The 225,360-nt window shown below is 71.6% G+C and carries 205 protein-coding genes, 1 tRNA gene, 8 pseudogenes and 2 riboswitches (1 of these 216 only partly in view); of the genes and pseudogenes, 117 read left to right on the top strand and 97 right to left on the bottom strand.

The genetic code is table 11. From position 1 onward, the window contains the following. Both ACIRC0_RS21545 and ACIRC0_RS21540 read left to right on the top strand, forming a co-directional pair. On the top strand, positions 1 to 653 hold the 3' portion of the coding sequence (locus ACIRC0_RS21545; protein WP_403617755.1) for an exonuclease SbcCD subunit D. Its footprint begins 511 nt before the window's first position; the window shows 653 of its 1,164 coding nt (coding positions 512–1,164); its start codon lies off the left edge, out of view; it ends in the stop codon at positions 651 to 653. Between the two features lie 31 nt (positions 654 to 684). Next, entirely contained in the window at positions 685 to 3,678 is a 2,994-nt protein-coding gene (locus ACIRC0_RS21540; RefSeq protein WP_403617753.1) for an AAA family ATPase, read from the top strand. Positions 3,679 to 3,685: 7 nt separating this feature from the next. On the opposite strand, the gene ACIRC0_RS21535 is transcribed toward ACIRC0_RS21540, so the two are convergent. Beyond that, positions 3,686 to 4,132: an Lrp/AsnC family transcriptional regulator gene (locus tag ACIRC0_RS21535; protein WP_403617751.1), complete on the bottom strand. Its 447-nt coding sequence runs from the start codon at positions 4,130 to 4,132 to the stop codon at positions 3,686 to 3,688. Between the two features lie 124 nt (positions 4,133 to 4,256). On the opposite strand from ACIRC0_RS21535, the gene ACIRC0_RS21530 reads away from it, so the two are divergent. Both ACIRC0_RS21530 and ACIRC0_RS21525 read left to right on the top strand, forming a co-directional pair. Continuing rightward, positions 4,257 to 4,739 carry a rhodanese-like domain-containing protein gene (locus tag ACIRC0_RS21530; RefSeq protein WP_403617750.1) on the top strand — a complete coding sequence of 161 codons (483 nt, stop codon included), beginning with the start codon at positions 4,257 to 4,259 and terminating at the stop codon, positions 4,737 to 4,739. 74 nt (positions 4,740 to 4,813) lie between these two features. Beyond that, the gene (locus ACIRC0_RS21525; protein WP_403617748.1) at positions 4,814 to 5,659 is read left to right on the top strand and encodes an SDR family oxidoreductase; all 846 of its coding nucleotides are present in this window, start codon (positions 4,814 to 4,816) and stop codon (positions 5,657 to 5,659) included. A gap of 38 nt (positions 5,660 to 5,697) precedes the next feature. Here ACIRC0_RS21525 and ACIRC0_RS21520 read toward each other — a convergent pair whose 3' ends face one another. Both ACIRC0_RS21520 and ACIRC0_RS21515 read right to left on the bottom strand, forming a co-directional pair. Next, positions 5,698 to 7,392: a DUF885 domain-containing protein gene (locus ACIRC0_RS21520; RefSeq protein ID WP_403617746.1), complete on the bottom strand. Its 1,695-nt coding sequence runs from the start codon at positions 7,390 to 7,392 to the stop codon at positions 5,698 to 5,700. 86 nt (positions 7,393 to 7,478) lie between these two features. Continuing rightward, on the bottom strand, positions 7,479 to 7,964 hold the full coding sequence (locus ACIRC0_RS21515) for an Lrp/AsnC family transcriptional regulator (RefSeq protein WP_403617744.1): 486 nt from the start codon (positions 7,962 to 7,964) through the stop codon (positions 7,479 to 7,481). A 60-nt stretch (positions 7,965 to 8,024) separates the two neighbouring features. Here ACIRC0_RS21515 and ACIRC0_RS21510 point away from each other — a divergent pair, with 60 nt between their 5' ends. After that, on the top strand, positions 8,025 to 9,242 hold the full coding sequence (locus ACIRC0_RS21510) for a trans-sulfuration enzyme family protein (protein ID WP_403617742.1): 1,218 nt from the start codon (positions 8,025 to 8,027) through the stop codon (positions 9,240 to 9,242). 78 nt (positions 9,243 to 9,320) lie between these two features. On the opposite strand, the gene ACIRC0_RS21505 is transcribed toward ACIRC0_RS21510, so the two are convergent. The 3 genes from ACIRC0_RS21505 to ACIRC0_RS21495 all read right to left on the bottom strand — a co-directional run bounded on the left by ACIRC0_RS21505 (position 9,321) and on the right by ACIRC0_RS21495 (position 13,654). Next, the gene (locus ACIRC0_RS21505; protein WP_403617740.1) at positions 9,321 to 10,742 is read right to left on the bottom strand and encodes a GNAT family N-acetyltransferase; all 1,422 of its coding nucleotides are present in this window, start codon (positions 10,740 to 10,742) and stop codon (positions 9,321 to 9,323) included. A 200-nt stretch (positions 10,743 to 10,942) separates the two neighbouring features. Further along, positions 10,943 to 12,529, bottom strand: a complete 1,587-nt coding sequence (locus ACIRC0_RS21500; RefSeq protein WP_403617738.1) for an alkaline phosphatase D family protein — start codon at positions 12,527 to 12,529, stop codon at positions 10,943 to 10,945. A 294-nt stretch (positions 12,530 to 12,823) separates the two neighbouring features. Next, positions 12,824 to 13,654: an alpha/beta fold hydrolase gene (locus tag ACIRC0_RS21495; protein ID WP_403617736.1), complete on the bottom strand. Its 831-nt coding sequence runs from the start codon at positions 13,652 to 13,654 to the stop codon at positions 12,824 to 12,826. A 177-nt stretch (positions 13,655 to 13,831) separates the two neighbouring features. On the opposite strand from ACIRC0_RS21495, the gene ACIRC0_RS21490 reads away from it, so the two are divergent. Continuing rightward, on the top strand, positions 13,832 to 14,728 hold the full coding sequence (locus ACIRC0_RS21490; protein ID WP_403617734.1) for an RNA polymerase sigma-70 factor: 897 nt from the start codon (positions 13,832 to 13,834) through the stop codon (positions 14,726 to 14,728). Positions 14,729 to 14,992: 264 nt separating this feature from the next. Continuing rightward, positions 14,993 to 15,748: a GntR family transcriptional regulator gene (locus ACIRC0_RS21485; protein WP_403617732.1), complete on the top strand. Its 756-nt coding sequence runs from the start codon at positions 14,993 to 14,995 to the stop codon at positions 15,746 to 15,748. Positions 15,749 to 15,887: 139 nt separating this feature from the next. Here the strand turns inward: ACIRC0_RS21485 and ACIRC0_RS21480 are convergent, their stop codons facing one another. Continuing rightward, on the bottom strand, positions 15,888 to 17,042 hold the full coding sequence (locus ACIRC0_RS21480; RefSeq protein ID WP_403617730.1) for an ROK family transcriptional regulator: 1,155 nt from the start codon (positions 17,040 to 17,042) through the stop codon (positions 15,888 to 15,890). Between the two features lie 296 nt (positions 17,043 to 17,338). On the opposite strand from ACIRC0_RS21480, the gene ACIRC0_RS21475 reads away from it, so the two are divergent. Further along, positions 17,339 to 17,782 carry a hypothetical protein gene (locus ACIRC0_RS21475; RefSeq protein WP_403617728.1) on the top strand — a complete coding sequence of 148 codons (444 nt, stop codon included), beginning with the start codon at positions 17,339 to 17,341 and terminating at the stop codon, positions 17,780 to 17,782. A 53-nt stretch (positions 17,783 to 17,835) separates the two neighbouring features. On the opposite strand, the gene mug is transcribed toward ACIRC0_RS21475, so the two are convergent. From mug to ACIRC0_RS21425, 10 genes are all read right to left on the bottom strand, one after another. Further along, positions 17,836 to 18,381, bottom strand: coding sequence for a G/U mismatch-specific DNA glycosylase (gene mug, locus ACIRC0_RS21470; RefSeq protein ID WP_403617943.1), 546 nt, complete (start codon positions 18,379 to 18,381; stop codon positions 17,836 to 17,838). After that, the gene (gene purB, locus ACIRC0_RS21465) at positions 18,378 to 19,820 is read right to left on the bottom strand and encodes an adenylosuccinate lyase (protein ID WP_403617726.1); all 1,443 of its coding nucleotides are present in this window, start codon (positions 19,818 to 19,820) and stop codon (positions 18,378 to 18,380) included. Before purB ends, mug begins: the two co-directional genes overlap by 4 nt. A gap of 84 nt (positions 19,821 to 19,904) precedes the next feature. Continuing rightward, on the bottom strand, positions 19,905 to 20,246 hold the full coding sequence (locus tag ACIRC0_RS21460) for a DUF4326 domain-containing protein (RefSeq protein WP_403617724.1): 342 nt from the start codon (positions 20,244 to 20,246) through the stop codon (positions 19,905 to 19,907). Between the two features lie 30 nt (positions 20,247 to 20,276). Beyond that, the gene (locus ACIRC0_RS21455) at positions 20,277 to 21,059 is read right to left on the bottom strand and encodes an SGNH/GDSL hydrolase family protein (RefSeq protein WP_403617722.1); all 783 of its coding nucleotides are present in this window, start codon (positions 21,057 to 21,059) and stop codon (positions 20,277 to 20,279) included. 194 nt (positions 21,060 to 21,253) lie between these two features. After that, positions 21,254 to 22,267: a hemolysin family protein gene (locus ACIRC0_RS21450; protein ID WP_403617720.1), complete on the bottom strand. Its 1,014-nt coding sequence runs from the start codon at positions 22,265 to 22,267 to the stop codon at positions 21,254 to 21,256. Then, on the bottom strand, positions 22,264 to 23,589 hold the full coding sequence (locus tag ACIRC0_RS21445; RefSeq protein WP_403617718.1) for a hemolysin family protein: 1,326 nt from the start codon (positions 23,587 to 23,589) through the stop codon (positions 22,264 to 22,266). Before ACIRC0_RS21445 ends, ACIRC0_RS21450 begins: the two co-directional genes overlap by 4 nt. Positions 23,590 to 23,763: 174 nt before the next feature. Further along, entirely contained in the window at positions 23,764 to 24,189 is a 426-nt protein-coding gene (locus ACIRC0_RS21440; protein ID WP_403617716.1) for a GNAT family N-acetyltransferase, read from the bottom strand. Positions 24,190 to 24,286: 97 nt separating this feature from the next. Then, positions 24,287 to 25,177 (bottom strand): LLM class F420-dependent oxidoreductase, encoded by an 891-nt coding sequence (locus tag ACIRC0_RS21435; RefSeq protein WP_403617714.1) that lies wholly within the window; start codon positions 25,175 to 25,177, stop codon positions 24,287 to 24,289. A gap of 46 nt (positions 25,178 to 25,223) precedes the next feature. After that, positions 25,224 to 27,797, bottom strand: a complete 2,574-nt coding sequence (locus tag ACIRC0_RS21430) for an ABC transporter permease (RefSeq protein WP_403617712.1) — start codon at positions 27,795 to 27,797, stop codon at positions 25,224 to 25,226. Positions 27,798 to 27,818: 21 nt separating this feature from the next. Then, entirely contained in the window at positions 27,819 to 28,628 is an 810-nt protein-coding gene (locus ACIRC0_RS21425; RefSeq protein WP_403617710.1) for an ABC transporter ATP-binding protein, read from the bottom strand. Positions 28,629 to 28,785: 157 nt separating this feature from the next. On the opposite strand from ACIRC0_RS21425, the gene ACIRC0_RS21420 reads away from it, so the two are divergent. Both ACIRC0_RS21420 and ACIRC0_RS21415 read left to right on the top strand, forming a co-directional pair. Then, on the top strand, positions 28,786 to 29,037 hold the full coding sequence (locus ACIRC0_RS21420) for a toxin-antitoxin system HicB family antitoxin (protein ID WP_366025925.1): 252 nt from the start codon (positions 28,786 to 28,788) through the stop codon (positions 29,035 to 29,037). Positions 29,038 to 29,040: 3 nt separating this feature from the next. Beyond that, positions 29,041 to 29,415: a fic family toxin-antitoxin system, toxin component gene (locus tag ACIRC0_RS21415; RefSeq protein ID WP_403617709.1), complete on the top strand. Its 375-nt coding sequence runs from the start codon at positions 29,041 to 29,043 to the stop codon at positions 29,413 to 29,415. Positions 29,416 to 29,418: 3 nt separating this feature from the next. Here ACIRC0_RS21415 and ACIRC0_RS21410 read toward each other — a convergent pair whose 3' ends face one another. The 4 genes from ACIRC0_RS21410 to bioB all read right to left on the bottom strand — a co-directional run bounded on the left by ACIRC0_RS21410 (position 29,419) and on the right by bioB (position 33,444). Continuing rightward, on the bottom strand, positions 29,419 to 30,105 hold the full coding sequence (locus tag ACIRC0_RS21410; protein ID WP_403617708.1) for a class I SAM-dependent methyltransferase: 687 nt from the start codon (positions 30,103 to 30,105) through the stop codon (positions 29,419 to 29,421). Positions 30,106 to 30,262: 157 nt separating this feature from the next. Further along, on the bottom strand, positions 30,263 to 30,979 hold the full coding sequence (gene bioD, locus ACIRC0_RS21405) for a dethiobiotin synthase (RefSeq protein ID WP_403617707.1): 717 nt from the start codon (positions 30,977 to 30,979) through the stop codon (positions 30,263 to 30,265). A 1-nt stretch (position 30,980) separates the two neighbouring features. Next, complete coding sequence (locus ACIRC0_RS21400; protein ID WP_403617706.1) at positions 30,981 to 32,261, bottom strand: adenosylmethionine--8-amino-7-oxononanoate transaminase; 1,281 nt, start codon at positions 32,259 to 32,261, stop codon at positions 30,981 to 30,983. Then, entirely contained in the window at positions 32,254 to 33,444 is a 1,191-nt protein-coding gene (gene bioB, locus ACIRC0_RS21395; RefSeq protein ID WP_403617705.1) for a biotin synthase BioB, read from the bottom strand. Before bioB ends, ACIRC0_RS21400 begins: the two co-directional genes overlap by 8 nt. Before the next feature lie 146 nt (positions 33,445 to 33,590). Between bioB and ACIRC0_RS21390 the strand changes: the two genes are divergently transcribed. After that, on the top strand, positions 33,591 to 34,718 hold the full coding sequence (locus ACIRC0_RS21390; RefSeq protein ID WP_403617704.1) for an 8-amino-7-oxononanoate synthase: 1,128 nt from the start codon (positions 33,591 to 33,593) through the stop codon (positions 34,716 to 34,718). 151 nt (positions 34,719 to 34,869) lie between these two features. Here ACIRC0_RS21390 and ACIRC0_RS21385 read toward each other — a convergent pair whose 3' ends face one another. Both ACIRC0_RS21385 and ACIRC0_RS21380 read right to left on the bottom strand, forming a co-directional pair. After that, the gene (locus ACIRC0_RS21385; RefSeq protein ID WP_200422102.1) at positions 34,870 to 35,088 is read right to left on the bottom strand and encodes a DUF397 domain-containing protein; all 219 of its coding nucleotides are present in this window, start codon (positions 35,086 to 35,088) and stop codon (positions 34,870 to 34,872) included. A 9-nt stretch (positions 35,089 to 35,097) separates the two neighbouring features. After that, on the bottom strand, positions 35,098 to 35,958 hold the full coding sequence (locus ACIRC0_RS21380) for a helix-turn-helix domain-containing protein (RefSeq protein ID WP_403617703.1): 861 nt from the start codon (positions 35,956 to 35,958) through the stop codon (positions 35,098 to 35,100). A 251-nt stretch (positions 35,959 to 36,209) separates the two neighbouring features. Here ACIRC0_RS21380 and ACIRC0_RS21375 point away from each other — a divergent pair, with 251 nt between their 5' ends. Next, positions 36,210 to 36,671, top strand: a complete 462-nt coding sequence (locus ACIRC0_RS21375) for an ATP-binding protein (RefSeq protein WP_403617702.1) — start codon at positions 36,210 to 36,212, stop codon at positions 36,669 to 36,671. Positions 36,672 to 36,724: 53 nt separating this feature from the next. Here ACIRC0_RS21375 and ACIRC0_RS21370 read toward each other — a convergent pair whose 3' ends face one another. From ACIRC0_RS21370 to ACIRC0_RS21355, 4 genes are all read right to left on the bottom strand, one after another. Then, positions 36,725 to 37,261 (bottom strand): DUF6328 family protein, encoded by a 537-nt coding sequence (locus ACIRC0_RS21370; RefSeq protein ID WP_403617701.1) that lies wholly within the window; start codon positions 37,259 to 37,261, stop codon positions 36,725 to 36,727. A gap of 277 nt (positions 37,262 to 37,538) precedes the next feature. Then, positions 37,539 to 38,012 carry a C40 family peptidase gene (locus tag ACIRC0_RS21365; RefSeq protein WP_403617700.1) on the bottom strand — a complete coding sequence of 158 codons (474 nt, stop codon included), beginning with the start codon at positions 38,010 to 38,012 and terminating at the stop codon, positions 37,539 to 37,541. A 3-nt stretch (positions 38,013 to 38,015) separates the two neighbouring features. Continuing rightward, positions 38,016 to 38,210: riboswitch (cyclic di-AMP (ydaO/yuaA leader) on the bottom strand. Positions 38,211 to 38,526: 316 nt separating this feature from the next. Further along, the gene (locus ACIRC0_RS21360; RefSeq protein WP_263228720.1) at positions 38,527 to 38,832 is read right to left on the bottom strand and encodes a hypothetical protein; all 306 of its coding nucleotides are present in this window, start codon (positions 38,830 to 38,832) and stop codon (positions 38,527 to 38,529) included. A 7-nt stretch (positions 38,833 to 38,839) separates the two neighbouring features. Next, positions 38,840 to 39,475, bottom strand: a complete 636-nt coding sequence (locus ACIRC0_RS21355; RefSeq protein WP_403617699.1) for an ATP-dependent Clp protease proteolytic subunit — start codon at positions 39,473 to 39,475, stop codon at positions 38,840 to 38,842. Between the two features lie 166 nt (positions 39,476 to 39,641). Between ACIRC0_RS21355 and ACIRC0_RS21350 the strand changes: the two genes are divergently transcribed. The 8 genes from ACIRC0_RS21350 (at position 39,642) to ACIRC0_RS21315 (ending at position 46,782) form a co-directional block, all read left to right on the top strand. Next, positions 39,642 to 39,917 (top strand): type II toxin-antitoxin system Phd/YefM family antitoxin, encoded by a 276-nt coding sequence (locus ACIRC0_RS21350; protein ID WP_403617698.1) that lies wholly within the window; start codon positions 39,642 to 39,644, stop codon positions 39,915 to 39,917. 369 nt (positions 39,918 to 40,286) lie between these two features. Then, complete coding sequence (locus tag ACIRC0_RS21345) at positions 40,287 to 40,589, top strand: urease subunit gamma (protein ID WP_103838990.1); 303 nt, start codon at positions 40,287 to 40,289, stop codon at positions 40,587 to 40,589. 14 nt (positions 40,590 to 40,603) lie between these two features. Then, a complete protein-coding gene (locus ACIRC0_RS21340; RefSeq protein ID WP_403617697.1) occupies positions 40,604 to 40,915 on the top strand; it encodes an urease subunit beta in 312 nt (103 codons plus the stop codon). Continuing rightward, positions 40,908 to 42,629, top strand: a complete 1,722-nt coding sequence (locus ACIRC0_RS21335) for an urease subunit alpha (RefSeq protein WP_403617696.1) — start codon at positions 40,908 to 40,910, stop codon at positions 42,627 to 42,629. The genes ACIRC0_RS21340 and ACIRC0_RS21335 overlap by 8 nt, the downstream gene beginning before the upstream one ends. Beyond that, positions 42,629 to 43,303 (top strand): urease accessory protein UreF, encoded by a 675-nt coding sequence (locus ACIRC0_RS21330; protein ID WP_403617695.1) that lies wholly within the window; start codon positions 42,629 to 42,631, stop codon positions 43,301 to 43,303. The genes ACIRC0_RS21335 and ACIRC0_RS21330 overlap by 1 nt, the downstream gene beginning before the upstream one ends. Positions 43,304 to 43,614: 311 nt before the next feature. Beyond that, positions 43,615 to 44,292 carry an urease accessory protein UreG gene (gene ureG, locus ACIRC0_RS21325; protein WP_403617694.1) on the top strand — a complete coding sequence of 226 codons (678 nt, stop codon included), beginning with the start codon at positions 43,615 to 43,617 and terminating at the stop codon, positions 44,290 to 44,292. Further along, positions 44,280 to 45,044, top strand: coding sequence for an urease accessory protein UreD (locus tag ACIRC0_RS21320; protein ID WP_403617693.1), 765 nt, complete (start codon positions 44,280 to 44,282; stop codon positions 45,042 to 45,044). Before ureG ends, ACIRC0_RS21320 begins: the two co-directional genes overlap by 13 nt. Positions 45,045 to 45,183: 139 nt before the next feature. Then, entirely contained in the window at positions 45,184 to 46,782 is a 1,599-nt protein-coding gene (locus ACIRC0_RS21315) for an alpha/beta hydrolase (protein ID WP_403617692.1), read from the top strand. A gap of 75 nt (positions 46,783 to 46,857) precedes the next feature. On the opposite strand, the gene ACIRC0_RS21310 is transcribed toward ACIRC0_RS21315, so the two are convergent. Next, positions 46,858 to 47,583, bottom strand: coding sequence for a lysophospholipid acyltransferase family protein (locus tag ACIRC0_RS21310; RefSeq protein WP_403617691.1), 726 nt, complete (start codon positions 47,581 to 47,583; stop codon positions 46,858 to 46,860). A 450-nt stretch (positions 47,584 to 48,033) separates the two neighbouring features. Here ACIRC0_RS21310 and ACIRC0_RS21305 point away from each other — a divergent pair, with 450 nt between their 5' ends. The 6 genes from ACIRC0_RS21305 (at position 48,034) to ACIRC0_RS21280 (ending at position 53,333) form a co-directional block, all read left to right on the top strand. Then, positions 48,034 to 48,375, top strand: coding sequence for a hypothetical protein (locus ACIRC0_RS21305; RefSeq protein WP_403617690.1), 342 nt, complete (start codon positions 48,034 to 48,036; stop codon positions 48,373 to 48,375). A 204-nt stretch (positions 48,376 to 48,579) separates the two neighbouring features. Next, on the top strand, positions 48,580 to 49,665 hold the full coding sequence (locus tag ACIRC0_RS21300) for an S-(hydroxymethyl)mycothiol dehydrogenase (RefSeq protein ID WP_403617689.1): 1,086 nt from the start codon (positions 48,580 to 48,582) through the stop codon (positions 49,663 to 49,665). Then, complete coding sequence (locus ACIRC0_RS21295; RefSeq protein ID WP_403617688.1) at positions 49,665 to 50,303, top strand: MBL fold metallo-hydrolase; 639 nt, start codon at positions 49,665 to 49,667, stop codon at positions 50,301 to 50,303. Before ACIRC0_RS21300 ends, ACIRC0_RS21295 begins: the two co-directional genes overlap by 1 nt. A 244-nt stretch (positions 50,304 to 50,547) precedes the next feature. After that, the gene (locus ACIRC0_RS21290; protein ID WP_263228711.1) at positions 50,548 to 50,910 is read left to right on the top strand and encodes a bifunctional 3-phenylpropionate/cinnamic acid dioxygenase ferredoxin subunit; all 363 of its coding nucleotides are present in this window, start codon (positions 50,548 to 50,550) and stop codon (positions 50,908 to 50,910) included. After that, positions 50,907 to 52,070, top strand: coding sequence for an NAD(P)/FAD-dependent oxidoreductase (locus ACIRC0_RS21285; RefSeq protein WP_403617687.1), 1,164 nt, complete (start codon positions 50,907 to 50,909; stop codon positions 52,068 to 52,070). The genes ACIRC0_RS21290 and ACIRC0_RS21285 overlap by 4 nt, the downstream gene beginning before the upstream one ends. Before the next feature lie 129 nt (positions 52,071 to 52,199). Further along, positions 52,200 to 53,333 carry an aromatic ring-hydroxylating dioxygenase subunit alpha gene (locus ACIRC0_RS21280; RefSeq protein ID WP_403617686.1) on the top strand — a complete coding sequence of 378 codons (1,134 nt, stop codon included), beginning with the start codon at positions 52,200 to 52,202 and terminating at the stop codon, positions 53,331 to 53,333. A gap of 49 nt (positions 53,334 to 53,382) precedes the next feature. On the opposite strand, the gene ACIRC0_RS21275 is transcribed toward ACIRC0_RS21280, so the two are convergent. Next, complete coding sequence (locus ACIRC0_RS21275; RefSeq protein ID WP_403617685.1) at positions 53,383 to 54,180, bottom strand: IclR family transcriptional regulator; 798 nt, start codon at positions 54,178 to 54,180, stop codon at positions 53,383 to 53,385. Between the two features lie 155 nt (positions 54,181 to 54,335). Between ACIRC0_RS21275 and betA the strand changes: the two genes are divergently transcribed. Both betA and ACIRC0_RS21265 read left to right on the top strand, forming a co-directional pair. Continuing rightward, positions 54,336 to 56,006, top strand: a complete 1,671-nt coding sequence (gene betA / locus ACIRC0_RS21270) for a choline dehydrogenase (RefSeq protein ID WP_403617684.1) — start codon at positions 54,336 to 54,338, stop codon at positions 56,004 to 56,006. Between the two features lie 3 nt (positions 56,007 to 56,009). Continuing rightward, positions 56,010 to 56,843, top strand: a complete 834-nt coding sequence (locus ACIRC0_RS21265) for a 5,10-methylenetetrahydrofolate reductase (protein WP_403617683.1) — start codon at positions 56,010 to 56,012, stop codon at positions 56,841 to 56,843. A gap of 114 nt (positions 56,844 to 56,957) precedes the next feature. Here the strand turns inward: ACIRC0_RS21265 and purU are convergent, their stop codons facing one another. Continuing rightward, positions 56,958 to 57,830, bottom strand: coding sequence for a formyltetrahydrofolate deformylase (gene purU / locus ACIRC0_RS21260; protein ID WP_403617682.1), 873 nt, complete (start codon positions 57,828 to 57,830; stop codon positions 56,958 to 56,960). A gap of 208 nt (positions 57,831 to 58,038) precedes the next feature. Between purU and ACIRC0_RS21255 the strand changes: the two genes are divergently transcribed. The 11 genes from ACIRC0_RS21255 to ACIRC0_RS21205 all read left to right on the top strand — a co-directional run bounded on the left by ACIRC0_RS21255 (position 58,039) and on the right by ACIRC0_RS21205 (position 75,112). After that, positions 58,039 to 59,508 carry an aldehyde dehydrogenase family protein gene (locus ACIRC0_RS21255; protein ID WP_403617681.1) on the top strand — a complete coding sequence of 490 codons (1,470 nt, stop codon included), beginning with the start codon at positions 58,039 to 58,041 and terminating at the stop codon, positions 59,506 to 59,508. 20 nt (positions 59,509 to 59,528) lie between these two features. Continuing rightward, the gene (locus ACIRC0_RS21250) at positions 59,529 to 60,620 is read left to right on the top strand and encodes a glycine betaine/L-proline ABC transporter ATP-binding protein (protein WP_403617680.1); all 1,092 of its coding nucleotides are present in this window, start codon (positions 59,529 to 59,531) and stop codon (positions 60,618 to 60,620) included. Further along, on the top strand, positions 60,620 to 62,596 hold the full coding sequence (locus ACIRC0_RS21245; RefSeq protein ID WP_403617679.1) for an ABC transporter permease: 1,977 nt from the start codon (positions 60,620 to 60,622) through the stop codon (positions 62,594 to 62,596). The genes ACIRC0_RS21250 and ACIRC0_RS21245 overlap by 1 nt, the downstream gene beginning before the upstream one ends. Before the next feature lie 13 nt (positions 62,597 to 62,609). Beyond that, a complete protein-coding gene (locus tag ACIRC0_RS21240; protein WP_403617678.1) occupies positions 62,610 to 63,575 on the top strand; it encodes an ABC transporter substrate-binding protein in 966 nt (321 codons plus the stop codon). A gap of 207 nt (positions 63,576 to 63,782) precedes the next feature. Beyond that, entirely contained in the window at positions 63,783 to 66,221 is a 2,439-nt protein-coding gene (locus tag ACIRC0_RS21235; RefSeq protein ID WP_403617677.1) for an FAD-dependent oxidoreductase, read from the top strand. 22 nt (positions 66,222 to 66,243) lie between these two features. Further along, complete coding sequence (locus tag ACIRC0_RS21230) at positions 66,244 to 67,104, top strand: bifunctional methylenetetrahydrofolate dehydrogenase/methenyltetrahydrofolate cyclohydrolase (RefSeq protein WP_403617676.1); 861 nt, start codon at positions 66,244 to 66,246, stop codon at positions 67,102 to 67,104. Further along, the gene (gene glyA, locus ACIRC0_RS21225; RefSeq protein WP_403617675.1) at positions 67,101 to 68,387 is read left to right on the top strand and encodes a serine hydroxymethyltransferase; all 1,287 of its coding nucleotides are present in this window, start codon (positions 67,101 to 67,103) and stop codon (positions 68,385 to 68,387) included. The genes ACIRC0_RS21230 and glyA overlap by 4 nt, the downstream gene beginning before the upstream one ends. Then, positions 68,384 to 69,616: a sarcosine oxidase subunit beta family protein gene (locus tag ACIRC0_RS21220; protein WP_403617674.1), complete on the top strand. Its 1,233-nt coding sequence runs from the start codon at positions 68,384 to 68,386 to the stop codon at positions 69,614 to 69,616. Before glyA ends, ACIRC0_RS21220 begins: the two co-directional genes overlap by 4 nt. An 11-nt stretch (positions 69,617 to 69,627) precedes the next feature. Beyond that, positions 69,628 to 72,885, top strand: a complete 3,258-nt coding sequence (locus ACIRC0_RS21215) for a sarcosine oxidase subunit alpha family protein (protein WP_403617673.1) — start codon at positions 69,628 to 69,630, stop codon at positions 72,883 to 72,885. After that, positions 72,878 to 73,480 carry a sarcosine oxidase subunit gamma gene (locus tag ACIRC0_RS21210; RefSeq protein ID WP_403617672.1) on the top strand — a complete coding sequence of 201 codons (603 nt, stop codon included), beginning with the start codon at positions 72,878 to 72,880 and terminating at the stop codon, positions 73,478 to 73,480. The genes ACIRC0_RS21215 and ACIRC0_RS21210 overlap by 8 nt, the downstream gene beginning before the upstream one ends. A 249-nt stretch (positions 73,481 to 73,729) precedes the next feature. Next, positions 73,730 to 75,112 (top strand): L-serine ammonia-lyase, encoded by a 1,383-nt coding sequence (locus tag ACIRC0_RS21205; protein ID WP_403617671.1) that lies wholly within the window; start codon positions 73,730 to 73,732, stop codon positions 75,110 to 75,112. 133 nt (positions 75,113 to 75,245) lie between these two features. On the opposite strand, the gene ACIRC0_RS21200 is transcribed toward ACIRC0_RS21205, so the two are convergent. The 3 genes from ACIRC0_RS21200 to ACIRC0_RS21190 all read right to left on the bottom strand — a co-directional run bounded on the left by ACIRC0_RS21200 (position 75,246) and on the right by ACIRC0_RS21190 (position 76,808). After that, positions 75,246 to 75,443 carry a hypothetical protein gene (locus ACIRC0_RS21200; protein WP_403617670.1) on the bottom strand — a complete coding sequence of 66 codons (198 nt, stop codon included), beginning with the start codon at positions 75,441 to 75,443 and terminating at the stop codon, positions 75,246 to 75,248. A 35-nt stretch (positions 75,444 to 75,478) separates the two neighbouring features. Then, on the bottom strand, positions 75,479 to 75,847 hold the full coding sequence (locus ACIRC0_RS21195; protein WP_403617669.1) for a hypothetical protein: 369 nt from the start codon (positions 75,845 to 75,847) through the stop codon (positions 75,479 to 75,481). A 127-nt stretch (positions 75,848 to 75,974) separates the two neighbouring features. Further along, positions 75,975 to 76,808, bottom strand: coding sequence for an anti-sigma factor antagonist (locus ACIRC0_RS21190; RefSeq protein WP_403617668.1), 834 nt, complete (start codon positions 76,806 to 76,808; stop codon positions 75,975 to 75,977). A gap of 301 nt (positions 76,809 to 77,109) precedes the next feature. On the opposite strand from ACIRC0_RS21190, the gene ACIRC0_RS21185 reads away from it, so the two are divergent. The 4 genes from ACIRC0_RS21185 (at position 77,110) to ACIRC0_RS21170 (ending at position 82,221) form a co-directional block, all read left to right on the top strand. Continuing rightward, positions 77,110 to 77,439: a helix-turn-helix transcriptional regulator gene (locus ACIRC0_RS21185; protein ID WP_403617667.1), complete on the top strand. Its 330-nt coding sequence runs from the start codon at positions 77,110 to 77,112 to the stop codon at positions 77,437 to 77,439. Between the two features lie 58 nt (positions 77,440 to 77,497). Next, a complete protein-coding gene (locus tag ACIRC0_RS21180) occupies positions 77,498 to 78,529 on the top strand; it encodes an SDR family oxidoreductase (protein ID WP_403617666.1) in 1,032 nt (343 codons plus the stop codon). A gap of 114 nt (positions 78,530 to 78,643) precedes the next feature. After that, positions 78,644 to 81,736: an FAD-binding and (Fe-S)-binding domain-containing protein gene (locus ACIRC0_RS21175; RefSeq protein ID WP_403617665.1), complete on the top strand. Its 3,093-nt coding sequence runs from the start codon at positions 78,644 to 78,646 to the stop codon at positions 81,734 to 81,736. Positions 81,737 to 81,744: 8 nt separating this feature from the next. Further along, the gene (locus tag ACIRC0_RS21170; RefSeq protein WP_403617664.1) at positions 81,745 to 82,221 is read left to right on the top strand and encodes a TIGR00725 family protein; all 477 of its coding nucleotides are present in this window, start codon (positions 81,745 to 81,747) and stop codon (positions 82,219 to 82,221) included. A gap of 486 nt (positions 82,222 to 82,707) precedes the next feature. On the opposite strand, the gene rocD is transcribed toward ACIRC0_RS21170, so the two are convergent. From rocD to ACIRC0_RS21155, 3 genes are all read right to left on the bottom strand, one after another. Further along, positions 82,708 to 83,928, bottom strand: a complete 1,221-nt coding sequence (gene rocD / locus ACIRC0_RS21165; protein WP_403617663.1) for an ornithine--oxo-acid transaminase — start codon at positions 83,926 to 83,928, stop codon at positions 82,708 to 82,710. Further along, positions 83,925 to 84,746 carry a dimethylargininase gene (ddaH, locus tag ACIRC0_RS21160; RefSeq protein ID WP_388996585.1) on the bottom strand — a complete coding sequence of 274 codons (822 nt, stop codon included), beginning with the start codon at positions 84,744 to 84,746 and terminating at the stop codon, positions 83,925 to 83,927. The genes rocD and ddaH overlap by 4 nt, the downstream gene beginning before the upstream one ends. A gap of 124 nt (positions 84,747 to 84,870) precedes the next feature. Next, entirely contained in the window at positions 84,871 to 85,386 is a 516-nt protein-coding gene (locus ACIRC0_RS21155) for an Lrp/AsnC family transcriptional regulator (protein ID WP_403617662.1), read from the bottom strand. Between the two features lie 123 nt (positions 85,387 to 85,509). Between ACIRC0_RS21155 and ACIRC0_RS21150 the strand changes: the two genes are divergently transcribed. The 4 genes from ACIRC0_RS21150 to ACIRC0_RS21135 are packed head-to-tail and all read left to right on the top strand — an operon-like array spanning position 85,510 to position 89,559. Continuing rightward, positions 85,510 to 86,265, top strand: coding sequence for a LytR/AlgR family response regulator transcription factor (locus tag ACIRC0_RS21150; RefSeq protein WP_403617661.1), 756 nt, complete (start codon positions 85,510 to 85,512; stop codon positions 86,263 to 86,265). 9 nt (positions 86,266 to 86,274) lie between these two features. Beyond that, positions 86,275 to 86,634 carry a hypothetical protein gene (locus ACIRC0_RS21145; RefSeq protein ID WP_403617660.1) on the top strand — a complete coding sequence of 120 codons (360 nt, stop codon included), beginning with the start codon at positions 86,275 to 86,277 and terminating at the stop codon, positions 86,632 to 86,634. 10 nt (positions 86,635 to 86,644) lie between these two features. Continuing rightward, positions 86,645 to 88,357 (top strand): cation acetate symporter, encoded by a 1,713-nt coding sequence (locus ACIRC0_RS21140; RefSeq protein WP_403617659.1) that lies wholly within the window; start codon positions 86,645 to 86,647, stop codon positions 88,355 to 88,357. Further along, entirely contained in the window at positions 88,354 to 89,559 is a 1,206-nt protein-coding gene (locus tag ACIRC0_RS21135; protein ID WP_403617658.1) for a sensor histidine kinase, read from the top strand. Before ACIRC0_RS21140 ends, ACIRC0_RS21135 begins: the two co-directional genes overlap by 4 nt. Before the next feature lie 3 nt (positions 89,560 to 89,562). Here the strand turns inward: ACIRC0_RS21135 and ACIRC0_RS21130 are convergent, their stop codons facing one another. The 7 genes from ACIRC0_RS21130 to ACIRC0_RS21100 form a co-directional block, all read right to left on the bottom strand. Then, positions 89,563 to 89,724, bottom strand: a complete 162-nt coding sequence (locus ACIRC0_RS21130; protein ID WP_200422051.1) for a hypothetical protein — start codon at positions 89,722 to 89,724, stop codon at positions 89,563 to 89,565. Positions 89,725 to 89,737: 13 nt separating this feature from the next. Beyond that, positions 89,738 to 91,558: a protein kinase gene (locus ACIRC0_RS21125; protein ID WP_403617657.1), complete on the bottom strand. Its 1,821-nt coding sequence runs from the start codon at positions 91,556 to 91,558 to the stop codon at positions 89,738 to 89,740. A 58-nt stretch (positions 91,559 to 91,616) separates the two neighbouring features. After that, positions 91,617 to 93,182 (bottom strand): DUF6777 domain-containing protein, encoded by a 1,566-nt coding sequence (locus ACIRC0_RS21120; RefSeq protein ID WP_403617656.1) that lies wholly within the window; start codon positions 93,180 to 93,182, stop codon positions 91,617 to 91,619. 128 nt (positions 93,183 to 93,310) lie between these two features. Then, the gene (locus ACIRC0_RS21115; RefSeq protein ID WP_403617655.1) at positions 93,311 to 94,261 is read right to left on the bottom strand and encodes a cytochrome c oxidase assembly protein; all 951 of its coding nucleotides are present in this window, start codon (positions 94,259 to 94,261) and stop codon (positions 93,311 to 93,313) included. A 120-nt stretch (positions 94,262 to 94,381) separates the two neighbouring features. Beyond that, complete coding sequence (locus ACIRC0_RS21110) at positions 94,382 to 95,407, bottom strand: 6-phosphofructokinase (RefSeq protein WP_403617654.1); 1,026 nt, start codon at positions 95,405 to 95,407, stop codon at positions 94,382 to 94,384. A 224-nt stretch (positions 95,408 to 95,631) separates the two neighbouring features. Then, positions 95,632 to 96,360 (bottom strand): type 1 glutamine amidotransferase, encoded by a 729-nt coding sequence (locus tag ACIRC0_RS21105; RefSeq protein WP_403617653.1) that lies wholly within the window; start codon positions 96,358 to 96,360, stop codon positions 95,632 to 95,634. Between the two features lie 19 nt (positions 96,361 to 96,379). Next, a complete protein-coding gene (locus ACIRC0_RS21100) occupies positions 96,380 to 97,618 on the bottom strand; it encodes a MurT ligase domain-containing protein (protein WP_263228677.1) in 1,239 nt (412 codons plus the stop codon). A 142-nt stretch (positions 97,619 to 97,760) separates the two neighbouring features. Between ACIRC0_RS21100 and def the strand changes: the two genes are divergently transcribed. After that, positions 97,761 to 98,300: a peptide deformylase gene (def, locus tag ACIRC0_RS21095; protein WP_403617652.1), complete on the top strand. Its 540-nt coding sequence runs from the start codon at positions 97,761 to 97,763 to the stop codon at positions 98,298 to 98,300. A 64-nt stretch (positions 98,301 to 98,364) separates the two neighbouring features. Here the strand turns inward: def and ACIRC0_RS21090 are convergent, their stop codons facing one another. Continuing rightward, a complete protein-coding gene (locus ACIRC0_RS21090; protein WP_403617941.1) occupies positions 98,365 to 99,009 on the bottom strand; it encodes a TetR family transcriptional regulator in 645 nt (214 codons plus the stop codon). A gap of 189 nt (positions 99,010 to 99,198) precedes the next feature. Here ACIRC0_RS21090 and ACIRC0_RS21085 point away from each other — a divergent pair, with 189 nt between their 5' ends. Next, positions 99,199 to 100,425: an acyl-CoA dehydrogenase family protein gene (locus ACIRC0_RS21085; protein WP_403617651.1), complete on the top strand. Its 1,227-nt coding sequence runs from the start codon at positions 99,199 to 99,201 to the stop codon at positions 100,423 to 100,425. Positions 100,426 to 100,443: 18 nt separating this feature from the next. Here ACIRC0_RS21085 and ACIRC0_RS21080 read toward each other — a convergent pair whose 3' ends face one another. From ACIRC0_RS21080 to ACIRC0_RS21070, 3 genes and pseudogenes are all read right to left on the bottom strand, one after another. Further along, positions 100,444 to 100,983, bottom strand: a complete 540-nt coding sequence (locus ACIRC0_RS21080; RefSeq protein ID WP_200422042.1) for a cupin domain-containing protein — start codon at positions 100,981 to 100,983, stop codon at positions 100,444 to 100,446. Positions 100,984 to 100,990: 7 nt separating this feature from the next. After that, positions 100,991 to 102,238 carry a cytochrome P450 gene (locus tag ACIRC0_RS21075; RefSeq protein WP_403617650.1) on the bottom strand — a complete coding sequence of 416 codons (1,248 nt, stop codon included), beginning with the start codon at positions 102,236 to 102,238 and terminating at the stop codon, positions 100,991 to 100,993. Between the two features lies 1 nt (position 102,239). After that, positions 102,240 to 103,313: pseudogene (locus ACIRC0_RS21070) on the bottom strand (type III polyketide synthase); the annotation flags it as partial. Between the two features lie 190 nt (positions 103,314 to 103,503). On the opposite strand from ACIRC0_RS21070, the gene ACIRC0_RS21065 reads away from it, so the two are divergent. Next, positions 103,504 to 104,169, top strand: coding sequence for a transcriptional regulator (locus ACIRC0_RS21065; RefSeq protein WP_403617649.1), 666 nt, complete (start codon positions 103,504 to 103,506; stop codon positions 104,167 to 104,169). Positions 104,170 to 104,184: 15 nt separating this feature from the next. Here ACIRC0_RS21065 and ACIRC0_RS21060 read toward each other — a convergent pair whose 3' ends face one another. The 4 genes from ACIRC0_RS21060 to ACIRC0_RS21045 form a co-directional block, all read right to left on the bottom strand. Beyond that, positions 104,185 to 104,415, bottom strand: a complete 231-nt coding sequence (locus ACIRC0_RS21060; protein WP_366025761.1) for a DUF6213 family protein — start codon at positions 104,413 to 104,415, stop codon at positions 104,185 to 104,187. Positions 104,416 to 104,440: 25 nt separating this feature from the next. Continuing rightward, a complete protein-coding gene (locus tag ACIRC0_RS21055; protein WP_403617648.1) occupies positions 104,441 to 105,826 on the bottom strand; it encodes an NADP-dependent succinic semialdehyde dehydrogenase in 1,386 nt (461 codons plus the stop codon). Positions 105,827 to 105,905: 79 nt separating this feature from the next. Beyond that, positions 105,906 to 106,391, bottom strand: coding sequence for an NUDIX domain-containing protein (locus ACIRC0_RS21050; RefSeq protein ID WP_403617647.1), 486 nt, complete (start codon positions 106,389 to 106,391; stop codon positions 105,906 to 105,908). Further along, positions 106,388 to 107,935: an ATP-dependent DNA ligase gene (locus ACIRC0_RS21045; protein ID WP_403617646.1), complete on the bottom strand. Its 1,548-nt coding sequence runs from the start codon at positions 107,933 to 107,935 to the stop codon at positions 106,388 to 106,390. Before ACIRC0_RS21045 ends, ACIRC0_RS21050 begins: the two co-directional genes overlap by 4 nt. Before the next feature lie 116 nt (positions 107,936 to 108,051). On the opposite strand from ACIRC0_RS21045, the gene ACIRC0_RS21040 reads away from it, so the two are divergent. From ACIRC0_RS21040 to ACIRC0_RS21015, 6 genes are all read left to right on the top strand, one after another. Then, positions 108,052 to 108,624, top strand: a complete 573-nt coding sequence (locus tag ACIRC0_RS21040; RefSeq protein ID WP_403617645.1) for a helix-turn-helix domain-containing protein — start codon at positions 108,052 to 108,054, stop codon at positions 108,622 to 108,624. Positions 108,625 to 108,708: 84 nt separating this feature from the next. Then, positions 108,709 to 109,680 carry an NADPH:quinone oxidoreductase family protein gene (locus tag ACIRC0_RS21035; RefSeq protein WP_403617644.1) on the top strand — a complete coding sequence of 324 codons (972 nt, stop codon included), beginning with the start codon at positions 108,709 to 108,711 and terminating at the stop codon, positions 109,678 to 109,680. After that, positions 109,677 to 110,858 (top strand): acyl-CoA dehydrogenase family protein, encoded by a 1,182-nt coding sequence (locus ACIRC0_RS21030; RefSeq protein ID WP_403617643.1) that lies wholly within the window; start codon positions 109,677 to 109,679, stop codon positions 110,856 to 110,858. The genes ACIRC0_RS21035 and ACIRC0_RS21030 overlap by 4 nt, the downstream gene beginning before the upstream one ends. Beyond that, entirely contained in the window at positions 110,855 to 111,961 is a 1,107-nt protein-coding gene (locus ACIRC0_RS21025) for an acyl-CoA dehydrogenase family protein (RefSeq protein WP_403617642.1), read from the top strand. Before ACIRC0_RS21030 ends, ACIRC0_RS21025 begins: the two co-directional genes overlap by 4 nt. Before the next feature lie 177 nt (positions 111,962 to 112,138). Further along, positions 112,139 to 113,002 carry a phosphatidylinositol-specific phospholipase C/glycerophosphodiester phosphodiesterase family protein gene (locus tag ACIRC0_RS21020; RefSeq protein WP_403617641.1) on the top strand — a complete coding sequence of 288 codons (864 nt, stop codon included), beginning with the start codon at positions 112,139 to 112,141 and terminating at the stop codon, positions 113,000 to 113,002. A gap of 102 nt (positions 113,003 to 113,104) precedes the next feature. Further along, a complete protein-coding gene (locus ACIRC0_RS21015; protein WP_388996507.1) occupies positions 113,105 to 113,299 on the top strand; it encodes a hypothetical protein in 195 nt (64 codons plus the stop codon). A gap of 3 nt (positions 113,300 to 113,302) precedes the next feature. Here ACIRC0_RS21015 and ACIRC0_RS21010 read toward each other — a convergent pair whose 3' ends face one another. The 3 genes from ACIRC0_RS21010 to ACIRC0_RS21000 all read right to left on the bottom strand — a co-directional run bounded on the left by ACIRC0_RS21010 (position 113,303) and on the right by ACIRC0_RS21000 (position 116,721). Next, complete coding sequence (locus ACIRC0_RS21010; protein ID WP_403617640.1) at positions 113,303 to 114,529, bottom strand: phosphodiester glycosidase family protein; 1,227 nt, start codon at positions 114,527 to 114,529, stop codon at positions 113,303 to 113,305. 75 nt (positions 114,530 to 114,604) lie between these two features. After that, a complete protein-coding gene (locus ACIRC0_RS21005; RefSeq protein ID WP_403617939.1) occupies positions 114,605 to 114,961 on the bottom strand; it encodes a DUF779 domain-containing protein in 357 nt (118 codons plus the stop codon). A gap of 47 nt (positions 114,962 to 115,008) precedes the next feature. Next, positions 115,009 to 116,721, bottom strand: coding sequence for a helix-turn-helix domain-containing protein (locus ACIRC0_RS21000; RefSeq protein WP_403617639.1), 1,713 nt, complete (start codon positions 116,719 to 116,721; stop codon positions 115,009 to 115,011). 157 nt (positions 116,722 to 116,878) lie between these two features. Between ACIRC0_RS21000 and ACIRC0_RS20995 the strand changes: the two genes are divergently transcribed. The 6 genes from ACIRC0_RS20995 to ACIRC0_RS20970 all read left to right on the top strand — a co-directional run bounded on the left by ACIRC0_RS20995 (position 116,879) and on the right by ACIRC0_RS20970 (position 122,893). Beyond that, positions 116,879 to 118,618, top strand: a complete 1,740-nt coding sequence (locus ACIRC0_RS20995; RefSeq protein WP_403617638.1) for an FAD-dependent oxidoreductase — start codon at positions 116,879 to 116,881, stop codon at positions 118,616 to 118,618. A gap of 54 nt (positions 118,619 to 118,672) precedes the next feature. After that, positions 118,673 to 119,548 carry an intradiol ring-cleavage dioxygenase gene (locus ACIRC0_RS20990; RefSeq protein ID WP_403617637.1) on the top strand — a complete coding sequence of 292 codons (876 nt, stop codon included), beginning with the start codon at positions 118,673 to 118,675 and terminating at the stop codon, positions 119,546 to 119,548. After that, positions 119,545 to 120,627, top strand: a complete 1,083-nt coding sequence (locus ACIRC0_RS20985) for a maleylacetate reductase (protein WP_403617636.1) — start codon at positions 119,545 to 119,547, stop codon at positions 120,625 to 120,627. Before ACIRC0_RS20990 ends, ACIRC0_RS20985 begins: the two co-directional genes overlap by 4 nt. 175 nt (positions 120,628 to 120,802) lie before the next feature. Next, entirely contained in the window at positions 120,803 to 121,717 is a 915-nt protein-coding gene (locus ACIRC0_RS20980) for a YceI family protein (protein WP_403617635.1), read from the top strand. Positions 121,718 to 121,825: 108 nt separating this feature from the next. After that, a tRNA-Pro gene (locus ACIRC0_RS20975) sits at positions 121,826 to 121,899 on the top strand. Positions 121,900 to 121,951: 52 nt separating this feature from the next. Further along, positions 121,952 to 122,893, top strand: a complete 942-nt coding sequence (locus tag ACIRC0_RS20970; protein WP_403617634.1) for a hypothetical protein — start codon at positions 121,952 to 121,954, stop codon at positions 122,891 to 122,893. 130 nt (positions 122,894 to 123,023) lie between these two features. Here the strand turns inward: ACIRC0_RS20970 and ACIRC0_RS20965 are convergent, their stop codons facing one another. Continuing rightward, on the bottom strand, positions 123,024 to 124,256 hold the full coding sequence (locus ACIRC0_RS20965) for an FAD-dependent oxidoreductase (protein ID WP_403617633.1): 1,233 nt from the start codon (positions 124,254 to 124,256) through the stop codon (positions 123,024 to 123,026). Between the two features lie 136 nt (positions 124,257 to 124,392). On the opposite strand from ACIRC0_RS20965, the gene ACIRC0_RS20960 reads away from it, so the two are divergent. Together ACIRC0_RS20960 and ACIRC0_RS20955 are read left to right on the top strand one after the other, a co-directional pair. After that, the gene (locus ACIRC0_RS20960) at positions 124,393 to 125,619 is read left to right on the top strand and encodes a cytochrome P450 (protein WP_403617632.1); all 1,227 of its coding nucleotides are present in this window, start codon (positions 124,393 to 124,395) and stop codon (positions 125,617 to 125,619) included. 51 nt (positions 125,620 to 125,670) lie between these two features. Next, positions 125,671 to 126,039: pseudogene (locus ACIRC0_RS20955) on the top strand (zinc ribbon domain-containing protein); the annotation flags it as partial. A 35-nt stretch (positions 126,040 to 126,074) separates the two neighbouring features. Here the strand turns inward: ACIRC0_RS20955 and ACIRC0_RS20950 are convergent. Further along, positions 126,075 to 127,436 (bottom strand): hypothetical protein, encoded by a 1,362-nt coding sequence (locus tag ACIRC0_RS20950; protein WP_403617631.1) that lies wholly within the window; start codon positions 127,434 to 127,436, stop codon positions 126,075 to 126,077. A gap of 404 nt (positions 127,437 to 127,840) precedes the next feature. Between ACIRC0_RS20950 and ACIRC0_RS20945 the strand changes: the two genes are divergently transcribed. Continuing rightward, positions 127,841 to 128,959 carry a PP2C family protein-serine/threonine phosphatase gene (locus tag ACIRC0_RS20945; RefSeq protein ID WP_403617630.1) on the top strand — a complete coding sequence of 373 codons (1,119 nt, stop codon included), beginning with the start codon at positions 127,841 to 127,843 and terminating at the stop codon, positions 128,957 to 128,959. A gap of 32 nt (positions 128,960 to 128,991) precedes the next feature. Here ACIRC0_RS20945 and ACIRC0_RS20940 read toward each other — a convergent pair whose 3' ends face one another. After that, positions 128,992 to 130,494: an FAD-dependent monooxygenase gene (locus ACIRC0_RS20940; RefSeq protein ID WP_403617629.1), complete on the bottom strand. Its 1,503-nt coding sequence runs from the start codon at positions 130,492 to 130,494 to the stop codon at positions 128,992 to 128,994. Positions 130,495 to 130,577: 83 nt separating this feature from the next. On the opposite strand from ACIRC0_RS20940, the gene ACIRC0_RS20935 reads away from it, so the two are divergent. After that, positions 130,578 to 131,219, top strand: coding sequence for a TetR/AcrR family transcriptional regulator (locus tag ACIRC0_RS20935; protein WP_403617628.1), 642 nt, complete (start codon positions 130,578 to 130,580; stop codon positions 131,217 to 131,219). A 3-nt stretch (positions 131,220 to 131,222) separates the two neighbouring features. Here ACIRC0_RS20935 and ACIRC0_RS20930 read toward each other — a convergent pair whose 3' ends face one another. Both ACIRC0_RS20930 and ACIRC0_RS20925 read right to left on the bottom strand, forming a co-directional pair. After that, a complete protein-coding gene (locus ACIRC0_RS20930) occupies positions 131,223 to 132,431 on the bottom strand; it encodes an amidohydrolase family protein (RefSeq protein WP_403617627.1) in 1,209 nt (402 codons plus the stop codon). Positions 132,432 to 132,539: 108 nt separating this feature from the next. Further along, the gene (locus ACIRC0_RS20925; RefSeq protein WP_403617626.1) at positions 132,540 to 133,943 is read right to left on the bottom strand and encodes a glutamine synthetase; all 1,404 of its coding nucleotides are present in this window, start codon (positions 133,941 to 133,943) and stop codon (positions 132,540 to 132,542) included. Positions 133,944 to 134,122: 179 nt separating this feature from the next. Here ACIRC0_RS20925 and ACIRC0_RS20920 point away from each other — a divergent pair. Next, a pseudogene (locus ACIRC0_RS20920) lies at positions 134,123 to 134,560 on the top strand (beta-galactosidase); the annotation flags it as partial. Between the two features lie 389 nt (positions 134,561 to 134,949). Here ACIRC0_RS20920 and ACIRC0_RS20915 read toward each other — a convergent pair. From ACIRC0_RS20915 to ACIRC0_RS20890, 6 genes are all read right to left on the bottom strand, one after another. Then, positions 134,950 to 135,666, bottom strand: coding sequence for a GntR family transcriptional regulator (locus ACIRC0_RS20915; protein WP_403617625.1), 717 nt, complete (start codon positions 135,664 to 135,666; stop codon positions 134,950 to 134,952). A gap of 91 nt (positions 135,667 to 135,757) precedes the next feature. Then, entirely contained in the window at positions 135,758 to 136,759 is a 1,002-nt protein-coding gene (locus ACIRC0_RS20910) for a proline racemase family protein (RefSeq protein ID WP_403617624.1), read from the bottom strand. Positions 136,760 to 136,773: 14 nt separating this feature from the next. After that, a complete protein-coding gene (locus ACIRC0_RS20905; protein WP_403617623.1) occupies positions 136,774 to 137,670 on the bottom strand; it encodes a dihydrodipicolinate synthase family protein in 897 nt (298 codons plus the stop codon). Positions 137,671 to 137,703: 33 nt separating this feature from the next. Then, entirely contained in the window at positions 137,704 to 139,110 is a 1,407-nt protein-coding gene (locus ACIRC0_RS20900) for an FAD-dependent oxidoreductase (protein WP_403617622.1), read from the bottom strand. Next, positions 139,100 to 139,399: a (2Fe-2S)-binding protein gene (locus ACIRC0_RS20895; RefSeq protein WP_403617621.1), complete on the bottom strand. Its 300-nt coding sequence runs from the start codon at positions 139,397 to 139,399 to the stop codon at positions 139,100 to 139,102. Before ACIRC0_RS20895 ends, ACIRC0_RS20900 begins: the two co-directional genes overlap by 11 nt. Then, positions 139,396 to 140,547: an NAD(P)/FAD-dependent oxidoreductase gene (locus ACIRC0_RS20890; RefSeq protein WP_403617620.1), complete on the bottom strand. Its 1,152-nt coding sequence runs from the start codon at positions 140,545 to 140,547 to the stop codon at positions 139,396 to 139,398. The genes ACIRC0_RS20895 and ACIRC0_RS20890 overlap by 4 nt, the downstream gene beginning before the upstream one ends. Positions 140,548 to 140,724: 177 nt before the next feature. On the opposite strand from ACIRC0_RS20890, the gene ACIRC0_RS20885 reads away from it, so the two are divergent. Beyond that, positions 140,725 to 141,711, top strand: a complete 987-nt coding sequence (locus tag ACIRC0_RS20885) for an aldo/keto reductase (RefSeq protein WP_403617619.1) — start codon at positions 140,725 to 140,727, stop codon at positions 141,709 to 141,711. Positions 141,712 to 141,822: 111 nt separating this feature from the next. On the opposite strand, the gene ACIRC0_RS20880 is transcribed toward ACIRC0_RS20885, so the two are convergent. From ACIRC0_RS20880 to ACIRC0_RS20870, 3 genes are all read right to left on the bottom strand, one after another. Then, positions 141,823 to 142,359, bottom strand: coding sequence for an NUDIX hydrolase family protein (locus ACIRC0_RS20880; RefSeq protein ID WP_200422004.1), 537 nt, complete (start codon positions 142,357 to 142,359; stop codon positions 141,823 to 141,825). 220 nt (positions 142,360 to 142,579) lie between these two features. Continuing rightward, positions 142,580 to 143,269, bottom strand: a complete 690-nt coding sequence (locus ACIRC0_RS20875; protein WP_403617618.1) for a response regulator — start codon at positions 143,267 to 143,269, stop codon at positions 142,580 to 142,582. Beyond that, a complete protein-coding gene (locus ACIRC0_RS20870) occupies positions 143,269 to 144,930 on the bottom strand; it encodes an ATP-binding protein (RefSeq protein ID WP_403617617.1) in 1,662 nt (553 codons plus the stop codon). Before ACIRC0_RS20870 ends, ACIRC0_RS20875 begins: the two co-directional genes overlap by 1 nt. 307 nt (positions 144,931 to 145,237) lie before the next feature. Here ACIRC0_RS20870 and ACIRC0_RS20865 point away from each other — a divergent pair, with 307 nt between their 5' ends. The 3 genes from ACIRC0_RS20865 to ACIRC0_RS20855 all read left to right on the top strand — a co-directional run bounded on the left by ACIRC0_RS20865 (position 145,238) and on the right by ACIRC0_RS20855 (position 148,139). Beyond that, a complete protein-coding gene (locus tag ACIRC0_RS20865; protein ID WP_403617616.1) occupies positions 145,238 to 146,098 on the top strand; it encodes an ABC transporter ATP-binding protein in 861 nt (286 codons plus the stop codon). Continuing rightward, positions 146,095 to 146,976 carry an ABC transporter permease gene (locus ACIRC0_RS20860; protein ID WP_403617615.1) on the top strand — a complete coding sequence of 294 codons (882 nt, stop codon included), beginning with the start codon at positions 146,095 to 146,097 and terminating at the stop codon, positions 146,974 to 146,976. The genes ACIRC0_RS20865 and ACIRC0_RS20860 overlap by 4 nt, the downstream gene beginning before the upstream one ends. 65 nt (positions 146,977 to 147,041) lie before the next feature. Then, positions 147,042 to 148,139, top strand: a complete 1,098-nt coding sequence (locus ACIRC0_RS20855; protein WP_403617614.1) for an ABC transporter substrate-binding protein — start codon at positions 147,042 to 147,044, stop codon at positions 148,137 to 148,139. 63 nt (positions 148,140 to 148,202) lie between these two features. Here ACIRC0_RS20855 and ACIRC0_RS20850 read toward each other — a convergent pair whose 3' ends face one another. Then, a complete protein-coding gene (locus ACIRC0_RS20850; protein WP_403617613.1) occupies positions 148,203 to 149,003 on the bottom strand; it encodes a hypothetical protein in 801 nt (266 codons plus the stop codon). 248 nt (positions 149,004 to 149,251) lie between these two features. After that, positions 149,252 to 149,902, bottom strand: coding sequence for a hypothetical protein (locus ACIRC0_RS20845; RefSeq protein WP_403617612.1), 651 nt, complete (start codon positions 149,900 to 149,902; stop codon positions 149,252 to 149,254). A 308-nt stretch (positions 149,903 to 150,210) separates the two neighbouring features. On the opposite strand from ACIRC0_RS20845, the gene ACIRC0_RS20840 reads away from it, so the two are divergent. The 9 genes from ACIRC0_RS20840 to ACIRC0_RS20800 all read left to right on the top strand — a co-directional run bounded on the left by ACIRC0_RS20840 (position 150,211) and on the right by ACIRC0_RS20800 (position 158,938). Further along, a complete protein-coding gene (locus tag ACIRC0_RS20840) occupies positions 150,211 to 151,380 on the top strand; it encodes a glycosyltransferase (protein ID WP_403617611.1) in 1,170 nt (389 codons plus the stop codon). Positions 151,381 to 151,495: 115 nt separating this feature from the next. Then, entirely contained in the window at positions 151,496 to 151,618 is a 123-nt protein-coding gene (locus tag ACIRC0_RS20835) for a hypothetical protein (protein ID WP_403617610.1), read from the top strand. Positions 151,619 to 151,730: 112 nt separating this feature from the next. Continuing rightward, positions 151,731 to 152,615 (top strand): glutathione S-transferase C-terminal domain-containing protein, encoded by an 885-nt coding sequence (locus ACIRC0_RS20830; RefSeq protein ID WP_403617609.1) that lies wholly within the window; start codon positions 151,731 to 151,733, stop codon positions 152,613 to 152,615. A gap of 89 nt (positions 152,616 to 152,704) precedes the next feature. After that, a riboswitch (SAM riboswitch) is annotated at positions 152,705 to 152,814 on the top strand. Between the two features lie 326 nt (positions 152,815 to 153,140). Further along, positions 153,141 to 154,124, top strand: coding sequence for an amino acid ABC transporter permease (locus ACIRC0_RS20825; protein WP_403617608.1), 984 nt, complete (start codon positions 153,141 to 153,143; stop codon positions 154,122 to 154,124). Further along, positions 154,121 to 154,906 carry an amino acid ABC transporter ATP-binding protein gene (locus tag ACIRC0_RS20820; protein WP_403617607.1) on the top strand — a complete coding sequence of 262 codons (786 nt, stop codon included), beginning with the start codon at positions 154,121 to 154,123 and terminating at the stop codon, positions 154,904 to 154,906. The genes ACIRC0_RS20825 and ACIRC0_RS20820 overlap by 4 nt, the downstream gene beginning before the upstream one ends. A 75-nt stretch (positions 154,907 to 154,981) precedes the next feature. Next, complete coding sequence (locus ACIRC0_RS20815; RefSeq protein ID WP_403617606.1) at positions 154,982 to 156,007, top strand: ABC transporter substrate-binding protein; 1,026 nt, start codon at positions 154,982 to 154,984, stop codon at positions 156,005 to 156,007. Positions 156,008 to 156,108: 101 nt separating this feature from the next. Next, entirely contained in the window at positions 156,109 to 156,219 is a 111-nt protein-coding gene (locus tag ACIRC0_RS20810; protein ID WP_403617605.1) for a putative leader peptide, read from the top strand. Positions 156,220 to 156,329: 110 nt separating this feature from the next. After that, positions 156,330 to 157,541, top strand: a complete 1,212-nt coding sequence (locus tag ACIRC0_RS20805; RefSeq protein WP_403617604.1) for an LLM class flavin-dependent oxidoreductase — start codon at positions 156,330 to 156,332, stop codon at positions 157,539 to 157,541. Between the two features lie 20 nt (positions 157,542 to 157,561). Continuing rightward, positions 157,562 to 158,938 (top strand): NtaA/DmoA family FMN-dependent monooxygenase, encoded by a 1,377-nt coding sequence (locus ACIRC0_RS20800; RefSeq protein ID WP_403617603.1) that lies wholly within the window; start codon positions 157,562 to 157,564, stop codon positions 158,936 to 158,938. Between the two features lie 16 nt (positions 158,939 to 158,954). On the opposite strand, the gene ACIRC0_RS20795 is transcribed toward ACIRC0_RS20800, so the two are convergent. The 6 genes from ACIRC0_RS20795 to ACIRC0_RS20770 all read right to left on the bottom strand — a co-directional run bounded on the left by ACIRC0_RS20795 (position 158,955) and on the right by ACIRC0_RS20770 (position 165,488). Then, positions 158,955 to 159,326 carry a hypothetical protein gene (locus ACIRC0_RS20795; RefSeq protein WP_403617602.1) on the bottom strand — a complete coding sequence of 124 codons (372 nt, stop codon included), beginning with the start codon at positions 159,324 to 159,326 and terminating at the stop codon, positions 158,955 to 158,957. 145 nt (positions 159,327 to 159,471) lie between these two features. Then, positions 159,472 to 161,691 carry an NADP-dependent isocitrate dehydrogenase gene (locus ACIRC0_RS20790; protein ID WP_403617601.1) on the bottom strand — a complete coding sequence of 740 codons (2,220 nt, stop codon included), beginning with the start codon at positions 161,689 to 161,691 and terminating at the stop codon, positions 159,472 to 159,474. A gap of 102 nt (positions 161,692 to 161,793) precedes the next feature. Next, positions 161,794 to 162,210: a DUF4186 domain-containing protein gene (locus ACIRC0_RS20785; protein WP_403617600.1), complete on the bottom strand. Its 417-nt coding sequence runs from the start codon at positions 162,208 to 162,210 to the stop codon at positions 161,794 to 161,796. A gap of 53 nt (positions 162,211 to 162,263) precedes the next feature. Further along, positions 162,264 to 163,346 (bottom strand): mechanosensitive ion channel family protein, encoded by a 1,083-nt coding sequence (locus tag ACIRC0_RS20780; RefSeq protein ID WP_403617599.1) that lies wholly within the window; start codon positions 163,344 to 163,346, stop codon positions 162,264 to 162,266. Positions 163,347 to 163,551: 205 nt separating this feature from the next. Further along, positions 163,552 to 164,316 carry a crotonase/enoyl-CoA hydratase family protein gene (locus ACIRC0_RS20775; protein WP_403617598.1) on the bottom strand — a complete coding sequence of 255 codons (765 nt, stop codon included), beginning with the start codon at positions 164,314 to 164,316 and terminating at the stop codon, positions 163,552 to 163,554. A gap of 209 nt (positions 164,317 to 164,525) precedes the next feature. Next, a complete protein-coding gene (locus tag ACIRC0_RS20770) occupies positions 164,526 to 165,488 on the bottom strand; it encodes a YbhN family protein (protein ID WP_403617597.1) in 963 nt (320 codons plus the stop codon). A 146-nt stretch (positions 165,489 to 165,634) separates the two neighbouring features. Here ACIRC0_RS20770 and ACIRC0_RS20765 point away from each other — a divergent pair, with 146 nt between their 5' ends. The 5 genes from ACIRC0_RS20765 (at position 165,635) to ACIRC0_RS20745 (ending at position 170,787) form a co-directional block, all read left to right on the top strand. Next, the gene (locus tag ACIRC0_RS20765) at positions 165,635 to 167,575 is read left to right on the top strand and encodes an ABC transporter ATP-binding protein (RefSeq protein ID WP_403617937.1); all 1,941 of its coding nucleotides are present in this window, start codon (positions 165,635 to 165,637) and stop codon (positions 167,573 to 167,575) included. Positions 167,576 to 167,689: 114 nt separating this feature from the next. Beyond that, on the top strand, positions 167,690 to 168,928 hold the full coding sequence (locus ACIRC0_RS20760; RefSeq protein ID WP_403617596.1) for a PP2C family protein-serine/threonine phosphatase: 1,239 nt from the start codon (positions 167,690 to 167,692) through the stop codon (positions 168,926 to 168,928). 139 nt (positions 168,929 to 169,067) lie between these two features. Then, on the top strand, positions 169,068 to 169,751 hold the full coding sequence (locus ACIRC0_RS20755; RefSeq protein ID WP_403617595.1) for a nucleotidyltransferase family protein: 684 nt from the start codon (positions 169,068 to 169,070) through the stop codon (positions 169,749 to 169,751). Then, positions 169,748 to 170,038, top strand: a complete 291-nt coding sequence (locus tag ACIRC0_RS20750) for a BON domain-containing protein (RefSeq protein ID WP_403617594.1) — start codon at positions 169,748 to 169,750, stop codon at positions 170,036 to 170,038. The genes ACIRC0_RS20755 and ACIRC0_RS20750 overlap by 4 nt, the downstream gene beginning before the upstream one ends. Beyond that, positions 170,035 to 170,787 carry a metallophosphoesterase gene (locus tag ACIRC0_RS20745; RefSeq protein ID WP_403617593.1) on the top strand — a complete coding sequence of 251 codons (753 nt, stop codon included), beginning with the start codon at positions 170,035 to 170,037 and terminating at the stop codon, positions 170,785 to 170,787. The genes ACIRC0_RS20750 and ACIRC0_RS20745 overlap by 4 nt, the downstream gene beginning before the upstream one ends. A gap of 127 nt (positions 170,788 to 170,914) precedes the next feature. On the opposite strand, the gene sbnA is transcribed toward ACIRC0_RS20745, so the two are convergent. The 5 genes from sbnA to ACIRC0_RS20720 form a co-directional block, all read right to left on the bottom strand. Further along, positions 170,915 to 171,943 carry a 2,3-diaminopropionate biosynthesis protein SbnA gene (gene sbnA, locus ACIRC0_RS20740; protein WP_403617592.1) on the bottom strand — a complete coding sequence of 343 codons (1,029 nt, stop codon included), beginning with the start codon at positions 171,941 to 171,943 and terminating at the stop codon, positions 170,915 to 170,917. Positions 171,944 to 171,977: 34 nt separating this feature from the next. Beyond that, the gene (gene sbnB, locus ACIRC0_RS20735) at positions 171,978 to 173,045 is read right to left on the bottom strand and encodes a 2,3-diaminopropionate biosynthesis protein SbnB (RefSeq protein ID WP_403617591.1); all 1,068 of its coding nucleotides are present in this window, start codon (positions 173,043 to 173,045) and stop codon (positions 171,978 to 171,980) included. Beyond that, positions 173,042 to 174,046 (bottom strand): TauD/TfdA family dioxygenase, encoded by a 1,005-nt coding sequence (locus tag ACIRC0_RS20730; RefSeq protein ID WP_403617590.1) that lies wholly within the window; start codon positions 174,044 to 174,046, stop codon positions 173,042 to 173,044. Before ACIRC0_RS20730 ends, sbnB begins: the two co-directional genes overlap by 4 nt. A gap of 114 nt (positions 174,047 to 174,160) precedes the next feature. Next, entirely contained in the window at positions 174,161 to 177,424 is a 3,264-nt protein-coding gene (locus tag ACIRC0_RS20725) for an amino acid adenylation domain-containing protein (protein WP_403617589.1), read from the bottom strand. Positions 177,425 to 177,446: 22 nt separating this feature from the next. Next, a complete protein-coding gene (locus tag ACIRC0_RS20720; RefSeq protein ID WP_403617588.1) occupies positions 177,447 to 180,032 on the bottom strand; it encodes a Pls/PosA family non-ribosomal peptide synthetase in 2,586 nt (861 codons plus the stop codon). Positions 180,033 to 180,436: 404 nt separating this feature from the next. On the opposite strand from ACIRC0_RS20720, the pseudogene ACIRC0_RS20715 reads away from it, so the two are divergent. Continuing rightward, positions 180,437 to 181,481 (top strand): annotated as a pseudogene (locus ACIRC0_RS20715) (substrate-binding domain-containing protein). A gap of 11 nt (positions 181,482 to 181,492) precedes the next feature. Here the strand turns inward: ACIRC0_RS20715 and ACIRC0_RS20710 are convergent. Then, on the bottom strand, positions 181,493 to 181,714 hold the full coding sequence (locus ACIRC0_RS20710; protein ID WP_403617587.1) for a hypothetical protein: 222 nt from the start codon (positions 181,712 to 181,714) through the stop codon (positions 181,493 to 181,495). A gap of 75 nt (positions 181,715 to 181,789) precedes the next feature. Here ACIRC0_RS20710 and ACIRC0_RS20705 point away from each other — a divergent pair. From ACIRC0_RS20705 to ACIRC0_RS20695, 3 genes and pseudogenes are all read left to right on the top strand, one after another. Next, positions 181,790 to 181,867: pseudogene (locus tag ACIRC0_RS20705) on the top strand (YceI family protein); the annotation flags it as partial. Positions 181,868 to 181,987: 120 nt separating this feature from the next. Then, a complete protein-coding gene (locus ACIRC0_RS20700) occupies positions 181,988 to 182,533 on the top strand; it encodes a transposase (RefSeq protein ID WP_403617586.1) in 546 nt (181 codons plus the stop codon). Continuing rightward, on the top strand, positions 182,494 to 183,078 hold the full coding sequence (locus tag ACIRC0_RS20695) for an IS630 family transposase (RefSeq protein ID WP_403617585.1): 585 nt from the start codon (positions 182,494 to 182,496) through the stop codon (positions 183,076 to 183,078). Before ACIRC0_RS20700 ends, ACIRC0_RS20695 begins: the two co-directional genes overlap by 40 nt. A 132-nt stretch (positions 183,079 to 183,210) precedes the next feature. Here ACIRC0_RS20695 and ACIRC0_RS20690 read toward each other — a convergent pair whose 3' ends face one another. Next, positions 183,211 to 183,615, bottom strand: coding sequence for a type II toxin-antitoxin system PemK/MazF family toxin (locus ACIRC0_RS20690; protein ID WP_403617584.1), 405 nt, complete (start codon positions 183,613 to 183,615; stop codon positions 183,211 to 183,213). 165 nt (positions 183,616 to 183,780) lie between these two features. On the opposite strand from ACIRC0_RS20690, the gene ACIRC0_RS20685 reads away from it, so the two are divergent. Continuing rightward, a complete protein-coding gene (locus tag ACIRC0_RS20685) occupies positions 183,781 to 185,016 on the top strand; it encodes an IS701 family transposase (RefSeq protein WP_403617935.1) in 1,236 nt (411 codons plus the stop codon). A 24-nt stretch (positions 185,017 to 185,040) separates the two neighbouring features. Here ACIRC0_RS20685 and ACIRC0_RS20680 read toward each other — a convergent pair whose 3' ends face one another. After that, a complete protein-coding gene (locus tag ACIRC0_RS20680) occupies positions 185,041 to 185,418 on the bottom strand; it encodes a winged helix-turn-helix transcriptional regulator (RefSeq protein WP_403617583.1) in 378 nt (125 codons plus the stop codon). A 101-nt stretch (positions 185,419 to 185,519) separates the two neighbouring features. Here ACIRC0_RS20680 and ACIRC0_RS20675 point away from each other — a divergent pair, with 101 nt between their 5' ends. Together ACIRC0_RS20675 and ACIRC0_RS20670 are read left to right on the top strand one after the other, a co-directional pair. Further along, positions 185,520 to 186,158 carry an NAD(P)-dependent oxidoreductase gene (locus tag ACIRC0_RS20675; protein ID WP_403617582.1) on the top strand — a complete coding sequence of 213 codons (639 nt, stop codon included), beginning with the start codon at positions 185,520 to 185,522 and terminating at the stop codon, positions 186,156 to 186,158. Then, the gene (locus ACIRC0_RS20670) at positions 186,158 to 186,586 is read left to right on the top strand and encodes a nitroreductase family deazaflavin-dependent oxidoreductase (protein WP_403617581.1); all 429 of its coding nucleotides are present in this window, start codon (positions 186,158 to 186,160) and stop codon (positions 186,584 to 186,586) included. The genes ACIRC0_RS20675 and ACIRC0_RS20670 overlap by 1 nt, the downstream gene beginning before the upstream one ends. Before the next feature lie 392 nt (positions 186,587 to 186,978). Here ACIRC0_RS20670 and ACIRC0_RS20665 read toward each other — a convergent pair whose 3' ends face one another. The 3 genes from ACIRC0_RS20665 to ACIRC0_RS20655 form a co-directional block, all read right to left on the bottom strand. Then, positions 186,979 to 187,422, bottom strand: a complete 444-nt coding sequence (locus ACIRC0_RS20665) for an SsgA family sporulation/cell division regulator (protein WP_403617580.1) — start codon at positions 187,420 to 187,422, stop codon at positions 186,979 to 186,981. 175 nt (positions 187,423 to 187,597) lie between these two features. After that, entirely contained in the window at positions 187,598 to 188,776 is a 1,179-nt protein-coding gene (locus tag ACIRC0_RS20660; RefSeq protein WP_403617933.1) for an MFS transporter, read from the bottom strand. A 259-nt stretch (positions 188,777 to 189,035) separates the two neighbouring features. Then, complete coding sequence (locus ACIRC0_RS20655; protein ID WP_403617579.1) at positions 189,036 to 189,515, bottom strand: carboxymuconolactone decarboxylase family protein; 480 nt, start codon at positions 189,513 to 189,515, stop codon at positions 189,036 to 189,038. A gap of 123 nt (positions 189,516 to 189,638) precedes the next feature. On the opposite strand from ACIRC0_RS20655, the gene ACIRC0_RS20650 reads away from it, so the two are divergent. The 3 genes and pseudogenes from ACIRC0_RS20650 to ACIRC0_RS20640 all read left to right on the top strand — a co-directional run bounded on the left by ACIRC0_RS20650 (position 189,639) and on the right by ACIRC0_RS20640 (position 192,357). After that, on the top strand, positions 189,639 to 190,628 hold the full coding sequence (locus ACIRC0_RS20650; RefSeq protein WP_403617578.1) for a pirin family protein: 990 nt from the start codon (positions 189,639 to 189,641) through the stop codon (positions 190,626 to 190,628). Positions 190,629 to 190,650: 22 nt separating this feature from the next. Further along, on the top strand, positions 190,651 to 190,989 hold the full coding sequence (locus ACIRC0_RS20645) for a GNAT family N-acetyltransferase (RefSeq protein WP_403617577.1): 339 nt from the start codon (positions 190,651 to 190,653) through the stop codon (positions 190,987 to 190,989). Positions 190,990 to 191,436: 447 nt separating this feature from the next. After that, positions 191,437 to 192,357, top strand: a pseudogene (locus tag ACIRC0_RS20640) (thiamine pyrophosphate-binding protein). A 103-nt stretch (positions 192,358 to 192,460) separates the two neighbouring features. Here the strand turns inward: ACIRC0_RS20640 and ACIRC0_RS20635 are convergent. After that, positions 192,461 to 192,838 (bottom strand): recombinase family protein, encoded by a 378-nt coding sequence (locus ACIRC0_RS20635; RefSeq protein ID WP_403617576.1) that lies wholly within the window; start codon positions 192,836 to 192,838, stop codon positions 192,461 to 192,463. 21 nt (positions 192,839 to 192,859) lie between these two features. Next, a complete protein-coding gene (locus ACIRC0_RS20630) occupies positions 192,860 to 193,336 on the bottom strand; it encodes a MarR family winged helix-turn-helix transcriptional regulator (RefSeq protein WP_403617575.1) in 477 nt (158 codons plus the stop codon). A 98-nt stretch (positions 193,337 to 193,434) separates the two neighbouring features. Here ACIRC0_RS20630 and ACIRC0_RS20625 point away from each other — a divergent pair, with 98 nt between their 5' ends. From ACIRC0_RS20625 to ACIRC0_RS20595, 7 genes are all read left to right on the top strand, one after another. Next, a complete protein-coding gene (locus ACIRC0_RS20625; RefSeq protein WP_403617574.1) occupies positions 193,435 to 194,523 on the top strand; it encodes an epoxide hydrolase family protein in 1,089 nt (362 codons plus the stop codon). A 101-nt stretch (positions 194,524 to 194,624) separates the two neighbouring features. Continuing rightward, a complete protein-coding gene (locus ACIRC0_RS20620) occupies positions 194,625 to 195,302 on the top strand; it encodes an alpha/beta hydrolase (protein ID WP_403617573.1) in 678 nt (225 codons plus the stop codon). 270 nt (positions 195,303 to 195,572) lie between these two features. Further along, positions 195,573 to 196,172, top strand: a complete 600-nt coding sequence (locus tag ACIRC0_RS20615) for a sulfite oxidase-like oxidoreductase (RefSeq protein ID WP_403617931.1) — start codon at positions 195,573 to 195,575, stop codon at positions 196,170 to 196,172. 2 nt (positions 196,173 to 196,174) lie between these two features. Further along, complete coding sequence (locus ACIRC0_RS20610) at positions 196,175 to 196,885, top strand: FAD-binding oxidoreductase (protein ID WP_403617572.1); 711 nt, start codon at positions 196,175 to 196,177, stop codon at positions 196,883 to 196,885. Between the two features lie 31 nt (positions 196,886 to 196,916). After that, positions 196,917 to 197,192, top strand: a complete 276-nt coding sequence (locus ACIRC0_RS20605; RefSeq protein ID WP_403617571.1) for a DUF6510 family protein — start codon at positions 196,917 to 196,919, stop codon at positions 197,190 to 197,192. A 177-nt stretch (positions 197,193 to 197,369) separates the two neighbouring features. After that, complete coding sequence (locus ACIRC0_RS20600; RefSeq protein WP_403617570.1) at positions 197,370 to 198,293, top strand: NADP-dependent oxidoreductase; 924 nt, start codon at positions 197,370 to 197,372, stop codon at positions 198,291 to 198,293. Between the two features lie 370 nt (positions 198,294 to 198,663). Then, entirely contained in the window at positions 198,664 to 200,004 is a 1,341-nt protein-coding gene (locus ACIRC0_RS20595; RefSeq protein ID WP_403617569.1) for a UDP-glucose dehydrogenase family protein, read from the top strand. A 152-nt stretch (positions 200,005 to 200,156) separates the two neighbouring features. Here ACIRC0_RS20595 and ACIRC0_RS20590 read toward each other — a convergent pair. Beyond that, positions 200,157 to 200,456: pseudogene (locus ACIRC0_RS20590) on the bottom strand (cupin domain-containing protein); the annotation flags it as partial. Between ACIRC0_RS20590 and ACIRC0_RS20585 the strand changes: the two are divergent. Next, positions 200,339 to 201,226 (top strand): polymorphic toxin-type HINT domain-containing protein, encoded by an 888-nt coding sequence (locus ACIRC0_RS20585; protein WP_403617929.1) that lies wholly within the window; start codon positions 200,339 to 200,341, stop codon positions 201,224 to 201,226. The pseudogene ACIRC0_RS20590 and the gene ACIRC0_RS20585 overlap by 118 nt on opposite strands. Then, complete coding sequence (locus ACIRC0_RS20580) at positions 201,223 to 201,633, top strand: DUF6896 domain-containing protein (RefSeq protein WP_403617568.1); 411 nt, start codon at positions 201,223 to 201,225, stop codon at positions 201,631 to 201,633. The genes ACIRC0_RS20585 and ACIRC0_RS20580 overlap by 4 nt, the downstream gene beginning before the upstream one ends. A 564-nt stretch (positions 201,634 to 202,197) precedes the next feature. Here the strand turns inward: ACIRC0_RS20580 and ACIRC0_RS20575 are convergent. Together ACIRC0_RS20575 and katG are read right to left on the bottom strand one after the other, a co-directional pair. Then, entirely contained in the window at positions 202,198 to 202,521 is a 324-nt protein-coding gene (locus ACIRC0_RS20575; RefSeq protein WP_403617927.1) for a hypothetical protein, read from the bottom strand. A gap of 171 nt (positions 202,522 to 202,692) precedes the next feature. After that, positions 202,693 to 204,885 (bottom strand): catalase/peroxidase HPI, encoded by a 2,193-nt coding sequence (gene katG, locus ACIRC0_RS20570; protein ID WP_403617567.1) that lies wholly within the window; start codon positions 204,883 to 204,885, stop codon positions 202,693 to 202,695. An 819-nt stretch (positions 204,886 to 205,704) separates the two neighbouring features. Between katG and ACIRC0_RS20565 the strand changes: the two are divergent. The 3 genes and pseudogenes from ACIRC0_RS20565 to ACIRC0_RS20555 form a co-directional block, all read left to right on the top strand. After that, positions 205,705 to 206,204, top strand: a pseudogene (locus ACIRC0_RS20565) (glutamate synthase-related protein); the annotation flags it as partial. A gap of 488 nt (positions 206,205 to 206,692) precedes the next feature. Further along, complete coding sequence (gene panD, locus ACIRC0_RS20560; RefSeq protein WP_403617566.1) at positions 206,693 to 207,115, top strand: aspartate 1-decarboxylase; 423 nt, start codon at positions 206,693 to 206,695, stop codon at positions 207,113 to 207,115. Beyond that, positions 207,112 to 207,801: an aspartate/glutamate racemase family protein gene (locus tag ACIRC0_RS20555; protein ID WP_403617565.1), complete on the top strand. Its 690-nt coding sequence runs from the start codon at positions 207,112 to 207,114 to the stop codon at positions 207,799 to 207,801. Before panD ends, ACIRC0_RS20555 begins: the two co-directional genes overlap by 4 nt. Here the strand turns inward: ACIRC0_RS20555 and ACIRC0_RS20550 are convergent. Then, entirely contained in the window at positions 207,790 to 207,960 is a 171-nt protein-coding gene (locus tag ACIRC0_RS20550; protein WP_403617564.1) for a hypothetical protein, read from the bottom strand. The two genes, ACIRC0_RS20555 and ACIRC0_RS20550, sit on opposite strands and share 12 nt — an antisense overlap. 569 nt (positions 207,961 to 208,529) lie before the next feature. Further along, positions 208,530 to 209,969, bottom strand: a complete 1,440-nt coding sequence (gndA, locus tag ACIRC0_RS20545; RefSeq protein ID WP_403617563.1) for an NADP-dependent phosphogluconate dehydrogenase — start codon at positions 209,967 to 209,969, stop codon at positions 208,530 to 208,532. 334 nt (positions 209,970 to 210,303) lie between these two features. Between gndA and ACIRC0_RS20540 the strand changes: the two genes are divergently transcribed. Then, positions 210,304 to 211,530 (top strand): transglycosylase family protein, encoded by a 1,227-nt coding sequence (locus ACIRC0_RS20540; protein WP_403617562.1) that lies wholly within the window; start codon positions 210,304 to 210,306, stop codon positions 211,528 to 211,530. Between the two features lie 39 nt (positions 211,531 to 211,569). On the opposite strand, the gene ACIRC0_RS20535 is transcribed toward ACIRC0_RS20540, so the two are convergent. Next, the gene (locus ACIRC0_RS20535) at positions 211,570 to 212,655 is read right to left on the bottom strand and encodes a DMT family transporter (protein WP_403617561.1); all 1,086 of its coding nucleotides are present in this window, start codon (positions 212,653 to 212,655) and stop codon (positions 211,570 to 211,572) included. 284 nt (positions 212,656 to 212,939) lie between these two features. Between ACIRC0_RS20535 and ACIRC0_RS20530 the strand changes: the two genes are divergently transcribed. From ACIRC0_RS20530 to glgC, 3 genes are all read left to right on the top strand, one after another. Next, complete coding sequence (locus tag ACIRC0_RS20530; protein WP_403617560.1) at positions 212,940 to 213,647, top strand: (2Fe-2S)-binding protein; 708 nt, start codon at positions 212,940 to 212,942, stop codon at positions 213,645 to 213,647. A gap of 74 nt (positions 213,648 to 213,721) precedes the next feature. Next, complete coding sequence (gene glgA, locus ACIRC0_RS20525) at positions 213,722 to 214,873, top strand: glycogen synthase (RefSeq protein WP_403617559.1); 1,152 nt, start codon at positions 213,722 to 213,724, stop codon at positions 214,871 to 214,873. 44 nt (positions 214,874 to 214,917) lie between these two features. Further along, positions 214,918 to 216,138, top strand: coding sequence for a glucose-1-phosphate adenylyltransferase (gene glgC / locus ACIRC0_RS20520; protein WP_403617558.1), 1,221 nt, complete (start codon positions 214,918 to 214,920; stop codon positions 216,136 to 216,138). Between the two features lie 35 nt (positions 216,139 to 216,173). Here the strand turns inward: glgC and ACIRC0_RS20515 are convergent, their stop codons facing one another. Then, positions 216,174 to 217,019 carry an NAD(P)H-binding protein gene (locus ACIRC0_RS20515; RefSeq protein ID WP_403617557.1) on the bottom strand — a complete coding sequence of 282 codons (846 nt, stop codon included), beginning with the start codon at positions 217,017 to 217,019 and terminating at the stop codon, positions 216,174 to 216,176. 104 nt (positions 217,020 to 217,123) lie between these two features. Here ACIRC0_RS20515 and ACIRC0_RS20510 point away from each other — a divergent pair, with 104 nt between their 5' ends. The 6 genes from ACIRC0_RS20510 (at position 217,124) to ACIRC0_RS20485 (ending at position 224,751) form a co-directional block, all read left to right on the top strand. After that, a complete protein-coding gene (locus ACIRC0_RS20510; RefSeq protein ID WP_403617556.1) occupies positions 217,124 to 217,516 on the top strand; it encodes a winged helix-turn-helix transcriptional regulator in 393 nt (130 codons plus the stop codon). A gap of 390 nt (positions 217,517 to 217,906) precedes the next feature. Then, positions 217,907 to 220,237 carry a GH92 family glycosyl hydrolase gene (locus ACIRC0_RS20505; RefSeq protein WP_403617555.1) on the top strand — a complete coding sequence of 777 codons (2,331 nt, stop codon included), beginning with the start codon at positions 217,907 to 217,909 and terminating at the stop codon, positions 220,235 to 220,237. Between the two features lie 144 nt (positions 220,238 to 220,381). Then, a complete protein-coding gene (locus ACIRC0_RS20500) occupies positions 220,382 to 221,743 on the top strand; it encodes a wax ester/triacylglycerol synthase family O-acyltransferase (RefSeq protein ID WP_366025672.1) in 1,362 nt (453 codons plus the stop codon). A 326-nt stretch (positions 221,744 to 222,069) separates the two neighbouring features. Beyond that, positions 222,070 to 223,545, top strand: coding sequence for an SDR family NAD(P)-dependent oxidoreductase (locus ACIRC0_RS20495; protein WP_403617554.1), 1,476 nt, complete (start codon positions 222,070 to 222,072; stop codon positions 223,543 to 223,545). Between the two features lie 99 nt (positions 223,546 to 223,644). After that, positions 223,645 to 223,878, top strand: a complete 234-nt coding sequence (locus ACIRC0_RS20490) for a hypothetical protein (RefSeq protein ID WP_403617553.1) — start codon at positions 223,645 to 223,647, stop codon at positions 223,876 to 223,878. 171 nt (positions 223,879 to 224,049) lie between these two features. Then, a complete protein-coding gene (locus tag ACIRC0_RS20485) occupies positions 224,050 to 224,751 on the top strand; it encodes a DNA polymerase beta superfamily protein (protein WP_403617552.1) in 702 nt (233 codons plus the stop codon). A gap of 125 nt (positions 224,752 to 224,876) precedes the next feature. On the opposite strand, the gene ACIRC0_RS20480 is transcribed toward ACIRC0_RS20485, so the two are convergent. Next, positions 224,877 to 225,359: a hypothetical protein gene (locus ACIRC0_RS20480; protein WP_403617551.1), complete on the bottom strand. Its 483-nt coding sequence runs from the start codon at positions 225,357 to 225,359 to the stop codon at positions 224,877 to 224,879. Position 225,360: the final 1 nt, after the last annotated feature.

Below are 225,360 nucleotides of genomic sequence, written 5' to 3'. Positions count from 1 at the left end.
GCTCCGTCGTCCTCGCCCACGCCTTCGTCACCGGGGGCGAACCCAGCGACAGCGAGCGGGACATCACGGTCGGCGGGGTCGCCGCGGTGCCGGCCGGCGTCTTCGACGGCGTGGACTACGTGGCGCTGGGCCATCTGCACGGCAGCCAGACCATCACCGAGCGCGTGCGCTACTCGGGCTCCCCGCTGCCGTACTCCTTCTCGGAGGCAGGCCACCGCAAGAGCATGTGGCTCGTCGACCTCGGCGCCGACGGCTCGGTCGTGGCGGAGCGCGTCGACTGCCCGGTGCCGCGGCCCCTCGCCCGGCTCCGCGGACATCTGGAGGACCTGCTCGCCGACCCGGAGCTGGCGCGGCACGAGGAGGCGTGGGTGGAGGCCACGCTCACCGACCCGGTGCGGCCAGCCGAGCCCATGGCCCGGCTGACCGAGCGCTTCCCGCACACCCTCAGCCTCGTCTTCGACCCCGAGCGCGCCCCCGAGGACGCCGGTGTGTCGTATGCGCGCAGGCTGGCCGGCCGCTCCGACCAGCAGATCGCGGAGGACTTCGTGGCCCATGTGCGCGGGGCGGGACCCGACGAGCGCGAACGGGCCGTGCTGCGGGAGGCCTTCGACGCGGTGCGCGCCGACCAGGCGGTCCGGGAGGGCGCCCGGTGACCTCGCACACGCGTGGAACGGAGGGGGACCAGTGAGGCTGCACCGACTCGACATCACCGCCTTCGGCCCGTTCGGCGGCACCCAGAAGGTCGACTTCGACGCCCTGTCGGCGGCCGGACTCTTCCTGCTGCACGGGCCGACCGGCGCCGGCAAGACATCCGTCCTGGACGCCGTGTGCTACGCGCTCTACGGAGCCGTGCCCGGCGCCCGGCAGAGCGGTCAGGGCCTGACCCTGCGCAGCGACCACGCCGCGCCGGGGACACGCACCGAGATCCGGCTCGAACTCACCGTCGCCGGACGGCGGCTGGAGATCACCCGGCAGCCGCCCTGGGAGCGCCCGAAGAAGCGCGGCAGCGGCACGACGACCGACAAGGCCCAGACCTGGCTGCGCGAGTACGACAGCGCCGCCCGCACCTGGAAGGACCTCAGCCGCTCCCACCAGGAGATCGGCGAGGAGATCACCCAGCTGCTCGGCATGAGCCGTGAGCAGTTCTGCCAGGTCGTGCTGCTGCCCCAGGGCGACTTCGCCCGCTTCCTGCGCGCCGACGCCGAGGCCCGCGGCAAGCTGCTCGGCCGCCTCTTCGACACCCACCGCTTCGCCGAGGCCGAAAAGCGCCTGGCCGAACGGCGCCGGACCACGGAGGCCGAAGTACGGGACGGTGACGCCGCGTTGCTCGCCGACGCCCACCGCATGCAGCAGGCGGCCGGTGACCCCGTGCCCCTGCCGGACCTCGCCCCCGGCGACCCGGGGCTCGCCGAAGCCGTCCTGAGCTGGGCCGCCGTCGCCCGCAGCACGGCCCGTGAGCGCCTGGCCATCGCCCAGTGCGCGCGCACGGCCGCCGAGTCGGCGCGGGCCGCCGCCGAGCGTGCCCTGGACGAGGTACGCGAACGGGCCCGGCTCCAGCGCAGGTTCGCCGAGGCCCGGGAGCGTGCGGCCCTCCTTGAGCAGCGGGCCGATGCCCACCGGGAGGCGCGGGAGCGCATGGAACGCGCCCGCAAGGCCGAGGCGGTGGCGCCCGCCCTGGACCTGCGCGACTCCGCGGAGGCCGAGCACCGGCGCGCCGCCGAAGCCGAGGCCCGCGCGCGCGCCCGGCTCCCGGAGACCGACGCGGACGCCGGGGCCGCAGGGCTCGCCGCCGCCGCGCGCCGGGCGACGGAGGAGCTGGGCGGCCTGGAGTCGGCCCGCCGCGCCGAGCGGCGACTGGGCGAACTCGCCGCCGAGCGGACGGAGATGGACCGCCAGGAGCGTGCCGACGAAGAGGTCCTGCAGGACGCCGAGGGCTGGCTCGCCGACTGGGAGCAGACCCGAGCCGCCCTGCAGGAACGGATCGACTCCGCCCAGGAGGCCGCCACCCGCGCCGAGCAACTCGCCGTGCGGCGCGAACCGGCCCGGAACCGGCTGAGGGCGGCCCGTGAGCGCGACCGGCTCGCCCAGGACACCGAGGCGGCCCAGGCCCGCGCCCTCGCCTCCCGGGAGCGCGCACTCGCGGCCCACGAACACTGGCTCGACCTCAAGGAACAGCGGCTGAAGGGCATCGCCGCGGAACTGGCCGCCGGGCTCCTCGACGGCGAACCCTGCGCCGTCTGCGGCGCCACCGACCACCCCGCGCCCGCCCGGAAGGTGGCCGGACACGTCGGCCGGGAAGCGGAGGAGCGGGCGCTCGCCGCCTACCGGCACGCCGAGGAGCAGCACGCCGAGGACGAGCGGCGACTCGCCGCCGTACGGGAGGCGCTGGCCGCCGCGACCGCCGAGGCGGGAGACACGCCGACCGGCGAACTCGCCGCGCAGGCGGACGAACTGGAGCGGCTCTACAGCGCCGCACGCGCGGGCGCCTCGCAGCTGCACCCGGCACAGGAGGAGCTGCGGCGGGCCGAGCAGGAACGCGAGCGGCGCACTGCGGCCCGGCAGGAGGCCGCCCTGCGCGTGGCGGCGCGCGTCTCCCGCCGGGACGCGCTGGAGCGTGAACGGAACGCGCTCATGGAGGAGTTGGGCCGGGCCCGGGGCGATGCGGTGAGCGTGGCCGCGCGCGCCGCGCAGCTGGAGCGCCGGGCCGCCCTCCTCACCGAGGCCGCCGACGCGGTCCGCACCGCCGAGGACAGCGCGCAGCGCCTCAAGGAGGCCGACGCACGCCTGGCCGACGCGGCCTTCCGCGCCGGCTTCGACACCCCGCAGGCCGCGGCCGCCGCCCTCCTCGACGACAGCGCCCATCGCGAGCTGCAACGACGCCTGGACGCCTGGCAGCAGGAGGAGGCCGCCGTCCGCGCGATGCTCGCCGAGGCCGACACCGCGGCGGCGGCCCAGCAGCCGCCGGCCGACCTCGCCGGCGCCGAACAGGCCGCCGAGGCCGCGGCCCGCCGGCTGCAGGCGGCGGTCTCCGCCCAGGACGAGGCGGCCCGCCGCTGCGCCGAACTCGACCGGCTGTCCGCGCGTGCGACCGCGTCCGTACGGCGCCTCGCGCCGCTGCGCGACGAGTACGACCGGGTGGCCCGGCTGGCGTCCCTCGCCGCCGGCACCTCCGCCGAGAACGAACGCAGGATGCGCCTGGAGTCGTACGTGCTGGCCGCCCGCCTCGAACAGGTGGCGGCCGCCGCGACCGTACGGCTGCAGCGCATGTCCTCGGGCCGCTACACCCTCGTCCACTCCGACGACCGGTCCGGACGCGGCCGCAGCGGCCTCGGGCTGCATGTCGTCGACGCGTGGACCGGGCGGGAGCGCGACACCGCGACCCTGTCCGGCGGAGAGACGTTCTTCGCCTCCCTCGCCCTCGCCCTCGGCCTCGCGGACGTCGTCACCGACGAGGCGGGCGGGGTGCGCCTGGACACGCTGTTCATCGACGAGGGGTTCGGCAGCCTGGACGACCAGACCCTCGACGAGGTCCTCGACGTGCTCGACTCGCTGCGCGAGCGGGACCGCAGCGTGGGCATCGTCAGCCATGTCGCCGACCTGCGACGCCGTATCCACGCGCAGCTGGAGGTCGTGAAGGGCCGGACGGGTTCCGTCGTACGGCAGCGGGGAGTCGGCTGAGCGGCGGTCAGCGGCCGAGAGAACGGCGGGGGAGGGGCGAGGAGTACACCACGCTCGTCGTCACCGAGCCCAGCGTGCCGATCCTGCCCGACACCTCCTCCAGGTGGCGCATGGAGCGTGCCGTGACCTTGATGACGAAGCAGTCGTCGCCGGTGACGTGGTGCGCCTCCAGGATCTCGGGGGTCGCGGCCACGAGGTCGTGGAACGGCTTGTAGTTGCCGTTCGGGTAGCGCAGCCGCACGAACGCCAGGATGGGCAGACCCAGCCGCTCCGGGTCGACGACCGCCGCGTACCCCTGGATGACGCCGGCCTCCTCCAGCCGCCGCACCCGTTCGGTGACCGCGCTCGCGGACATGGAGACGGCACGCGCCAGCTCGGCGTAGGTGGCGCGGCCGTCGCGCTGGAGGACATCGAGGATGCGCCAGTCGGTGGCGTCCGGGGAATAGGCGGTCATTCCCGAGGGATAGCAGGGGAATCCCCGGCTGATCAAGATGTAGGCCGTTGATCGTCCGTTCAGGGAGGCGGTCGATCGCCATAGGTTTCTGGGCAGCGAACTCCACCAGGGAAAGGTCAGCCCGTTGAGCATCAGCACGACCGCCGAGAACCCCGTCCTGCGCGTCCCCCCGGCCGCGCCGGCCACCGCCGCCGCCCACTTCCGGGCGAGCCTCGCCTTCCACGCCGACGTGTCCGACGTCGCCGCCGCGCTCGCGGCCGGCGGCGACCCCGGGTTCGTCCTCCTCGACTCCCGCTCCACCGCGGCCTGGGACCAGGGCCACATCCCCGGTGCGGTGCACCTGCCCACCGCGCTCATCCGGGAACAGGCCGAGCAACTCCTCGACAGGGCGGTGCCGGTGGTCACCTACTGCTGGGGCCCGGGCTGCAACGGTGCGACGCGCGCGGCCCTCGCCCTCGCCGAACTGGGCTTCCAGGTCAAGGAGATGCTGGGCGGCTTCGAGTACTGGGTGCGCGAGGGCTTCGCGTACGAGACCTGGCAGGGCCCCGGGCAGCGCGCCGCCGATCCTCTGACGGCACCTGCTCAGGACGCGGACTGCGGCTGCTGACCGGCCGCCCGCCGCGCCCCGGGGCGTGGGAAAACCGGGTGCGGGCGGCGCCCGCCGTCCGCATCATGGCGACCGTGCCCCGACTCCCGCATCCCGCGCCCGAAGAGCTCCGACGCGATCCGCTGCCCCTGCGCGGCCGCACCGCCCTCGTCACCGGCGCGAGCAGGCGCGCCGGCATCGGGTACGCGGTGGCCCGGCGGCTGGCCGCGTACGGCGCCGGGGTCTATCTGCACCACCATGTGCCGCACGACGCGGACATGCCCTGGGGCGCCGACCGCGTCGACGACGTGGTCGCCGGAGTGCGCGCGGCACTCGGCGACCCGGGCGCGCCCGTTGCGGACGGCCCCGCGGACCTCTCCGACCCGGCGGCCCCGGCCGAGCTGGTCGCGCGGGCCGCCGAGGCGCTGGGCGGACGCATCGACATCCTCGTCGCCAACCACGCGCTCAGCGGCAGCGACGGCACCCTCGACACCATCGACGCCGCCATGCTGGACGCGCACTGGGCCGTGGACGCCCGCTCGGTGCTCCTCCTGGTGCAGGCGTACGCCCGGCTGCGCGCCGGGCTGCCGTCGGGCACTCCGGGCGGGCGGGTGGTGATGATGACCTCGGGGCAGGACCTCGGGGACGGCATGCCGGGCGAGATCGCGTACGCGCTCCAGAAGGGCGCCCTCGCCTCGATCACGCGCTCGCTGTCCACGACGCTCGCCGAGCACGCCGTCACCGTCAACACGGTCAACCCCGGCCCCGTCGACACCGATTACCTGACCGGTGACGCCTACGAGGCCGTCGCCGCGCGCTTCCCGGCCGGGCGCTGGGGCATGCCCGACGATCCGGCCCGGCTCATCGCCTGGCTCGCCACGGACGAGGCGGCCTGGATCACCGGTCAGGTCATCGGCTCGGAGGGAGGCTTCCGCCGCTGACGGCCGGACCCGGCGGAGATCCGGCCGTCCACGCGCGATCAGAGGCGGGACAGTTCGTCCACCAGGTCGTCCAGGCCCAGTGAGCCCTGCGAGAGCGCCGCCATGTGCCAGGCCTTCGCGTCGAACGCGTCGCCGTGACGCTCCCGGGCCTTCTCGCGGCCCAGCAGCCAGGCCCGCTCGCCCAGCTTGTAGCCGATCGCCTGGCCCGGCATCGACAGGTAGCGGATCAGCTCGCTCTCCACGAAGTCCGCCGGACGGCTGCTGTGGGAGCCGAAGAACTCGTGCGCCAGCTCCGGCGTCCAGCGCTCGCCCGGGTGGAACGGCGAGTCCGCCGGGATCCGAAGCTCCAGGTGCATGCCGATGTCGACGATGACCCGCAGCGCCCGCATCATCTGGGCGTCCAGGTAGCCGAGGCGCCGCTCCGGGTCGGTGAGGAAGCCCAGTTCGTCCATCAGGCGCTCCGCGTACAGCGCCCAGCCCTCGGCGTTGGCGCTGACGATGCCCACCGTCGCCTGGTAGCGGGAGAGGTCGTCGGCCACGTGCGCCCACTGTGCGAGCTGGAGGTGGTGGCCGGGAACGCCCTCGTGGTACCAGGTCGAGACGAGGTCGTAGACCGGGAAGCGGTTCTGCCCCATCGTCGGCAGCCAGGTGCGGCCCGGGCGGGAGAAGTCCGCGGAGGGAGCCGTGTAGTAGGGCGCCGCGGCGCTGCCGGGAGGCGCGATGCACGACTCGACCTTCCGCACCCGCTCGGCGAGTTCGAAGTGCGTGCCGTCCAGTGCGTCGATCGCCTCGTCCATCAGCCCCTGCAGCCAGGCCCGGACCTCTTCGACGCCCTCGATGTGGGTGCCGTGCTCGTCCAGGTGAGCGAGCGCCACCCAAGGGGTCGCGGCACCGGGCAGGACCTTCTCGGCCTCCTTCTTCATCTCGCCGAGGATGCGGTGGTACTCCGACCAGCCGTACGCGTACGCCTCGTCGAGGTCCAGGTCCGTGCCGTTGAAGTAGCGCGCGAAACGGGCGTAACGCTCACGGCCGACCGTGTCCGGCGCGTCCTCGATCGTCGGCGCGTACACGTCGCGCATCCAGTCCCGCAGCTCCGTGACGGCAGCGGTCGCCGCGCGGGCGGCCTCGTCCAGCTCCGCACGCAGCGCGTCGGGGCCCTGGGAGGCGAAGCCCTCGAACCAGCCGCGGCCCTGGCCGTCCTTGTCCGACCATTCGGTGAGCTGCTCGATGAAGGTCGCGGTCGGGCGCGGACCGGCATGGAGCTTGCGCTCCAGGCCGAGGGCCAGGGACTCGCGGTAGCCCCGCAGGGCGGCGGGCACGGCGCGCAGCCGCTCGGCGACCGCCGCCCAGTCCTCCTCCGTCGCCACGGGGGTGATGGTGAAGACGTTCCGCACGGAGTGCACGGGGGACGAGAGGTTGCTCACCGCTCTCAGGCCCTCGTCGGCCTCGTGCACGGCGAGCTCGGCGGTGAGCCGCTCGCGCAGCAGGCGCGCGCACCGGCGCTCGATGTCACTGTCCGCGCCCGGTCGGCGCTCCGCCTCGTCGAGCCGGGCGAGGGTCTCCCGCGCCAGCTCGGCGAGCGCCTCCTGGCCCGCGGGCGAGGTGTCGGGCAGCTTGCTCGAACTCTCCTTCACACCGAGGTAGGTGCCGGTGACCGGGTCGAGGGCGACGAGGTCGTCGACGTAGGCGTCGGCGACCTCCCGGGGCAGAGGGCTTGTGGTCGTGTCAGACATGCGGACAATCCTCATACGTCCACGTGGTGCGCGTCACGTGGATTCAGCGCTCGGCTTACCCCCTGCCCAGCGGGTTTCGGCACGGCTCAGGCAGTGGCCTGTCCCGGGGGGAGCAGCGGGCCGCAGTCCCACTGCTGGAAGATCAACCGGGTCTCCACCCGCGCCACTTCCCGCCGTGCCGTGAACTCGTCGAGCACCAGTCGCTGAAGATCCGCCATGTCCGCGACCGCGACATGCACCAGGTAGTCGTCCGGGCCGGTGAGATGGAAGACGGTACGGGACTCGGGCAGCGCCCGGATGCGCTCCACGAACGGACCGACCAGCTCCCGCCGGTGCGGTCTGACCTGCACCGACAGCAGCGCTTCCAGACCGCGCCCCAGCCTCGCCGGGTCCAGCCGCAGCTGATGGCCGAGGATCACGCCCGAGCGGCGCAGCCGTGTCACCCGGTCCAGGCAGGTCGAGGGCGCGACCCCGACCTGCGCGGCGAGGTCGCGGTAGGTGGCCCGGGCGTCGTTCTGCAAAAGCCGCAGCAGATGCAGGTCCACCGGGTCCAGTACGACGGATTCGGCCATGCGCCGAACGTAACACGGGTTTCGCCGCCGTGACCCCGGCCGGTGTTCAGTCTGCCGTCCATGGATTCCCGTACTCATGACACGCGGAACGGATTCCCCGTGGGCGGTCCGTCCGGGCACCGGGCGCTCGCCACCGAGGCCGTGCACGCCGGGCGCGAGGACCTCGTCGCCCTGGGGCTGCACGCGCCGCCCCTGGACCTGTCCACCACCTACCCCTCCCCGGACAGCAGGGGCGAGGCCGCCCGCCTCGACGCCTTCGCGGCCGACGGCGCCGAGCTGGTGGGCCCGCCCGTCTACGGACGGCTCGGCAATCCGACCGTCGCCCGCTTCGAGACCGCGCTCGCCCGCCTGGAGGGCACCGAGAGCGCGGTCGCGTTCGCCAGCGGCATGGCCGCGCTGAGCGCCGTGCTGCTCGCCCGGGGCGCGCTGGGCCTGCGGCATGTCGTCGCCGTACGACCGCTGTACGGCTGCAGCGACCACCTCCTGACCGCCGGACTGCTGGGCTCCGAGGTGACCTGGACCGACCCGGCGGGCATCGAGGAGGCGCTGCGCCCGGACACCGGCCTGGTCATGGTCGAGTCCCCGGCCAACCCGACGCTCGCGGAGGTCGACCTGCGGGCGGTCGCGCACGCGTGCGGCTCGATCCCGCTGCTGGTGGACAACACCTTCGCCACGCCCGTGCTGCAGCGGCCCGTCGAGCAGGGGGCGCGCCTGGTGCTGCACAGTGCCACCAAGTACCTCGGCGGGCACGGCGACGTGATGGGCGGGGTGGTGGCCTGCGACGAGGAACTGGCACGCCGGCTGCGGCAGGTGCGCTTCGCGACGGGCGGGGTGCTGCATCCGCTCGCCGGCTATCTGCTGCTGCGCGGCCTCGCGACGCTGCCGGTACGGGTGCGGGCGGCGTCCGCCACCGCCGCCGAACTGGCCCGCCGCCTCGCCGCGGACCCGCGGGTCGCCCGCGTCCACTACCCCCGCATCGGGGGCGCCATGGTCGCCTTCGATGTGCACGGGGACCCTCACGCGGTGATCGCCGGGGTCGGTCTGATCACGCCCGCGGTGAGCCTCGGGAGCGTCGACACCCTCATCCAGCATCCGGCGTCCATCAGCCACCGCATCGTGGACGCCGAGGACCGCCGGGGCGCCGGGGTGAGCGACCGGTTGCTGCGGCTGTCGGTGGGCCTGGAGGACGTGGAGGACCTGTGGGCCGACCTGGAGCGGGCCCTGGGAGCGGAACAGGGCGGAGGCGATCGGCGCCGGGAGGAGATGGCCGGCCGGTAGCGGGCCGTCTCCCGGCATACGGAACGGCCCGGCGAAGTGCGTCGGGCCGTTCCCCCTCCGTCGTGCGGGTGTGCGTCGTCAGTCGCGCGTGCCCCTCGAGCCGGGCCGCTCGAACGCCTCGCCGTACGGCAGACGGGACGTCACCGGGGTCGCGTCCAGGCGGGCCGTGATGACGAGGGTGCCCTCCTCGATCTGGTAGTCGAGGGGCAGCCCGAGGCCGCGCATCGCGGCGACCATGCCCGTGTTGGACGCCTGCGTGACCGCGTAGACGCTCTCGCAGCCCGCCTCGACCGCCATCGACACCAGACGGCCGAGGAGTTCGCTGCCGATGCCGCGCCGCTGCCACTCGTCCTCGACGAGCAGCGCGACCTCCGTCTCGTCGCCGTCCCACAGCAGATGGCCGAGGCCGACGATGCGGCCCGATCCCGTCTGCACGGCCAGGGTGCGGCCGAAGCGCGGGCTGAGCAGGTGGCCCAGATAGCGGTCCGCGTCATGGACCGGCCCGTGGTAGCGCATGCCCAGCGTGCGCGCCGAGCACCGGGCGTGCATCTCCTTCGCCGCCTTCAGGTCGGAGGTGTCGGCGCGCCCCACGGTGATCGCGTTGCCTTCCGGCAGCGTCAGCACGTCCTGGCTGCGTGGGATGCGCGGACCGAGCCGCGTGTCCAGCTCCACCAGCGCGCGTGCCCGCGCGAACTCCGTCGGCGTGAAGGGCAGATACGGCCGCTCCACCGTGATCACCCCGCCTTCCGGTGCCCGCAGCCGCATCACCGTGTCCTCCAGGGTGCCCTCGACCGGAGCCTCCTCCTGGGCCCGGCCGGAGCCGGGGGAGACGGCGGGCAGGGAACGGATGGTGCACCGGCCGAGCAACTGCCGCAGGGCGAGGGGGAGTTCGGCCGCGTCCAGGGCGGTGCGGGCGGCCAGTCCGAGTACCCGGGTCGGGACGTCCACCAGATCGTGTGCGTCGGCCCGCTCGATCCAGGTCCCGTCGCCGCCGGCCTGTGACACGGCCCGGGTGACCTCGCCCGCCTCCACGCCGGCCGGCGCCCGCAGCAGGAACTCGTCGACCGTGCCGTGCGCCAGCGGGTGTGTCTGCAGGCTGAGGATGTCGACGCGCAGCCTCGCCAGCCCCGTGCACAGCGCGGCCAGCGAGCCCGGCTCGTCCTTCACCGTCGTCCGCATCCGCCACAGCGTGCTCGCCCCGTCGGCCGCTTCGGTCCCGGACGGCCCGGCCTGCTCCGTCTCGGGGAGCGGCCGGGCGCCGGTATCGGCCGAGGGCGGCGCATGGCCGTGGCGGCGTGACCACCATGCGTGGAACGCGGCCGTCGCCACCAGCGCCACCGCCGAGATCACAAGGAGGGCGGGGCCGTCGGGTCCGTGCCCGACCAGGTTGGCCGTCACGTCCGCCACCGCGACCGCCGTGAACAGGGCGGCGAGCTCCACCAGGTCGCGTCGCCAGTGGTGCACCGGGCGGCCGTTCCTGGCGCGCCTCACATCAGACATGTCTGGAGTCATGCAAGTACTGTGCAGGAAGGGTGTTGCGTGATCACGAACGCTTTGTGACTGATCGGTTAAGTATAGATCTGTCCTTTTTGTTGCCTGTTGTACGAGACGCGTAGGCGGCGGCGACCGCGATGCCGCGCACCGGGGGATGACACCGGTGCGCGGCGCGGTGATCGAGGGTAGCCGAAGCGGCGGGCCCGTTACTGGCCCACGCGACCCGGCTGCAGCACCTGGGTGAACAGAGCGGTACCGTCCTGCTCGCGCAGACGGACCGTCAACTCACCGCTCTCGCCGTCGATGTCGACCTCACCGAAGAACTGGTAACCGCCGGCAGGGGAGACGTTCGAGGCGGTCGGCGCCTTCACGAACACCCGCTCCGGGCCGAACGTGCCGTCGAGCGCGCTCGCCGGGAACGCGCCGGCGTTGAGCGGGCCCGAGACGAACTCCCAGAACGGCTCGAAGTCGGTGAAGGCCGCCCGCGAGGGGTGGTAGTGCTGCGCCGAGGTGTGGTGCACATCGGCCGTCAGCCACAGCGTGCCCGTGATCCTCCGGTGCTTGATGAACCGCAGCAGCTCCGCGATCTGCAGCTCCCGCCCGAGCGGCGCGCCCGGGTCACCCTGTGCCACCGCCTCGAAGTTGGGCTTGTTCTCCATGGGGTCCGGCACGACCAGGCCGAGCGGCATGTCGGCCGCGATCACCTTCCACACCGCGCGGGATCCCGCCAGCTCCCGCTTCAGCCATTGCAGTTGCTCGGCGCCGAGGATGCCCTGCGGGTCGACCGTCTGGTTGTCGGGTGAGTTGGGATCGCGGTAGGTGCGCATGTCCAGCACGAACACGTCCAGCAGGGGGCCGTGCCGCATGACCCGGTAGACCCGGCCGTGCTTGTCACCCGGCTGCAGCGTCGAGATCGCGAAGTACTCGCTGAACGCGCGCCGGGCACGGGCGGCGAGCACGTCGATGCTCTTCTCGGTGTAGCGGGTGTCGGAGGAGGCGATCACCTCGCCCGGGTACCAGTTGTTGCGGACCTCGTGGTCGTCCCACTGGATGATCGACGGCACCTGGGCGTTGAACCGCTTGAGGTTCTCGTCGAGCAAGTTGTAGCGGAAGTTGCCGCGGTACTCGGCCAGAGTTTCGGCGACCTTGGACTTCTCCTCGGTGGTGATGTTCCGCCAGGTGCCGCCGTCGGGCAGGGCCTGGGTGGCCGAGATGGGGCCGTCGGCGTAGATGTTGTCACCGCTGCACAGGAAGAAGTCCGGGTCCAGCTTCGCCATCGCGTCGTAGATCCGGTAACCGCCGAGGTCCGGGTTGATGCCCCAGCCCTGCCCGGCCAGGTCGCCCGACCACAGGAACCGCACCCCGCGGCGCCGCTGGAGAGGCGTCGTACGGAAGGTGCCGGCCACCGGCTCGCCGGTGCGGCGCGGGTCGTCCGGGTCGGCCAGCAGCACCCTGTAGTGGATCTGCTCGCCGGCCGGCAGCCCGTGCAGCCGCGTGGTGCCGGTGAAGTCCGTGTCCGGGCCCAGCAGCGGCCCCTGCCATCTGCGCGGGTTGCGGAACGACTCGGTCGGGGCGGTCTCGACGATCATCCGGGCCGGGCGGTCCGAGCGCACCCAGACCAGACCGGAGTCGGCGGTCACGTCGCCGGCCTGGACGCCCCATCCCGCCTTCGGGCGTCCCGACAGGGAGAACGCCGGAGCCGCGCCGAGCGCGGTGGGCAGGGTCAGGGCCGCCGAAGCGGCCAGGGAGCCGCGCAGCACGCTGCGGCGGCCGGGGAAGGGACGGTGTGACATGGGATGCGCCTCCAGGGACGTCTTCCGGCCAATGGGCACCGCAACACCTACTGGTGCGCCACGGCGCGCACGCAAACCGCAAGTGAACAACGGACCCCGGCCGCACGGTGAAGGACACGCGTCACGCGCGCGTGGCGTCCGCCATCACCCGTACGCCCTCCCGGACATGCACGGGGGACATGTGCGCGCAACCAGCGCCAGTAGTAAGCCTTCGCCGGCCGCCGTCCCGTACGCGGACCGCGGACGCACCGCCGAACCGGCCCCGGCCGCCCACTCCAGGACCGCCCGGCCGGGTCAGCGGCTGCCGTCCAGGATGACCCGGGCCACCAGCGCGGGGTCGTCGTTCATCGGGACGTGCCCGCAGCCGGGCAGCCGCACCAGCCGGGCCCCGGGGATGATCCGCTTGGCACGAACGCCCTGACGGTACAGCAGCAGCCGGTCCCTGGTGCCCCATGCCACGGTGACCGGCAGCCCGGGGACGTCCTCGGTGAACTGGACGGACGTGCCCGCCCGGAGGGTCTCGGCGAACCCCTCGGCGCGGGCCAGCGCCAGGGTCTCGGCGACGACGGCCTCGGGTGAACGGCGCCCGGGACGGGCGTAGATGGTGCTCGTCAGGACCGTCCGCCCGGCCGCCGTGCGCGACAGCCGTTCCACCACCGGCAGCGGCGTGTTCCGCGCGGCCTGCCGCATCGCGGAAAGGACCGTGAACGCGTACCGGCGCTCGACGGGGGTCCAGAAACCGGCGGGCGCGAGGGCGGTGACGGACCGTACGAGCTTCTCGCGGCCCAGCTCCAGGGCCAGCAGTCCGCCGAGGGAGTTGCCCGCCACGTGCGGACGCTCGATCCCCAGCGCCTCGCACAGCGAGCCGAGCGCCGGCACCACGGTCGCCAGGTCGTAGGCCAGCCCCTCCGGCAGGGCCGGGGACGCGCCGAAGCCCGGGAGATCGACGGCGATCACGTCCCGCTCGGTCGCCAGGATGTCCACGACCGGGTCCCAGGCCTGCCGGTGGTGGCCGATGCCGTGCAGCAGCAGGAGCGGTTCGCCCGCGCCCACGCGCGCGTAGGAGACGGTCACGGTCCGCGGGCCGTGCGGGGAGGGGACGCTGAAGGAGACCGTGGCCGGCATGGTGCTGCTCCTCGTCTGGGGGCACGGACGATGTGGTAGACAGCTTGTCAGCAATTGCTACCCGCGGGTAGCCCCCGTGTCGGCGCTGTTCGGCCACAGGCGGTCCGCCGGCCATTGTGCTGCGTCAACCGCCTTGTCTCCTGGACATGGTGGGAGCGTGTCGGATGGGATGGGACGGTGACGACCGACACCGCGACCGAGGTCTTCGAAGAGCACCGCCCCGTCCTGATGGGAGTGGCCTACCGCATGCTCGGCCGGGTCGCCGACGCCGAGGACGTCGTCCAGGAGGCCTGGCTGCGCTGGTCCCGCGCCGACCGCGACGCGGTGCGCGAACCGCGCGCCTACCTCGTCCGCGTCACCACCCGGCTGGCCGTCGACCGGCTGCGCCAGGCGCAGGCCCGCAAGGAGGCCTACGTCGGGCCCTGGCTGCCCGAGCCCTACGTCACCGACTTCGGCGACACGGCGCCGGACGCGGCGGACCGGGCCGTGCTCGCCGACTCCGTCTCGCTCGCCGTCCTCGTGGTCCTGGAGTCCCTGTCGCCCCTGGAGCGCGCGGTGTTCGTGCTCAGGGAGGCCTTCGGATTCCCGTTCGGGGAGATCGCCGCCACACTCGACCGCAGCGAGGCCGCGGTGCGCCAACTCGCCGCACGCGCCCGCAAGCACGTCGACGAACGTCGGCCGCGCTATGACGTCGACCCCGCCGAACGCCGCGACCTGACCGAGCGTTTCCTCGCCGCGGCCGTCGAGGGCGACCTGAAGGGGCTGATGGAACTGCTCGCCCCGGACGCACGGCTGGTCGGCGACAGCGGCGGTCGCGCCAAGGCGCCGCTGCGCGTCCTTCGGACCGCGGACAAGGTCGGCCGGTTCCTCGCCGCCGTCGCCGGGCAGCGCCCGGCGGACATGTCGCTGCGCCACCTGGAGCTCAACGGCGGTCCCGCCCTGCTCGTCCTGTCCGGCGGCAAGCCCGACACCGTGTTCCAGGTGGACGTGGTGGACGGGCGGGTCCAATGCGTCTACGTCATCCGCAACCCGGACAAGCTGGCCTCCCTGCCGGTCGACCGGCAGGGGGAGTGATCGGGAAGCCTCCGGGCGACGACGTCCGCGAAGTCTCCCTGGCGCGAAGTCCGTGAACGGAGGCTTCCTCGACATGTCGTACGCGTCGCCCACCGCGAACGCACTGTGAACGCTCCGTGACACACGGCCCCGGCACCGCGCAACCGATCGAGGATTGGTCTTGACCAAGGGTGGGGGCCGCCCTATGGTCGCAGAGAAGTGCAACAACCTTTAAAAAACAAGGGCGCTTAAAGCCGCCGGGCCACGGCGATCGCGGAGGACAGGGTGGGGACCACGCAGCTGGAATCGGTGCCGGAGCCCAAGTACTGGCACCTCAAGACCGTGCTCACCGAAGCACTCGACTCCGAGTTCTCCGTGGGCGAGATCCTGCCCAACGAACGGGACCTCGCCGCCAGGTTCGGCGTCGCCCGCGCCACGCTCCGCCAGGCGCTCGAACAGCTCGAGCTGGAAGGCCGCCTGCAGCGCCGCCGCGGGGTCGGCACCACCGTCGCCCCGCCGCGCGTCGGGGTGGCCGTGGGCACCGAGGGGTACGCCTGGCCGGGGGCGGCCGGCGACGACTGGCAGCCCACCGACTGCACGGACGTGGTCCCGCCCGCCGCGGTGGCCGACCTCCTGGAGACCGACCAGGGCGAGCAGGTGCACACGGTACGCCGCTCCCGCGTGTCGCACGGCCGGCCCGTGGCCGCCGAGCTGCTCTACGTCCCGCACTCCTCGGTGCCCGACCTCTCGGCGATCGACGCCCCCTCCGGTGCGGCACGCGCGCGTGCCGTGCTGCGTGAGCTGCAGCACCTGGAGCCGGCGGGCCGGGACCAGGCGGTCGAGCTGGGCTCGGTCAGCGCCGAGGACGCCAAGGAACTCGACCGGCTGCCCGGTGCGCCCGTCCTCGTCGTCACCACCCGCTTCCACTCCGGCGGACGCACCGCGGCCGTCTCCGTGGCGACCTACCGCGCCGACACCTGCCGCCTGACCTTCGGGGGCGACATCGAGATCCACCACGGCCCGGAGCGCCGCGCCTCCTGACCGCGCCGTCGCGAGCGGCGGTCGGCATCGAAGGCCGTATCCGTCGTGCCCGGCGGTCGGCATCGAAGGCCGTATCCGTCGCGCCCCGGTCATCCGGGGCGCGACGCCGTTCGGACACCTACGGGTTGTGGGCCGGGATTCAGCGCCGCGCCGTGACCGTGCCCTCCACGGCGAACAGCTGCTCCTCCACGTGGTCCAGCGCCAGCCGCAGCGCGCCCGTCGCCACCGCCGCCTCGCCCAGCTGCGACAGGGCCACCCTCGGGGGGCGCAGGCAGTAGCGGGCCAGCTCGTCGCGCAGCGGGTCCAGGACCCCGTCCAGGCCCACCGCCCAGCCGCCGATCACGACCAGTTCGGGGTCGAGTGCCAGGACGAGGGCCGCCACGTCGTGCACCAGCCGTTGCAGGAAACGGTCCACGGCGGCGCGGGCCCGCTGGTCGCCCTCACGGGCCAGCGCGAACACATCGGCCACCTGCTGCTCGTCCAGCGGCTGCAGCGGCTCGTCCGTGGTCGACAGCAACGTCTCGGGCGTCGCCTCGCGGCCCAGCAGATGCAGCGCGCCGATCTCCCCGGCCGCCCCGCCGTAGCCGCGGTGCAGCCGGCCGCCGATCAGCGAACCGGCGCCGGGGCTCAGCCCGGCCAGCACGAACACCACGTCGTCGGACTCGGTGGCGGCGCCCTTCCAATGCTCCGCGACGGCCGCCGCGTTGGCGTCGTTCTCGACGAGGACCGGGCACTTGAAGGAGCGGCCGAGCCGTTCGCCCAGCCTCAGACCGGTCCACTCGGGCAGGGCCGTGCCCAGGCGGACCGTGCCGTCCGCCTCCACGATCCCGGGGGTGGCCACCCCGACCGCGCGCAGCGAACCACGGGACACGCCCGACCGGCGCAGCAGCTCGGCGACCGTGCCCCGCAGCCGCTCCAGCCGCTCGTCGGCCGGCGCGGACTCGTCGACCTCTTTGGAGAGGCTGCCGAGCTCACGGCCGTCGAGATCGGCGAGGAGCGCGGTCACCCGGTGCGCGCCGACGTCCAGCCCCAGCAGATGGCCCGCCTCCGCCCGGAACCGGAACCTGCGCGCGGGCCGCCCCTGCCGCCGGGCCGCGCCCTCCTCGGCCGCCGCCTCCACCACGAGCCCGGCTTCGATCAGCCCCTCGACGACTCCCTCGACGGTCGGCCGGGACAGCCCGGTCACCCGGGTGATCTCGGTGAGCGTCGCACAGTCCGTCGCGCGCAGCGCGTGCAGCACCACGGCGGAGTTGATCCGTCGCAGCAGAGAGGGGTCCCCGCCGGTCAGCCCCACCGTCGTCCTCCCAGGTCGTGCGCGTGTTGGGCGGATCGTACTCGGCACCGCGCCCACCCGCGAGGGCGGGCGCCCACCGCGATCCGGCACGGCCCGCGACCTCCTGCCCGACAAGGCGGGAAGGCCGCCCTGCGCGAGAGGGCCGGGCCGGTTTCTTCGGACGGGGGCTCGCGGTGCCGGCGGTGCGGGCGGCGGTGGTGCTGCTCGCGGGCGCATGGAGTGCTGGCGCCAGCACCTCTGACGCCCGGACCTCTGACGCCGCACCAATTGTCAGTGGTGGCTGGTCTACTGGACGCATGAACGTCGACGACCACCTGGCCACGATCGACCGGCTGTGTCTGCGGGAGTTCCCCGCGCGCCCCGGCCGGTCGGACGTGGGGTTCGGGGGGCCCGGGTTCCACATCGCCGAGTTAACGGTGAGCGTCGGCCTCGGCACGGGTGACGGCGCGGCACGGGAGCGCACGGCGGAGGACTTCGACGCGTGGAGGGAAGCGATCGCCCAGCGGCTGAACGACCGGTGGGGGCAAGGACAGCGCTGGGGGATGCTGACCCTCGGCGTGCGCAGGGCACGCGGCGAGGAGATACCGCAGCCGTGGGCGCTGCTCGGCGACCTCGTGCACGAGCTGCACCTGTGGCAGGCGGACGGTACGGGCCGGTGGGTCGCCCTGGGAGTGGCCGAGCGCGACGAGACCGACGAGATACGACTCCTCGCGGTCGTCACGGCCACGGACCCGCCCTGACCGGCCTGGTGCCCCGGCAGGCGACGTTCGCACCGTCGCGGCGTCCGGCCGCACTAGTCCCGTGCGGCGTGCCTCAGCCGTGCGAACTCCTCCGCCATCGTCGCCGCCGTCCAATGCGCGTTGAGCCCACTGGGATTGGGCAGCACCCAGACGCGGCTGGAGCCGATCGTCCGCTCCTGCGGGCCGACCCGGGCCGTGCGGTCGTCGAAGGCCGCCCGGTACGCGGTCACCCCGACCACGGCCAGAAACTTCGGCCGCAGCCGCTCCACCTTGGCGTGGAGGATCCGTCCCCCCTCGCGGTACTCCTCGGCGGTCAGCTCGTCGGCCCGCGCGGTCGCCCGCGCCACCACGTTCGTGATCCCCAGCCCGTACGACAGCAACTCGGCCTGCTCGCACGGCTGGAACAGCCGCGGGGTGAAGCCCGACAGATGCAGCACGGGCCAGAAGCGGTTTCCGGGGCGGGCGAAGTGATGGCCCGTCGCCGCCGTCATCAGCCCCGGGTTGATACCGCAGAAGAGGACGTCGAGGCCGTCCGCGACCACGTCCGGCACCAGACGGTCGCGGGCGGCCTCCAGGTCCGCCGGGGTGAACCGGGTCAGAGGATCGCCCCCGGGGTGTAGCCGGCGGCCTCCGGGTGCTGCTTCACGATCTCCTCGACGCGGCCGACGATCGAGGCGACCTGGTCGGAGGCGGCGCCCGTGAAGGACAGCTTGTCCGCCATCAGCGCGTCGAGCTCGGCGCGGTCCAGCGGGATGCGCTCGTCGGCGGCCAGCCGGTCGAGCAGCTCGTTGCGCTCGGCACCCTGCTCGCGCATCGCGAGGGCGCAGGCGACGGCGTTCTCCTTGATCGCCTCGTGCGCGACCTCGCGGCCCACGCCGGCGCGCACCGAGGCCATCAGCACCTTGGTGGTGGCGAGGAACGGCAGGTAGCGGTCCAGCTCGCGCGCGACCACCGCCGGGAAGGCGCCGAACTCGTCGAGCACCGTCAGGAACGTCTCCAGCAGGCCGTCCAGCGCGAAGAACGCGTCCGGCAGCGCGACCCGGCGCACCACCGAGCAGGACACGTCGCCCTCGTTCCACTGGTCGCCCGCCAGCTCGCCGGTCATCGAGGCGTAGCCGCGCAGGATCACCATCAGGCCGTTGACGCGCTCGCAGGAGCGGGTGTTCATCTTGTGCGGCATCGCGGAGGAGCCGACCTGACCCGGCTTGAAGCCCTCGGTCACCAGCTCGTGGCCGGCCATCAGCCGGATCGTCTTCGCCAGCGAGGACGGCGCGGCAGCGAGCTGCACCAGCGCGGTGACGACCTCGTAGTCGAGGGAGCGCGGGTAGACCTGGCCGACGGAGGTGAAGGCCTGGGAGAAGCCGAGGTGCTCGGCGATCCGGTGCTCCAGCTCGGCGAGCTTGCCGGCGTCACCGCCCAGCAGGTCCAGCATGTCCTGCGCCGTACCGACCGGGCCCTTGATGCCGCGCAGCGGGTAGCGGCCGAGCAGCTCCTCGACGCGGCCGTACGCGACGAGCAGCTCGTCGGCGGCCGTGGCGAAACGCTTGCCGAGGGTGGTGGCCTGCGCGGCCACGTTGTGCGAGCGGCCGGCCATGACCAGCTCGCCGTACTCGCCCGCCAGCTTGGCGAGGCGCGCCAGGACGGCCACCGTGCGGTCGCGCATCAGCTCCAGGGAGAGCCGGATCTGCAGCTGCTCGACGTTCTCCGTCAGGTCGCGGGAGGTCATGCCCTTGTGCACCTGCTCGTGCCCGGCGAGCGCGTTGAACTCCTCGATCCGCGCCTTCACGTCGTGCCGGGTGACCTTCTCGCGCTCCGCGATCGAGGCGAGGTCGACCTGGTCGAGCACGCTCTCGTAGTCGGCGATCGCCTCGTCCGGCACCTCGATCCCGAGGTCCTGCTGGGCCCGGAGCACGGCGAGCCAGAGCTGCCGCTCCAGCCTCACCTTCTGCTCGGGGGACCAGAGCGTGGCCAGCTCGACGGAGGCGTAGCGTCCGGCGAGGACGTTCGGGATACGGGGCTTTGCGGGCGCAGCAGTCACGTGTACGGATTCTACTGGCGATTCCTGCAGGCCAGATCCACGGGCCGGTTCGGCGGAACCTACGAGACGGCCGTCACGGAAGGGCTACCTCTTCTTGTCCGCGACCTCGGCCAGGATGTCCGCGTGGCACAGCCTGGGCGCGCACCAGCACGCGAGGGTCTTGCCGCGCAGCTCGGGGACATGGGCCAGCAGGTCCGGACGGCCCATGAGGTAGTCCCGGTACTTGGCCATCACCTCCTCCCGCGTCCCGTCGTGCTTCTTCTTGGGCGTGTCGATCTGGAAGGGGTTGTACAGCGGGTGCTGGGGGAGGTCCCAGCCGCCCCGGGTGAGGCGGCGGCCGACGTAGACCACGTTCCTGGGCGCGTGTTCCAGCCGGGGGCCGAACTCCTGAAGGCGGCCCTTGAGGTTGATCACCTTGGTGGTCACGCGCGGCTCCCTCCGGTGCGGTCCGTACTCCTACACGGCCGGGCCCTCGTACGGCTGCAGTTCCGGACGCTTGGCCGGGCGGCCGTCGCCCGAGGAGCGGCCGGTCAGCCGCCGCGCTATCCACGGCAGCAGATGCTGCCGGGTGAAGCGGACGTCCGCGGTCCGGCGGGCGACCCAGCTCGGCGGCGCGGTCGGGGGCGGCGGTGTGCGCCACTCCGTATCCTCCGCCTCGTACCCGAGCGTCTGCCACACGGCTTCCGCCACCCGGCGGTGCCCCTCGGTCGTCAGGTGCAACCGGTCCACGTCCCACAGGCGCGGATCGGCGAGCGACGGTGCGCCGTACAGGTCGACGACGAGCGCGCCGTGCCGCGCGGCGAGGTCGTCGACGCAGGCGAACAGCTCCTCCATACGGGGCCGGAAGCGCTCGAGGACCGGGCCCTGCCGGCCGGGGCTGCGCATCAGGACGAGCTGTTTGCACGACGGGGCGAGCCGCTCCACGGCTTCCGTCAGCAGCGCCCGTACGCGCCCCATGTCGCACTTGGGCCGCAGCGTGTCGTTGAGCCCGCCGACCAGCGTGACCACGTCGGCCCCCATCGCCGCGGCGAGGTCCACCTGCTCGTCGACGATCTGAGCGATCAGCTTGCCGCGCACGGCGAGGTTGGCATACCGGAATCCGGGGGTCCGTGCGGCCATCCGGGCCGCGAGGACATCGGCCCAGCCGCGGTAGGAGCCGTCGGGCAACAGGTCCGACATGCCCTCGGTGAAGGAGTCGCCGACGGCGACCAGGCTGGAGTAGGTGGGGTTCGTCTGCATGGCGCCGTAGATGCTATCCCGGCCGCCCCCACTCCATACCCACCGGTCGGTCAGCCCGCGCCGGGCCGCTCGTCGCATGCCCGCCCGCCGCCCCGGCGCAGGGTGGCGGCGCAGCCCTTGCGGTGCCCGGGGTGGCTCCCGGCCCCGCCGGCGCCGGACGCCGCGGGTCCGGCCGGCCGACGGGTGTCCGGGCGTCAGGCCGGCCGGCCGAACAGCTGGCGCAGCACGTCCTCCATCGTCATCAGGCCCGCGAGGCGGCCGTCCGTGCCCAGGACCGCGGCCAGGTGGGTGCGGCTGCGGCGCATGGCCGTGAGGACGTCGTCCAGCGGGGTGGTCTCGCGCACCCGGGCGATCGGCCGCATGTCCCGCAGCCGGAACGGCACGTCCCGTGGTGAGGCGTCCAGGGCGTCCTTGACGTGGAGATAGCCGACGATCCGCCGGCCTTCGTCCACCACGGGGAAGCGCGAGAAGCCGGACTGGGCCGACAGCTGCTCAAGCTGTTCCGGAGTGACGCCCACGCGCGCGTAGACGACGTGCTCCAGCGGCACCACCACGTCCCGCACGGGCCGTCGGCCGAGGATCAGCGCGTCGTGCAGCCGCTCCTGCGCACGGTCGTCGATGAGCCCGGCCGCGCTGGAGTCCTTGACGAGCCGCACCAGTTCGTCGTCCGAGAACGTGGCCGCGACCTCGTCCCGCGTCTGCACCCGTAGCAGCCGCAGCAGCGCGTTCGCGAACGTGTTCACGGTGAAGATGACCGGGCGCAGCGCCCGGGACATGCCCACCAGCGGCGGGCCGAGCAGCAGCGCCAGCCGCACCGGCTCCGCGAGCGCGATGTTCTTCGGCACCATCTCGCCGAGCAGCATGTGCAGATACGTGGCCAGCGCCAGCGCGATCACGAACGAGATCGCACGCCCCGCGCTCTGGGGCACGCCCGCCGCGTGGAACACCGGCTCCAGCAGATGCTCGATCGCAGGCTCGGCGACCACACCGAGGACCAGGGTGCACAGGGTGATGCCGAGCTGTGCCGCGGCGAGCAGCGCCGACACGTGCTCCAGCCCCCACAGCACGCTGCGCGCCCGTCGCTCGCCCGCCTCGGCGCGCGGTTCCACCTGGCTGCGCCGCACGGAGATCAACGCGAACTCGCCGCCCACGAAGAACGCGTTCGCGACCAGCGTCAACAGACCGATCAGCAACTGGACGACGGTCACCGTTCCCCCTCCTCAAGGGTGCGCGGCGCGTGCATGAGCACCCGCGCGGCCCTGTGGCCCGATGCGTCCACCACGTCCAGCCGCCAGCCGGCCACCTCGATCCGGTCACCCTTGACCGGTATGCGGCCCAGTTCCGTGGCGACGAGTCCGGCCAGCGTCTCGTACGGCCCCTCCGGCACCCGGAGCCCCACGCGCGCGAGCTGGTCGACGCGGGCCGAGCCGTCGGCCGAGTACAGGGCCCGGCCGACGGCGTCGAGCCCGGCCGACGCCAGGTCGGGCGTCTCGTGCGGATCGTGCTCGTCGCGCACCTCGCCGACGACCTCCTCGACGATGTCCTCCAGCGTGGCGACCCCGGCGGTGCCGCCGTACTCGTCGATGACGACGGCGATGGTGTTCTTGCCGGAGAGCCGGTCCAGCAGCCGGTCGACGGTGAGGGATTCGGGAACGAACAGCGGTTCGCGTATCAGCTGTGCGACGGACCGCAGCGGCCGCTCCTCGGCGGGCACGGTGAGGATGTCCTTGATATGGGCGGTGCCGATGACCGAGTCGAGGTTTCCGCGGTAGACGGGGAACCGTGACAGGCCCGTCGCGCGCGTCGCGTTCGCCACGTCCTCGCAGGTCGCCTGGGCGTCCAGGGCGACGACCTGGACGCGCGGGGTCATCACGTTCTCCGCGGTCAGGTCGGCGAGGTTCAGCGTGCGGACGAACAGCTCGGCGGTGTCCGCCTCCAGAGCGCCCTGTCTCGCGGAGTGCTGGGCGAGCGCCACCAGCTCCTGGGGGCCGCGGGCGGAGGCCAGCTCCTCGGCCGGCTCGAGGCCGAAGCGGCGCACCACGCGGTTGGCCGTGTTGTTCAGATGCGTGATGAAGGGGCGGAACGCGCGGCTGAACCAGCGCTGCGGCCCGCCCACCCGCTTGGCCACGGCCAGCGGCGAGGAGATCGCCCAGTTCTTCGGCACCAGCTCGCCGACCACCATCAGGAACACCGTCGACAGGACCGTGCCGATGACCAGGGCCACGGACGGGGCCGCCGAGCGGGGCACGCCCACTGCCTTCAGGGGGCCGGCGATCAGCTTGGCGATCGACGGTTCGGAGAGCATGCCGACCACCAGGTTGGTGACCGTGATCCCGAGCTGCGCGCCGGAGAGCTGGAACGTCAGGTTCCGTACGGCCTTGAGGGCGCCCGCCGCACCGCGCTCACCGCGCCGTGCGGCATGCTCCAGCTCGCTGCGCTCGACCGTCGTGAGGGAGAACTCCGCCGCGACGAAGACACCGCAGGCCACCGAGAGCAGGACCGCCACCAGCAGGAGGAGCACTTCGGTCATCGGGTCACCTCCGTCCCAGGATCGGCCAGGGGCGCGGCGACCGCGCGATCTCGGGTACTGGGAGGCTCGCCCATGGACGGACGCTCACACCTTTCATGGTGGGACGGGTTCACCCCGACAGGGGGGCAGCTCGGCCTCTCCATGGTAAAGGATCGGCAAAGTACCTCCTGTGGCTCAGTCGGTGAGCGGCTTCACCCACCTCCGCCAGTGCTCCTCGGGCGCGTACCCGGCCGCCCGCCACGCATGGTGCGCGCTCTCGTTGCGCTGCAGCACCATCGCGTCCCCGCGGCGCCCACCGAGTCGCACGAACCGCTCCTCCGCCGCGGACAGCAGCGCCGAACCGACGCCCTGCCGCCGTCGCTCCGGATGCACCGCCAGCCGGTACAGATGGCAGCGCCAGCCGTCGAAGCCCGCGATCACCGTGCCGACCAGCCTGCCGTCCTCCTCCGCGAGGATCAGCGCCTCCGGATCGCGGTCGACGAGCCGCTGCACCCCGTCCCGGTCGTCGCTGATGCTCGTGCCCTCCGCGGCCACCTTCCAGAAGGCCAGCACGGTGTCCAGGTCCTCGGGCCCGGCGGCCCGTATCCGCAGATCACTCATGCCGTGATCCGATCACGCCGCCGACAGGCAGATCCCGGAATTCCGCCATGCGGACGGAAGGGGACACCGGACGGGGGCGCGGGCGGCCCCCGAACGGCTACGCGCCGCGCAGCGCCTCGATGACCGGTGCGAACGCCTCCATCGACGGCTCCAGGACGGTCAGGTACGTGAAGCCGTACCGTTCGCGCTGCGCCCGCACCTGCTCGACGATCTGTTCCAGCGTGCCGATCAGGAAGATGGGCAGTTCCAGGGCCTGCTCCGGCGTCAGGTTCGGCAGGTGCTCCAGCAGGGGGCGCACGGCGGCCTCGCGGTCCTCGGTGACGACGACCCGCTGGATGAGCACGTTCAGCTCGGCGGGCTCGCCGCGGCCCGCCGCGAGCTTGCGGTACAGGCCCACGCGCTCGTCGAGCTGCTCGGCCGTGATCGGCTCCAGCTGTCCCGTCGTGCTCCCCGGCACCGAGCGCGCCCCCGTGAAGGCGGCGATGTCGGCGTGCTCGGCGGTGAGCTTCAGCATCCGGTCGCCGTTGGCGCCGATCAGCAGCGGCACCCGCGGTCGCTGCACGGGCCGCGGCCGGTGGTCGTCGGAGCCCAGCAGCCGGTCCAACTCCTCCACCGTGCGTCGCAGATGGTCCACGCGCTCACGCGGTGAGCCGTACGGCAGTCCCGCCTGCTCGTGCTCCGCCCGGACGTAGCCGGTGCCGAGCCCCAGCTCCAGCCGGCCACCGGTCAGCGCGTCCGTCGTCGCCACCTCGCGGGCCAGCAGCGCCGGGTTCCAGAAGCCGGCGTTGAGCACGAACGTGCCCACCCGGGGACGCTCGGTCGCCTCCGCCGCCGCGACCAGCGCCGGGAACGGAGCCGGCCAGCCGAGGTGGTCGGGGACGAGGATGACGTCGTAGCCGATTTCCTCCGCTCGCCGGCACTTGGCGCGCCACTCCGCGGCCGGTGCGGGTTCGAGCATGTTGACGCCGAAACGGAACGGACGTGGCATGAACTCTCCTCGTATCCAAGCGACTTGAGTACCCCACGCGATTCCATCACTCGTGCGCGATCGCCGCCAGCACATTCATGCGCGACGCACGCAACGCCGGCAGCAGCGCCGCCACGACCCCCACGACCGCCGAACCCACCATGACGGCGACGATGGTGCCCCACGGGATCGCCAGCGCCTTCATGCCCTGCAGCGCCAGTACCCGCTGTGTGCACAGACCCCACACGATCCCCAGTGCCAGCCCGAGGACGGCGCCGAACACCGCGATCACCACCGACTCCAGCCGGATCATGCGCCGCAACTGTCTGCGGGCCAGTCCGATCGCGCGCAGCAGGCCGATCTCCCGGGTGCGCTCGACCACGGACAGGGCCAGGGTGTTGACGACCCCGAGCACCGCGATGACGATCGCGAGGCCCAGCAGCGCGTAGACCAGGTAGAGCAGCACCGCGATCTGGTTGTGCACCAGCTTCTTGTAGTCGGCCTGGTCGCGGGCCTGGACCTGCGGGTAGGGGGCGAGGGTCTTCTCCAGCCGGGCGCGCAACCGGTCCTTGGAGGTGCCGGGCGCCGCGTTCACGAAGAGCGCCGTGTCCTGCCCCTGCGGCACGTACCTCTGGAGCGTCCCCATGCCGAAGAACAGCCCGCCCCGCGTACTGAAGTTGTTCGAACCGGCCTGGTTGGTGAGCGCGCCCACCCTCAGATCGGTGCGGCGCTCGTCCGGGAACCGGACCGGGAGCGTGGACCCGAGACGGACGCCGTGGTCCTTGGCGAACGCCGCGTCCATGGCGAGGGCGCCGTCCGCGAGCGCGGTGGCCGAGCCGCCCCGGACGTAGGTGAGGTGGGCGACCTCGTCGAGCCGCCGGTCGAAGGCCGTGGCCGAGGTCTCGATCCGGGTGCCGTCCGGCAGCACGATCGCCACGGGCGTGTACCGCTGCCGTACGACGAGCCCGGCCCCTTCCGTGGCACGGACCCGGTCGGTGATCTCCTGGGGGAACGGTGCGGGGGTCCCTGATCTGCTCTGCACCACGAAGTCCGCGCCCAGCGTCTTGTCGATCTGCTGGTCGAACGACCTGGACATGGACGTGCTCGCCACCGACATCCCGGCCACCAGCGCGAGCCCGACCATCAGGGCGGAGGCGGTGGCACCGGTGCGGCGCGGATTGCGCAGGGCGTTGCGCTGGCTCATCCGGCCGATAGAGCCGAACAGGGCGGGGAAGGCGGCCCCCAGCACCCGGATCAGCGGACGCACCAGCAGCGGGCCGGCGATCACGGTCGCGACGAGCGTGAGCACCACACCGATGCCGAGCAGCGTGGTGGCGGGCGCGGTCCTGGTCGCCCGGGCGCAGCCCGCCAGCGCGGCCACGCCGAGCGCGCCGACGATCGCTCCCGCCACCGCGCGCAGCGTCAACGGCCGGCCCGTACCGGCGACCTCGGCGTCCACGAGGGCCGCCATGGGGGAGACGCGGGCCGCGCGCCGGGCCGGGAGGTATGCGGCGACGAAGGTGACGCCGACCCCGACCGCGTAGGCGGCGACCGGAGTGACCCAGCCGATCACCATCTCGGTGGACCTGATGTTCATGCCGAACACGCTCATCAGCCGGATCAACCCGGCCGCGAGCCCGATCCCCGCGGCCAGCCCCAGCGTCGAGCCGGCCAGCCCGAGCAGCAGCGCCTCGGCCAGCACGGACCGGCGCACCTGCCGCCGCTCGGCGCCGAGGGCGCGCAGCAGCCCCAGCTCGCGGGTGCGCTGGGCGATCAGCATCGAGAACGTGTTCACGATGAGGAAGACGCCCACGAGCACGGCGATCCCGGCGAACCCCACCATCACGTACTTGATCACGTCGAGGAACGCGCCGAGCCGGTCGGTGTCGGACTTGGCCTGTTCGGCCGCGGTCCTCAGGTCGTACGAGGTCGAGCCGATCGCGTCGGCGACCCGCTGCTTGAGCCGTGCGTCGCTCACGCCCGGTGCCGCGTCGACGGAGATGCTCGTGGCCACGTCCGGGCGGCCCAGCAGCCTGGTCTGCGCGGCCGGGGTGTCGAGGAAGACCAGGGCGGCGCCGGGGTTGGTGGTGGTGAAGGTGGCGATCCCGGCCACGCGCACCTTGAACGACCCGGGACGGGCGACCACCGTCAGCGTGTCACCGATCCGCACGTGCTTGTGCCGGGCGGTGTCCGCGTCCAGCAGCGCCTCGCCGAGGCCCTGCGGGGCGTGGCCGGACGTGAGCCGGACCGGGCTGTGTTCGGTGACGGACCAGTTCCTGGCGATGGTGGGCGCGCCGGTGGTCGGACCCACCGGTTCGTTCCTGCGGTCGACGACCGTGACGTCCTGGACGGCGACGTCGGCGTGCGCGGCGGCGACGCCGTCCACCCGGGCCAGCCGGGCGGCCAGCGAGGCCGGAAGGGTCGGCGTCGCTCCGGACGGGATCCGGGACGGCAGGTCCTGGCGGGGGCTCACGGTCACGTCGGCCGCCGTGGAGGCGAAGAGCCGGTCGAAGGTCCGGGAGACCGTGTCCGAGAAGATCAGGCTGCCCGCGACGAACGCCACCGACAGGAGCACGGCCAGCGCGGAGAGCGCGAGCCGTCCCTTGTGCGCGAGGAAGCTGCGCAGCGTCGCCTTCAGCATGGTCCCACCGGTCCGACGTCCTCAGTTCTCGCGGCCGGACGCGCCGTCGAAGACCGCCCGTACCGTGTCGAAACGCTTCATGCGCTCCAGCACGGCCTCGGCCGTCGGCCGCTCCATCTCGTCCACGATCCGCCCGTCCGCCAGGAACAGCACCAGATCGGAGTGGGCCGCCGCGCCCGGATCGTGCGTGACCATGACGACGGTCTGCCCCAGTTCGTCCACGGCCCTGCGCAGGAACCCCAGCACCTCGAGCCCTGCCCGGGAGTCCAGGTTGCCCGTCGGCTCGTCCGCGAAGATCAGCTCGGGGCGGGAGGCGAGCGCCCGGGCGCAGGCGACGCGCTGCTGCTGCCCGCCGGACAGCTGGGAGGGCCGGTGCCCGAGCCGGTCCCGCAGCCCCAGCGTGTCGATCACCTGGTCGAGCCACTCCGGGTCGGGCTTCCTGCCCGCGATGTCCATGGGCAGCGTGATGTTCTCGGCGGCGTTCAGCGTCGGGATCAGATTGAACGACTGGAACATAAAACCGATCCGGTCCCGGCGCAGCCGGGTCAGTTCGCGGTCCTTCAGGCCCGTGATCTCGGTGTCGCCGAGCCACACCTGGCCCCCCGACACGGTGTCGAGGCCCGCCAGGCAGTGCATCAGCGTGGACTTCCCGGAGCCGGAGGGGCCCATCACGGCGGTGAAGCGGCCACGCGCGATGTCCACGTCGACCGAGTCCAGGGCGAGCACCGCCGTCTCACCCGAGCCGTACGCCTTCGTCAGGCCCCGGGCGCGGGCGGCGATCCCGTCCGCCTCCGCGTGGCCCGGGGCGTGCTCCGCTTCAGCAGTGGACAAGACGGCCTCCTTCGTCGTGGACGTCCCGACGTCCTGGTCTTCCCCGTCCCGGCCGAGCGTAATGTGATGCACCGCACACCGGGTATCCCCCCATGCCGGGCCGGTCGCCCGGGTCGCCCTCTTGCCGGTGCTAGCAACCCGGCGCTAGCGTCGAGGCATGGCGAAGACCCAGCTGAACGTGAGGGTGGACGAGGACACCGCCCGAGCCGCCCGCGAGCGTGCCCTGGAGCGCGGTATGAGCGTCAACCGGTACATCGAAGAGCTGGTGCGACAGGACACCGGGGAGGCCGGCCACACGTTCGTCGAGGCCGCCGCCGACTTCATGAAGCAGTACGAGTCCGTCTTCGCCGAGGAGTTCGGCACCGGTCGCGAGGGCTCGCCCGAGCACCCCGGCGAAGGTCGTCGCTGACCGTTGAGCCACCTCAGAGTCGACCTCGCCTGGCTGCTGATGGTCGCCGAACAGAAGACGCCCGGAGATCCCCAGGTCACGGACTGGGGCGCGCTCGTCGCCGCGGTCAGCCGGCACGACGCGGAGATATTCGGCGTCGCCGTCTACGACACCCCGCACGCTCGCGCGGCCGCCCTGCTCCAGCTGCTGCTGCACGTTCCGGCGCTGGAACGCTCCAACGCGCTGTTCGCCTCCGCGGTCGCCTACGCCTACCTCGTCGCCAGCGGCGTCAAGGTCGTCACCTCACCGGAACAGGTGCGGGATCTGGCCCGGCTGGTCAAGAGCGGGGACGCCTCCGTGCACGACATCGCGCAGGAGCTGCGCCAGTGGAGCCTGTGACGGCTACTCGGGGAGGCCCGGCCGCCAGGCGGTGCCCAGCACGCAGTACGAGGTGGGCAGGGGCGGCCCCTTCTCCGGCATCAGCAGCCGCCGGTACGGGCCCAGTTCGAAACCGGCGGCGCGCAGGGCCGCCACCGGGTCCCGGGAGAGGTGGCAGCCGCCGGTGAGCGGCGGCCACACCGTGCGGTCCAGGGCCCGCTGCGCGTACCGCATCACGGGCCCGCCGCCCGCGCCGTGCTCGTAGAAGCGCAGGGTGCCACCGGGCCGCAGCACCCGGCGCACCTCGCCGAGGGCCCGGGAGACGTCCCGCACGCTGCACAGCACCAGCGACAGGATCGCCGCGTCGAAGGCCTCGCTCTTGACCGGCAGCGCCTCCGCCGCGCCCGGCACCACGTCCACCGGGACGTCGGCACGCAGGGCCGCCTCGACCGCCTTGTGCCGCAGCAGCCGCTCGGGTTCGATCGCGACGACCTCGGAGACGGTGCCCGGGTAGTGGGCGAAGTTCAGGCCGTTGCCGGCGCCGATCTCGATGACCCGGCCGGAGAGCCCGGCGAGCAACCGGTCTCGTACGGCCCCCAGGCCGAGGCGCGTCTCGGCGGCGACGCTGAGCCGGGCGTAGGAGCGGGCGAAGATCGGATGGTGCACGGAGTCCCGCGGCACCGCGCGGGAGCGGACGGACCGCAGCGGCATGGAGCACCTCCCGGACAGGACGGGCGTCAACGGCATTCTGCCCCGCGCACGTCCCGCGCATCCGCGCCGCACGGACCCTCGTTCAAGCTGCCCGTCACGGACCGACGCCGACGCGAGCCTCTCCTCGCCCCGCGGACCCCTGGCGGCCCGCCCGCCTCTACGGCGCGAACCTGGACGCGAAGCTCCCGGCGTCCCACGTGCCGCCCAGTCGTGGCGCCAGCCAGCCGGCGGCCTCGGCCCGGAAGGCGGCGGGTGCGCGGGACCCGGCCCCCGCGGGGAGCGCGCCGAGCAGCGGGGCTTCGGTCACCGTCGGAAGGTCCGCCAGGTTGCAGCGGGAGGCGAGGTCCGGGGACTTCGGCCAGCTGCCGATGACCACGCCCGCCGGCTCCAGCTGCCGGCGCCCCAGTTCACGTACCGTCAGCTCCGTCGCGTTCAGCGTGCCGAGGCCCGCCGACGCCACCACCAGCACCGGCGCCCCCAACAGCCCTGCCGCGTCGGCCAGGGTGCCGCCCTCGTCGTCGAACCGTACGAGCAGCCCGCCGGCCCCCTCCACGAGGACCAGGTCGTGCTCGGCGGCCAGTTTCGCGGCGGCCTCCGCCACCTCGTGCGGCCGCACGGGCGCCATCCCGGCCCGCCGGGCGGCCGTCGCGGGCGCCAACGGCTCGGGGAAGCGGGCGAGTTCACGCGTCGTCACGGCCCCCGCGAGCCGGGCCACCTCGTCGGCATCCCCGCGCTCGTCCGGACGTACCCCCGTCTGCGCGGGCTTGAGCACCGCCACGGACCGCCCGGCGGCGACGGCCACCGCGGCGACGGCGGCCGTCGTGACCGTCTTGCCGATCTCCGTGCCGGTCCCCGTGATCACCAGTACCGTCATGTCACCCTTCCCGTGCCGCCGCGCACACCGCGCGCGCGATCCGTGCCACATCCGCCTCCCCGGTCACATACGGCGGCATGGTGTAGACGAGGTCCCGGAACGGCCGCAGCCACACCCCCTCGCGCACCGCGGCGCGGGTCGCCGCCGCCATGTCCACCTCGTGGTCGAGCTGCACGACCCCGATGGCGCCGAGCACCCGCACCTCCCGCACCCCCGGCAGGTCCGCCGCCTCGGCGAGTCCCTCCCTCAGGCCCGTCTCGATCCGCTTGACCTCCGACCGCCAGTCCTGGCCGAGCAGCAGGTCCACCGAGGCGCACGCCACGGCGGCCGCCAGCGGGTTGCCCATGAACGTGGGGCCGTGCGCGAGCACCGGCACCTCGCCCCGCGAGATCCCCTCGGCCACCCGAGGCGTGCACAGCGTCGCCGCCATCGTCAGGTAACCACCGGTCAGCGCCTTGCCCACGCACATCACGTCCGGCGTCACCGCCGCGTGCTCCGCCGCGAACAGGGCGCCCGTGCGCCCGAACCCGGTGGCGATCTCGTCGAACACCAGCAGCACGTCGTGCGCGTCGCACACCTGGCGCAGCACCCGCAGATACGCGGGGGAGTGGAACCGCATCCCGCCCGCTCCCTGCACCACCGGCTCCACGATCACCGCGGCCAGTTCGTCCGCGTGCCGTTCCACCAGGGCGCGCAGATGCTCCGCGTACGCCTCCTCGTACTCCGCGGGCGGCGCGTCGGCGAACACCTGCCGGGGCAGGACGCCCTGCCACAGCTCGTGCATCCCGCCGTCGGGGTCGCACACGGACATCGGCTGCCAGGTGTCGCCGTGGTAGCCGCCGCGCCAGGTCATCAGGCGCCGCTTTTCAGGACGGCCGAGCGAGCGCCAGTACTGCAGGCACATCTTGACCGAGACCTCGACCGACACCGACCCGGAGTCCGCGAGGAACACATGCTCCAGGCCCTCGGGCGCGATGTCGACCAGGAGCTTCGCCAGCCGGACGGCGGGCTCGTGGGTGAGCCCGCCGAACATCACATGGCTCATCCGCGCCAGCTGCCCGCGTGCGGCCTCGTTGAGCACCGGGTGGTTGTAGCCGTGGATCGCCGACCACCAGGACGACATCCCGTCGACCAGCTCTCCCGAGCCGTCCGCGAGCCGCAGCCGGACCCCGCTCGCCGACTCCACGACGAGCGGCTCCTGCCGTCCCGGCATGGGACCGTACGGATGCCAGACGTGCTGCCGGTCCAGCGCCAGCAGCACGTCCACGGGCAGGTCAGGCATTGGGCGCGAGATCCGTTCCGGCACCGCGACGGCGTACGGCGACCAGGTCCGTACGGGGCTCGTCGGCGGACGGCACCGCGGCGGAACCGCACACACCGCCACCCTCATGGGACCCGCATCCGGCGCTCTCGTGGGAGCCGCACCCGGCGGCCTCCTGCGAGCCGCATCCGCCCGTCGCGGCCCGGTGCCCGGGCAGGGTCACCTGGTCCGTGCCCTCCACCTCGAACCCGGCGTCCGCGATCATCTCCAGGTCCGCCTTGCCCGCCTGGCCCTCGCTGGTGAGGTAGTCGCCCAGGAAGATGGAGTTGGCCAGATGCAGGGCGAGCGGCTGCAGCGTACGGAGGTGGACCTCGCGGCCGCCCGCGATGCGCACCTCGACGTCCGGGCACACGAACCGCACCATCGCCAGGATCCGCAGGCACCGCTGCGGCGTCAGGTTCCACTCCTTCGCGAGCGGGGTGCCCTCGAACGGGATCAGGAAGTTCACCGGAACGGAGTCCGGGTCCAGCGCGCGCAGCGCGAAGACCACGTCGACCAGGTCCTCGTCGCTCTCGCCCATGCCCGCGATGAGACCGGAACAGGCCGACAGGCCGGCGGCGTGCGCCTTCTGCACCGTGTCCACCCGGTCGGCGTAGGTGTGCGTGGTGGTGATGTCCCCGTACGTGCCCTCGGAGGTGTTCAGGTTGTGGTTGTAGGCGTCGGCGCCGGCCGCGCGCAGCCGTTCGGCCTGGCCGTCGGAGAGCAGGCCGAGGCAGGCGCACACCTCGACGCCCTCGTTCTGCTCCTTGATCGTCTTGATGGTGTCGGAGACCCGATCCACGTCCCGGTCAGTGGGCCCGCGACCACTGGCGACGAGGCACACCCGCTTGGCGCCGCCCGCGACACCCGCCGCGGCGGCCTGGGAGGCCTCGTCCGGCTTCAGCCAGGTGTACTTGAGGATGTCCGCCTTCGAGCCGAGCCGCTGGGAGCAGTAGGAGCAGTCCTCGGGGCACAGGCCGGACTTGAGGTTGACGAGATAGTTGAGTTTCACCCGTCGGCCGAACCAGTGGCGGCGCACCTTGCCGGCCGCGGCCACCACATCGAGCACGTCGTCGTCGGAAGTGGCGAGAACGGCGAGAGCCTCCTCGCGGGTCGGCGGCTCGCGCCGCAACCCCTTGTCCACCAGCGTGTTCAGCAGGTCCATGAGAGCCGATCCTGTCCTACGGGACCGCCCCGGGCCAAGGAGAGTTTGCACAACAGAGACGGTTCGACGTGTGGGTATTGCCACATCCTGGGCGGCCGGTCGTCCCGTTAGGGTCTGTGCACTGCCTACAAAACCGCGGAGGAGCCATGGCGTTCGGCTGGATCGACGAGCAGGCACAGGCACGCCGCCGGGCCGGACTGGTCCGCACCCTGCGCCCCCGAGCCGCCGACTCCCCGCTCCTGGACCTCGCGAGCAACGACTACCTGGGCCTCGCCCGCCATCCGGAGGTCGTCGGGGGCGCCGCGGAGGCGGCCCGGCGGTGGGGCGGCGGTTCGACCGGCTCGCGGCTCGTCACCGGCACCACCGAGCTGCACGGCGAGCTGGAACGCGAACTGGCGGAGTTCTGCGGCTTCGAGGCGGCCCTGGTCTTCTCCTCCGGGTACGCGGCCAACCTGGCGGCCGTCACCGCGCTCGCCCCGCACGGTTCCCTGATCGTCTCGGACGCGGGCAACCACGCCTCGCTCATCGACGGCTGCCGACTGGCGCGCGGCACCACCCAGGTCGTCGCGCACGCCGACCCCGACGCCGTGCGCAAGGCGCTCGGCACCCATGAAGGGCCCGCGGTCGCGGTGTCCGACACGGTCTTCTCGGTCGACGGCGACGCGGCACCGCTGGCCGAACTGGCGTCCGCCTGCCGCGCTCACGGCGCCGGGCTGGTCGTCGACGACGCGCACGGACTCGGCGTCCTCGGGTCCGGCGGCCGGGGCGCCCCGCACGCGGCCGGGCTCGCGGGCGCGCCGGACGTGGTGGCGACGGTGACGCTGTCGAAGTCGCTGGGCAGCCAGGGCGGCGCCGTCCTCGGACCGGCGCATGTGATCGACCATCTGGTCAACGCGGCCCGGACGTTCATCTTCGACACCGGGCTCGCCCCGGCCGCGGCGGGCGCGGCACTCGCGGCGCTGCGTCTGCTGCGCCGCGAGCCGGAGCGCGCCGAGCGGGCCCGCACGGTGGCGGCGGCCCTGCACGCCCGTCTCACGGCCGAGGGCCACGAGACGGTGCGTCCGGACGCCGCCGTGGTCTCCGTGCGGGCACCCTCCCCGGAGCAGGCCGTACGGTGGGCGGCCGACTGCCGGGCGGCCGGGGTCGTCGTCGGCTGCTTCCGTCCGCCGTCCGTGCCGGACGGCATCTCACGGCTGCGGCTGACCGCCCGTGCGGATCTCACCGACGGGCAGGTCGAGCAGGCCGTACGGGTGATCGGCGAGACGCGACCGTGAGTCGGCGGGACGGCCGTGCATCGCGTGTCACGGGGACCTGACCCGTACGCCGTCGTACGGAGGCGGTCCCACGGAAGTGCCCTTGGCGGAGCGACCCGGAATGTGGCTCGAAATCGGCTCACTCACCGCCGATTTCCACCGATGGACGTGGTCAGTTCAGCCCTTTCAGGAACTCCTTCCACGCTTCGGGGCTGAACGTCAGGGCCGGTCCGGTCACCTTCTTGGAGTCGCGTACGGCCACCCGTCCGGCCCAGGGACCGGGGCCCGGACGGGCGGTCTCGACGCAGTTGTTCATTCCCGTACTACGGCTGCTGCGCAACCACCGCACACCGTCGAGACAGGTGCTGGAAGGGATGTGGGGGGCTGACATGATGCCTCCTTACGCGTCGCCGGCCAACGCGGCGATGTAATCCAACGATTCCTCGGGCGAAAGGGCGTGGATCTGAAGGGACGTGAAGGCCTCGCTGTAGGCCTGGAGGTCTTCTTTCCGCTCGAGATAGAGGCTACTCGTCAAGTGGTCGAGAACGACTACATCCAGATCGGATCTGCTCGGAAATGAGAAGATAACGAAAGGCCCGGTGATACCGATGTGGGCCCCGGCGGTGAACGGCAGGATCTGAAGCCGTACTTGGGGCAGCCGGGCCGCCTCCAGCAGGCGCCTCAGTTGCCGCGCCATGACCCCCGGCCCGCCGATCTCCCGACGCAGCACCGCCTCGTCCAGGACCGCGCTCAGTTCCAGGGGCGGATCCGCGCGCAGCACGTCCTGGCGGGCCAGCCGCACCTCCACCAGGGCGTCCAGCTTGGCGTCCTCCAGGGTGCCGACGGCGGCCCGGGTCACGGCCCGGGCGTACTCGGGCGTCTGCAGCAGGCCCGGCACCACGGACGTCTCCAGGGTGCGCATGCCGCTCGCCTGGGACTCCAGGCTGATGAAATCCCGGTAGGTCGGCGGAAGCACCCCGCGGTAGGCGTGCCACCAGTTCTGCCGGCCGCCGCCGTCCTCCGAGCCCGCCAGCACCAGCAGCAGGTCCCGCAACTCGGGATCCTGGACGTCGTACGCGTCCAGCAGCAGGCGTACGTCCGCCGGCTTGACCCCGCTGGAGCCCGTCTCGATCCGGCTCACCTTCGACTGGTGCCAGCCGACGAGGCCGGCCGCCTCCCCGCTCGTGAGCCCCGCCCGGGCGCGCAGGGCGCGTAATTCGGCGCCGAGCTTGCGGCGGCGCACCGCTGGTCCGTACTGCATGGCCGACTCCTTCCGCACGGCGCGCGGTCTCAGGGCGAGACGGTAGAGGATGAGCCCGAGCGCACCCCAAACTCGCTCGGTCGTCGCAGAGTTCACCGCTTCGAGCGACAGATATATGCATATCTCGGGGGATCGGGCCCGACAGGGCCCAGGTGGTGGCAGGCTGGCGCGCAGCACCAAGTCCGGGACCGTTACTCGTACCAACCGCTCCGTGTCGGACTCCGGTCCCGTAGGAAAGGGACGACGTCGCCATGGCAGACCATCAGGAAGCATCCGTCACTCTGCCGAGCGATCCCGCCTCGGTCTCCGCCGCCCGAAAATACGTCTCGAGCGTCCTCGTCGAATGGGGGATGCCCGGCGACGCCGAAGTCGCCGACACCGTCCGCTTGATCGTCTCCGAACTCGCCACCAACGCCGTGCAGCACACCCTCGGGCAGTCGCCCACGTTCACGGTCGACATCGCGCTCGACCGGGACGAGTTACTGCGCATCGGGGTCACCGACAGCCACCCGCGCTTCCCCAAGCGCCTGCCGGCGGCCGTGCAGCAGGACAACGGGCGGGGCATGGTGATCATCCGGTGCCTGACCGCCGAGTGCGGCGGGAAGCTGAGCGTGCGGCCCACGCGCGAGGGCGGCAAGACGGTCGCGATCGAACTGCCGTGGACGAAGCCGATGCAGCCGGTCGCGGCGTCACCGGGACCGGGGGGAGCGTGAACGGCGCTCGCGCCGGGCCGCCGCCGTGCGCACCGCCGCCGAGGACCCGGCGCTCACCGGTGCCCCTCGGACGGCTCTCGCTTCTCCGGCGCTCCGGAAGCCCGCCGCGGTGCCACGACCGCGCGCCGCACCACCCAGGGCAGGACGCGCCACAGTGCCACGCACACCAGCAGCGTGCCCGCGCCGGCCGCGATCCCGGCCCAGCGGCCGAGGGACACGTCCACCACGAGCAGGACCGATCCGGTGAACGCCAGCATCAGCACGCCCATCCCGATCGTGGCCAGATGGGAGGAGACCTTCACGATGGCGGGCTTGGCGTTCTGCTGGAACAGCGACCGGTGCAGTGCGGCGGGCGCCGTGAACAGGGCCGCGGCCAGCATGGCGAGCAGGAGCGTCGTCACATAGGTGGCGCGCTGGACCGTGTCCAGGGTCGGGAAGCGCTGAGTGAAGGCCAGCGTCAGCAGGAACGCGAACAGGATCTGCACCCCTGTCTGGGTGACCCGCAGCTCCTGCAGCAACTCGGCGAAGTTGCGGTCGGCACGCTCCAGGGGGGTCTCACGTCGTGCCTGCTCGGGAGGTCGATCGGCCATGGTCAACGAGTATCCGCTTCCCACCTGCTCACGCCCGCCCCGGGCGTCCACTCCTCATACGTCCGTGTGAGGACGGACGCTCCTCACGACCGCTCCTGGGGGTGACGGGCGCAGGCGTCCGCGACACGTTCGCGCGCCGCACCTATGGCGGTTCCAGCGCACTGTGAGCCCTTTGTGAGCCATGTGCCCTGCGCGCCCTCTGCGCCCGGTGGGCTTCGCGAGTCTGGAGCGCGTCGGGGTGACGGCAGGCAAGCGCCGTCACCCCCGCCGTACGGCCTCAGCGGACGCGGCCGTACCAGACGCTCTTCGTCCAGATCTTCTCCAGCCTGACCACCGCCCCGGTCTTCGGGGAGTGCCAGATCTTGCCCTTCCCGGCGTAGATGCCCACGTGGTAGACGTTCCGGCCCGAGTGGAAGAACACCAGGTCCCCGGCCTGCCGCTGGGAGGCGGAGATGTGCCGCGTCTTGTTGTACTGCGCCGCCGCCGTCCGGGGCAGGGTCTTGCCCGCCTTCTTGAACGCGTACAGCGTCAGCCCGGAGCAGTCGAAGCGACGCGGTCCCGCGGCGCCGTACTGGTAGGGGGATCCCTTCTTGGCCGCCGCGACCTGCAGTGCCTTCGTCGCAGGGGTCACGGCGGACGCATCGGAGGCGATGCCGGGGACCGCGATGCTGCCGCCGACGGCGGCGATGGTGAGGGCGGAGGCCGTTCCGGCCCGGCCCAGCAGCGACGGGACTCGATTGAGCGCAGTCATGCGCAACCCTTCGTCAGCCGCCTGTGAAGGATTACCTGTCGGATTCGGGCTGGCGAAGTAGCCCGGCCGCTGACGCGGCTTCACCCCAAGGACCCCCGGATCTCTCCGGTGGCCCGCCTTGCTGGGTCCTCCACTCCTGCCGATCCACTCCTGTCGACCGGTCGTCCGGGCGGCGGCAGGACTCGGCGTCCGCCCGGACCGCCCCGCCGCGGTGGCGGGGGCTTGTCGTCAGGAAGGGATCTTCACCTAAAGGCGTCGGAAAATCACAACGGAATCGGGGGTTTGTGGCATTACTCACCACTCGCCCGTTCGGGTGGACAACCTTTTGTTCGAAGGGTGTTGGGAGAGCTGGCGAGGCCCGGGACCTGCATCGGAGTAGATCATTCCGCCTTGGCGCTCCACACGTTGTGCGACTTCTCCGGGCCTCCGGGAGGAGCGAGAACTACCCAGTCGGCGGTACCCCGTTCGGCCCGCACGGGCAACCGCCCGCCGTCCGCGGAGCGCTCACTCTCCGTCAGCCCGGGTCCGGCGGCACTGTGACGCGGGCCGCGCGGCGCTCGCCGTCGAGGACGCGGAGGGCCCGGGCGAGGGTCGGCCCGTGCAGTTCGTTCTCCCCGCGCTGGTGCATCAGCGTCAGCGCCTCGCGCAGCGCCGTCGCCTTGGTCACCAGGGCCTGGGCGGCGCGCAGGCCACGGTAGGTGTCCCCGGAGTGTGCCGGGTTGATACGGCCGAGCAGGTCGACCACGTCGAGATAACGGTCGATCAACTCCGCCTCGGCCCGGGTCAGCGCCGGCAGCGGGGGCAGTTCCGGTGGCAGCATCCGTGGCTCACCTCGCGCCGGGTGCGGTGCGCGCGGCCCTGCGGCTCGGGATGACGCGGTCGATCAGGCCGTACTCCACCGCAGCCGGCGCGTCGAAGATCGTGTCCCGCTCGAGGTCGGCGGCGATCCGCTCCGGGCTCTGCCCGGTGTGCCGGACGAGCATCTCCTCCAGGCGGCCGCGGATCCGCGTCAGCTCCTCGGCCTGGATGAACAGGTCACTGGCCTGCCCCTGAACGGGCTCCGGCAGGGACGGCTGGTGGATGACCATACGGGCGCCGGGCAGCGCGAACCGCTTGCCGGGTGTGCCCCCGGCGAGCAGGACGGCCGCGGCGGACGCCGCCTGTCCGAGGCAGATCGTCTCCACGTCGCAGCCGACGTACTGCATTGTGTCGTAGATGGCGGCCATCGCACTGAAGGAGCCGCCGGGGGAGTTGATGTACAGCGAGATGTCCCGGTCCGGGTCCAGGTACTCCAGGTGCATGAACTGCGCCATCACGTCGTTGGCCGACGTGTCGTCGACCGGCGTTCCGAGGAACACGATCCGCTCCTCGAGAAGCTTCGCGTACGGATCGAGGGTCCGGTGGCCGTAGCCGGTGCGTTCGGTGAACTCGGGCAGGACATGGCGGGCGGACGGTCGGTTCATGACATGCGCCTCCTCGGGCTGGCTCCGTAAAAAATGTACAGGATGTACGTTCTCCTCGGTGGGAAGCATGCTGTCGGCGAAAACGGCTGCGCGTCGGATCGAGTCCACCCACGGCCCCGCTTCCAGCGCGGGAGGCCGGTGGAGGCCTCGGTCTAAGCTGGACGTCATGGCCTACGAGATTCCGGTGACGCAAGCCAGGGCTGAGCTCGCCGATCTGATCAACCGCGTGGTGTACGGCGGCGAGCGCGTCGTCGTGACGCGGCACGGAAAGCCTCTCGTCGCCCTGGTCTCCGCCGCCGACCTCGAGCGGCTCGCCGAGCTGGACGCCGCGGAGGAGCAGGTGGTCAGCTCGGTCTCCAGCGTCCGCGAGGCCGGCTCGGCCCCCCGCGAACGCCACCGCTTCGGCATCGCTGCGGAACACCGGCGGCCGGACGCCTCCTGACGGGGCCGGAGGCCGGGTGCTCCTGACGGGGGCCGGGGGCCGGGCGGGGGGCCGGGCGGCTCCTGACGGGGGCCGAGGCCGAGTGCTCCTGACGGCGGGCGAAGGCCCTGCAGGAAGGTCCAGGGGCCGATGGACGGCGCGTCGTCGGACCCGGACCCGGGCTCGGCGAGCGGTGCCGCGTCGCCGGCTTCTCCCGCGCTCGGCGAGCGACGCGCCGGACTCGCGCCCGGCCCAGTTGCCGCAGGTCCTCGGTTAACGTGCTCGAAACCCGGTGCAATTAGCCTGCCCCTCCACGCCACCAGGGATTTTGCCCCGTGGCTGCGGCAACCGGGCCCCGCACGGTCCGGAGCGAGGACTGTGAGGTGGGACGTGCAACTGACCCCGCACGAGCAAGAGAGGCTGCTGATCCATGTGGCGGCCGACGTCGCCGAGAAGCGCCGGGCCCGCGGGCTGAAGCTCAACCACCCCGAGGCGGTCGCGCTCATCACGTCGCACATCCTCGAAGGCGCACGGGACGGACGTACCGTCGCCGAGCTCATGGCCTCCGGGCGCAAGCTGCTCACCCGGGACGACGTCATGGAGGGCGTCCCCGAGATGATCCACGACGTCCAGGTCGAGGCGACCTTCCCGGACGGCACCAAGCTCGTCACCGTCCACGACCCGATCGTCTGACGGGGGGAGGCCGCATGATTCCCGGAGAAATCCTGTTCGATCAGGGCCCGATCGTCTACAACGAGGGCCGCGAGGTCACCCGGCTCACCGTCCTCAACGCCGCCGACCGGCCCGTCCAGGTCGGCTCCCACTACCACTTCGCCGAGGCCAACCTCGGTCTGGACTTCGACCGGGCCGCCGCGCGCGGCAAGCGGCTGAACATCGCCGCCGGGACCGCCGTGCGCTTCGAGCCCGGCATCCCGGTGGACGTCGAACTCGTCCCGCTCGCCGGAGCCCGTGTCGTGCCCGGACTGCGCGGGGAGACCGGAGGTGCCCTCGATGCCTGAGATCTCGCGCGCCGCGTACGCCGACCTGTTCGGCCCGACCACCGGGGACCGCATCCGGCTCGCCGACACCGACCTCCTGATCGAGATCGAGGAGGATCTCTCCGGCGGTCCCGGGCTCGCCGGTGACGAGGCCGTGTTCGGCGGGGGCAAGGTCATCCGGGAATCCATGGGCCAGTCCCGCGCCACCCGCGCGGACGGCACCCCCGACACCGTCATCACCGGCGTCGTCATCATCGACCACTGGGGCATCGTCAAGGCGGACGTCGGCATCCGCGACGGCCGCATCACGGCCATCGGCAAGGCGGGCAACCCGGACACCATGGACGGGGTGCACCCCGACCTGGTCCTCGGCCCGGAGACGGAGATCATCGCCGGCAACGGCCGCATCCTCACCGCCGGTGCCATCGACGCGCATGTCCACTTCATCTGCCCCCAGATCGCCGACGAGGCCCTCGCCGCCGGTATCACCACGCTGGTCGGCGGCGGCACCGGACCCGCCGAGGGCTCCAAGGCGACCACCGTCACGCCCGGCCCCTGGCACCTCGCCCGGATGCTGGAGGCGATGGAGGGCTATCCGCTCAACATCGGCCTGCTCGGCAAGGGCAACACCGTCTCGCACGACGCGATGCTCTCGCAGATCCGCGGCGGCGCCCTCGGCCTGAAGCTGCACGAGGACTGGGGCTCCACACCCGCCGTCATCGACGCCGCCCTGACCGTCGCGGACCGCACCGGCATCCAGGTCGCCATCCACACGGACACGCTCAACGAGGCCGGGTTCGTCGGTGACACCCTCGCCGCGATCAACGGCCGGGGCATCCACGCCTACCACACCGAAGGCGCGGGCGGGGGGCACGCGCCGGACATCATGACCGTGGTGTCCGAGCCGCACGTGCTGCCCAGCTCCACCAACCCGACCCGGCCGTTCACCGTCAACACCGCCGAGGAACACCTCGACATGCTGATGGTCTGCCACCACCTGAACCCCGCCGTGCCGGAGGACCTCGCCTTCGCCGAGTCACGGATCCGGCCGTCCACGATCGGGGCGGAGGACATCCTCCACGACCTGGGCGCCATCTCGATCATCTCGTCCGACTCCCAGGCCATGGGGCGCGTCGGTGAGGTCGTCCTGCGGACCTGGCAGACCGCCCACGTGATGAAGCGACGGCGGGGCGCGCTGCCGGGCGACGGCCGCGCGGACAACCACCGCGTACGCCGCTATGTCGCCAAGTACACGATCAACCCGGCTCTCGCCCAGGGCCTCGCCCGCGAGATCGGGTCCGTCGAGACGGGCAAGCTCGCCGACCTCGTGCTGTGGGAGCCCGCGTTCTTCGGCGTCAAGCCGCAGCTCGTGATCAAGGGCGGGCAGATCGCGTACGCCCAGATGGGTGACGCCAACGCGTCCATCCCGACCCCACAGCCGATCCTGCCGCGCCCGATGTACGGGGCGATCGGGCGCGCGCCCGCGTCGAACTCGTTCAACTTCGTGGCGCCGCTCGCGATCGAGGACGGGCTGCCGGAGCGGCTGGCACTGGGGAAGAGGTTCGTGGCCATCGAGTCGACGCGCGGCGTCACCAAGGCGGACATGCGCGAGAACGACGCCCGGCCGCGGGTCGAGGTCGACCCGGACAGCTTCGCCGTCCACATCGACGGCGAGCTGGTCGAGGCGACACCCGCCTCCGAACTGCCCATGGCCCAGCGCTACTTCCTCTTCTGATGTCCCGGGCAGCGCTTCTCGTCCTGGCAGACGGCCGCTTCCCCGCCGGAGGGCACGCCCACTCCGGCGGGGCCGAGGCGGCCGTCCGCGCGGGACGGATCACCGGGGCCGCGAGCCTCGAGGACTTCTGCCGCGGGCGGCTGCACACGGCCGGGCTGGTGTCCGCCTCGCTGGCCGCGGCGGCCGCGCTCGGTGTGGACCCGGCCCTGCTCGACGCCGCGGCGGACGCCCGTACGCCGTCGGCCGCGCTGCGCGTCACCGCGCGCAGGCTGGGTCGGCAGCTGATGCGGGCCGCCCGGGCGACATGGCCCTCCGGGGAACTGGACGCTCTTGCGCACGCGTTCCCCAAGGGGGCGCATCAGCCAGTTGTCCTGGGGGTGACGGCGCGCGCGGCAGGGCTGGGGGCCGAGGATGCGGCGTACTGCTCGGCCTATGAGAGTGTCAGCGGGCCGTCGACCGCTGTCGTGCGGTTGTTGAGTCTCGATCCGTTCGACGCCACGGCGGTTCTGGCTCGGCTCGCGCCGGAGCTCGATCGTGTTGCCGATCAGGCGGTGGAGGCGGGTCGGCGCGTGCTCGACGACGGGGTCGAGAGGCTGCCCGCGGGTTCGGCGCCGTTGTTGGAGATCGGCGCTGAGGCGCATGCCGCCTGGCCCGTGCGCCTGTTCGCGTCCTAGGAGGTTTGTCGCCCCCGCCACCCCTGCCCATTCCCGTCCCCCAGGGGCTCCGCCCCTGCTACCCCGCCAGGGGCTCCGTCCCCTGGACCCCGCCGGCCTGAACGGCCTAGTCCTCCAACAAGCTCTTCGAGCAGGGGGAACCCCCAAGCTCTTCGAGCAGGGGAACCCCCAAGCTCTTCGAGCAGGGGGAACCCCCAAGCTCTTCGAGCAGGCGGCAGCCCCCAGACGGGCCGGTGGTGCCTGACCCGGCTGAGAAGGCGCCGTCCTCAGAGCTTCGTTCGACCTCAGCCATGAAAACCTGGAGCCGCTTTATGCACCTCGACCACACTCACGACGGCCCCTCCGCCCTCAGCGCCGACGCCGACCGCCCCGACGGATCCCGGCGAGCCCTGCGCATCGGGCTCGGCGGGCCCGTCGGGTCAGGGAAGACCGCCACCGTCGCCGCGCTCTGCCGGGCCCTGCGGGACGAGTTGTCGCTCGCCGTCGTGACCAACGACATCTACACCCGGGAGGACGCCGAGTTCCTGCTGCGGGAGGCCGTGCTGCCGCCCGAGCGGATCACCGCCGTCGAGACCGGCGCCTGTCCGCACACCGCCATCCGGGACGACATCTCCGCCAACCTCGAAGCCGTCGAGGACCTGGAGGACGCCGTCGGGCCGCTCGACCTCATCCTCGTCGAGTCCGGCGGCGACAACCTCACCGCCACCTTCTCCAAGGGGCTCGTCGACGCGCAGATCTTCGTCATCGACGTCGCCGGCGGGGACGACATCCCGCGCAAGGGCGGTCCCGGTGTCACCACCGCCGATCTGCTCGTCGTCAACAAGACGGACCTGGCGCCGTACGTCGGTTCCGACCTCGCCCGGATGGCCGCCGACGCCAAGGCGCAGCGGGGCGAGCTGCCCGTCGTCTTCCAGTCGTTGCGCGGTGAGGCCGGTGTCGGCGCGGTCGCCGACTGGGTGCGGCAGCGGCTCGCCGCATGGGCGGCGTGACCACGGGGGTACGGGCCACCGCGCGGATCGTGGCCCGGGACGACGGCCGCGGCGGTACGGCCCTGCCGGTGCTGGCCGGCGAGGGGCCGATCGCGCTGCGGCGGACGCGGGCGCGGGGTGACGAGGCGCGCGTGATGCTCGTCGGCGCGATGAGCGGGCCGCTCGGCGGGGACCACTTCACCGTGGAGGCCGAGGTGGAAAGTGGCGCCCTGCTGCACGTCGCATCGGCCGCCGCGACCATCGCGCTGCCCGGTCAGGCGAAGGGCGAGGCCCGTTACGACGTCCGGCTCGATGTGGCCGCCGACGGCGAACTGCGCTGGCTGCCCGAACAGTTGATTTCGGCCAGCGGAAGCGAGCTGTACGTCTCCTCGCGCATCGACCTCGCGCCGGGCGCCCGTCTCGTCTTCCGCGAGGAACAGGTCCTCGGGCGTGCCGGTGAGGAGCCCGGGCGGCTCACCAGCCGTCTCACCGTACGGCTTGACGGACGGCCGCTGCTCGACCAGGAGGTGGCCTGCGGACCGGGCGCCCCCGGTGGCTGGGACGGGCCCGCCGTGCTGGCGGGACATCGGGCGCTCGGGCAACTGGTCGTCGTGCGCCCCGAGTTCGAGCGAACGCCGGCGACGGCACGGCCGCTCGGGGAGTGCGCCGCGCTCACCCCGCTGGCCGGGCCGGGTGTCCTCGTCACCGCGGTCGCGCCCGACGCGCTGCGGCTGCGGCGGACGCTGGACGAGGCGTGGCGCGCACTTGGCTGAAACCCGGCTCTCCGCTCAACGGACAGCGCTGTACCGGTTATCGGATTGGTAAAGAAAGTCAAATACCCCCTGTTCTCAGGGAGCTCACAGCCGAAAGGATCCCCCGTACCCATCGCAACGATGTACGGGGAGGTCCCACTTGAGGGGAATCAGACCGACGAGGCGAGCGTCCGCGCTCGGCTCTGCGGGGGCGCTCGTCACGGCGACGCTGATAGCCGGCGCCGTGGCGGCACCGTCGGCCACCGCCGACGCGCGCCACGGCCAGGACCGGGAGGCCCGCGGCGCCGCGATCGCCGCCGCACGGGCCGCCAAGGACGGGATCGACTGGCAGGACTGCCCGGCCGACTGGGGGCTGGAGAAGCCCATCCAGTGCGGCTGGGTGACCGTCCCGCTCGACTACGCCCACCCGAACGGCAAGCAGATCAGGCTCGCCGTCGACCGCATCGGGAACACGGGCACCAAGCAGGAGCGCCAGGGCGCCCTCGTCTACAACCCGGGCGGACCCGGCGGTTCCGGACTGCGCTTCCCGCGCCGGGTCACCACCAAGAACCCCGTCTGGGCCAACGTGGCGAAGGCGTACGACTTCGTCGGCTTCGACCCGCGCGGCGTCGGCCACTCCGCGCCCATCTCCTGCGCGGACCCGCAGGAGTTCGTGAAGGCGCCCAAGGCGGACCCGGTCCCCGACTCCGAGGCGGACAAGCTCGCTCAGCGCAAGCTGGCGCGGGAGTACGCGGAGGGCTGCCTGGAGCGTACCGGCCGCGCCATGCTCCAGCAGATGACCACGCCCAACACCGCGCGCGACCTGGACGTCATCCGTGCCGCGCTGGGCGAGAAGAAGATCAACTACCTGGGCGTGTCGTACGGCACCTACCTGGGCGCCGTCTACGGCACGCTCTTCCCGGGCCACATCCGGCGCATGATCGTCGACAGCGTGGTCAACCCGTCGCGCGAGAAGATCTGGTACGAGGCCAACCTCGACCAGGACGTCGCCTTCGAGGGCCGCTGGAAGGACTGGGAGGACTGGGTCGCCGCGAACGACGCCTCCTTCCACCTGGGCACGACCCGCGCGGCGGTGCAGGAGAAGTGGCTCAAGCTGCGCGCCACGGCGAAGAAGAGCCCGATCGGGGGTGTCGTCGGCCCGGCCGAGCTGATCTCCTTCTTCCAGAGCGCCCCGTACTACGACTCCTCATGGGTGCCGGTCGCCACCGTCTTCAGCAAGTACGTCGCCGGAGACACCCAGGCGCTCGTCGACGCGGCGGCGCCGGACCTGTCGGACACGGCGGGCAACATCGCCTCCGAGAACGGCAACGCCGTCTACACGGCCGTCGAGTGCACCGACGCCAAGTGGCCGAAGAGCTGGCGCAAGTGGGACCGGGACAACACCCGGCTCAACAAGGACTACCCGTTCATGACCTGGGCCAACGCATGGATGAACCTGCCGTGCGCCACCTGGCCCGTCAAGCAGCAGAACCCGGTCGACGTGGGGACCGGCAAGGGCCTGCCGACCGTCCTGATCGTGCAGTCCACCCGTGACGCCGCGACGCCCTTCGACGGCGCGGTCGAGCTCCACAAGCGCTTCAAGGGCTCCCGCCTGATCATCGAGAAGGACGCGGGCTCCCACGGCGTGACCGGTCTGGTCAACCCGTGCATCAACAACCGGGTCGACACCTACCTGCTCACCGGCAGGACGGACGGCGCCGACGTGACGTGCGCGCCGCACGCCACGCCGAAGCCGTAGTACGCGGCCTTCGCCACACGCACGCGCGAAGGGGCGGCCGAGCCCGGCCGCCCCTTCGTCGTCTGCCGACGCGCCTCAACTCAGCGGCAGCCGCGGGAGTTTGCGAACCCGCTCCGCGTTCTTCGCCGCCTCCTCCGCCTTGACGACCGCCGCGTACTGGTCGACGTACTCCTGCTCGGACAGGGAGAGGATGGCGTACATGATCTCGTCGGTGATGGCGCGCAGGACGGCCTTCTCGTTCTCCATGCCGGCGTAGCGGGAGAAGTCCAGGGGCTTGCCGAAGCGGATCACCACGGGGTGGATGCTCGGGATGACCTGGCCCGGGGGCTGTGCCTCGAAGGTGCCGATCATCGCGCAGGGGATGACCGGCACCTTCGCCGTGAGGGCCATCACCGCGACGCCCACCTTGCCCTTGTAGAGGCGGCCGTCGTGGGAGCGGGTGCCCTCCGGGTAGATGCCCAGCAGTTCACCCTTGCCGAGGACGCCGAGGCCCTCGCGGATCGCGGCCTGCCCGGCCTCCTTGCCGGAGCGGTCCACCGGGATCTGACCGGCGCTGCGGAAGAAGGCGGCGGTGAGCCGGCCCTTGATGCCGGGGCCGGTGAAGTACTCGGCCTTGGCGAGGAAGGTGATGCGCCGTTTGAGGATCGCGGGCATCAGGAAGTGGTCGGCGAAAGAGAGATGGTTGCCGGCGATGATGGCCGGCCCCTGGGCCGGAACGTGTTCGAGGCCCTCGATGCGCGGCCGGAAGACCAGTCTCAGCAGCGGTCCGAGAAGAACGTATTTGAGCAGGTGGTAGAACACGGCTGGCCCCTCACTCTGCCATGTCGGCTGCAAACCGGCGCGTTTCCCAGGTCAAGGCCAGGGTCCCGAGGGTTGGCCCAGGTGCGACTGTAGTCATCTGTAACCGCCTTTGGTCGGGCTCATGCCGCCCCTTCGCCGACTTTGCTGACACCTGGTCAGTCGCGCGATGTCGACGTCACGTCATGCGGGCAGGGGCGCGCAGTCGCACCTGCCCGGTTCCGCTGCTGAATCGCCTGGCATCAGCTTCTCACGGCCATCCTCGTCCGAGTCCTCTCACGTTCCAACAACGCCGTGCGCCGTATGGCCACCGCCCTCGCCGACGGCCTCCCGCCCTCGACCGCCGTCGGCCGGCCCCGCACACACCGCTGCCGATCAGTACGACGTCGCCAGGGCCGGCGGCCGGCTCACCTGATGCGGCGCCGATCGGCGCCGGTCACTTCAGAGGAACGGGTGCCCCACGAGGACCGCCGGCGCACAGCGGCCGGCCGCAACCCCCGCGACATGCACCTGACCGACCTCATCGGCGAGCTCGTGACCCGCAGCGACGCCTTCAACAGGCGCTGGTCGGCCCACGACGTCCGCCTCCACAACAGCGGCACCAAGCACATCCGGCACCCCGACGTCGGCGACCTGGAATTCGTCTACGAGGCCGTGAACCTCCCCGACTACCCCGGATGGACGATGTTCGCGTACACCAGCGCAGCCGGGTCCCCGACCGAAGAACGGATCCGGCTCCCCGGCAGCCTCGCCTCCACCCGGTCCGACGCCCCTGTGCCGGCACCGGAGAACTGACAGGGCACACCAGCCGACAGCACCACCTCAGCGCCTCGCGGGTTCATCCGGCCTGCCCGTGCCCGGGCCAACGCTCGCAGCCTCCGTCGGATCGCATGACGGATCCTTGACCGCTGCTTCGCTCTCCACGATGCTGTGTTGCGAGATACGAGATGCGTGTCGTAATAGGCAACGTATCGACCTTCTGTCAGCCGAGGAGTGGCCATGGCTCACCAGGTCCGTGCTGTCGTCGCCCGGGGCAAGGGCGCCCCCGTCAGCCTGGAAACGATCGTCGTGCCCGACCCCGGCCCGGGCGAGGCGCTGGTCAAGATAGAGGCCTGCGGCGTCTGCCACACCGATCTGCACTACCGCGAGGGCGGCATCAGCGCCGACTTCCCCTTCCTGCTGGGGCACGAGGCCGCGGGCGTGGTGGAAGCGGTGGGCGAGGGTGTCACGGACGTGGCGCCCGGTGACTTCGTCATCCTCAACTGGCGTGCGGTGTGCGGCCAGTGCCGCGCCTGTCTGCGCGGCCGGCCGTGGTACTGCTTCAACACGCACAACGCGAAGCAGAAGATGACCCTGACCGACGGCACGGAGCTGTCGCCCGCGCTGGGCATCGGTGCCTTTGCCGAGAAGACGCTGGTGGCGGCCGGGCAGTGCACCAAGGTGGACCGGGCTGCGTCGGCCGCCGCCGCCGGACTGCTGGGGTGCGGAGTGATGGCGGGCATCGGCGCGGCGATCAACACCGGGAACGTGGGACGCGGTGACAGCGTGGCCGTCATCGGCTGCGGCGGTGTCGGGGACGCGGCGGTCGTCGGATCGAACCTGGCGGGTGCGGCGAAGATCATCGCGGTGGACATCGACGACCGCAAGCTGGCCACCGCGAAGAAGCTGGGCGCGACCCACACGGTCAACTCGAAGGAGACCGATCCGGTCGCGGCGATCCGGGATCTGACCGGAGGATTCGGCGCCGATGTCGTCATCGAGGCGGTGGGCCGCCCGGAGACCTACCGGCAGGCCTTCTACGCCCGCGACCTGGCCGGCACGGTCGTTCTGGTCGGCGTACCGACCCCGGAGATGCAGCTGGAGCTGCCGCTGCTGGACGTCTTCGGCCGGGGCGGGGCACTGAAGTCGTCCTGGTACGGCGACTGCCTGCCCTCCCGCGACTTCCCCATGCTCATCGACCTCTATCTGCAGGGCCGCCTGGACCTGGACGCCTTCGTCACCGAGACCATCGCACTGGACGAGGTCGAGAAGGCCTTCGAGCGCATGCACCACGGCGACGTGCTGCGCTCGGTGGTGGTGCTGTGATGGACGCGCGCATCGAACGGCTCGTCACCTCCGGGCAGTTCACCCTCGACGGCGGCACCTGGGACGTCGACAACAACGTGTGGATCGTCGGCGACGACCGCGAGGTGATCGTCATCGACGCCGCGCACGACGCCGACGCCATCGCCGCCATCGCCGCCGCCGTCGGCGACCGGCGCCTGACGGCGATCGTGTGCACCCACGCCCACAACGACCACATCGACGCAGCCCCCGCCCTGGCCGAGCGCACCGGGGCCCCGGTCCTCCTGCACCCCGACGATCTGCCGCTGTGGAAGCAGACCCATCCGGACCGGGCGCCCGACGCGGAACTGACCGACCGGCAGACCCTGGCGGTCGCGGGCGCCGAGCTGACCGTGCTCCACACTCCCGGCCACGCGCCGGGCGCCGTCTGCCTGTACGCCCCGGCTCTCGGCGCCCTCTTCAGCGGCGACACGCTCTTCGCCGGCGGTCCGGGGGCGACGGGGCGGTCGTACAGCGACTTCCCCACCATCATCGACTCGATCGGCCGACGCCTCCTCGCGCTGCCCGGGGACATCGTCGTGTACACCGGCCACGGGGAGACGACCACCATCGGCGCCGAAGCGCCGCACCTTCAGGAGTGGATCGACCGCGGCTTCTGACCGCCGCTGCACGGCCTCGCCCCGGTGACGTCCCACGACGGCGCCGGCGGCGAGGCCGTCGCTGCCCTGCGCCACGCCTTCGCCCCTGCTCACCTCCGCTTTCGGGGCCGCTTCGGCGTGCGCCGAGAAGTGGCCGCGGACCCGGCTCAACCCGGGCCTTGGACGCCTTGACAACGGTTCAGGGCGGCCCGCAGACTGGCGTTGCGCTAATCGCAATCCGTTTCGCTATACGCACCGAGGTGTCATGATGATTCCCGCGTGCCGTCTCGCGGATCTGCCGCGAGGCGAGGCCCACCGGCTCGACATCGACCCGCCGGTCTCGGTGTTCCACACCGATGACGGCGAGCTCTTCGCCATCGACGACACCTGCACCCACCAGGACGCCTCGCTCGCCGACGGCTGGCTGGAGGGCTGCGAGGTGGAATGCCCGCTGCACGCCTCGAAGTTCGACCTGAGGACCGGGGCGGTGGACGCCCCGCCGGCCAAGCTGCCGGTGCGGACCCACGAGGTCCTGGTCGAGGACGGCATGATCTACGTCCGGCTGTCGACCGAGGCCCCCAACCTGCCGCCCTGCATCGCCTCCCGCCTGGCCGGAGGCCCCGCGTGAGGACCGTCGCCGTGGTGGGCGCCTCGCTGGCCGGACTGTCGGCCGCGCGCTCGCTGCGGAAACGGGGGTACGACGGTCGGCTGGTCGTCATCGGCGACGAGCCCCACCGCCCGTACGACAGGCCGCCGCTGTCCAAGGAGTTCCTCGCCGGCACACTCGGCGAAGCGGATCTCGCGCTGGAGAGGGACGACGAGGACCTGCAGGCGGAATGGGTGCTCGGCACCCGCGCCACCGGGCTCGACCGCGCCGAGCGGGCGATCCGGCTCGCCGACGGCCGGGAGATCCGTGCCGACGGTGTCGTCATCGCGACCGGTGCGGCCGCGCGCACGCTGCCCGGCACCGAGGGCCTCGCCGGCGTCCATGTGCTGCGCACCCTGGACGACGCCCGCGCCCTGCGCGACGACCTGGCCCGCGGCGGACGGCTGGTGGTGATCGGCGGCGGATTCATCGGCGCCGAGGTCGCCTCCACCGCCTACGCCCTCGGAGTGGACGTGACGGTGGTCGAAGCGGCCCCCACCCCGCTTGCCGGACCGCTCGGCGAGACCATGGGCGGCGTCGTCTCCGCCCTCCACACGGACCACGGCGTACGGCTCCTGTGCGGAGTGGGGGTCAAGGGGCTCAGCGGGGAGCGGCGCGTGGACGCCGTCCTGCTGGCGGACGGCCGCAGCATCCCCGCCGACACCGTCGTCGTGGGTGTGGGCGCGCGTCCCTGCGTCGAGTGGCTGGAGGGATCCGGCGTCGCGCTCGACAACGGCGTGAAGTGCGGGGCCGACGGCCGCACCAGCCTCGCCGGAGTGGTCGCCGTCGGCGACTGCGCCAACTGGTACGACCCGCACACCGGAACCCACCGGCGCGTGGAGCACTGGACGGGAGCACTGGAGCGGCCCGACGCGGCCGTGGCCACGCTGCTCGCGTACGGCGCGACGCAGCCGGGCGTGCCGCGGCCGCCGTACTTCTGGTCCGACCAGTACGGCGTGAAGATCCAGTTCGTCGGCCATGCCGCCGGTGCCGACAGTGTGACGGTCGAGGAAGGCGCCACCGACGAGCGGAGTTTCCTGGCCGTCTACCGCAGGGCCGGTACGCCGGTCGCCGTGCTCGGGATGAACCAGCCGAGGCTGTTCACCCGTTGGCGCAAGCAGTTCACCACGGCCAGGTCTTGACACCGCTGATGCGGCCTCTCATGCTGCGTTGCATATGACACGCAGCGTTGCTTCATACACAACGTCGCCCGAAGTCGCTCTTCCCGGCGCGTGCCCGACCCTTCCACGACGTTTCCCGAGGAGTGCAGCGTGACCTCGACAAGCCTGCCGGACAGCCTGATCGCCACCCTCCCCGGCACCTCCTACACCGATCCCGGGATCTTCGCCCAGGAGCAGGAGCGCATCTTCGAGACCATGTGGTTCTGCGTCGCGCGCGCCTCCGAACTGGCGAAGCCCGGCGCCTTCCGCACCGTCGACGTGGGCCGCGAGAGCATCCTCGTCACCCGCGCCCGGGACAACTCCATACGCGCCTACTTCAACGTCTGCCGGCACCGCGGCGCCAAGCTCTGCACGGAGGAGACCGGCGAGGTCAAGCGCGCCTTCCAGTGCCCGTACCACGCGTGGACCTACGACCTGAACGGCAAGCTCGTCGCGGCGCCCAACCTCACCAAGATGCCCGACGTCGGCCGCACCGAGTACGGCCTGGTGAGCGTGGCCGTCCGCGAATGGCTCGGCTACGTCTGGGTGTGCCTCGCGGAGAACCCGCCCTCCTTCGAGGAGGACGTCGTCGGCGAGGTCGTCACCCGCCTCGGCGACGTGGAGTCGATCGAGCGCTACGACATCGACAACCTGGCCGTGGGCAAGCGGATCGTCTACGACGTCAAGGCGAACTGGAAGCTCATCATCGAGAACTTCATGGAGTGCTACCACTGCGCCACGATCCACCCGGAACTGACCGAGGTGCTCCCTGAGTTCGCGGACGGTTACGCCGCCCAGTACTACGTCGGCCACGGCGCCGAGTTCGGCGAGGAGATCCAGGGCTTCACCGTCGACGGCTCCGAGGGCCTCGACCGCATCCCCGGGGTCTCCGAGGAGCAGGACCGCCGCTACTACGCGATCACCGTCAAGCCGCAGGTCTTCATCAACCTCGTGCCCGACCACGTGATCTTCCACCGCATGTACCCGGTGGCGGTCGACCGCACGATCGTCGAGTGCGACTGGCTCTACCTGCCGGGCGTGGTGGAGAGCGGCAAGGACGTCAGCCGGTCCGTGGAGCTCTTCGACCGCGTCAACCGCCAGGACTTCGACGCCTGTGAGCGCACGCAGCCCGGTATGAGCTCCCGGCTGTACGCCAAGGGCGGCGTGCTCGTGCCCAGCGAGCACCACATCGGCGCCTTCCACGACTGGGTGCACGAGCGCCTCGGCACCCGGCAGCCGGAGTAGCCCTGGGGGAGGCGCAGGGCCCGCGGCCAGCGCGCACGCGAAAGCACGCTCAGCCGAGGTACCCCATGCGGTGGCTGATCTCCTCCGCGCCCTTGAGGAGCACCGGAGCGAGCTCGTGCATGCGCTCCTCGGTGAACCGGTACGACGGCCCGGAGGCGCTGATCGACGCGATGACCTGCCCTTCGCGGTCGCGGATCGGCGCCGCCATCGCGTGCAGTCCGATCTCCAGCTCCTCCAGCGTCCAGGCGTAGCCGCGCTCGCGGGCCTCCGCGAGGTTCTTCTCCAGCTTCGTCCTGGCGGTGATCGTGTGCGGGGTCACCTTCTTCAGGCCGGCCTCCGCCAGCAGCGCGGCGCGCTCCTTGGCGGGCAGGTGGGCCAGCAGGATCTTGCCGCTGGACGTGGCGTGCAGCGGGGTCAGCTCCCCGACCCAGTTGTGCGCGGCGACGGCGGCGGGACCGCGCACCTGGTACAGGTTGATCGCGTAGTGCTCCTGCATGACGGCGATGTTGACCGTCTCGCCGATCTCCTCCGCGAGGCGCTCGCACACCGGACGCCCCTGCTGGGTGAGGTCGAGGCGCCCCGTGACCGCGCCCGCCAGGCGTACGATGCCGAAGCCGAGCCGGTACTTGCCGCGCTCGCCCGACTGCTCCACCAGACCGCGCGCCTCCAGGGCGCCGAGCAGCCGGAACGCGGTGGACTTGTGGACATCGATCTCGGCGGCCACCTCGCTGACGCCCGCCTCGCCGCGCTGGGCCAGGATCTCGAGCACACTGATGGCGCGGTCGACGGACTGCACCCCGCCGGCCTGTGAACCGTTCGTTTCGGTATCCGGACTGAAGTTGCTCATGGTGAAACTATACGCGCAGTAAACAACGACCATGCAAGTAACCCCGGCGAAACGAAGACCTTGCAAGTTGCGCGTTCCGCAACCTAGTGCGTATAGCGATACCCGTACTACCATGCCCCGCGTATCGACGGCGCGAGCGAGCGAGACGAGGCACCATGGCTCCCCTGCATTACGACTTCGTCATCGTCGGCGGTGGATCAGCCGGCAGCGCACTGGCGAACCGGCTCTCGGCAGACCCCGGAAACCGGGTGCTCGTGCTGGAGGCGGGCCGCTCCGACTATCCCTGGGACGTGTTCATCCACATGCCCGCGGCGCTGACCTACCCCATAGGCAGCCGCTTCTACGACTGGAAGTACGAGTCCGAGCCCGAACCCCACATGGGCGGCCGGCGCATCTACCACGCCCGCGGCAAGGTGCTGGGCGGCTCCAGCAGCATCAACGGCATGATCTTCCAGCGCGGCAACCCGATGGACTACGAGCGCTGGGCCGCCGACCCCGGCATGGAGACCTGGGACTACGCGCACTGTCTGCCGTACTTCCGGCGGATGGAGAACTGCCTCGCGGCCGACCCCGACGACGAGTTCCGCGGCCACGACGGCCCGCTCGTCCTCGAGCGCGGCCCGGCGACCAACCCGCTCTTCACCGCCTTCCTCAAGGCCACCCAGGAGGCGGGCTACGCGCCCACGGACGACGTCAACGGCTATCGGCAGGAGGGTTTCGCCAAGTTCGACCGCAATGTCCACCGCGGGCGTCGGCTGTCGGCCTCGAAGGCGTACCTCAAGCCCGCGATGAAGCGGCCGAACCTCACGGTGAGGACCCGCGCCTTCGTCACCCGGGTCCTCTTCGAGGGCAAGCGCGCCGTCGGCGTCGAGTACCGGCACGGCCGTGGCGCGCCCCAGCAGGTCAGGGCCGGCGAGGTCATCCTGTGCGGCGGCGCCATCAACTCACCCCAGCTGCTCCAGCTCTCCGGTGTCGGCAACGCCGCCGAGCTGTCCGCCCTCGGCATCGACGTCGTCCACGACCTGCCGGGCGTCGGCGAGAACATGCAGGACCACCTGGAGGTGTACGTCCAGTACGCCTGCAAGCAGCCCGTCTCCATGCAGCCGTACATGGCGAAGTGGCGCGCCCCCTTCATCGGGCTGCAGTGGCTGTTCCGCAAGGGCCCGGCGGCCACCAACCACTTCGAGGCCGGCGGTTTCGCCCGCAGCAACGAGGACGTCGAGTACCCCAACCTGATGTTCCACTTCCTGCCCGTCGCGGTCCGCTACGACGGCTCCTCACCGGCCGGCGGCCACGGCTATCAGGTGCACGTCGGGCCCATGTACTCCGACGCCATCGGCTCCGTGAAGATCAAGAGCAAGGACCCGCGCGAGCACCCCGCCCTGCGCTTCAACTACCTGTCCACCGAGCAGGACCGCCGCGAGTGGGTCGAGGCCATCCGCGTAGCCCGCCAGATCCTCAACCAGCCCGCGCTCGTCCCCTACAACGGCGGCGAGATCTCGCCCGGCCCGTCCGTCGAGACCGACGAGGAGATCCTCGCCTGGGTCGCCAAGGAGGGCGAGACCGCCCTGCACCCCTCGTGCACCTGCAAGATGGGCACCGACGAGATGTCCGTCGTCGACCCGCTGAGCATGAAGGTGCACGGCGTGGAGGGGCTGCGCGTGGTGGACGCCTCGGTGATGCCGTACGTCACCAACGGCAACATCTACGCCCCGGTGATGATGATCGCCGAGAAGGCGGCCGACCTCATCCTCGGCAGGGAGCCGCTGACGCCCTCCAAGGCCGTCTACTACCGGCACCGCGACGCCCAGAAGCAGGCCGGGTAGGCCTTGAGCGCCGAGGCCCTGCGGGCGCTGCTCGACCGCGTCCGCTACGAGGTGCTGCCGGCGAAGGCGACCGAGGAGAAGGTCCTCGCCCATGTCCCGCGCGACGTCGTGGTCACGGTCACGGCGTCGCCGGTCAAGGGTCTGGAGCCGACCCTCGCCCTCACCGAGCGGCTCACCGCGCACGGCTTCCGCGTCGTCCCGCACGTGCCCGCACGGCTGCTGCGGGACGACACGCACCTGAAGGACGTCGCCGAGCGGCTGCGTACGGCGGGTGTCGACGACGTGTTCGTGCCGGCGGGGGACGCCGATCCGCCGGCCGGGACCTACGACGGGGCCCTGCCGGTGCTGCGCAGGCTCAGCGAGCTGGGCAGGCCGTTCGCGCACACGGGGATCACCGGTTATCCGGAGAGCCATCCGCTCATCCACGACGACATCACCATCCAGGCGATGTGGGACAAGCGCGCGCACGCCACGTACATCGTCAGCAACCTGTGCTTCGACCCTCGCCTGCTCGGCGACTGGATCGCCCGGATACGGCGCCGGGACGTCACGCTGCCCGTGTACGTGGGGGTCGCCGGGCCGGTGCAGCGGGCCAAGCTGCTGTCCATGGCGACGAGGATCGGGGTGGGGGAGTCGACGCGCTTCCTGACCAGGCACCCGTCGTGGTTCCTGCGGTTCGCGACGCCGGGCGGGTACGCGCCCGAGAGACTGCTCACGCGCGCGGCGGAGACGCTCACGGCGCCCTCGGCGGGCGTGGCGGGCCTGCACCTGTTCACCTTCAACCAGATCGCGGAGACCGAGAGCTGGCGCCGCGCACTGCTCGACAGGCTCGGCTGAGCCCGGACCGCCGTATGTACCGGACAGCCGTATACAACAGCCTCAGCCGTGTACGGACATCGGGCGGGGGCGGAACCCCCTCGGTTCCGGCCCCGCCCGATCGGCAGGGGTGCCTCAGCGGAAGACAACCGTGCGGTTGCCGTCCACCATCACGCGGCTCTCGGTGTGCCACTTCACCGCGCGGGCCAGGACCTGGGCCTCCACGTCGCGGCCGACCGTGACGAGTTCGTCGGGGTCGAGGGAGTGGTCCACCCGGACCACGTCCTGCTCGATGATCTGGCCCTCGTCCAGGTCCGGCGTCACATAGTGGGCCGTCGCGCCGACGAGCTTCACACCGCGCTCGTACGCCTGCTGGTAGGGCTTCGCGCCCTTGAAGCTCGGCAGGAAGGAGTGGTGGATGTTGATGGCGCGGCCCTCCAGCTCCTTGCACAGGTCGTCGGAGAGCACCTGCATGTAGCGGGCCAGGACCACGAGGTCGACGTCCAGCTCCCGGACCAGCTCCAGCAGGCGCGCCTCGGCCTCGGGCTTGGTCTCCTTGGTCACCGGGATGTGGTGGAAGGGGATGCCGTAGGTCTCCGCGAGGGCCTCGAAGTCCCGGTGGTTGGAGACGATGGCCGGGATCTCGATGTTGAGGGCGCCGGTGCGGCGGCGGAAGAGCAGGTCGTTGAGGCAGTGACCGAACTTCGAGACCATGATCAGCGTCCGCGTCGGCGTCGCGGCGTCCCGGAGGGTCCAGGAGATGCCGTGGGCTTCGGCGACGGGGCCGAAGCGGTAACGCAGTTGTTCCAGGGTGATGTCCGGATCGGACACATCGAAGTGGACCCTCATGAAGAAACGGCCCTGAAGGCGCTCGTCGAACTGCTGGCTCTGCAGGATGTTGCCCGAGTTCCTGACCAGGAAGCCGCTCACGGCATGGACCAGTCCGGCTCTGTCCGGGCAGGAGAGGGTGAGGAGGTACTCGTCGCCGGGTTGCGGTCGAGGGGACATGCGCAGGCCTCCGTCTGATGCGTAATGCACAACGCGATGAGCAATACGCAACATAGTTGGGGCGAAGGCGGTCGGTGGTCAAGACAGGGGACGTTCGTCCCTTGTGAAAACGACGGGACCTCTTGACGTACGTCGGCCCTTCGGTCAGGGTTCCCCCACAAGCAATTCGATGCGCGATGCGCAACGAGACGGTCGAAGGGCTCCGCGCGTGGCAGACCTGTATGTGGACGGAGAATGGCGCGAGGCGGTGGCCGGAGGTCACCGGGAGATCCGCTGTCCCGCCGACGGCACGCCGGTCGCGACCGTGTCCGAGGGGACACGCGCCGACACCGAGGCCGCGATCGCCGCGGCGCGGCGCGCCTTCGACGAGGGCCCCTGGCCGCGCACTCCCGAGCGCGAGCGCGGCGCCCTGCTGCTGCGCACCGCCGACATCCTCGAGCGGGACGCCAAGGAGCTCGCCCGCGCCGAGTCGCTCGACACCGGCAAGCGCCTGGTCGAGAGCGAGTACGACATCGCCGACGTCGTCTCCTGCTTCCGCTACTACGGCGGCATCGCCGGCACCAGCGCCGGCCGGGTGGTCGACACCGGCCGCGACGACGCCCTCAGCCGGGTCACCTACGAACCCGTCGGCGTCTGCGGACTGATCACCCCCTGGAACTACCCACTGCTCCAGGCGTCCTGGAAGGTCGCCCCGGCCCTCCTCGCGGGCAACACCATCGTGCTCAAGCCCAGCGAGCTCACGCCCTCCACCTCGATCCTGCTGATGAAGGCGCTCGAGGAGGCCGGGCTCCCGGCCGGCGCGGCCAACCTCGTCCTGGGCGCCGGAGCGGAGGCCGGCGCACCCCTGTCGGAGCACCCCGACGTCGACATGGTGTCCTTCACCGGAGGCCTGGAGACCGGGCGCCGCATCATGGCCACCGCCGCCGCGACGGTGAAGAAGGTCGCCCTGGAACTCGGCGGCAAGAACCCCAACGTCGTCTTCGCCGACGCCGACTTCGACACGGCGGTCGACTTCGCGCTCACCGCCGTCTTCCTGCACTCCGGCCAGGTCTGCTCGGCCGGCGCCCGCCTGATCGTCGAGGACTGCCTGCACGACGCCTTCGTCGACGAGATCGTGCGCCGCGCCCGGCTCATCCGCCTCGGCGGCCCGTTCGACCCCCGGGCCGAGACCGGGGCGCTGATCTCCGCACAGCACCTGGAGAAGGTCGAGGCGTACGTCGCCGCAGGGCTCGCCGAGGGCGCCGTACTGCGCTGCGGCGGCGAGCGACCCGGCGACCCCGCGCTGGCGGGCGGCTTCTACTATCCGCCCACCGTCCTCGACGAGTGCCGGCAGGACATGCGCGTGGTGCACGAGGAGTCCTTCGGCCCCGTGCTCACCGTCGAGCGCTTCCGTGACGAGGACGACGCCGTCCGCATCGCCAACGACACGGAGTACGGACTCGCGGGCGCCGTCTGGACGCAGGACGCCGGCAAGGCCCAGCGGGTCGCTCGCCGGCTGCGCCACGGCACGGTCTGGATCAACGACTACCACCCCTATGTGCCGCAAGCGGAATGGGGTGGCTTCGGGCACTCGGGCGTCGGCCGGGAGCTGGGACCGACCGGACTCGACGAATACCGAGAGCCAAAGCACGTCTGGCAGAACATCCAACCCCGGCCGCAGCACTGGTTCCGCGGCTGAACGCCGAAAAGAGGTCGATCGTGACCCCCACACAGACCGAGGTGTCGCAGCGGCGCGGCACGTCCCAGGACCCCCAGGACCGGACCCCGGTCATCTCCGTGCGCCGGCTGTGGAAGGTGTTCGGGCCGAAGGCCGACCAGGTGCCGGACTCCGAGGAACTGTGCGGGCTGACCCGCCGCGAGCTCATGGACCGCACCGGGTGCACCGCCGCAGTCCGCGACGTGAACTTCGACGTGTCGCCCGGCGAGGTCTTCGTCGTCATGGGTCTGTCCGGCTCCGGCAAGTCCACCCTGGTGCGATGTCTGACCCGGCTGATCGAACCCACCGCGGGCGAGGTGGTCTTCGAAGGCGAGGACATCCGCGGCGCCGACGCCAAGCGGCTGCGGGACATGCGGCGCAGCAAGTTCTCCATGGTCTTCCAGCACTTCGGCCTGCTGCCGCACCGCAGGGTCGTCGACAACGTGGCGTTCGGCCTGGAGATCCGGGGCATGGGCAAGGCCGAGCGGACCAGGCGCGCTCTGGAGGTGGTGGAGCTGGTGGGCCTGGCCGGATACGAGAACTCCTATCCCGACCAGCTCTCCGGCGGCATGCAGCAGCGCGTCGGCCTCGCCCGCGCCCTCGCCGGCGACCCCGACGTCCTCTTCTTCGACGAGCCGTTCTCCGCCCTCGACCCGCTGATCCGCCGCGACATGCAGAGCGAGGTCATCCGCCTGCACCACGAGGTCGGCAAGACCATGGTGTTCATCACCCACGACCTCTCCGAGGCCCTGAAACTGGGCGACCGCATCCTGATCATGCGCGACGGCAGGATGGTGCAGTGCGGCACCGGCGACGAACTCGTCGGCGCCCCCGCGGACGACTACGTACGGGACTTCGTCAAGGACGTGCCGCGCGGCGACGTCCTCACCCTGCGCTGGATCATGCGCCCCGTGCAGCCCGACGACGCACTCGACGGCCCCGAGCTGGGTCCGGACGTCGTGGTGCGCGAGGCCACCCGGGCGGTGCTGGCGGCCGAGAAGCCGGTCAAGGTGGTCGAGGGCGGCAAGCTGCTCGGCATCGTCGGCGACGAGGAGATCCTCTCCGTCGTCGCCGGACAGGAAGGCGGTGCGTGATGGCCGTCGCCGCCGACGCGGCCGCGCCGGTCGCTCCCGTACGCAGAAAGGTCGGCCGTCCCACGGTGGTGGCGGCGATCCTGATCGTCTGGGTGGTGCTCTTCGCCGTGCTGCGCGGCCGGCAGACGCTGTCCCTCGCCGCGGCCGATCTGACCGGTCTGCACCGCTGGTTGAACGACGTCAACGACAGCATCGGCGCCAACCGCAACTCCAACCCGCTCTTCCTGTACTTCTTCAACGAGATCCGCCTGGTCATCGACAACCTGGTGACCTTCGTCCAGTCCCTGATCTCGCAGCCCACCGGCGGCCGCCCGGTCCCGCAGATCGGCTGGCTCGGCGTCGTCGGCCTCACCGGCTACGTCTCCTGGGCCGTGGGCAACTGGCGGGTCGCCCTGCTCGCCGTGGCCGGTTTCACGTTCTTCGGGCTGCAGGGGCTGTGGCAGGAGAGCATGGACACCCTGGCGCTGACCCTGTCGGCGGTCATCGTGGCGCTGGTCATCGGCATCCCGCTCGGCCTGTGGGCCGGTCTCTCCGACCGTTTCAACAGGATCATGACGCCCTTCCTGGACTTCATGCAGACGATGCCGACCTTCGTCTACCTCGCCCCGCTGACCCTGATCTTCCTCATCGGCGGAGCCTCCGCCGTGATCACCACGGTGATCTACGCGGCACCGCCCGCCATCCGCATCACCGCGCACGCCATCCGCTCCGTGCCCGAGACCACCGTCGAGGCGGCGGACTCGCTCGGCACGACGCGGTCGCAGCAACTGCTGAAGGTGCTGCTGCCGATGTCCAAGCGCACCGTGGTCATGGGCGTCAACCAGACCATCATGGCCGCCCTGGCCATGGTGACCATCGCCGCCCTGATCGACGCGCCCGGCCTCGGCAAGACCGTCGTCCAGGCCCTGCAGTCGCTCGACGTCGGCACCGCCTTCAACGCCGGCCTCGCCATCGTCGTCATGGCCATCGTCCTCGACCGGGTCACCACGGCCGCTGCCGCACGCGCCGAGGCGGCCCGCCGCACGGGCGGCCGGCTCCTCAAGTGGCGCCGGCCGCTGCTGGTGGCCGGCGGGATCACGGCCGCGGTCCTGGTCTATCTGTCCCACACCTACGTCTGGGCGGCCGAGTTCCCCGGCGAAGGCAGCACCGGCAGTCACATCGCGAGCGCGGCCGACACCACGACCACCTGGCTGCAGGACCATCTCTCGGGCCTGACCAACGCGCTTCGGGACGTCATCACCAACGGCCTGCTCAACCCGTTCCAGACGCTGCTCACCGACTCCCCGTGGTGGCTCGTCGGCGTCACCCTGGCCGCGCTCGGCGCGGTGCTCGGCGGCTGGCGCGCCGGGGTGACGGCCGCCGCGTGCGTCGGGCTGCTCGTCGGCACGGGCCTGTGGTCGGACAGCATGACGACCCTCGCCTCCACCGCCGTGGCAACGGTGCTGGTGATGCTGCTCGGTGTCGTCTTCGGCGTGTGGATGGGACGCAGCCTGCTCGTGGACCGGCTGGTGCGGCCCACCCTGGACGCCGCACAGGTGATGCCGCCGTTCGTCTATCTCGTGCCGTTCCTGGCGCTCTTCGGCGCCACCCGCTTCACCGCGATCGTCGCGGCCGTCGTCTACGCGGCACCCGTAGCGATCAAGATCATCGCGGACGGTGTGCGGAACGTGTCCGCGTCCACCGTGGAGGCGGCCACCTCGGCCGGGTGCAACACCTGGCAGATCATCACCAAGGTTCAGCTGCCGATGGCACGCAGCGCCCTGACTCTCGCGACCAACCAGGGGCTGATCTACGTGCTGTCGATGGTTGTGGTGGGCGGCCTGGTAGGGGCAGGCGCCCTCGGCTACGACGTCGTGGCCGGATTCTCACAGGGAGAGCTGTACGGCAAGGGGCTGGCGGCGGGACTCGCCATCGTACTGCTCGGAGTCATGTTCGACCGGATCACTCAGGCTGCGGCGCGACGCACCAGGGCATAAGGAGCACGACACCATGGCAAGACACTGGCGAGCCGGCGCGGCCGGCCTGGCCGTCCTCGGCCTCACCCTCACCGCCTGCGCAGGGGCGAAGGTCGGCGACAGCTCCTCCGCGGGCTCGAAGTCCTCCGGCGGCAAGTGCGGCACGTTCAACCTGGCCGTCAACCCGTGGGTGGGCTACGAGGCGGACGCGGCGGTCGTCGCGTACGTCGCTCAGCACGACCTCGGCTGTACGGTCAACAAGAAGGACCTGAAGGAGGAGATCGCCTGGCAGGGCTTCGGGACCGGCGAGGTCGACGCCGTCCTGGAGAACTGGGGCCACGACGACCTGAAGAAGAAGTACATCACCGAGCAGAAGACCGCCGTCGAGGCCGGGCAGACGGGCAACAAGGGCATCATCGGCTGGTTCGTGCCGCCGTGGCTGGCCAAGGCCCACCCGGACATCACCGACTGGAAGAACCTCAACAAGTACGCCGACAAGTTCAAGACCTCCGAGTCGGGCGGCAAGGGCCAGCTGCTCGACGGCGACCCGTCCTACGTCACCAACGACGCGGCGCTGGTGAAGAACCTCAAGCTGAACTTCAAGGTGGTGTACGCGGGCAGCGAGACCGCGCTCATCCAGGCGTTCCGGACCGCCGAGAAGAACAAGCAGTGGATGATCGGCTACTTCTACGAGCCGCAGTGGTTCTTGTCCGAGGTGCCGCTGGTCAAGGTCGACCTGCCGGCGTACAAGACGGGCTGTGACGCGGATGCGGCCAAGGTGGCGTGCGACTACCCCGTCTACAACCTGGACAAGATCGTCAGTGCGAGCTTCGCGAAGTCCGGCGGCCCCGCGTACAACCTGGTGAAGAACTTCAACTGGACGAACGACGACCAGAACACCGTGGCCAAGTACATCGCGGTGGACAAGATGTCGGACGACGCGGCGGCCAAGAAGTGGGTCGACGCCAACCGCGACAAGGTCGAGGCCTGGCTGAAGTAGCCGAGCCCGGAAGAGCAGGTCGAACACGCCCGGCGGGCGGTGCGTCCAGGTGCGCACCGCCCGCCGGGCATTGCCGTGTTTCGGGCTGTTTTCCGACGTCACGCACCCCTTGACACCCCTCCTCGGCGACAGGCACATTGAGTTGCGCAGCCTGAATCGAGTTGCGCAGACAGCAACTGAACCGGTTTCAAGTTCGGAGGTTGGGCGATGGCGGGACCCCGAGTGGTCATCATCGGAGCGGGCGTCGTGGGGGCGGCCCTCGCCGACGAGATCTCCGCACGCGGCTGGACCGAGGTGACCGTGGTCGACCAGGGCCCCCTCCCGGCCACCGGGGGATCCTCCTCGCACGCCCCGGGCCTCGTCTTCCAGACGAACCCCTCCAAGACCATGACGGAGCTGGCCCGCTACACCGTCGAGAAGTTCTGCTCCCTGGACGTCGACGGCAAGCCCTGCTTCCTCCAGGTCGGCGGCCTGGAAGTGGCGACGACCCCCGAGCGCCTCACCGAACTCCACCGCCGCCACGGCTGGATCACCGCCTGGGGCATCGAGGCGCGCCTGCTGACCGCCGACGAGTGCGTGGAGCAACACCCGCTGGTCGACCGCGACAAGGTCCTCGGAGGTCTCCTGGTCCCCACCGACGGCCTCGCCAAGGCCGTCCTCGCCGTCGAGGCGCAGATCCGCCGGGCCACCGGGCGCGGCGTCCGCTTCCTCGCCCGCCACGAAGTCCTCGACGTGCGGCAGAGCGAGGGCCGGGTGACCGGCGTGCTGACCGACCAGGGGGAGATCCCCGCCGACATCGTCGTGTGCTGCGCCGGCATCTGGGGCCCGAAGATCGCCCGCATGGTCGGGATGAACCTGCCGCTCACCCCGCTCGCCCACCAGCTCGCCTGGACCGGCCCGATCCCCGCCCTCGCCGGCCAGACCGAGGAAGCGGTCCGCCCGATCCTGCGCCACCAGGACGCCGACCTCTACTACCGCGACCGCTTCGACGGCATCGGCATCGGCTATTACGGCCACCGCCCCATGCCCGTCTCCGCCGACGACATCCTCTCCGTGGACGAGGCCGAGGACATGCCCTCCGTCCTGAAGTTCACCGAGGAGGACTTCGAGGACGCCTGGAACGAGACACGGTCCCTGCTCCCCGCGACCCGCGAGGCCAAGGTCGAGGAGGGCATCAACGGCCTGTTCTCCTTCACCACCGACGGCTACCCGCTGCTGGGGGAGTCCCCGGACGTCAAGGGCTTCTGGGTCGCCGAGGCCGTGTGGGTCACCCACTCCGCGGGCGTCGGCCGCGCCGTCGCCGAATGGCTGGTCGACGGCTACTGCTCCTCCTTCGACCTGCACGAGTGCGACGTCAACCGCTTCGAGCCGCACCAGCTCTCCCCGGAGTACGTCCTGGCCCGGGACTGCCGGAACTTCGTCGAGGTCTACGACATCCTCCACCCCCTCCAGCCCTCGGGTGAGCCGCGCCCGATCCGCACCAGCCCCTTCTACGCCCGCCAGCAGGAACACGGCGCGTTCTTCCTGGAGGCGAACGGCTGGGAGCGCCCCCAGTGGTACGAGGGCAACGCCTCGCTCGTCGAAGGCCGCTCCATCCCCACGCCCAACGACTGGGCCGCGCAGTACTGGTCCCCCATCGTCGGCGCCGAGGCCCAGGTCACCCGGGAGACGGTCGCCCTGTACGACATGACGGCCCTCAAGCGCCTGGAGGTCAGCGGCCCCGGCGCGGCCGACTTCCTGGAGGGCCTCGTCACCGGCAAGGTGGCCAAGTCCGTCGGCTCGGTGACGTACACGCTCCTCCTGGACCACGACGGCGGCATCCGCAGCGACATCACCGTCGCCCGGCTGGCCCGCGACCTCTTCCAGGTCGGCGCCAACGGCAACCTGGACCTCGACTGGTTCACCCGCCACCTCCCCGCCGACGGCACGGTCCAGGTCCGCGACATCACCGCCGGCACCTGCTGCATCGGCCTGTGGGGCCCGCTGGCGCGCAAGGTGCTCCAGCCCCTCACCGACGAGGACTTCTCGGGCGACGGCCTGAAGTACTTCCGCGCCAAGCGCGCCCACATCGGCTCCGTCCCCGTCACCGCGATGCGCCTGAGCTACGTCGGCGAGCTGGGCTGGGAGCTGTACACCACCGCCGACCTGGGCCAGAAGCTGTGGGACACCCTGTGGGCGGCGGCGGAACCGCTGGGCGGCATCGTCGCCGGCCGCGGCGCCTTCAACAGCCTGCGCCTGGAGAAGGGCTACCGCTCCTTCGGCACCGACATGACCTACGAGCACGACCCCTACGAGGCCGGCGTCGGCTTCGCCGTCAAGCTCGACAAGGGCGACTTCATCGGCAAGGCCGCACTGGAGCGCCGCAAGGCGGACGTACGGCGGAAGCTGACCTGCCTCACCATCGACGACCCGCACTCGGTGGTCATGGGCAAGGAGCCGGTGTACGACGGCGACCGCGCCGTCGGCTACGTCACCAGCGCCGCCTACGGCTACACGATCGGCAAGGGCATCGCCTACGCCTGGCTGCCGGCCGAGCTCGCCACCCCCGGCACCACGGTCCACATCGGCTACTTCGACCAGCGCGTCGAGGCGGTCGTCGCCGAGGAGCCCCTGTTCGACCCGACCATGTCCCGACTTCGTGGCTGACCGTGGGGAAGAGGTATCGCCGGTGACCGCACAACTGCTCGACGGCAAGGCGACCGCAGCCGCCATCCGTCGCGAACTCGCCGAGCGCGTGGCGAAGTCGACCGCCGCGACCGGCCGCCCGCCGGGTCTCGGCACGGTCCTGGTCGGCGACGACCCGGGCAGTCACGCCTACGTCGCCGGAAAGCACCGCGACTGCGCGCAGATCTCAGTGGCCTCCCTCCGCCGCGAGCTGCCCGCCGACGCCACCCAGCAGCAGGTCGAGGACGTCATCGACGAACTCAACGCCGACCCCGCCTGCACCGGCTACATCGTGCAACTCCCGCTCCCACGCCACCTCGACTCGGGCGCCGTACTGGAGCGCATGGACCCCGCCAAGGACGCCGACGGACTGCACCCCGTCAACCTCGGCCGGCTCGTCCTCGGCGTCGACGCCCCCCTGCCCTGCACTCCGCGTGGCATCGTCGAACTGCTGCGCCGGTACGAGGTCCCGCTCGCCGGAGCGCGCGTGTGCGTGATCGGGCGCGGCATCACGGTCGGACGGCCGATCGGGCTCCTGCTCACCCGGAGGTCCGAGAACGCCACCGTGACCCTGTGCCACACCGGAACCAAGGGACTGGCCTGGCACGTACGCGAGGCGGACATCGTCGTCGCCGCGGCCGGCTCACCCGGACTGATCACCAAGGACATGCTGCGCCCCGGCGCGGCCGTCCTGGACGTCGGCATCACCCGCACCGAGCACGGGCTCGTCGGCGACGTCCACCCGGAGGCCGCCCAGGTCGCCGGATGGGTCGCGCCGATGCCCGGGGGAGTGGGACCCATGACCCGGGCGATGCTGCTCGCCAACGTCGTCGAGGCCGCCGAGAGGAACGCGAACACCGTATGAACGTGCTGAACACCCCGCTGGCGGAGCTGGACCCGGAGGTCCACGCCGCCCTCCGCGCCGAGCTGCACCGCCAGCAGTCCACCCTCGAGATGATCGCCTCCGAGAACTTCGCGCCCTCCGCCGTCATGGAGGCCCAGGGCTCGGTCGCGACCAACAAGTACGCGGAGGGCTACCCCGGCCGCCGCTACTACGGCGGCTGCGAACACGTCGACGTCACCGAACGCCTGGCCATCGAGCGCGTCAAGTCCCTGTTCGGCGCGGGCTTCGCCAACGTGCAGCCCCATTCGGGCGCGCAGGCGAACACGGCGGTCTTCTTCGCCCTCCTCCAACCGGGCGACACCATCCTCGGACTCGACCTCGCGCACGGCGGTCATCTCACCCACGGCATGCGCATCAACTACAGCGGCAAGATGCTGAGCGTCGTGCCGTACCACGTCTCCGAGGCGGACAACCTCGTCGACATGGACGAGGTGGAGCGGCTCGCCAAGGAACACCGCCCCAAGATGATCATCGCGGGCTGGTCGGCGTACCCGAGGCAGCTGGACTTCGCGGCCTTCCGCCGCATCGCCGACGACGTCGGTGCCCTCCTCATGGTCGACATGGCGCACTTCGCGGGCCTGGTCGCCGCCGGACTGCACCCCAGCCCCGTCCCGCACGCGCACGTGGTCACCACCACCACGCACAAGACGCTCGGCGGTCCCCGCGGCGGAGTGATCCTCACCAACGACGCCGACCTCGCCAAGAAGATCAACTCGGCGGTGTTCCCGGGCATGCAGGGCGGCCCCCTGGAGCACGTCATCGCCGCGAAGGCGGTCTCCTTCAAGGTCGCCGCATCACCCGAGTTCGCCGAGCGCCAGGCCCGCACACTGACCGGAGCCCGCATCCTCGCCGAGCGCCTCACACAGCCGGACGCGGCCGCCGCCGGAGTGAAGGTGCTGACGGGCGGCACGGACGTCCACCTCGTCCTCGTCGACCTGCGTGAGTCCGAACTCGACGGCAGGCGCGCCGAGGACCTGCTGCACGAGATCGGCATCACCGTCAACCGCAACGCCGTCCCCTTCGACCCGCGCCCGCCCATGGTCACCTCCGGCCTGCGCATCGGCACCCCGGCGCTCGCCACCCGGGGCTTCACCGAGGAGGACTTCGCGGAGGTCGCCGACGTGATCGCGCTCGCCCTCCAGCCCGAGCCGGACGTGGCCGCGCTGCGCGCCCGCACAGCGGCCCTGGCCGCCGAGCACCCGCTCTACCCGCACCTTTCCGGTCCTTCAGGAGACGCCCGATGAGCCCCCGCACCCCCGGCGCCGACCTTCCCGACCACCCCGACTGGCTCTGGCGCACCCCCGAGCCCAAGCGGTCGTACGACGTGGTGATCGTGGGCGGCGGCGGACACGGCCTGGCCACCGCCCACTACCTGGCGAAGAACCACGGCATCACCAACGTCGCGGTCCTGGAGAAGGGCTGGCTCGCGGGCGGCAACATGGCCCGCAACACCACGATCATCCGCTCCAACTACCTGTGGGACGAGAGCGCCGGCATCTACGAGCACGCCCTCAAACTCTGGGAAGGACTGGAGGAGGAGCTCGACTACCCGATCCTCTTCTCCCAGCGCGGCGTGCTGAACCTCGCCCACAGCCTGCAGGACGTCCGCGACAGCGTGCGCCGCGTCGAGGCCAACCGGCTCAACGGCGTCGACGCCGAGTGGCTCGACGCGGAAGCGGTCAAAGAGGTCTGCCCGATCGTCAACACCTCTCCCGACGTGCGCTACCCGGTCCTCGGCGGCACCTACCAGCCGCGCGCCGGCATCGCCAAGCACGACTACGTGGCCTGGGGCTTCGCCCGCTCCGCGGACGCCGCCGGTATCGACATCATCCAGAACTGCGAGGTCACCGGCCTCGACGTGGCCGGCGGCCGGGTGGTCGGCGTGCAGACCACGCTCGGCCCGATCGCGGCGGGCAAGGTGGCCCTGTGCTCCGCCGGCCACACCTCGGTCCTCGCCGCCATGGCGGGCATCGAACTCCCGCTCCAGAGCCACCCCTTGCAGGCCCTGGTCTCCGAACTCCTGGAGCCGGTGCACCCGACGGTCGTCATGTCCAACGCCGTCCACGTGTACGTCAGCCAGGCCCACAAGGGCGAGCTGGTCATGGGCGCCGGCATCGACGCGTACAACTCCTACACCCAGCGCGGAGCGTTCCACATCATCGAGGAGCAGATGTCCGCCGCCCTGGAGCTCTTCCCGGTCTTCGCCCGCGCCCACGTGCTGCGCACCTGGGGCGGCATCGTCGACGTCAGTCCGGACGCCTCGCCCATCGTCGGCCTCGCCCCGGTCGACAACCTCTACCTCAACTGCGGCTGGGGAACGGGCGGCTTCAAGGCCACCCCGGGGGTCGGCTGGGTCTACGCCCACACCATCGCCCACGACACGCCCCACCCCCTGAACGCCCCCTTCTCGCTCGACCGTTTCACCACCGGCGCGCTCGTCGACGAGCACGGCGCGGCCGCGGTGGCCCACTAGGGAGCCGAACCATGCTGCTCATTTCCTGCCCGTGGTGCGGGCCCCGTGACGAGGCCGAGTTCCACTACGGTGGCCAGGCCCATGTGCCCTACCCCGAGGACCCCGCGGCCCTCACCGACGAGGAGTGGGCGCGCTACCTGTTCTTCCGCGCCAACCCGAAGGGCCCGTTCGCCGAACGGTGGAGCCATGCGGCGGGCTGCCGCAGGTGGTTCAACGCGGTACGGGACACGGCGACGAACGAGATCCTGGCGGTGTACCGGGCGGGGGAGCCGCGCCCGGTCACTGTCGAGCCACGGCCAGTGAATCCAGCCCGTCCGGGGGTACATCCTCTGGGGGTGTTTGAGGACGAGGCCGTTCAGGCCCAAGGGGGGTCCGGCGGCGCAGCCCCCAGCGGGGTCGAAGGGGCGGAGCCCCTGGAGGACGGGACGGGCAGGGGCGGCGGGGGCGAAGAAACCCAGCCCTTCCGACGCCCAGCCGGCGGCCGGATCAACCGCGAAGAACCCCTCACCTTCACCTTCGACGGCACCGAATACCAGGGCTACCGAGGCGACACCCTCGCCTCGGCCCTCCTCGCCAACGGCGTCATCCAGGCCGCCACGAGTATCAGGCTCGGCCGTCCGAGAGGCATCTTCTCGGCCGGCGTCGAAGAACCCAACGCGGTCGTCCAGATCGAGGCCCCCTTCCCCGAGCCCATGCTCCCCGCCACGGCCGTCGAGCTCTACGACGGCCTCGTCGCGAGCAGCCTCCCCGGCCAGGGCCGCCTCGCCACCGAACCCGACCCCGCCCGCTACGACGCCGTACACGCCCACTGCGACCTGCTGGTCGTCGGCGCAGGCCCCGCCGGCCTCGCGGCCGCGGCGGCGGCGGCGAACAGCGGCGCCCGCGTCATCCTCGCCGACGACCAGCCCGAACTCGGCGGCAGCCTGCTCGGCACCGGCGAACACCTCGACTGGGCGCAGGCGACGCGCGCTCGACTCGAGGCCGCTGACGAGGTACGCGTCCTGCGCCGCACCACCGTCTTCGGCCACTACGACGACAACCACCTCCTCGCCGTCGAGCGCCGCACCAACCACCTCGGCGCCGAGGCCCCGGACCACGTCTCCCGCGAGCGCGTCTGGCGGATCCGCGCCCGCCGCGTGGTCCTCGCGACGGGCGCCCACGAGCGTTCGCTGGCGTTCGGCGACAACGACCGCCCCGGCGTGATGCTGGCCGCCTCGGCCCGGACGTACCTGCACAAGTACGCCGTTCTGCCCGGGCGTCACGCGGCCGTGTTCACCACCAACGACAGCGCCTACGCCGCCGCACTCGACCTGGCGGCGGCGGGCGTGGACATAGCGGCGATCGTCGACACCCGGCCCGAGCCGGGGGAGTGGGCCGAGCGTGCCCGCGCCGCCGGGATCGAGGTGCTGGCCGGACACGCGGTCACCGGCACCGAGGGCGGGGCCCGCCTCACCGCCGTGACGGTCGCCCCGTACGGGGAGTCCGCCGGACAACGGGAGTTCGCCGTCGACCTGCTCCTGGTCTCCGGTGGCTGGAACCCGGTGGCGCACCTGTTCAGCCAGGCGGGCGGCAAGCTCCGCCACGACGAGGCACTCGGCACGTTCGTTCCCGACAGCTGCCGTCAGGCGGTGGAGGTCGCGGGCAGTGCGAACGGGGCCTTCGACCTCGCCACGGCTCTCGCGCAGGGCGCGGCGGCCGGCGCCCGCGCGGTCGAGGCGGAGGGCTACACCGCCGAGGCACCCGCCCTCCCGGCCGTGGCCGCCCAGCCGCACACCCCGCCCATGCAGGTCTTCACCATCCCGACCTCCAGCGGCGCCCCCCGTTTCGTCGACCTCCAACGCGACGTGACAGTCGACGACTTGGCGCGCGCCACGGGGGCGGGCCTGCGCTCGGTGGAGCACACCAAGCGCTACACCACAGCGGGCACCGGGGGTGACCAGGGCAGGACGGCCGGCGTCCTGGCGAGCGGCGTCGTCGCCGAACTCCTCGGCGTGGACATCTCGGCGCTCGGCCTGCCCACGTTCCGGCCGCCGTTCACCCCCGTCTCCTTCGCCACCCTCGCCGGCCGCGACCGCGGTCCGCTGCACGACCCGGTCCGCACCACCGCCCTGCACGCCTGGCATGTCGAGCACGGCGCGCTCTTCGAGAACGTCGGCCAGTGGAAGCGGCCCTGGTACTACCCGCAGGACGGCGAGGACATGGAGACCGCCGTACTGCGCGAGTGCCGGGCCGCCCGCGAGGGCGTGGCCTTCATGGACGCCTCCACCCTCGGCAAGATCGACGTGCAGGGCCCGGACGCCGCGCTCTTCCTCGACCGGCTCTACACCAACATGATGAGCACCCTGAAGGTCGGCATGATCCGCTACGGCGTGATGTGCCGCCTGGACGGCATGGTCTTCGACGACGGCACGGTCATCCGGCTCGCCCAGGACCGCTTCCTGGTCACCACGACCACCGGCAACGCGGCCGCCGTCCTGGACTGGATGGAGGAGTGGCTCCAGACCGAGTGGCCCGAACTGCGCGTCCACTGCACCTCGGTCACCGAGCAGTGGGCGACCGTGGCCCTCGTCGGCCCCCGCTCCCGCGAGGTCCTGGGTTCGCTCGCGCCCCGACTGGCGGTGAGCAACGACGACTTCCCGTTCATGGCGTGGCGTGAGACGACCGTCGCCGGTATCGACGCGCGCGTGTGCCGGATCAGCTTCTCCGGCGAACTCGCCTACGAGATCAACGTGTCGCCCTGGGACGCCCTCGCCCTGTGGGAGGCGCTGTACGAGGCCGGCGGCCCGTACGGCATCACCCCGTACGGCACCGAGACCATGCACGTCCTGCGCGCCGAGAAGGGCTACCCGATCATCGGCCAGGACACCGACGGGACGGTCACCCCGCAGGACCTCGGCATGGGCTGGGCGGTGTCGAAGAAGAAGCCGGACTTCATCGGCAAGCGCTCCTACGCCCGCGCCGACACCGTGCGCCCCGACCGCAAGCATCTCGTCGGCCTCCTCCCCGAGGATCCGGCCGCCTTCCTCCCCGAGGGCACCCACCTGGTCGCCGACAGCGAACTGCCCGCCCCGCCCGTCCCGATGCTCGGGCACGTCACCTCCAGCTACCGCAGCGCGGCGCTCGGCCGGACCTTCGCACTCGCCCTGATCAAGGGCGGCCGCGACCGTATCGGGGAACGCCTCTACGCGCCGGTCGGCGACCGGCTGGTACCGGTGACCGTCGCCAACCCCGTCCTCTACGACCCTGAGGGAGCCCGCCGCGATGGCTGACACCGCCCTGACCGCTCGGCAGCGCAGCCCCCTGGCGCACGCCGCCGACCGCCTGGCCGCCGCGACGCGCTCCTCCGGGGGCGCCGTCCGTCTGGCCGAACTCCCCTTCCTGGCCCAGGTGAACGTCCGCCTCGACGCCAAGAGCCCGGCGGCGGACGCCGTGGGTCTCGCCCTGGGGTTCCAGCTGCCCCTGGAGCCGAACACCGTGGTACGGGCCGGCGACCTGACCGCGGTGTGGCTCGGTCCCGACGAATGGCTGCTGGTGGGCCCGCCCGGAACCCAGCGGGAGCTGGAGGGCCGGATCCGTGCGGCGGCCGGGGGCGAACCCGTCTCCGTCACCGACGTCTCCGCCCAGCGCACCACCCTCCTGGTCGCCGGGCCCCGCGCCCGCGACCTGCTGTCCCACGGCTGCGCGCTGGACCTGCACCCGCGCGCCTTCGGCCCCGGTCGCTGCGCCCAGACGACGCTGGCGCGTACACAGGTCGTCCTGGTCGCCCGCGACGAAGCCAGGGCCGGCTTCTGGGTACTGGTGCGCTCCTCCTTCGCCGGCTACCTGACGGACTGGCTGCTGGACGCGGCCGTGGAGTACGGGTGAGCGGCCCGGCAGGGCGGTAAGGGGTGACCTGGCGGTGCCGGGCCGTCTCGGGAAGGCGGCCCGGCACCGCCGCGGCATGGGTGCGCACCGCCCGGCTGCCCGCCTGTTCGAACCATGAGCACGAAAAGGGCTCACAGCCGTTTCGGCACCCGGGAGAAGCACCCGCTCCACCCAGGCCTGTAACCGACAAATCCCGCAGGCGCGCCCGTGACATGCTCGGCACGCCTCTCCCACCCCACGGAGTACGGCGTGGCAATCAGCGTCTTCGACCTGTTCTCCATCGGCATCGGCCCGTCCAGCTCGCACACCGTCGGCCCGATGCGTGCGGCCGGGATGTTCGCCGCCCGGCTGAAGAAGGACGGCCTGCTCGCCCAGACCGCCGCGGTGCGGGCGGAACTGTTCGGCTCCCTCGGTGCCACCGGGCACGGCCACGGCACCCCCAAGGCCGTGCTGCTCGGCCTGGAGGGCAACGAGCCGCGCACGGTCGACGTCGCCCAGGCCGAGCTGGACGTCGAGCGGATCCGCACCACCGGGCGCATCCGCCTCCTCGGCGCCGAGATCGGCGCCGCCCACGAGATCGACTTCGACGTCTCGAACCAGCTGGTCCTGCACCGTCGGCGCGCGCTGCCGTACCACGCCAACGGCATGATCCTCTTCGCCTGCGACGCCGACGGACTGCCGCTGCTGGAGAAGACGTACTACTCGGTCGGCGGCGGCTTCGTGGTCGACGAGGACGCCGTCGGGGCGGACCGGATCAAGCCCGACGACACGGCGCTGCCCCACCCGTTCCGCACGGGGGACGAGCTGCTGCGGCTCTCCCGGGAGACCGGCCTGTCGATCTCCGCGCTGATGCTGGAGAACGAGAAGGCCTGGCGCACGGAGGAGGAGATCCGCGCGGGTCTGCTGGAGATCTGGCGCGTGATGGAGGGCTGTGTCTCCCGCGGCCTGTCCCGCGAGGGCATCCTCCCCGGCGGCCTGAAGGTCCGCCGGCGGGCCGCGGCGGCGGCCCGGGCGCTGCGCAGCGAGGGCGACCCCGCGGCCCGCGCGATGGAGTGGGTGACCCTGTACGCCATGGCGGTGAACGAGGAGAACGCCGCAGGCGGCCGGGTCGTCACCGCCCCGACGAACGGCGCGGCGGGCATCATCCCCGCCGTTGTGCACTACTACCTCACCTTCGTGCCGGGCGCCGACGAGGACGGGATCGTCCGCTTCCTGCTCGCGGCGGGCGCCATCGGCATGCTCTTCAAGGAGAACGCGTCGATCTCCGGCGCCGAGGTCGGCTGCCAGGGCGAGGTCGGCTCGGCCTGCTCGATGGCCGCCGGCGGCCTCGCCGAGGTGCTGGGCGGCAGTCCGGAGCAGGTGGAGAACGCCGCCGAGATCGGCATGGAGCACAACCTCGGCCTGACCTGCGACCCGGTCGGCGGCCTGGTCCAGATCCCCTGCATCGAGCGCAACGGCATGGCGGCGGTCAAGGCCGTGACAGCCGCCCGGATGGCCCTGCGCGGCGACGGCCGGCACCACGTCTCCCTCGACAAGGTCATCAAGACCATGAAGGAGACCGGAGCCGACATGAAGGTCAAGTACAAGGAGACCGCCCGTGGCGGCCTCGCCGTCAACGTCATCGAGTGCTGAGGAGGGGTCGGAGCGGGAAAGGGGCCGCAGCCGTGCTCATCGACACCTTCGGCCGCGTCGCCACCGACCTGAGGGTCGTCCCGCCGGCCATGCGGTGTGCGGAGCGGGAGCGGTCACACGCCGGGAACGGCCCTCACAGGTAATCGTCGTCTCCCTGGTCGAAGAGCTCTGGGTAGGTGGACTCGTCCTCCGCCCGACGGCCGCTCTGCTGCTGCTCGAGCCGGTGCTGACGCTCCTGGCGTGCCTGCTCCTGGGCGCCGAGGGTCTCCTCGGTCATGTCCCTGAGGTGGCCGGAGTCATCCGCGTACCGGCCATGCTCGCGGTCGGTCATATCGGTTCACTCCTGTCATGTCGGTGAATGTCATTTTATGTCTCTTCCTCCATGCGGATCGACTCCTTGAGCTCCCTCAGGGCCCGGCTGTCCCTGTCCTCGTTCATGTCCAGCAGGGCGCTTGCGATGGCGTCGAGCTTGCGCTGGATGGCGTGTTCCGCCCGCATCTCCGAGTTCTTGAGCAGGGCGAGGAGGAGAAGCGTGACCGCGGTCATCGACTCCCCGGCGAGCAGGAGCAGCTCCAGGGGCAGGTGTGCCGCGTGCGCGGCGACGAAGAAGCCGACGAAGGCCAGGCAGATCAGGAAGAAGAGCGGAGAGCTCGTCAAGTTGGAGGCTCTCTCCGCCAGTTCCTCGAACATCCCGCGCTTGGGGCCGCCGCGGTGGGCGGGACTCTTGAAGGTCATGGGGGAAGGCTTACCCTGCCGCTGTTTCCGGGGCGGTGCGCGCACCGCCGACGGGTGGTCGCACCCCGGGGCGTGCACCCGGGCGGGGGAACCGCACCCCGTACCGCACCCCGCCGCGCGGCGGACCTCAGTCCGCGGGACGCGCGCCCGAGGGCTCCTTGAGCGCGGTGACCGCGGCCGCCAGCTCCTGGCGCAGCGGCCCGGGCGGGGCGTTGCCGTTGACGGCTGCCACCAGGTCCTCGGCGACGTTGTGCAACTTCGTGTTGGTCTTCTGGGAGACGGTGACCAGGACGTCCCAGGCGTCCTGCGCGGTCAGCGCGAAGGACGCCATCAGCACCCCCCGGGCCAGGTCGATCACCGGCCGCGTCTGCATCGCCCGCCTGAGCTGGACCAGCTCGATGTGGAGGTCGCGCTCGCCGGCCGGGTCCAGGTCCCGGTCGGGGGCCAGGTCCAGGGCGATGTGCGCGTCCAGGTCGGTGTCCTCCGGCCGTTCCTCCCGCCGCGGAGGGCCGTGCCGCTGCCGGAACCGCCCGGCCTGGCCGTCTCCCGCGGCCGTACCGACGGTGGGGGAGGTGTCGAACAGGGCTCGGGTGCCGGTCAGCGACAGCAGCCTGTCCACGGAGGGGCCGGTCGGGCCGAGCGTGAGCGTCTTGGCGTCCGCCAGGGCCTGGCGGCGGGCGCTCAGCAGCACGTTGAGGCCGGAGCAGTCGCAGAAGTCCACTCCGCCGAGATCCACGTCGACACCTCTCACCGAGCGCCGTACGGCCTCCCGCAGGGCGTCCTGCAGGGCCTGCTCGGTGTCGATGTCCAGCTCACCGGACACCATCACGGCCACCCGGTCCCCGTCCTGGTGGGTCTCGACCCGCAGGCAGGGCGGCAGGAGGTGCTGCGGCGGGTGCGCCCAGGTCACCCGGACGGCACCGTCCGCGCTGCCGGGCTCGGGAAGTACGCGCTCTTCCATGGCAGCCTCCCGAGCTCGCCCATACCGCGCCCCCCGGACCCAGGGGGTGTCCGGCAGTTCGCGCCGGGCGCGCGGCCTCTGGCACGGCACCTCGCCGCGTCGTCGGATCTTCCGCGTACGCCCGGTACGCGGCAGACCCTGCGCCTTGCGATGCACCGCACCAGGCGCCGCCCGCTGATCCGGCGCGAACTGCCGGACACCCCCTAGTCAGCCTCTGCCCGTCCCAGGTCATATGTCAAGGGATACACGAATTCGAATTCACCTTTTTGTATTCGCGAATCGCGGCGCCTACTCTCTATGCATGGGTGGAGTGCGGGAGCCGCATATGGGATGGACGTTCCTCACGAACCACGCACGCGTGCTGGCGGCCATCGCCGACGACCAGAGTGTCCGCATCCGCGACATCGCGGCCCGCTGCCGACTGACGGAACGTGCCGTCCAGAAGATCATCGCCGACCTCGAGCAGGACGGCTATCTCACGCACACCCGCGAGGGGCGCAGCAACACGTACCACATCCAGCCGGGCACCCCGCTGCGCCACCCCGCGGAGGCCAGCCTCACCGTCGCGGAGCTGCTCGCCCTCCTCGTGCGGCAGGACGCCGAACACGGCAGGCAGCGCCAGCAGCAGTAACGCCCCTCACCGTGGGTACTCGCAGGTCTCGGTCACCGGTCACCGAGAGGAGCCCGAAGTGAGCACCGAAGCAGGCAGGAAGATCGTGGTCACGGGTGCCACCGGCAATGTGGGCACCAGCCTCGTGCGGCTGCTCGCCGAGGATCCGGCCGTCGCGAGCGTACGGGGCCTGGCGCGCCGCATCCCCGACCTCGGTCCGGGCCGCGTGCAGTGGTCGAAGGTGGACCTCGCGGCGAAGGACGTCGACCTCGTACGGGAGTTCCGGGGCGCCGACGCGGTGGTGCACCTGGCGTGGGCGTTCCAGCCGACGCACGACCCGGTCGCGACCTGGCGGACCAACGTGCTCGGCAGCATCCGGGTCTTCGAGGCCGTCGCCGCCACCGCCACGGTGCCCACACTGGTACACGCCTCCTCCGTGGGGGCCTACTCTCCGGGGCCCAAGAACCGCTCCGTGGACGAGTCCTGGCCCACGCACGGCTGGCCCGACGCCGCCTACACCCGGGAGAAGGCCTATCTGGAGCGGTATCTCGACACCTTCGAGTTCCGGCACCCCGGGATCCGCGTCGTGCGGATGCGGCCCGCGTTCCTGTTCAAACGCGAATCGGCGAGCGAACAGCGGCGCATCTTCGGCGGAAAGTTCCTCCCCGGACCGCTGGCCCGCCCCGAACTGCTGCCCTTCCTGCCGGACATCCAGGGGCTGCGCGTGCAGGCCCTGCACACCGACGACGCGGCCCGCGCCTACCAGCTCGCCATCCACACCGAGGTCCGGGGCGCCTTCAACCTGGCCGCCGATCCGCCCCTCGACGCCGAGATCCTGGGCGAGCTGCTCGGATCCCGTCCCGTGCGGCTGCCGCGCACGGCCGCACGGTCGGCGATCGCCGCCGCCTGGGGACTGCGGCTGCTGCCCGCCTCCCCCCATCTCTTCGACGCCGTCCTGAGGCTGCCGCTCATGGACTGCACCCGCGCACGCACCGTGCTCGGCTGGCAGCCGCAGCGGACGGCGACCGAGGTGCTGGAGGAGTTCCTGCACGGGCTGCAGGAGGGCGCCGGCGCCCCGACGGCACCGCTGCAGGGCCGCAAGGTCGGCTGACACCCCGGTGGGGCACCGAGGGCCCACAAGTCGCCCATGTGCGCCCGTTTGGGGGGAACGGATCGCGAAACTCCCTTGCATAGTCCAACGGTGCAGGAAAGGCGGTCTCGATCCATGGCCCTGACATCCCGCAACCACACGCCCCCGGCCCTCGGCCGGGCGGGAACCGCGCTCGATGTGGCCGGGCTGGAGGCGGCGCTGCACAGTGCCGTGGACGGGGAGATCCGCTTCGACGCGGGCACCAGGGGCGCGTACTCCACGGACGGCTCCAACTACCGCCAGGTCCCCATCGGCGTCGTCGTCCCGCGCGGTGTGGAGGCGGGCGCCCGGGCGGTCGAGGTGTGCGCGCGGTTCGGCGCGCCCGTCCTGTCCCGGGGCGGCGGCACCAGCCTGGCCGGCCAGACGACCAACACGGCCGTCGTCCTCGACTGGACCAAGTACTGCGACGCCCTGGTGTCGGTCGACCCCGACGCCCGCACCTGCGTCGTGGAGCCCGGACTGGTCCTGGACGAGCTCAACCGCAAGCTCGCCGACCACCGCCTGCAGTTCGGGCCCAAGCCGTCCACGCACAGCCACTGCGCGCTCGGCGGCATGATCGGCAACAACTCGTGCGGGGCGTCGGCGCAGGCGTACGGCAAGACCGTGGACAACGTACGCCGCCTGGAGGTCCTCACCTACGACGGGACCCGCATGTGGGTGGGGCCGACCTCGAAGGCCGAGCGGGCGCAGATCGCCGCCGAGGGCGGACGCCGGGCGGAGATCTACGACGGTCTCGACCGCATCGTGACCGAATACCTGGCGGACATCCGCCAGGGCTACCCCAAGATCCCGCGCCGCGTCTCCGGATACAACCTGGACTCCCTGCTCCCGGAGAACGGCTTCGACGTCGCCAAGGCCCTGGTCGGCAGCGAGGGAACCCTGGTGACCGTACTGCGCGCCGAACTCGACCTGGTCCCCGTGCCCCGCTACCAGTCGCTGCTCGTCCTCGGATACGAGGACATCTGCGCCGCCGCCGACGACGTCCCCCACCTCCTCGAGCACTGCTCACCCAGCCAGCTCGAGGCCCTTGACGGGCGGATGGCACAGCTGATGCGCGAGGAGCACGCCTACCTGGAGTCCCTCGACTCCCTCCCGGAAGGGGACAGCTGGCTGCTGCTGCAGTTCAGCGGCGACAGCCAGGAGGAGGTCGACGAGAAGGCGCACGCGCTGCTGCGCGCGGTCGGCCGGAACGAGAAGGAGTCCACCGTCGCGTTCTCCGACGACCCCGAGCGCGAGCAGAGGATGCTCAAGGCCCGCGAGGCCGGGCTCGGGGTCACCGCGCGGCCCCCGGACGACCGCGAGACCTGGGAGGGCTGGGAGGACTCCGCCGTCCCGCCCGACCGCCTCGGCGACTACCTGCGCGACCTCAAGGGGCTGTTCGCGGAGTTCGACTACGACCACCCCTCGCTGTACGGGCACTTCGGGCAGGGCTGTGTGCACACCCGCATCCCGTTCGGGCTGAAGACCGCCGAGGGCGTGGCCGACTTCCGCCGGTTCCTGGAGCGCGCCGCCGACCTCGTGGCCTCCTACGGCGGCTCCCTGTCGGGCGAGCACGGGGACGGCCAGTCCCGGGGCGAGCTGCTGACCCGCATGTTCGGCGAGCGTCTCGTGGCCGCGTTCGGGGAGCTCAAGGCGCTCTTCGACCCGCACAACCGGATGAACCCCGGCAAGGTCACAGGCCCCAACCCCGTCGACGGCCAGCTGCGGCTCGGCTCCGCCTGGCGGCCCGCCACCCTGGACTCGCACTTCGGCTACCCGGAGGACGAGCACTCCTTCACCCGCGCCGTGCTGCGCTGCGTCGGCATCGGCAACTGCCGCAGCCACCACGGCGGGGTGATGTGCCCGTCCTACCGGGCCACCAAGGAGGAGGAGCACTCCACGCGCGGCCGGGCGCGGCTGCTGTTCGAGATGCTCGAGGGCCACGCGGACTCCGCCGTGACCGACGGCTGGCGCTCCACCGAGGTCCGCGACGCCCTGGACCTGTGCCTGGCGTGCAAGGGCTGCAAGTCGGACTGCCCGACCGGCGTCGACATGGCCACCTACAAGGCCGAGTTCCTCGCCCACCACTACGCGGGCAGGCCCCGGCCGGCCGCCCACTACTCCATGGGCTGGCTGCCGGTGTGGGCCCGGCTCTCCCGCCTCGCCCCGCCGGTCGTGAACAGCCTGCTGCGCGCGCCCGGACTGGCCGCCGCAGGAAAACGGCTGGCCGGCGTCGACGGCGCGCGCCAGGCCCCCGTGTTCGCCGAGGAGTCCTTCCTGCAGTGGTGGCGGGCGCGCGGCAGCGAGGAACCGGAGCCCGGCGACGAGCGGGCCGTGGTGCTGTGGCCCGACACCTTCAGCACCTACTTCCACCCCTCGATCGCGAAGTCCGCGGTGCGAGTCCTCGAGGACGCCGGCTTCCGGGTCGCCGTACCCACCAGGCCCGTCTGCTGCGGACTGACCTGGATCTCCACCGGTCAGCTCCCGGTGGCGAAGAAGGTCCTGCGGCACTCGCTCGACGTCCTGCGCCAGTGGATCGAGGCCGGCACCCCCGTCATCGGCCTCGAACCGTCCTGCACAGCCGTGTTCCGGGCCGACGCGCCCGAACTGATGCCCGCCGACCAGGACGTGCAGCGCCTGGCCGGGCAGTTCCGCACCTTCGCCGAACACCTCGTCCACCACGCCCCCGACGACTGGCGGCCGCCCGCCCTGGCCCGGCAGGCGACCGTGCAGACCCACTGCCACCAGCACGCGATCATGAAGTTCGAGGCCGACCGGGAACTGATGCGGCGGGCCCACCTCGACGCCGAGGTCCTCGACGAGGGCTGCTGCGGGCTCGCCGGCAACTTCGGGTTCGAGCGGGGCCACCACGAGGTGTCCATGGCGGTCGCGGAACAGGGAGTCCTGCCCTCCGTGCGCGGGGCCGCTCCGTCCGGTCTGGTCCTCGCGGACGGCTTCAGCTGCCGCACCCAGATCGAGCAGGGTGGCACGGGCCGCCGGGCCCTGCACCTGGCCGAGGCGCTGGCCCTGGGGCTGGACGGACCCCTGCCCGCGGAGCTGCCCGAGCGGCCGGCGCAGCGCCCCGAGCCGCCCTCACGCCTCGGCGCCTGGGCGACGACGGCCGTCGCGGCCGCCCTGGCCGCGGCCCCCGCGGCGGCGCTCGCCCGCCGCCTGAGGCGGCGTACCTGAGCGCGGCCATGGCGGTACAGGTGGCGGTGTGCGGGCCCGCGCAGTGCGGGGAGAGCGAGCGGGCCCTCGCGTACGAAGTGGGCCGGCTGCTGGCGGAGCGCGGGGCCGTGGTGATCTGCGGCGGGCACGGCGGGGTGATGGCCGCGGTCGCGGCGGGTGCCCGGTCGCGCGAGGGCGTCGTCGTCGGGGTGCTGCCCGGAGCCGACCGTACCGGCGCCGGGCCCGATCTGAGCGTCGCGATCGCCACCGGCCTTGGGCAGGCACGCAACAGCGTCATCGTGCACAGCGGGGACGCCGTCGTCGTGATCGGCGGCTCCTGGGGCACGCTCTCGGAACTGGCCCTGGCGATGCGCCGGGGCGGCGTGCCCGTGGTCCAGCTGGGCGACGGCTGGCGCCTCGTGGACGCCGACGGGCGGGAGGTGCGGGGCGTACGGTACGCGCGGACGCCGGCGGAGGCGCTGGACGCGACGGGCCTCTGGCCCTGACCGACCCGGGTTCCGCCCCCGTCGCCCTTACCCTTCCCGTCCCCAGGGGCTCCGCCCCTTCAACCCGCCAGGGGCTGCGCCCCTGGACCCCGGCGGGGACTGCGTCCCCTGCACCCCTCGCGGGACTCTGCCCCCGCACGCCACTGGGGCTCCGCCCCAGGCCCTGCGCCGGGGCTCAGCCCCCGCACCCCTCGCGGGGCTGCGCCCCTGGACCCCGGCGGGGACTGCGTCCCCTGCACCTCTCGCGGGGCTCCGCCCCCGCACCTCGGCGGGGCTTCGCCCCAGACCCCGTTCGGGGGCCGGCCCCCGGGCCCCCGCTCCTCAAACGCCGGAGGGGCTGATTTTCCCCCGGTCGGCATCATTCAGCCCGTCCGGCGTTTGAGGACGAGGCCGTTCAGGCCGAAGCGGGGGTCTGGGGGCGGCAGCCCCCAGGGACGGGAAGGGTAGGGGCGGCGGGGGCGGATCACCGTCGGTGCGGCGCCGTGCTCAAGCGGCCAGCACCTTCTCCAGTACCCCGAGCGCCGACCGCAGCTCCTGCTCCGTGATCGTCAGCGGCGGCGCCAGGCGGATCGTCGAGCCGTGGGTGTCCTTGACCAGGATCCCCTCCGCCATCAGGCGTTCGCTGACCTCGCGTCCCGTGCCGATCGTGGGGTCGACGTCCACACCCGCCCACAGCCCGCGCGAGCGAAAGCCCACGACGCCCTTGCCGACGAGCGAGGTGAGCCCGTCCCGCAGCACCACACCCAACTCGGCGGCCCGCAGCTGGAAGTCACCCGTCTTCAGCAGCCGGACGACCGCCGAACCGACCGCCGCGGCCAGCGGGTTCCCGCCGAACGTCGATCCGTGCTCACCGGGCCGCAGCACCCCGAGCACCTCCCGGCGCGCCACCACCGCCGACACCGGCACGATCCCGCCGCCGAGCGCCTTGCCGAGCAGCAGAACGTCCGGCAGGACGCCCTCATGCTCCACGGCCAGCGTGCGACCGGTACGCCCGAGACCCGACTGGATCTCGTCCGCGATGAACAGGCACCCCGCGCGGCGGGTCAGCTCACGGACCCCGGTGAGGTAGCCCTCGTCGGGGATGACCACACCCGCCTCGCCCTGGATCGGCTCGATCAGCACGGCCGCCGTCGTCTCGTCGACCGCCGCCTCGAGCGCCGCCAGGTCGTTGTACGGGACGATCCGGAAACCCGGCGTGAACGGCCCGAACCCCGCCCGCGCCGTCTCGTCCGTGGAGAAGCTGACGATCGTCGTCGTACGGCCGTGGAAGTTCCCGGCCGCCACCACGATCGTCGCCCGGTCGGCCGGCACGCCCTTGACCTCGTACGCCCACTTCCGGGCCACCTTGACGGCGCTCTCCACCGCCTCCGCGCCCGTGTTCATCGGCAGCACCATGTCCAGGCCCGTCAGCTCCGCCAGCGACTGCGCGAACTCGGCCAGCTGGTCGTTGTGGAAGGCCCGCGAGGTGAGCGTCAGCCGGTCCAGCTGACGATGCGCCGCCTCGATCAGCACCGGGTTGCGGTGACCGAAGTTGAGGGCGGAGTACCCGGCGAGCATGTCGAGGTAGCGACGGCCCTCCACGTCCTCCACCCAGGTGCCCTCGGCGCGGGCGACGACCACGGGCAGCGGGTGGTAGTTGTGCGCGAGGACGGGCTCCTCGGCCTGGATCAGCTCGGCGGACGAACGCGTACGGGCGGGTGCGGTCATGAACGGGTCTCCCGGATCTCCTGGGTGCAGCACTTGATGCCTCCGCCGGCCTTGTGGAACTCGGACAGGTCGACGGGGACGGGGTCGTAACCCTGGTCGGCGAGGCGTGAGGCCAGCGCCTCGGCCTTCGGCGCGATGAAGACATGGCGTCCGTCGGAAACGGAGTTCAGGCCGAACGCCATCGCGTCCTCGTGCGTCGCGAGCACCGCGTCCGGGAACAGCCGCGCCAGCACCTCCCGGCTGCCCGGTGAGAACGCCTCCGGGTAGTACACGACGTTGTCGTCGTCGAGGACGAACAGCGCGGTGTCCAGGTGGTAGAAGTACGGGTTCACCAACGTCAGGCTGATCACCGGGTGGCCGAAGAACTCCTGCGCCTCACGGTGCGCCTCCCGGGTCGTACGGAACCCGGTGCCGGCCAGCAGGTACCGGCCCGTCCACACCAGGTCGCCCTCGCCCTCGCAGACGGACTCGGGGCGGTGGACGTCGTAACCGGCCGCCTTGAACCACGTCTCGTAGTGGAGGGACTCGGGGCGCCGTTCGGGCGCGTGGAAGAGGGAGCCGAAGACCCGGCCGTCGACGACGACCGCCGAGTTCGCGGCGAACACCATGTCCGGCAGGCCGGGGACCGGGTCCACGGCGTCGACGGCGTGGCCGTGGGCGCGGTAGGCGCGGATCAGCCCCTGCCACTGCTCATGGGCCAGATCCACGTCGACCGTGGTGTCGGGATGCATCCAGGGGTTGATCGCGTACTGCACGGCGAAGTGTCTGGGTTCGCAGACGAGGAAGCGCCGCCGGCGCGGCACACGGCTGTCAGGCACAGAGGGGTTCCTCCGTTTCCTGGAGTGTCGACTGAGGGTTGACACCAAGGTAGGAAGCGGCGGATACGGACGACAAGCAACGAGAGCTGCGTGTTCGCGCAGCAATGCTGCGTCTTGGGGCAGGTCAGCGCACGTCTGCTGCGTCATCCGCGGCGTCGTCGGGCGCGGCCTGGGTCGCGCCCGCCTCAGGGCTGTCCGGGAGCAGGTGGGACAGCACCATCACGCTGATCGTCTTCCGGATGAACGGCTCCGCGCGGATGCGCTCCAGCACCTCCTCGAAGTGCTCGACGTCCCTCGCCCGCACGTGCAGCAGCGCGTCCGCGCCGCCGGTGACCGTCATCGCCGCCGTGATCTCCGGATGGTTGCGCACCACCTCCGCCAGGCGTCGGGGCGGCGCCGCCCCCTCGCAGTACACCTCGACGTACGCCTCCGTGCGCCAGCCCAGCGCCGACGGCCTCACCGTGGCCGTGAACCCGGTGATCACACCCGTCTCGCGCAGCCGGTCCACCCGGCGCTTGACCGCCGTGGACGACAGGCCGATGGCCGCGCCGATCTCGGCGAAACTGGTCCTGGCGTTCGCCATCAGAGCGGTGATGATCTTCCGGTCGAGCTCGTCGAACGATGCCGGCCTGCTGTTCATGCGGGCACTGTAACCAGACCCGGACCGGCACCGTGTCCGGCGCCGCGCCGCCACCGCGTCCAGCGGGAACGTCCGTGCTCCGCACATGCCCACAGGTACGGATTGCTCCTAGACTCCACGTTCATGCTGCGCGCCCTCGCCGTCGACGACGAACGCCCCTCGCTCGAGGAACTGCTCTACCTGCTCCGCGCCGATCCCAGGATCGGCAGCGTGGAGGGCGCGGGCGACGCCACCGGGGCACTGCGCCGCATCAACCGCGCCCTGGAGTCCGGACCCGACGGCCCCGACGCGATCGACGTCGTCTTCCTCGACATCCACATGCCCGGCCTCGACGGCCTGGAGATGGCCCGGCTGCTCACCGGGTTCGCGAAGCCCCCGCTGGTCGTGTTCGTGACCGCTCACGAAGGCTTCGCCGTGCAGGCGTTCGACCTCAAGGCCGTCGACTACGTCCTCAAGCCCGTACGCCGTGAGCGGCTCGCGGAGGCGGTGCGCCGCGCCGAACAGCTCAGGGAGACCACGCCACTGATCCCCGTGCACGAGCCGGACCCCGACCACATCCTGGTGGAGCTCGGCGGCGTGACACGGTTCGTGCCCGTGGAGGACATCACCCATGTCGAGGCGCAGGGCGACTACGCCCGCCTGCACACCGCCCAGGGCAGCCATCTCGTGCGGATCCCGCTGTCCACCCTGGAGGAGCGGTGGCGCACGCGCGGTTTCGTCCGCATCCACCGCCGCCACCTCGTCGCCCTGCGGCACATCGAGGAACTCCGTCTGGACGCCGGCACCGTGAGCGTCCTCGTCGGCTCCGTCGAACTCCAGGTCAGCCGCCGGCACGCCCGCGAACTGCGGGAGATGCTGATACGCCGGACCGCGGGCTAGGGGGGCGACGTGCCGCAGGACCCCACCGAACGCCGCGTCGTAGTCACCGGGCCGCCCCGGAGCGGACGCCGCCGCGCCCCGGGCTACTACCGCCCGCGCACCGAGATCGACGAGCAGACCACCCTCGGCCACACCTACGTCCGCTCACTGATCCGCAGCCAACTCCGCGTGGCCCTCGCCGTGTTCACGGTGCTGGTGCTCCTGATCGGGCCCCTTCCCCTGTTCTTCGCCGCCACCCGCACGGGCGGCCTGGAATGGGCGGTGCTCGGGTTCGGCCTCTACCCGCCGCTGATCCTGCTCGCCCGCTGGTACGTGCGCCGCGCCGAACGCAACGAGAAGGACTTCGTCCGGCTCGTCGAGGACCGCTGAGGCCAGGGCAGTGAACCAGAACTACGCCGTCCCCGCCGTCGCCCTCGTCGTCCTCGCGACCGTCCTCGTCGGCGCCTTCGGGCTGCGCGTCTCCCGCACCACCTCGGACTTCTACGTCGCCTCCCGCGCCGTCGGCCCCCGCCTGAACGCGGCCGCGATCAGCGGCGAGTACCTGTCCGCGGCATCCTTCCTGGGCATCGCGGGACTCGTCCTCGTCCAAGGTCCGGACATGCTCTGGTACCCGGTCGGCTACACCGCCGGCTACCTCGTCCTGCTGCTGTTCGTCGCCGCGCCGCTGCGCCGCTCCGGCGCCTACACCCTGCCCGACTTCGCCGAGGCCCGGCTCGCCTCCCAGCCGGTGCGGCGGCTCGCCGGGGCGTTCGTCGTCGGCGTCGGCTGGCTGTACCTGCTGCCCCAGCTCCAGGGCGCCGGACTCACCCTGGCCGTGCTGACCGGGGCTCCCCAGCAGCTCGGCGGGATCATCGTCGCCGTCGTGGTGGTGGCGACCGTCGCCGCGGGCGGCATGCGCAGCATCACCTTCGTCCAGGCCTTTCAGTACTGGCTGAAACTCACCGCCCTGCTCGTCCCCGCCCTGTTCCTGGTGCTGGCCTGGCAGGGCGACGGCGCACCCCGCGGGGCGTTCGCCGAACCGGCGACCTTCCGCGAGCACCGCGTCGTACGGATCGACGACACCCTCGACCTGACGCTGTCCCGCCCGCTCGCCGTCACCGCCTCGGGCACCGTCGACGGCCGCCGGTACGACGGACAGCGCGCGGACCTCGCCGCCGGCACCCACCGCGTCGAGCGCGGCACCCGGCTCACCTTCACCCGGGGCGACCCCGTCCCCGTCGCCGAGCACGGCAGCAACGGCGGCATGTCGACCTCGCTCGTCTCCGGCCGCGCGGAACGCCCGCTGTACGCCACGTACGGGCTGATCCTCGCCACCTTCCTCGGCACCATGGGCCTGCCCCACGTCGTCGTCCGCTTCTACACCAGCCCGCACGGGGTCGCCGCCCGCCGCACCACCGTCGCCGTACTCGCCCTGATCGGTGCGTTCTACCTTCTGCCGCCCGTCTACGGCGCCCTGGGCCGGCTCTACGCTCCCGAACTGACCCTCACCGGCGACGCCGACGCCGCCGTCCTCTTACTGCCCGACCGGATGATCGGCGGACTCGGCGGGGACCTGCTGGGCGCACTGCTCGCGGGCGGCGCCTTCGCCGCGTTCCTGTCCACCGCCTCCGGGCTGACCATGGCGGTGGCCGGGGTGCTCGCCCAGGACGTGCTGCCGGCGCGGGGCGTACGGCACTTCCGGCTCGGCACGCTGCTGGCCATGGCGGTGCCGCTGGCGGCGAGCGTGCTGGTCGGCGGGCTCCCGGTGGCCGACGCGGTGGGCCTCGCCTTCGCGGTGTCCGCGTCGTCGTTCTGCCCGCTGCTCGTGCTCGGCATCTGGTGGCGCCGGCTCACCCCGCCGGGCGCCGCGGCCGGAATGCTGGCGGGTGGCGGCGCTGCGTTCCTCTCGGTGGCGGCGACGATGGCGGGCTATCCCGGCAGCGGCACCCTGCACGCCCTGCTCGCCTGGCCCGCGCTGTGGTCGGTGCCGCTCGGGTTCCTGACCATGGTGCTGGTGTCCCTGGCCACGCCCGGGCGGGTGCCGGCCGGGACGGCGGCGATCCTGGCCCGGTTCCACCTGCCGGAGGAGCTGCGGGCGGAGGTGACGGTGTGAGCGGCTTCCTCGCCGGGCTGTGCGTGGCCGTCCTGCCCCTGCTGGCCGCCGGGTTCTGGCTCGGCCGGCGCACCGCTCGCCCCGAGCGTCTCGGCGGGCTCGGCAGCCCGGTCGAACACGCCACCTTCCAGACCCTGCACACCGCCTCCCTGGCAGCACCCCCGCTGCGTGCCGGGCTCACGGAGGAGACCGGCCGCAAGTCCGCGCGACGGCTGCGCTCCCTGCTCGGCACCGACGCGCTCTGCCTCACCGACCGGGAGACCGTGCTGGCCTGGGACGGCGCGGGGGAGCACCACCGGGAGGAGGTGCTCCAGCGGCTCGCGGGCCCCTTGGAGACCGGCCGCGGCGAGGCCTTCCGGCTGAAGTGCGAAGCGCCCGACTGCCCGCTGCACTGGGCCGTGGTCGCACCGCTCACCGTCGACGACCGCGTCCACGGCGCGCTGGTCGCCTGCGCGCCCCGCGAGTCCGCGGTCCTCGTCCGCGCCGCGGGGGAGGTGGCCCGCTGGGTCTCCGTACAACTGGAGCTGGCGGACCTCGACCGGTCCCGTACGCGGCTCATCGAGGCCGAGATCAAGGCACTGCGCGCCCAGATCTCCCCGCACTTCATCTTCAACTCGCTCGCCGTCATAGCCTCGTTCGTGCGCACGGACCCCGAGCGCGCCCGTGAACTCCTGCTGGAGTTCGCGGACTTCACCCGCTACTCGTTCCGCCGGCACGGCGACTTCACCACGCTCGCCGACGAACTTCACGCCATCGACCACTACTTGGCGCTGGTCAGGGCGCGCTTCGGAGATCGGCTCACCGTCACCCTGCAGATCGCGCCGGAGGTACTGCCGGTCGCCCTGCCCTTCCTCTGCCTCCAGCCGCTCGTCGAGAACGCCGTCAAGCACGGCCTGGAGGGCACCACCGACCAACGGCACATCGGCATCACCGCGCAGGACGCGGGCGCCGAGGCCCTGGTCGTCATCGAGGACGACGGCGCGGGAATGGACCCGGAGCTGCTGCGCCGCATCCTCGCCGGGGAGATCAGCCCGTCCGGCGGCATCGGACTGTCCAACGTCGACGACCGGCTGCGCCAGGTCTACGGCGACGACCACGGGCTGGTCATCGAGACCGCGCCGGGAGCGGGCATGAAGATCACGATCCGGTTGCCCAAGTACCAGCCGGGGGTGCACTCGGCCGGGCGGCTGCCGCGCCCGTGAGCGTCAGGGGTTGCGGGTGGTGACCACCATGCCGAGGGTGATCAGGCCGAGGACGACCCAGCCGAACCACAGCCAGCCGCTGCTGCCGAGCGCCACCGTGTAGGCCGTCACCACGACGAGCGCACCGACGGTGAGCACCCCCATCGCCTTCGTGGAACCGGGCATGGCAACACCCTCCTCATGGTTCGTCCTCACCCATGGTGCCCCCGTTCTGCTTGCGGACGGTGCAGACGACCAGATGAGTTCCGGACAACCAGGCGCTCGTGCCCGTCCAGGACGCGGCTTCGTAGCGGGACGGGTCGAAGCCGTAGTCCTTGGGCGGCACGTCCCGCGCGCACGCCGCGTCGGACAGGCTCTTGGCCTCGGTCAGGGTGGTGCCGGGGCCGAGCCGGGTGAAGCCGAGCACCTGCTGGTCGTGCGTGCCCGTGCAGGAGACCAGGCGGGCGACCCGCAGGGAGGGCGCGTCCAGGCAGTCCCGTTTCTGCATGTCGGCGGTGTCCACGAACGGCATCCCCGGCTTGCGGTGGTCCCCGAGCGGCCCGTACACCGGCCCGTGCGCGCCCAGCACCAGACACGCGGTGCGCCGCCCGGCCGCCTCGAACCCGGCCCGGGTCGGGACGACGGCGTAGCCGCGCACGTCGGCGAGCTTCCCGCGGACCTCCTGTGTGCGCTGCTCGCACGCGTCGGGCCCGTGCCGACGGGCCTCGTCCGCGGACGGGCTGGTGACGAGCGCCATGACCTGCCCGTCCGGGGTCCTCTCGGAGCAGGTCGGGTCCACGGTCAGCCGCGGAGGACCGCCCTGGAAGGGGCTCCCGGGCCAGTCGGCGACGACACAGTCACCGTCCTTCAGGGGCCGCGCGAGTCCGACGGCGTCCCCGTACGGCTTGGCCGCCCCACCGCCCGACGGGCGCACCACGGCGTACCAGACCCCGCCCAGGGCGAGTACGAGGCCCAGGGCGCAGGCGAGCAGGGCGCGCAGGAGGTGCGCGCGTTCGAAGTGGTGCGCCTGCCCGTTCGGCGGGGAGGGCGCGCCCGGGGACGCCGGCAGGCCGCCTGCCGCCGGGCTGTGCGAGGTCTGGGTCGGCGCGTGCGGACGCGCCCACCGCGTCCGCGCGCCCTGGACGGGGCGGCCAGGAGCCGCGATCGCCGTCAGTGCGGCTGCCGTGTCCGCCGCCGTGATCCGCAGGGCCGGGTCCTTGACCAGTACGGCGGACAGCAGCGGCCCCAGGGCCCCGGCCCGCACCGGAGGCCGGGGCTCTTCCAGGACCACCGCGGTGATCTCGGCGAGCTGGCTGTCCCGCTCGAAGGGCCCGCACCCCTCGACCGTGAAGTACAGGGTGCAGCCCAGCGAGAACAGGTCGGCCGCCGCGGTGGGCGGCCCGCCGGTTGCACGCTCGGGCGCGAGATAGCCGGGCGTACCGACCAGCGCGGACGTCAGTGTGTACCGGGGTTCGCCCGCGTCCGGCTGCACCGAGATGCCGTAGTCGGTGAGCAGGACCCGGGCGTACGGGGCCCCGCCGCGGTCCGGCGCCAGCAGGATGTTCGCCGGCTTCACGTCCCGGTGCATGACGCCCCGCTCGTGCCCGGCGGTCAGGGCGTCCAGCACGGCGAGCCCGATGCGGGCGCACTCCGCGGGGGCCAGAGGGCCGCGACGATGGACCAGTTCGCGCAGGTCGAGCGCGCCCGGGACGTACTCCATGACGATCCACGGCAGGCCCTCGTGCTCCAGTACGTCGTGCACGGTCACCACGTGCGGATGCCCGCGCAGCCCGGCCGCGTGCCGGGCCTCGGCCCGGGCGCGGGCGACCCGGGCGGCCCGCTCCTCGATCGCCTCCACCGGGTTGCGGAACACGACCTCCTTGAGAGCGACCTCGCAGTCCAGCCGCTGGTCATGGGCGCGCCACACATGGCCCATGGCGCCGCTGCCGAGGCGGTTCAGCAGCAGGTAACGACCGGCGATGGTCCGGCCCACTCCCGACTGCGGTGATCCTGATGGCATCGCGTCGCTCCCCGGTCTGATGCGGCGGTCTGGTGCGGGACGTCCGTGGGCCGGCCGGTCACGGGCTGGGCGTGGCCTGTGGCGCGCTGGTGGCCGGTGTGCGGGAGGCGGGCTTGCTCGTGGCCGGTGCGCTGGCGGCGGGCTTGCTCGTGGCCGGTCTCCCGGTCGGCGGCGTGCCGGTCGACGGCCTGCTGGTCTCGGGCGCCGAGGTGACGGGCTTGGACGGCTTGGACGGGGAGGGCTTGGACGGGTCGGGTGGCTGGGACGGGTCGAGCGACTTCGAGGGGCCGGGCGACCTGGACGAGGTGGGCGTCTTGGACGATGTGGGCGTCTTGGAGGGGCCGGGCGCCGACGTCGCGGGCGCGCTGCTCGAGCCCGGTTTGCCGGTGGTCGGGGAACCGGTCGCCCCGGGCGCGGTACCGGACGGAGCCGCGCTGCCCGACGTGGGCGGCCGGGTGGTCCTGGACGGTGAGGAGCCGCCCGAGGTGCCCGCGCCGCTCGCCGGTGGCGAGGAGGAGCCGCCCGACGCCGGCGGGGAGGACGCCTTCCCGCTGTCGTCAGGCGTCGGGGGAGAGGCGCCGCCGCCCTTCCCCGGTGCCGTCGTCCCGCCCGGCGACGGCGGAGTGGACGTCGCCCTCGGGCCGCCGCCGGGGCCGTCCGTCGTGGCGGTGTCCACCGACAGCGTGACGTACTGCCCGAACGCCAGCTCGGTGCCCGGCGCGGGATCCGAGCCCGTGACCACGGCCTCGTCGGGCGGCGCCCCCTTCCCGGCGTGGGCGACCGCGAGTCCCAGGTCCGTCAGCCGCCGGCCGGCCTCGGCGAACGGCATCCCCGTGACCCGGGGCACCCGGTGCCGCACCCGGGCGTCGAAGGGGGAGTCGTGACCACCGGCCGTCCCGACGGGGCGGCTGATCCCGCGGCCCGGGTCGTCGACGTCGACGAGCGCCAGCCGGGTCAGCGGCTGCGGCGCGGGCCTGACCGCCACCACCGAGGAACGGTCATATCCGGCCCATTTCCTGTTGCCGTCCTCGAACGTGACCGAAATCCGTGTGGTGTCGCCCTGGAACGGGCGCAGCGGGTTTCCGCAGGAGCATTTCACCGTGGGCTGCCCCTGGTCGTTCACCAATACGGCGATTCCGGCCTGGAGCAGCGAGTTGAAAGGGGTGGCCCTGCCCTTCTTGTAGTCGTGGTTCTGAACGAGAGTGTCGTGACGCAGCAGGACCGGTGTGAGCCGGTCGAGATAGGCGGGGATCTGTGCCTGGGTAATTCCGAGGACCTGCGCCCAGACCTTCGCCTTGCGGTCGTTCCCGGGATCGGTGAGGAATTCCTTGAGCCGCTTGACGTCACAGATCGTGGGCTGCCGGGAACCGCCGTAGAGCCCGGGCGTGTTCCCGGCCTGCAGGCCTCCGGGCAGTTCCCGGATCCGGATCGTGGTGTCGTGCCCGAGACCGCTGCGCTCGTCGAAGAAGGGATTCAGCGACGGAATCCCGACGGCGACGGCCTTCACCGCGAACGTATGTGCGCTTTTTCCGCAGCCGGCGACGACCAGTACCGCGGCCAGCAGAACGCCGATCCTGCGGGCCAGGGATTTCCCCGCCCTGTGCAGAGACGCACGCATTGTCATCACCGCTCCCCCCTGCGGTCCCCCCGCGCCCTGCAGAGCGGCGGCAGGGCGTCACCGCACCAGGCTACCGAATGGAGCGGTACTTCAGGCAGCCTGAAAAGAAAGGGAATTCAGCGGTGTGACGGAACTCAGCGGCCGCGTGCGTTGAGTGAGGCGAGATAGGCGTTGTACGCCTCGAGTTCCTTGTCGCCGTCGCGGTCCGCGGCCCGGTCCGTCCGCTTGGCCTGCCGCTGCTCCGACCTGTACCACTGGAACAGCAGCGCGAGCAGCACCAGCACGGACGGGACCTCGCTGAACGCCCAGGCGATGCCGCCCGCCGACGTCTGGTCCGCCAGGGCGTCGATGCCGAGTGAGGCGGGCGGGTTCCGGTAGGCGTCGACCATCGGTGTGGACGCCATCATCAGGGCGATACCGAAGAACGCGTGGAACGGCATGCCCGCGAACAGCTCCAGCATCCGCATCAGATGCCCGGGCCGGTGCGGGCCCGGGTCGACGCCCATGATGGGCCAGAAGAACACCAGGCCGACGGCGAGGAAGTGCACCATCATCGCGATGTGCCCGGCCTTGGAATCCATCAGGAAGTCGAAGAGCGGGGTGAAGTACAGCCCGTAAAGGCTCGCGATGAACAGCGGGATGGTGAACGCCGGGTGCGTGACGATCCGCAGGTAGCGGCTGTGCAGCAGCATCAGCAGCAGCTCACGCGGCCCCTTGCGGCCGCGGCCGGCGGTCGGCAGGGCGCGCAGTGCCAGGGTGATCGGCGCACCGAGCAGGATCAGGATCGGCGCGAGCATGCTGATCAGCATGTGCTGCACCATGTGGACGCTGAACATGACCATGCCGTAGTCGTTCAGCCTGGTGCACATCGTGAGCAGCACGATCAGTACGCCGACGGCGTACGCGAGGGTGCGGCCGGCCGGCCACTTGTCCCCGCGGCGCACGAGCCGGACGACGCCCCACCCGTACAGCCCGAGCCCGATGAGGCAGGCGACGAGGAAGAACGGGTCCGTCGACCAGACGAGCCCCCGCCCCAGCGTGAACGGCGGCAGATCCATGGTCATGCCGTGCCCGCTGTGATCCATCCGCCGGCTCCTGTTTCGTGGGGGTTGTGCGCTGTCTGTCCACAGCTGTCTGTCCGCACCCAGAGTAGAACCGCCCCCGGCCGCGGCTGCGACCGGGGGCGGCTGAAGTCTGCCGATGCGTTACAGAACACACTCCGCCTCGGCGTAGCGCTCCATCGGCACCGTCTTGAGCGTCTCCACCGCCTCCGCCAGCGACACCATCACGATCTTCGTGCCGTGCAGCGCGGTCATCATGCCGAACTCGCCCCGGTGCACGGCCTCGACCGCATGCCACCCGAACCGCGTCGCCAGCACCCGGTCGTACGCCGTGGGCGTACCACCACGCTGCACATGGCCGAGGATCACCGGACGGGCCTCCTTGCCGAGCCGCTGCTCCAGCTCCAGCGAGAGCTGCCGGGCGATCCCGGCGAACCGCTCGTGCCCGTAGATGTCCTTGCCGCCCTCGTCGAACTCCATCGAGCCGGGCTTCGGCTTGGCCCCCTCCGCGGCGACGACGATCGCGAACCGCTTGCCCGCGGCGAACCGTTCGCCGACCTTGGCCGTCAACTCCTCGATGTCGAAGGGGCGTTCCGGCACGACGATCGCGTGGGCGCCGGCCGCCATGCCGGAGTGCAGCGCGATCCAGCCGGTGTGGCGGCCCATGACCTCCACGATCAGCACCCGCTGGTGCGACTCCGCGGTGGTCTTCAGCCGGTCCAGCGCCTCGGTGGCCACACCGACGGCCGTGTCGAAGCCGAAGGTGACGTCCGTGACGGCGATGTCGTTGTCGATGGTCTTCGGCACGCCGACGATCGGCAGACCGTTGTCGGACAGCAGCCGGGCCGCCTTGAGCGTGCCCTCACCGCCGATCGGGATGATCGCGTCGAGACCCAGCTCCTCGACATGGCCCCGGGCCCGCTCCACGCCGTCCCGAAGGTGCTCGGGACGGACCCGGGAGGAGCCGAGGATGGTGCCGCCGCGGGCCAGGATGCCGCTGACCGCGTCCAGGTCGAGCTTGAGGTAGTCGCACTCCAGGAGACCCTTCCAGCCGTCCCTGAAGCCGATGACCTCGTCGCCGTGGTCGGCGACGGCGCGGTGCACGACGGACCGGATGACGGCGTTCAGACCGGGGCAGTCACCACCGGACGTGAGGACACCAATGCGCATAGCCCGAACAACCTTCTCAACGTGGGCACGGGACCGGACCGCGCTGTCCGGCTCGATCCCCGCCACCCTACCGGCGGAGGGGGGCGGGGCCGCACCGTGCGTCCGCCTGCTGGACGCCCCCGCTCAGCTGTGCGGGCGCGCTGTCAGACGGGCCGGTTGCCGCGGATCGGCCGGCGGGTGTACCCACCTGGGCGGTGCCTACGCGGGCTGCTGCGCAGCGGTGCCTACGCAGGCTGCTGCGCAGCCGCGATGCGCTCGTTGCGCAGCGCCTCGTACCAGCGGTCGTCCACCGGCGGCAGCGCGTTGACGTCCAGCGCCAGCTTCAGCAGCAGGTCCGCGATCTGCGGGTTGCGCGCCAGCACGGGACCGTGCATGTACGTGCCGAAGACCGTGTCGTTGTACGCGCCCTCCGTGCCGTCGCCCGTGCCGTTGCCCTTGCCGAGCTTCACCTGCGCGAACGGGCGGGCCGTGGGGCCGAGGTGGGTGACGCCCTGGTGGTTCTCGAAGCCGGTGAGCGGGGGCAGGCCGAGGCGCGGGTCGATGTCCGCGAGGACGTCGCCGACGCACCGCTCGCCCTCGCCGCGCACCGAGACCACGTCGAGCAGACCGAGGCCCGGCTCGCGCTGCCCGAGGTCGTTGATGAACTCGTGGCCGAGGATCTGGTAGCCGGCGCAGACCGAGAAGACGATCGCGCCGTTCTCCACGGCCCGGTACAGATGCCCGTCACGGCGCAGCCGCTCGGCCGCGAGCCGCTGCGGACGGTCCTCGCCGCCGCCGATCAGGTAGATGTCGCCGGAGGTCGGGATCGGCTGGTCGCTGCGCACGTCGAGGCGGGCCACGTCGAGGCCGCGCTGACGGGCCCTGCGCTCCACGACGAGCGCGTTGCCCTGGTCGCCGTAGGTGCTCAGCAGGTCCGGGTAGATCCACACCAGACGCAGCTGGTTGTCACTCATCGATGATCGTCCTTCGTGCTCAGTTGCCGACACGGCGGCGCAGGTCCTGGAACGCGGTGTAGTTGGCGATGACCTCGATCCGGCCCGGCGGCGCGAGCTGCACGGCCTGGTCGAGGTTCTCGCAGACCTGGAAGGACTGGTTCGCGACCTCCAGGCGCACGGCGAGGTCCAGCTTGCGGTCGCCGATGACGAAGATCGGGTGGCCGGTCAGCCGCGTGTAGTCGACGTCCCACAGCCAGGAGGTGTCGGTGCCGTCGGCCGAGCGCGCGTTCACGGAGAGGATCACCGGGGTCGGCGGCGGATCGATCAGCGAGAACGTCTCCAGCCAGCCGGCCGGGTTCTTCGCCAGCAGCAGGCGCAGGTCGCGGTTCTGGAACTGGACGACGTCGTAGCGCCCGGCCACCGCCTGCACCTGGTACATGCGCTCCAGCGCGACCTGCGGGGGCACGCCGAACACGGCGGCGACGGCGGCCGAGCTCGCGGCGTTCGCCTTGTTGGCGCGGCCCGGCAGCTGGAGGTGGATGGGCCAGGCGGAGCCGTGCGGGTCGAGGACGTGGTCCCCGGACAGCGCCCAGCTCGGGGTCGGCCGGCGGAAGCCGCACTCGCCGCAGTACCAGTCGTCGCCGGGGCGCTGCATCACACCGCCGCAGGACGGGCAGGACCAGGCGTCGTCCTTCCACATCTGGCCGGCGGCGACCCAGATCACATTGGGCGAGGAGGACGCGGCCCACACGACCAGCGGGTCGTCGGCGTTCGCGACGACGACGGACTTGGACCCGGCCAGGCCCTCACGCCAGTTCTCGGCGAGCATACGGGTCTCGGCGGCGCGGTCGAGCTGGTCGCGGGAGAGGTTCAGCAGCGCGATGCACTTCGGGTCGGTGTCACGGGCGACCCCCGCGAGGTACTTCTCGTCGACCTCGATCACAGCGAACTTGGCGTCCGAACCGCCGGCCAGCGCCGAGGTGATGCCGGCGGGCATGTTGGCGCCGAGCGCGTTGGAGACGACCGGGCCCGCGGCGCGCAGCGCCTCCGCGATCAGCCGGGTGGTCGTGGTCTTGCCGTTGGTCGCCGAGACCAGGACGACGTCCAGGTTCTGGGCGAGCCGGGCGAGGAGGTCGGGGTCGAGCTTCAGCGCCACTCGGCCGCCGATCACCGAACCGCTGCCGCGCCCAGCGGCGCGCGATGCCGCAGCGACCGCCTTGCCCGCGGTCACGGCCAGCTTGGCCCGCGGCGTCAGCGGGTCCGAGTTGCCTGCCATCAGTTCTCGATCCTCCTTGCGTACAGCGCCGCGCCCTGTTCCGGCAACGTGTGGGCCTCAGCCTATCGAGATCCCCGCACGCCCCCGAACCGCGGCACCACCCCGGCGCCCGCGCGGCCCTGCCGACCGTACCCTTGCCGGCATGCCACATCGCACCATCCCGGGCGCCCGAGGGCGCGTCCGGCCCATCACCGTGCTCGGCGACCGCGTACTTCGCGAGCCCTGCGGGGACGTCACCGACTTCGGACCTGAACTCGCCCGGCTCGTCGAGGACATGTTCGCGACGATGTACGCCGCGCGGGGGGTCGGCCTGGCCGCGAATCAGGTAGGCGAGCCGTTGCGGGTGTTCGTGTACGACTGTCCGGACGACGAAGACGTGCGTCACCTGGGCCATGTGGTGAACCCACGGCTCGTGGAGGCGGACGGTGTGGTGATCCGGGGGCCGGAAGGGTGTCTGTCCCTGCCGGGGCTCGAGGCCGGGACGGAGCGGTTCGACCGGGCGGTCGTCGAGGGGTTCACGGTGGGTGGAGAGCCGGTGCGGGTGGAGGGCACCGGGTGGTTCGCCCGGTGCCTGCAGCACGAGTGCGATCACCTGGCCGGCGGGCTGTACGTGGATCACCTGGAGGGGTGGCGCAAGCGGAGAGTGTTGCGGCAGGCCGCGCGAGCGTCGTGGGGGCGATGAACGTCGGCGACCGCACGCCGTCTTTGGCCGGTCGCGCAGTTCCCCGCGCCCCTTTCGGGGCGCCTCAGAACCCGGGGCCTCCGATGCGGTCCCCGGCCGCAGCCAGACGACCCCACAACAAGTCGGCCAGGCTTCTGACCAACTCCGCCCGCGAGCAGGGCCGTTCCCCCAGCCACCAGTCGCCGGCGGCGTGCATCATGCCGACGATGCCGTGGCCCCACACCCGCGCCAGCTGGTGGGTGTCCGGGCCGAGGTCCAGGCGTTCCTCGATGACCTGGGCCAGTTCCTCACCCATGCGGCGCAGCAGCGGGATCGAGTGGCGGCCGGTGTCGAAGCCCTGGTCGTTCTGCGAGCCGCCCTCCGCCGGATGCATCAGGAAGCGGTACACCTGCGGTCGTGCCTCGATCGCCGCCAGGTACGTGTCCAGCGTGGCCTCGACCCGCTCGCGGCGGTCCGCCGGGGCGTCCAGCGCCGCCCGCAGCGAGTCGAGCAGCGCATCCGTGTGGCGTTTGGCGAGGGCCGCGTACAGCCCGCCCTTGTCGCCGAAGTGGCGGTAGAGGATCGGCTTGGTGATGCCGGCCTCGGCGGCGATGGCGTTCATCGAGGCCCCGGGGCCGTCGCGCAGCACCACTCGGTCGGCGGCCTCCAGCAACTCTCGCCGTCGGCGGTCGGCGGACCGCTCCTGATCGGTCCGCTGCGTGGTGTCCATCATCTCTCCCCACCCGTCCTGATTCGGTGACGCCTGCGCAAAGTAACACTGAAAGGCGGGTCGGTATCGAACGAGCTGCCGACTTGCCAAGGAGGCGGTCCGGCCGGGCCCGGGAGTTGACTTCTCCTACTGGTGAGTAACAGACTGCTGTTACCGCAAGTAACACGTTAGCGCAGTGCTGGAGGGGACATGGCCGAGTTCACCATGGAGCTCAACGACGAACAGAAGGAGGTCCGGGACTGGCTGCACGGCTTCGCCGCCGATGTCATCCGCCCCGCGGCCGCCGAATGGGACGAGCGTGAGGAGACTCCCTGGCCGGTCATCCAGGAGGCCGCGAAGGTCGGCATCTACTCCCTCGACTTCTACGCCCAGCAGTACTTCGACTCCACGGGTCTCGGCATCCCCATGACGATGGAGGAGCTGTTCTGGGGCGACGCGGGCATCGCCCTGTCGATCGTCGGCACCGGACTCGCCGCCGTCGGTGTCCTCGCCAACGGCACCGAGGAGCAGATCGGCACCTGGATCCCCCAGATGTACGGCGACGCCAACGACGTCAAGGTGGCCGCCTTCTGCTCCTCCGAGCCCGACGCCGGCTCCGACGTCGCCTCCATGCGCACGCGCGCCGTGTACGACGAGGCCAAGGACGAGTGGGTGATCAACGGCACCAAGACCTGGGCGACCAACGGCGGTATCGCGGGCGTCCACGTCGTGGTCGCGGTCGTCGACCCGGAGCTCGGCTCCAAGGGCCACGCGTCGTTCATCATCCCGCCGAACACGCCGGGCCTCGCCCAGGGCCAGAAGTTCAAGAAGCACGGCATCCGCGCCTCGCACACCGCCGAGGTGATCCTCGACAACGTCCGCGTCCCCGGCTCCTGCTTGCTCGGCGGCAAGGAGAAGCTGGACGAGCGGCTCGCCCGCGCCCGGGAGAAGGCCCGGAAGGGTGAGGAGCGTGTGAAGAACGCGGCGATGGCCACGTTCGAGGCGAGCCGCCCCGCGGTGGGGGCCATGGCGGTGGGCACCGCCCGCGCCGCCTACGAGGTGGCCCTCGACTACGCCAGGACGCGCGAGCAGTTCGGGCGGCCGATCATCGACAACCAGGGCGTCGCCTTCCAGCTCGCGGACATGCGGACGCAGATCGACGCGGCGCGGCTGCTGGTGTGGCGGGCGTCGTGGATGGCGATCAACGGCAAGCCGTTCACCGCTGCCGAGGGGTCGATGTCGAAGCTGTTCGCGAGCGAGACGGCGAAGAAGGTCACGGCGCAGGCGATACAGATCCTCGGGGGCAACGGGTACACCCGGGAGTACCCCGTGGAGCGCATGCACCGCGATGCGGCCATTTACACGATCTTCGAGGGTACGAGCGAGATCCAGCGGCTGGTGATCGCCCGGACGCTCTCCGGCATGCCCATTCGCTGAGGGCCCCTCACACAGGCTCTAACGGTGCTTGAGCGGCGTGATCTGCTCGATGTCGTACCGCCTCCGCAGCGCCTCGATCGCCTCGTGGTCCGGCGGGCCCCCGTCGGCGAGGATCTCCAGGAGTTCCTCGAAGTAGCGTTCGTGGTCCGGGGGCGGGGACGCCTGGAAGAACATCTTCGCCGGGGTCTCCGTCGGGTTCGCGAAGGCGTGGGGGCAGCCGGGGGGCACGACGATGACCGTGCCCGGTGTGGCGCGCAGCACCCGGCGGCCCGAGCTCGACTCCCACTTCTGCCAGTTGTCGGGGGTCCGCACGCGTGGCTCGAAGGCGAGCACGTCCAGCTCGCCCTCGAGCACGTAGAACAGCTCCTCGCTGCGCGTGTGCACATGGGCGCCGACGTCGAAGCCCGGAGGCACGATCACCTCGAACGTGGACGCCATGCGCGAGTGCGAGCCGGTCACCTTGAACGTCACGTGCTGGGCCGGTGTCTGGACCACGCGTCCCTGGCCCGGCGGCACGAACAGGCCCTCGGTGGCCACTGGTCTGTCAGTCGTCGTCATGAGCCGCTCACCACGTCACGGGAAGGGCATCGGGGCCGCGGGTCAGCGCGCCCTCGCGGAAGGGGACCTCATCGGGCGGCACCGCGAGCCGCAGCCCCGGCACGCGGTCCACGAGGGCGTCGAGCAGCATCCCGGACGCCAACCTGGCCGGCATGCCGCCCGGGCAGCGGTGCGGGCCGGAGCCGAACGCCACATGCGGGTTCGGGTAGCGCGCGAAGTCGATCGTCTCCGGGTCCGGGAAGACACCCGGGTCGCGGTTCGCCGCCGCGTACGACACGTACACCGCCTCACCCGCTCGGATCCGTACGCCCCCGACCTCCACGTCCTGCGTCGCCACCCGGGGCGGTCCCGCGGCGTCGCGGTGCGGGATGTACCGCAGCAGTTCGTCGACGGCCTGCGGGCGGATCGCCGGATCGGCCCTCAGACGTTCGGTCAGATCCGGACGGCTCAGCAGGAGGTGGAACATCCGGCCGGTGTGGCCGGTCACCGCCTCCGCGCCGATCTGCAGCAGCACCGCGAGGCCGGCCGCCTCGTCCAGTGCCACCTCACCCAGGCCCACGGCGGCCCCGAGCAGCGAGACGACGTCCTCGCCGGTGCCGCCCTCACGGGCGCCGATCAGGCCGGTGAAGTACGCGCTCATCTCGTCCCTGGCCCGCTCACCGGCCTTCGTGCCGTGCGCGGGGGAGAGGACGAGCCGGGTCCAGGTGCGGATGTCGTGCCGGTCGGCGGCCGGGATACCCATCAGCTCGCAGATCACGGCGCCGGGGAAGGGGCCGAGGACCGCCGCCACGAGGTCGGCGGGTGGCCCGTCCTGGAGCAGTTCGTCGACCAGTTCGTCGAGCATGCGCCGTGCCGTCTCGCGCACCCGCTCGACGCCGCGCGCCGTGAAGGCCGCGGCGACCGAGCGGCGCGGCCGGGCAGGGTCGGACGGGTTCGGGAAGGCGACCGCGTCGCGCTGCGGGACGACGTGCGGGGCGAGCCGGGTGGGAGGACCGTCCATGACCGGCTCATGGCCGAACCGGGGGTCGTTCGTGACCGCGCGCACATCGTCGTAGCGGGTCACGAGCCAGGCCCAGCCCGCGCCGTCGGGCCGCCCGACCCGGCTGACCGGGCCTTCGCGCATCAGCGCGGCCAGGTCCGGGTCGAAGTCCACGCCGGGCGGGTGGGGGGCGGGCCAGGGGCGGATCGGCGGCAGGACCCCGCCGCTCGTCCCCTCGGCCGCGGCGCGCCGCCTGTCGTCCGTGTCGGTGGTCATCTCATTTCATCCCGTTCCCTGAGATGTGCCAGCGGCCCAGCGCCATCTCCGCCGTGATGCCCGGTCCGAAACCGGCCAGCAGCCCACGCGCCGCGTGTTCGGCACCGCCCGACTCGAACAGCCGGCGCAGCGCGTCCAGGACGACGGCGCTCGCGATGTTGCCGTACTCGGTGAGCGTGGCCCGGCTGAACCGGAACGCCTCCGCCGGCACGTGCAGGAACTTGCTCAGGTCGTCCAGGATGCGCGGGCCGCCCGCGTGGACGATGTAGAAGTCCAGCTCGGACGCGTCCCAGCCATGCTGCCTGGCCAGTCCGTCGAGCGCCGGGGCGAGCGGTTCCATCGTGGTGGGCACCCGCTTGTCCAGCAGGAAGTGGAATCCGGTGGCCCGGACGTCGTACGCGATCCACTCCTCGGTCTTCGGGATCAGGTACGAGGCGTTGCGCTCGAGCTTCACGCCGGTGCCGCCCTTGCCGCGCACGACCGCCGCCGCGATGCCGTCGCCGAACAGGCCGTTGGACAGCAGCGAGCCGACGCCCAGGTCGGTGGGCTGGTAGCACAGCGAGCAGAACTCGCAGGCCACGATGAGGGCGTTGGCGTCGGGGTAGGCCGTGCAGAAGTCGTGCGCCCGGTTGATGGCCGCGCCGCCGGCGGCGCAGCCCAACTGGGCTATGGGTATCTGCCGGGTGTCGGTGCTGAAGCCCATCGAGTTGATCAGCCACGCGGTCAGCGAGGGCATCATGAACCCGGTGCACGACACGTAGATGATCACGTCGATGTCGGTGGTGAGCAGTTCGGCGTCGTCCAGCGCCCGCTGCACCACCGCGGGCACGCGGGCCTTCGCCTCGGCCTCGTAGAGGTTGTTGCGCTCCTCGAAGCCCGGGTGCTTCAGGGTCTCCTCGATGGGCTGCACGATGTGCCGGGTCTTGACCCCGGTGTTCGCGATGAGCCGCAGCGCGAGAGGGAGTTGAGGGTGGTCCGGGTGGCGGGAGCGCGCCAGGTCCAGCGTCTCCTCCATCGTGATCACGTGTTCCGGGACAGAAACCGCGGGCTTGCACAGAGTCGCCATGGAGCGCGCCTTCTTTCGCCTTGGCGGAGGACTCTTCGTCCCCCGGCGGAAGGGGGTTCGTCACCCGTACGCGGGTGGTCCACCCACGATCACCCGGCGCAGCGGGGATATCTCGCGGTGCTACTCCGATCCAGTGGTGGACGTACAGTGACGACGTGTGTGCGTAAAGTCGCAGATCGTAGTCGGAAGAGGAGCGCCGATGACACGTACGGCCAGTGAACTGCTGGAGACGGCCGCCGAGAGGCTCGCCCCCGATCCGCACGCCAACCGGCTGGTTCCGCTGATCGCCCGCGGGGCGGCCCGGCCCGCCACCCTCGCCGCCCTGGCCGCCGAACAGCGGGATGTGATCGCCTCCGACCGCCGCGCCTTCCGGCACCTCGCCGAGCGCTGCCGCGACCAGCCGGCGTGCGCCGACTTCTTCACCGCGCTCGCCGAGGCCGAGGCCGTGGCGCAGGACCGTCTGGGCGCGTACGCCGCCGCCTGCCAGGAGGCGAAGCCGGCCGGGTACGAGCCGATGGCGGACTGCCAGGGGTATGCCGCCTACGTGGCCTGGCTGGCCCTGAACGGGGAACCGGCCGACGTCGCCCTGGCCCTGAGCGTCAACTTCGCGACCTGGGGCGACTACTGCGCCAGGATCGCGCGGGCACTACGCCAGTGCTACGGCTTCACCGACGAGGCCTGCGCCTTCTTCGACCTGTTCGCGGAGCCGTCCCCGGACCTGGACCGGAAGGCGAGCGCGGCGATCCAGGAGGCCCTGGACGCGGACCGCCTGAACGAGGAGCGCGCCCACCGCTACGGCCGCCTGCTCCAGAACTACGAGACCGGTTTCTGGCACGCGCTGTGGGAACTGGACGGCAAGGGCTGACGGCCCCCGGCAGCCCTACGAACCACTGCTGTGCGCGATGCACGCGACGTCGATCCGGTCCGCGAGCTTCGCCAGCTCGATGGCCAACGCGGCCACCGTGTCCTCGTCCAACCCCTGCTCCCCCTCCTCCACAAGCCGCACCCATCGACCGCCCAGCCTGCGCAACAACTTGCTCACATCGGCGGCAGCCACCTGCAAGGTCCCGCGGTCGTCGACGATCAGAGGCAGGGTCACTTCGCGGTTCACAGAGGCGATCGTAACCGTGGAACGCTCACGCCCCGTGCCACACCGTGGTGATGTTGCAGAACTCGCGGATTCCGTGCTCGGCCAGCTCGCGCCCGTAACCGGAGCGCTTGGCCCCGCCGAACGGGAACGCCGGGTGGGACGCCGTCATCCCGTTGACGTACACCCCGCCGGCCTCCAGGTCCTGCACGAAACGGTCCACTTCGGTCCCGTTGCGCGTCCAGACGTTCGAACTCAGTCCGAAGGGTGAATCGTTCGCGATCGCCACCGCCTCGTCGAGGTCCGCGGCCCGGTACAGCGTGGCCACCGGGCCGAACGCCTCCTCGCGGTGGATCCGCATCTCGGGGGTGATGTCGGCGAGGACGGTCGGCGGGTAGTACCAGCCGGGCCGGTCGGGCCGCTCGCCGCCGCACAGCACCGTCGCGCCCGCCTCCACCGCGTCGTCGACGAGTTCCTCCAGGTCGGCCCGGCCCCGCTCGCTGTACAGCGGTCCGACCTCGGTCTCCTCGTCCATCGGGTCGCCGACCTTGAGCGCCTTCATCCCGGCCGTGAACCGCTCGGCGAACGCGTCGAACACGTCCTCGTGCACGATGAAGCGCTTGGCGGCGATGCAGGACTGCCCGGTGTTCTGCACCCTGGCCGTCACCGCGACCTGCGCGGCCCGGTCCAGGTCCGCGGACGGCATGACGATGTACGGGTCGCTGCCGCCCAGTTCCAGCACCGTCTTCTTGATCTCGTCCCCGGCGACCGAGGCGACGGACCGGCCCGCCGGTTCGCTGCCGGTGAGCGTGGCCGCCTTGACCCGCGGGTCGCGCAGCACCTTCTCGACCTCTCCGGAGCCGATCAGCAGGGTCTGGAAGCAGCCCTCGGGGAAGCCCGCCCGGCGGAACAGGTCCTCCAGGTAGAGGGCGGTCTGCGGGACGTTGGAGGCGTGCTTGAGCAGGCCCACGTTGCCCGCCATCAGCGCGGGCGCCGCGAACCGGATCACCTGCCACAGCGGGAAGTTCCACGGCATCACGGCGAGCACGGGGCCGAGCGGCCGGTAGCGCACGATCACCCGGGAGGCGCCCGAGTCCTTCACGTCGACGTCGGCGGGCTCCTCGTCGGCGAGCAGTTCCTCTGCGCGGTCGGCGTACCAGCGCATCGCCTTGGCGCACTTCGCGGCCTCGGCGCGAGCCTGCTTGACCGGCTTGCCCATCTCGGTGGTGATCACCCGGGCGATGTCCTGCTGGTCCTCCTCGAGCAGGTCGGCCGCCTTGCGCATGAGCGGCGCCCGCTCGGCGAACGTCGTGGTGCGATGGGTGCGGAACGCGGCCTCGGCGGCGGCGAGCCTGCGCTCGATCTCCTCCGCGCCCAGGGCGTCGTACGTCTTGAGCGTCTCGCCGGTCGCCGGGTTCACGGTGGCGATGGGCATGGCTGACCTCCTGGAAAGGCTTGCTTCGACCTTCCCGCGCGGCGGTGGCGGCCGCAACGCGGGCGGCGTTGTCCCGCTGTCATCGGACACCGCCCACGCCCGAGTGCTCCGCGAGCCGGTCCAGAAACGCCCTCTGCGCGCTCACGATCACTTCCCGGGCCCGGTCGAGGCCGAACCATGCCACCCGGTCCACCTCCGGGAACTCCTCCAGGCGCCCCGACTTCGGCGGCCACTCCATCGTGAAGGTGCCCGGCTCGATCGCCGCCGGGTCGAGGTCCGCCTCGACCGCCCAGGCCGTGACGGTCTTGCCGCCGCTCTGCCGCACCTCGCCGAGCGGGACGGCCTCCCCGTCGGGCGGCGGCAGCCCCAGCTCCTCCCGGAACTCACGGCGGGCCGCGTCCCAGGACGGCTCGTCGGGGTCGTACTCGCCCTTGGGCACCGTCCACGCCCCGGCCTCGCGGCGGGCGAAGAACGGGCCGCCCATATGGGCCAGCAGGACCTCCGGACCGTGGTCGGTGCGCCGGAACAGCAGCAGACCCGCGCTGCGCCTGCTCCGCCCGCTCACGGCGCCACCTCGGGGTGGGCGGCCAGCAGCGTCTCCACGGTGTCGGCCTCCTCGGGGCGCTTGTCCTCCCGATAGCGCACCACTCGGGCGAAGCGCAGCGTGACGCCGGCCGGGTAGCGGGTGGAGCGCTGCAGCCCGTCGTAGGCGATCTCGACCACGAGTTCGGGCCGTACCTTCACCACCCAGCCGTTGTCCTCGACGGCCAGTTCCTTCAGCCGCTCGGTCTGCCAGGCGAGCATCGCGTCCGTCATGCCCTTGAACGTCTTGCCGAGCATCGCGAAGGAGCCGTCGGGGTTGCGGGCGCCGAGGTGGAGGTTGGACAGCCTGCCGGTGCGGCGACCGTGGCCCCACTCGGCGGCCAGCACCACCAGGTCCAGGGTGTGCACCGGTTTCACCTTGAGCCAGGACGCGCCGCGCCGGCCCGCGCTGTAGGGGGCGTCGAGCGCCTTGACCACCACGCCCTCGTGTCCGCGCTTCAGTGTCTCGGTGAGGAAGGCCTCCGCGGCGGCGATGTCGCCGGGGTCGCCCGGGTCGTGCACGAGCGTGCGCCGCACCCGCATGGGTTCCGGGACCAGCCGGGCCAGCTCGGCATGGCGGTCCGTGAACGGCAGGTCCAGCAGGTCCCGGCCGTCCACGGACAGCGCGTCGAAGAAGACAGGGGAGACGGGGACGGACGCGGCGGCCGTCGCCACGTCCACCCGGGAGCCGACACGCCCCGAGATCTCCTGGAAGGAGCGCGGCCTGCCGTCCTCGTCCAGTGCGATGACCTCGCCGTCCAGGATGAACCGCTCGCCCCGCAACGCAAGGGCGGCCGAGGTGATCTCCGGCAGCCGGTCGGTGATGTCGTCCAGGGTCCGGGTGTGGATGCGTACCTCGTCGCCGTCCCGGTGGACCTGGACGCGGATGCCGTCGAGCTTCTCCTCGACGGCACACGCACCCAGCTTCCGTACGGCCTCGGCGACCGAGGACGCGGTCTGCGCCAGCATCGGCAGCACCGGTCGGCCGACCGTGAGCCGGAACGCCTCCAAGGCCGCCGGGCCGTCGGCGAGCAGGGCCCGCGCCACGGTCTGCAGCGACCCGGCGAGCATGACGGCCCGCCGCACGTCCGCCGGGTCGGCGCCGGTCGCCCCGGCCAGCCCCTCCACGGCGTGGGCGTCCAGCGCCCCCTGCCGCACCTCCCCGGTGAGCAGCCCGAACAGGAACCGCTGCTCCTCGGCGGTGGCCGCCGCCAGCAACGCGCCGACCAGCCTTCTGCGTTCCGCCTGCGAGCCGGTGCCGGTGACCGAGCCGATCCGGGTCAGCCGGGCGTCCACGTCCCGCACGGTGAGCGTGGGCTCCTCGGCCGGCGGCACTCCCTGGTCGAGGAGCTTCCAGCCGATGCCGAGCCGCCCCTGGGGCAGGCGTCCGGCCAGATACGGGATGACGATCGGCACGTCGTCCGCGTCGGCGGCCCGGAACAGCTCGGCGAGCAGCGCGATCTTCCGGGACCGTGCCGAGGTGGCGGCGACCTCCTGGGACACATGGGCGAGCCGGCTCAGCAGCATGCAGTCATGGTGCACCTCGGGCGGCCCACCCACACCTTCGTCTCTCCCGGTCGGCCCCAGAGCCGCCCCGATGCTGCCGCATTGACAAACACGTTTGCCGAAACTGCAATGCAACCATGAGCACCGACGACGTTCTCGCGGGCGTGGGCCCGAGGCTGCGACGGATCCGCAAGGAGCGGGAGGTGACGCTCGCGGCGCTGTCGGAGGCCACCGGCATCTCCGTCAGCACCCTCTCCCGGCTGGAGTCGGGCCTGCGCAGGCCCAGCCTCGAACTGCTGCTGCCGATCGCGCAGGCCCACCAGGTACCGCTGGACGAACTGGTGGGTGCGCCGCCGGTGGGGGACCCGCGGGTGCGTGCCAAGCCGATCGTCCGGGGCGGCCGGACCCACTGGCCGCTGACCCGGCAGCCCGGCGGCCTCCAGGCCTTCAAGGTCCTCGAACCGCAGCGCAAGCCCGCGCCCGATCCGCGGACGCACGAGGGCTACGAGTGGCTGTACGTGCTGTCCGGAAAGCTGCGGCTGGTGCTGGGTGACCACGACGTGGTGCTGACCGCGGGGGAGGCGGCGGAGTTCGACACGCGGGTGCCGCACTGGTTCGGGTCGACGGGGGAGGGGCCGGTGGAGTTCCTCAGCCTGTTCGGGCCGCAGGGGGAGCGGATGCACGTACGGGCGCGGCCCGCTCGTCCGTGACGCATCCGACTGTTCCCTCATGGGCAAGCGACCGCTTAGTATGCGAGGAGCCCGGTCGGACAGAGCAGTCGGTGGAGGCCCCGCATGCAGGCATGGCAAGTGCACGAGAACGGTGAGCCGAGTGAGGTGATGCGCCTCGCGGAGGTGGAGCGGCCCGCGCCCGGTGACGGCCAGGTCCTGCTGAGAGTACGGGCCGCCAACGTCAACTTCCCGGACGCGCTGCTGTGCCGCGGGCAGTACCAGGTCCGGCCCCCGCTGCCGTTCACGCCGGGCGTGGAGATCTGCGGCGAGACCGAGGACGGGCGCCGCGTGATCGCCAACCCGGCGCTGCCGTACGGCGGCTTCGCCGAGTACGCGCTCGCGGACGCCGCGGCCCTGCTGCCCGCCCCGGATTCCCTCGACGACGCCGAGGCCGCCGCCCTGCACATCGGCTACCAGACGGGCTGGTTCGGTCTGCACCGCCGGGCCGGTCTGGAGGCCGGCGAGACGCTGCTCGTCCACGCTGCCGCAGGAGGGGTCGGCAGCGCGGCCGTGCAGCTCGGCAAGGCGGCCGGTGCGACGGTCATCGGCGTCGTCGGGGGTGCGGACAAGGCGTCCGTCGCCCGGGAGCTGGGCTGTGACGTGGTGATCGACCGGCGCGCCGAGGACGTCGTCGCCGCGGTCAAGGAGGCCACCGGCGGCCGGGGCGCCGACGTGATCTACGACCCGGTGGGCGGGGAGGCCTACGCGCAGTCCGCGAAGGTCGTCGCCTTCGAGGGCCGGATCGTCGTCGTGGGCTTCGCCAGCGGGTCCATCCCCAGCCCGGGGCTGAACCACGCACTTGTCAAGAACTACTCGATCCTCGGCCTGCACTGGGGCCTGTACAACACCAAGAACCCGAAGCTGGTCCAGCACTGCCACGAACAGCTCACCGAGCTGGCCGCCCGCGGCGCCATCAAGCCCCTGGTGAGCGAGCGGGTCCCGCTGAGCGGTGCCGCGACCGCCGTGCAGCGCGTGGCCGACGGCGTGACGACCGGCCGTGTCGCCGTCGTCCTGGAGAACGGAGCCACCGCATGACCGACGCCACCGAACTGCGCCGCCGTACGCAGGAGTTGCTCGCCTCCCACCCTCCCGCCACCACCGACCGCCTCGACTTCCTCAGGGCCCGCTTCGACGCCGGACTCGCGTGGGTGCACTACCCGGAGGGCCTCGGCGGCCTGGGCGCCACCCGCTCCCTCCAGGCCGTGGTCGACGCCGAGCTCGAGGCAGCCGGCGCCCCCGACAACGACCCCCGCCGCATCGGCATCGGGCTCGGCATGGCCGCGCCGACCATCCTCCGCTACGGCACCGAGGAGCAGAAGCGGCGCTACCTCAGGCCGCTGTGGACGGGCGAGGAGGTGTGGTGCCAGCTGTTCAGCGAGCCCGGCGCCGGATCCGACCTCGCCGCCCTCGGCACGCGGGCCGTCAGGGACGGCGAGGACTGGATCGTGAACGGGCAGAAGGTGTGGACGTCCAGCGCCCACATCGCCCGCTGGGCCATCCTCATCGCCCGCACCGACCCGGACGTGCCCAAGCACCAGGGCATCACCTACTTCATCTGCGACATGACCGACCCCGGCGTCGAGGTCCGGCCGCTGCGCCAGATCACCGGCGAGGCCGAGTTCAACGAGGTCTTCCTCACCGGCGTCCGCATCCCCGACGCCCGCCGCCTCGGCGAGGTCGGAGACGGCTGGCGGGTCGCGCAGACCACGCTGATGAACGAGCGGGTGTCCATCGGCGGCATGCGCATCCCGCGCGAGGGCGGCATGATCGGCCCGGTCGCGAGGACCTGGCGCGAGCGCCCCGAACTGCGCACCCACGACCTGCACCAGCGGCTGCTGGGGCTGTGGGTCGAGGCCGAGGTCGTCCGGCTCACCGGCGAACGGCTGCGCCAGCAGCTCGCCGTGGGCCAGCCCGGCCCCGAGGGCTCCGGCATGAAGCTCGCCTTCGCCCGCCTCAACCAGGAGATCAGCGGCCTGGAGGTCGAACTGCGGGGCGAGGAGGGCCTGTTGTACGACGACTGGACCCTTCGCCGGCCCGAACTCGTCGACTTCACCGGCCGTGACGCCGGCTACCGCTACCTCCGCTCCAAGGGCAACAGCATCGAGGGCGGGACCAGCGAGGTCCTGCTGAACATCGTCGCCGAGCGCGTCCTGGGCCTGCCCGCCGAGCCGCGCACCGACAAGGACGTCGCATGGAAGGACCTGGCCCGATGAGCACGACGAGCACGCAGCCCGATCTGCTCTACTCGGAGGAGGAAGAGGCGCTGCGCTCCGCCGTGCGCGACCTCCTCACGGACCGCTGCGAACCGGCGGGAGTGATCGCGCGCATCGAGTCGGACGCCCCGCACGACCGCTCGCTGTGGCAGGCGCTCGCCGACGGCATGGGGCTCGCCGGTCTCCTGGTGCCGGAGTCCCTGGGCGGCCAGGGCGCCTCGCACCGCGAAGCCGCCGTGGTCCTGGAGGAGCTGGGGCGCGCGGTCGCCCCGGTGCCGTACCTGACGAGCGCGGTGGTGGCGACCGAGGCCCTGCTCGCCTGCGACAGCGACGAGGCCGCCAAGCTGCTGACGGAGCTGGCGTCCGGGCGGACCGTGGGCGCGCTCGCGGTCGGGCTGTCCGCCGGACCCGGCGGCGCCCACGGCGTCGTACGACACGAGAACGGCGCGCTGCACGGGGAGTTGAGCGCCGTCGCGGACGCGGCCGCCGCCGATGTGCTGCTGGTTCCGGCGGACGACGGATGCCTGTACGCCGTGGACGCGGCCGCCGTCACCATCACCCCGCAGGTGGCCCTGGACCTCACCCGCCCGCTCGCCGCGGTCACCCTCGACGGCGCCTCAGGGCGCCTGCTCACCGCGGACGCCGCACCGGCCGTACGACGAGCCCTGCGGGCCGGCGCGGGACTGCTCGCCTCCGAGCAACTCGGCGTCGCCGACTGGTGCCTGACCGAGACCGTGCGCTATCTGAAGGAACGCAAGCAGTTCAACCGGCCCGTCGGCGGGTTCCAGGCGCTCAAGCACCGGCTCGCACAGCTGTGGCTGGAGGTCGCCGGACTGCGGGCCGCCGCCCGTCACGCGGCCGACGCGCTCGCCAGGGGCAGCGAGGACACGGACATCGCGGTCGCCGTCGCCGAGGCGTACGCGGCACCCGTCGCCGTCCGCGCCGCCGAGGAGGCCCTGCAACTGCACGGCGGGATCGGCATGACCTGGGAGCACCCGATCCACCTGTATCTGAAGCGGGCCAAGGCGGATTCGATCGCCTACGGCACGGCGGGCGCTCACCGCGAGGCGCTGGCCGACCTGGTCGACCTCCAGGCCCCGTGACATGACGCGCGGGAGAAGCCCGCCCCACCCGGGGCGGGCTTTTTCCGTGTGCGCCCGGCGGGCGAGATGAACGCGGGACGGCGGTCCGGCCAACTCCCCCGTCGGACCTGCTTCCCGAGGCTCATGGGCGCCCATACTCCCTTGAAGTCCCGTACGGCACATCAAGGGAGGCAGAGCATGGCCCTCACCACCCGTCGCAGAGCCCTCACCACCCTGGGCGCCGCACTCGCCGGCTCGCTCGCCCTGCCCACCGCGCACGCATGGGCGGGCGAGGGCAAGCGCGGCCCGCGCCCGCTGTGGCGCGCCCACGCCCACAACGACTACGAGCACCCGCGACCCCTCTTCGACGCCCTCGACCACCGCTTCGGCAGCGTGGAGGCCGACATCTACCTCGTCGGCGACCAGCTCCTCGTCGCCCACGACCCCGTCGAACTCGACCCCAGGCGCACCCTGGAATCCCTCTACCTCGACCCGCTCGCCACCCTCGTCAAGGCGAACCACGGCTCGGTGTACCGCGGTTGGCGCAGGCCGCTGCAACTCCTCGTCGACATCAAGACCGAGGGCTCGTCGGCCTACCTGGAACTCGACCGCCACCTCCGGCGCCACCGGCACCTGTTCACGACGTACGCGCACGGCCGCGTGTACCCGGGACCGGTCACCGCGGTCATCTCCGGCGACCGCGCCGCCCGTGCCCCGATGGAGGCGCAGACCGTGCGGCACGCCTTCTACGACGGCCGCCTCAGTGACCTCGGCAGCCCCGCGCCCGCCACCTTCGTCCCACTGATCAGCGACAACTGGACCCTCAACTTCAGCTGGCAGGGGGAGGGGTCCTTCCCCGACGCCGAGCGGCAGAAGCTGCGCGACATCCTCTCCCGGGCGCACGCGCACCGGCAGAAGGTGCGCTTCTGGGCCACCCCCGACGCGGCGGGCCCGGCCCGGGACGCCCTGTGGAGCGAACTGCTGGCCGCGGGGGTCGACTACTTCAACACGGACGACCTCGCGGGCCTCGAGGCGTTCCTCGACGCCCACGAACGGTCCTAGAACCACACGTTCGGCGGACACGTCAGCCGCCCGGATGAACCCTCCGCTACGCCACACTTGCGGCCGAAAGCCGCGAAGTGGGCGTGGCGTAGGAGGGTGATGATGGCCGTTTCCATCTCAGTGGTGCTGTTGCTCCTGATCATTGCGGTGATCTTCGTGCGCAACAACGCCATGAAGATCTCGCACGCGCTGGTCTGCATTCTGCTCGGCTTCTTCCTGGCCAGTACGAGCATGGCCCCGACCATCCACCAGGGGCTCGCGGCGACCGCGCAGATCGTCAGCAGCCTGCGCCCCTGACGCTCACGAGCCGAACACCCCGATCCCGTCCGGGACGGGGCGCTCGGCTCCTGCACTGGGATGGTTGCGCACGCTCACCGTGCCCGTGGCCGACGACCGGGTGACCAGGGTCGTGGAGCCGCCGCCGTCGAGGTTGAAGCCGTCCGTGGCGCCCAGCCACCGCAGGGTCCGGGCGACCTCCGAGACGGTGAGGCCGCTGCGATAGGCGGCCGAGCCGTCCAGGGCGAGCAGCAGCAGGCGGCGGCCGCCGTCCTCGATGCCCACCGCGGTGCGCACGGCGGAGGTCGTGGCGTCGAGGCCGGGCAGCGGCGTGCCGTGCCGCAGCACCGGGAAGCCGCCGACGGCGAAGCGGTACGGAACCCCGGACGCGGCCGCCACCAGCTGGTGCCGCACCTGGACCTTCTCGCCCGTGAAGAGCTTGCGCAGCTGCCGCGCCCCCGCTTCACGGCCCACCAGGACCGTGCTGTCGGCCGCGATGGGGCCGCTGCCCGGATGATCGGCCGTGGCGGCGACCCGGCCGCCCCGGATGGTCACCTCGTACGAGTCCGTGCTGCACGGCCCACCCCGGTCGGTGTCGGTCCCGCAGACGGCGCGCAGCCGCGAGACACTGCCCCAGTCCGAGGTGTACGCCCCGATCGACCCCTCGGGCAGCGCGTACTGGTTGAGCCCGCGCAGCGGCAGCCGCTCGCCCGGTGTGGTCACGGAGCCGTCGAGGGTCAGCCGGTCCAGTCGCGCGGCACCGTCCGTGCCCACTCCGAGCACGTCCTCGGTGCTCGTACCGGGCGGCAGGGCCGGTCCGAAGCGCTGCCCGCGCGGTACGGCGGCCTTGAGCGTGTGCCCGCTCGCGACGGCCGGGCCGACGGCCGAGCCGGTCGCCGGGACCCAAGGATGCTGGGTCTCGGTGATGTTGAAGAAGTCGCCGTTGATCCCCGCCACCGCACGCTGCGCGCCGACGAGTTGGGAGACGGTGGCGCGGGCGGCCACGGCACGCGGATGCAGCAGGTCGACCCGTACCCGCGGATCGCGCAGGTCCACGGTGACCAGGTGCGCGCGCGTCACCCCGTGGGCCGCGGGGATGTCGAACTCGCTGTACTGGACACCCGGCGCGATCCTCCGGGCGTCCGGCGCGGCACTGGCCGGTGCGGCCCCCGCGAGGGCGGCACCGGCCAGTGCGCTCCATGCCAGAAAAGCCGTCAGTACGACTCTGAACCGTCTGTCGTGACGCGTCACAGCTCCCCCTGATGTCTCGCCAACTTGCCCAGGACTCGGGGGAAGTGCACCAGACAGCGGTGTCCCGCGCGGTGCTCAGGCGTCGACGACGCGGGAACGGATGAGAAAACGCACTCCTTCGGGTGCTTCCAGGGAGAAGCCGCTGCCACGGCCCGGCACCACGTCCACGATCAGCCGGGTGTGGCTCCACGCCTGGTACTGGCTCCTGGACATCCAGAAACCGACCGGTTCGCCGACCCCGTCGACCTCCAGTTCCGCGAGCAGCACGTCCGAGCCGCCGGTGCGGAACTCGCCCTCCGGGTAGCACATGGGCGCGCTGCCGTCGCAGCAGCCGCCGGACTGGTGGAACATCAGCGGCCCGTGGACCTCCCGCAGCCGCCGCACCAGCTCGGCGGCCGCGGGGGTCAGCTCCACGCGCGGAATCATGTCCATGGTCACGGCACGATCCCAGCACGGGACACGTTGCAACGACGTTGCGGTCAGCCCCGGTACCCGCGCAGCTTGCGGTAGAGCGTCGCGCGGCCGATGCCGAGCGCCGCCGCCGTACGCGCCTTGTTGCCGCCGTTGCGGTGCAGCGCCTCCAGGATCGTGGTGCGTTCGGCGTGCTCCATCGGGCTGAGCGGACGGACCGCGGGTCCGTCGCGCACGGGATCCGGCAGCTCGGCCCGGCGGACCGGCCCGGACGCCCGGCGGTGCTCCGCCAGCGCCCGTACGACGTGCGCGAGTTCGGTCACGTTTCCGGGCCACGGATACCGCTCCAGGGCGCGCAGGGCGTCCAGTGCCCAGGTCAACGGCGGGTTGCCGGGTGCGGGCCGCGGGGCCAGCGCCGGCAGCAACTCCCTTATGTCCTCGGGGCGCTCGCGCAGCGCGGGCAGGGTGACCGAGCGGGCGGCCAGGGTGTCGAGGAGCCGCTGGAGACACGGGCCGGGCGGCGCGCCGGGCGTGTAGGTGGCGAGCAGGGGCGCCTCGGGGTGCGCGTCGAGCAGGGTGTTCAGGGCGGCCACACCGGACTGGGCGAGCCGTTCGGCGTGGCGGAGCAGGAGAGGACGGCCCCGGGCCAGCTCGGCGAGCGCGCGGTCGAGTTCCCCGTTCTCCGCCGCGTCGACCACCCGTGCGGCGCGCTCGCCCAGCAGCTCCCGGGCGAGCGCGGTCTTCCCCGTGCCGCGCTCACCGGACAGCAGCAGCGGCTCCCGGGAGCGGGCCAGCTCGACGGCGCGCCCGACGGCATGGCGCCAGGGGACCGAGCAGCCGACCAGGGCGACGGCCGGGCGCGGCACCGGAGGCGGGGGATCGGCCAGCGGCTCCAGCACGGCCACGATGCCGACGACCGCGCCGTCCCGGCATACCGGAGTGATCCGCGCGGTGCACCCCGCTCCCTCGGGCAGGACGGCCTCGGCGGGCACGTCCTCCTGGTGCCGTACCGCCACGGCCGTACGCTCCAGGGCCTGAAGGGACTCCGGCGCCAGCATGCGCTCCGCCGCCGCGCTGACCAGGCGGCTGAGGCCGTCCAGCGCGGCCACCGCGGCGTCCGGCCCGCGCGCCGCGCGCAGATAGGCGTCCAGCAGGACCCGCTCGGGCGGCCGTGCCCGGGCGAGCAGTTCGGCCTCCACCGCGGCGACGGCCGCCTCCGCGAGCGCCGCGCCCGGATGCGGCGGGCACCCGGCGCGCAGCCGTGACGCCACGGTCACCGTGCCGAGCGCCTGCCCGGTCCACGGCGCCGACACCGGGACGCTGACCGCCGACACGTCCTGCCACCGGTCGAGGAAGTGCTCCGGTCCGTGCACCTCGGCCCGCCGCCGGGTGCGCAGGGCGAGCGCCGCACTGTTGTGGCCGACCGCCCGTTCCGACAGATCGGGCCAGGGGTCGAGCCCGGCCCCGCTCCCGGCCGTCCACAGCACCCGCAGCCGCTCGTCGGTGAGGAGGAGGACCGACCGTTCGCGGCCGAGCGCGGGGGCGATCCGTTCGAGCACGGGCCGGGCCGCCTCCAGCAGCGCCGACTCCACCGGACGCACCGGATCGGCGGTCGGCTCCCTCAAGTCGTGCTGGACCCCGAAGAACCGCGCACGCCGCCAGGCGGCGACGACCTCCTCCGGCACGCCGTCGGGCAGCGGACGCCCCGACAGGAACCGCTCGCGTGCCAGACGCAGCGGGGCGAGCGCGGGACCGGCGGGGGAGTGTTCTGTCGTGGTCACAACGCCCCCACCGTAGCGGGTTCGGTTGAAGCGGCAACAACTGGCCCTGTTCCGTGCACGGGACGGCCGCGATGTCTCGTAATGAGACACCCGCACGCCCTCGCGCCGGTCCACGATCTTGAACGCTCGGTGTCCGTCCCCCCATCAGGAGCGCCCCGTGTCCACCGTCGTCGAGACCGACGTTCTGATCGTAGGCAGCGGCCCTGCCGGTGCCTCGGCCGCGCTCGCCCTGAGCACCTACGGCGTGCCCAACATCGTCGTGACCCGCTACGCGAGCCTCGCCGACACGCCCCGCGCTCACATCACCAACCAGCGCACGATGGAGGTGCTGCGCGACCTCGGCGTCGAACAGGACGTCGTCCAACAGGCCACCCCGCAGTACCTCATGGGCAACACCACCTTCTGCACCAGCCTCGCCGGGGAGGAACTGGGCCGGGTGCGCTCCTGGGGCAACGACCCGCTGGTCCAGGCCGCGCACGAACTCGCCAGCCCCACCCGTATGTGCGACATGCCGCAGCACCTCATGGAACCGGTCCTCGTGAACGCGGCCGTCGCCCGCGGCACCCGGCTGCGCTTCCAGACCGAGTACCTCACCCACACGCAGGACGCCGACGGGGTCACGGCCACCGTCCGCGACCGGCTGCGCGGGGACACCTACGAGATCCGCGCCAAGTACCTCATCGGCGCGGACGGCGGCCGCTCGAAGGTCGCCGAGGACGCCGGCCTGCCGATGGGCGGTCAGATGGGCGTCGCCGGCAGCATCAACATCGTCTTCGACGCCGACCTGACGAAGTACACGGCCCACCGCCCCTCCACTCTCTACTGGGTCCTCGCGCCCGGCGCGACGGTCGGCGGCATCGGCGCCGGGCTGGTGCGCTGTGTGCGGCCCTGGACCGAGTGGCTCATCGTGTGGGGCTACGACGTCGAGGCGGGCGCCCCCGACCTGACCACCGAGTACGCCGAGTCCGTGATCCGCAAGCTGGTCGGCGACGACGAGATACCGGTGACCGTCAAGTCGTCCTCGGCGTGGACCGTCAACGAGATGTACGCCGAGACCTACTCCAGCGGGCGCGTCTTCTGCGCCGGGGACGCCGTGCACCGCCACCCCCCGTCCAACGGCCTCGGCTCCAACACCTCCATCCAGGACGCCTACAACCTGGCCTGGAAGCTCAAGCTGGTCCTCGACGGCACGGCGGGCCCCAAGCTGCTGGAGTCCTACACCGCCGAGCGCGCCCCCGTCGGCAAGCAGATCGTCACCCGCGCCAACCAGTCCATCGGCGAGACCGCGCCCATCTTCGAAGCGCTCGACGGGCTGTCCCCGCAGACCCCCGAGCAGCTGTGGGCCAACATCGCCGCACGCAAGGAGGCCACCGAGGCCGCCGAGAAACAGCGCGCGAAGCTGCGCGAGGCGATCGCCTTCAAGGTGTACGAGTTCAACGCGCACGGCGTCGACCTCAACCAGCGCTACGTCTCCGACGCGATCGTCCTGGACGGCACTCCAGACCCGGGGTTCACCCGCGACCCCGAGCTGTACCACCAGCCCTCCTCCCGGCCCGGCGCCAGGCTCCCGCACGCCTGGATCACCTCCGGCACCCGCACCCTGTCCACCCTCGACACCGTCGGCAAGGGCCGCTTCACCCTGCTCACCGGCATCGGCGGCGAGAGCTGGGTGCGGGCGGCGAAGGCGCAGGAGACCGAGATCGCCACCGTGGTGATCGGCCCGGGCCAGGAGTACGAGGACCCCTACGGCGACTGGGCACGGCTGCGCGAGATCTCCGACGCGGGCGCCCTGCTGGTGCGGCCCGACGGCTTCGTCGCGTTCCGGCACGCGTCCGCCGCCCCGGACGCCCGGGAACTGCTGTCCGAGGCGTTGCGGCGCATCCTCGGACACGCCTGAACGCGAGATCATGGAGGAAGCGACAGGTACGTCGTGGACGACGAGGAGCACGGCATGACCATCGACAGCACCGCCGGACAGGACACGGTCACCGAGGAGGCCGTCGCCAGTCTCGGCGCGACCGCCGACCCCCGGCTCCGCGAGCTGCTCACGGGCCTGATCCGCCACGTGCACGCCTTCGTGCGCGAGACGCGACTCACCCAGGAGGAGTGGGAGAAGGCCGTCGGCTTCCTGACGGCGACCGGGCAGGCCTGCACGGACACCCGTCAGGAGTTCATCCTGCTGTCGGACGTCCTCGGCGTCTCCATGCTCGTCGAGACCCTGAACGGCCACCGCGCACCCGGCGCCACCGAGTCGACCGTCCTCGGCCCCTTCCACATGACCGAGTCGCCGGTGCGCCAACTGGGCGACGACATAGACCTGGTGGGCAGCGGCGAGCCGTGCGTGGTCAGCGGCCGGGTGCTCTCCGAGGACGGCACACCCCTGCCGGGCGCCGTCCTCGACGTGTGGCAGGCCGACGCCGACGGCCACTACGACGTGCAGCAGCCGGACCTCCAGCCCGCGGGCAACGGACGCGGGCTGTTCACGGCCGACAGCGAGGGCCGCTTCTGGTTCCGCACCTGCGTACCGGCCCCGTATCCCATCCCCACCGACGGCCCGGTCGGCGCACTGCTGCGGGCCACCGGACGGCACCCGTACCGCCCCGCACACATCCACTTCATCGCCACCGCCGACGGACACGCCCCCGTCACCACGCACATCTTCGTGGCCGGCAGCGACTACCTGGACTCCGACGCCGTCTTCGCGGTGAAGAAGAGCCTGGTGCAGGACTTCACGGTCACCGACGACCCGTTCCAGGCACGGGAGTTCGGGGTACCCAACCCGTTCCGGCAGGCCCGCTTCGACCTCGTCCTGGAGCGTGCGACATGACCTTCACCACCGACTTCACCTACGAGACGCGGCCCGTGCGGGTCGTTTTCTGGCCCGGCGCCGCCGTCACCGCGACCCCGGACGAGGCCGTGCGCCTGGGCCTGCGGCGGCTGCTCGTGATCTCCGGCAGCCGCGGCGAGCCCACCGCACGGACGGTCGCCGAAGCCCTCGGCGACGCCTGCGCGGGACTGCACGCCGAGGCCCGTATGCACGTACCGGCCGACGTCGCCGACCGGGGCGTCGAGGCGGCGCGGGCGGCCGGGGCCGACGGGTGCGTGGCGGTCGGCGGCGGCTCCGCGATCGGCCTCGGCAAGGCGATCGCGCTGCGCACCGGGCTGCCGCTGATCGCCGTGCCGTCGACCTACTCCGGTTCCGAGATGACCCCCGTGTGGGGGCTGACCGAACACGGGGCCAAACGCACCGGCCGCGACCCGCAGGTCCAGCCCCGCAGCGTCGTCTACGACCCCGAACTGACCCTCTCCCTGCCCGTACCGCTCACCGTGACCAGCGGCATCAACGCGCTCGCCCACGCCGTCGAGGCGCTGTACGCCCCCGACACCTCCCCGCTGGTCCAGCTGATGGCGGAAGACGGCACCCGGGCGATGGCCGAGGCGCTGCCCCTGCTCGTCGCGGACCCGGGCGACCTCGAGGCACGCAGCCGCGCACTGTACGGGGCGTGGCTGTGCGGGGCCTGCCTCGGCTCGACCACCATGGGGCTGCACCACAAGCTGTGCCATGTGCTGGGCGGCACCTTCAGGCTGCCGCACGCGGAGACGCACACGGTGGTGCTGCCGTACGTCCTCGCCTACAACGCGCCCGCGGCCCCCGAGGCGGTGACCGCGCTGCGGCGGGCGCTCGGCGCCGAGGACGTGGCGCGCGCCCTGTGGGAGCTGGGCGGGCGCCTCGGCGCGCCGCGCTCCCTCGCCGAACTCGGCCTGGCGGAGCCCGACGTGGCGGCGGCCGCCGCCCAGGTGACGGCCCAGCCGTACGCCAACCCGCGCCCGGTGACGGCGGACGGGGTGCGGGGCGTGCTGAGGGCGGCGTACGAGGGACGGCCACCGGAGACCGCCGCGGCATAGGGGCCTTCGCGACGGCGCTCGCACGCTGTCGCATGAACTGTCTCGTAATGAGACACCCGCTGCGGCGCGGTCCGACCCAAGATCGAGAAGGGGGGGACCGCATGCAGGCGCGGCCGCTTCGGCGTGCCCCGAGCCGCCGCTCGCACGGCTGCGCCACCGAAGAAAGGTGAACATCATGGCCCTCGCACTCCTCCGGCGTCGGCGGCCCCGGGGCGCCTCAGCCGAGGCGGCGGGCCTCTCGCTCCCCCTCCCGCCCGGCGCGGGCGCCGTCGCACGCGAGATCGTCGACCCGATGGGCTCGCCGATGGCGGCCGCGGACGTCACCGTCACCGCCCTGGACACGCACCGCGTCGCGGCCCGTGGCACGACCGACCCGTACGGCTTCTTCCTCGCCGCGCTGCCGCCCGGCCACTACAGCCTGCTGGTCGCGGCGGAGGGCCTCAGGCCGCACCGAGAGACCGTCGAGATCGTGGCCGGCACGGCGGCGCGCACCGAGCGCATCTGGCTGCAGCCGGCCGAGGCCCAGCAGCTGCCGATGCCGGGCGCCTGGCTCTTCGACCCGCCGCACACGGCGATTCGCTTCATCGCCAAGCACGTCGGCATGGCCAACGTCCACGGCCGCTTCGAACGCTTCGAGGGCGGCATCCAGATCGCCCAGGACATGACGCAGTCCCGCGTCCACGTCCGGATCGACGCCTCCAGCATCAACACCGGCAACAACACCCGCGACAACCATCTGCGGTCCGCCGACTTCCTGGACGTCGAGCGCTTCCCGTACATCGACTTCGCCAGCACACGCTTCGCATACCGGGGCGGCAGCAAGTGGACCCTGCAGGGTTCCCTCACGATGCACGGCGTGAGCCGCTCGGTCGCCCTGGACACGACGTACCTCGGCATGGTGAACGGCGGCTACGGCGAGGAGCTGCGCTGCGCGGCCCTGGCCAAGGCGGAGCTGCACCGCGAAGACTTCACGTTGAACTGGCGGTCCATGCTGGCCCGGGGCATCGCGGTGGTGGGCCCGACGGTGCAACTGGAGCTGGACGTCCAGGCGATGTACCGCACCCACGACACGCCCACGCCGCCGGAGTAGGGCGCGCCGCGGGCGGTCGGCAGCCGGCGCGGGCGGCCGGATGAGGGCCCCTCAGACCAGTGCGGTAGGGTTTGCCTGCGCGCACCCGCGGAACACGCGGGAGCGCGACGGGACGTGGCGCAGCTTGGTAGCGCACTTGACTGGGGGTCAAGGGGTCGCAGGTTCAAATCCTGTCGTCCCGACAGCGATGTCGGACGTTTCCGCAGGTCAGGGGCTCTCTTCGGAGGGCCCCTGGTGCGTGATGGGGAGCGGCCCGGCAGCCCCGCGCCGACTCGGGCGTCGTGGGCGGCGATCGCCTCCTGCCACAGTGCGGCGAGCAGCACACCGCGGGGGCGGACGGCGTTCGCCGAGACGGCTCGTGCGCAGGCGGCCGATCTGCTGGCCCGCTGCTGGCCGGAGGACGGCCGGTACGTCGACCGGCCCGGCGCCCGGCCCACGGTGCGGGCGTTCTGCGACGCGGTGGAGATCGCCGACCTCCTCCTCGACGGGGCTCCGCCGCAACTGCCCGCGGCAGAGCACGTGGCACGGTTGCGGGCCCTGCAGGACGCCGCCAGCGGTCTGGTCCCCGAGTACGGGCAGGCGCAGCCGTCGGCCGGACCGGCCGCGCCCGGGGCGGTGGAGGCGCTCTTCGGCTGGCTGCACACCCACGTCGACGCGTGGACCGGCATGTGGGGCTCACCCACCCCGGACAGCGGGCGCCTGCAGATGGTCAACGGCTACTACCGGCTCACCCGCGGCTCCTTCGCCCAGTTCGGCCTGCCGGTGCCGTACGCCGAGCGGGTCATCGACACCGTCCTCGACCACGCCCGCGACCGGCGGTTCTTCGCCCCCGGCCGGGAGAACGCCTGCAACGTCCTGGACGTCGTCCACCCCCTGTGGCTCTGCGGCCGGCAGACCGACCACCGCGGCGAGGAGACGCGTGCCTGGGCGGCGACGCAGCTGGCCGCCGCACTCACGCGCTGGCGGCCAGGGCAGGGCTTCGGTTTCGGCCCCACGCCCGACGGCAGCGGCCCCGGCCGGGACCCGGGGCTCCAAGGCACCGAGATGTGGTTCGCCATCGTCTGGCTGCTCGCCGATCTGCTCGGCCTCGCAGACCTCCTCGGCTACCGCCCGCGCGGCATCCACCGCCCCGGAACAGCCCTGACCGGTCCCGCCGGCGACCCGAACCAGCCCTGACCGGTCCCGCCGGCGAACGGGATCACGGGCGCTGACACCGCCCCCCGGCGCAGTGCCCTTCGCCCACCCGGCGACTCGCTCGTGCGGGAGCCGGCGGTGCCCCTGCGCTGCGACGGAGGACGAACCGCCCTCAGCGAACCGCCGCAGCCGGCGGCCGCTCGCGTACGGCGCCGTAGGCGAGGAAGTACGCCGGCACCCGATTCAGCCACCGCGAGGCGGTGAGCAGGTCGGCCATACGCTGGGCTCGCCCGGGGTTGCCGAAGGGCGGGCGGCCCGCGAGCAGCGGTTCGATGACCCGGGCATGGGCGGCCCGCTGCAGCGCCTGGGTCGCGGCCGTGGTGGGCCGGCGGCGGCGCTGCACGGCCCGTACGTCACGCAGGCCGACCGTGCCCGCGCGCAGCGGCTCGACGAGGTGCCGCGCGGCGGCCACGGCGTCCTCCACGGCCAGGTTGATGCCGATGCCGAAGACCGGCGACATCGCGTGCGCCGCGTCGCCGATGCACAGCAGACCCGGGCGGTGCCAGCGCCTGAGGTGGTCGAGGCGTACGTCGAGCAGCTTCACCTGGTCCCACGACCGCAGCGTGTGCACGCGGTCGGCGAGCCAGGGTACGGCGGCCGTGAAGTCGGCCGTGAACCGCTCCACGCCCGCCGCACGGCGCCGGCCGTCGGATCCCTTGGGGATCAGCACGGCGCACTGCCAGTAGTCCCCACGGTCGATCATGGCCGTGAGGAACCGGTCGCCGACGCCTCCCACGAGCCCGTGCGGGTCGTCCTGCCGCCGCGGCAGCCGGAACCACCAGGCGTCCATGGGGCAGGGGAACTGCCGCAGCCGCAGTTCGGGCAGTGCCCTGGCCAGCGAGCCCCGGCCGTCGCAGGCGACGGTGAGGGTGGCCCGCAGCTCACCGGTACGGCCCTCGGACGTGCGGTACCGCACCCCCGTGACCCTTCCGTGGTCCACCAGGAAGGACGTCGCCTCGGTGTTCATCCGCAGGGAGAAGGACGGCTCCCGTCGGGCCTCGTCCGCCAGGAGGTCGAGCAGGTCCCACTGCGGCACCATGGCGATGTAGTTGTACGCGCCCCGCAGCGCGCCGATGTCTCCGACGGTGACCAGTGAACGGTCCCGGCCGATCGGCAGCTGAACGGTCGTCATCCGCCGTTGCGGCAGACGGGCGAAACGCTCGGCGAGGCCCAGCTCGTCCAGCAGGGCCAGGGTCGAGGGATGCACGGTGTCACCGCGGAAGTCGCGCAGGAAGTCGCCGTGCTTCTCCAGGACGGTGACGTCCACGCCGGACCGGGCCAGCAGCAGGGCGAGGACCATTCCGGCGGGGCCGCCACCCACCACACAGCACGTGGTCCGCTCCATCGTGTCTCCCCCTCGGTGTGAACGACAGCCTCACCATACTGGGACATATATCTTCAAAACGTGCTGAATCCGCCACACAGTCCGTGGCCACCCCAGACGTTCTGTGCAGCACTTCGACGCACTTCGGGAGACCACGATGAGCGAGCAGCCGATCCTCCTTCCCTATGCCGACCCGGCCTTCCTGGCAAACCCCTTCCCGTTCTACCGGCAGCTGCGCGAGGAGGGCCCGGTGCGGCGGGCGGTCATCGCCGGCGGCCTGGAGGCCTGGCTGGTCACGCGGTACGAGGACGGCCTCGCCGCGCTCTCCGACCCGCGGCTGAGCAGCGACGTCCGCGACGCGTCGGACCCCCGGCTCCTGAACCAGCTGCCCGCGACGGAGCGCGAGTCCATGCTGCGCAACATGCTCCGGGCGGATCCGCCCGACCACACCCGCCTGCGCAGGCTGGTCTCGAAGGCGTTCACCGCACGTCGGGTGGCCGAGCTGCGGCCCCGCGTCCAGGCCGTCACCGACGGGCTGCTCGACGCGATCGTGCCGGAAGGCCGCGCGGACCTCGTCGCGGACTTCGCGCTGCCGCTTCCGGTCACCGTGATCAGCGAACTGCTCGGGGTGCCCACGACGGACCGGTACGACTTCCAGCGGTGGACCGACGACATGATCCTCAGGGGACCCGAGCCGCCGGATCCTGCCGTGGTCGACGCTGCCTGGCAGCAGATGCGCGCGTACCTGACCAAGCTTCTGGAGGCCAAGCGTGCCAACGCCGGGGACGACCTGCTCAGCGCTCTGATCACCGCTCGTGACGAGGAGCAGCGGCTGGACGAGGACGAGCTGATCGCCATGGCGTTCCTGCTGCTGGTGGCCGGATACATCACCACGGTCAACCTGATCGGGAGCGGCATCGCCGCACTGCTCGCCCATCCGGACCAGCTCCAGCTGCTGCGGGACGATCCGGCGCTGCTGCCGGACGCGATCGAGGAGTTCCTGCGCTACGACGGACCGGTCAACCCCGGCATCGCCCGTTTCGCGCGGGAGGACGTAGAGATCGCGGGCGTGACGATCCCGCGCGGCGCCACCGTGCTGGTGGCCTCCGCCATCGCCGACCGCGATCCGGCGCGGTTCCCGGACCCCGATCGCCTGGACATCACCCGTCGCGACAACGCGCACCTCGCGTTCGGGCACGGCATCCACTACTGCCTGGGCGCGCCGCTGGCCCGGTTGGAGGGCCAGGTCGCCATCGGAACCGCCCTGCGCCGCCTTCCCGGTCTCGCCCTGGCCGTGCCACCGGGCGAGCTGCGATGGAGGCCGGGCGGCCTGCGCGGCCCCGAGCGCCTGCCCGTCACGTTCAGGCCCGGTTCACCGCGATGACCACACGGGGCTGCGGCTGACGGTCGGCGCGGCACCTCTGAGGCGAACTCCCGCGACCACGACGCCATCGCCGTCGAGGACTTCAAACCGAAGTTCCTCGCCAAGACCACCATGGCCCGCAAAGCCGCCGACGCGGCGATCGGCGCCACCAAGACGGCCCTGATCGTGATGGGCCGCAAGCACGGACGGGACATCCGTCTCGTGCATCCCGCGCACACCACCATGGACTGCGCGTCGTGCGGAGCGAGAACCAAGCACGCACTTCCTCTCTCGGAACGTACCTACACCTGCACCGCGTGCGGAGCCGTGTCCCCCAGGGACAAGAACTCCGCGCGCGTGATGCTGGTCCGGGCTGCTCTCAACCCGGCTGGTGCTGAGGGCGTAGGACCCCCGGGAGCGCTGCTCCCGGAGGCAGCCTGAGCCGGGAATCCCCTCCCTTCAGGGAGGGGAGGATGTCAAAGTGTCCAGCCGTGACCGCCGCTGTTGTGGGACAGGGCCAGGAGCGCGGTGGTCACCACGAGGTACCGGGTGAGGCGGCCCTGGCGGAGCAAGGCCGCCGATGCCCAGGCGACAGCCGTGTACCAGGGCATCGTCCACGGTGCAGCGAGCACCCAGGCGAAGGTGAGCGCGAACGGTACGGCGACGACGGCGGGAGCGTCCGCCGGGACGCGGCGGTGCAGTGCCCACGCCAGCGCGAGCATCACGAGGGGCCACAGGACACCGGTGGCGGTCGTTGCCCCGCGAGGGCCCAGGAACCAGGCGCCGAACTTCTCGAACACCGCCCACAACGACGGTGTGGAGACCAGTTGGGAGGCGGCGGAGAGCGGGGCCAGGGCGTGCACGCCGTACGCGCTGTAGAGGACGGCCGGCACCAGCGCGGCCGCGCACGTCAGCCGGGCAGCCCGTTGCCAGGAGCCTGCACGCAGCAACGGCCAGGCCAGTCCGACGCCGAGCAGGGCGGCACTTATCTTGACACCGCAGGCCAGGCCGACCAGCCCCCCGACGATCAGGTCGTGGTGCCATCGGGTGGCCCTGCGGACGAAGTGGATCGCGCAGACGGTCAGACACGCGATGATGGTGTCCAGGTGGCCGCCCGCCACCAGCACGCCGATCAGGAGCGGGTTGGCGATCCACAGCAGTCCGGCCCGGACCGGATCGTCGGCCGTGCGGATCAGCAGGTAGCCGGTGCCCAGGAACGCGGCGGCGTTGGCGAGCATCAGCGCCCATATCGTCAGCCACGGCCGGTCACCGCCGACGAACGCCCCAGCGGCCTGCCACCACGTTGCCACCGGCCCGTACACGGACGGGGTGTACCGCCACCCCTCGCTCACCAGATGGGCGTAGGTGCCACCCAATTGGGCGGGGGTCGTCACATAGGGATCGGCGCCGAGCGCGGCGATACGGCCGTACGCCGCGTAACTGGCCATGTCGGAGGAGCCGACCGGGGTGAGGTTGGCGACGACGAGCACGGCGAGTGCACCGGCGCGGAACAGGAGCCGTGGCTGTGGCCTCCAGCCCCGCCCGTGCGCGCGGAGAAGGCCGAGCGTCCCGAGACACGACAGCACGATGGCCGCGTAGGTGACCGCCGCGGACACGGCGCCGGGCATGGCGGGCAACCGGAGCCAGGTGATCGGCGCCCTGAGTGTGTTGTGGTTCGGCGCGCTCGCGCCGACCAGCGCGAACAGTGCGATGCCTGCCACGGCCGTCCATACGGCCGCGTGCGGCCGGAACTGCCCGACGACCGTCAGCCCCGGCGAGGGAGTTGTCCGCATCCGGCCCGCAGAACGCGGAGTCAGCTCGTCGTTGTCGGTCGTCACGGTCACTCGCTGAGTCGCTGTCGGGTCCTGTTCCTCGGAGGCCTGAGGCGGTCGGGGGAACCGCGGGCAGAAGCCACACGGTCACCGAGATCCACATCCGGCCCGGGTTGGGAGCCTGGCAGCGGTGCGCGAAGGAATCAAGCCCGGGCGTCGGCGCGGTCGCCTTCTCTTGCTCGAGTTGGTCGCTGCCCCGGCTTGCAGCGCGTCACCTTGACGACACGCTGAGCGTCCGGATGCCCGGCGAGCGGCGGGGAGCGTCCCCGAGCCGGGCGGAGCACCGGGCGACGGGCGCAGGCAGGGTTCAGCGGAGGGGCGTGTCGGGCCGCAGTACGGGATTCGATGCGGCTGATCGACTGGCGCCCAACGCGGCTCGGTGTCCGCTTCACCCCGATAAGATGCATTTTGTGATCAGGTCAGGACGGCTCCGGCGCCGCCGCCCTCCGTACGGTGGCCGGCGGGACACCGTACTGCTGTCACCGGTGATCCTCACCGTCCTCGTCGCCAGTCTGGCGTTCGCCACTCCGAGGCAGATCGCCTTCAGCCGCCTCCTGCCCGCGGCACCCGCGCTCGCCGCCGCGATGTGGCCCGTGCTCGCGACGGTCCTGCTGGGGGCGTTCTGCCTGCTGGTGATGATCGGGCTCAGTTTCGTCTACTCCGATCTGGGGACGCCGTACACGGCTGCCGCGATCGTCGCGGTCACGTTGGCGGCCGCGTATGCGAGCCACCTCAGGCTTCAGCGAGAAGAGGCGCTCTTCCAGATCCGGCTCGTCGCCGATGCAGCCCAGAAGGTGCTGCTGCGCCCGCTGCCGCGCTGCATCCAGCACGTCGAGATCGAGTCGCTGTATCTGGCCGCCCAGGAGCAGGCCCGGATCGGAGGTGACTTCTACGAGGCGGTCGACACGCCGTACGGGGTCCGGCTGCTCATCGGCGACGTGCGGGGCAAGGGGCTGTCGGCGGTGGGGGCGGCCTCCGCGGTGATCAACTGCTTCCGGGAGAACGCGTACGACCAGCCCGACCTGATGGGCATCATCCGTCGCCTGGAGATCAGTCTGGCCCGCTACAGCGCCGCGACACACGCCCAGGACCGTCCGGAGCACTTCGCCACCGCTCTCATCGCCGAGATCCTTCACGGCAGCGGGCACGCCCGAATCCTCAACTGCGGGCACCCGCCACCGGTGCTGGTGCGGGACGGGGAGATCCAGATCCTCGAACCCAGCCTCCCCTCGCCACCCCTCAACCTCGCGACGCTCCTCGGAAACCACTACTACGTCGACACCATCGCCTTCGCCTCGGGCGACCAGATGCTGCTCTACACCGACGGCGTCACGGAGACCCGGGATCGCACCGGCACGTTCTTCCCGCTGCCGGAGTGGATGCGGCAGCAGGGCCCGACGCCGCCCCGCGAACTGCTGGACCGGCTCCACCAGGACCTGCTCCACTACAGCGGCGGAAGGCTCGACGACGACATCGCGGCCCTCGCCGTGCGCTGCCGGCACACCCCAGCCCGGGAGCCCTCCGCGTGAGGGCGAGTGCGGTCAGGCCGTGGGCACCCGGCTCAGTGCGCCTTCGCAAGGTGGCCGGCGATGGTGGTGAGCAGCGAATCGTCGCCCGCCGCGGAGCTGTCCGCGGCCCAGCACACGTAGCCGTCGGGGCGGATGAGCAGGGCAGCGGCGCCCAGGTCGTCGGTGCAGGTGGCGCGGACGAGGTCGACCCGTGGCGGGAGCGCGGTGTCGGCCGGGACGGCTCCGGCCAGATCGAGCAGGACGGCGTGCCCGGAGCCGAACAGCGTCGACAGCCGGGTGGGGCCGGCCTCGGTGACCAGGTCGGCGTCCGGCATGCGCTGTCCGGTGAGCGGATGCTCGCCGGGCAGTTCGTAGCGCAGTGAGAGGCCGGACATCAGTCCCGCGAGGTGGCGGTTGGCGTCGGGCAGGCGCAGCAGGTCGATGAAGATGTCGCGCAGCGCGGCCACGTCCTCGCTCGGGTTCGGATCTGCCAGCACCCGCTGCGCCGACGTGTGATGCAGGACCTGGGCTCCGACCGGATGCCGTTCGGCGTGGTAGCTGTCCAGGAGGCCGCCCGGCGCCCGGTCCTGGACGGCCGCGGCCAGTTTCCAGCCGAGGTTGAACGCGTCCTGTATGCCGAGGTTGAGACCCTGGCCGCCCAGCGGCGGGTGGATGTGGGCGGCGTCGCCCGCGAACAGGACCCGGCCCGCGCGGTAGTGCTCCAGTTGCCGAGTGGCGTCGGTGAACCGGGACGCGTTGTCCACGGCACCGAGGGTGGTCTCAGGGCCGTACACGTCGTGCAGCGCGGCGGTGATCTCCTCGTGGGGGACGGGGAGGTCGCCGGTGGTGTCCGTCCGGTCCCCGCGCCCGAAGGTGAGCCGATACCGGTCGCCGCCGAGAGGGACCAGCATGGCCCAGTAGCCGCCCGCGTGACGGGTCAGGCTGCTCATATGGCCCATCTGCCGCGGCACCAGCGGCGACACGGCGGACAGGCGGATGTCGGCCACCACCGCCTGATGCGTCCCGGGCCTGCCGGGAAACGGCAGCCCGAGCAGTTTCCGCACCGTGCTGTGGGCGCCGTCGCACGCCGCCAGGTAGTGGGCCCGCACCGTGAGACCGTCCGCCGTCACGACCACACCGTCGTCGTCCGACTCGATCCCTGAGACGGCGGTGCCGCGCACGACCCGCGCGCCGACGGCGATCGCCCGCTCTTCGAGCACTTCCTCGATCTCCCACTGCGGGATCGCGAGCGGGAAGGGGTGCCTGGTCCGCCAGGGGGTGCAGTCCAGGGGCACGGGCAGGGCCGCGAAGTGCCCGCCCACCGGATCACGCGGCGTGGTCCGCCGCAGCAGCGGCTCCAGCAGCCCGCGCGACTGAAGCAGTTCGGCGGTACGGGGCTGGATCCCGCCGCCCTTCACCTGCTGGATGCGCTGGTGCAGCTTCTCCAGCACCAGGGTCTCGACCCCGGCCAGGGCCAGTTCGTACGCCAGCATCAGTCCGGTCGGGCCGGCGCCCGCGATGACGACCTCGGTCGTGCGCTCCGTCAACACCGTCACTCCCTCTCGCTTTCTCGCCTCGGGCTATATGTATACCAGGTGCAGAAATCCTCTCAGTGCAAAACTCTGATACCGTGGGCGTCGTGGACGGCAAGCCAGGACTACGGGAACGAAAGAAGCAGCGGACCCGCGCGGCGATCTCCGAGGCGGCGATCACGCTGTTCCTCGAACACGGCTTCAACCAGGTCTCGGTGGCCCAGGTGGCCGAGGCCGCCGAGGTGTCCAAACGCACGCTCTTCGCCTACTTCCCGGCGAAGGAGGACCTCGTGGTGCACCGCCTCGCCGACCACGAGACCGAAATCGCCCGCGTCGTGCGGACCCGCCCGCCCGGCACCGCCCCGCTGACCGCAGTGCGCGAGAACTTCCTCAGGGGGCTGCGCGAGCGGGACCCGTTCACCGGGCTCAACGACCATCCCGAGGTGCGCAGGCTGCTCCGGATGATCCTCGACGCGCCCTCGCTGGTGGCCCGGATGGAACGGTTCAAGACCGGCGCCGAACGCGCACTCGCCGAGGCATTGCGGGAAACGGCCAAGACTCCGGAACTCACCGCGCGGCTGGCTGCCGTTCAGATCGTCGCCGTCCACTGGGCGCTGGCGCAGGACAACGCCGAACGCCTGGCGTACGGTGAGCCGGCCGACGAGCGCTACGCGGGTGCGGTGGCTGACGCCGAACACGCGTTCGCGCTGCTGGAGAACGGATTGCGGCAGCTGACCCCGCGGCAGTGAATCTCAGCGGGGCAGCCCGTACACGCGGCAGGCGTTGTCGCGGCCCGTCCACGCGGCGATCCGCCGTGCGTCGGGCAGGCTCAGTTCGTCGGCGTCCACCCGGTCCTGGAGCAACTCTGCCAGGCCCCTGCGGAAGGCCAGCGCGCCGAGCTGGTAGAACTCGGGGATCCCGTAGGCGTCGGAGCTGTAGAGGAGTTTGCGGAACGGGGTGATCTCGAGGGCCTCCTCAAGAATCGCCCGGGCGCGGACGGGACCGACGTGGTGCAGGGTGAGCCCGACGTCGAGGTACACCTGCTCGAAGACCGTGGCCAGGTAGGCAGCCTGACGCTGGTAGGGCCAGCAGTGCAGCAGCAGCACGGCGATCGTGCCGGAGGTGCGGTGCAGCCAGTCGGTCAGATGGGTGGGGTCGACCCGGTGCATCCTGATGTCGTTGTCCCCGAATCCGGTGTGCAGTTGAAGGGGCAGCCCGAGGTCCACCGCCGTCCAGAGCAGATGCCGTACGAGGACGGGATCGTTCAGGCGGGGAGGAGTGCGGGTTTCCTTCTCGGCTCCGGCAGCCTTGCCGCCGGTTCCTGCCGGGGCCAGCCAGCGCCGTGCCGCCTCGGTGACGTCCGCGTCCGAAGGCCGGCTGGGATCCAGGTCGAATCCGGTGCGATAGGCGGCGACGGACTTCACCGCCACCGCGCGCCGCTCGTCCACGGCGTTCCGCGTGGCGGCGACGAACGCCGAGGCGTACTCGTCCGGCTCCACTCCCTCGGCCGCCACCGCCTCGGCGACGGTCTCCAGGCGTACGACTTCGTACGCGGCTGCCGCCGGACGACCCGCGGCGCCCGCGAGCTCCGCGGGTGTCGTGAGGCGGTGCGGCGTGTAGCCGGTGTCGACGCAGAACACGTCCGTCCCCGCAGCGGCGATGAACCTGCGGTTCACCTCGCGCCAGCCCAACTCGGCCCGCCGTGCCAGGTACTCCTTGGCGGGAGCGTGCCGCGGCAGGTCCAGCAGGGGAGCACAGTGGCGGCGGACGGCCACGCCGACGGGGCTGTCGAAGGGGGTGATGCCGCTCCCGGGCCACACGCCGCCTTCGGTGATCAACGAGTGGAACGTCTCCGGGCTCGGATCGGCGGTGAGGACGCCATGACAGTGGTGATCGACGAGGGGCAGACCGGCGACGGCCTCGTGGACCGGCCCGGTGGCGGGTGCGGGTGAGCTGCTCACGGCTGGGCGGCCTCCTGGGGTGGTCGGCGGGGATCCGCTGTCGCGCCTCTGCTCGGTCGTTCAGCAGTTCCCGGTGGTTCTCGGCACTTCTCAGTACTCTCAGTACTCTCAGTACTTCCACCGGTACGCCGCTGCCACGAGCTCGTCGTCGAGCCCGGCCACCGCGGCGATCTCCCCGAGGCGTACGGCGATCACGGCGTCCGCCAGGACCGGCCCCAATGCGGTGCGAAGCAGTTCGTCCTCGCGGAAGTTCCCGACGGACTCCTCCAGTGACGTCGGCAGCCGGCGCACGCCCCGGGCCGCCGCCTCCTCGGCGGTGAACCGTGCGGGATCTCCGGTGATCTCCTCGGGCAGTGGTGAGGACGACTCCAGGCCGTCGAGGCCGGAGGCGATGAGGCATCCGAGCGCCAGATACGGGTTGGCGGCCAGGTCGACCGGTTTCACCTCCAGATTCGCCGCCCGACTGCGCATGCCCGCCGTGCCGGTGATGACGCGCACCGCGGATTCGCGGGTCTCGTGACCCCAGACGCTGAAGACGCCGGCCCACTGCGAGGGTTTGAGGCGCAGATAGCTCGCCGGACTCGGTGCGGTCACCGCCGTGAGGGCCGGCATGTGGGCGAGCAGGCCCGCGGCGAACGACTCCGCCGCGGAGGTCATGCCGTAGCGGCGGTCGCCGTGTGCGTGCAGATTCGCCCCGTCACGCCAGGCGGAGAGATGGACGTGCCCGCCGTTGCCGACGCCTTCCGCCGAGACCGCCGGTGAGAAGGAGACCTTGAGTCCATGACGCTGGGACACCGCCCGGATGGTCTGCCGTACCAGCACGCTCCGGTCGGCGGCGGCCACCGGGTCGAGCGCGCCGACCGAGATCTCGAACTGCCCGGGCGCGTACTCGGGGTGGATCTGGTCGACCTCCACGCCCTGCGCCGCGAACGCCGCCAGCAACTCGACTGCGTAGTCGCTCAGTTCGACCTGCCGGGTGGCGCCGTAGGCAGGGCCGGATGTCGCGGGGACGAAGGCGTCCCCCGGAGCGGCCCCCTGCCCGATGGCCCATTCGACCTCGATGGCCGCCTTGAACGTGATGCCGTGGTCACGGGCCGCGTCGGTGACGATACGGCGCAGGAAGCTGCGGCTGCACGCCGGGTGCCGTTCACCCTCCTGGGTGATCCGGTCGACCGGAGCCCAGGCCCAGCCCGGCTGTCCGGACAGCACCACCAGGTGGTCCAGGTCGGGATACAGGCGGAGATCACCGTCCGGCGAGCCCAGCACGTCGGTGGAGACGATGGAGTCGTTCGCCAGGAAGGTGTCGAACACCGGGGACATTCCCACCCCCCAGGCGGTCGCCCATGCGAGCCGGGCCGTCGGGACGGTCTTCACCCGGCCGATGCCCGCGGTGTCGACGTACGCCAGGACGACGCCGTGCACGCCCCGCGCCGACAGCTCCACCTCCAGCGCGGTGGCCCGCTCGACATCACCCGGGCGCCCGCCGGGGACGGGGTCGGCAAGGGTGGTCATGCGTCCTCCTAGGCGAGTCGGCGGCCCAGCGCCTGCGCACCACTGGTCGCGTGGGCGGTGTACCCGGCCAGGATCGCGCACAAGGGCGGTCCGGAGCAGGTCAGGCGCTGTCGGTGCCAAGGGTGTCGCATCTGCACGGGAGAGCGGCCGCCGCCCTGCGTCGCGGCCGGGTGGCCGTGGACGACCACGAGCAGATCTGGAAGACCACCGGCGTGTGGGCGATGTACCGGACCGCGGACTGGATGTTCTCCTGACGCCAGGAGCCGTTCCTGGTCACCGAGACCAACGCGGGCCCGATCGGGTTCGCCTGGGACAACCGGCCCGCCTACGACGGCCAGTGGCGGCAGGCCGCCTGGGCACACGTGGCGCGCGGCGCGCGGCTGATCGAGTACTGGCAGTGGCAGACCCTGCGCTTCGGCGCCGAGACGTACTGGGGCGGTGTCCTGCCCCGCAGCGGCCAGCCCGGCCGTACGTATGCCGAACTGGCGCGTCTGGGCGCCGACTTCGACAAGGCCGGTCCGCTGGTGGCCGGGATCGAGCCGGACGCCGACATCACGATGGTCTACTCGACGCCCAGCAAGCAGGAGTGGCGGCTGGTTCAGCAGGCTCCGGCTGCCGGGGACCTGACGAAGGCCGAGCGGTCGAAGAGCCTGATCCCGGCGAACCGGGTCGCGGCGAAGGCGGCCCTGTCGCTGGATGCGGCGGCGCCGGACCCCGCGGGCAACGCCCTGCACGCGAACACGACGGGCCACGTCTACGTGTTCGCGCCCGACGGAAGGGTCACCGACCTCGGCCCGGTCTCCTTCGACCAGAACCAGAAGGGCAGCGTGACGCTTCCGGGGACGATCGCGGCCGGGACAAGGATCAGGATCGCTGTGGTCTTCGACGACACGCCGCTGATGTGGGATGCGGCTACGACACGCCGCTGACGCCGGACACGGCCACCGTTCGGGATCTGCCACCGAACGGTGAGCCGCCGACTCGGACCGGGGCCGCGCGGACGTCGTCAGTCGCGCGCTCGGTCCTGGTCCCGGCCGTGGGCCGCCCACAGGCCGCGGACATGTCCGATGTGACGGGTCATCACCGTCCGTACGGCGTCCTCGTCCCGTTCCAGCAGGGCGTCGAGGAGTTCGAGGTGCTCCTGGGCGGAGGCGAGCAGCCGGCCGGCCTCGACGAGCGCGGTCAGCCCGTACAGACGCGACCGCTTGCGCAGGTCACCGACCACCTCGACGAGGTGCGCGTTGCCGGCGAGGGCCAGCAGGCCGAGGTGGAAGCGGGTGTCGGCCTCGACGTAGGCGATGAGGTCCCCGGTCGCCGCCGCGGTGACGATCTCCCGGGCGGCCGGGCGCAGGGCCTCCAGCGAGACCCGGTCGGCCGTCCGGGCCAGCGCCACGGTGGTCGGGATCTCGATCAGGGAGCGGATGTGGGTGTATTCGTCGAGCTGCTTCTCGGAGACCTCCGTGACCCGGAAGCCCTTGTTGGGGACGGTGTCGACCAGTCCCTCCTTGACCAGGTCGAGCATGGCCTCGCGCACCGGGGTCGCCGAGACGCCGAAGCGGGCGGCGAGCGTCGGCGCGGAGTACACCTCGCCGGGGCGCAGCTCGCCCGCGATCAGCGCGGCCCGCAGGGCGTCGGCGACCCGCTCGCGGTAACTGCTCTTCTTGCCGCCGAGCGTGGGCAGGGCGGGAGCGGGGGAGGGCGCGCTGGGGCGCGGGGCGGCCATGGTGTTTCCGTCTCCTCGAAGGGTGCAATGTCACGCGGCACCAGTGTCCCAGTGCTCCGGCGTTCCCGTACCGGGCGGCTGCGGCAGGCGACTACAGCACGAACCCCGCCGGGAACGGGTCCTCCGGGTCCAGAAGGTACTGTGCCGTGCCCGTCACCCACGCCCGCCCGGTGAAGCTGGGCAGCACCGCGGGACGGCCGGCGACCTCCGTGGTCCCGAGCAGGCGCCCCGTGAACCGCGTCCCGATGAAGGACTCGTTCACGAACTCGGTGTGCAGGGGAAGTTCGCGGCGCGCGTGCAGCTGCGCCATGCGCGCGCTGGTACCCGTACCGCACGGGGAGCGGTCGAACCAGCCCGGGTGGATGACCATCGCGTGCCGGGACAGCCGGGCGCCGGCCCCCGGTGCGTACAGGTGGACGTGGTGGCAGCCGCGGATCGTGGGGTCCTCGGGGTGGACGGGCTCCTCCTCGGCGTTGATCGCCTCCATCAGCGCCAGCCCCGCCGCGAGGATGTCGTCCTTGCGGGCTCGGTCGAACGGCAGCCCGAACTCCGCCAGCGGCAGGATCGCGTAGAAGTTGCCCCCGTACGCGAGGTCGTAGGTCACCGTGCGCCCGTCGGGCAGGGTGGCCTTGCGGTCGAGGCCCACGCAGAAGGACGGCACGTTCCTGAGGGTGACGGCCTTGGCCGCGCCGCCCTCGACCGCGACCTCGGCGACGACGAGGCCCGCCGGGGTGTCCAGCCGGATGGTGGTCACCGGCTCGACGACCTCCACCATGCCCGTCTCCACGAGCACGGTCGCCACCCCGATCGTGCCGTGCCCGCACATCGGCAGATAGCCGGACACCTCGATGTAGACGACGCCCCAGTCGCAGTCGGACCGGGTGGGCGGCTGGAGGATCGCGCCGCTCATCGCCGCGTGCCCGCGCGGCTCGTTCATCAGCAACTGCTTGACGTCGTCGCGGTGCTCACGGAACCACAGGCGCCGCTCGTTCATGGTCGCGCCGGGGATGGCGCCGATGCCGCCGGTGATCACCCGGGTGGGCATGCCCTCGGTGTGGGAGTCGACGGCGTGCAGGACGAGTTTGCTGCGCATGACCGGCCTCCCTCCTACGCGAGCCCCGCCGCGACGGCCTTCTCCGTGGCGGCGCGCACGGCGGCCTCCTGCTCGGGCGGCAGCGGCATGCGCGGCGGGCGTACGGGACCGCCGTACCGGCCGACGACGTCCATCGACAACTTGATCGCCTGCACGAACTCCACGCGGGAGTCCCAGCGCAGCAGCGGGTGCAACTGCCGGTACAGCGGCAGCGCGGTGTCGAGGTCGCCCGTGACCGCGGCACGGTACAACTGCACCGAGGCACGCGGGAGGGCGTTGGGATAACCGGCCACCCAGCCCTTGGCGCCGGCGACCGCGAGCTCCAGCAGGACGTCGTCCGCACCGATCAACAGGTCGAGCTCCGGGGCGAGTTCGGCGAGGCGGTAGGCGCGGCGGGGATCGCCCGAGAACTCCTTGACCGCGTGGACGAACCCCTCGCCGTGCAGCTTGGCGAGCAGTTCGGGGACGAGGTCGACCTTGGTGTCGACGGGGTTGTTGTACGCCACCACCGGCAGCCCGGCCTTCGCCACCTCCTCGTAGTGGGCGAGCACGGACCGCTCGTCGGCGCGGTAGGCGTTCGGCGGCAGCAGCATCACCGACGCGCAGCCCGCGTCGCGTGCCTGCTCGGCCCAGCGGCGGGCCTCCGCCGATCCGTACGCGGAGACGCCGGGCATCACCCGGTCCCCGCCGATCGCGGACACCGCGGTCTCCACGACCCGGGCGCGCTCCTCGGGGGTGAGCACCTGGTACTCGCCGAGCGAGCCGTTCGGCACGACACCGTCGCAGCCGTTCTCCACCAGCCAGGAGCACTGCTCGGCGAACCTGGCGTGGTCGACGGCGAGTGTGCCGGTGAGCGGAAGGGCGGTGGCGACGAGAACGCCGCGCCAGGGGCGGTGCTCCGGGACGGTCATACGCGATACCCCATCTCGATGACGTGTGACATGTTACCGATGCTCCTCTTGCCGGCGGTCCTCTCCGGGCTCCCCGGCCAGCACCCCGAGCGGCACCGGGCGCGCGAACGGCCTCCGGGCCACCGTCTCCGCGCACCCGGCGATCCCGGCGACCCCAGGCCCGCACACCCGGCCCTGGCACCAGCCCATTCCGGCCCGGGTCAGCAGCTTCACCGTCCGTAGATCACCGGCGCCCAACTCCGCGACGGCCTCCCGTACGCTCCCGGCGCACACCTCCTCGCAACGGCACACCACGGTGTCGTCGGTGACCTGCTCGGCCCAGTGGGCAGGCGGCGCGTACGCGTTGTCGAGCCCCGCGAAGAACCGGCGCAGCGCCGCCCGGCTCCGCGCGGCGCGCTCCCACCCCCGCGGATCGGGTACGGCACCGGCGAGCCGCGCGGCGACGGACCGTCCGGCGATGTGCCCCTCGGCGAGGGCGAGCGCCGCGCCGCCGATGCCGGTGGCCTCGCCCGCCGCCCAGATGCCCGGGACGTCGGTGCGCTGCTCGTCGTCGACGGCGACGTTCGTCCCGTCGATGCGGCAGCCGAGGGTCTCGGCGAGGTCGGTGTGCGGGAGCATGCCGTGCCCGACGGCGAGGGTGTCGCAGGGGACACGGCGCGCGGTACCGGCCCGGACCCGTCCGCCGGCGTCGAGCGCGGCGACGGTCACCGCCTCCAGCCGGTCGGTGCCCTGCGCCTCGACCACGGTGTGCCGGGCGAGGATCCGCACCCCGTGCCGCAGCAGCCGGGCCGCGTACGCCGCCGCCTCCACCGCCTTGCCGGGCTGGGCGGCCAGGGCCCCGGCGCACCGTACGAAAGCCCTCGGGTCGGCCGACTCCACGAGCGCGGCGACCGTCACCCCCGCCGCCGCGAGCCCGGTCGCGACCGGTAGCAGCAGCGGGCCGGTCCCGGCCACGACCGCCCTGCGCCCCGGCACCACCAGTCCGCCCTTGAGGATGGCCTGGGCGCCGCCCGCGGTGACGACCCCGGGCAGCGTCCAGCCGGGGAAGGGCAGCACGCGCTCGTAGCCGCCGGTCGCCAGAAGCACGGCGCGGGCCCGCACGGCGACCGGCCGCTCCTGCTCGGGCCCGAGCAGGGCGTGCACGGTGAACCCCTCCGACTCCTTCTCCACGCACCACACATGGTGATCCGCCAGGTGGCTGACGTGTCCGGCCGCGAGGTGCCGGTCGAGTCCTTCGCGCAGCCGCAGCCAGGTGCGCCACTGATGGTGCAGGGCCCGCGCCCGCCGCGCGCCGAGTCCGGCGGCGGGCTGCCGGTAGAACTGGCCGCCCGCCTCGGGGGCCGCGTCGACGAGCGTGACGCGCACGCCGCGCGCCCCGGCCGCGAGCGCCGCGGCGAGCCCCGCCGGGCCCGCGCCGATCACCGCGAGGTCAGTCCGCATGCCCCGTCCCCTCCTGCGTACGGATCACATAGCCCGGCCGCACCGGCACCAGACAAGCGCGCTGGTTCGGCCGGTCGTTGACGGTCACCAGGCAGTCGAAGCACACACCGATCCCGCAGAAGACCCCGCGTGGACGGCCCTCGCGCCGGGTGTTGCGCCAGGAGGTGACGCCCGCCGTCCAGAGCGCCGCCGCGACCGTCTGACCGGGCAGCGCCTCGATCTCACGGCCGTCGAAGGTCACGGTGAAGGCGGGGCCCGGCCGGGCGCGGGCCGACTCCAGGGGATTCACACGGCCTCCCGCTCGAAACGCTCCGGCCGGAACGGTCCGAGGTCCCATTCCGGTGTCTTGCCGCTCAGCACCCGCGCGATCAACTGACCGGTCCCGGTGGCGAGTCCGATCCCGGCCCCCTCGTGACCGCAGGCGTGCAGCAGGCCCGGCACCCTGTGGTCCGGGCCGATGGCGGGCAGATGGTCGGGCAGGTACGGCCGGAAGCCGAGATAGGTCCGCATCGCCCGTACCCGCTCCAGGAACGGGAACAGCCGGATCGCGCCGGCCGCCAGCGCCCGCAGGACCGGGAGGGAGAACGACCGGTCGAAGCCCACCCGTTCACGGCTCGCCCCGATCAGGACGGGTCCCGCGGCCGTGCCCTCGACGACCGGCGAGGTCTGCAGGGCCGCCGAGTCGCTGGCCACGTCCGCGACATAGTCGGCGGCGTACACCTTGTGCCGCACCCGGCGCGGCAACGGCTCGGTGACGAGCACGAACCCGCGCCGGGGGAGGAGCGGCAGGTGCACTCCCGCCAGCGCGGCGAGCTCCCCGCCCCACGTACCGGCGGCGTTCACCACGGCCGGGGCGAGGACGTCCCCGCCGGTCGTGCGCACCCCGCGCACGGCTCCCTGCGGGGTGCGCAGCACCTCGGTCACGGTCCACCCGGTCAGCAGGCGGGCACCGGACGCGCGTACGAGATGCGCGGCGGCCAGCGTCGGCATCACCTGGCAGTCCTGCGGGTACAGCATGCCGCCCGCGAGGCCCGGAGCAAGGTGCGGCTCCAGGTCGTGGAGCCGGTCGACGGCGACGGCCTCCGCCTCGACGCCTGCGGCCCGCTGCCCGGCCGCGAAGTCCGCCAGGGCGGTGAGCCCTTCGGGGGACGAGGCGACGACGACACCGCCCTTGGGTTCGTACTCGATCGCCGGTCCCAGCTCCTCGGCCAGCTCTCTCCACAAGCGCAGGGAGTACAGGGCGAGTTCGAGTTCGGGCCCCGGTTCCTTGTCGGAGACGAGCAGATTGCCCTCGCCGGAGCCGGTCGTACCGCCGGCCACAGGGCCACGGTCCACGAGGACGACGTCCATACCGCCGCGGGCGGCGTACAGCGCACAGGCGGCGCCCACCATCCCGGCGCCGACGACCACGACATCGCAGGTCAGTCGCTGACTCACGGTCAGTACTATGTCACATGGCTCTACGAGGGACCAGACGCGCGACGGACGCCGCCGCACAGACGTCACACGTTCCTGACGCTCCCCGGCGCGCCACCGCCCTTGACTTGAAGCGCGCTTCAAGCTGAAGACTCCCGATCGAGCCCGCACCAGCGGGCCGCGACGGGAGGGACCACCATGAAGTACCGGACGATCGGCACCGATCCGAACACCCGCCGTCGGGTGAGCGTGCTCGCGCTGGGCGCGATGCTGTTCGGCTCCCGGACGGACGAGAAGACCTCCTTCGCCGTCCTCGACCGCTATGTCGAGGCGGGCGGCAACTTCATCGACACGTCCGACAACTACGCCTTCTGGACCGACGGCGGCCAGGGCGGCCAGAGCGAGGAACTGCTCGGCCGCTGGCGCCGCAGCCGCGGCATCGGCGACGAGATCGTGATCGCCACCAAGCTCGGCGCACGCCCGCTGGCCCCCGGCACGAGTTATGTCGACAACCCCGAGGGCCTGTCGGCGAAGGCGATCCGGGAGGCGGCCGAACGCAGCCGGGAACGCCTCGGCGTGGACCGGCTCGACCTGCTGTACGCGCACATCGAGGACCGCGCGGTGCCGCTGCGCGAGACCGTCGAGGGGTTCGCCGAACTGGTCGCGGAGGGGGCGGTCGGCCTGCTCGGCGTGAGCAACCACGCCGTCTGGCGGGTGGAGCGCGCCCGCGCCCTCGCGGCGGCGGCCGGGCTGCCCGGCTACGAGGTGCTGCAGTACCAGCACAGCTATCTGCGCCCGCGCACCGACATCCCCGAGGAGATCTTCCCGGACGGAAGCCTCGGCGGCACCACCGCGGAGCTGCTGAGCTACCTGCGCGCCGAGCCGGGCCTGACCCTGGTCGCGTACTCACCACTGCTCAAGGGCGCCTACGCACGTCAGGACGTCCCCTTGCCCCGTGACTTCGACCACCCGGGCACCCCGGCGCGGCTGGCGGTGCTGCGGGAGGTGGCGCGGGAGACCGGGGCGAGTGTCAACCAGGTGGTGCTGGCCTGGCAGATCGGGGGCGACCTGCCGGTGATCCCGCTGGCCGGGGCCTCGTCGGTGGCGCAGTTGGAGGAGAACCTGGCCGCGGTGGAACTGGAACTGACCGCGGAGCAGAGGGCGCGGCTGGACGCGGTGCACTGAGAGCCCCGAGATGCGGGGCTCCCAGACGCGACACCGCTGTTGACGCGACCACCGGCCCGGCACCGTCGGGGCACCTGGCCGGCGGCCGCGTCGCTCGGGCCCGACCGTCGCTCAGGGCAGGCAGCCGATGTGGGCCAGGGCCTGCTTGAGCAGGACGCCCTGGCCGCCCGGCATCTCGTTCTGGACCACGGCCGACGCGGCCTCCTGGGGGCTGAACCACTCCAGGTCCAGCGCGTCCTGGCGGGGACGGCAGTCGCCGGCCACCGGGACGATGTAGGCGAGGGCCACCGCGTGCTGGCGGGGGTCGTGGAACGGGGTGATCCCCAGTGTCGGGAAGTACTCGGCGACGGTGAAGGGCTGCAGGGAGGGCGGAACGCGGGGCAGCGCCACCGGTCCGAGGTCCTTCTCCAGATGGCGCAGGAGGGCGTCACGGACCCGTTCGTGGTGCAGCACCCGCCCCGAGACGAGGGTGCGGCTGACGGTCCCGTCGGGCCCTATCCGCAGCAACAGTCCGATGCTGGTGACTTCACCGCTGTCGTCGACGCGCACGGGCACGGCTTCCACGTACAGGATCGGCATGCGGGCTCGCGCCAGCTCGAGCTCGTCGGGAGTCAGCCAGCCGGGCGTGGTTTCGGTCGTGTCAGGCATTGCCCGATCGTACGGTCAACACCCCGGCATCGACCGCGTGTCTCACCAGGTCAGACGCAAGTCACACCGACGGCATGTGGTCGGCCGCCCGCTCGGTCCGCTTTCCCGCACCGGCGAAATCAGGTCGGTGACGGGAAGGCGACGGTCGGGGAACGGGACGGGAAGGAAAATGTCGGGGAACGGGACCGGAAAGCGGCGGTCGGGGACCTGAACGGGACGGTCAGGTGACGATCCGGTACCGGTGCTCCGGACGCCCCGTCGCCCCGTACCGGAGCTCCAGCCGGACCATGCCCTCCTTGACGAGGTAGGACAGGTACCGCTGGGCCGTCGCCCGGGAAACCCCGGTGAGTTCGGCCGCCTCGGCCGCCGACACGGGACCGCGGGCGGAGAGCAGCGCCTGGTGGACGAGGGTCAGGGTGGGCGCGGAGTGCCCCTTGGCCGGCACCCGTGGGACGGCCGGCGGCCGGGTGGCGCTGAACAGGGCGTCCACATCGGCCTGCTCGGTCTCGGCGGCCGGTCCGAGCGCGTGCACCCGGTACTGGAGTTCGCGGTAGGCGGTCAGCCGTCCGCAGAGGTCGGGGGAGCCGAAGGGCTTGACGAGGTATCCCACGGCGCCCAGTTTCATGGCGGTGCGGACCGACTCGATGTCCCGGTCCGCTGTGATCATGAACGCGTCCGGCCGGGAGCCGCCCTCGTCGCCGGTGAGCCGGCGCAGCACATCGAGCCCGCTGCCGTCCGGCAGGAAGACGTCGAGCAGCAGCAGGTCCGGGTGCAGGGTGCGCACCGCCTCCAGGGCGTCGGCCACGGTCGCCGCCTCACCGACCACCTGGAAGCCCTGGACCCGGCTCACGTACTCGCTGTGGATGTGGCTCACCCGGAAGTCGTCGTCCACGACCAGGGTTCGGATCATCAGCGGTCGCCTCCCACCGGCAACGCCGTTGTGAACAGTGCGCCCTGCGGCGCGGGGGCCGTGTCCGGCAGCGGCAGGACGACGGTGAAGACCGCGCCCGGGCCCTCGCTGACCGCGACCGTGCCACCGTGCCGCTGCACCAGCCGGTGCACCAGGGCGAGCCCCAGGCCGCGCCGGGCGGTGCCCCGCTCGGGCCGGGTCGACCAGCCGTCCTCGAAGATCGCCTCCGTGGCGCCCGGCGGGACCCCCGGCCCGGTGTCCGCCACCCGCACGGTCACGTGGTCGGGGCCCTCGGTGAGGGTGAGGCGCACCTGGCGGCCGCCCGCCGGGGGCGGCCCGTCCGCCGCGGCGTCGACCGCGTTGTCCAGCAGGTTGCCGACGATCGTCAGCAGCCGGCGCAGATGCGGCGGGTCCTGGCCGAGCGCGGAGTCGTCGTCGAGCACGATCCGCACCCCGCGTTCGGCGGCGACCATGGTCTTGGCCACGATCAGCCCGACCATCAGCGAGTTCCCGATCCGTCGGCGCACCGACTCGGTCAGTGCCTGCCCGGCGCCGGCCGACCCGACGGCGAACTCGTAGGCCGCGTCGTGGTCGCCGATGTCCAGCAGCCCGGCCAGCGTGTGCATCCGGTTGGTGAACTCGTGCTGCTGGGCCCGCAGTGCGTCGGTGAGCCCCCGTACGGAGTCCAGCTCGCGCAGCAGTCCGATCAGCTCGGTGCGGTCGCGTACGGTGATCACCGCGCCGAGTTCGCGGCCGCGCAGCGTGACCGGCATGCGGTTGACGACGAGGCAGTGCTCGTCGGTCAGGACGCTGACGTCGGTGCCGCTCAGAGTGCCGTCCAGCGCACGCCGCAGCCGGCCGTCGGGCAGCACCTCCTCGAGCCTGCTGCCGAGCGCGGTGCCGAGCCCGAGCAGCCGCCGGGCCTCGTCGTTCACCACGGTGACCCTGCCGTCGGGGTCGAAGGCGACCACACCCTCCCGGATGCCGTGCAGCATCGCCTCGCGGTCCTGGAAGAGCCCGGCGATCTCCTCCAGTTCGAGGCCGAAGGTGGTCCGCTTCAGCCGCCGCGCCAGCAGATACGCGGCCGCCGAACCGAGCGCGGTGGCGATCGCCGCGTACAGGCCGAAGGTGGGCAGCTCACGCCACAGCTCGCCGAGCACGTACCGCTCCGGGAGCCCCGCCGACACCTCGCCGACCAGCTTGCCGGACGGCCCGTACAGGGGAGCCTTGGCGTTGGCGGACCGTCCGGTGGCGCCCTGGTCGCTGCCGACACGAGGACGGCCGTCCAGCACCTCGATGGGCTCGTTCACCGGCTCGCCGATGAGCTGCGGCATGGGGTGCGAGTGACGGATGCCGCGCAGGTCGAGCACGACCACGTACGACGCCCCGGAGGCCTTCCGGACGCGTTCGGCGATGGTCTGCACCACGCCGTCGTCGGTGCCGTCCGCCATGGCCTGACGGATCTGCGGCTCGGCGGCCGTGGTCCGCGCGATGGCCAACGCCCGCTGCTCGTAGGAACGGTCGAGCTCCCCCCGCTGTGCGAACGCGAACAGCACGAAGCCGATCACGCCGGTGAGGCCGAGGATGAACAGCTGGTTGGCGAGGATCCGGGCGGAGAGCTTCCCTCTGCCGCCGCGTGCGATCCAGGTACGGATGGGCATCACAGGCGCCTCTTTGCCCCTGTCGTACGTCGTGCCGGGTCCGGCCCCTGCGCCGGACCCGCGTGGCGCGATTGTGCCCGATGGCCGAAACTCTGCCCACCCCCGGGCCGCTGAGCAGAATGCGCAGAACCCCGTTCAACGTGCACATCCCGTACGACGTGCGGGGTCCGGGGGGCCGTGAGCTGAACGAGCAGAACCCCGGTTAATTCAACGATCGCGAGATACGTCGGAAACAGCGACGTCACATGGAGCGGCCCCTAGCGTCTGACTTCCTCGATCCCCGAGGCCAGGAAGGAGACCGCCCCAGATGGCTTCGCGAAACGATGTCGCGACGAGCCCGGTCGCCGGCGAAATCGACCGTGACGACGCGCGCATCGAGATCTCCGGGCTCACCAAGCGATTCTTGACCCCCGCCGGTGAGGTGTTCACCGCGCTGCAAGGTGTTTCGTTCACCGTGGAGCCCGGCCAGTTCTGCGCGGTGGTCGGTCCGACCGGCTGCGGCAAGTCGACCACACTGAGCATGGTTTCCGGCCTGGACCGGCCGAGCGAGGGTTCGGTCAAGGTCGGCGGCCGCGAGGTGGACGGCATCACCGACGGCGTCAGCTTCATGTTCCAGGCCGATGCGCTGCTGCCCTGGAAGACCGTCCTCGGCAACGTGCTGATGGGTCCGGTCTTCCGCGGCGTCCCCAAGCAGAAGGCACACGCCTCGGCGCGCGACTGGCTGCGCCGGGTGGGCCTCGCGGGCTTCGAGGACCGCTACCCGCACCAGCTCTCCGGCGGTATGCGCAAGCGCGTGGCGATGGCCGCGGCGCTGATCAACGAACCCAAGATCCTGATCATGGACGAGCCGTTCGGCGCCCTCGACGTGCAGACCAAGGCGATCATGTCGACCGAGTTGCTGGCCCTGTGGGAGCAGATCCGTCCGTCGGTCGTCTTCATCACCCACGACCTCGACGAGGCCGTGGCACTCGCCGACCGCGTCGTCGTCATGACGTCGGGCCCCGGGTCGGTCAAGGCGGTCTTCGACATCGACCTGCCGCGCCCGCGCGGCTCCGTCCAGGAGATCCGCTTCGAGCCCCGCTTCATCGAACTGCAGCACCAGATCTGGGACACGCTGCGCGAGGAGGTGGAGCGCGCCTACGCACGCACCGCAGGAGGTACGGCATGACCACGACGTCCACCGCTTCCGCCGCTCCGGTCACCGACGGCGGCCAAGTGTCGGCCGCGACCGCCGCCAAACGCGCCGTCCGACGCCGTGTCGCGCTGGTGTGGGCGGGCCGCATCGGCCTCGCGGCCGTCGTCATCGGCGGCTGGCAGGCGTTCACCACCTGGGGCATCGTCGACCCCTTCTTCTTCGGGCAGCCGTCCGGCATCGCCAAGCGGCTGGTCGACCTCTTCCAGCACGGCACGGAATTCGGGTCCTTCTACTCGAACATCTGGACCACGATCCAGGAGGCGCTCGTCGGCTTCGCCGTCGGGTCCGTCACTGGAGTGATCTTCGGTGTCGCGCTGGGCCAGAGCCGCTTCCTCTCCGACGTGCTCGGCCCCTACATCAAGATGGTCAACGCGATCCCGCGCATCGTCCTCGGCTCGATCTTCATCGTCGCCTTCGGTATCGGCGTGACCCCGAAGATCCTGCTCGCCGCGGTGCTGGTGTTCTTCATCGTCTTCTTCAACGCCTTCCAGGGCGTCCGCGAGGTCGACCGCAACATCCTCGCCAACGCCAGGGTGCTCGGCGCCTCGCAGATGCAGATCATCCGTCACGTCATCGTGCCGTCCGCGCTCACCTGGATCATCGCGAGCCTGCACAGCGCCTTCGGTTTCGCCATCGTCGGCGCGCTGGTCGGCGAGGTGCTGGGCGCACAGAGCGGCCTCGGCCTGGTCATCAAGACAGCGCAGAACAACTTCGACCCCAACGGTGTGTTCGCGACGATGCTCGTCATCTCGGTCATCGTGCTCGGCGCCGAGTGGCTGATCAGCAAGCTCGAGCACCGGCTGCTGTCCTGGCGCCCGCCGTCGCCCTCCGAGGCGACGAACGCCCTCTGAATCCGTCCCACCCTCCTCCCTCCGCTCTTCCCTGTCCCACCCCCAGAAAAGGAAAGTGGCCAGCCATGTCACGACGATCCGCCACCGTCACCGCGTCCATCCTCACCGTCCTCGCGCTCGGCACGGCCACCGCCTGTTCCGGCGGCTCCCACAGCAGCTCGCAGAGCGTCGGCAGCTCCGGCGGCGTGCCCACGGTGAAGCTCATGGTCGGCGGCATCGACAAGCAGATCTACCTGCCCTACCAACTCGCCCAGGACCTCGGCTTCTACAAGAAGTACGGCGTCAACGTCGTGCTGAGCACCGAACAGGACGGCGGTGTCGGCGCCGAGGAGGCCATGGCCTCGGGGCAGGTGGACATGGCGGGCGCCTGGTACAACCACACGATCGAGTTCCAGGCGAAGGGCAAGGCGGTCGAGGACGTCGTCCAGCTGTCCGGCGCGCCGGGCGAACGCGAGATGTGCACCAAGAAGTCGGGAGTGACCTCGGGCGCCGACTTCAAGGGGAAGACGCTCGGCGTCACGGACCTGGGTTCGGGCACCGACACCCTCACCCAGTTCCTGGGCGCCAAGAAGGGCGTCAAGACCGGCGAGTTCCACCGGATCGGGGTGGGCGCCGGCTCCACCGCCATCGCCGCGCTGCAGAACGGCAAGGTCGACTGCGTCATGACGACGCAGCCGACGGTCGCCGCGATCCAGAAGAAGGGCGTCGGTACCTCCGCGATCGACCTGGCCACCACGGAGGGCGCCACGGCGGCGATGGGCGGTGCCTACCCAGCGGCCAGTGTGCTCGCCCGCACCGACTGGGTGAACCAGAACAAGGCCACCGTGCAGAAGGTCGTCGACGCGCTCGTCGCCACCATGCACTGGATCAACACGCACAGCGCGGCCGACATCGCGAACAAGCTGCCGGCGTCGTTCGTGTCGAACCAGCTGGTGACCAAGGCCGACTACATCACAGCCCTGAACGAGGACAAGGGCCAGTTCCTCCCGGACGGCCTCATGCCGTCCGGCGGTCCGAAGACCGTGCTGGCGACCGAGCAGTTGGTCGGCAACGTGAAGTCGTCGGTGGACCTCGGCAAGACGTTCACCAACGACTTCGCCGTCCAGGCCAACAAGACCGAGGGCTTCAAGACCACCACCACCCCCGCCGGGCCGAACGGCTGAGCCTGCGGAACCTTCAGGGCCGGGCGGGTGAGAGTCACCCGCCCGGCCCCGTGCCGTGGCGTGTCACACGGCGACCGAGTCGCTCCGCACATCGCGCCGCGAGACCGCCAGATAGGCCACGAAGCCGAGGATCGCGACCGTCCACGACAGGGTGACCGGCCCCAGGCCCCAGTCCAGTCCGCCGCGGCTGTGGGCCACGGCCATCCAGTCGGCGATCGACGCGCCGAGGGGGCGGGTGACGACGTACGCGGACCAGAAAGCGGCCACCGCGCTCAGCAGCCCCCCGCGGTGGGCGACCGCCGGCACACAGATCGCCACGGCGTACAGGACGACGGACCCCAGGTAGCCGAGGCCGATCGTGGCGCTCAGGTCGCCCGCGGCCGTGCCGAGCGCGAACGTGGTGAGCACGGCCGCCCAGTAGAACGCCTCGCGGCGCCGGGTGGAGATGCTGTGGATGGACAGGGTCCGCTCGCTCGCGTACCACAGGGCGAAGACGGCGCCCAGCGCCACCAGGAACAGCGGCGTCGAGAGCGTGTAGGGCACGCCGAGACCCACGTGCAGGACGTCGGCGGCCATCGTGCCGAACACGCTGACCATGACGATGGCGGTCCAGTAGACCCAGGCCACGTACCGTCGAACCGCGAACTGCAGCACCAGGGACCCGAGCAGGGCGAGGGCGCCGAGGCCGACCGCGGGGATCGGGCCGAGCAGACGGGCCAGGTAGTCGGAGGCGGTCTCGCCCATTCCCGTGGTCAGAACCTTGATGATCCAGAAGTAGACGGTGACTTCCGGCACCTTGTTCGCCGCCCGGCGTATGCGGGGATGGGCGTGCGGCCGGTCGTCCAGGACGTGCTCTGTGCTCATGCAACGCACGATGACATGGGGAACTGCCGTTGCCCCAGATGCCTTTGCCATTGTTTTGGATCTTCTGGTGCATGCGTTGCCACGAGGCGCCGGGAACCCGAAAGCAGCCTGAACGCCGTGCCGGCATCGTTCGTCAGGGATCTACGAGGCGGGGTAGGAACGGAGTTTGACCGGCACGGCCGGAGCCGCCCCCCGGGTGCTCGTGGGAGGGCGGCTCAGGCGTGCGGGTCCGGTTGCGACGGCTCGGCCTAGGCGGGCGTGGTCAACTGGACCCAGGGGTTGTTGTCACAGTCGAGTGAGGGCGCGGCCCCCGGCATGACGGTACACGTGGTCTCCCACACGGTCCCTGCAGTGGTGATGACATCGATGCGGACCGGGTGGTTCTCCGACGTGGACGCGCCGTGCTCGTTGATGGACACGGCGCAGGCGTTCGTCGGGTAGGACGGGTGGGTGCTGAGGTCGGTCCACACGAACGGGTTGGTCACGGGGGTGGGGCCGGTGTCGCTGCGGATGCCCGCGAACGTCCGTCCGTCGGGGGTCAGCGCGGCTCGGAGGTCGTTGTTACCGGTCTCCTGCACCGCGTCGATGTCGATGCACGGACCCGAGGCCCCCGTGGCACCCGTCGCACCGGTGGCACCCGTCGCCCCCGTAGCGCCGCGGCACTTGTTCTTGTCCTTGTCGTGGTCGCCCCCGATCCCGGTCGCGCGGTGGTTGTCGTTGTCGCACTTGTCGCCGCCGGCCACGGCACTGTGCGCGGGCCCGGTCTGCGCGGCCAGGGCGGCGGGGGCGGCCACGCCGGTGGCCATCACCAGCGCGAGCGAGGCGATCATGCCGGCCTTCTTGAACCTGTCTCGCGCCAGCGGCCCGAGCAGCGATGTCGTCCTGTACTCAGGACTCATGTGTGTGCTCCTTGTGTCAACCTTTTCGGGCAGGTCCCCGAATCCGAGAGTGAGCTTGACCCAGGCACAACCAACAATTGGGAGTTCTTGTCCAAAACACGCAGATATGTCAACAAATCGGACTAAGCGGAGTGCTTCGATGATGTAGGGCCGATTGATCGATGACGATTTCTCGAGCTTTGGGGGTGCGCGGCCAATCGGGCGCCGTTGCGTCCCGCCCTCCGTGTGGATAGGTGGGAGGAGAACCGGCCTGTGTCACAGTGACGGCCTCTCCATCAGGACATCGTCATCCCGAGACCGGTGAGGCCGTGAAGAAGCAGACCATCTGCCTCTGCATGATCGTTAAGAACGAGGCGGGCGTGATCGAGCGGTGCCTCGGCTCCGTACGTCACCTGATCGACACCTGGGTGATCTCGGACACCGGTTCGACAGACGGTACCCAGGATCTCATCCGCACGACGCTCGACGGTATCCCCGGCGAACTCCTCGAAGAACCCTGGATCGACTTCGGCCACAACCGGACGCAGAACATCCAGCACGCCCACGGCAAGGCCGACTACATCCTCACCCTCGACGCCGGTCACGTCGTGCGCCAGGACGCCCCGCTGCCGCACCTGACGGCGGGTTCATACCTGCTGTGCCACGACGTCCCGGGCACCGGGCACCGCTTCAAGCACCTCATGCGGGGCGACTGGCTGTGGCGCTACGAAGGCGTCACCCACGAGCCCCGCACCGACGAGCCCGACGTCCAGGAGGACCTCGACGCACTCGTCATCGAGGACCACGGCGACGGCGGCTGCCGGAGCGACAAGGTCCAGCGTGAGGCGTGCCTGCTGCGCCGCAAACTCGAACGTGACCCCTCCGACGCGCCGACCGTCTTCTATCTGGCCAACATCGAGCGCGACCTGGGGCACGCGGAAGAGGCGATCGCGCTGTACGAGCAGCGTGCCGCGATGGGCGGTTGGCCGGAGGAGGTGTACTGCTCGCTGCTGGAGGCCGGCATCCTCAGGGCCGAGAAGGCGGACGACTGGGCCGGGGCGATGGACGCGTTCTCCCGGGCCTGGGAGTCGCGCCCCCAGCGCTTGGAGGCCTGCTACGAACTGGCCTCGCGGCTGCGCACCCAGGGCCGCCACCACACCGCGTACGCCATCCTCGGCGCCGTCGTGGGCCGACCGGAACCGGACGATCTGTTGACCAAGTCCTGGGTGTACCGCTGGGGTCTGCTCTTCGAGTTCTCGATCACGGCCTTCCACGTGGGCGACCACGCCGGCTCCCTACGCGCTTGCGAGCTGCTGCTGGCCATGCCGGACCTGCCGGACGTCATTCGTCGCCAGACCGAGACCAACCGGGAGTTCGCGGTCCTGGGAGCCGTGAACGTGCCCAAGCCGTACTCCCCGACAGGTCGACCCAAGGCCGCCCGGGCGGGAAAGGGCGCCAGGCGCTCGAAGACCACGAAGACGGCCAAGCGCAAGCGGTAGTAGGCCGCCGTCCATCCAGAACTCGCCTCCATTGCTTTTCGGACCACCCCCTTGACGTGCGCCTGAGGCGGATCGACACTTCAAAGGGGATTTCCTAGTGGACAGGTAGGGAAACATGGGGCGCCTGAAGCCGGTCATCAGCCGTGTTCACCGCACGCGCCGGCAGTCCCTCCTGCTGACCTCCCGCCGTCACATCGATCTGCTGCGCGTCTGCAGCGCGAGCAGCCACCGGCGCTGAAGCCGGCGGAGCCACGCCCCGCCCCCGCCACTCCGCGCCGTTCGCGCAGGAGAGCGCCGCCTGCCCGTGGGCCACCACCCCCGCCCTCGCGTCCCAGGACCCCGGGAGAGACATGTCCGCCCATGCCCTGACCGCACTCCCGTCCGCACAGCCGTTCCCCGCCTTCCGCGGCCGGATCGGCTGCGACGCGCGCAGCGGCCACTACGCAGTGCCGCGCCGCTACCGTCTCCACCTGTCACTGGCGTGTCCGCACTGTCTGCGGATAGCCGTCACGCACAGCCTGCTCGGCCTCGAGGACGTCTGTCCCGTCACGCTGCTGCCCGCGGTGCCCGACGGACCCGGCGGCGAGTACTCCGCGCTGCGTCCGCTGTACGAGGCCAGTGCCCACCGCTACCCCGGAGCCGCCCTGGCGCCGGTGCTCAGCGACGACTGGTCGGGCCGGATCGTCAGCACCCACGCTCCGGACATCATGCGCGACCTGGCGCGGCACTTCGGCACGGACCACCCCGCGCTGTATCCGCAGGGGGCGGACGCCGAGATCGAGGGTGTCAAGCGGCTGTGCGAGCAGGGCATCGACGCGGCGGCCCAGCGCGCCGGACGCGTCGACGCCGACACGGAGGAGCGGGACGCCGCGCTCACCTCGCTGCTGTGCACCCTGCGGTCACTGGAGGGACGGCTCGGCCGTCAGGAGTACCTGCTCGGCGACCGACTCACCGCAGCGGACGTGGAGTTGTGGGTCAGCCTGGTGCAGCTCGACACCGTGCACCGCTGGCACCTGGACGCCGCCGCGGTGCACCGCATCGCCGGCCACCCGCACCTGTGGGCGTACGCCCGCCGGCTGGCCGCCCACCCCGCCTTCGGTCCACACCTCGACCACGCCGGCATCGCCCGACGGCACCACGCGCACTGCCGGGGACTGGAGGCCGCGGGCGCCGCGGTGCAGATCCTGGACTGGGCCTCGCACGTCCCCAACGACGCTGCCACGCACACCGGTTGAGGCGGAGAACGGCGCCCGCTGAGCACGTATCACGTGCCGGACGCACGTTGACATCGCTTGCGGAGCCTGTATTGACTTACGGCCAGAAAGGTCATGAGCGTCAGCGACAAGCCCTGGCTGGCTGACCGGCAACCCTCGCACCGCGGTGGGGTGCCCCAGGTGACGACCCGACCGGATGACGTTTCGGTAAGCGCGTGGCCCCCCGGGCCGGAAGAACGACGGAGACAGTGATGTACGCAGCCTCGAGGACAGCCGCAGTGCGGCTCCGCGGCTGCGTCCTGCTGTGCGCCAACCGTTCCGTCGACCTCCTCCGCGTCAACAGCGCACTGTGTACCACCCCGGGCTCTGCCCGCTGTCACGGCTGACGGCGTTCTGAATCCCTGACGCGCACCGCCGCCGCGGTGTGCCCTCGTTCCGTCCCGTCCCCGGTGCACTGCGCTTCACCAGCCTCGTCACGCCGCGGCCCGCGCCGCCGGGCGGTGCCGTGGCGCGCCGCCGGGGCGTCCGACTCCGCTGGAGCCTGTCATGAGTGAACCCCCCGGAGCCGTCGTGTCCCTCGCCACGGCGCCGCCCGACGAAGACACCGCGGACAAGCCCCCCGCGGCCCAGCGGGTACTGCCCCTGCGCCGGCCGGGCCGCTGGATCGCCACGGCGGTCGTGCTGGTTCTCGTCGCCCAGTTCGTCCACGGCCTGGTGTCCAACCCGTTCTACCAGTGGGACCGCTTCGCCTACTGGTTCCTGCGTCCCACCATCCTCGACGGGCTGCTCATCACGCTCGAAGTCACCGCGCTCAGCGCCGTGTTGGGCCTGCTCGGCGGAATCGTGCTCGCACTGGCACGGCTCTCGAAGAGCCCGGTCCTGCGCGCGGTCAGCTGGACGTACGTGTGGGCGTTGCGCTCCATACCGCTGATCGTGGTGCTGATCTTCCTCTACAACTTCAGCGCCCTGTACAGGACGCTGAGCGTCGGCGTGCCCTTCGGCCCGGCGTTCTTCAGCTTCGACGAGTCCAAGCTCGCCACCGACATGGTCGTCGCCGTCGTCGGACTGAGCCTGAACGAGGCGGCGTACGCGGCGGAGGTGGTCCGCGGCGGCATCCTCTCGGTCGACCAGGGCCAGCACGAGGCGGCCGCCGCGCTCGGCCTGCCGAAGGGTCACCAGTTCCGGCTGATCGTCTTCCCGCAGGCCCTGAGGTCCATCACCCCGAACTACGTCAACCAGCTGATCGGCCTGGTCAAGAGCACGTCACTGGTGTTCTACGTGTCGCTGCTCGACCTGTTCGGCTCCGCGCAGACCATGGGCAGCACCTACCCCGGCGACATCGTGCCGCTGCTGCTGGTCGTCACCGCCTGGTACCTGATCCTGACGAGCCTCGTGTCCGTCGTCCAGTTCTACGTCGAGCGGTACTACGCCCGCGGCGCCACCCGCGCGCTGCCGCCGACCCCGTTGCAGAAGCTCCGCACCGGTCTCGCCGATCTGCGGGCCCGCGCGCGCAGGGAGGCCGCCGTATGACCACCGACACGCTCCAGACCCGCCCCGCCGCCATCCAGGTGCACGACGTGCACAAGGCGTTCGGCGCCCACCAGGTACTGCACGGCGTGGAGTTGACCGTACGGCCGGGCGAGGTGACCGTGATCCTCGGCCCGTCCGGCTCCGGCAAGTCCACCCTGCTGCGGGTGATCAACCACCTGGAGAAGCCCGACCGCGGCTATGTCAGCGTCGGCGGCGAGCCCATCGGCGTGCGCCGGCACGGAGACCACCTCAAGGAGCTGAGCGAGCGGATCATCCTGGGCCAGCGCAGCCGCATCGGATTCGTCTTCCAGAACTTCAACCTCTTCCCGCACCTGACCGTGCTGGAGAACGTGACAGCGGCGCCGGTGGCGACCGGCAAGCTGACCAAGCCGGAGGCCCGGGACCTCGCCCTGGACCTGCTCGGCCGGGTCGGACTCGCCGACAGGACCGGCGCCTACCCGCGGCAGTTGTCCGGCGGCCAGCAGCAGCGCGTCGCCATCGCCCGCGCGCTCGCCCTGCGGCCCGGCGTCATCCTCTTCGACGAACCCACCTCGGCCCTCGACCCCGAACTCGTCGGCGAGGTGCTGGCCGTCATCAAGGACCTGGCCGGCGGCGGCACCACGCTGGTCATCGTCACCCACGAGATCGGCTTCGCCCGCGAATGCGCCGACCGGGTGGTCTTCATGGACGACGGCCGGATCGTCGAACAGGGGCCGCCCGCCGAGGTCCTCGACAACCCGCGGCACGAGCGGACCCGGGACTTCCTGAGCAAGGTGCTCTGAACCCGCCGGTTCCGCGTTCCTCTCCCAAGCCTCCCCCCACGCCACACCGCCACCGCTCACCGAACAAGGACAGCCATGCCCACCCTCAGTCTTCGCGCCCGACTCCTGCGCGGCCTCACCGCAGGCACCGCCGTCGCCTCCCTCGCCGTCGGACTCGCCGCGTGCGGGGGCACGAGCGACGCCGCCACCAACACGGACAGCGCATCCTCCGGAACGGTCACCGTGGGGCAGCTCTCCAACGGCGCCGCCACGCAGACCGCCCTCAAGGTGTCCGAGGTGAAGTCCCTCAACGCCGAACTGCCCGCCGCCATCCGCAAGAGCGGCAAGCTGGAGATCGGCGTCGGCGCCCTGCCCTCCGGCTTCGCACCGCTGGCGTACGTGGGCAGTGACCAGAAGACCCTCACCGGGGCCGAACCCGACTTCGGCCGCCTGGTGGCCGCGGTCCTCGGCCTCGAGCCCGAGCTGAAGAACTTCACCTGGGAGAACCTGTTCGTCGGCATCGACAGCGGCAAGGTCGACGTGGCCTTCTCCAACGTCACCGACACCGAGGAGCGCAAGAAGAAGTACGAGTTCGCCTCCTACCGGCAGGACAACCTGGCCTTCGAGGTGCCGAGGACCAGCACCTGGAACTTCGACGGCGACTACGAGAACCTCGCGGGCAGGACCGTCTCGGTCGGCTCGGGCACCAACCAGGAGAAGCTCCTCCTGGAGTGGAAGGCGAAGCTGGCCAAGGAGGGCAAGAAGCTCACCGTCAAGTACTACCCGGACCGCAACGGCACCTACCTCGCGCTGTCCAGCGGCAAGATCGACGCGTACTTCGGCCCCAACCCCGGTATCGCCTACCACATCAGGCAGGTCGCGAACACGCCCCAGGCGACCCGCAACGCGGGCGAGTTCTCCGGCGCAGGCGAGTCCCTGCAGGGCCTGATCGCTGCGACCGCGAAGAAGGACAGCGGGCTCGCGAAGCCCCTCGCCGACGCCATCAACCACCTGATCGAGAACGGCCAGTACGCCAAGTGGCTGGCCGCCTGGAACCTGTCCAACGAGGCCGTCGCCAGGTCCCAGGTCAACCCGCCCGGGCTGCCGCTCGACAACTCCTGACCGAAGGGATGCCCGGAGTGCGGAACAGACGGCGGAGCGGGGCTGTTGTCGTTGACGACGAGCTGCGCGCCACGACGGCCGTAGGGACGGAGGTGCAGGACGTGACCGGTACCGTGCACGCCCGCGCCCTGAAGCCGTCCCGCCGTCCGCTTCTGCACTCCCGGGCCCACATCGATCTGCTGCGCGTGGCCGGCGCGCTCTGTTGTTCCTGACCGTCCCCAGCTTCGGCCGGGGGTCCCCCCCGTCTCGCCGCGCTCGCCCTCCGCCGCGCCCGCTCGCGCCGGCCGGCCATCTCGTACGGACTTCAGGAAGGCACCCACTCGTGTCCTCGACTTCTCCTTCGCACCTGCACCTCGCCGTCGCCCTGGACGGCACCGGCTGGCATCCCGCCTCCTGGCGCGAGCCCGTGGCCCGGCCCCGGGACCTGTTCACGGCCGGGTACTGGGCCGACCTGATCACCGAGGCCGAAGGCGGTCTGCTCGACTTCGTGACCATCGAGGACGGGCTCGGACCCCAGTCCTCGCAGTTCCTCGACCCGGACGAGCGCACCGACCAGGTACGCGGACGACTGGACGCCGTGCTCGTCGCCTCCCGTGTCGCGCCACTGACCCGGCACATAGGGCTGGTGCCGACCGTGGTGGCCACTCACACAGAGCCGTTCCACATCTCCAAGGCGATCGCCACTTTGGACTACGTCAGCACGGGCCGTGCGGGCCTGCGTGTACAGATCACCGCGCGTCCGAACGAGGCCGCGCACTTCGGCCGCCGCACGATCCCGAGGATCGACGCCTACGACAGCCCGGCCGCCCGGGGCGTCGTGACCGACCTGTTCGACGAGACCGCCGACTACGTCGAGGTCGTCCGGCGCCTGTGGGACAGCTGGGAGGACGACGCGGAGATCCGGGACGTCGCCACCGGCCGCTTCATCGACCGGGACAAGCTCCACTACATCGACTTCGAGGGCAGGTTCTTCAGCGTCAAGGGCCCGTCCATCACGCCCCGACCGCCGCAGGGCCAGCCGATCGTCACCGCTCTCGCCCACCAGACCGTCCCCTACCGGCTGGTGGCCCGCCAGGCCGACATCGGCTACGTCACCCCGCACGACGCCGACCAGGCCCGGGCGATCGTCGCCGAGATCCGCGCCGAGCAGGAGACGGCGGGCCGGGCCGAGGAGCCGCTGCACGTCTTCGGCGACCTCGTGGTCTTCCTGGACGACGACCCGGCCAGGGCCACGGCCCGCAAGCAGCGCCTGGACGACCTCGCCGGATACGAGTACACCAGCGACGCCCGCGTCTTCACCGGCACCCCCGCGCAACTCGCCGATCTTCTCGAGGAGTTGCGGTCCGGTGGTCTGACCGGCTTCCGGCTGCGCCCCGCCGTCGCCGGCCATGACCTCCCCGCCATCACCCGCGGCCTGGTCCCCGAGCTCCAGCGCCGTGACGCCTTCCGCCGCGCCTACGAGTCCGACACCCTGCGCGGACTGCTCGGGCTCGCCCGCCCCGCCAACCGCTACTCCGCAGCCGTCACCGCCTGAGCCGGAGGGACCCGCAGACCATGAGCAAGCCGCTGAAGCAGATCCATCTGGCCGCCCACTTCCCGGGCGTCAACAACACCACCGTGTGGAGCGACCCGAAGGCCGGCAGCCACATCGAGTTCAGCTCCTTCGTCCACTTCGCGCACACCGCCGAACGGGCCAAGTTCGACTTCCTGTTCCTCGCCGAGGGCCTGCGCCTGCGCGAACAGGGCGGGAAGATCTACGACCTGGACGTCGTGGGCCGCCCCGACACCTTCACCGTGCTCGCCGCCCTGGCCGCCGTCACCGACCGGCTCGGCCTGACCGGCACCATCAACTCCACTTTCAACGAGCCCTATGAGGTGGCCCGCCAGTTCGCCAGCCTCGACCACCTCTCCGGCGGACGATCGGCGTGGAACGTCGTCACCTCCTGGGACGCCTTCACCGGCGAGAACTTCCGCCGAGGCGGCTTCCTGCCGCAGGAGGAGCGCTACTCCCGGGCGAAGGAGTTCCTGGCCACCGCGAACGAACTCTTCGACTCCTGGCACGGCGACGAGATCCTCGCCGACCAGGCCAGCGGCACCTTCTTGCGGGACGCCAAGGCCGGCGCCTTCGTCCACCAGGGCAAGCACTTCGACATACACGGCCGGTTCAACGTCCCGCGCAGCCCGCAGGGCCGCCCGGTCGTCTTTCAGGCGGGCGACTCCGAGGAGGGCCGCGAGTTCGCCGCGTCCAGTGCCGACGCCATCTTCAGCCGGCACGCCACCCTGGAGGCGGGCCAGGCCTTCTACGCCGACGTCAAGGGCCGTCTGGCCAAGTACGGGCGCGGACACGACCAGTTGCTCATCCTGCCCGCCGCGACCTTCGTCCTCGGCGACACGGACGCGGAGGCCGAGGACCTGGCCCGCGAGGTGCGCCGGCAACAGGTCAGCGGTGCCACGGCCATCAAGCACCTGGAGTTCGTCTGGAACCGGGACCTGTCGGCGTACGACCCGGACGGCCCGCTGCCCGACGTCGACCCGAACGTGAGCGAGGAGCACATCTCCCGCGGCCGTGCCCAGGTGCGCATGTACCGCGACCCGCTGGCCACCGCCCGCGAGTGGCGGGAGCTCGCCGCCGCCAACAACTGGTCCATCCGCGACCTCGTCATCCACACCGGAAACCGGCAGACCTTCGTCGGCTCCCCGTCCACCGTCGCGAAGACCATCAACGAGTTCGTGCAGGCCGACGCCTCCGACGGCTTCATCCTGGTCCCGCACATCACCCCCGGCGGCCTGGACCCGTTCGCCGACAAGGTCGTCCCGCTCCTGCAGGAGCAGGGCGTCTTCCGCACCGACTACGAGGGCACGACCCTGCGCGACCACCTGGGCCTCGCCCACCCGGACACCGGGGCGCCCAGGGAGCGAGCGGCTTCGTAGGCGTGCGTCCGGCGGGTCACTCCTTCCAGTCGAGCTGGTCCTCGGGAGTGCCCACGCTCCGGCCGTACGCCACCGCTTCGGCGCGGCCCTGGGCATCGCCGCGCCGATAGCGGAACACCTTCCCGGCGAAGACGACCACCCGGTCGTCCCCGACCAGGAAGTCCGAGTACCAGCCCATGTCCGGCTCCAGCGCCTCGGCCAGGGCCTGCGAGAGGGCGGTCGCACGGGAGTCGTCCGTCTCGAACTCGACGAAGGTCCAGGTGGACGGCTGCCCGTCCCGTGCACTCCTGGAGACGTCGATGCGGCTCACCTTGCGGATGCGCAGGCCCTCCGGCTCGAACACCGCACCGGTGCGCAGACTTTCGCCGATGACATACCCGTTGATCACAGCTCGCCTCGCCCTCTCCGACCATGCCGACACCGACCACGTTAGGCCCCGGTACTGACAGCGGGGTGGTCAGCCGAACCATGCGCGACCGCCCCGGCCGGATCGGATCCGGCCGGGGCGGCTGTCACGCGGGCAGGCTGCCGTCCTACGCGAGCGACGCCAGCGCCTCGTTCCAGGTCGCCGACGGGCGCATGACCTCGGCGGCCTTCGCCGGGTCGGGCTGGTAGTAGCCGCCGATGTCGGCCGGCTTGCCCTGGACGGCGTTCAGCTCCTCGACGATCTTCTGCTCGTTGGCGGAGAGCGTCTCGGCGAGCGGGGCGAACGCCTTGGCCAGCTCGGCGTCGTCGGTCTGCCTGGCCAGCTCCTGTGCCCAGTACAGGGACAGGTAGAAGTGGCTGCCGCGGTTGTCGATGCCGCCGACGCGACGGGTCGGGGACTTGTCCTCGTTGAGGAAGGTCGCCGTGGCGCGGTCGAGGGTGTCGGCCAGCACCCGGGCACGGGCGTTGCCCGTGACCTTCGCGTACTGCTCGAAGGACGGCACCAGGGCGAAGAACTCACCCAGGGAGTCCCAGCGCAGGTAGTTCTCCTTGACCAGCTGCTGGACGTGCTTCGGGGCGGAGCCGCCGGCGCCCGTCTCGAACAGGCCGCCGCCCGCCATCAGCGGGACGACCGACAGCATCTTGGCGCTGGTGCCCAGCTCCAGGATGGGGAACAGGTCGGTCAGGTAGTCGCGCAGCACGTTGCCTGTGACGGAGATGGTGTTCTCGCCGCGGCGGATCCGCTCCACGGACAGCTTGGTCGCCTCGACCGGGGAGAGGATCCTGATGTCCAGGCCCTCGGTGTCGTGCTCGGACAGGTACTGCTTGACCTTGGCGATGAGGTTCGCGTCGTGGGCGCGGGTCTCGTCCAGCCAGAAGACGGCCGGGTCGCCGGTGGCGCGGGCGCGGGTGACGGCCAGCTTGACCCAGTCCTTGATCGGGGCGTCCTTGGTCTGGCAGGCGCGGAAGATGTCACCGGCGGAGACGGTCTGCTCGATGACCACGTTGCCGTTGCCGTCGACCAGGCGGACCGTGCCCGTGGTCGGGATCTCGAAGGTCTTGTCGTGGCTGCCGTACTCCTCGGCCTTCTGCGCCATGAGGCCGACATTCGGGACCGAGCCCATGGTGGCCGGGTCGTAGGCGCCGTTGGCGCGGCAGTCGTCGATCACGGCCTGGTAGACGCCGGAGTAGCTGGAGTCCGGCAGGACCGCGAGGGTGTCGTGCTCCTGGCCGTCCGGGCCCCACATGTGGCCCGAGGTGCGGATCATGGCCGGCATGGAGGCGTCGACGATCACGTCGGACGGGACGTGCAGGTTGGTGATGCCCTTGTCGGAGTCGACCATGGCCAGCTCCGGGCCCTCGGCGAGCTCGGCGTCGAAGGAGGCCTTGATCTCGTCGCCGTTCGGCAGGGCCTGAAGGCCCTTGAAGATGCCGCCCAGACCGTCGTTCGGGGTCAGACCGGCCGCGGCGAACGTCTCGCCGTACTTCGCGAACGTCTTCGGGAAGAAGGCGCGCACCACGTGACCGAAGATGATCGGGTCGGAGACCTTCATCATCGTGGCCTTCAGGTGCACGGAGAACAGGACGCCCTCCTCCTTGGCCTTGGCGACCTGCGCCGTCAGGAACTCGCGCAGGGCGGCGACGCGCATCACGGAGGCGTCGACGACCTCGCCCTCGAGAACCGGCACGGACTCGCGCAGCACGGTGGTCGAGCCGTCGTCACCCTTCAGCTCGATGCGCAGCGAACCGGCCTCGGAGATCACCACGGACTTCTCCGTGGAGCGGAAGTCGTCCACGCCCATGGTCGCCACGTTCGTCTTGGACTCGGAGGTCCAGGCGCCCATGCGGTGCGGGTGGGTCTTGGCGTAGTTCTTGACCGAGGCGGGCGCCCGGCGGTCGGAGTTGCCCTCGCGCAGGACCGGGTTCACGGCGGAGCCCTTGACCTTGTCGTAATGGGCGCGGATCTCCCGCTCCTCGTCGGTCTTCGGCTCGTCCGGGTACTCCGGCAGCGCGTAGCCCTTGCCCTGCAGCTCGGCGATCGCCGCCTTCAGCTGCGGTACGGACGCCGAGATGTTCGGCAGCTTGATGATGTTGGCCGCGGGGGTCTTGGCCAGTTCGCCGAGCTCCGTGAGGTCGTCGTTGATCCGCTGGTCCTCGTTCAGGTACTCCGGGAAGACCGCGAGGATGCGCCCGGCCAGCGAGATGTCGCGGGTCTCGACGGCGACACCCGCCTTCCCGGCGTAGGCCTTGACCACCGGCAGGAAGGAATACGTCGCCAGGGCCGGGGCCTCGTCAGTGTGCGTGTAGATGATGGTCGAGTCAGTCACCGGGTGCTCCGCTCCACGTCTGCAACATTGCTCGACATCAAGATATCTCGTACGCGGACCCCGCTCGACAGTGGCCTGCGCCACGGATGCCCCGATGTCCGATCAGGACGCCCCCGCCACCTCGCGCTCGATCCACCGGCAGATCACGTCCACCACATAGGCGTGCTCGGTGCGGCTCAGTTCCCGCCCCTTGGGGATCCCGTGCCACCGCTGGAGGCAGGTACGGCAGCAGGTCGCGGTCGCGTGCTGGGCGACGAAGACCGGGTGGCCCCGGTAGGGGGTCTGCTTGCCGTCGTTGTACGGTTCGGCCGGCGCCAGACGCCCCGCGACGAGGTCGTAGGCGTGCCACCGGATCGTGGAGGGGCCCTTGAGCCGGGCGGTGGCCAGGTCGCGCCCGCGCAGGTGGAACTTCGCGCGGAACGGATGGCGCGCGACGGCGTCCAGCTTCTGGTCGAGCGAGCGGGCCGTCGGAGCCGAAGCCGGAGCGGGAGTCGGGGGGTCGGGGTCTGGCGAGGACATCATGCTCCTTCGAGCATAGAGCCGCCGGTTCCCCGACTCCGGTCCGGCCGGGCCTAACCGGCCTCCGTCACCCTGTCCTCGCCGCTGCGCTGCGGTGGGATGACCGCCGAGCCCTGCTGGAGCGCCACCGTCCGCGTGGGCGCCGGAATGCGGATGCCCTCGGCCCGGTACCGCTTGTGCAGGCGCTTGATGAACTCGTGCTTGATCCGGTACTGGTCGCTGAACTCGCCGACGCCCAGGATCACCGTGAAGCCGATCCGGGAGTCGCCGAAGGTGTGGAAGCGGACGGCCGGCTCATGGTCCGGGACCGCTCCGGTGATCTCCTTCATCACCTCGGCGACGACCTCGGTGGTGACCTTCTCGACGTGCTCGAGATCGCTGTCGTAGGCGACGCCGACCTGGACGAGCACGGTCAGCTGCTGCTCGGGACGGGTGTAGTTGGTCATGTTCGTCTTGGCGAGCTGACCGTTGGGGATCACGACCAGGTTGTTCGAGAGCTGGCGCACGGTCGTCTGCCGCCAGTTGATGTCCACCACGTAACCCTCCTCGCCGCTGCTCAGCCGGATGTAGTCGCCGGGCTGGACGGTCTTGGAGGCGAGGATGTGGACGCCCGCGAACAGGTTGGCGAGGGTGTCCTGCAGGGCCAGCGCGACCGCCAGGCCGCCGACACCCAGGGCGGTGAGCAGCGGCGCGATGGAGATGCCCAGGGTCTGCAGCACCACCAGGAAGCCGATGGCCAGGACCAGGATCCGCGTGATGTTGACGAAGATCGTGGCGGATCCCGCGACCCCGGAACGGGACTGCGTGACCGTCCGCACCAGGCCCGCGACCACCCGGGCCGCAGAGAGGGTGACCACGAAGATGAGCAGCACGGTCAGGGTCTGGTTCACGTGATGCTGGACCGTGCGCGTCAGCGGCAGCACCGCGGCCGCGGCCGCCGCGCCGCTCGCGATCGCCGCCCACGGCACCACCGTGCGCAGCGCGTCCACGATCACATCGTCACCGCTCCAGCGGGTGCGCCCCGCGTGCTTGGCCAGCCAGCGCAGCAGCGTGCGCGACAGGAACGCCACCAGGAAGCCCGCGGCCAGGGCGATCCCGCCGAGGATGAGGTCGTCCAGGGTCACGGCGCGGTTCACCGGTCACCTCCCGCGCGAAAGGAAAGGCCCCGGGGCCGGAAGTGATGAATCGTCACCTTGCCACCTGCTCGAATCACGGATTGCACGATCGCGCCCGGACGGGTGTTCGCTGTCCGGAGTGAGGATTCATCCTGCCGCATGACCGTGACGTCCCCTCACCGGGAGGGTGGGAAGCGGCCATTGGCGTCGCGCGTGCGCGCGGTGGTCACACGTCCGAGAACGATCCGTGCCGCCCCGCGCCCGCCGCGAACCGCGCCGCACCCTGAAAGCCCTGGGCCAGTACGTCCATGCCGTGCCGGAGTTCGACACCCAGGGCCGCCCGCTCGTCCAGCCCTTCCTGGTCGAGCACCGAGGCCCGGTCGCCGCGCAGGCAGGCCTGGGGGAAACGGGCGATCGCGGCGGCGAGTTCCTCCGCCTCGGCGCGGGCACGCCCGTTGGGTACGACCCGGTTGGCGAGCCCCATCTCCTGCGCCTCCCGGGCCGGCACCGGACGGCCGGTGAGGATCATGTCCATCGCCCGGCCGGTGCCGATCAGCCGCGGCAGGCGGACCGTCCCGCCGTCGATGAGCGGCACGCCCCAGCGGCGGCAGAACACCCCGAACACCGCGTCCTCCTCGGCCACCCGCAGGTCGCACCAGAGCGCCAGTTCCAGACCTCCGGCCACGGCGTGCCCCGCGACCGCCGCGATCACCGGCTTGGACAGCCGCAGCCGGGTCGGGCCCATCGGGCCGTCGCCGTCCTCGGCGACCCGGTTGCCGCGCCCGGTGCCGACCGCCTTGAGGTCGGCGCCCGCGCAGAACGTCCCGCCCTCGCCCCACAGCACCGCCACCCGCGCCGCCTCGTGCGCCTCGAACTCCCGGAAGGCGTCGGCCAGTTCGGTGGCCGTCGGCCCGTCCACGGCGTTACGTGCCTCGGGGCGGGAGAGGACGACCGTGAAGACGTGTCCCTGACGTTCGACGCGGACCGGCATCGGCTGCCCCTTTCGGACGGCTCTTGGGAGGACGGAGAGAGGCTCCCGACGTTACTCCCGAGTACGGCCGGCGTCCCCCGGTCAGATCACGCGAGAACAGCTCGCGTCCTTCGGCCGGATCGCCCGAGTCCGGCGGCCGTCCCCCGGCCGGATCACCGAGACGGCGGCCGTCCCCCGGCCGGATCACCGAGACGGCCGCCGTCCCCCGGTCAGATCACCCTCAGCCGTACCAGCGCCCCCAGCGTCAGCGCCCCCGGCAGCAGCGGCAGCCACACCGTGATGATCCGGTACGCCAGAACCACCGCCGTCGCCACGGCCACGGGACCGCCCGCCGCGACCAGGGCGACCACCAGGGCCGCCTCCACCGAGCCGATGCCGCCCGGGGTGGGCACCACGGCGACCGCGACCGTCGCCGCCAGATACGCCACCGCCATGTGCACGGGCGCTACGGGGAGCGACAGCGCCCGCCCCACCGCGGCGAGACCGGCCGCCTGCAGCGTCGGAAAGGCCAGCGAGCCGCCCCACAGGGCGAGAGCCCGGGCGGGACGAGTGTGCACCGAGCGGGCCTCGCAGAGCGCCGTACGCAGGAAGGACCACGCCGCCGTCCGCACCCTTCGCACCAGCAGCAGCACCGCCACCGCCACGCACACCACCCCGGCCGCCGCGAGCAGGAGCGGCCCGGTCGCCGAGGCGGGTACGAGACCGCCGAGGTGGAGGGCGTCCGGGAAGGCGACCAGCAGCACCAGCAGCAGGCCGACCCGGGTGACCGACTCGGCGAGCAGGTACAGCGCGAGTGCCGCCGAGGAGCGGGCGAGCGGCACCCCGCACACCGTCATGAACCGCAGGTTGACCGCGCCGGCGCCGAGACCCGTGGGCAGCAGGTGGTTGGCGGCGCCCGCCGCGAACTGGGTGGCGAGCAGCCGGCGCAGTGGCAGCCGCTGCACCACCGCGCCCTGCCGGGTCAGGGCCGCCGCCACCCAGGTCAGACAGGTGGCGCCGACGGCGGCCACCAGCCACGGCCACTCGGCCGCCCTGAGATGGCCGAAGCCCTCCGCGAGCACCGAGCGGTGCCGCACCGCGACCACGGTCACAAGGACGATCGGGAGCAGGCAGAGCACATGGCGGACCGGAACACGTCTGGGGAGTCCCTGAGGGAGACGCAGGACAGTCACACCGGCAGAGGGTCTCCGCACCGCACCAACACGAGGTTGCGTGCGCGAGGACGGCGGCTGACGCGCCGGGCAAGGCACGGGGGGGGGCCCGCGCGCCGTTCATTGACCTCAACGAAGCTCGAGGTTCTACCGTCGTTCCCATGAGCATGGAGACCACCGCCTGGCAGCAGCTGCACAGCGTCATGACCGCGCAAGCGGAGCGCCGCCCCTTCGCCCGTGCCACGCTGCGCCGCATCGGCGCGTTCGCCCGCCCGCACCGGCGCCGCATCGCGCAGTTCGTCGTGGTGAGTGTGCTGACCGCACTGCTCGCCGTCGCCACGCCCGTGCTGGCCGGCCGCGTCGTCGACGCGATCGTGTCGCACGGCGACCGCGGCACGGTCGTACGGCTGTCGACACTCATCGCCCTCATCGCGCTCGCCGAGGCGGCGCTCGGGATCCTCGGCCGCTGGCTTTCGGCCACGCTCGGCGAGGGGCTCATCCTCGATCTGCGGACGGCTGTGTTCGATCATGTGCAGCGCATGCCGGTCGCGTTCTTCACACGTACTCGTACGGGAGCGCTCGTCAGTCGTCTCAACAACGACGTCATCGGCGCCCAGCGGGCCTTCAGCAACACGCTGTCGGGGGTCGTCGGCAACGTGGTCACGCTGCTGCTCACGCTCGCCGTGATGCTGACCCTGTCCTGGCAGATAACCCTGCTCGCGCTGGTGCTGCTGCCGGTCTTCGTGGTCCCCGCCCGGCGGACGGGCCGCCGCATGGCCCGGTTGCAGCGCGAGGCCGCGGGCCTGAACGCGGCCATGGGCACCCGGATGACCGAGCGGTTCTCCGCGCCGGGCGCCACGCTGGTGAAGCTCTTCGGGCGGCCCGCGGAGGAGTCCGCCGAGTTCGCGGCGCGGGCCCGGCGGGTGCGGGACATCGGGGTGCGCACCGCGATGGCGCAGTCCGCGTTCATCACCGCGCTCACCCTCGTCTCGGCCCTGGCACTCGCCCTCGTCTACGGCCTCGGCGGCTGGTTCGCCCTGCGCGGTTCCCTTCAGGCGGGGTCGATCGTCTCCCTCGCCCTGCTCCTCACCAGGCTCTACGCGCCGCTCACCTCTCTCGCCGGGGCGCGCGTCGAGGTCATGAGCGCCCTCGTCAGCTTCGAGCGCGTCTTCGAGGTGCTGGACCTCAAGCCGCTCATCGAGGACAAGCCGGACGCCCGCAAGGTCCCCGACGGACCGGTGGCGGTGGAGTTCGAGGGCGTCCGCTTCGCCTACCCGGCTGCCGACAAGGTCTCCCTCGCCTCCCTGGAGGAGGTGGCGACCCTCGACACGCGCGGCGGCGCCGACGTCCTGCACGGTGTCTCCTTCCGCGCCGAACCGGGGCAGACCGTCGCCCTCGTGGGCTCCTCCGGCGCCGGCAAGTCGACCATCGCCGCCCTGCTGCCGCGGCTCTACGACGTGGACGAGGGCGCCGTCCGCGTCGGCGGCGTCGACGTCCGCGACCTCAGCGCCGCGTCGTTGCGCGCGACCCTCGGCATGGTGACGCAGGACGGCCACCTGTTCCACGACACGGTCCGCGCCAACCTGCTGCTCGCCCGCCCGGACGCCACGGAGGAGGAGCTGTGGGACGTGCTGCGCCGGGCCCGCCTCGACGACCTCGTACGCTCCCTGCCCGACGGGCTCGACACCGTCGTCGGCGAGCGCGGCTACCGCCTCTCCGGCGGTGAGCGCCAGCGTCTGACCATCGCGCGCCTGCTGCTGGCCCGGCAGCGCGTCGTCATCCTCGACGAGGCCACCGCCCACCTGGACAACACCTCGGAGGCCGCCGTCCAGGAGGCCCTGACGGAGGCGCTCGAGGGCCGCACCGCCGTCGTCATCGCCCACCGCCTGTCCACCGTGCGCGCCGCCGACCTGATCCTCGTGGTCGAGTCCGGGCGGATCGTGGAGCGGGGCACGCACGAGCAGCTCCTCGCGGCGGGCGGCCGGTACGCGGAGCTGTACCGGACCCAGTTCGAGAGGACGGTCCCGCCGGTGGAGCCACGGACGGGGACGCGGAACGGGACAGCGGCGCAGACCCGGCCGGACACCGCGGCGGAGGCCGTGGCCTAGGACGGAGGTTTTGCGGGGCCGTGCCGGGAGCCCTCGCGGTGGGCGTCCGGCCTGCCGTGACCGTAGCGTGAAGGAGCGGGCACCAGGGGAGGGGCCGGAAGGGAGACGGTGACGATGGCGGACATCGACTACGCGGCCCTGTTCGCCGCCACACCGAGCCCCTACCTGGTGCTGGGAACCGACCTGGTCATCGTGGAGGTCAACCAGGCATACCTGGACGCGACGAGGCGCACCCGCGAGGACCTGGTCGGACGGCACGTCTTCGACGCCTTCCCCGACAACCCGAGCGACCCCGCCGCCGACGGGGTGCGGAACCTGAACGCCTCGCTGCACCGGGTCCTGATCACCAGACAGCCCGACACCATGGCGCTGCAGAAGTACGACATCCCGATCATGGGTCGCCCCGGGGTCTTCGAGGAGCGGTGGTGGTCCCCGATCAACACGCCGATCCTCCGGTCGGACGGCAGCGTCGGCTCGATCATCCACCGGGTGGAGGACGTGACCGCGTACGTCCAGACCCACGGCGTGGGCCACTGGCGGATGTCGGACAAGCTCACCGAGCGCGAGGCGCTGGAGGCCGAGCTGTACGCGCGGGCGCGCGAGCTGCAGCGGCTGAACGAGGAGCTGCGCCAGGCGCACCGGCGGGAGCGCGTGGTGGCCCTCACCCTGCAGGAGGCCATGCTCCAGTCGCCCGACCTCGCGCACCACGAGAACGTCGCCGTGCGTTACCTGCCCGCCACCGGCTCGCTGAACGTGTGCGGCGACTGGTACGACCTGGTCGACCTGCCCGACGACCGCTTCGCGGTGGCCGTCGGCGACGTCGTCGGCCACGGCCTGGAGGCCGCCGCCGTCATGGGCATGCTCCGCAGCGCGCTCAGCGCGGCCACCCGTGCCCTGGAGCGGCCCGCCCAGGCCCTTGAGGTGCTGGGCCTGTACGCCCGCTCCGTCGAGGGCGCGCTCAACACCACCGCCGTCAAGGTGATGGTGGAGCCCCGCAGCCAGTTGCTCATCTACAGCAGCGCGGGTCACCCGCCGCCGGTTCTGGTCCATCAGGACGGCTCCTGCGAGATGCTGGACCGGGCCACCGACCCACCGCTGGGCGCCCGCCCCCAACATGTGCCCCGGCCGCAGGCCGGTCAGACCTACCTCCCCGGCGACACGCTCGTCCTCTACACCGACGGGCTGATCGAACGCCGCGACCAGAGCATAGAAGCGGGCCTGAACCGCCTGAAGGACGTCCTGTGCCGCCAGTGCTCCCTCAGCCCGGAACGCCTCGCCGACGCCCTGCTGGCCCGGTTGGGCGTGGCCGGCGGGGCCCGCGACGACATCGCCCTGGTCGTCGTCCGGCTGTGACCCTTCGGCCCAAGGCCCGGCGGAGGGTGGCGCGGACGGCTCTGTGTCGAGAAGGGAGGACCGGGTACTCAGACGGGCACGGAAGGGCTGCCCGGGAGCGACGGCACCGGGCACTGCCCGGGACGGCAATGGAGTGGCCATGACACAGCACGGGGATCGAGCGACCCCCGCCCGGCGATCGGAGGTGCGTGAACTGCGTCCGGCGACGACGAATTCGGAACGATCCGGCCCGGAGCCGGGGGAGCCGCAACTGCCGCACGACCGCCACCAGGCGATCCTCGAGGCGACCAAACGGGTCGGCGCCGTGCTCAAGAGCGAGGGGCACACGTTCGCGCTGGCCGGAAGCGTGGCCGTCTACGCCCACGGCGGCAGCCAGAACCTGCAGCACGACGCCGACTTCTGCGTGCGGCCCGAGGACGCCGAAGCGGTGGCGGACACGCTGAGCGAAGCCGGTCTGACCGTCTACCGGCCGCCGGAGGACTGGCTGCTCAAGGCCAAGTGCTTCGACCAGGACATCGACGTCATCTTCGAGCTGGCGCACCGGCCCGTCACCACGGACATGCTCTCCCGGGCACAGGAGCTCTCCGTCGCCTCGGTGCGCATGCCCGTGCTGGCCCCCACCGACCTGCTGTGGAGTCTGATCGCAGCCTTCTCCGAGCACCACTGCGACTTCGGCGCGGTGCTGCCCGTCGCCCGCGCGCTGCGCGAGAAGGTCGACTGGGAGCGGGTGCGGCAGGACTGCGGGGACGAACCCATGCCCGCCGCCTTCTTCTTCCTCCTCGAACGCCTGAACGTCATCGCCCCGCGCAAGGAGGCACCATGAGCCAGCATGGCTCAGAGCAGGCACCACCCGGTGCCGCGCCCGCTCTGAACACGGAGTACCGCGTCGCCCACCTCCTGGAGCACCTGGCCGGGGGGCACCCCGGTGAGCTGGGGGTCCGGGTCGAGGTGCGCGGCGAGGCGGTGCTGCTGACCGGCACGGTCGCCTCCGCCCAGTGCCGTGACGAAATCCTCGGCATGGTCCACGAGGAACTGGCCGGCATCCCGGTCCACTACGACATCGTCGTCGCGGACACCTCCTGCCCCGACCATGCGGAGGAGCTCACATGATCCGCGTGGCAGCCGTAGGGGACATCCACATGGGAGCCGAGAGCCAAGGAGTGCTGCGGCCGGCGTTCGAGTCCCTGCCCGAGTGCGCGGACCTGCTGCTGCTGGCCGGGGACCTCACCCGCCACGGCACGCCGGAGGAGGCCCGCGTGGTGGCCCGGGAGGTCCAGGACCTCGCGGTCCCGGTCGTGGCGGTGCTCGGCAACCACGACCACCACGACGAGCGTCCGGACGAGGTCACCGCCATCCTCCGGGACGCCGGGGCGCGGGTCCTCGAGGGAGAGGGAACCGTCGTGGAGGCCGGGGGCTCGCGCATCGGCGTGGCCGGCACCAAGGGGTTCTGCGGCGGATTCGTCGGCCGCAGCGCCGGGGAGTTCGGCGAGCCGCTGATGAAGGAGTTCGTGCGGACCTCGCGCCGCTCGGCCGACGCCCTGCGCAAGGCCCTGGAGGAGCTGGACGGTCAGGGCTGCGACGCCCGGATCGCCCTCACCCACTATTCGCCCGTGCCCGAGACCCTGGCCGGCGAACCCCTGGAGATCTATCCGTTCCTCGGGACCTATCTGCTGGCCGAGGCGATCGACACGGCCGGCGCGGACCTCGCGGTGCACGGGCACGCGCACGCCGGCACGGAGCACGGCATGACCACCGGCGGTGTCAAGGTGCGCAATGTCGCCCAGCCGGTCATCGGGCGGGCCTTCCGCGTCTACCACCTGCGGACGCGGGAACCGGTGGGCGCCGGCGCCTCCGACTGAGCACCGGCCCCGGAACCTTACTGCCCGCCGTCCGGGAGCTGCACGACACCCACGCGCACGACACCCCCGGACCGGCAGCGGCGCCGCGCAGTCCCACCGGGGCGGCGGGCGCCGCTGACGTGCCGTGCTACGACTTCGGCCGGCGGCCCGTCGTCCGCGTCATGGTCTCCGGTCTCTTGCGGGAACCGGTCGCCATCTCCTCGGAGTCGAGTATGTGTTCCCCATACAGGTCGTGCAGCCAGTTGGCCTGGTAGATGGTGTCGAGATAGCGCTCGCCGAGGTCCGGAGCGATGGCGACCGCGGTGAGGTCCCGGGTGTCGTGCCGGGACAGCCAGTCCAAGGCGCCGCTGACCACCGTCCCGGTGGAGCCGCCGAAGAGGAACCCGCGCCGGGCCAGCCGGTGGCAGGCACGGATGGTGTCCGCCTCCTCGACCCGGATCACCTCGTCGACGTACGACTCGTCGAGCAGCGGCGGGCGCATGCTCATGCCGAGGCCGGGGATCATCCGGCGGCCCGGCTCGCCGCCGAAGGCCACCGATCCCACGGCGTCCACCGCGACGATGTGCACCGGCCGGTGCCACTGGCGGAAGTAGCGCGCGCAGCCCATCAGCGTGCCGGTGGTGCCCGCCCCGACGAACAGCACGTCGAGGTGCGGGAACTGGGAGGCGATCTCCGGAGCCGTCTTGCGGTAGTGCGCGCGCCAGTTGCCCGGGTTGGTGTACTGGCTGAGCCACACGTACCGGTCGTCGGTGTCGCACAGCGCGCGGACGTACTCGATCCGCGCGCCGAGGAACCCGCCGTTGGCGTCCAGGTCGGAGATGACGTGCACCTTGCTGCCCAGGGCCTCCATCAGCAGCCTGGTCGACAGGTTGCAACGGGAGTCCGTCACACACAGAAACCGGTAGCCCTTGCTCGCGGCGATCATGCTGAGCGCCACGCCCAGGTTCCCCGACGAGGACTCGACCAGTATCGAGTCCGGCGTCAGGAGGCCGTCCCTCTCGGCGGCTTCGACCATCTCGGTCGCGGCCTTCAACTTGATCGAACCGGCGAAGTTGAAGCCCTCGCACTTCAGATAGAGGGGGCGGCCGAAGATCGACCGCAGGTCGACGTACAGCTGGCTCTCGTTGAAGGCATGGGGAGCGGAGATGACAGGCACGGTGGCCTCCTGATGCCGGGGCTGAGGGGTGCCTTCAGCCGTAGCGGCGCAGATCGTGGAAGAAGTGGTCGATGAGGTGGAGATGTCCGGAGCGCGCCACTTCGTCGTAGACGTACTTGCCGACGGCGAGGTCGAGGACGCCGAGTCCGAACGGCGAGAAGATCACCGTCCGGTCGTCCGGCAGGGTCACCCGTCCGGTCATGACGTCGTCGAGGGTGCCGTCGAGGAAGTCGCGGCCGCCCGTGAGCTGCTCGGTCAGATGGGGGGAGGTGTCGGCTTTCAGACAGTGCTCGACGTCATCGACGACGTTGGCGGACGCGAGCAGGACCTCGGGGGCGAGGTCACGCAGGGACACGTGCAGCACCAGGGGGTGGTGCGAGAACCAGGCCGGATCGGTGACGTGGGGCTTACCGGCGACGGTGGCGAAGACGACCAGGTCGCTGGAGCGGATCAGCGCCTCGGCGCTGTCGTGGACCGTGACCTCGCCGGTCGCGTCCGCCTGCTCCAGGTAACCGCGGAAGCCGGCCGTGCTGTCGGCGGACAGGTCGTGCAGGCCGATCGTGTCGAAGGTCCAGCCGGTGCCCGCCAGGAAGACGTGGATGTAGCGGGCGATCAGGCCGGTGCCGAAGAAGCCGACCCGCCTCGGGCGGGACCGGCCGCGGCTGAGCCGGTCGGCCGCCAGCGCCGCGGACGCCGCGGTCCTGGTGGCACTGATGATGGAACTCTCCAGGCAGGCGAACGGGTAGCCGGTCTCGTGGTCGTTGAGGATGAGCACCGCGGAGGCCCGGGGCAGTCCGGAGGAGACGTTGGCCGGGAAGCTGGAGATCCACTTCATGCCGTCCACACGGTTCGGTCCGCCGATGGAGGCCGGCAGCGCGATGATCCGGGAGGACGGGCGGTCGGGGAAGCGCAGGAAGTACGACGGGGGATTGACCGAGTCCCCGGCGCCGTGCAGCCGGTAGGTGGCCTCGACCAGGTCCACGACCTGCTGTTCGCGCCCGTCGAGTGCCCGCTGCACCTGCGCGCCGGGGATCACCGCGAAGGTGGGCCCTGCCGTGTGGTCGGGCGTGGGCTGGGCGGCGGGGGACGACAGAACGGTCATCGCCGGGTCACCTCCGGGCCCGCGCAGCAGTCGGCCGGGCGGCACGGCTCGGCCATGGCGACCAGCACCTGGCGGTCCCCGGTGTAGGCCTCCCTGCTGTGCGCGGTGCGGATGTTGTCGACCAGCATCACGTCGCCCGCCTGCCAGGGCTCGCGACGCGTGTGCTGCTCATAGGTCGTGTTGAGCAGGTCGACGATGTCCTCTCCGATGGGACTGCCGTCTCCGAAGCGGGTGTTGAACGGCAGCCCGTCCTCCCCGTACTCGTCCACCAGGTACTCGCGCACCTCCGGCGCGAGCGTCCATTCGTTGAGGAAGGCGATCTGGTTGAACCAGCAGCGCCGTCCGGTGACCGGGTGCCGCACCACGGCGGCGCGCCGCTGCCGGGTGCGCAGCGAGCCGTCGGGCAGCCAGTCGGTGTCGATGGCGTTCTCGCGGCAGTAACGCTCGATGGCGGCCCGGTCGTCGGTGCCGAAGGACTCGGTCAGGGACGCCCCGATCTCGTCGTTGTAGCTGCGGGTGAGCAGCCAGCCCTCACGCTCGAACCGCTCGCCGATCTCGGCCGGCAGCGCCCGCAGGACCTCTTCCGCGTCGGCCACCGCGGTCGCCCCGCCCTGATCGGGCGCGGTCAGGCAGGCGAACAACATCAGGCCGGGGCACTGAAGGGTGTAGCTCAGCTCGTGGTGCATGCACATCGGCTGGTTGGCCGGCCAGGTCGCGGAGGAGTACAGCCGGGGGCCGTGGGTCTGCCGGGGCGCGAAGGCCTCCCGCTCCGTCATCAGCTCCCCGGCCAGCGCCGTGAAGACGGCGCCGACCCGCTCCGTCTCCTTCAGCCCCAGGCCGCGGACGAGCAGTGCGCCGTGCTCGGCGACCCGCGCACGCAGCGCTTCCCGGTTCTCGGCCGCCCAGTTCACCGCGTCACCGGGGGCATCGATGCGCAGGATCGGCGGTTTGCCCGGCTGCAGTGCCACTTCGGGCAGTGAGGCCAGGGACGATGACGACATCTGTGTTCTTCCTTTCGGTTGCCCCGCACGGAGGCTGACGGTGAGGCAGGGGCTGTTGGAGAGGCAGGGGCTGACGGGGGAGGTACAGGCTCACGGGGAGACAGGGGCTCGTGATCATGAGGAGGACAGCAGTTCGGTCGCGCCCAGAACGGCGCGTGCCGCTGCGTCCGGGCGGGTGCGCGGGAAGTAATGACCGCCGTCGGGCAGTTCCCGCAGCTCCACGTGTTCGGCCAGCAGCTGCCAGTCGCGGTACCGGGCGCGGTAGTCCGCCGTGTTCGGGTCGTCGGCGGCGACGACCACGGTGACGGGCGCGGACAGCCGCACCGCGGGCGGGGCTTCCAGCGCCTCGGCGAAGTAGTGGTGCGCACCGACGCAGTCGTGCCGGTAGGCGGCGCCGAGGTGCTCGGCGTGCTGCGCGCTCAGCTCGCCCAGTTCCGTGTAGCCGCTGTCCGCGCTGAGCCGGGCGGCGATCTCGGCGTTGCTCCGCTGCGTCAGCTCGGCGACGGCGGCGCGCCGCTCGGCCGCGGTGCCGAGCAGCTGGGCACCGAGGAACACCCGTGCCACGTCCACTCCGCGCTCCCTCAGTCTCCTCGCCGTCTCCAGCGCCAGTGCGGTGCCCGAGGAGTGGCCCCACAGCACGACCCTGGTCAGGCCGCGCCCGGCGAGCTCGGCGACGACCTGCTCGGCCACCTGGGCGATCGGCGCGAACGGCTCACTGGTGGCGGCCAGGTCGTGACCGGGGAGTTCCACGGCGTACACCGCGGGCCCGCCGTCCGCCAGGGCCCCGGCCATCGGACGGAAGTTGACCGCGTTGCCGCCCGCGTACGGGAAGCAGACCAGGGCGCACTGCGGCACACCGTCCGGCTGCGACAGCGGCTGCAGCAGCTCCGGGCGCTCGGGTGCGGCGCCGTCGAGGAGGGCGGCGAGGTCGGCGAGCACCGGGTGCCGGGTGATGTCCTTCAGGGACACCGCGCGGTCCAGGGCGATGGTGAGCTTGACCGCCGTCAGGGAAGTGCCGCCGGAGTCGAAGAAGTGGTCCTGCCGGCCGATCCGGTGCTCGGGGACGCCCAGCAGCTCCGCCCAGGTCGCCGCCAGCTTCCGCTCGGTCGGGGTACGCGGGGCACGGTCCTCCTCCCCGGCCCGGTCGGCGTCCGCGGCCGGCTCGGTCCGTTCCGCGAGCGCGGTCAGGGCCTTCCGGTCGATCTTGCCGTTGGCGGTCAGCGGCAGGCTGTCCTGCCAGTGGAAGGCCGTCGGGACCATGTAGGCGGGCAGCACGGCGCCCAGCGCCTCGCGCAGCGCCTCAGCCTCCAGGCGCCGGCCGGTGTGGAAGGCGATCAGGTGCGTGCTGCCACCGGCCAGTTCGGCGGTGACCACCGTTCCGTCGCGCACCCCGGGCACCCGTAGCAGCGTGTTCTCGATCTCGCCGATCTCGATGCGGAAACCGCGGATCTTGACCTGGTTGTCCCGGCGGCCCAGGAACTCCAGCTTGCCGTCGGGATGCCAGCGCCCCCAGTCACCTCCGAGGTAGAGGCGCTCGCCGGGCCGGTACGGATCCCGCAGGTACGCCTGGCGGGTCCGCTCGGGATCGTTGATGTACCCCCGCCCCACGCACACCCCGGAGAACGCGATCACCCCGGGGGCGCCCAGCGGCACCAGTGACAGATGCTCGTCGACGACGTAGACGCGCACGTTGCTGACGGGACGCCCGAGCAGTACCCGTTCCGGCACCCGGTGGAGGACCTCGTGGTTGGTGTCGTCCGAGGTCTCGGTCAGCCCGTAGGCGTTGAGCAGTTCGATGTCCGGCTGGATCGCGAACCAGCGCTGCACCAGCTCCCGTTTCAGGGCCTCACCGGTCACCGAGACACACGTCAGGTCCGGCAGCTCGCGGGGGTGCCGCTCCAGATACGACACCACCACCTCCAGATAGGAGGGCACGACCTGGACCACCCCGACCCGGCCGCGGACCAGGGTGTCGACGAACCGCTCCACATCCACGACCACGTCCTGCTCGACCAGCAGCGTCCGACCGCCGACCAGCAGCGCGGACAGCAACTGCCACAGCGAGATGTCGAAGCACTGCGGGGCCGTCTGGGCCACCACCCGACCCTGGCCGATCCCCAGATCCTCGATCTTGGCGTGGAGGTGGTTGAGCATGCCCGCGTGCTCGCACATCGCCCCCTTGGGCTCGCCGGTGGAGCCGGAGGTGAAGTAGATGTACGCGAGCTGGCCGGCGCTCACCTTCACGCCGAGGTCGTCCTCGGCGTGCTCCTCGGCGTACGCCGTCTCGACCAGCAGCTTCTCGACGCCCGGCAGGGTGGCGAGGGCCTGGTCCAGGGTGTGGGTGCTGCCGGACTCGGTGAGCACCAGCCGGCATCCGGCGCGCGACAGCGTCGTCCCGATACGGCCCGCCGGGAAGTGCGGCTCGATGGGCAGGTAGGCGCCTCCGGCCTTGAACACCGCCAACACCGAGGCCAGCCAGTCGAGATCGCGTTCGGTGACCACCGCCACGACGTCCTCGCGGGCAAGTCCACGAGCCAGAAGGGCCCGTGCGAGCCGGTTCGCACGCGCGTTCAGCTCCGCGTACGTCCACTGGCGGTCGCCGTGCACCGCGGCCACCGCCTCCGGGTGGGCCCGTACCCGCTGCTCGAACAGCTCGTGCGCCCGGATGTCGGGCAGGGCCCGGTGCGGTCCGGCCAGTCCTTCGAGCTGGTACAGCATCTCCTCCGCCGACAGCAGGCTCTGCCGCCCGTGCCCGGCGTCCGGGTCGGCCGCGATCAGCCGCAGCGCGGTCAGGTGGTAGCCGCCGATCCGGGCCGCCGACTCGGCGTCCAGGACGTCCGTGCGGTACCGCACCCGCACCAGCGGCCGTCCGCCCCGGTCACTGAAGCCCACGCCCAGCACCGCGTCGTCGGCCGGCCCCTGCCCGGCGCCCGTGGCGTCGAACACGACCTCGTACGACGGCTCGGAGAGCCCCAGCTCCCGGCGCAGCGCGTCCACCGGGAAGTCCCGGTGAGCCAGCACCTCGGCCTCGGCGCGGTGTGCGGCGAGCACCAGTTCGCGCCACGACCCGGGGGCGACCGTCAGACGGCACGGCAGCGGCCCGCCCGCAGCCCCGGCCGCGTAGCCCGTCACCACCTCGCGCTCACCCGACAGCGCGGCCAGCACCTTGGCGTGCGCCGCCAGCAGCACCGAACTCACCGGCACCCGCAGCACGTCCGCCAGCCCGCGCACCGCTGCGGCGATGTCGTCCGACAGCACCGTCTCCTGCTCGGCCGCACCCGCCACCGGATCCCGCACCCAGCGGGGTACCGCGGTGAAACCGCCGGCGGTCAGCACGCCGCGCCAGTACTCCCGGTCCGCTTCCACGAGCGCTCCCATCGATCGGTCTTCCTGAAGTTCCTCAACTCGCCGTGGTGGCGGCGCCGTTCGCCGAGGGCGTGTCTGTCGCCGTAGTCGATCCGCTGCCGTCGCCCGGCGCATGGGACAACTCGGCGGCGGGGTTTCCGCCCCACAGGGCGTTCGGGGGGACTTCCTCGCCCTTCATGAGGAAGGAGTCGGGAGCCAGGACGGCGCCGTCGCCCATCGTCACGCCGTAGTGCACATGGGCGCCGACCCCGAGGGTGCAGCCGACGCCGAGGACGGAGTAGTCGGACTTGAACGTGCCGTCCTCCTGCGAATGGCACTGGACCTTGGAGCCGGCGTTGAGCGTGCAGTCGTCGCCGATGGCGGTGAGCGTCCGCTCCGTCGCATAGCAGCCGTCGTCGAAGACCCTGCGGCCGATGCGCACGCCCAGCAGCCGCCAGATCACGTTCTTGAAGGGGGTTCCGTTGAAGACGTTGAGGTGTGCGGACGGCACCTTCCACACGCGCTCGTGATACCAGAATTCCGGGTCGTAGATGGAGCACAACCTGGGACTGAGCGGACGCAACAACGTGAAGCAGCGCTCCACCAGGACCCAATAGAGGGCGGTGAACGCGAGCGTGAGCGCCAGATAACCGGAGATCACCACATAACCCAGCACTCCGTACAGGTCGACGGAGGCGAGAGCGAACGCCGTGAGCACAAAGGTGTGCAGCCAGCGCACGAACAGGAAAAGCGCCATCGAGCGGAGGTTGTAGCGGTTCTTGGCGGACAGTCGGCGACGCAGCTCTTCCCCGGCTCTGAGATGGTCGAACCGGGTGTCGCGCTCCACCGTCCGCGGAATCTCGAAGCAGGGAGAGCCGAGCAGTCCGACGCCTTCGCGGACCTCTCCGTCGAGCGGGACCATGACCTTCGTGGCGAGCAGACAGTTGTCGCCCGTTCTCGCTCCCGCCGGATACACGATGTTGTTGCCTAGGAAGTTGCGCGCGCCGATCGACGCCCGGGACACCCGGAAGGACGTGCTGGAGAAGTCCGCATTGAGGATGGAGAGCCCGTCGGCCACCATGGTGCCGCTGCCGACCGTCGCCAAGTACGGGGTCTCGTGCTGCACTTCGGTGCCGAAATTCGACCCGGTCTGCTCGACACGGGACAGGTCGTATCCGAGGCCGAGCAGGTAATGGACGATGTAGGAACTGTCACCGAACAGCCAGGCGAAGAACTTGATGTTCGTCATACCGGAGATCGCCCGGAACGCCGCGTAGTGGAAGCCGTAGAGCGGATACACCTTGTCGGGCTTGACGGCCAGGTGCAGCAGACGCGGCACGGAGAACAGGGCGGCGAGACCCAGCACGACGAAACCGAAGAACAGCCCCAGTGAGAGCAGCAGCGTGTCGACGGCGAACTCCCTCGTCAGGATGCCGACGTCGTCGGGGTTCAGCCGGTCATCGAGCACGGGGATCCAGGTGAAGAGCATGTACAGACCGCCGACCGCCAGCGGGATGTACAGCAGAAACAGCTGGAGCAGGCTGACGAGGGCGAACCAGGCCCGGCGCGGAGTGCCGCACCGGGCCGGCGCGACCCTGACGTGGTCGATGTCCGTGGGCTGGGCCGGTGACCCGTGATGGCGCTCGCCCGCCGGGACCGTCTGGCCGCGGTACAGGGCGGACGCGTGGCCGAGCTGGGCTCCGTCGCCCATCGACGTGTCGATGTCGAGTACGGTCTTCGAGCCGATGTACACGTCCCGGCCGAGTGTGACGCGGCCGGTCTGGATGCGCCCGGCGTGCGCCCGGTAGCAGAGGAGGAAGGCGTCCTTGCGGATCACGGATCCGGCGCCGATCGTGAGCAGGTCGGTGCAGACCGGCACGGACCGGGAGAGGATCGTGACGCCCTTGCCGATCCGTGCGCCGAGTGCCCGCAGGTACATGACGTACAGCGGATTCCCGACGAAGAGAATCATCGGGTTGGCGTGGAGCAGCGCCTTGACGATCCAGAAGCGCAGATAGGTCAGGCTCCAGACGGGGAACTCACGCGGTTTCCAGCGACCGATGAGAACCCATTTGGCGACGACCGGGAAAGCGCACAGAGTCAGGAAACCGAGGCCGCCGAAGACGACCGAGCGGAGATAGACGTCGGCCACCCCCGAGCCGTCGGAGACCCAGTCGTAGCCATCGGCCGCGACGAGTCCGGTGACGAAGGAATAGCCCAGGAAGAACAGCAACTGGAGTGCGCCGCACAGGACATAACGCGGCGTACTCCCCGGAGCCGGGGCCGGCATCCGTGCCGGTGGTGTCGTCGGCGTGGGGGAGTCGGCGGCAGCCGGTGCGGCGTCCGAGAGGGCCGCCGCCAGAGAGCGGACCGTGGGGTTTTGATAGATGTCCTTCATCGAGACGGACGGAAGGTCCGGGCGCTTCCTGACCCGTGCGCAGAACTGCGCCATCACCAATGAATTGGCACCGAGATCCTCGAAAAAATGACTGTCGGAGGATACGCTTTCGACGTCGACGACCTCGGCCAGAACTTCGGCGAATTTCCTCTCGGTCTCCCTTGCCGGGCCGGCGCCGCTGCGCCGGGCGATCGCGGGTTCGTCCTGACCGAGGACGAGCGCCTCGGCAGACCTGTCTACCATTCAAGCTCCTTGAGGAAATCCGACAACCACCGGCCACGGGTGACCGGTCCGGTGTCTTCCGTGCTCGGCAGTGCCCGGACCGAGCAATCCGGAAGCCACGGTGTCGCGCACTCTTATCTGATCACGGCTCCACGCGCTTCAGTTTGTGTCGGACATACTCAAGTTGCCACTCGTATTCGATCGCGACGAAACGACAGTGGCGCTGAACAGGGCAGTGTTCCTTGTTCCGTACCCCGGTGGAGTGAGTGACAAGTCACCCATATGGGTGTTCACCCTGGCGGGGCGTGGCAGGGGCGCCGAGTGCCCCGTCCGATCCCGCGGTGTGCAAGTAATTGCGCAATCATGACGGCGCCGTCATACGGTCGACCGAGTAGGATCACGCCGCCGGAGAAATCGGAGACACCATGACGCGAATGGGACCACGGGGTGCGGGCCCCGCAGCGCCGCGCAGTGTGGACGTGGCGCGTCTCGCGGGCGTGTCGCAGAAGACGGTGTCACGGGTCTTCGACGGTGAGCGGTATGTCTCGGCCGAGGTGCGGCGGCGTGTGCTCGAGGCTGCCGAGGAGCTCGGCTACCGGATGAACGGCGCGGCCCGGGCGCTGGCCGCCGGACGGACCCGCTCCATCGGCGTGGTCACGCTGGGCACGGCCCTGTACGGTCCCGCCTCGCTGCTCATCGGCGTCGAGCGGGCCGCCCGGGACGCGGGCTATGCGCTGCGGGTGGTCAACACGCTGGAAGGCGACGCGGGGGGAGTCGCCAGGGCCGTGGAGTCGCTGCTCGAGCAGGGCGTGGACGGCATCGTCGTCTCCGAGCCCATCGACGAGGGAGAGGTCTCGGTCGGTGTCGACGTGCCGGTCCTCGTCCTCGGCGCACCGGCCGCGTTCGCGGGGCCCTGAGTGGTGTCCGTCGGGGTGGGCGCCGAGTCGCTGGCGCGTGCGGCCACGGAGCACCTGCTCGACCTGGGGCCGACGGTCCACTCATCTCGCGGGCTCCCAACGGTGGTTCGCCGCTCGGGACCGGCTCGGCGGGTGGCGGGCCGCGCTCACTTCGCGTGACAGGCGGGTGCCTCCCGTCATCGAGGGCGACTGGTCGGCCGCGTCCGGGTACGCGGCGGGACGCGAACTCGCCTCGGAGGGGAACGTGACGGCGGTGTTCGCCGCCAACGACGACATGGCCATCGGCCTGATCCGCGCGCTGACAGAGGCCGGCCTGCGCGTGCCGGACGACGTGAGTGTCATCGGGTTCGACGACAGCCCCGTCTCCGCCTATGTGACCCCTCCGCTGACCACGGTGCGCCAGCCCTTCGACGCCGTGGCCCGGGAAGGGCTCCGGCTTCTGGTGCAGGCCATCGAGAAGCCCGAGGCGGACCTCGCGCCGGCGGGCGACCCACCCGTCGAGCTCGTCGTCCGCGCCTCCACCGCCCGCCCGCGGGCCCTCGGGGGTGCCTGAACGGCCGAGCGCTAGGAGGCGGGCTCCTGCGGGTGTCCGTCTTCGTCGGCGGGGTGGGACGCCTGGGCGGGCAGGCCGGTCAGGGCCGCACACTGGGCCGGGCCGATCAGGCCGACCAGGACCTGGGCGAGGGCGGGGGTGTTCTCCGTGAGCAGCCGCCGGCCCTTGTCCGTGAGGGTGAGCGCGATGCCGCGCCGGTCGCCGCAGACCGACTCACGGGTGACGAGACCCATGTGGTGCAGGCAGCCGACCTGGTAGGTCAGCCGTGTCTTGGGGCGGTCGAGGAGTTCGCAGAGTGGTGCCCGGCGATGTGGGGCCTGGTCACCGTCAAGGGTACCTTCACCTCGGTCACCGGCCAGGGAGAGGTGCGCCCGGACGGCCCCGCGGCTGTTCTCCCTCTCCTAGTCGCTAGTCGCTAGTGGCTTGTCACGCAGCCTTGGCCGGGTAATCGACCCGCTGCTCGTCGGCCAGCAGATTGTCTCCAAGACCTGATCTTGGAGGTGGTCGTGGGACGTCGACCGAGTGTGTTCGTCCGGCCGGTCACGATGGACGAGGGCCGGAAATTGCAGCGGATCAGCCGGACCGCGAAGGATCCGGTGAAACTCCGCCGGACGATCGTGGTGCTGATATCCGCCCAGGGCCAGACCGTCAAGGACATCACCACGCTGCTGCAGGTTGGCGAGGGCTACGTCCGCGATGTCATCCACGCCTTCAACGAGCGGGGGTTCGACGCGCTGGACCCAAAATGGAGCGGGGGACGCCCCAAAACGATCAGTGACGAGGTGCGCGAGCACATCTGCCTGATCGCCCGGACGTCCCCCGCCGACTGGAAGATCACTGCCTTCTCCACCTGGAGCCTGTGCAAGCTCACCGACCACCTCATCAAGCAGAAGGTGACCGCAGCCATCAGCCGGGAGACCCTGCGCCGGATTCTGCGCAAGGGCAAGGTCTCCTGGAAGACCACTGGAAGGCATCCACCGACCCGGAGTTCATCGCGAGGATGCGGTGCATCTTGGCGCTGTACGACACCCCGCCCGCCGACGGACGGGTGATATGCGTCGACGAGTTCGGGCCGCTGAACCTGATGCCGCGCAAGGGCAAGGCGTGGGGTCCGGTGAGGCGCCCGCGCCGGCTCCGGGCCACCTACAACCGCTACCACGGCGTGATGCACATGCTCGCCGCCCTCGACCTGGCCACCGGCAAGCTGTACTACCGCATCCGCCCGCGCAAGCGCTGGCAGGAGTTGCTCGGCCTCCTCAAGGCCCTGCGCGCCCGCTGGCCCGGTCAGAAGCTGTACGTGGTGCTGGACAACTTCTCCCCGCACAAGCACGCCAAGGTCCGCGCCTGGGCAGCCGACCACCAGGTCGAGCTGGTCTTCCTGCCGACCTACGGATCCTGGCTGAACTGGATCGAGGCCGAGTTCACGGCCCTGCGCTACTTCGCACTCAACGGCACCGACCACCGCAGCCACGACGAGCAGAACGCCGCCATCGCCGCCTACGTCCGCTGGCGCAACACCCGCGCGGAACCGAAGACGAACTTCGCCCCCGACTCACCCATCCGGCAGTGGACCCAATACCCGGCCAAGGCTGCGTGACGCACCGGCCTCCTAGTACTCCAGCCGTAGATCGTGATCTCGATGGTGAGGGGCGACGAGGAGACAGGTGGCCAGCGTCGATCGTCTGGACGAGATCGGCCACGCCATCGGGGGCGTCCGTTCCTTCTCGGCCTACGCGAGTCCGCCGAGACGGAGGGCATCCCTTATCTCGCTGAGCTTCGCGGTCGTCGCCGGGGTCCACTCCTTCTCCTGTTCACCGAGTCGGAGGGCATCCTCGATCTCGCTGAGCTTCGCTGAGGACAGGGCGCCCGCCCGCTCGATCAGGTCGTCTCGGGACACGGTGGTCAGCCACGTGCAAGGGGTAAAGCCTGGACGCGGGAACGCGAACCGCAGCACGCCTTCAAAGGGCAGTCCTTCCATGGCGCCTACTACCACTTCGACGCCCAGACCGCTGATGTCGACGCCCGCCGGAGCGACGACCTGCATCACCCGGATCCCGGACGCGTCGTCTCCCGACAGCAGTACGACCAGCCGCCGCTCGTCGAACTCGACCCACCAGACTTCGCCACGTTGCACATGTCCTCCTGACACGGGACGGCAGGCGGACGCTGCGCGACCCTGACGCGCTGTGGAGACGGTGCGGCCACCGTTGATCATCGGTGTGTGAAGACTGAAGATCATGCGGTGGCCGCAGGTCACAGCGTAGACCCTGCCCGCTGGCAGGAGGCGTTCGAGGGCCTGATGAGCCGGATAGCGGGGCGGTTTGCGCGGGTCGAACCCCGGCGTCGAGCGAGGCAGTTGGTGCTCGGGCTGCTGTCGGACCTGCCGCGCAAGAACTGCTGGACCACCGCCGAGTGGGCCGGGGAGGCCACCCCGGACGGCATGCAGCACCTGCTCGGCCGGGCCAATTGGGAAGCCGACCAGGTACGCGACGACCTGCGCGAGTACGTGGTGGAGCACCTGCACGACGACCAGGCGGTGCTGGTGGTCGACGAGACCGGGGACGTGAAGAAGGGCACCGGCACGGTCGGCGTCCAGCGCCAGTACACCGGCACCGCGGGCAGGATCGAGAACGCTCAGGTCGCCGTCTACCTGGTCTACACCGGCCGGCGCGGGCACGCGGCAGTGGACCGGGAACTGTACGTCCCGCGCTCCTGGACCTCCGACCCCGACCGCTGCCGCGCCGCCGGGCTTGGCGGGGAGACTCCCTTCGCCACCAAACCGGAGCTGGCCGCCCGCATGGTCGTCCGGTTCCTGGACGCCGGCCATCAGGCCGCATGGGTCGCGGGCGACGAGGTCTACGGCGGCAACCCCAAGCTGCGAGACGCGCTGGAGAAACGCGGCACCGGCTACATCCTCGCGGTGGCCTGCTCGCACGAAGTCACCACCGGTGCGGGGAAGTTCCGTGCGGACACGCTGGCCAAGAAGGTGCCCAAACGGGCCTGGCAGAAGCTCTCCGCCGGGGCCGGAGCCAAGGGCCATCGCTTCTACGACTGGGCCGTCATCGACCTCGCCGACCCAAGGCCCGGCAGTCGCCAACTGCTGATCCGCCGCAACCGCAGCACCGGCGAACTCGCCTACTACCGCTGCTACTCGCCCACACCGGTGCCGCTGACCACGCTGGTGCGAGTCGCTGGATCAAGATGGCGAGTAGCGGAGTTCTTCCAATCCGGAAAGGGCCTGGCCGCCCTGGACGAGCATCAGGTCCGCCGCTACGCGTCCTGGTCCCGCTGGGTCACCCTGGGCATGCTCGCGCACGCCTTCCTCGCCATCGTCCGAGCAGACGAGCACGCCCGCCGTCCTGCACGAGACGCCCTCATACCGCTCACCTGCAACGAGATCCAACACCTTTTCATCGCCCTGGTCGTCCAACCCGTCCACGACGTTGCCCATCGGCTGGGCTGGTCCGCCTGGCGACGCCGCCACCAAGCCCGATCCCAGGCCAGCCACTACCAGCGACAAGCCGCCCAGGCATGAAGATCACGATCTACGGCTGGAGTACTAGCCGGTATTGCCGAGCGGCGAGGCCGCTTCGCGTGCGTCGATGAGCTCGTCCCAGTGCTCCGCTGCCCAGGTGCACGCTGCGGCCATCGGCACAAGGAGGCTGCGGCCGAGCGGGGTCAGTTCGTATTCGACCCGGCGCGCCGACTCGGCGTGGACCGTGCGTGTGACCAGGCCATCACGCTCCAGCGCACGGAGCGACTGCGTGAGTACCTTGGCAGTGATGCCGTGGAGCGGGATCCGCAGCTCCGAGAACCGCCGCGGTCCCTGTTCGAGGCAGCGGATGATCATCCCTGCCCATTTGTCGCCGAAGCGGATCGGTGAGAGATCGGACGGGCAGACCGGGTCGAACATGTCGGGATCCAGTGGCTCAGTCACCGCCCCACAGTAGCTGGTATCTCCTTGGTAACCAGGGCCTTCCCTATCGTCCGGGGAAGCGGTCGGCGTTCGGGCCCGGCCTGCGGATTCGAGGGGAAGCCATGAGCCAGATCATTGTCTTCGGTGCCGGCGGCAGGGCAGGCCGGGCCGCCGTCGCAGAGGCCCGCAGCCGTGGTCACCAGGTCACCGCAGTCGTGCGTGACCCGGCCAAGTACGCCGATCTGTTGGCTGTGGACGGCGTAAGGACCGTCGCGGGCGATGTCACCCACGCCCGCAGCGTCGCCCGGCTGTCCATCGGACATGATGCCGCGATCAGCACGGTCTACGATGCCGTCACGCAGCCCGAAGCCTTCTTCGCCAGCGCATCCCGTGCCCTCCTCGACGGCCTGGCGCAAGCCGGCGTGAACCGACTGGTGGGAGTCGGCCTGGCCTCGGTACTGGAGACCGCCTCCGGAGCCCTCCTTATGGACACACCTGGTTATCCCCAGGACTACCGTGCCTTCTACCTGGGACACGCGGCAGGAACGGAGGTGCTGCGCACCGTGACCACCGGATTGGACTGGCTGGTCCTCAGCCCGGCGGGCGACTTCGACCACGGCGGTGCCCGCACCGGCAGGTACCGGACGGCCCCGGCCGAGGCGACCAGCCGCATCTCCTACGCCGACTTCGCGATCGCGTTGCTCGACGAGATCGACAATCCGCAGCACCACCGCACGCACGTCGGCGTCGAGACCGGCTGATGGATAGGCAGGAGGAAATCGCCGACAGTCCGAACGAGTGGGTGGCGCAACACATCCGCGATTACCTCAAGACGAACGGCAAAGCCAGACCAGGCATGAACGACCTGCTCCTGACGACCCGCGGCCGCAAGTCCGGAAAACTGCGCCGCACGGCCCTGGTCTACGTGCCGGATGGCGACCGCTACATCCTCGCCGCTTCCAATGCGGGAGCCGATCAGCACCCAGCCTGGTACCTCAACCTGACCGCAAACCCTAACGTCACGGTCCAGATCGGCCCGGAAACCTTCCCCGCAGCCGCGAGAACCGCCACGCCCGACGAGAAACCGCGACTGTGGGAGCTCATTGTGGCGGCCCTTCCGTCTTACCAGGGCTACCAGGAGGCGACCAGCCGCGAGATCCCGGTAGTGATCATCGACCGCACGTACTGATCATCTGCGGTCCGCTGATCCGCTGAGACAGACACCACCTCGACGAGGCGCCTGGCCGGAGGAACACTCCACCCGGCCTCCGCCAGCACCTTCGTGATCACCACCGAGAGACAGCCGGACACCGTCCGGCAGCGGATCAATACCCGGCCAACCATCCGAGCCGAGCCACCACGGTCCCGAACTCCTGGATGACCTCGCTTTTCTGATGCAGCCACGGCTGGCTGCTCGTGGGATGGGAACCGGTGGTCATGACGTGCCTCCTGCGATGCGGTGCCGTGAATACGTGGCCGACGTTAGGGGCGGTAACGGGGGACGGGTTGCCCGGGAGCGCACGACGAGGTGCCGCTGAGCGCACCGAGTCGGTGGTGGGACCGGGGAGGGGTGACGGGGTGTCACTCGCTGCCGGCCGTGAGCCGGGCGACGACGCCGTCCAGGTCGATGTGACGGTGCTCGGTGCCCGGCGGCACCATCGTGTCGGTACGTCGCAGAAAGGCCGTGACCGCCCGGATCCCGACCTCGAGTACCGCCGCTCCGGTCCGCGTCCTGAGCAGGATGCGGAGTGCGTCCGGGTGGCACCGGTGCGGCGGGATCACCACCACCTCCCCGATCCCCGCGGACCGGCGAAGACCGTCCGTGAGGAGCGACCGGGCGAACACCCAGTCGACGGAGGGGGCGCCGGGGGCGCCCAGCGACAGACGGACGGCATACGGGTCGCTCACGTCGTAGCGGAGCTCGGCGGGGAGCGGTATCGGCGGTTCGTCGGCCACCGAGACGATGATCTCGGTCCTGTGGACGACCGACCTCTCGTCCGCGGTACCGGGGAGAGGGTGTCTCATGCCGCCCCCTGTCTGCGACTGTGCGTGCGGTTGCGTTCGTCAGCGCGGGATCTGACGGTGGATGGTGCCGATCACCGTAGGGCAGGCCCGGGGGAGCGTCTTGCCGAGGAGCGCACGGGGTGTGGTCCGAAGGAGAACCCCGTGCGGCACTTCGGTTCGGGCCGTGCGGCGCCCGTCACTCGTCGCCGTGGTCGGGGGTCCGCCGGGCGCGGCGGTGCTCGGTGGTCCAGTAGAGGAGTGCCAGGACCGGCAGGGCCGCACCGAGGACGGTGACCGCGCCCCAGCCGCCGGCGCGGTAGGCGATCGAGCCGAGCTGGGAGCCGAGGGCGCCGCCGAGGAAGAAGGTGGCGATGAAGGCACTGTTCAGACGCGCCCGGGCGCCCGGGTCGAGCTGGTAGACCGTGTGCTGGCCGAGGATCAGGGTGGTCTGGACGGCCATGTCGAGGACGACGGCGGCGAGGGCGAGCAACACGACGCTGTGCCCGCCGAACCCGGCGAGCGCGAAGGCCAGCGCGGCGGCGGCGAACGCGGCGCCGGTCATGCGCCGGGTCAGCCCGTGGTCGGCCCAGCGCCCGGCCAGCGGGGCGATGGCCGCGCCGGCGGCTCCGACGAGGGCGAAGATGCCGACGCCGACGGGGGAGTAGTGGAAGCGGGGGCCGGTGAGGACGTAGGAGACGGTGGTCCAGAAGGCGCTGAAGGCGCCGAACATCGCCGCCTGGTACAGGCCGCGGCGCAGCAGCGCGGGGTGCCTGCGCACCAGTGCGGCGGTGGAGCGCAGCACGTGGTGGTACGGGACGGTCGTGGTGGGGGCGTGCTGGGGCAGTGCGGCCCGAAGGGCCACGGCCAGGAGGGCCATCAGGACCGCGGAGCCGAGGTAGACGACGCGCCAGCCGGCGACGTCGGAGACCAGGCTGCTGAGGGTGCGGGAGAGCAGGATGCCGGTGAGCAGGCCGCTCATCACCCGGCCGACGATCCGGCCCCGGGCGTGGTCCGGGGCGAGGCTCGCGGCGAACGGGACCAGGATCTGGGCGACCACGGACGTGGCACCGCTGATCAGGGAGGCGGCCAGCAGCATCGGGAACCCGGTCGCGAGGCCGGCCGCCACCAGGGCGAGGGTGGTGACCGTCAGCAGGACGGTGATCAGGCCGCGCTTCTCCAGCCGGTCGCCGAGCGGCACCAGGAAGAGCATGCCGATCACATAACCGACCTGGGTGAGCGTGATCAGTGTGCCCGCGGTGGGCGTGCTGATGTGGAAGACGTCCCGCAGGGACGACAGCAGGGGCTGCGCGTAGTAGAGGTTGGCCACCGTCATGCCGGAGGCGACGGCCAGCAACGCGATCAGCCAGCCCGGCACACCGTGCGCGGGTGCGGCGCTGGTGACCTTGGACGGGGTCCGGACACCGGAGGACTGGGACACGGGGACCTTCTTCGGGACGGGGAGCCGGGCGGTACCGGCTCGGAAGGACGCCTGGCGGTGATCGAGCAGCTTCCTCGGTGCTTTCACGGGGGCGTCAGCGTTCGGCCGCCTCGTTTGCTTCCCCATCCGTCGTGATGGTTCCGGATGGCGGCCATCTTGTTCGGAGATGGCCGCCAGTGAGAACCGTCGACCGCGCCTAAGGGCGGCGTACCGGATGCCCGCTCATGACCGAGACCCGGTTGAAGGCGTTGATGGTGACCGCCACCCAGATCACGGCGGAGATCTGGTCGTCGGTGAGGACCTCCCGGGCGGTGCCGTACGCGGCCTCCTGCGCGGCGGTGTCGGCGGGGTCCGTGGTCGCCTCGGCGAGCGCGAGTGCCGCGCGTTCGTCCGGCGTGAACAGTTCGGTGTCCCGCCAGGCCGCCAGCACGCCGAGGCGTTGCGGGGTCTCACCCGCGCGCAGGGCGGCGTTCGTGTGTACGTTGAGGCAGTACGCGCAGCCGTTCATCTGCGACACGCGCAGATTGACCAGTTCCACGAGCGTCCGGTCGAGCCCCGCCTCGGCGGCGACCGCCCGCACGGCTTCGGAGGCCCGCACCAGCGCCTGATAGGCGGCCGGGCTCTGCTTGTCGATGAAGATCCGCCGGATCGCGGACCCGGTCGTGTGGGTGCTCAACCTGGGACTCCTTCGGGGGCCGGTGAGGGCTCCCTCATCTGTTGGTGTGCGCGGTGCCGTCGCCCTATGATCGGGCATGGTAGTTGAATATAGAACGATTAGCGGGCTGGGAGGCGGTCCACGGTGAGCAATGTCGAAACGAAACCGATGGAGCTGCGGTGCGGCGCATCGGTGGACGGTGAGCGTCCGGCCACGACGCCACGGGTCGACGTACTGACCCCACGCGATGTGCCCCTGGGTGGCCCGCGGGCGATGACCGTGCGGCGCACCCTGCCACAGCGTGCCCGGACCCTGATCGGGGCCTGGTGCTTCGCGGACCACTACGGGCCCGACGACGTCTCCGAGTCGGGCGGCATGGACGTCGCCCCGCATCCCCACACCGGGCTGCAGACGGTGAGCTGGCTGTTCAGCGGCGAGATCGAGCACCGGGACAGCCTGGGCAGCCACGCGTTCGTACGGCCGGGTGAGCTGAACCTCATGACGGGCGGGTACGGCATCAGCCACTCCGAGGTCTCCACCCCCCGGACCACGATCCTGCACGGCGTCCAGCTCTGGGTGGCGCTGCCGGACGAACACCGCGACACCGCCCGGGACTTCCAGCACCACGTCCCGGAGCCCGTGCGGATCGACGGGGCCGAGATCAGGGTCTTCCTGGGCTCCCTCGCCGGAGCCACCTCGCCGGTGCGGACCTTCAGCCCCCTGCTCGGCGCCGAGATCGTCCTCGAGCCCCACGCGACCGTCACGCTCGCCGTGGACCCCGGCTTCGAACACGGTCTCCTCGTCGACCAGGGTGATGTCCGCCTCGCCGATGCCCTGCTGCACCGCGCGGAGTTGGGCTATGCGCACCCGGGCATCGACACGCTGACGCTGACGAACGAGTCGGACGACATCGCACGGACGGTGCTGCTCGGCGGAACTCCCTTCGAGGAGGAGATCGTCATGTGGTGGAACTTCATCGGGCGGAGCCACGCGGACATTGCGAAGGCCCGGGAGGAATGGCAGAACTCCTCGGACCGCTTCGGCGTCGTGGAAGGATATGCGGGAAACCGCCTTCCCGCCCCCGCCCTGCCGAACGCCGTCATCACGCCGCGCAGAAATCCGTCGCGTCACTGAACCCCACGCTGAAAGGCATCCCATGAGCCAGTCTTCCGCCGCTCCCGTCGTCGAGCGGATAGACGCGAAGAACCGCTACGAGATCCTGGTCGACGGCACGCGCGCCGGGCTGACCGCCTACCGCGACCGCGGTGACCAGCGGGTCTTCTACCACACGGAGGTCGACGACGCCTTCGCCGGTCAGGGCCTGGCCTCGCAGCTGGTCCAGCAGGCGCTCACCGACGTGCGCGCCTCGGGGAAGCGGATCGTGCCCGTCTGCCCCTATGTGGCCAAGTTCCTGAAGAAGCACGAGGAGTTCGCCGACATCACCGAACCGGTGACGCCCGACGTCCTGCGCTGGCTGGACACGGAACTGGGCTGACGACCCGCGCACCCGGCCCGGCCGCCGCTCACTGCGGCCGGGTGTGCGAGCAGCGCACCGCCTCTGTCCCCACAGTGCACGATGGCGACCCTTGGCTCGCCTTTCCGTTTCCACCGCGGTCAGTCTCACAGCAGTTGCATTTCCTCGCGTGGCGTTCCCTGTGAACGGCACGCGTTCGTGTTTTCGCGGGAATTGACCGGGCGAGAACCGTAATACGGTCAGCAGCATCAGCGGCCCTGCGTTCTCCCTGACGGCGGCCCCTTCACCCGACGGCCGGCGCGGACAGCACCGGTCGGTCACCGAAGGGTGCGCTGCCGGAACGGATCTCGTGCGCTGACGGTCAAGTGCCGCTCACCCGCGCTCACTGACGTCGTCCGGGCGCGACGCGGGCGCTGCCGTGCCCGCGTACGGCCGCGCCCGCCCCCGGGCAGGAATCCGAGGAGTGCCATGGCCAAGCAGACCATCGCCGAACAGTACGTCGACCTGATGGCCCGGGCCGGTGTACGCCGTATCTACGGGGTGGTCGGGGACAGCCTGAACCCGGTGGTCGACGCGGTCAGGCGGCACGACGCCGTCGAGTGGGTCCAGGCCCGCCACGAGGAGGTCGCGGCGTTCGCGGCCGGGGCGGAGGCGCAGCTCACCGGACGGCTGGCCGCCTGCGCGGGCTCCTGCGGACCCGGCAACCTCCATCTGATCAACGGCCTGTATGACGCCCACCGTTCGATGGCGCCGGTGCTCGCCCTGGCCGCACACATCCCCAGCGGGGAGATCGGCACGGGCTACTTCCAGGAGACGCACCCCGACAGGCTGTTCACCGAATGCAGCCACTACTCGGAGCTGATCTCCTTGCCCCGCCAGATGCCGCGCGTGGTGCAGACCGCCATCCAGCACGCCGTCGGCCGGCGCGGCGTCTCCGTCGTGGCTCTGCCCGGCGACACCGCCGGCGAGGACTCCCCTGGGCGACTTCCTCACACTCGTCCAGTACGGGCTGCCGGTGACGGTGGTCGTCTTCAACAACTCCTCCCTCGGCATGGTCGACCTGGAGATGATGGTCGACGGACTGCCCCCGCACGCCACGACCTACCCGCACACCGACTACGCGGCGATCGCCACCGCGGCCGGTGCACGCGGCATCCGGGTGGAGAAGCCCGCCGAGGTGCGTGACGCGCTGCGCGAGGCTTTCGCCCACGACGGACCGGCGTTGGTCGACGTCGTCACCGACCCCGCGGCGCTGGCCGTCCCGCCGAAGATCCAGCCGAGCAGATCAGCGGCTTCGCGCTGTCCGCGAGCCGGACGGTCCTGACCGGGGGCGTGGGACGCATGGTCCACCTGGCCCGGGCCAACCTGCGCAACATTCCCCGCCCGTGACACCGGGCGCCTGGGCCCGTTCCGACCGATCCGGCACGACGGGTCCCGAGTCGGCGGCGAAGGCCCCGGACTCCTATCTCTGCCCCCAGGTGCAAAGTAACGGTCAGAGCTTCGTGACCATGGTCTTCTTGGGCTGGCGGGGCACGGTCTTGGTCTTGTCGAGGTGTCCGTACACCGTCGAGCGGGCCACGCCAAACATGTCGGCGATCTGCTGGACCGTTTTCTCCCGCTCGTCGTAGAGCCGTTGGGCGAGCGCGGCCTGGTCCTGGGTGAGTCGGGGCCGGCGCCCACCCACCCGGCCGCGGGCACGTGCGGAGGCGAGCCCGTCGTTGGTGTTCGCCACGATCAGCTCGCGCTGGAGCTCGGCGAAGACCGACAGCATCCCGAACATCGCCCGGCCCTCCATGGTGGCGGTGTCGATGCCCTGCTCGATGACGTGCAACCCGATCCGGCGCTCGCGCAACTCGGCGCCGAGGGTCACCAGACGGCGCAGGTGGATGGGCTATTGCGCATCGTGCGGGCGGGGGTGCGGGGGGTGGTGGTGCTCGGTTAGGACGGTGAGCAGGCGGGTGAGTTCGTCCTGCTGGCCGGGGGTGAGGGGGGCGAGGAGTTCGCGCTGGGCGTCGGCGATGAGTGTATCGAGGCGCTCCAGGCGGCGGCGGCCGATGGTGGTGACGGTGATGACGTTGCGGCGGCGGTCGGCGGGGTCGGGTTCGCGGCGGATGCATTCGGAGTCGGCAAGCTCGTTGAGGACGGCGACCATGTCGCTGCGGTAGATGCCGGTGCGGCGGCTGAGTTCGGCCTGGCTGGCGGCGCCGGCCTCGGCGAGCGCGACCAGCACGGCGAAGTGCCACTTGCGAGCGCCTTCGGCTGCCAGGCGCTCGCTGACGAGCCGGTCGGCGACTACCGCGGCCCCGGCGATCAGGCGGCTGGGGATGGCGCGCAGCCGGGCCGGGGTGGGCTCGGGGGTCGGGCTCATGGGTGATCCTCCACCTCTTGTGTTAGTGCCACTAACAGTCTACCTTCGTTAGTGTCATAAACGTTTGGGCCACTAACGATCTCCCTGGAGTGAAGACCGTGATCAAGCCGTTCCGCATCGACGTCCCCCAGGCCGACCTCGACGACCTGGCCGACCGCCTCTCCCGCACCCGCTGGCCCAACGAAGTCGCCGACGCCGGGTGGGACTACGGCTTCCCGCTGGCGCGGCTGAAGGAGCTTGCCGAGTACTGGCGCACCGGCTACGACTGGCGTGCGCATGAGGCCAAGCTCAACGAGCTTCCGCACTTCACCACCGAGATCGACGGCCAGAACATTCACTTCGTCCACGTCCCGTCCTCGAGGCCGGACGCGCTCGCGCTGATCCTCACCCACGGCTGGCCCGGTTCGTTCCTGGAGTTCCTCGACGTGATCGAGCCGCTGTCGCGCGACTTCCACCTGGTGATTCCGTCCATCCCGGGTTACGGCTTCTCGGGGCCGACCCACCAGCGCGGCTGGGACATCGTCCACGTCGCGCAGGCCTGGGCCGAGCTGATGCGCCGTCTCGGCTACGAGCGCTACGGCGCGCAGGGCGGCGACTTCGGCGCGGGCATCTCCCTGGCGCTTGGCGCGGTGGCACCCGAGCAGGTCGTCGGGGTCCACGTCAACTACCTTCCGACCCGGCCGGACCCGGATGCCGACATCGAACTGTCCGAAACGGATGAAGCCCGGCTGGACAAGGTCAGGCAGCTGATGGCGAACCGTCCGCCGTACCAGGCCCTCCAGGCCCTCACCCCCCAGACCATCGGCTACGCGCTGACCGACTCGCCGGTCGGCCAACTGGTCTGGATCGCCGAGCGCTTCGCACAGTGGACCGACCCCCGCTCGCACATCAGTGACGACCGCATGCTCACCGACGTCTCGCTGTACTGGCTGACTGCCACCGCGGCCTCCTCGGCGCGGCTGCACCACGACACCCCGCGGGGGATCGAGCCGTGCCCGGTACCGGTCGGCGTGGCGGTGTTCCCGCACGACATCACGCAGTCGGTGCGACCTCTGGCCGAGCGGCTGTACGACATCAGGCACTGGTCGGAGTTCGAGCGCGGCGGCCACTTCGCCGCGATGGAGGTGCCGGAGCTGCTCGCCCAGGACGTCCAGGACTTCTTCCTCACCCGCATCAAGCACGACTAGCAGGTCGCCACCCGCTGAGAGGCACTGCGGGCCGCGGACTGCCGGGCCCCCGGGAGCTTCGCTGACCTGGCCCGGCAGAGGGGCGCAAGGCCGTCGACGAGGTGCAGTCCGGGGACATCGACAAGCCGGCGGTCGACGAGGAGTGGATCACCGTCTCCGGCGGTCCGACGGGCAGTGTCCGGGCGCGCATCGTCAAGCCCGCCGGGGCGACCGGAACGCTCCCGGTGATCATCTACATCCACGGCGCGGGCTGGGTCTTCGGCAACGCCCACACCCACGACCGCCTGGTGCGCGAACTCGCCGTCGGCGCGAACGCCGCCGTCGTCTTCCCCGAGTACGACCTGGAGGGGGGCGAGAGCCTCGGCGAGCTGCAGGGCCGCTTCCCCCTCTCACCGCTGGTGAGCAACCTGAAGGAGTGGACGTACCCCGCTCCGGGCGGCGGGGACGCGGTCGAGGTCACCATCGCCGAGGCGGCCTTCCCGTCGGTCTTCGCCGCCGACGTGCCGGCGGAGGTCACGAAGGTCCTCGCGGCGGCGCAGCGTCCGCTGGCCAGCGCGGCCTTCGAGGAGACGGCCTCCGCCGCCGCGTGGAAGACCAAGCCGTCCTGGGCGCTGGTCGCCGGCGCGGACGAGGCGATCAACCCGGACGTGGAGCGCTTCGGCGCGAAGCGGGCCGGCGCGACCGTCGTCGAGGTGGAGGGGGCGTCGCACGCGGTCGCCGTCTCGCGGCCCAAGGACGTCGCCGACCTGATCCGGGACGCTGTCCGCGCGACGAGCTGACCGCCGGCACGGACGGCCGCGCGGACGCACTCCCCGCACCGCGTCCGCGCGGCTTCACCGCGACCGAGTGGTGGGCCGGCCCCGGTCACCCGACACTGGAGAAATGACCGGGCCCAGTGACCTCGCACCGGCCGCAGACGGCAGTACGGACGGCACATGGGCGGCATCGGCCGCGTCGTCCGCATCGCGGGCATCGGCTGCACCGGCTTGGCCGGCACCAGTTGCACCGGCTTGGCCGGCATCGGCCGCATCGGCTCAGGAGACAACGCTGTGACTTCCTTCTCACCCGGCTTCAAGGGGCGCGAACGGCGCCTCGCGGACCGGCTGCCGCCCGGTCAGTACCCGACCGAGTCCTTCCCCGTGCTGTCGGCGGGCCCCACACCGAGGGTCCCCACCGAGACGTGGTCCTTCACCGTGACCACGGAGTTCGGCGCCACACACAGCTGGACCTGGGACGAGATGATGGCCCTGCCGCAGCAGGAGACGACCCACGACATCCACTGTGTGACGCGCTGGTCGAAGTTCGACACGCAGTGGCGGGGCGTCCCCGTCGACGCCTTCCTCGAGGACGTGGAGACGGCCGCGGACCACGCCGTCGTCAGCAGCTACGGCGGCTACACCACCAATCTCCCGCTGGAGGACCTCCTCGACGGCAAGGCGTGGATCGTCCACACCTACGACGGCTATCCGCTGTCCCCCGAGCACGGTGGCCCCGCGCGACTGCTCGTACCGCACCTGTACTTCTGGAAGTCGGCCAAGTGGGTGCGCGGACTGACACTCACGCACGAGGACGAGCCGGGCTTCTGGGAGAGCGTCGGGTACCACAACTACGGCGACCCGTGGCGCGAACAGCGCAACTGGGGCGACTGAGCATGGGCATCGCCTGGCGCCGCGCCCGGCTCCTCGAGCGCCACTCCCAGACCGCCACCGCCCGGTCCCTGGTCCTGACGGTGCCCGGCTGGCCCGGCCATCTGCCCGGCCAGCACGTCGACGTACGGCTCACCGCCGACGACGGCTACCAGGCCGTACGCAGCTTCTCCCTGGCCGCGCCCGCCGACGGCGACCGCATCGAACTCGGCGTGCAGGCCGTGCCGGACGGGGAGGTCTCGCCCTACCTGGCCGACGATCTGCCGGTGGGTGCGGAGGTGGAGGTGCGCGGCCCGCTCGGCAACTGGTTCGTCTGGCGGGCCGAGCAGACAGAGCCGGCGCTCCTGGTCGCGGGCGGCTCCGGTGTCGTCCCCCTGACGGCCATGGTCCGCGCCCACCGCGCGGCACGCTCGCGCGGCCCCCTGCACATGCTGTACTCGGTCCGCAGCCCGGAGGACGTCTGGTACCGCGACGACCTGGCCGACGGCGACCCCTTCCTCGACGTCCGCATCGTGTACACACGGCAGGCCCCGCCCGGCAGCGCGCGTTCGCCCGGCCGCATCACACCGGCCGACCTGGACGAGGCGACGGCCAGACTGAAGCCGGCCAGTCCCGTGTACGTCTGCGGGTCCACCGACTTCGTGGAGGCTGTCGACAACCTGCTGATCGACAGGGGGCGGGACCCCGTCACGATCCGCACCGAGCGCTTCGGATGACCCACCGACCCCGACCGCACGGGAGGTCCTCATGGCAGACGCCACCACCCACCTCGACGGCAACTGCCTCGCCGGCCCGCTCTCGGAGATCCTCTCGGCGGAGCCCACCACGGCCTGGTGGCGGTGCCCGGAGTGCGCGCGGTCGGGCCCGCTCGCCGAACTCCACGTCTACGGCCCCGAACCGGGCCTGACCGCCCGCTGCCCCGGCTGCGCGCACATCGCCCTCCGCCTGGTCAGGGAGGGCGAACACATCTGGCTCACGATGGGCGGGGGCACCGGTGCGTTCCGCTTCTCCACCAGTTCGTAGCTGCCCCGCTCTTCCCCCCGAGCCGGCCCTGAGGATCCGCCAGGGACCGCCGTTGGGGTGCGACCCGGCGCAGTACGTGGGGGCGAAGCGAGTGAACGGTGTCGCTGGTGAAGCCTGTTCGTGGAGATGCCGCAGAAACTGCTGATGCGGTACCCCTCGGCACCTATCGTGTCCGTTATGCGTGCAATTACCGTCAACCGTTACGGTGGCCCGGAGACCCTGGAACTGGCCGAGACCGACGACCCCAAGGTCGGACCCGACTCGGTGCTCGTACGAGTGAAGGCCGCCGGGGTCAATCCGGTGGACTGGAAGATCGTCGCCGGTTATCTCGACCCGCTCATGTACGTCCACTTTCCCTTCGTGCCCGGATGGGACGTGGCGGGCGTCGTCGAGGCGGTCGGCCTGGACGTCCCGGAATTCTCGGTCGGCGACGAGGTCTTCGGGTACGTCCGCAAGGACGAAGTGCAGCACGGCACCTATGCCGAGCTCGTCGCCGCGCCCGTGCGTACCCTCGCCCGCAAGCCCGCGTCGCTGAGCTGGCAGCAGGCGGCCGGCGTCCCGCTGGCCGGGCTCACCGCCTGGCAGTCACTGGCCCGGGTGGGGGTCGCCGAGGGCGACACGGTCCTGGTCCACGCGGCGGCCGGCGGCGTCGGGTCCTTCGCCGTGCAGATCGCGGTGGCCAAGGGAGCCCGGGTGATCGGCACCGCCGGCGAACACAACCACGACTTCCTGCGCTCCCTGGGCGCGGAACCCGTCACCTACGGCGACGGCCTGGCCGACCGGGTACGGCAGCTGGCGCCGGAGGGCATCGACGCGGCAGTGGACTACGTCGGCGGTGACGCGGTCGCCGTCTCCGGGGAACTGCTGAAGGACCGCTCGCGCCTCGCGTCGATCGTCGACCCGGCGGTCACCGAGCACGGCGGACACCACGTGTGGGTCCGGCCCGACAGCGCGGACCTCGCGAAGCTCGCTCGACTCGCCGACGCCGGCAAGCTCGATGTCCACGTCGAGCACACCCTGCCGCTGGCCGAGGCCGCCGAGGCGTTCCGTCTCAGCATGAGCGGCCGGACCCGCGGCAAGATCGTGCTCGAGGTCGGCTGATCAGCGGCCCGGGGCATGGATCGCGGCAGCGCACGGGGACCGTCCCGAGGCTGCCGCGGCGGCTGCGCCGCACGACCTCCACCCGGCTCACAGCAGGGCCGTCCACGGATGGGCTTCCTTGCCCCGTCCAGGCGCGGAAGGGCGGCGTACCGAGCCCGTCCCCGACGGGGGACGCGGCGCGGTTCGCCGCTCTCGCCGTGACGCCGCACACTGGTTCATAGCCCGCTGAGGACCAGGCCGACCCGGTCCGAGGCTGGGGCGCTGACGCAGGCAACCGGAGACGGTTCGGGCCGTCTGGGCCATACGCAGACCGCGGTCACGCACCCGCTGCACGGGAACGGCGGGTGCGACGCACCCAGCGGAGGATTCCATGCACGTGGCTGTGATGGGGCAGGGCTACGTCGGAGTGACCGGTGCGGTGGAGCTGACCTTGCAGGGCCACCATGTCACCGGCCTCGAGCAGAACCCGGCCCGGCTCTGCGACCTGCGGGGAGGACGGGTCCCCTTCAGCGAGCCCGGGTTGCAGCAGGCGCTGTCGGCGGCCCTCGCCACCGGGCGGCTGTCGTTCGCCGGCGCACTCGAACCACCCCACCTGCACCAGCCCTTCGACGTCGTCCTCATCGCCGTGGGGACACCGCCCGACGGGCACGGATGGGTGGATCTCTCACAGGTCCGCACCGCCCTGGACGCCGTCCTCCGGCTACGGCCCGCCCCGCGTGTGGTGGCGGTGAAGTCCACCATCCCGCCGGGCACCAGCAACACCCTCGCGGCCGCCCACCCTGGGCTGAGGGAGCGCTACGTGCACAATCCGGAGTTCCTCAGCCAAGGCAGCGCGTTGCGGGACTGGGCCTGCCCCGCCCGGATCGTCGTCGGCCTGTGGTCGCACGATCTCCTTCCGGCACTCCGCGACCTCTACGCTGGCCCGGCCTGCGAGTGGGTCGTGACCAGCCCCACCGGCGCGGAGATCATCAAGTACGCCGCCAACGCCTTCCTGGCCACCAAGATCAGTTTCGGGAACGAGATCGCCCGCCTGTGCTGTCTGCCGGACGTCAACGTCGACCACGTCATGCGCGGCATCGGCGCCGACCCGCGCATCGGGCACGCCCTGCTGCAGCCCGGCCTGGGGTTCGGCGACCACTGCCTGCCCAAGGACACCGCCGCCCTGGCCCGCTGGGCGGCCACCCTGGACGTGCCCACTCCGCTGCTGGACGCCACCATCGCCGTCAACCGGGACCAGCCCCAGCTCGTCGTCCGGACGCTACAGAGCGCACTGGACGGACAACTGCCCGACGCGGTCGTCGCGGTGCTGGGGCTCCGCTACCAGCCCTGGAGCGACGACCTGCGCGCGGCCCCCAGCCGCAGCATCGTCCCCGCCCTGCTCGACCAGGCGGCCGAGGTCCGCGTCTGGGACCCGGCCACCGGCAAGGACGACATCGCCGCGCTGTTCCCCGGCACCCGCCCCGCGGACTGCCTGAGCGCCGCCGTCCGGGGAGCCCACGCGGCCGTCATCCTCACCGAGTGGCCGGACATCGTGGAAGCGGACTGGCGGATCCTGAGCGGCCTGCTCACCGAACCGCGTCTGATCGTGGACGGCAAGAACTGCCTACCGCCCCGGCAACTGCTGAGCCTGCCCGCCCGCTACCACTCGATCGGCTCCCGCCCACCCACCACCGGACCCACACCCCAGCCGGCCCTGAACGACCTGACCTGAGACCGTCCCGCCGCTACGGCTCCTCAAGGAGGGGCCGGCGACCGCGCGTACGCCCGAAGCTTCTCCGGCGTCATCACCCAGTAGACCCCGTCGACCCCGTCCCGTCCCGCGGTCACACTCAAGAAAGCGACGCGAGGCGCCGCGACGGGGCGTCAGGAGGGCCGTGCGGCTCGTCGGTCCTTGCGCCGCTCGAGTTCCTCGTCGTCGACGAGGGCGACCATGGGCCGGCCCGGTTCGCACAGCATGGTGACGACGAAGCGGAGCGGGGTGTCTTCCCTGTTGTTGCCGTCCTGGTAGTGGATGACGTCGCCGCCAGGCTCCCAGAACGTTTCCCCTGCCCGAACGACGCGTTCGGGTTCGCCCTCGATCTCGAAGCGCATCTCCCCTTCGAGCACGTACCCGAAAGCCGGGCCGGGGTGGCGGTGGGGAGGGGTGCCGGGGTCCCCGGGAGGGAGACCGCGGGCGTGCCGATCTTCCAGGTGCCACCGTTGCGGTCGGTGTACTCCTGGACGCGGTCGCGGGTGGTGAGGTCCTCGCCACCGATCCGACGACCGGCAAGACCTCCAAGGAGAAGGTCACCGACACGATCGAGGGCAGGGGCGCGAAGAAGCTCGTCAAGGTCACGATCGACACGGACGGCGACAAGGGCCTCTCGACGGACACCATCACGGCGACCGCGGGTCACCCCTTCTGGGTCCCGGACCTGAAGAAGTGGCTGAAGGCCGGCGACCTCAAGCCCGGCGAGTGGCTCCGCACCGGCTCGGGCACCGGCGTCAAGATCGAAGCAGTCAGCGCCTGGACCCAGCAGGCGGCGGTCTACAACCTGACGGTCGATACGGCTCACACCTACTATGTGGTGGCCGGGACCACCCAGGTCCTGGTGCACAACTGCGCCGTCAGCCCCCATTCGTTGGAGCGAACGGAACAGCTCGGCGGCACCTTCGATCGTCAACTGGTCGACGAGATCGCCGAAAGCATGAGCAACGACGGCTGGGTCGGAAAGCCCATCGAGGTCTTCGAGCACCTGAACCGGCGCTACATCATCAACGGCCACCACCGAGTCGCGGCGGCCAAGAAGGCGGGGATCGATGTCCCGTACCGGTCTCTCTCACTCGACGAGATCAAGGCATACAAGTATCGATCCGCCGATGAGGTGGTCTGGGCGTCCGTCGAAGTAGGCCCGGACTTCCCGGAGGAGCGGAGAGGACGGAGGCGTCGATGACCCAGCCGACCGCGGCTGCCGCCTGTGTGCATTCCTTCCTGCGGCATCGCAGACGCATCAGAAGGGCGCTGTTGGACAGCTACCCGCGGTTCGACACGCTCGGGCACGTCCTGGAGGCGGTCCGCGCCGGGGAACTGGAACGGAGGGGCGAGTCGGATGCCGGCTACTCGTACGCGGTCCATGGGCGCGGATGCCGGATGGTCGGACCCGACGGCGCTCAGATCGATGTGGACCTGCTCCTTGACGGGTCGGAGGCGTTCGACGCCTGGCGCCTGGCGGTTTTCGCGCGAAGCGTCGGCATGATCCCCGCCCCGTCCAGGGACGACCTTGTGCTGGCGTGCCGTGACATGGCGCGGGAGGGCATCCTCGACGAGCCCGAGTCAGGATGGTTCCGAGTCGTCGAATGACGAGATGACGAGTGACGGCTGGGTCGGGTATCCCATCGCGATGGGATACCCACCCAGACCGTGCGTCATCCTTCGCCATCATCCGTTCCGCGGAGGTGATGCGGCGGCCCCTGAAGCTGTCGGGCGTCCGTCTCGAGGACTACGAGTCAGGCGCGGGTCGGCCGGGTCATCGCCGCCCGCCCAGGCGCGGCCCATCCCGACGAGACCGGCCGGCGACAGCCATGGCTCGTGTGGTGCGAGGGCGTGCTCCGCGGGTTGGCTGAGCGTGAGGTCGAGCCAGGGGGAGATCAGGAGCGAGGCTCATCCGCTCCTCCGCAATAACGAATGCGTCAGCGTATCCGTATCTCTCCTCGGCAACGCCGGACGCCCCTCTCCCGGACGCTGGACCGTTGAACACACCGTCGGCCTGATTCATGCGGCGCCGCCGCCTCGCCGGTGAAGCCACCCCGACTGGCGCCAACCTGGCCTGGGCGATCGGCGCATTGCGGGCGATCACCGGCGCTCCACGCACGTTCGCGATGGCCTGACCTCTGGCGGCTGGACGGGGTCCGACCGTTCCGACTGTCACGGCGTGGAGAACCGGCCGGGCCCCGGAGGCGAGGGGCCGTCGGCGCGGACGCCGTTGGTGACTCGCAGGAACTCCAGCCTTTCCGCATCGGCGGAACCCGCGGCCACCGTGTAGACGATGAGGCGGATGTCGCTGCCTGGGACGGTGAGCACGTCGCAGTCGCATGTCACCTCGCCGACCTGGGGGTGCACGATGGTCTTGCGGGCCGAGACGTGGAGTCCGACCGCGCCCTCGTCCCACAGCCGGGTGAACTCCGCACTGGTGGAGTGCAGTTCCTCGACAAGGTCGATCAGGCCGCGGTCATGGGGGTAGTTGACCAGAGCCTGATGGCGGCTTGGAGGCCAGCATCGGTTTCGCGCTCGCGGCCACTCCCAGCCGCCGGCCCCGGGGGAGTCAACGATGTGGAGCAGGCTCGCTCACGCAGGCGTCTGGCTCAGCATCGTCTTCGCCGCGTCCCGGTCGACCGGTGAGGGTCGACCGGGACGTCGGGCTCAGGCGAGGTCGAACCGGTCGAGATTCATCACCTTGTTCCACGCTGCCACGAAGTCACGTACGAATTTCTCTCCCGCATCCTGGGACGCGTAGACCTCCGAGACGGCTCGGAGCTGGGAGTGCGCACCGAAGATCAGGTCGACGGCGGTGGCGGTCCACTTGACCTCGCCGGTGGCGCGATCCCGGCCTTCGAACACGTTCTCCTCCGTAGCCGACGCCTTCCACTCCGTGCGCATGTCGAGCAGGTTGACGAAGAAGTCGTTGGTCAAGACTCCCGGCCGGTGGGTGAAGACCCCGTGGGGGGACCCCTTGAAACCGGTGTTCAGGGCCCGCATGCCGCCGATCAGCACCGCCATCTCAGGAGCGGTCAGCGTCAGCAGGTTGGCGCGGTCCAGCATGAGGGTCTCCGGCGACAGCTTCTCGCCAGCCGGAAGGTAGTTGCGGAAGGCATCCGCCTTGGGCTCCAGCACGGCGAACGACGCCGCGTCGGTCTGCTCCTGCGAGGCGTCCGTACGCCCCGGTGCGAACGGCACCGTGACGTCGTGCCCGGCGTTCCGCGCGGCCTGCTCGACGGCCGCGCACCCGCCGAGGACGATCAGGTCGGCGAGGGAGACCCGCGTTCCGCCGGTCTGAGAGACGTTGAAGTCCTGCTGGATCCGCTCGAGCGTGCGCACCACCTCGGTCACCTCGGGGAGGTCGTTGAGCTCCCAGTCCTTCTGCGGCGCCAGCCGGATCCGTGCCCCGTTCGCCCCGCCGCGCTTGTCGGTGCCGCGGAAGCTTGCCGCCGATGCCCAGGCGGTGGTGACCAGCTGGGCGATGGAGAGGCCCGAGGCAAGGATCCTGCCCTTGAGGGCAGCGATGTCCTCGTCCCCGACCAGTTCGTGATCGACGTCGGGAACGGGGTCCTGCCACAGCTGCGGCTCCGGAATCCACGGGCCGAGGTAACGAGAGCGGGGTCCCATGTCGCGGTGCAGCAGTTTGTACCACGCCTTGGCGAACGCCACCGCGAGCTCGTCCGGGTTCTCGTGGAACCTCTTCGTGATCGGGCCGTAGACCGGGTCCACCTTCAGCGCGAGGTCCGTCGTCAGCATCATGGGGGCGTGCCGCTTCGACGGATCATGGGCGTCCCGTACGGCGTTCCTGGCCGCAGGATCCGACGGAGTCCACTGGTGGGCGCCGGCAGGGCTGCTCGTCAGCTCCCACTCGTACCCGTAGAGATTGTCCAAGTACCCGTTGTCCCACTTGGTCGGCTCGGTGGTCCATGCGCCCTCCAGACCACTGGTGAGCGTGTGGGGGCCCGTGCCGCTGCCGTATGTGTTCCGCCAGCCGAGGCCCTGCTGCTCGATGGGGGCGGCCTCGGGTTCCGGGCCGATATAACTGGCTTCGACCGCGCCATGACACTTGCCGAAGGTGTGGCCGCCGACGATGAGTGCGACTGTCTCCTCGTCATTCATCGCCATGCGCGCGAACGTCTCCCGAATGTCCCGGGCGGCAGCCATCGGGTCCGGGTTTCCGTTGGGCCCCTCCGGATTGACGTAGATCAGTCCCATCTGCACGGCGGCGAAAGGACCGGTGAGTTCCCTGTCGCCGCTGTAGCGCTCATCTCCGAGCCATGTGTCCTCGGGCCCCCAGAAGATCTCCTCGGGTTCCCAGATGTCCTCTCGCCCGAAACCGAACCCGAACGTCTTGAATCCCATGGATTCCATGGCACAGTTTCCGGCGAAGACCAGAAGATCGGCCCAGGAGATCTTCCGGCCGTACTTTTGTTTGACCGGCCAAAGCAGACGGCGCGCCTTGTCCAGGCTCGCGTTGTCCGGCCAGCTGTTGAGGGGGGCGAAGCGCTGTGCGCCGCTTCCGCCACCGCCGCGGCCGTCCGCGATGCGGTACGTTCCCGCGGCATGCCAGCTCATCCGGATGAAGAGCGGCCCGTAGTGACCGTAGTCCGCAGGCCACCAGTCCTGGGATGTCGTCATCACCTCGAAGACGTCACGCTTCAGTGCGTCGACGTCGAGGGTCGCGAACTCTTTCGCGTAGTCGAAGTCCTCGTCCATCGGGCTGGATCGTGGCGAGTGCTGGTGGAGAACCTGAAGGTCCAGCTGATTCGGCCACCAGTCCCGGTTCGTCCTGGGCCGCCGAGTCGGTGTGGGCGTCGGTGAAGGGATTGCCGGATTCTCGCTTTCACTGCCGGACATGCCCGTCCTTCTTCCTGTCTCGGTGTTCTGCCTGCCGGTTGCCGCTCTTGACGTCGTTGGCTCTGTTGGTGTCGAGCCCGTCGACCCACACAATCAGCGCGCCACGGCGCCCACCGGCTGGAAAATGTGCTGTGCCGCGTCCGTATGGTCGCGCACCGCAGACCACACCTCTATGAAACACGCAGAGCACCCCGCATGACAGACGTGAGAGCAGGGTCGGCCTTTCTGCTCCCGTGCCGATTTCCGACGCAAGCCGAATCGCATACGACAGCCCCCGGACTGGCCGGAGGGACCTGGCTGGTGGCGGCCGTAAGGCGTGGCACGCAGCGCCCGCTCTTGCAGAGTGACTGCACGCCTTTGACCTGCGGGGAGCAGGCAGGGAGCCACCTCTAGGAGCACTGAATGCTGCGCATCAGGCTCAAGTCGAAGATCGAGCGCTTGGGTGTTTCCGCAGGTCATAGCCCTGATTGTCGCGCCCGGGTCAGCAAATGGTCAGCATCGGGCCGGACGGTGTCCGGCTTGCTGACCTGCACCTGTGGCAGGGGCCTGCTGCGCCGCCCGGCGCCCTGCTCGGAAGGCTTGATACGTGGCTCGACAGCTCGCCCGTGGGATGGGGTCTTTTTTCAAGGAGTGCGGTTGTTCCAGACGGACTCGCTACTCGCACCCGTACGCGATTCGGTTCCGGGACGTTCTCGACAAGCAGCGTGAAGAGGCCGGCTACGACACGCAGGACGAAGCGATCGAGCGCCTTACGCAGATCTACGCGGAGAAAAAGAAGACAGCGCCGTCCGTTGCCGAGGCCCGCCGGGAACTCGGTCAGCGATCACCGTCCACAACGCTCTGGTCGGCGCCGGCCTGCGGGACCGGATAAGGATCGGCGCCAGCGGAAAGGTGGCCACCGGAGCCGACATCGTCAAGCGCATGGTGCAGGGCGCCGACTTCACCAACGCGGCTCGCGCCATGATGTTCGCGATCGGATGCATCCAGGCACAGAGCTGCCACACCAACACCTGCCCCGCCGGAGTCGCCACCCAAGACCCCCGCCGCGCCCGCGCGTTGCACGTCGACGACAACTCGGTCCGGGTCCAGCGCTTCCAGTCCGCCACGGTGAACAGTTCCCTGAAGATCATCGCCTCGCTGGGCGTGAACGGACCGGCCGAGCTGCGCCCGCACATGCTTCGCCGGCGCGTGGATCCGGTCACGGTCCGCTCCTACGCGGAACTCTATGAATGGCTGGACCCGGGCATTTGCTGATCGAGCCGCCGGAGTCCTGGGCGGTGGACTGGAAGGCCGCCGATCCTGATCGTTTCGCCGCCTGACTGGTCTCGCCGCGGTGAGCGGGCGGGGTGCGCCATCGACGTCGGTAACCACTCGAAGAACTCTTCCTGCGGACCGGAGCGCGTTTCGCTCGAGCGGAGGCCCGGCGGTGGAGGCGGGACTACGTCCGCGGACTGCTCGGCCCGGTCGGCCGGACCTCGAACTGCACAACCAGCCCGAGACCCAATGGCAGCACGAGCTGGTCTACTGAACCACCACTGGATGCGGAAGGTGCACCGACACCATACGGGCCCCGCTCGTGCAGGCCGGCCGCTCGCCACCCTCTGACACGAGCCGGTGAGCGCCATCTCCGCCATCTCCCAAAGCTGCGACTATGTGACTGGCGCGGCGTCAGAAAGTCGGCAACGGGTCAGTGTGAGTCCTCAAACACCTGCCGACAGCTGACCACACATGCCAAACGATGTAGCCTCCGAAGACCGCCCTTGACCTGCAGAGGCAGGCAGGGAGCAGACGAACCGGGAGTTTCTTCATGTTTCGTACCATGTTCAAGTCGAAGATCCACCGTGCCACCGTCACCCAGGCCGACCTGCACTACGTGGGATCGGTGACCATCGATGCCGACCTCCTCGACGCCGCCGACCTGCTCCCCGGGGAGCTGGTCCACATCGTCGACATCACCAACGGCGCCCGCCTGGAGACGTACGTCATCGAGGGCGAGCGCGGCTCCGGTGTCATCGGCATCAACGGGGCCGCGGCCCATCTCGTCCACCCCGGCGACCTGGTGATCATCATCAGCTACGCCCAGGTCTCCGACGCCGAGGCACGGACCCTGCGGCCGAGGGTGGTGCACGTGGACGGCGAGAACCGGATCGTGGCCCTGGGCGCCGACCCGTCCGCCCCGGTACCGGGCTCGGACCAGGAGCGCAGCCCGCAGGCCGTGGCCGCCCGGTGACCTTGCACAGCGGCCCGCTCGCCCTGCAGCACACTTCGCCCGCCCACGTCCCCGTCTTCGAGGCCCTGCGCGACGCGGCCCGTCCGGGACTCGGCCTCACGCACCACGTGGCGACGGAGCTGCTGGACCGCGCCCGCGCGTACGGCCCCGGCGCCGTGGCCGACGACGTCGGGGGCGTCCTGCGGGGGGCAGTCGCGGCGGGCGCCCGCGCCGTGCTGTGCACCTGCTCGACCATCGGCGCGGTCGCCGAGCGGGCGGACGTCGGTGTGCCGGTGCTGCGCGTGGACCGGCCCATGGCCGCGGCCGCGGTGGCCACAGGGCCCCGGATCGTCGTCGTCGCCGCGCTGGAGAGCACCCTCGAGCCGACGGTCGCCCTGGTGCGCGAGGAGGCGGCGGGCCGAGGTCCCGTCGAACCGCGCACCCTGCTCGTCGACGACGCGTGGGCGCGTTTCGAGGCCGGGGACACCGAGGGCTACCTCCGCGTGATCGCCGACGCCGCCGACTCGGTCACCGACGCGGACGCGATCGTCCTCGCCCAGGCGTCCATGGCCCCGGCACGGCACCTGACCAGGACCACCGTCCCGGTCCTGTCGAGCCCGGAGCTCGGATTCGCCGCTGCGGCCACCGCGGCGGCACATGGTCCTCGGGACGGTTCACACGGCCCTCGGGACGGTTCACACGGCTGACCGGTGGTCGGTGCCGCCGTGCGGTGCGCCCGACCGGCCGCGGAGGTACGCGGTGGCCCGGTCGGGCCCCGGCCCGTCCCGCGACGGGGTGAGTGCCCGTACGGCGCCCGGGTACCCGGGGGACAAGTCCAGGCCGACGTACGACTGGCTGGAGGACACGATGACGCATCCGTTCCCCGATCCCGCACAGCCGGGACCACCACCCGGACCGGGACCGACCCCGGGACCGGAGCCGACCCCCGAACCGGGCCCCGCGCCGGGCCCTGAGCCGGCGCCCCCGGAACCCCCGGGGCCCACGCCACCGGAACCGGAGCCGACACCTCCGGCACCTGGCCCCACGCCCCCGGGACCCGAGCCGGTGCCTCCGGGACCGGGCCCCGACCGACCGCACCCCGAACCGGGCCCCGACCGCCCGCACCCCGGCCCGGGGCCGGTACCCACTCCGGAGCCGCCCCCGTCGCCGATCCCGAAACCGCCGGGTCCGGACCCCGTCCCCGAACCCGGAGAACCGGGGCCGCCCCTTTCGTAGGACGACCCGAGACGGAAAGCACGCCGGCCCGGTGCGCGGGCGGAGACCCCGCGCACCGGGCCACTGCCGTACCCGGCCATCTGCGTACCCCGACCACCGCCGTACCCGGGCGCCGACGGACCGGCACGGGCGACCGGCGACCGAAGAGCCGCCCGCCCCCGAAGCCCCCGAGCTGCCCGACCTCTGAGCCGCCCGCTCCCTACGCCTCGACCTCGGACCGGTCCCCGCCCCACAGCGTGTGGAACGACCCCGAACGGTCCGTCCGCCGGTACGTGTGCGCTCCGAAGAAGTCACGCTGCCCCTGGGTCAGCGCGGCCGGCAGCCGCTCCGCGCGCAGGGCGTCGTAGTAGGCGAGGGCCGCGGAGAAGCCCGGCGTCGGCACGCCCTGGCGGGTCGCGGCCACCAGGACCTCGCGCCAGTCGTCCTGCGCCGCGGCGATCTCCTGCGCGAACGTCTCGTCCGACAGCAGGCTCGGCAGGTCCGCCCGGGCGTCGTACGCCGAGCGGATGCGGTCCAGGAACGCCGCTCGGATGATGCAGCCGCCGCGCCAGATGGACGCCACCTCGCCGAGGTCGATGTACCAGTCGTACTCCGCGCTGCCCGACGCGATCTCGTGGAAGCCCTGCGTGTACGACACGATCTTCGACGCGTACAGCGCCTGCTCCACCCGGTCGGCGAAGGCCGCCGCCTCGGACTCGCCGAGCGGCGAAGCCTTCGGCCCGGCCAGGCCCCGTGACGCCTCGCGCAGTGCCGTGTGCCCGGACAGCGAGCGGGCGAAGACCGCCTCCGCGATGCCGGACACCGGCACGCCGAGGTCCAGCGCGATCTGCACCGTCCAGCGGCCGGTGCCCTTCTGCTCCGCCTGGTCGAGGACCACGTCCACGAACGGCTTGCCCGTCGCCGCGTCCACGTGGGAGAGCACCTCCGCCGTGATCTCGATCAGGTACGAGTCCAGGCGGCCGGTGTTCCAGGTGCGGAAGATGTCCGCGATCTCGGCGGGGGAGTAGCCGGCGACGTCGCGCAGCAGCTGGTACGCCTCGCCGATCAGCTGCATGTCGGCGTACTCGATGCCGTTGTGCACCATCTTCACGAAGTGCCCGGCGCCGTCCGGGCCGACGTGGGTCACGCACGGTGCGCCGTCCTTCGCCTTCGCGGAGATCTTCTCCAGCATCGGGCCCAGCGACTCGTACGACTCGGCCGAGCCGCCCGGCATGATGCTCGGCCCGTGCAGCGCGCCCTCCTCGCCTCCGGAGATGCCGGTGCCGACGAAATGGATGCCCCGCTCCCGCAGATCCTTCTCTCGGCGACGGGTGTCCGCGAAGTGCGCGTTGCCGCCGTCGATGATCATGTCGCCGGGCTCGAGCAGCGGCGCGAACTCCTCGATCACGGCGTCCGTCGGCCCGCCCGCCTTCACCATGATCATCAGGCGCCGTGGCCGTTCCAGCGCCGCCACGAAGTCCTCGGCGGACTCGGTCGCCACGAAGTCGCCCTCGTGTCCGAACTCCTTCACCAGCTCATGGGTCCGTGACACGGTCCGGTTGTGCAGGGCGACCGCGTAGCCGTTGCGCGCGAAGTTACGGGCGAGGTTGCGGCCCATGACCGCGAGACCCGTGACGCCGATCTGGGCTGAAGTGCTCATAACGGTTGGCTCCTAGAGGTCCTGGAATCGGCGGTGCCGGTTCGGTCCGGACGACATCATCGAAGGGTGGTGCCGCTCGTGCTGGTCAGTATTGCCCGGTGACCATCGTGACGCGCCGGTACACCCGCCGCACATCCGGAATCTCCCGCCGCATCCGGGATCTTCCGTCGAGGAGCAGGCGCCACGCGCGCGCCCCGGCAGTTCCCTCCGGCCGCCGCAACCAGGCGCGATTCCCGGCCAGTTGACGTGACGGAGCGACCGATTCCCCGTCTTGTCATGGCCTGTTCGCGGCGTTTACTTTTGCCCCTCCTGACGCATGTCGAGGGGGCTTTCCATGGCCGTACGCGGCCGGCATCGCCGGTATCAGCCGACAAGGATCAACCGCGCCTCGCTCACCGTCACGGCGGGCGGCGCCGGCATGGCACTCCCGCTCATCGGCACCGGCGTCGCGCACGCGGCCGACGTGGACACCTGGAGCAAGGTCGCCGCCTGCGAGTCCAGCGGCGACTGGGGCATCAACACCGGCAACGGCTATTACGGTGGACTGCAGTTCACGCAGTCGACCTGGGAGGCCTACGGGGGGACGGCGTACGCGCGGCGCGCGGATCTGGCCACCAGGGACCAGCAGATCGCCGTCGCCGAGAAGGTCCTCGAGGGACAGGGGCCCGGCGCCTGGCCGGTGTGCTCCGTCCGCGCGGATCTGACCCGGGGCGGGTCCGGCCCCGACACCTCGGGGGCCGTCCCGGCGAGCGTCAAGCGTTCCGTTCACGACGTGAAACCGCAGACCACGCCCCAGTCGCGGGCGGGCACCACCGAGATGTACACCGTGGTGCACGGCGACACGCTCTCCGGCATCGCCGACTCCCACCACGTCCAGGGCGGCTGGCAGGGGCTGTACGCGGCCAACCGGACGACGGTCGGCGCGGACCCGGACCTGATCCTGCCCGGCCAGCGGCTCAACCTGCGGGCCAAGGCGGGCAAGGCGGCCAAGGCCCCGGCGCACCCGGAGACGACGCCGGAGCGGACCCATGAGACGTCCGAGGCGACGACTCACAAGACGTCCGAGCCGACCCACAAGACGGCGCCCCACAAGAGGTCCCAGGGAACCCACAAGTCGGCCCCCCGGAAGACGCCTTCGCACCACAGCGCCTCCACCCACTCGATGGTCGCCCCGGTGAACGCCGCTACGGGCACGCGCTACCACGCCGCGGGGTCGGCATGGTCGCAGGGCTACCACACCGGCGTCGACTTCCCCGTGCCGACCGGCACCTCCGTGCGGGCGGTCGCGGCCGGGCAGGTGGTCGGCGCCGGCTGGGGCGGCTCCTTCGGCTACCAGGTGGTCATCCGGCACGCCGACGGCCGCTACACGCAGTACGCCCATCTGTCGGCGATCTCCGTCAGGGACGGGCAGAGCGTGGTGGCCGGCCAGCGCATCGGCCGTTCCGGCTCCACGGGCAACAGCACGGGCCCGCATCTGCACTTCGAGGTGCGGACGGGGCCCGGGTTCGGCAGCGACATCGATCCGGTCGGCTATCTCCGTGCGGGTGGCGTCGCCGTCTGACACCGGTCGGTCCGGTGCCGTCCGACGGGACCGGACCGGTCAGGACCCGGCCCGAGCGCGATGCCGGTCCATGACGGGCGCCGGAATGAACACCCCGGTGTGCAGGGGGCCGTACGGGCGCGACGGCTCGCCGTACGCGGCGGGATCCCATTCCCCGTACGTCTTCCCGGCCATGCCCTGCTCGTCCGGGACGGTCTTCCGCACGGGCGTCGCGGGTTCCGGCACCGACCGCGCCTTCGGCCACGGCTCGCCCGGGGCCTCCGTGAGGGCCTCGCCGACCGCCGCCGGGCGCCGCTCGCCGTCGATCCGCTCCGTGGTCAGCAGGATCAGTCCGCCGGCGGCGAGAACACCGCAGACCAGGGCGAGCACGGTGCCGGTGGTGCCGTAGCGGAAGGTCTCGCCGAACAGGGTGATGCCCACCGCGGCCGCCGCCACCGGATTGACGACGGTCAGCGTGGCGAGCGGTGCCGCGAGGCCCGCGCCCCGGTAGGAGGCCTGCGACAGCAGCAGACCGGCCGTCGCGAGGACGCCTATCGCCGCGAGGCTCGGCAGGTCGGCCAGGGAGACCCCGCCGGTCCAGTCGACCGCGACCGTCTTGGTGAACACCGACGACATGCCGAACGCGACACCGGACGCCACCGCCAACAGCACGCTGCGCACCGCCGGATGCCGGCTCGTCGCCCGCCCCGCGGCCATCAGCGCCATCACGCCACCGGCGGTGACCAGGGCCAGCGTCATCCGCTGGGCGCCACCGAGGGAGTGCGTGTCGGAGGCACCGACCAGGGACAGCAGGCCCGCGAGGCCCACGGTCGCCATGACGGCGCCGCGCCAGGCGGTCGTCCCCGCCCGGCGACCCACGCACAGGGCCGCCATCGGCAGCGCGAACACGATCGTCAGCGCGCCCAGCGGCTGGACCAGGCTCAAGGGGCCGTAGGCGAGCGCGGCCACATGCAGCAGCCCGCCGAGACCGTTCAGCACGACCGCCGCCCACCAGGCCGGCCTGGTGAGCGGCGCGTAGGACCGGTCGGGCGCGGACACGGCGACCTGCTCCTGCACGATCGCCCCGCCCGCGTACGCGACGGCCGAGACGAGTGACAGGAGCACGGACAACGCGAGGGCGCTCATCAGTGGCTCCTTCGCGTGGGGCCGGAGCGGGCGGCCCGGCGCGACGAACGGTCTTCTTCCATGGTCAACACGATGCCGTCCGAGGCTGTTCCCCGTCGTCGTCCCTGAGCACCCATTGGGTCATACTGCCGATGGAGTACGAGAGCGTTTCTCTCATCCCCGAGAGGGGTGCCGACGGTCCGGTCCCCTTAGGCCGAAGCCCGGACGCCCGGACCCGGAGCCCCGGCCCCGGACCGCGTAGCCCGTAGCCCGCGGCACGCAGCGCGCTTGGTAGTACTGACCTCGTGGACCTCGACCCGGACCTCTCGGCGCTCGGCGCGCTCGGCGGCTTCTTCGTTCTGCGCACCGGTGCGCCGCCGTGTGGGGCGCTGCCCACGCTGGCACAGGCGTACGCGTCCGGCCCGCCGGAGGGCGACACGGATCCGCTGGCCGTGCGCATCCGCAAGGTCGCGCACAGTCTCCGGGCACCGGAACTCCGAGTCGCCGCCTCCCTCGCCCACCAGGGCCTGGCGGCCCGGATCTGGTCCGTCGCGCTCGGCTGCGCCGCGCTGTACGGGCGGGTGCCCGACCTCGATCCCCGGCTGCTGCGCTGGGACCCCGAGGGCGGCGTGCCCGACGACCTGTGGCTGAGCGAGGTGCGCCCGCTGCCCGTCGCCTCGCTCGACGCGGTCGTACGTGAGGGGCACCTCGCGCCCCTCACGGCCGTCCTCAGCGCGCGCCACAGCGTCTCCGCAAGGCTGTTGTGGGGCAACGCGGGCTCCGCGCTCGCCGGCACCGTCCGCATGGTCGACCGCTGGGCGCGGGAGACCGGCCGTACGGACGTGGGGGAGCGGGCCCGCTCCCTCGCCGCGGGACTGTTCGCGCACCCCGACCTGTCCGGCACCCTGGACCCCGCCACCGGCCGCCGCCGCAGCTGCTGCCTCTACTACCGGCTGCCCGCGGGCGGACTGTGCGGCGACTGCTGCTTCGACAGCCCGCCGGGGCGCGAGTGAGCACAGGTGGTCTTCCGCAACGGCCGCATCTGGGTGACCATGTGGGAACGAGCCGCTGAGACAGGGGGTACCGGGTGCGAGTGGGACTGCTGACCCGGGAGTACCCGCCGGACGTGTACGGCGGTGCGGGCGTCCATGTCGAGTTCCTCGCCCGGGAGTTGCGCTCCCTCGTCGACCTCGACGTGCACTGCTGGGGTGAGGGCGGCGCGGGCGGCGTCATACGCCACCGGCCGTGGCCCGGCCTCGACTCCGCCAACGACGCGCTGCGCACCTTCTCCGTGGACCTGGCCATGACCGCCGCCCTGCAGGGCCGCGAGCTGGTCCACTCCCACACCTGGTATGCCAACCTCGCCGGCCACCTCGCCAAGCTGCTCCACGGCATCCCGCACGTGGTGACCGCGCACTCGCTGGAGCCGCTGCGCCCCTGGAAGGCCGAGCAGCTCGGCGGCGGGTACGCGCTCTCCAGCTGGGCGGAGCGCACCGCGATCGAGGCCGCGGACGCGGTGATCGCCGTCTCCGGCGCCATGCGCGACGACATCCTCGCCTGCTACCCGGCCCTCGACCCGGCACGGGTCCACGTCGTGCACAACGGCATCGACACCACCCTGTACCGGCCGGACCCCGGCACGGACGTCCTCGCCCGCATCGGCGTCGACCCGGACCGCCCCTACGTCCTGTTCGTCGGGCGGATCACCCGCCAGAAGGGCGTGCCCCATCTGCTGCGCGCGGTGCGGCACATCGACCCGGCGGTCCAGGTCGTCCTGTGCGCGGGCGCGCCGGACACCCCAGAGATCGACCGCGAGTTCCGTGACCTGTTCGAGGAGCTGAGCAGGTGCCGTGAGGGCGTGCACTGGATCCCCAAGATGCTGCCGCGCCCCGAGGTGATCCAGCTCCTCACCCATGCCACGGTGTTCGTCTGCCCGTCGGTGTACGAGCCGCTCGGCATCGTCAACCTGGAGGCCATGGCGTGCGGCACCGCCGTGGTGGCCTCGCGCACCGGCGGCATTCCGGAGGTCGTGGACGACGGCCGTACCGGCCTGCTGGTCGACGTGGACGACGGCTTCGAGGAGCACCTCGCGCGCGCCCTCGACGCCGTCCTCGCCGATCCGGTCGCCGCGCGGCGGATGGGCGAGGCCGGACGGGAGCGCGCGGCGGGGGAGTTCGGCTGGGACGCGGTGGCCCGGCGCACGGTCCGCCTGTACGAGGATGTCCTCAAACAGGGGTAGTAATCAGCAAAGTGCAGCACAACCGGGCGTAGAGGGGCGGCGGCATGCGGCGCGGTGGACCTTCGGTGCTGGGAATCGTACTGGCCGGCGGGGAGGGCAAGCGGCTGATGCCGCTGACCGCCGACCGTGCGAAACCGGCCGTGACCTTCGGCGGGACCTACCGCCTCGTGGACTTCGTCCTGTCGAACCTCGTCAACGGCGACATCCTGCGCATCTGCGTGCTCACGCAGTACAAGTCGCACTCGCTGGACCGGCACATCACCACCACCTGGCGGATGTCCAGCCTGCTCGGCAACTACGTCACCCCGGTACCGGCCCAGCAGCGGCTCGGCCCGCGCTGGTACCTGGGCAGCGCGGACGCGATCCTGCAGTCGCTGAACCTGATCCACGACGAACAGCCGGAGTACGTGGCGGTGTTCGGCGCCGACCACGTCTACCGCATGGACCCGCGGCAGATGCTCGCGCAGCACATCGAGGGCGGGGCGGGCGTGACCGTCGCGGGCATACGGGTGCCGCGCACCGAGTCCTCCTCCTTCGGCGTGATCACGCCCGGCTCGGACGGTCAGACGGTCGAACGCTTTCTGGAGAAGCCCGCCGACCCGCCCGGCCTGCCGGACGACCCCGAGACCGTCTTCGCCTCCATGGGGAACTACATCTTCACCACCAAGGCGCTGATCGAGGCGTTGCAGCGGGACGCCGAGGACCAGAACTCGGTGCACGACATGGGCGGTTCGATCCTGCCCCAGCTCACCGAGCGCGGCGAGGCCCAGCTGTACGACTTCAGCGCCAACCACGTGCCCGGCGAGACCAATCGTGACCGGGGCTACTGGCGGGACGTGGGCACCCTGGACGCGTACTACGAGGCGCACATGGACCTGATCGCGGAGCGCCCGGCCTTCAACCTGTACAACCGCGACTGGCCCATCTACACGCATTCCAACCAGCTGTCACCGGCCCGCTTCAACTCGGGCGGCATCGCCAGCGAGTCGATCATCAGCGCCGGGTGCCTGATCCGGGGGCAGGTGACGCGGTCGGTCCTGTCCCCGGGCGTCCTGGTGGACCCGGGCGCCGTCGTCCAGGGCTCGGTCCTGCACGACAACGTCCACGTCGGCCGCGGCGCGATCGTCCGCGGAGCGGTCCTCGACAAGAACGTGGAGGTCCCCCCGGGCGCGACGATCGGCGTCAACCCGGAACGGGACGCTGAGCTGTACACGGTGTCGAAGGGCGGAGTGATCGCGCTGGGGAAGGGGCAGCGGGTGCCATAGGCCCCCTGGGGGCCGGGCCGCCACCGGCTGGTACGTCAGCGGAAGGCGGCGACATTCTTCCGGGCCCAGTCGGCGAAGGAGCGGGGCGGGCGGCCGAGGACGCGTTCGACGTCGGGGCTGACGCGTTGTTCGGCGGGGGTCGGCTCGCCCAGGATGGTCAGCGTGGTCTCGACCACCGGCTCGGGCATGAACCGCACCATCTCCGCGCGCGCCTCGTCGCGGGTCTGCTCGATGAACCGTACGGGTTCGCCGAGTGCGTCGCCGATCGCCTCCGCCCGTTGCCGCGGCGTGGTGAGCGACGGCCCGGTCAACTCGTGGACGCGGCCGTGGTGACCGTCCTCGCGCAGCGCCGCCGCGGCGACCCCGGCGATGTCGCCCGGGTCGACGGTGGGCAGTCCGACATCTGCGAACGGCGTCGCGACGGCCCGCCGGGTACGGACCGCCTCGGCCCAGGCGTACGCGTTGGAGTGGAAGCCGCCGGGTCGCAGGATCGTCCACTCCAGGCCCGACTCGCGTACGGCGTCCTCGATGGCGCGCGCGACGCCCCCGTGCGAGCCCGACTCCGGCCGGGTCGCGACCCCTTGAGACGAGAGCAGCACCACTCGTTCGACACCGCCGGCCTTGGCGGCGTCCAGGATGTCCCGCGGGCTCAGCAGGTGCGCACTGGGACCGCCGTTCTGCAGGAAGAGCGCATCGGCGCCGTCGAACACGGGCCGGAGGCTCTCGGGGTCGGTCAGGTCGGCCGTCCGCCGCCGGACGCCCTCCGGCATGTCGGCCTCCGAGATCCCACGCGACGTCGCGGTCACCCGCTCGCCGGCGGCCACCAGGATCTGCACGAGCCCCCGGCCGACGTTGCCGGTCGCCCCCGTCACTACGAACATGGTCAACTCCCTGCTGTTTCAAAGTGGTTGTCGAGACACAGGGACGCTAACACCGTCGGTATAGTAGGTACCTACAGGAAAGTGGCTATCCCGGAGGGGTGCGCATGGCCGGTGAAGCGACCTGGGCGGCGTCGGCCGCGACCGACCCCGAACTCGCCTGTCCCATCGCCCCGGTCGTCGACATCGTGTTCAGCCGCTGGACGACCCCGATCCTGTGGACCCTCCACACCCACGGCCGTCAGCGTTTCGTCGAACTCCAGCGGCGGATCGACAGGATCACACCCAAGGTGCTGACCCAGCGGCTGAGGCAACTCGAGCGCGACGGGCTGATCGTGCGCACGTACCACCCGGAGGTCCCCCCACGGGTCGAGTACGAGATCAGCGAACTCGGCCGCAGTCTCGCCCCGCTCTTCGCGCACCTCGCGGAATGGTCCGCCGAGCACCTGGACGAGGTCGAACGGGCCAGGAACGACTACGACACCGACCCGGCCCGGTAGCACCGCCGGGCGGCACGGGCGGGTGAACGGCCGCCGTTCGGGAAGAACCTCGGCGAGCACATCCTCGTTGCCCATCCCGTGGAGTCGCAGCTACCCGGCATCGAGCGGCACGAGGACCGTATGGGGTACCGCCGCGCCTTCAGTGTGCCCGCCGGCCGGCGGATCGGCTCGGGCAGGTGGCTCCAGCTCACCCACGACTCGGGGATGCCGGCCGCGATCCGCTCACCCGCTCCCGCCGGCTTCTCGTGCCGGACGCCGTGCGCCCGGGGGTGCGCGCACCAGTCGCTGATCCGCGACGCGTCCCGGAACAACCCCGCCGGGTGCCCGGGAAACTGACGCGCCGCCACCACCCTGTGCTCGACGACATCAATCCTCCGGAGGTCTTCCGAGATGAGACGCACCCGGCGCCCGCGCCTCGCCGCCGCGAGCACGGTGGTGGCCGCGACGCTGTGCCTCCCGCCGGCCGCCCATGCCGCCCAGCCGCGCGACGGCGGGCTCACCGGCCTGGTCAACCCGTTCATCGGCACGCAGGCCGAGGGCAACACCTTCCCAGGCCCCGCCGTGCCCTTCGGCATGGTGCAGTTCTCCCCGGACACCGGGCACAACACCGGCTACGACCACACCCAGAACCGGATCCGCGGCTTCTCCCTCGTGCACCTCTCCGGCGTCGGCTGCGCCATCGGAGGGGACCTGCCGGTGCTGCCGACGACGGGTGACGTGACCGAGACGGACTACGCCAAGTACGCGGCCACGTTCAGCCACGCGAACGAGCAGGCGAGCCCCGGCTACTACCGGGTCGGCCTCGACAGCGGCATCGAGGCCGAACTGACGGCGTCCCAGCGCACCGCCGTGCAGCGCTACGCCTTCCCGGCCACCGACAAGGCGAACGTGCTGCTCAACGCGGGCCAGGCGCTGCACAAGAACGTGTCCTCCAAGGTGGAGATCCTCGACGACCGCACCGTGCGCACCGAGATCACGGGCACCGGCTTCTGCCGCTCCACCCGGCCGTACACGGTCTACACCGTCACCCGTTTCAACCGGCCGTTCACCGCGCACGGGACCTGGTACCAGGACTCGATCACCCCGGGGGCGACGAAGTCGGCGGGGCCCGGGCGCAACGGGGCGTACGTCACGTTCGACACCAGAAAGAACCGCACCGTCGAGGCGACCACCGCGCTGTCGTACGTCGACGTACACGGCGCCGACGTCAACCTCGCTACCACGTACGGCCGTTCGTTCGACACCGTGCGGGAGGCCGCCCGCCGTGCCTGGGAGGACCGTCTCGACGACGTCCGGGTCCAGGGCGGAGACGCCACCCTGCGCACCACCTTCTACTCGTCGCTGTACCGGTCGTTCCTCGCGCCGAACGTCGGCAGCGACGCCGACGGCCGCTACACCGGCTGGGACCAGAAGGTCCACCGGGCGCAGGGCTTCACGTACTTCCAGAACTGGTCGCTGTGGGACACCTACCGCACCCAGTCCCAGCTGCTGTCCCTGCTCGCGCCGCGCGAGGCGCGCGACATGGCGATCTCCCTGCTGAAGGTCGACGAGCAGGGCGGCTGGCTGCCCAAGTGGGGCTACGGCCCGGTCGAGACGAACATCATGAGCGGTGACCCCGTCACCCCGTACCTGACGCACGCCTATCATCAGGGGCTGCTCAAGGGGTATGAGGACCGGGCGTACCGCGCGCTGAAGAAGAACGCCGACGGCCTGCCGTCCGCCGACACCATGTACACGGGCCGTGAGGCGAACCGCGAGTACATCGCACGCGGCTTCGCGCCCTACATCAAGGGCCGTCCCTACACCAAGCCCGGCGACTCCGACTACCACCACGGCGGGTCGGTGACGCTGGAGTACGCGCTCGCCGACGCCATGCTCGCCCAGATGGCACGCGACCTCGGACACCCCGCGGACGCCGCCCGCTACGCCGCCCGGTCGCGGAACTACCGCACCCTCCTCGACCGCTCGACCGGCTTCTTCCGCGCCCGGGACGCGTCCGGCGCGTTCGCCGGACCGGCCGATCCGGCCAAGAGCCAGGGGTTCCACGAGGGCACCGCCTGGCAGTACCAGTGGCTCGTGCCGCAGGACCTGCCCGGGATGGTCGGCCTCATCGGCGGCCGGCAGGCGGCCAATGACCGGCTCGACGCCTTCTTCGCCTACGACGAGCTGCTCAAGGACCCGGAGAGGACCGCACGTGAGGTGTGGGTGCACGGGGCGTACGCCTACTACGACGCGGCCACGTACAACCCGCAGAACGAGCCGGACCTGATCGCCCCCTACACGTATCTGTCGACCGGTCAGCCGTGGAAGACCACGGACGTGGTGCACGCGGCGCTGACCCTCTTCACCAACGGCCCGACCGGGATGACCGGCAACGACGACCTCGGCACGATGTCCGCCTGGAACGTGCTGTCGTCCATCGGCCTCTTCCCCGTGCAGCCCGGCTATCCCACCTGGGGTCTGACCACCCCGGTGTTCGACCGCGTCGACCTGCTGCTCGACCGGGCCTACTACCCGCGCGGCAGGCTGACCGTCACCGCACCCGGCACGTCACAGACCGACCGGTACGTCCAGAACGTGCGCATCGACGGAACGGCGTACGAACGCACGTACGTCACGACGGACGCGCTGCGTCGTCTGGGCACGCTGGAGTTCACGGTCGGCGCGCGGCCGTCCGGGTGGGGTACGGCTCCGCAGGCCGCGCCGCCCCCGCTGAAATGACCCCTTCCGCCACATCGGTCCCGCCTCTCTCGGCGAGGCGGGACTTAATCCGCTGTTAACTGTACGTAGCCTGATCGTACTTGACCGTAATCGCCTGTCGGAGGTTGACTCGTGCTTCCCTCATCGTCGACGCGAGGCAAGCCATTGACTTCTGACCTGCTCGCACCACTCGACCTGGCGTTCTGGAACATCGAGTCCGCCCGGCACCCCATGCACCTCGGTGCCCTCGGCGTGTTCTCCTGCCACTCGCCGACCGCGGGCGCCCATGCCGCGGATCTGCTGGCGGCCCGCGCCGCCGCGGTCCCGGGACTGCGCATGCGGATCCGCGACGTCTGGCTGCCGGACGTACGCCTGCCGCGCGACCTCGCCGCCGCGCGCCTCCCGCTCGCCCTGGGCGGCGCGACCCGGGAACCCGACCCCGACTTCGACCCCCTGCGCCATGTGCGGCTGCACGCGCCCACCGCCGACTTCCACGCCGAGGCCGGGCGGCTCATGGAGCGCGCGCTGGTGCGCGGCCGGCCGCCGTGGGAGGCGCATGTGCTGCCGGGGGAGGACGGCACCTCCTTCGCCGTGCTGTTCAAGTTCCACCACGCGCTCGCCGACGGGCTGCGCGCGCTGACCCTCGCGGCCGCCGTCATGGACCCGATGGACATGCCCGAGCCCCGGCCGCGCCCGCCGGAGCCCGCGCGGGGCCTCCTGCCCGACGTGCGCAAGCTCCCGGGGCTGCTGCGCGGCACGCTCACCGACGTGGGGCGCGCCCTCGACATCGGCGCCTCCGTCGCCCTGTCCACCCTCGGCATGCGCTCCTCGTCCGCGCTCACCTCCGAGCCCAGCGGGACCCGCCGTACGGCCGGTGTCGCCATCGACCTCGACGATGTGCACCGGGTGCGCAAGTCGGCGGGCGGCACCGTCAACGACGTACTGATCGCGGTCGTCGCGGGCGCCCTGCGGCGCTGGCTGGACGAGCGCGGCGACGGCAGCGCGGGCGTCGAGCCTCGGGCGCTCATCCCGGTGTCCAAGCGCCGGCCGCGCACCGCACACCCACAGGGCAACCGGCTCTCCGGCTACCTGATACGGCTTCCGGTCGGTGATCCGGACCCGCTGGAGCGGTTGCGGACGGTCCGCACGGCCATGGACCGGAACAAGGACGCCGGGCCCAACCGGGGCGCGGGCGCCGTCGCGCTGCTCGCCGACCATGTGCCGGCGCTGGGGCACCGGCTGGGCGGGCCGCTGGTCAGCCAGGCCGCGCGGCTCTGGTTCGACATCCTGGTCACCAGCGTGCCGCTGCCCAGCCTCGGCCTGAGGCTCGGCGGCAACCCGCTCGCCGAGGTCTACCCGCTCGCCCCCCTGGCCCGCGGCCAGTCCCTGGCGGTGGCGATCTCCACGTACCGCGGCCGCGTCCACTACGGGCTCGTCGCGGACGGCCGGGCGGTACCGGACCTGGAACGCCTGGCCCGGGCGGTCCCGGACGAGGTCGAGACGCTGCTGGCGGCCTGCCGCATCTGACCGGGGACGGACACGTTGGTCCCGGCATCCCGAGTGGTGCCGGGGCGCGCGTCCGCGGTGGCGAGCGGCCCGCCCGCCGGCGGGGTCTTCCCAGCTCCGCCGCCCCCGCCCCCCGTCCCGTCCCTGGGGGCTGCGTCCCCAGATCCCCACCCTCGGCCTACGGTCTCGTCCTCGACTTCCCCGAGCACTTCGAGCAGGGGCGACCCCCAGAAGAGCTGAAGTGATCATCGCGGGTTTGGTGACCCGCCCCGCCGCTCCGTAAAATTCCCCGTTCGAAAGCGAGCGCGGTCGGAGCGCTGCGCGGGAGAGCGAGGAACGGCAGCGCGATGACGGTGACAGAGGACGGCCCGGCGGCCATGGACGAGGTGGCGTACGGCCCCGGCATCGACCCCGAGCGGCTCGCCGTATGCCTCAGCGTGCTCGAGGAGCTGGACAAGCTCGACGTCGACCACCCCGACGCGATCAAGGTGCGCCGCGCCACCTCGCACATCTACCGCACGGTCAAGCAGCGCCGCCGCCAGGAGCGCCGCGCCGCCAAGACCGCCCACGACAAGGCGGTCACCGAGGCCACCGCCACCGGCTCCGCGCAGCGCATCGACGACGAGACCGAGGGCATCCTGCCGTCCTCGGCCACCGAGACCGGCCGGATCGCGGGGATACTCCAGCGCCCCCGCTCCTGCTACGTCTGCAAGACCCGCTACGTCGAAGTCGACTACTTCTACCACCAGCTCTGCCAGGCGTGCGCCGCCGAGAACCGGGCCCGCCGCGACGCCCGGGCCGACCTCACCGGCAAGCGCGCCCTGCTCACCGGTGGCCGCGCCAAGATCGGCATGTACATCGCGCTGCGCCTGCTGCGCGACGGCGCCCACACCACGATCACCACACGCTTCCCGAACGACGCGATCCGCCGCTTCAAGGCCCAGCCCGACAGCGACGAGTGGATCCACCGGCTGAAGATCGTCGGCATCGACCTGCGCGACCCGGCCCAGGTGGTGGCGCTCGCCGACTCGGTCGCCGCAGAGGGGCCGCTGGACATCCTGATCAACAACGCGGCGCAGACCGTACGCCGCTCCCCGCAGGCCTACAGCGAACTGGTGGCAGCCGAGTCCGCCCCGCTGCCGGCGGGCGAGCTGCCGGCCGCCGAGGTCATCGGCACGTTCGGCTCCGGGGCCGTGGCCGCGCTGCCCGTGGCCGGCGGCGGCGCGCTGACCGCGCAGGACGTCACCGACCTCGCGCTGGTCTCCGGCTCCGCGTCCCTGGAACGCATCGCGGCCGGTACGGCCATCGACGCGGGCGGCCTCGTCCCCGACCTGCACGACACCAACAGCTGGGTGCAGACGGTCGAGGAGGTCACGCCCATCGAGCTGCTCGAGGTCCAGTTGTGCAACTCGACGGCGCCCTTCATCCTGATCAGCCGCCTGCGCCCGGCGATGGCGGCGTCGGGGGCCCGCCGCACCTACATCGTGAACGTCTCCGCCATGGAGGGCGTCTTCAGCCGCGGCTACAAGGGCGCCGGCCACCCGCACACCAACATGGCCAAGGCCGCCCTGAACATGCTCACCCGCACCAGCGCCCAGGAGATGTTCGAGAAGGACCGCATCCTGATGACCGCCGTCGACACCGGGTGGATCACCGACGAGCGCCCGCATCCGGACAAGGTGCGCCTGGCGGACGAGGGCTTCCACGCGCCGCTCGACCTCGTCGACGGTGCGGCCCGGGTATACGATCCGATTGTGCGCGGCGAACAGGGCGAGGACCTGTACGGCGTCTTCCTGAAGGACTACGCGCCGGGGAAGTGGTGAGCCCGGAAGCGGCCCGAAGGCGGTGACGCGGCGCCCTTGACGCGTCATCCGGCGCCGGCCGGGAACTCGTCCTCGACGAGCACCGCGCAAGGAGGTCCCATGTCCACTCCACATGAGATCGATCCCCGCGCCGCCGGTGATCCCCGCAACGTCTACCCGAGCGACGAACAGTTCTACATGTCCGATCGTCCGGCGGACTGCGTCCTGCCGGAGGACCGGCCGCGCGGCGGCGGGCCCACCGAGCCGGTGAAGCACCGCGGCTCCTGGGCCACCGTGATGATGATCGTCGGCATCATCCTGCTGATCCTGTTCGGGATCGCGCTGTTCCCCTGAGCGGCCGCCGGTCCCGTACGGCGTACGCCCCGGAGGCTGAGGCCCCGGGGCGTACGTGCGAAAACCCTTCGCCGTGGTGCCGCCCCGGCGGTTAACGTCACGCCATGACCTCAAGTCCCCACTGACTGCGGCCGTCCCGGCGCAGCGGGAGAACCAGGGAAGGCGGCGACCGTGACCGTTGCGAACGTCCTGCTGTCCGGCATCGTCGGCTCGACCGCGTACGGGCTCGCCCACGAGGGATCCGACGTGGACCGGCTCGGCCTGTTCGCGGCGGCCACGGAGCGGCTGCACGGACTGCACCCGCCCAAGGAGTCCCACGTCTCCACCGCCCCGGACCGCACCCTGCACGAGGCCGCGAAGTGGTGCCGGCTCGCGCTCGGCGGCAATCCGACCGCGACGGAACTGGTCTGGCTCCCGGACGAGTTGTACGAGGTGCGCACCGCGCTCGGCGACGAGCTGATCGGCATCCGGACGTCCTTCCTGTGCGCCAAGCGCGTCCGTGACGCCTACCTCGGCTACGCCACCCAGCAGTTCCGCCGTCTGGAGTCCCGAGGGGACGGCTCCTTCTCCGCCGACACCCGCGGACGCACCGCCAAACACGCCCGCCACCTCAAGCGGCTCTGCCACCAGGGCCTGGAGCTGTACACCACCGGGCGCCTGACCCTCCGCGTGGAGAACCCGCAGGAGTACCACGAGTTCGGCGAGCGCGTGGCCACCGACCCGGCGGCCGCGCTGCCCCTGCTGCGGTTCTACGAGAACGCCTTCGGCGAGGCACGCACAGCGCTGCCGGAGCGGCCCGACGAGAGGGCCGTCGAGGCATGGCTGCGCCGTGTCCGCGCCCACTTCTACGCGCCCCGTGCGCGGGCCGCTTGACGTCCTGCGCCCGGTCGGGCGCGATCGCCGCGAGCGCACGGCGTGGCGCCCGTGCCGGACCGGGGCCGATCGCGAGAAAGGTCAGGACGGCGCACCGGCGGCGCGCCCCCGGCAGCGTGTCGCGTTCAGTCCACGGCCTCCAGCCGGGCGTGCCGTGCCGCCACGAGCTCCAGCACGGTCCGCCAGTCCTCCAGTACGCCCGCGTCCAGGCCCGCCACCCCGGCCGCCTCGTCCGCCCGCCGCAGGGTGACGGCGTCGCCGGCCAGCGGGTCGCTTTCGAACGCGGCGGCCTCCGCCGGCGTGAGCGGCCCGCCGTGCTTCTGCAGGCGTACGAGACGGGAGACCCGTTCGCCGAGCAGCGGCCGTACCGCGTCGGCCGCGAGGTCGGCGTGCCCGGCGCCGTCGGGCCGCCCCAGCAGCCGGCCGATGCCGAGTACCAGCCCGGCGACCTGCAGTTCCTTGTCCGCGGGGTGACTTCGGCGCAGCAGGGCGGCGGTCTGCAGGGCGTGTTCGTGCACGTCGACCGGCCGTCCGCCGCCGGGGGTGTTCCGTGCGCCCCGGCAGGCGTGCAGCAGGTCCATCAGCTCCTCGACGCTGCGCAGCTCCATG

The organism is Streptomyces sp. NPDC093984 (genome assembly GCF_044764595.1).
GTDB lineage: Bacteria > Actinomycetota > Actinomycetes > Streptomycetales > Streptomycetaceae > Streptomyces > Streptomyces cynarae.
Note: the sequence above shows the minus strand (reverse complement) of the source record. Positions and strands in the feature narration are given on the sequence as shown.

Excerpts from the sequence above, each read along its gene's own strand:
- ACIRC0_RS21535 (WP_403617751.1), bottom strand. The coding sequence starts at position 4,132 with ATGACCGCCTATTCCCCGGACGCCACCGACTGGCGCATCCTCGATGTC.
- ACIRC0_RS21520 (WP_403617746.1), bottom strand. The coding sequence starts at position 7,392 with ATGTCTGACACGACCACAAGCCCTCTGCCCCGGGAGGTCGCCGACGCC.
- ACIRC0_RS21515 (WP_403617744.1), bottom strand. The coding sequence starts at position 7,964 with ATGGCCGAATCCGTCGTACTGGACCCGGTGGACCTGCATCTGCTGCGG.
- ACIRC0_RS21510 (WP_403617742.1), top strand. The coding sequence starts at position 8,025 with ATGGATTCCCGTACTCATGACACGCGGAACGGATTCCCCGTGGGCGGT.
- ACIRC0_RS21505 (WP_403617740.1), bottom strand. The coding sequence starts at position 10,742 with ATGTCTGATGTGAGGCGCGCCAGGAACGGCCGCCCGGTGCACCACTGG.
- ACIRC0_RS21500 (WP_403617738.1), bottom strand. The coding sequence starts at position 12,529 with ATGTCACACCGTCCCTTCCCCGGCCGCCGCAGCGTGCTGCGCGGCTCC.
- ACIRC0_RS21495 (WP_403617736.1), bottom strand. The coding sequence starts at position 13,654 with ATGCCGGCCACGGTCTCCTTCAGCGTCCCCTCCCCGCACGGCCCGCGG.
- ACIRC0_RS21475 (WP_403617728.1), top strand. The coding sequence starts at position 17,339 with ATGAACGTCGACGACCACCTGGCCACGATCGACCGGCTGTGTCTGCGG.
- ACIRC0_RS21455 (WP_403617722.1), bottom strand. The coding sequence starts at position 21,059 with ATGCAGACGAACCCCACCTACTCCAGCCTGGTCGCCGTCGGCGACTCC.
- ACIRC0_RS21445 (WP_403617718.1), bottom strand. The coding sequence starts at position 23,589 with ATGACCGAAGTGCTCCTCCTGCTGGTGGCGGTCCTGCTCTCGGTGGCC.
- ACIRC0_RS21440 (WP_403617716.1), bottom strand. The coding sequence starts at position 24,189 with ATGAGTGATCTGCGGATACGGGCCGCCGGGCCCGAGGACCTGGACACC.
- ACIRC0_RS21435 (WP_403617714.1), bottom strand. The coding sequence starts at position 25,177 with ATGCCACGTCCGTTCCGTTTCGGCGTCAACATGCTCGAACCCGCACCG.
- ACIRC0_RS21430 (WP_403617712.1), bottom strand. The coding sequence starts at position 27,797 with ATGCTGAAGGCGACGCTGCGCAGCTTCCTCGCGCACAAGGGACGGCTC.
- ACIRC0_RS21420 (WP_366025925.1), top strand. The coding sequence starts at position 28,786 with ATGGCGAAGACCCAGCTGAACGTGAGGGTGGACGAGGACACCGCCCGA.
- ACIRC0_RS21410 (WP_403617708.1), bottom strand. The coding sequence starts at position 30,105 with ATGCCGCTGCGGTCCGTCCGCTCCCGCGCGGTGCCGCGGGACTCCGTG.
- bioD (WP_403617707.1), bottom strand. The coding sequence starts at position 30,979 with ATGACGGTACTGGTGATCACGGGGACCGGCACGGAGATCGGCAAGACG.
- ACIRC0_RS21400 (WP_403617706.1), bottom strand. The coding sequence starts at position 32,261 with ATGCCTGACCTGCCCGTGGACGTGCTGCTGGCGCTGGACCGGCAGCAC.
- bioB (WP_403617705.1), bottom strand. The coding sequence starts at position 33,444 with ATGGACCTGCTGAACACGCTGGTGGACAAGGGGTTGCGGCGCGAGCCG.
- ACIRC0_RS21390 (WP_403617704.1), top strand. The coding sequence starts at position 33,591 with ATGGCGTTCGGCTGGATCGACGAGCAGGCACAGGCACGCCGCCGGGCC.
- ACIRC0_RS21385 (WP_200422102.1), bottom strand. The coding sequence starts at position 35,088 with ATGTCAGCCCCCCACATCCCTTCCAGCACCTGTCTCGACGGTGTGCGG.
- ACIRC0_RS21380 (WP_403617703.1), bottom strand. The coding sequence starts at position 35,958 with ATGCAGTACGGACCAGCGGTGCGCCGCCGCAAGCTCGGCGCCGAATTA.
- ACIRC0_RS21375 (WP_403617702.1), top strand. The coding sequence starts at position 36,210 with ATGGCAGACCATCAGGAAGCATCCGTCACTCTGCCGAGCGATCCCGCC.
- ACIRC0_RS21370 (WP_403617701.1), bottom strand. The coding sequence starts at position 37,261 with ATGGCCGATCGACCTCCCGAGCAGGCACGACGTGAGACCCCCCTGGAG.
- ACIRC0_RS21365 (WP_403617700.1), bottom strand. The coding sequence starts at position 38,012 with ATGACTGCGCTCAATCGAGTCCCGTCGCTGCTGGGCCGGGCCGGAACG.
- ACIRC0_RS21360 (WP_263228720.1), bottom strand. The coding sequence starts at position 38,832 with ATGCTGCCACCGGAACTGCCCCCGCTGCCGGCGCTGACCCGGGCCGAG.
- ACIRC0_RS21355 (WP_403617699.1), bottom strand. The coding sequence starts at position 39,475 with ATGAACCGACCGTCCGCCCGCCATGTCCTGCCCGAGTTCACCGAACGC.
- ACIRC0_RS21350 (WP_403617698.1), top strand. The coding sequence starts at position 39,642 with ATGGCCTACGAGATTCCGGTGACGCAAGCCAGGGCTGAGCTCGCCGAT.
- ACIRC0_RS21340 (WP_403617697.1), top strand. The coding sequence starts at position 40,604 with ATGATTCCCGGAGAAATCCTGTTCGATCAGGGCCCGATCGTCTACAAC.
- ACIRC0_RS21335 (WP_403617696.1), top strand. The coding sequence starts at position 40,908 with ATGCCTGAGATCTCGCGCGCCGCGTACGCCGACCTGTTCGGCCCGACC.
- ACIRC0_RS21330 (WP_403617695.1), top strand. The coding sequence starts at position 42,629 with ATGTCCCGGGCAGCGCTTCTCGTCCTGGCAGACGGCCGCTTCCCCGCC.
- ureG (WP_403617694.1), top strand. The coding sequence starts at position 43,615 with ATGCACCTCGACCACACTCACGACGGCCCCTCCGCCCTCAGCGCCGAC.
- ACIRC0_RS21320 (WP_403617693.1), top strand. The coding sequence starts at position 44,280 with ATGGGCGGCGTGACCACGGGGGTACGGGCCACCGCGCGGATCGTGGCC.
- ACIRC0_RS21300 (WP_403617689.1), top strand. The coding sequence starts at position 48,580 with ATGGCTCACCAGGTCCGTGCTGTCGTCGCCCGGGGCAAGGGCGCCCCC.
- ACIRC0_RS21295 (WP_403617688.1), top strand. The coding sequence starts at position 49,665 with ATGGACGCGCGCATCGAACGGCTCGTCACCTCCGGGCAGTTCACCCTC.
- ACIRC0_RS21290 (WP_263228711.1), top strand. The coding sequence starts at position 50,548 with ATGATGATTCCCGCGTGCCGTCTCGCGGATCTGCCGCGAGGCGAGGCC.
- ACIRC0_RS21275 (WP_403617685.1), bottom strand. The coding sequence starts at position 54,180 with ATGAGCAACTTCAGTCCGGATACCGAAACGAACGGTTCACAGGCCGGC.
- betA (WP_403617684.1), top strand. The coding sequence starts at position 54,336 with ATGGCTCCCCTGCATTACGACTTCGTCATCGTCGGCGGTGGATCAGCC.
- purU (WP_403617682.1), bottom strand. The coding sequence starts at position 57,830 with ATGTCCCCTCGACCGCAACCCGGCGACGAGTACCTCCTCACCCTCTCC.
- ACIRC0_RS21245 (WP_403617679.1), top strand. The coding sequence starts at position 60,620 with ATGGCCGTCGCCGCCGACGCGGCCGCGCCGGTCGCTCCCGTACGCAGA.
- ACIRC0_RS21240 (WP_403617678.1), top strand. The coding sequence starts at position 62,610 with ATGGCAAGACACTGGCGAGCCGGCGCGGCCGGCCTGGCCGTCCTCGGC.
- ACIRC0_RS21235 (WP_403617677.1), top strand. The coding sequence starts at position 63,783 with ATGGCGGGACCCCGAGTGGTCATCATCGGAGCGGGCGTCGTGGGGGCG.
- glyA (WP_403617675.1), top strand. The coding sequence starts at position 67,101 with ATGAACGTGCTGAACACCCCGCTGGCGGAGCTGGACCCGGAGGTCCAC.
- ACIRC0_RS21220 (WP_403617674.1), top strand. The coding sequence starts at position 68,384 with ATGAGCCCCCGCACCCCCGGCGCCGACCTTCCCGACCACCCCGACTGG.
- ACIRC0_RS21215 (WP_403617673.1), top strand. The coding sequence starts at position 69,628 with ATGCTGCTCATTTCCTGCCCGTGGTGCGGGCCCCGTGACGAGGCCGAG.
- ACIRC0_RS21210 (WP_403617672.1), top strand. The coding sequence starts at position 72,878 with ATGGCTGACACCGCCCTGACCGCTCGGCAGCGCAGCCCCCTGGCGCAC.
- ACIRC0_RS21200 (WP_403617670.1), bottom strand. The coding sequence starts at position 75,443 with ATGACCGACCGCGAGCATGGCCGGTACGCGGATGACTCCGGCCACCTC.
- ACIRC0_RS21195 (WP_403617669.1), bottom strand. The coding sequence starts at position 75,847 with ATGACCTTCAAGAGTCCCGCCCACCGCGGCGGCCCCAAGCGCGGGATG.
- ACIRC0_RS21190 (WP_403617668.1), bottom strand. The coding sequence starts at position 76,808 with ATGGAAGAGCGCGTACTTCCCGAGCCCGGCAGCGCGGACGGTGCCGTC.
- ACIRC0_RS21185 (WP_403617667.1), top strand. The coding sequence starts at position 77,110 with ATGGGTGGAGTGCGGGAGCCGCATATGGGATGGACGTTCCTCACGAAC.
- ACIRC0_RS21175 (WP_403617665.1), top strand. The coding sequence starts at position 78,644 with ATGGCCCTGACATCCCGCAACCACACGCCCCCGGCCCTCGGCCGGGCG.
- ACIRC0_RS21170 (WP_403617664.1), top strand. The coding sequence starts at position 81,745 with ATGGCGGTACAGGTGGCGGTGTGCGGGCCCGCGCAGTGCGGGGAGAGC.
- rocD (WP_403617663.1), bottom strand. The coding sequence starts at position 83,928 with ATGACCGCACCCGCCCGTACGCGTTCGTCCGCCGAGCTGATCCAGGCC.
- ACIRC0_RS21155 (WP_403617662.1), bottom strand. The coding sequence starts at position 85,386 with ATGAACAGCAGGCCGGCATCGTTCGACGAGCTCGACCGGAAGATCATC.
- ACIRC0_RS21150 (WP_403617661.1), top strand. The coding sequence starts at position 85,510 with ATGCTGCGCGCCCTCGCCGTCGACGACGAACGCCCCTCGCTCGAGGAA.
- ACIRC0_RS21130 (WP_200422051.1), bottom strand. The coding sequence starts at position 89,724 with ATGCCCGGTTCCACGAAGGCGATGGGGGTGCTCACCGTCGGTGCGCTC.
- ACIRC0_RS21125 (WP_403617657.1), bottom strand. The coding sequence starts at position 91,558 with ATGCCATCAGGATCACCGCAGTCGGGAGTGGGCCGGACCATCGCCGGT.
- ACIRC0_RS21120 (WP_403617656.1), bottom strand. The coding sequence starts at position 93,182 with ATGACAATGCGTGCGTCTCTGCACAGGGCGGGGAAATCCCTGGCCCGC.
- ACIRC0_RS21115 (WP_403617655.1), bottom strand. The coding sequence starts at position 94,261 with ATGGATCACAGCGGGCACGGCATGACCATGGATCTGCCGCCGTTCACG.
- ACIRC0_RS21110 (WP_403617654.1), bottom strand. The coding sequence starts at position 95,407 with ATGCGCATTGGTGTCCTCACGTCCGGTGGTGACTGCCCCGGTCTGAAC.
- ACIRC0_RS21105 (WP_403617653.1), bottom strand. The coding sequence starts at position 96,360 with ATGAGTGACAACCAGCTGCGTCTGGTGTGGATCTACCCGGACCTGCTG.
- ACIRC0_RS21100 (WP_263228677.1), bottom strand. The coding sequence starts at position 97,618 with ATGGCAGGCAACTCGGACCCGCTGACGCCGCGGGCCAAGCTGGCCGTG.
- def (WP_403617652.1), top strand. The coding sequence starts at position 97,761 with ATGCCACATCGCACCATCCCGGGCGCCCGAGGGCGCGTCCGGCCCATC.
- ACIRC0_RS21090 (WP_403617941.1), bottom strand. The coding sequence starts at position 99,009 with ATGGACACCACGCAGCGGACCGATCAGGAGCGGTCCGCCGACCGCCGA.
- ACIRC0_RS21085 (WP_403617651.1), top strand. The coding sequence starts at position 99,199 with ATGGCCGAGTTCACCATGGAGCTCAACGACGAACAGAAGGAGGTCCGG.
- ACIRC0_RS21080 (WP_200422042.1), bottom strand. The coding sequence starts at position 100,983 with ATGACGACGACTGACAGACCAGTGGCCACCGAGGGCCTGTTCGTGCCG.
- ACIRC0_RS21075 (WP_403617650.1), bottom strand. The coding sequence starts at position 102,238 with ATGACCACCGACACGGACGACAGGCGGCGCGCCGCGGCCGAGGGGACG.
- ACIRC0_RS21065 (WP_403617649.1), top strand. The coding sequence starts at position 103,504 with ATGACACGTACGGCCAGTGAACTGCTGGAGACGGCCGCCGAGAGGCTC.
- ACIRC0_RS21055 (WP_403617648.1), bottom strand. The coding sequence starts at position 105,826 with ATGCCCATCGCCACCGTGAACCCGGCGACCGGCGAGACGCTCAAGACG.
- ACIRC0_RS21045 (WP_403617646.1), bottom strand. The coding sequence starts at position 107,935 with ATGCTGCTGAGCCGGCTCGCCCATGTGTCCCAGGAGGTCGCCGCCACC.
- ACIRC0_RS21040 (WP_403617645.1), top strand. The coding sequence starts at position 108,052 with ATGAGCACCGACGACGTTCTCGCGGGCGTGGGCCCGAGGCTGCGACGG.
- ACIRC0_RS21035 (WP_403617644.1), top strand. The coding sequence starts at position 108,709 with ATGCAGGCATGGCAAGTGCACGAGAACGGTGAGCCGAGTGAGGTGATG.
- ACIRC0_RS21030 (WP_403617643.1), top strand. The coding sequence starts at position 109,677 with ATGACCGACGCCACCGAACTGCGCCGCCGTACGCAGGAGTTGCTCGCC.
- ACIRC0_RS21025 (WP_403617642.1), top strand. The coding sequence starts at position 110,855 with ATGAGCACGACGAGCACGCAGCCCGATCTGCTCTACTCGGAGGAGGAA.
- ACIRC0_RS21020 (WP_403617641.1), top strand. The coding sequence starts at position 112,139 with ATGGCCCTCACCACCCGTCGCAGAGCCCTCACCACCCTGGGCGCCGCA.
- ACIRC0_RS21015 (WP_388996507.1), top strand. The coding sequence starts at position 113,105 with ATGGCCGTTTCCATCTCAGTGGTGCTGTTGCTCCTGATCATTGCGGTG.
- ACIRC0_RS21005 (WP_403617939.1), bottom strand. The coding sequence starts at position 114,961 with ATGGACATGATTCCGCGCGTGGAGCTGACCCCCGCGGCCGCCGAGCTG.
- ACIRC0_RS20990 (WP_403617637.1), top strand. The coding sequence starts at position 118,673 with ATGACCATCGACAGCACCGCCGGACAGGACACGGTCACCGAGGAGGCC.
- ACIRC0_RS20985 (WP_403617636.1), top strand. The coding sequence starts at position 119,545 with ATGACCTTCACCACCGACTTCACCTACGAGACGCGGCCCGTGCGGGTC.
- ACIRC0_RS20980 (WP_403617635.1), top strand. The coding sequence starts at position 120,803 with ATGGCCCTCGCACTCCTCCGGCGTCGGCGGCCCCGGGGCGCCTCAGCC.
- ACIRC0_RS20965 (WP_403617633.1), bottom strand. The coding sequence starts at position 124,256 with ATGGAGCGGACCACGTGCTGTGTGGTGGGTGGCGGCCCCGCCGGAATG.
- ACIRC0_RS20960 (WP_403617632.1), top strand. The coding sequence starts at position 124,393 with ATGAGCGAGCAGCCGATCCTCCTTCCCTATGCCGACCCGGCCTTCCTG.
- ACIRC0_RS20925 (WP_403617626.1), bottom strand. The coding sequence starts at position 133,943 with ATGACCACCCTTGCCGACCCCGTCCCCGGCGGGCGCCCGGGTGATGTC.
- ACIRC0_RS20915 (WP_403617625.1), bottom strand. The coding sequence starts at position 135,666 with ATGGCCGCCCCGCGCCCCAGCGCGCCCTCCCCCGCTCCCGCCCTGCCC.
- ACIRC0_RS20910 (WP_403617624.1), bottom strand. The coding sequence starts at position 136,759 with ATGCGCAGCAAACTCGTCCTGCACGCCGTCGACTCCCACACCGAGGGC.
- ACIRC0_RS20905 (WP_403617623.1), bottom strand. The coding sequence starts at position 137,670 with ATGACCGTCCCGGAGCACCGCCCCTGGCGCGGCGTTCTCGTCGCCACC.
- ACIRC0_RS20900 (WP_403617622.1), bottom strand. The coding sequence starts at position 139,110 with ATGCGGACTGACCTCGCGGTGATCGGCGCGGGCCCGGCGGGGCTCGCC.
- ACIRC0_RS20885 (WP_403617619.1), top strand. The coding sequence starts at position 140,725 with ATGAAGTACCGGACGATCGGCACCGATCCGAACACCCGCCGTCGGGTG.
- ACIRC0_RS20880 (WP_200422004.1), bottom strand. The coding sequence starts at position 142,359 with ATGCCTGACACGACCGAAACCACGCCCGGCTGGCTGACTCCCGACGAG.
- ACIRC0_RS20875 (WP_403617618.1), bottom strand. The coding sequence starts at position 143,269 with ATGATCCGAACCCTGGTCGTGGACGACGACTTCCGGGTGAGCCACATC.
- ACIRC0_RS20870 (WP_403617617.1), bottom strand. The coding sequence starts at position 144,930 with ATGCCCATCCGTACCTGGATCGCACGCGGCGGCAGAGGGAAGCTCTCC.
- ACIRC0_RS20865 (WP_403617616.1), top strand. The coding sequence starts at position 145,238 with ATGGCTTCGCGAAACGATGTCGCGACGAGCCCGGTCGCCGGCGAAATC.
- ACIRC0_RS20860 (WP_403617615.1), top strand. The coding sequence starts at position 146,095 with ATGACCACGACGTCCACCGCTTCCGCCGCTCCGGTCACCGACGGCGGC.
- ACIRC0_RS20855 (WP_403617614.1), top strand. The coding sequence starts at position 147,042 with ATGTCACGACGATCCGCCACCGTCACCGCGTCCATCCTCACCGTCCTC.
- ACIRC0_RS20850 (WP_403617613.1), bottom strand. The coding sequence starts at position 149,003 with ATGAGCACAGAGCACGTCCTGGACGACCGGCCGCACGCCCATCCCCGC.
- ACIRC0_RS20845 (WP_403617612.1), bottom strand. The coding sequence starts at position 149,902 with ATGAGTCCTGAGTACAGGACGACATCGCTGCTCGGGCCGCTGGCGCGA.
- ACIRC0_RS20835 (WP_403617610.1), top strand. The coding sequence starts at position 151,496 with ATGGGGCGCCTGAAGCCGGTCATCAGCCGTGTTCACCGCACGCGCCGG.
- ACIRC0_RS20830 (WP_403617609.1), top strand. The coding sequence starts at position 151,731 with ATGTCCGCCCATGCCCTGACCGCACTCCCGTCCGCACAGCCGTTCCCC.
- ACIRC0_RS20825 (WP_403617608.1), top strand. The coding sequence starts at position 153,141 with ATGAGTGAACCCCCCGGAGCCGTCGTGTCCCTCGCCACGGCGCCGCCC.
- ACIRC0_RS20820 (WP_403617607.1), top strand. The coding sequence starts at position 154,121 with ATGACCACCGACACGCTCCAGACCCGCCCCGCCGCCATCCAGGTGCAC.
- ACIRC0_RS20815 (WP_403617606.1), top strand. The coding sequence starts at position 154,982 with ATGCCCACCCTCAGTCTTCGCGCCCGACTCCTGCGCGGCCTCACCGCA.
- ACIRC0_RS20800 (WP_403617603.1), top strand. The coding sequence starts at position 157,562 with ATGAGCAAGCCGCTGAAGCAGATCCATCTGGCCGCCCACTTCCCGGGC.
- ACIRC0_RS20785 (WP_403617600.1), bottom strand. The coding sequence starts at position 162,210 with ATGTCCTCGCCAGACCCCGACCCCCCGACTCCCGCTCCGGCTTCGGCT.
- ACIRC0_RS20775 (WP_403617598.1), bottom strand. The coding sequence starts at position 164,316 with ATGCCGGTCCGCGTCGAACGTCAGGGACACGTCTTCACGGTCGTCCTC.
- ACIRC0_RS20765 (WP_403617937.1), top strand. The coding sequence starts at position 165,635 with ATGGAGACCACCGCCTGGCAGCAGCTGCACAGCGTCATGACCGCGCAA.
- ACIRC0_RS20760 (WP_403617596.1), top strand. The coding sequence starts at position 167,690 with ATGGCGGACATCGACTACGCGGCCCTGTTCGCCGCCACACCGAGCCCC.
- ACIRC0_RS20755 (WP_403617595.1), top strand. The coding sequence starts at position 169,068 with ATGACACAGCACGGGGATCGAGCGACCCCCGCCCGGCGATCGGAGGTG.
- ACIRC0_RS20750 (WP_403617594.1), top strand. The coding sequence starts at position 169,748 with ATGAGCCAGCATGGCTCAGAGCAGGCACCACCCGGTGCCGCGCCCGCT.
- ACIRC0_RS20745 (WP_403617593.1), top strand. The coding sequence starts at position 170,035 with ATGATCCGCGTGGCAGCCGTAGGGGACATCCACATGGGAGCCGAGAGC.
- sbnB (WP_403617591.1), bottom strand. The coding sequence starts at position 173,045 with ATGACCGTTCTGTCGTCCCCCGCCGCCCAGCCCACGCCCGACCACACG.
- ACIRC0_RS20730 (WP_403617590.1), bottom strand. The coding sequence starts at position 174,046 with ATGTCGTCATCGTCCCTGGCCTCACTGCCCGAAGTGGCACTGCAGCCG.
- ACIRC0_RS20725 (WP_403617589.1), bottom strand. The coding sequence starts at position 177,424 with ATGGGAGCGCTCGTGGAAGCGGACCGGGAGTACTGGCGCGGCGTGCTG.
- ACIRC0_RS20720 (WP_403617588.1), bottom strand. The coding sequence starts at position 180,032 with ATGGTAGACAGGTCTGCCGAGGCGCTCGTCCTCGGTCAGGACGAACCC.
- ACIRC0_RS20710 (WP_403617587.1), bottom strand. The coding sequence starts at position 181,714 with ATGGGTCTCGTCACCCGTGAGTCGGTCTGCGGCGACCGGCGCGGCATC.
- ACIRC0_RS20685 (WP_403617935.1), top strand. The coding sequence starts at position 183,781 with ATGAGCCGGATAGCGGGGCGGTTTGCGCGGGTCGAACCCCGGCGTCGA.
- ACIRC0_RS20675 (WP_403617582.1), top strand. The coding sequence starts at position 185,520 with ATGAGCCAGATCATTGTCTTCGGTGCCGGCGGCAGGGCAGGCCGGGCC.
- ACIRC0_RS20670 (WP_403617581.1), top strand. The coding sequence starts at position 186,158 with ATGGATAGGCAGGAGGAAATCGCCGACAGTCCGAACGAGTGGGTGGCG.
- ACIRC0_RS20665 (WP_403617580.1), bottom strand. The coding sequence starts at position 187,422 with ATGAGACACCCTCTCCCCGGTACCGCGGACGAGAGGTCGGTCGTCCAC.
- ACIRC0_RS20645 (WP_403617577.1), top strand. The coding sequence starts at position 190,651 with ATGAGCCAGTCTTCCGCCGCTCCCGTCGTCGAGCGGATAGACGCGAAG.
- ACIRC0_RS20630 (WP_403617575.1), bottom strand. The coding sequence starts at position 193,336 with ATGAGCCCGACCCCCGAGCCCACCCCGGCCCGGCTGCGCGCCATCCCC.
- ACIRC0_RS20610 (WP_403617572.1), top strand. The coding sequence starts at position 196,175 with ATGGGCATCGCCTGGCGCCGCGCCCGGCTCCTCGAGCGCCACTCCCAG.
- ACIRC0_RS20605 (WP_403617571.1), top strand. The coding sequence starts at position 196,917 with ATGGCAGACGCCACCACCCACCTCGACGGCAACTGCCTCGCCGGCCCG.
- ACIRC0_RS20600 (WP_403617570.1), top strand. The coding sequence starts at position 197,370 with ATGCGTGCAATTACCGTCAACCGTTACGGTGGCCCGGAGACCCTGGAA.
- ACIRC0_RS20595 (WP_403617569.1), top strand. The coding sequence starts at position 198,664 with ATGCACGTGGCTGTGATGGGGCAGGGCTACGTCGGAGTGACCGGTGCG.
- ACIRC0_RS20580 (WP_403617568.1), top strand. The coding sequence starts at position 201,223 with ATGACCCAGCCGACCGCGGCTGCCGCCTGTGTGCATTCCTTCCTGCGG.
- katG (WP_403617567.1), bottom strand. The coding sequence starts at position 204,885 with ATGTCCGGCAGTGAAAGCGAGAATCCGGCAATCCCTTCACCGACGCCC.
- panD (WP_403617566.1), top strand. The coding sequence starts at position 206,693 with ATGTTTCGTACCATGTTCAAGTCGAAGATCCACCGTGCCACCGTCACC.
- gndA (WP_403617563.1), bottom strand. The coding sequence starts at position 209,969 with ATGAGCACTTCAGCCCAGATCGGCGTCACGGGTCTCGCGGTCATGGGC.
- ACIRC0_RS20540 (WP_403617562.1), top strand. The coding sequence starts at position 210,304 with ATGGCCGTACGCGGCCGGCATCGCCGGTATCAGCCGACAAGGATCAAC.
- ACIRC0_RS20535 (WP_403617561.1), bottom strand. The coding sequence starts at position 212,655 with ATGAGCGCCCTCGCGTTGTCCGTGCTCCTGTCACTCGTCTCGGCCGTC.
- glgC (WP_403617558.1), top strand. The coding sequence starts at position 214,918 with ATGCGGCGCGGTGGACCTTCGGTGCTGGGAATCGTACTGGCCGGCGGG.
- ACIRC0_RS20515 (WP_403617557.1), bottom strand. The coding sequence starts at position 217,019 with ATGTTCGTAGTGACGGGGGCGACCGGCAACGTCGGCCGGGGGCTCGTG.
- ACIRC0_RS20510 (WP_403617556.1), top strand. The coding sequence starts at position 217,124 with ATGGCCGGTGAAGCGACCTGGGCGGCGTCGGCCGCGACCGACCCCGAA.
- ACIRC0_RS20505 (WP_403617555.1), top strand. The coding sequence starts at position 217,907 with ATGAGACGCACCCGGCGCCCGCGCCTCGCCGCCGCGAGCACGGTGGTG.
- ACIRC0_RS20495 (WP_403617554.1), top strand. The coding sequence starts at position 222,070 with ATGACGGTGACAGAGGACGGCCCGGCGGCCATGGACGAGGTGGCGTAC.
- ACIRC0_RS20490 (WP_403617553.1), top strand. The coding sequence starts at position 223,645 with ATGTCCACTCCACATGAGATCGATCCCCGCGCCGCCGGTGATCCCCGC.
- ACIRC0_RS20480 (WP_403617551.1), bottom strand. The coding sequence starts at position 225,359 with ATGGAGCTGCGCAGCGTCGAGGAGCTGATGGACCTGCTGCACGCCTGC.